The following is a 229,843-nucleotide window of genomic DNA, read 5'->3' as shown; positions in this document are numbered from 1 at the left end:
GTGCCGGAGCCCTGGCCGGGGAACATCAGCACGATGCGCGGCAGCTCGCCGAGCGTGCCGAGGAAGACCCCGGCCGCGCTGTCGAGGTGCCGTTCCGTGCCCTGCCCGGCCAGCTCGGCGACCTGCCGCAGCCGCTCGGCGAGCGCGGCGGGCGTGCCGGCGACCACCGCGGCGCGGCTCGGCCTGCGGCCGATCTTCCTGGCCAGGTACGCGGCGAGGTCGGGCAGCTCGGACCGGGACAGGCCGACCGCGATCTCGGCTAGGCGCTCCGCCTCCTGCCGCAGGTCGGCCGGTGAGTCGGCGTCCAGGCAGAACAGCTCCACGTCCTGGGGGGAGTTCATGAGCGTCCGGGTCCGCCCGTCCAGGCGGGGGCGGCGCCGGCGCGGAGACTCGATCACCACGTGCGTGTTGATGCCGCCGAAGCCCATGGCGCTGACGCCCGCGCGCAGCGGCGCGTCCTGCGGCCATGCTTCGGCCTTGCGGAGGGTGCGCAGGGCCGGGGAGTCGCCGGAGAGGATCTTGTGGGGCCGTTCGCAGCCGGTGGTCGGCGGCAGCACCGCGCTGTTGACCGCCATGACCGCCTTGATCAGGCCGGCCATCCCGGCGGCCGCCTTCGTGTGGCCGATGTTCGCCTTGATCGAGCCGATGACTGCGGGCCGCGCGGCCGGAGCGGCCGCCTTTCGCGCCTCGGAGATCGTCTCCAGCTCCGCGGCGTCGCCGACGGCGGTGCCGGTGCCGTGCCCTTCGAAGTACGGCACCTCTTCGATGCCGAACCCGGCGCGCTCGTAGGCGCGGTCGAGGCAGAGCCGCTGGCCATCGGACTCCGGCCGGGTGATCCCGCCCGCTCCGTCGGAGGAGACGCCCCAGCCGGCGATGAGGGCGTGGATGCGGTGGCCCCTGGCGACGGCGTCCTCCTCGCGCATCAGCACGACCATGCCGGAGCCTTCACCAGGCCAGAAACCGGCGGACCGCTGGTCGTACACGCGCATCTCGTCGACGGCGAGCGCGCCGGCCCTGGAGAAGCCGATCAGTTCGTTCGGGTCGATGCTGATGTCCACCCCGCCGGCCACCGCGACGTCGAGGTCGCCGGAGACCAGCGCGTTGCAGGAGGTGGTGAGCGCCAGCAGCGACGAGGCGCAGGCTCCGTCGACGGCGTAGCCGCCGCCGTTGAGGTCGAAGTGGTTGCAGATGCGTCCGGCGATCGTGTTGGACAGGCCGCCGGCCAGGTAGTCGCCGTCGGGCACCGGGAACGGCGCCTTGTAGTCGTGCTCCATCCGGCCGAGCAGCTCGGTGAGCTGCTCGGTGTCCAGCTTGCCCTCCAGGGCGTTGGCAACGATGCGGCGTACGTACGGCCAGCGCAGCCTGATCCCCGCCGCGCGCTGGCCCTCGCCGGTGAGCGAGTTGCCGATGACCACGCCGGTGGTCTCGTGCGGCGCGCCCTTGCCGTCGGGGAACCCGGCGTCCGCGAGCGCCTCGGCGGCCACCTCCAGGGCGAGCCAGTGCACCATGTCGGTATTGCGGAAGGTCGTACCGGCCACCTTGAAGCGCAGCCGGTCGAACTCCCAGTCGCGTAACAGCGCCGCCTCGGTCGTGTAGAAGTGGTCGGGCGCCGAACGGTCCGCGGACCAGTAGTCGGACAGCCGGATGCGTTCCGGGGGCAGCCGCCGGAACGACCTGCGGCCCGCCAGCGCGTTGTCCCACAGCTCACCGGCGGTGGCGGCGTCGGGAAAACGGCATGCCATTCCTACTACGGCGATACGAGAAGTCACGGGCGTCCTCAAATCGAATTCGTTTTGCCGTTGCGGAGGCGGTGGAATGCGTTGACCCGCGCCGCGCGCAGCAGCGAGCCCGGTGACGCGAACTGTTTGACGTCGATGAGCCGGGAGGCGAAGTCGTAATAATGCCTGGCCGCTCCGGCGTCGCGGGCCGCCGCGGAAAGCAGCAGCCGCTCGAAGACGTTGAACGGCCGTACGGCCGAATAGTCCTCCATCAGCTTGTGATGGCTGTCCAGGGCCGCGCGGTGCGCTTTGCCGTATTCCGCCAGGCCCGGCAACACGTCGCCCTGGCTCGCCACGGCGCCCCCGACCGCGTCCACCAGCCACTGCGCGGACTGGAACGCCCAGCCGCACCCGACTCCCCACAGCGGGTCGGTGGCCAGGGCCGCATCGCCGACCAGGGCGAGCCCCGGTCCGTACGGCTTGCGGTAGACGTTGGGCAGGTCGAGCGTGCCGACGATCTTGGAGACGCGTTCGGCCTCGTCGATGCGGGGCGCGTCGGGCAGGGCGCGGACGAACCGTTCGAAGCTGCCTTCGAGGTCGGCGCGGAAGGCGGAGCTGTGCTGTTCCTTGCTGGGCGAGCAGGAGATCACGGTGACGCCGTTGTCGTTGGGGAAGGCGAAGGCGGTGTCCGGGTCGAGGAACCACACCCGGCTCGGCGCGTCGTCCGGCAGGCCACGGTACTGGGCGAAGAAGCCCAGCCGGTTGTTGGCGCTGAGCCTGACGGGCAGCCCGCTGAGTGCGCCCACGGTCGAGTTGCGCCCGTCCGCGCCCACGACCAGCCGCGCCGTCAGCCGGGTCTCGACGCCGTTGGCGGTGACGCGGACTCCGGTGAAGCGGCCGTCCTCCTCCAGGAGCCCGTTGACGTTCTGGCCGAGCCGGAGGTCGACTCCCGGTGTCTCGGCGGCGAGCCGTCTGAGCAAGGGGTCCAGGGTCTGGCGCCGGATGTTGAGTCCGTGCGGAAGCGGCTCCGCGCCGGGCGCGGGGCGCGGCTCGATCCAGCCCCAGGGGGTCCACAGGTGGGTGACGTGCCGGTGCGCCCCGGCCTCTTCGAGCAGTGGCAGCAGGCCCAGCGTCTTGATGACCGGCAGGCAACTCGGTTGCAGCGTATGGGTGCACAACACCTTGTACGCGTCCATGCCGGAATGCTTTTCCAAGAGCGCGACGCGAGCTCCCAGATTCGCGAACAGTATCGCGCCGGCGCACCCGGAAATGCTTGCGCCGACTATGACGACGTCATAGTCATCTGTCATGCGATATTTCCCTACGAGGCTACGGCGAAGCCCACTCCCGCCTACCTGGAAGTGGTTGAACCGTAAACGGGGATTGCGTTGATCATTAAAGAGTTACCCGATAGTAGGGAGCGAGCTCTGAGATCGTCAAGAGTTGCGCGAAGGCCACCCGATGTGCTCGCGCAGCAGCCGCAATTCGGCGGCGATGCCGGCCAGGGTCCAGTGGGCGTTGAGGCCGCTCGGGTTCGGCAGCGCCCACACCGGCACGCCGCCCACCGGCTCGGGCTGGAGACCGATCCGCGCCTTCGGCCGGGCGAAAGCCGTCCGGTACGCCGAGATCCCCAGCACGGCCAGCGCCCGGGGCCGCACCGACGCCACCAGCCCGGCCAGCCGGGCTCCGCCCTCGATCAGCTCCTCACGGGTCAGCTCCGACGCCTTGGCGCTGGGCCGGGCGACCACGTTCGTGATGCCCAGCCCGTACGACGGCAGGAGGTGCTGCTCGGCCGGGGCGAGCAGCCGGGGCGTGAACCCGGACAGATGCAGCGCGGGCCAGAACCGGTTGCCGGGGCGGGCGAAGTGATGACCGGTGGCCTCCGACATCAGCCCGGGATTGATCCCGCAGAACAACACCTCGACCGAGGGACCGAGCACGTCGTCAATCACGCACCGGACGCTAACCCATCTCCTCCAGCTTGCGCCCCTTGGTCTCCTTGACGAACTTGGCGACGAACAGGAACGACAGCACGGCGAAGAAGGAGTACATGGCGTACGTGAGAGGCAGGTTCCACTTCCCCAGGGCCGGGAACGTCACCGTGATCGCCCAGTTCGCGATCCACTGCGCCGAGGCGGCCACGCCCAGGGCGGCGGCCCGGATGCGGTTGGGGAACATCTCCCCCAGGAGCACCCACACCACGACACCCCACGACAGCGCGAAGAACAGGACGAACACATTGGCCGCGACCAGCGCGATGGGTCCCTGCGGGGCGGGCAGGCTGAGCCCGCGGGCGTAGGAGAACGCCCACGCGGCCGTGCCCAGCGCGATGGCCATGCCGGCCGAGCCGATGAGCAGCAGCGGCTTGCGCCCGATCTTGTCGACCAGCGAGATCGCGATGAACGTACCGATGATGTTGATGACCGAGCTGGAGAAGCTGATCAGCAGCGAGTTGGCCTGGGTGATGCCCACCGACTGCCAGAGCACCGACGAGTAGTAGAAGATCACGTTGATGCCGACGAACTGCTGGAAGACCGACAGGGCGATGCCGATCCAGACGATCGGCAGCAGCCCGAGGGCGGGCCCGCGCAGCTCCTTGATCGTGGTCCTTTCCTCGGTCCTGAGGACCTGGTGGATCTCCGCCACCCGGGCGTCCAGATCTACGTGCTCGCCCTCGACCTCGGCCAGCACCATGCGGGCCTGCCTGATCCGGCCGACCGCGATCAGGTACCGGGGCGACTCAGGGATGGTCGAGGCGAACAGCAGGTAAAGCAGGGCGGGCACGACGCACGCGCCCAGCATCCACTGCCAGGCCTGCAGGCCCCACAGCGGGTTGTTGACGTCACCCTTCGCCAGCCGGACGAAGGCGTAGTTGACCAGCTGCGAGCACGCGATGCCCAGCACGATCGCGAGCTGCTGGAACGAACCGAGCCGGCCCCGGTAGGCAGGCGGCGACACCTCGGCGATGTAGGCCGGGCCGAGCACCGAGGCCATCCCGATCGCGATACCCGCCAGGATCCGCCAGAAGGCCAGGTCCCACAGGGCGAAGGGCAGCATCTGCCCGATCGAGCTGGCGGAGAAGAGGATGGCCGCCACCTGCATGGTCCTGGTACGTCCCCACCAGTCGGCCAGCCGGCCCGCGATCCAGGCGCCGATGGCGGAGCCGAGCAGCGCGATGGCCACCACGATCCCGATCTCCACCGGGCCGACGTGGAAGTACTTCTGGATGCCGACAACAGCGCCGTTGATCACGGCGCTGTCGTAGCCGAACAGGAACCCGCCGATGGCCGCCGCCGCCGTGATGAAGACGACGTGGCCGAGGTTCTCCTGGTGGCCGGACTGAGTAGCCATGCGGGCCTCCTCCCCGAAATGGGGATTTACCCGTAGTCACTCCACGTACGGCCATGATTACTCAAAAACTAGAGCCGAGGGTCCACCGGCTCGGATTCCAGGGCGAGTACCCCGAAAACCGGCTCGTGGACCCGCCAGCCCGCGTCGCCGTCGGCCAAGCGCGACAGAGCCTCCAGGCCGAGCGCGTACTCGCGCAGCGCCATGGACCGCTTCTTGCCGAGGAAGCGCCTGCGCAGGACGTCGAGCGACTCGGTGTAGTCGGGGCCGTAGATGATCCGCAGGTATTCGCGGCCGCGTACCTTCACTCCGGGCTGGACCCGCCCTGCCACGTACTGAGCGGGTTTGACCACCATGCCCTCGCCGCCCGCCGCCGTGAGCGACGACCACCACTCGACCGCCTCGGCCCGCGCCCGCGGCGAGTCGAGGGAGACGAACAGGTGCCTGGTGTGGGTGATCAGCGGCGAGTCCAGCAGGGCGAGTTTCGCCAGGTGCCAGGCGTGCGGCTCCAGCGCCGTGGCCCGGCCTTCGCAGGCCAGGATCTGGAACGGCGCCACCCGTACCCCCTCCAGGCCGTCGACCGGCCAGCAATAACGCGCATAGGCGTCGCGGAACAGGGCAGCGTTGTCGGTGCGGCGTCGAGTGCGGGCGAGCAGCCCGCCCACATCCAGCCCGCGCCCGGCGGCCGCCTCCAGAGCCGACATGGCCTCGGGCAGCGCCGCCCGCGCCGCCGCGCCGACGGAGGCGTACTGGCTCCTGATCAGCTCGCCCGCCTTGGCCGACCAAGGCAGCAGCTCGCAGTCGAGCGCCACCCAGTCGGAGCCGAGCTCGGCCCAGAGCGGCTCGCACGCCTCGCGCAGCCGGTCCACCAGCGGCGCCATGTCGTCGAAGAACGGACGACCGGTACGCGTGTAGACGGCGCCCGCCGAGCCGTCGGTCACGCCGAACCGGGCCGCGGCCACCTCGGGGGTCCTGGCGAGCACGGCGACGGCCCGCGAGCCCATGTGCTTCTCCTCGCACACGACCTCGCTCACCCCGGCGGCGGCGAACTCCTCGAACGCCTCGTGCGGGTGCTCCAGGTAGCCGTCGAGCGCGGAGGTCTCGGGCGGGGCCATGGTCGGCGGGAGGTAGACCAGCCAGCGCGGGTCCACGGCGAACCTGCTCATGATCTCCAGGGCGGCGGCCGCGTTCTCCTCCATCACCTTCACGCGGGTGCCGAACCGGGTCTCGATGTGCCTGGTGCCCTGGACGTCGCCGATGTCGAGCATGCCCGGGTCGCGGGCGGGCCCGCCGCCGAGCGGCTTGACCGATTCGTACCAGACCTTCTCGGCGGGGACGGAGACCAGCTCGCGTTCCGGGTAGCGCAGCGCGGTCATCGTGCCGCCGAAGACGCAGCCGGTGTCGAGGCAGATCGTGTTGTTGACCCACTCGGCCTTGATCGTGGGCGTGTGGCCGTAGACGACCATGGCCCGGCCGCGGTACTCCTCGGCCCAGGGGTAGCGGACCGGCAGGCCGTACTCGTCGGTCTCGCCCGTCGTGTCGCCATATAGGGCGAAGGAGCGGACGCGGCCCGACGCGCGGCCGTGGTAGGCCTCCTTGAGCCCGGCGTGCGCGACGACGAGCCGGCCGCCGTCGAGCCGGTAGTGGCTGATCAGGCCCTCCATGAAGGTACGGGCCCGCTCGACGAACTCCGGCGGCTCGGCGGCGAGCTGGTCGAGCGACTCCTGGAGGCCGTGCGCGACCTTGACCTTGCGGCCGTTCAGCGCGCGCACCAGCTTCGCCTCGTGGTTGCCCGCGACGCAGATCGCGGTGCCGGCCGCGACCATGCCCATGACCAGGCGGAGCACACCCGGCGTGTCGGGGCCACGGTCGACCAGGTCGCCGACGAAAACCGCCGTACGACCGGCCGGGTGCTGAGCGGTCACCGCCTTGCCCTCGACGCGCTCGATCTGCCAGCCCAGGCTTTCCAGCAGCGTCTCCAGCTCCGAACGGCAGCCGTGGATGTCGCCGATGACGTCGAACGGGCCGGTCAGCTCGCGCTTGTCGCTCCACGCCTTCTCGTACGACAGCTCCGCGTTCTCGATGGCCTCCAGGCCGCGCAGCACGTGCACCTTCCTGAAGCCGTCGCGGGAGATCTTGCCCAGCGAGCGGCGCAGGTCCTTGCGCTGGCGGATCACCACGCCGGGCCCGAAGTCGCGGTTGGGGCGGCCGGCGTTGCGCTCGATCGCCACCTCCTCGGGGGTGTCCAGCACGATCGCCTCGGCCAGCACGTCGTGCTTCTTGGCCAGCTCGATGAGGCTGCGACGGGCCGGGTACTGGACGTTCGTGGCGTCGACCACGGTGAACAGCCCCCTGGCCAGGCGTACGCCGACGATGTGGTGCAGCAGGTCGAAGGCGGCGGGGGTGGCCGACTGGTCGTTCTCGTCGTCGGCGACCAGGCCGCGGCAGAAGTCGGACGAGATGACCTGCGTCGGCTTGAAGTGCTTGGCGGCGAACGTCGACTTCCCGCTGCCCGACACACCGACGAGCACCACGAGGGACAGCTCGGGAACGCTGATCGGGCTCATCGGGTGAACACTCCCATCTGGGTGGGCGGCCCGACCTCGGGGTCGTCGTCGCCGACGGGCTTGTAGGTGACCTGGTATCCGTACTGCTCGGCCACCCGCTCGGCCCACACGGCGAACTCGGCGCGGGTCCACTCGAAACGGTGGTCGCGGTGGCGCAGTCCGGTCAGGAACTCGTAGCGGGGGTTGTACTCGATGTTCGGGGTGGTGACGAGCACGTGCTGGGGCCGGGCGTGGCCGAACACGACGCGTTCGAGCGCCGCCAGGCGCGGCGGGTCGACGTGCTCGACCACCTCCATGAGCACGGCGGCGTCATAGCCGGTCAGCCGCTTGTCGGTGTAGGTGAGCGCGCCCTGGAACAGCGTCAGCCTGGCCCGCTTGCCGTCGGGCATCCGGTCCAGCTTGAGCTTGCGCGCGGCGATGGTGAGCGCCATGGCCGAGACGTCCATCCCGGCGACCCTGGCGAACCTGGGCCTGGCCAGCAGCGCGCCGACCAGCTCGCCCTGCCCGCAGCCGAGGTCGAGCACGCTGGTCGCGCCGAGGTCCTCCAGGGTCTCCAGTACGGCCTCGCGCCGCCTGACGTTCAGCGCCCTCGGCTTGACCTCCGGCACGTCGCCCTGGGCCGCGGCCTCCACGGCCGCCGCCTCGTCGGCCGCGGTCTCCCCCGCCGCCGCGTCCTCGTCGACCGCGGGCTCCAGCTGCTCCTCGGTCTCGTCGCCCAGCTCGGCCAGCCTGGCCAGCGCCGTCCGGGCCAGCGCCCAGCGGCGGCCCAGGTAGCGGCGCATGATCAGGCCGCGCTCCGGGTGCCCGTACAGCCAGCCCTCACCGGCCCTGACCAGCTTGTCGACCTCGTCGGGCGCGATCCAGTAGTGCTTGCCGTCGTCGAGCACGGGCAGCAGCACGTACAGGTGATTGAGCGCGTCGGCCAGCCGGACGGTCCCGCTGAGCGTCAGCCGGACGTAACGCGAGTCGCCCCACTCGGGAAAACCCTCGTCCAGGGGTACGGCCTTCGCCTCGACGGTCCAGCCGAGCGGCTCGAACAGCCGGACCGCCAGCTCGGGCCCGCCGCGGCAGGGCAGCGCCGGCAGCCGGATCTCCAGCGGCATCGGCCGGCCCGGCAGGTCCGGCCTGGCCTTGCAGCGCCCGGCCCGCGCGGTGCGGAAGACGTCGCCCAGGGCCACGGCCAGCAGCGAGGAGGCGGCGTAGGGCCGGTCGTTGACGTACTGGGACAGGCTGAAGTCGGGCGAGTTCTTGCCGCGTGACCGGACCAGCGCGATCGGGTCGACCTCGAGCAGCAGCGCGGCCGTGCAGCGCCCCTCGCCCGACTCCGGATAGAAGACCGTGGCCGTGCCGAACGACCGGTCGAACTCCTGCACCCGATCAGGATGCTTGTGCAGGAGAAAGCCCAGGTCGGTGGCGGGTGTGGCGGTGGTCGTAATGGTCAGCAGCACGGGCCAAGTGTGCCGCAGTCCAACAAAGGGGCGCTAACGGTTATGTCAGACGTGTGGCAGTACCTCGGCCGCGATCAGCTCGAGGTGTTCGAGGTCGGACAGATCCATGACCTGGAGGTAGACCCGCTCGGCACCGAGCTCGCCCAGCTGGCCGATCTTGTCGATCACCTCGGCCGGGGTTCCCGCGAGTCCGCCCGTGCGCAGCCCGGCCAGATCCTGCCCGATGGCGGCCGCGCGCCGTTCGATCTCGGCCTGGTCGCGGCCGACGCAGACGGTCTGCGCCGCCGACAGGAGCACGGTACGGCCGGTCTCCGCGCTCGCCTCCCGCACCCGGGCATATGCCTCGCTCGTCTCGGACAGCGTCCTGAACGGCACGTTGTACTCGTCGGCGAAGGCGGCCGCCAGCCGGGGCGTGCGCTTGGCGCCGACCCCGCCGATGATGACCGGCGGGTGCGGGCGCTGGATCGGCTTGGGCAGCGCCGGGGAGTCGACGAGCCGGTAGTAGCTGCCCTCGAAGGAGTAGCCCTTCTCCGCTGTCCACAGCCCCAGGATGATCTCCAGCTGCTCCTCGAACCGGCCGAACCGCTCCCCCACCGGCGGGAACGGGATGCCGTACGAGCGGTGTTCCTCCTCGAACCAGCCGGTGCCGAAGCCCAGCTCGACCCGGCCGCCGCTCATCTGGTCCACCTGCGCGACGCTGATGGCCAGCGGCCCCGGCAGCCGGAACGTGGCCGGGCTCACCAGTGTGCCGAGCCTGACCGTGGAGGTCTCCCTGGCCAGCGCGGCCAGCGTGAGCCAGGCGTCGGTCGACCCGGGCCCCGGCTCCCCTTCCCCGATGCGCATGTAATGGTCAGACCGGAAGAACGCGTCGAAACCCAGCCGTTCCGTGGCCTGGGCGACGGTGAGCAGGTCGTCGTAGGTGGCACCCTGCTGGGGCTCAGTGAAGATCCGCAACTTCATAAGCCTCATTATCCGCTTACGTACCACCACACAATGGACGACACCCGGAGAATGCCCCTGCCCCACCCCACCGCCCCCGCGACGGCCATAGGATTTTCTGAGCAACGTGGCTTTTGTCGGCGAGAGGGGTGAGATGGCGACCCGTCCGGAGACGGCGAAGAAGATCCTCCTCTACTGGATGGACGCCACGTTCGCCGTGATGGGCTTCATGCTCTCGATGCTGGTCCTCACCTCGGCCGGCGAGGGGCGGATCTCCGTAGCGCACGCGGTGGCCATCGAGGTGTGCGCCCTGGCCGCGCTGGCGTTCCTCCCCCTGATCCTGCGCGACGCCTACGACGACCGGCCACGTCCCACCGCGAAGCTGGTCGCGTGCGGGCTGTTCTCCGCGAGCGCGGTGGCGCTCGCGCCGTCCTCCGGCGCCACCGGGTCGTGGGAGATGGCCGGGTGCTTCTTTCTCTCGGCCCTCGCCCTCTACGTCCCGCTGTGGGCGACGGTCTGCGTGGGCGCCGCGCTGGTCGCGCTGACCACCTTCTATGTGTCGGCGGTCGGCGACCAGCCGTGGCTGACCCTTGTGCTCTCCCTCACGGTGTCCGCCGTGCTGCTGCCCGGCACCATGAAGCTCTGGCGCTGGCTGTGGTGGACGCTCAGGGAGGCGTACGACAGCCGGGAGGCCAAGGCCACCCTGGCCGTGTCGAACGAGCGGCTGCGCTTCGCCCGCGACCTGCACGACCTGCTCGGCCACAGCCTGTCCGTCCTCACGCTGAAGAGCGAACTGGCCGCCAAACTGGCCACCATCGACGCGGGCAAGGCGGCGGCCGAGATGGCCGACGTACGCCGCCTGGCCGCCGAATCGCTCGCCGAGGTGCAGGTGGCCGTGGACGGCTACCGGGTGCTCGACCTGGACGAGGAGCTCGCCGGGGTGCGCGCCGCGCTGGAGGCGGCGGGCGCGCGGTGCGTCATCGAGGCCAGGACCGACGACCTGTCCCCCGCCGCCCGTACGCTGCTCGCCTGGGCGGTGCGCGAGGGAGGCACCAACGTGCTCAAGCACAGTACGGCCACGCGCTGCGCGATCGTCATCGACGGTGGCGTGCTGGAGATGCGCAACGACGGCGTGCGCGGGCCCGCCACCAGCGGCCCGGACGGGAGCGGGCTCCGTGGCCTGGCCGAGCGCATGTCGGCCGCGGGCGGCTCGTTCACGACGGCCGCCACACCCTCGGGCGAGTTCCTTTTGCGGGCGGCGGTGTCCGCATGAGGGCGGTGAGCGGCCGGCTTCGGCGGGCGAGCCGGCTCGACAAGGTGCGCTGGCTGATCGTCTACACCGCCGATATCGCCAACCTGCTCGCCCTGCTCGGGCTCTACCAGCTGTACGTCCAGTGGAGTGCGGGCATTCCCGCGGCCCTGGTGATAACGGCGGCCGTCCTGCTCCTCGTCCTGCTCGGGCTGGCCACTCGCGCGTTCAGGATCGCCGTCAGGGGCGGCCCGCGGCCGACCGTGATCCTGGTGGTCGCCGGGGTCGTCACGCTGCCCCTGGCCGTCTTAGCACTGGTCTGGGCGATCCCAGTGTTTCTGGGAATGCTCGCCCCGTTCGTCCGCAGGCGCACCATCATCGTGCTGGCCGCCGGGTCGATCGTGGTCCTCAACGCGTACGTCACGCTCGCCGCCGGGTTCCAGATCGAGGTCCTCCTCGTCCAGACCATCCTCACCGCCCTCATCACCGGCGGCGTCCGGGTGAACCTGTGGCTGTGGCGCGTGGCCAGGGACGCCCACGAGGGCCAGGAGGCCAGGGCCAGGCTCGCGGTGTCGGAGGAACGCCTGCGCTTCGCCCGCGACCTGAACGACCTGCTCGGCCAGAGCCTCGCCGACATCTCGGCCAGGGCCGGGGCCGCCTCCCAGACGCTGCGCGAGGATCCCTCGGCGGCGGCGGGCGAGATGTTCGAGGTACGCGACCTGGCCAGGCAGACGCTGCGCGAGGTGCGGTCCACCGTGCAGAACTATCGTGCCGTGGACCTCGACGAGGTCCTGGCCAGCGTGCGGGCGGTGCTGGAGGCGGCGGACGTACGCTGCGTCGTCCGGACGGACACGGGCTCGCTGACCGCCGAGACCCGCACGCTGCTGGCCACCGTGGTCCGCGAAGGCGCCACCAACATCCTCAAGCACAGCAAAGCCGGACATTGCACGATAACGATCGAGGACGGGGTGCTGGAGATGTCCAACGACGGGGTCGACGGGCCGGTGAGCGACCACGCGCCGGACGGGCTCGGCGGCCTGTCGCAGCGGCTCAGCGCCGCGGGCGGCACGCTGTCGGCGGCGCCTACGGACGACGGCGCCTACCTGCTCAGGGCGGCGGTTCCGGCATGACGACGCGCGTACTGCTGGCCGACGACGAGCACCTGATCCGCGGCGCCCTGGCGGCCCTGCTCGACCTGGAGGCGGGCATCGAGGTGATCGCCCAGGTCGGCCGGGGCGACGAGGTGCTGGCCGCCGTCGTCGAACACCGCCCCGACGTGGCCGTACTCGACATCGAGATGCCCGGCATGGACGGGCTGAGCGCGGCGGAGCAGATCAGCTCCATGTGCAAGATCGTCATCCTGACCAGCCTGGGTCGGCCCGGCTACCTGCGCAGGGCGATGGCGGCGGGGGTGAGCGGCTTCCTCGGCAAGGACGCCTCGGCAGAGGAACTGGCCATGGCGATCCGCAAGGTGCAGTCGGGCGGCCGCTACCTGGACGCCGAACTCGCGGCGGCGGCCATGGCCGCGGGCGACAGCCCCCTCACCGAACGGGAACGGGACGCCCTGCGCCTGGCCGACGACGGGGCCACGATCGCGCGGATCGCGGCTGAGCTGCACCTGACTGAGGGCACTGTGCGCAACTACCTGTCCAGCGCGATGACCAAGCTGAACGCCCAGAACCGGCTCGAAGCCATCCGTACGGCTCAGCGGATGGGGTGGCTCTGACAGCGAGGGCGTTTCCCCCGTCAACCCGACGCCTCATCTTTGGCTGGGCTGTCAACCGCCGAAAGGGACGCCCGAATCCTGTTGTTATAGCCGGTTCTATGCATATCAAGCAGCATTCCCTCGGGATCACCAAGTAACAGACCGAGCAGGAACATCAGACGCTCGAACGGGGTCCGATCATCTCCCCTGCCGAGTAGTGCGCATGCCACTATTCCCAGAACGACCATCAGCGCCACGCCTACGACCAGCAGCGCGATCGGCAAGGCACCGCCGAAGAAGACAGCGGTCACCGCAACTCCGCCGCCGACCGTGCTGTAAAGCGTCCTTCCACGAGGTCTGCGAGGGGCCGGGCAGTTATTCACGGCAGGTGTTTCGCCACCATTAGCTGCCATTCGACCCTGCCTGATCTCAGTCCGCCCTGAGGTGGGAGGCGGGACGGTCGGCCTATCGGGATTCCGCGCGAGTCATCCTGCCTCCTAAGCCCAGAGTGAGCTACGCTAACTCTGCATGCAAGGTTGCATGCAGAGATGCTTTCCTTACGTCTGGGAGAAGGTCAACGATGACCGGGCACACGCTGGGCTTCCGCGAGTCCGCGGAGCGGCAACTTGCCTAGATCGCCGTCGATCCAGCGCCGGATGCTGGCCGCCGAACTCCGCAGGATGCGCGAAAGTGCTTTTCTGACCGGCGAAGACCTCAAGGCGCGTTTGGGATGGTCCACCTCCAAGGTGAGCCGGATCGAGAACGCGCGTATCGGAATTTCAGCGGAGGATCTCGACATCCTGCTCAACCTGTACCAGGCCACCGCCGCTGATCGTCAGCGACTGGTGACCTTGCTTGATCATTCCCCCGCGCATCCATGGTGGCGCGCCTCCTCGACGCCGCCCAATGATTTTCATCAGTACCTGGATTTCGAAGCCGTCGCCGACCTGATCGAGGAATGGGAAATACGGGTTGTACCGGGATTATTCCAGGTTGCGGACTACGCGCGATGCCTCTTGAACGCTTGGAAAAGAATCGAGAGCACCCTGACGCCGCGCGAGCTCGAGGAGCGCGTAACCCTCCGCATGCGCCGCCAGGATCGCGTGACCTCCGATCACCCGCTTCAGCTCAATACCATTATCGATGAGTCCGTCTTGCTGCGGCGCATCGGTGACGCCACTGTGATGCACGCCCAGCTGGTTAGATTGCTCGAAATATCTGAACTTCCCAACGTAACTCTCCGCGTTTTGCCGCTGGACGCCGACCGCGAGATCATGGACGGCTCCTTCCTTCTTATCAAGCTTTCTCCGGGTGAAGAGGTCGAGCAGCGGCTGCTCTACATGGACAACGTAGGCTCCGGGACGATCAGCACAGATGAGACACATATCTATCAATTTCAACGTGCCTTCGAGAATCTGGCAGATCACGCCCTGACGCCCGAGCTCACTCGCGACCTGATCGCGCGCCACGATCGACAGCGATGGAGACCTGCAATGGCGCAGGAAAATCACCATTCACCACGGGAGTCCACATAATGGAAAAAGACCTGCTGACGGCCGCCTGGCAGCGATCAAGCCGGTGCAGCAACAATGGCTCTTGCGTCGAAGTCGCCCGGCTGCGGGGCGGCCGTGTCGCGATACGCGACAGCAAGAATCCGCACGTGCACCCTGTCATCGTGCCGGATGCCGTTTATGAAGAGTTCATCAGGTCGATCAAGTAACCAGGCCGGCCCGACCCACCCGCTACGCGCCGCGACCGGGAGACCGGGCCCGAGAGGCGCTGCGGCCGAGAAGCCGGGAGGATTTCGTTCTCTCGGCCTCTCACCTGCAAGTGCTCCAAACTCGGCCTTCAGCCGAGCGATGGCATATCTTCGGGTCCGTAGTGGAACAGAGCGCAGGAGGCAGGCTATGCGGCGGTGCGTCCAAGAGCTCGGCAGCGACGAGGTCGCGGACGATGCCCTGCTGGACTACTACCTGATCTTGGCTGAGACGGACGGCGGAGATTCTGGAGCACCGCCCCTGGGGATCCTGGTCGAGGAGTTCGTGCTCTGCGACGACTACACCGCGGCTGCCATCGACAGTGCCGAGTGGTCGGCGGCGGCCGGTGCCTGGCGGAGTTCGCCCGCATCGAGCCGCGACATCCGTACCGACGCCCACCTGCGGGCACGGGTGACCGCGGTGAGCCGTCACGACGCGGGCCGGGCCTACCAGGCGGGCGGCGGGGGCGAGCTGCCGCAGGAGGCCGAGATCCGCGCCCTGTTCCGCGAACGCCAGCCGTTACCGGCCGCCGCCCCGCTCGACCTGGGCACGACCGGGTCACGCCACTACCGCATCCTGTTCGCCGGGGAACCGCACAACTTGGGGAACATTCGCTCGGCCCTGGGATTGGAGCCGATCGACGACCCCCTGGCCCGCGTGGTCGGCACGGCGACGGCGACCGCCGCGGGTCACACCTTCACCTGGGAGTTGCGCCGGATCGGGCCGGGGATCGCTTGGTGTCTGGACGTGACCGTACGCCTGGGGGCCGGCCCGGAGTCCGCCATCGGGGCCCTGCTCCACCACCACCGGCAGGCGATCCGCGAGCAGGGCCTGATCCCCGTCACGATCGAACGCTTCGCCTGAGCCTCCGAACCACGCGAGGCGGCGCGATCACACTCCCGCTACCCCATCTGTCCCCGGCTGAGGAAGGCGGGCGCGGCCGCACGCCACCCGGGGGCGTCCAGCGCGTTGAGCGCCGAGATGAGCCGCCTCTCCTCGTAGACGAAGTGGGACTCCAGCAGGGCGGCCAGACCGTCCAGGTCGGCCCGCACCCGTTCGGGATCCGCCTCCAGGTCGCCGAGCAGCTCCTGCAGCTCCCGCATGATGTCGGCCACCTGCCGGTGGTCACGGGCCAGCTCATCGAGTACGGGCCGCAGCTCGGGGAACTGCTCCGCCAGAGCGGGGAAGGCCCCTTCGTCTTCACCGCTGTGGTGCTTGGTCACGGCCGAGCAGAACGTCAGGCAGTGGGCCCGCAGCTCCCGCGGCCGCTCGGGATGGGCGTACACGTCCTCGCGCAGCCGGGCCAGCTCCTCACGGAGCCAGAGGTGCACCTCGATCAACTGGTTGCCGAACGCCGTCAGGCGGCCGTCCGGTTCGGTGGGCGGGTTCATGGTCATCCCATCCAGCACCCAATTCCGCGTGCCGTCAAACTAGGACGGTGAACAGGATCATCGTCTGCGGCATCTCCGGGTCGGGCAAGACGACGCTCGCCAGGAGGCTGGCCGCCCGGCTCGGCCTGCCCCGCCACGAGCTCGACGCCCTGCATCACGGTCCCGGCTGGGTCAAGCGGCCGGAGTTCGAGGCCGATGTGGACGAGTTCAGCCGGGGCGAGCAGTGGGTGACCGAGGACCAGTACCACCGCTTCCTGGGCGACCTCCTCTGGCAGCGCACCGACACGGCCGTCTGGCTGGACCTGCCGCGCCGCACCGTGATGTGGCGGGTCGTACGCCGCTCACTCGGCCGCGCCATCACCCGGCGCGAGCTGTGGAACGGCAACCGGGAGGACTGGAGCTCCTGGCTCGAACCCGACCACCCGATCCGGTGGGCGTGGACGCACCACCAGCGCCGCAGAACGCAGACCGCCGACCTCGTCACCCGCCATCCGGAGGTGACGGTGATCCGCTTGCGTACGGCACGCGCGGCGAAACGCTGGCTCGGCGGCCTGCCCCCGAAGGCGTGAGCCGCCTACCCGATCAGGTCGAAGGCCGGCCGGGGCTCGATCTTGGCCAGCCGTGCGGCGCCCGCCCGGCTCGCGGAATCTCACTTTCACCCGCTCACCTCCTGAGAGGGCCGGAGAGACGCTAGCCGATGAGTGCCTCGGTGATCTGGCGGGTGGTCTGCGCGGCGACCCGGGGGTTGGTGGCGGCGTAGGAGGTGTAGGCGTTCAGGCCGGTGGCCAGCGCCCAGCCGCGGCCGCGGGTCCAGGTGTCGTCGTCCACGCCGAGCGCCGCACGGAAAGCGGCCCGGCTCTCGGCCGACATCAGGGTGAAGGCGATGGTCAGGTCGCGGGCCGGGTCGCCGATGCCGAGCTCGCCGAAGTCGATGACCGCGCTGAGGCGGCCGTCGGCGGTCAGCAGGTTGCCGGTGTGGAAGTCGCCGTGGAACCAGACCGGAGGGCGATCCCATCCGGGCACGCTCAGCGCGGCCTCCCACAGCTCGGTCATGGCCGCGGCGTCGAAAACGGCACCCAAAGCAGCGTCGACCGCGGCGCCCGACGCCGCTCCAGACGCGGCTCCAGACGCGGCTCCCGACGTGGTGCCCACCTGCGCGATGGCGGCACGCGTGGCGCGGTCCCGGTCTGCCAGTGGTCGCCCGGTGAGGTCCTCTCGGGTACGCGCGGCCGGGATGTCCCCGGGCGCGAACCGCTGAAGGGCAGTAAGGAAGTCCGCCAGTTCGACAGCGGCCTCACAAGAGGAGGCCAGGGTCTCGACGGTCGCCACCTCGCCGTCCAGCCAGCGCGACACCGCCCACGGCCAGGGATAGCCGTAGCCGGGCTCACCCACCCCCACCGGCACCGGGATGGCCAGCGGCAGGTGCGGGGCGAGCCGGGGCAGCCACTCGTACTCCTTCTTGGCCTGCCCGATGGCCCCGGTGTGGCGGGGCAGCCGGACGGACAGCTCCTCGCCCAGCCGGTAGATCACATGGTCCGAGCCGGCCGGGTCGAGCAGCTTCAGAGGCAGCTCGGCCCACTGCGGGAACTGGGCGTCGACCAGGCGCCTGACGAGCGCGGCGTCGATGGGCGGGCGGGTGTCCGAAGTGCTTGCCAAGAACAGCTCCAGGTAAGGACGGTCAGCTTCCCAGAACCGCGTCAGCCCCTGGCCAGCAGTGCCACGCACTCCACATGGTGGGTCATCGGGAAGGCGTCGAAGGCCCGCAGGTCGACCAGCCCGTAGCCGTCGTCGCCGAACCAGGCCAGGTCGCGGGCCAGCGTCGCCGGGTCGCACGAGACGTAGACGATCCGCGAGGACTCCAGCGCGGTGATCCGGTGGACCACGTCGCGCCCCAGCCCCGACCGGGGCGGATCGACGACGACGATGTCGGCCCGCTCGATCTGGAACCGGTCCAGCGCCTCCTCCACCCGTCCCCGCTCCACCCGGGCCTGCGGCAGGTCGCGCAGGTTGGCGCGGGCGTCGCGGACGGCCGACGCCTCCGACTCCAGGCCGAACACCGCGCCCTGCTCCCCCACGCCCTCCGCCAGGCCGGCGGCGAACAGGCCGACCCCGCAGTAGAGGTCCAGCGCCCACTCCCCCGGCTCCGGCGCGGCGTAGGACAGGACGGCGTCCAGCAGGGTCTCGGCGGCGCCCGGGTGCACCTGCCAGAAGCCGCTGCCCGCCACCCTGAACTCGCGGTCGCCCACCTGCTCGCGCAGCACGCCCGAGCCCTTGCGCGGGACGGTGTGGCCCTTGCCCTGGTCGAGCAGGATCGAGGCGGGCGCGTCGAGGTCGGGCACGGTCACGCTGCGCCTGGGGCGCGGCCTGACCACCACGGCCCGGTCGCCGGTCGAGGAGGCGATCACCTCGACGGCGGAGGCGCCCTGCCACTCGCGCTGCTCAGCGCCGACGGCCTCCACTTCCGGGTGCGCGATCAGGCAGGCGTCGACGACCTCGATGTCGTGCGAGCGGTGCCTGCGGAAGCCGAGCTCGCCGCTGGGCCGGGCGGCGAACTGTACGCGGGTGCGCCAGCCGAGCCCGTCCTTGGCGCCGGGCACCTCCTCGACCACGATCTCGCGCTCGATGCCGGCCAGCCTGCTCAGCTGCTCGGCCACCACGGCGGCCTTGAGGCCACGCTGGGCCTCCTGGGTGGCGTGCTGCCAGTCGCAGCCGCCACAGCGGCCGGGGCCCGCGTAGGGGCAGGGCGGGACCACGCGGTCGGGCGACGGCTCCAGCACCTGCACGGCGTCGGCCCGGAGGAAGCGGGTCGTCTCCTCGGTGACCTCGGCGATGACCCGCTCGCCGGGCAGCGCGTGGCGTACGAACACCACGCGCCCGTCATGGCGCGCCACGCACCAACCGCCATGGGCGACCGGACCTACCGTCAGCTCGAGAGATGCCTGTTCCACACGGACACCCTATGCCCTGACCGGCACTGCCACTTTCCGGACTTAGTCCGTTACGCGGAGTGGTCTCCGGCCTTGACCTGCTTCTGGACCACCTGATGTCCCGCCCGGCGCGAGGCACCCGGGGCGGCCGGTTCGGGGCGGCCCTTGAGCCGGTCGGAGGAATGGAGCTGCCACGGCACGCTCGTCACCATGACGCCCGGCTTGAACAGCAGCCGCGCCTTCAGCCGCAGCGCGCTCTGGTTGTGCAGCAGGTGCTCCCACCAGTGCCCGACCACGTACTCGGGGATGAACACGGTGACCACGTCGCGCGGCGAGCGGCGGCGCAGCGTCTTGACGTAGTCGAGGATCGGCTGGGTGATCTCCCGGTACGGCGAGTCGAGCATCTTGAGCGGCACCGGGATGCCCCGGCGCTCCCACTCGTCCTGGAGCTGCCGCGCCTCGGCGCCCTCGACGCCGACGGTGATCGCCTCCAGCGTGGACGGCCGGGTGGCGCGGGCGTAGGCGAGCGCGCGCAGCGTCGGCTTGTGGATCTTGGAGACGAGCACGATCGCGTGGTTGCGCGCCGGCAGCGTCGACTCGTCGTACTCCTCGGTGATCTCCAGCTCGGCCGCCACGTTGTCGTAGTGGCGCCTGATGGCCTTCATCATGAGGAACAGGATCGGCATCGCGAAGCACACGATCCAGGCGCCGACCAGGAACTTGGTCAGCAGTACGACGACCAGCACCAGCCCGGTCATGATGCCGCCGAAGAAGTTGATCACCCGCGAGCGGTGCATCTGGTGCCGGATCTTGGGGTCGGTCTCGGTCTTGAGATGGCGGGTCCAGTGGATGACCATGCCGATCTGGCTGAGTGTGAAGGAGACGAAGACGCCGACGATGTACAGGTTCAGCAGGCGGCTGACGTCGGCGTCGAAGCCCCACAGCAGCAGGCAGGCGCCCAGCGCCAGGATGACGATGCCGTTGGAGAAGGCGAGCCGGTCGCCGCGGGTGTGCAGCTGGCGGGGCAGGTAGCGGTCCTGGGCCAGGATCGAGCCGAGCACCGGGAAGCCGTTGAAGGCGGTGTTGGCGGCCAGGAACAGGATGAGCGCGGTGACCGCCGAGATGATGACGAACGGCAGCGAGCCGCCGCCGAAGACCGCGTCGGCCACCTGCGAGATGATCGGCTGCTGGTAGTAGCCGGGGCCGACCGGCTGCCCGTCGGGCCCGTGCAGGTCCGTGGCCACCACGGACGGCTCGGCCACCTTCACGCCCGAGGCCAGGCCCAGCGCGATGATGCCGCCGAACATGGTGATGGCGACCAGGCCCATCATGAGCAGCGTGGTGGCGGCGTTCTTGCTCTTGGGCTTGCGGAAGGCGGGCACGCCGTTGCTGATGGCCTCGACGCCCGTCAGCGCCGCGCAGCCGGAGGAGAAGGCGCGAAGGATGAGGAAGGCGGCGGCGAAGGTGGTCAGGTTGGTCTGCTCGGCGTCGATGGTGAACCCGTCGCTGGGCGCATGCAGCTCGTCGCCGAGCACCAGCAGCCGGAAGCCGCCCCAGGCGATCAGGCCGAGCACCGCGATCATGAACGCGTACGTCGGGACGGCGAAGGCGGCCCCCGACTCGCGCAGACCGCGCAGATTGACCACGGTGAGCAGGACGACGATGACGATGGCGACGGCCGGCTTGTGCTCGCCGACGAAGGGGATCGTGGCGCCCACGTAGTCGACGCCGTTGGCGACCGACACCGCCACGGTCAGCACGTAGTCGACCATGAGCGCGCTGGCCACGGTCAGGCCGGCGTTCTTGCCCAGGTTGGTGGTGGCCACCTCGTAGTCGCCGCCACCGCTCGGGTAGGCGTGCACGTTCTGCCGGTACGACGCCACCACCGTGAGCATCACGACCACGACGGCGATCGCGACCCATGGGCTGTAGGCGTAGAACGACACTCCGGCCAGCGACAGGATGACCAGGATCTCCTGCGGCGCGTACGCCACAGAGGACAGGGCGTCGCTGGCGAAGACCGGCAGGGCAATGCGTTTGGGCAGCAGCTGCTCGTGGAGCTGGCCGCTGCGCAGCGCCCGGCCCACCAGCACGCGTTTGACAAGATCCGTTACCTTCGCCACGTTACGAGATGCTAGCCCCCCGCGGTAGGGGCGCCGACGTTGCGCTCCCCTATCGCGCCATACTGGTGTCGAGCAACCGGCCGACCGCGAAGTGCGGGGGAGTATGCATATAGTGATCATGGGATGTGGCCGGGTCGGTTCGACCTTGGCTCACATCCTCGAGGACAACGGCCATACGGTCGCGATCATCGACCGGGATCCGCAGGCGTTTCGCCGGCTGCGGGCCGGTTTCCGGGGGCGCCGGGTGACCGGTGTCGGATTCGACCGCGACGTGCTCACCGAGGCGGGCATCGAGTCCGCTTCCGCGTACGTGGCGGTCTCCAGCGGCGACAACTCCAACATCATCTCGGCGCGGGCGGCGCGCGAGACGTTCGGCGTCGACAATGTGGTGGCCCGCATCTACGACCCGCGGCGGGCCGAGGTCTACCAGCGCCTCGGCATCCCGACGGTGGCGACCGTGCGGTGGACCGCCGACCAGATCCTGCGCCGCATCCTGCCCGAGGGCGCCGAGCCGCTCTGGCGCGACCCCACCGGCACCGTGGTCCTGGCCGAGGTCGCCACGCACACCGGCTGGATCGGCACTCGCGCCGTCGAGCTGGAGGAGCGGGGCAGGGTCCGCGTCGCCTACCTCAACCGCATGGGCGAGGCCCTGGTCATCGCCGACGACACCGTGATCCAGGACGGCGACGTGCTGCACGTCATCGCCACAGAGAGCGACATGGACCGGATCAACAAGGTGCTCGCGGCGGCACCGGAAGAGGACCACTGATGCGCGTCGCCATCGCCGGAGCGGGGGCCGTGGGCCGATCCATCGCGGCCGAGCTGCTGGAGAACGGCCACGAGGTCCTGCTGATCGACATCGACCCCAGGGCCATCAAGATCGACAGCGTGCCGCGGGCGGAGTGGCTGCTGGCCGACGCCTGCGAGATCGCCTCGCTCGACGAGGCGGGGCTCAACAACTGCCACGTCGTCGTCGCCTCCTCCGGGGACGACAAGGTCAACCTCGTGGTGTCGCTGCTGGCCAAGACCGAGTACGGCGTGCCGCGCGTGGTGGCCAGGATCAACCACCCCAACAACGAGTGGCTGTTCAACGAGTCGTGGGGCGTGGACGTCGCGGTCTCGACGCCGCGCCTGCTGAGCGCGCTGGTCGAGGAGGCGGTGAGCGTCGGCGACCTGGTGCGCCTGATGACCTTCCGTCAGGGGCAGGCCAACCTGGTCGAGCTCACCCTGGCCGAGGACGCGCCCGTGGTGGGCCAGCGCGCCGGCTCGGTGCCGTGGCCCAACGACTCGGCGCTGGTCGCGATCCTGCGCGAGGGCCGGGTGCTGGTGCCGACCAACGACGACCCGCTCGAGGCGGGCGACGAACTCCTGTTCGTCGCCAACCAGGAGGTGGAGCAGGAGCTGGCGCACCTGCTCTCACAACACTGAGAAATGTCAGGCGGGGGCGACCGGCGGCTTGATCGGCGTTCGCCCCTTGCCGAGCAGCCACAGCATCGCGCCGAGCGCGGCCACCTGGAGCGGCCAGCCCATCGCGATCTTCGCCAGACCGAGGGCGGCCACGGCCTCGTCGCCGCCGCCCAGCAGCCACACGGGCAGCTGCACGGCCACCCTGACCACGCACGGGAGCATCAGCAGCCAGGTGAGCTTGACGCAGAGCTTCACGATGCCCGGATCCTTGTGCCAGGCCGTGGGGTCACCGGTGACCGAGCCGATCAGGAACCCGACCACGGGCCACCGGGTGACGATCGACAGCAGCATCGCCACCGAGTAGCCGGCGTTCCACAGGATGCCGGGCAGGAAATAGTCCTTCGCGTCGCCGCTGCGGCTGGCGAAGAACGCGCCGATGGCGATGCCGATCAGGCTGTTGATCACGAACTGCGGCGTCGACCGCTGCGCGAGCCTGGCCAGCAGGAGCAGGACCGCCAGCGAGATGCTGACGATGAGCGAGGTCTTCAGGTCCTCGGTGATGATCCATGACAGCGTGAACGCGATGGTCGGCACCGCCGCCTCGATGATCCCGCGCACTCCCCCGAACGCCTTGGCGAGCTGGGCTCGCACCGCCGCTTCCACGGTGTCGTGGGCGACCTCTTCCGCCTCAGCACTCACCTGATCAACTCCCTGGGCGCAGCTCGTATCGAGGATTGAACATCACCTTGCGCCCGTCCTGCATGCTGACCAGGCCTTCGGCCTTGACAGTGCGCCCGGGCTCGATGCCCGCGATCTTGCGGCGGCCGAGCCACACCAGGTCGATGACGTCGGACCCGTCGTAGAGCTCGGCCTCAAGGGCGGGCGCGCCGCCCCTGGGTCGCAGTGTCACGGTACGTAGCGTACCGGCCACGCAGAAGCGGCGGCGGCCGCCACACGAGACGATCGGGGTCGCGCCGACCTCGTCGACGTCTTCCCGTAGTTCCTGGGCTTCGATTTCGGACTGGGTGGAGGCCAGCCGGCTGAAGAACCCGCGCAATCCCCCGCGTTTGGGGGGCTCTGCCGTACTCATGATGACTCAGCCTACGTGATGTGGGCGGTCAGCGAATCTCGCTGATCTCGGGACCTCGTTTGAACGGGTTGAGCCCCTGGCTGTCGACCGTTTCGGCGCTCTGCTCGTTGGGCCGGCGCAGGGTGATCGGTTCTTCCCGGGCCATCGGCTCGGTCCCCCGCACGACCACGACGTCCTTGATGAAGTCAAGGAAGACGTTCGCCACGTTCTCGTCGAGCGCGGCGCGGCCGCTGATCATCGCCAACACGAACCAGCGCGGCCCGTCGATGCCGATGTAGCGGGCCTTGCGGGTGGTGTTGCCCTCGCCGCTGATCTCGCCGATCAGCTCGGGTCCGAAGGGGCCCTCCTGCTCGGCGAGATTGTCGGCGCCGGCCCGGATCTTGGCCCTGACCTCGTCCCAGAGCCCCATGCTCTTGGACGCGGCCAGCGCCTGGAGCTGGAGCGAACTCTCCTCATAAAGCGCGACGACCCCGACGTTCTGGTCTCCCACCGAGGCCAGCCGCAGGTCGAAGTCCGGGTTGTGCGGCAGGAGCAGTCCGCCGAGGTCGATCCTGTCGGTCTCGGGGTGGGGCTCGTCGGCGTCCCACGGGCCGGACTCGCGCGTTGGGGCGGCGGATGCCTGCTGCTCTGCCGCCTGATCCGGCTGCTCACGACGGCGTCGTCGGAACACTGTGCTCACTCTCCCTGGTTAACGTCCTGTTGATCCGAAACCGCCGGTGCCGCGGGCCGAGCCGGGCAGCTGCTCCACCTCGGTGAACGCCGCCCGCTCGACGCGCTGGACGACCAGCTGGGCCACCCGGTCACCGCGGCTCAGGCGGAAGGGCTCCTTGGCGTCGGTGTTGATCACCGTCACCCGGATCTCGCCGCGATAGCCGGCGTCGACCGTGCCTGGCGCGTTGACCAGCGTGACGCCGTGCCTGGCGGCCAGGCCCGAGCGAGGGTGCACGAACGCGGCGTAGCCGTCGGGCAGCGCGATCGCGACGCCCGTCCCGACCATGGCCCGCTCTCCGGGCAGCAGCTCGACGTCCGCGGCCGCGTAGAGATCGGCGCCCGCGTCGCCCGGATGGGCGTAGGACGGCACCGGCAGCCCGTCGTCGAGTCGCTGGATGAGGACCTGCACGTCGGTCAAGGGTTCACCTCATGGTCATGGTGCTCGGCGGCGATGCGCCCCCTCAGCCTCAAGGTACGCCCTTCCGCCCGCGATCCCGTCGCACCGGGCAGGCGGGTGGAGTGTCGTGCCGCCGGGAGCCCTCGTGAGAGCGGGGAGACGGCCGCCGATCTCCGAGATCCCGTGGCGAGGTGGTCACGGGTGACGAGGTTACTCGCTACCAGGCGGACTGGCGTCCTCGACCGGCGAGCCCGGAGGTGGGGGGCTCGGAGGCGGGGCGGGTGCCGGGGTGGGCCCGGGTGGCAGGGCGGGCGGTTTGTGGAAAAGTTCGGGAAGCGCCCGGTAGATCACCGCCGCCACGGGCACGGCCACCGCCGCGCCCGCGATGCCGGCCAGGATGCCGCCGACGGACAGCACGAGGATGATGGCCAGCGGGTGGAAGTTGAGCGCCCGGCCGACGATGAGCGGCTGGAGCACGTGGTTCTCCAGCTGCTGCTCGACGATCAGGATGCCGACGAAGATCAACGCGTAGAGCGGTCCCTTGGCGCCCAGCGTGACCAGGGTGGCGATCGTACCGGCGAAGAAGATGCCGACGATCGGGATGAAGCTGGCGAAGAAGATCAGCACCGCCAGCGGCGCCCACAGGGGCACTCCCATGCCGGCCAGCACGATGCCCATGATCACGCCGTGTACGGCGGCGACCGCGACGGTGCCCTGCACGTAGTGGGAGAGCGTGGTCCAGGCGGCCCGCCCCGCCCGGTCGACGCGCGGCGCCATCGAGCCGAACCCCCGCAGGAACCACGACCAGATCCGGTCGCCGTCCTTGAGCAGGAAGAACGAGACGAACAGCAGCAGCACGAGGGACGCGAGCACCTCGAAGGCGACGGCGCCGGCGGTCAGGACCGTACTGGTGATGGCCGTGCGCTGGGCGTTGACCATCGTCGCGATCTCGTCGACGTAGCTGGTGATCTGCGCCTCTTTGAGGTGCAGTGGGCCGGTGATCAGCCAGTTCTGTACGTCGCGGGCGGTGGACTGGACCTGCTGGACCAGGTTGGGGAACTCCTCGGTGGCCCGCGCGCCGACCAGCCAGCCGGTGCCGACGAGCACCGCGAGGGCCACCAGCATGGTGATCCAGGTGGCGTAGATGGGGCGCATGCCCGCCTCGCGCAGGTTCCTGGTGAGCGGGAACAGCAGCGCGGTCAGCAGCAGGGCGATGGCGACCGGCAGGGCCACGAAGCTGAGCCGCGCGATGCCCTGGACGAAGAAGTAGACGACCACGCCGACGAGGATCAGGCACAGGCACCATGCCGCCATCTTGGCCAGCACGGGTGGCACGAGCTTGGTTGGGCGGTCGGTCAGCACGTGTTCAAGACTGGCACGTCAAGGACATATGTGCGCGTGGATAAAAGATCGGGTCTGGGCAACGGCATGATCACATGTCACCGTCATGCACATGAGGACCGTCGCGCTGGTTAAGGTGAGCGCGATCACCGCGGTGATCGCGTGTCTCGTGGCGGCCCCGGTGCCCGCCCTGGCCTCGCGCGGCGAACCCGCGCTCGACGTGCTGTCGAGCCGCGCCGACCAGGTGAGTGGCGGGGACGCGTTGGTCAGGGTACGGGTGAGCCAGGGCGTGCGGCTCAAGGTGCTGCGCAACGGCGATGACGTCACCGCGTCCTTCAAGCCGGATCCCGGCGGCCAGTCGTTCAGCGGCCTGGTGACCGGGCTGATCGACGGCGACAACACGATCAAGGCACTGGCGGGGCCGTTCAAAGAAACCCTGAAATTACGCAACCACCCGATCTCGGGACCGATCTTCTCGGGGCCGCACCAGTACCCCTTCCTGTGCAAGACGGAGCGGAGCGGGCTCGGCCCGCCCGTCGCGGACAACCAGGACGGCCAGGGCATGCGCACCACGGGCGGCTGGAGCAGGGACTGCTTCGCGCCGGTGCTGACGGAGCGGCTCTACCGCGCGACGGACGGCGCGTTCAAGACGATGCCCGCCGAGCGCCCCGCGGACATGTCGACCACCACCACGCTCGACGGCCGGACGGTGGACTTCGTGGTGCGCCGCGAGCGCGGCGTGATCAACCGTTTCCTCTACTCCATCGCGATGCTGGAGGACGGCTACAACGGCCGGGCGATCTACCGCTTCGACGGCGGCGTGGGGATCGGCCACGACCAGGGCACGATCGGCGGCAGCGCGCTCGACGCGTACGGGCTGGGCAAGGGCTACGCGATCCTGTTCTCCTCGGGCACCCGTACCTCCACGCACTACAACCTGATCCTCGGCGGCGAGACCGCGCTGATGGTGAAGGAGCGGTTCATCGAGAAGTACGGGGTGCCGCTCTACACCGTCGGCGTGGGCGCCTCGGGCGGCGCCCTCCAGCAGTACATCTACGGCCAGAACTACGGCACCGCGGTGATCGACGCGGCGATTCCGCAGTATTCCTATCCCGACATGGTCACCCAGACCATCCACGTCGGCGACTGCGAGCTGCTCGAACGCTACATGGACCACAACCCGCGCTGGGCCTCCTGGGACGCGCGGACCGCGCTGATCGGGATGAACGCCAGCGACACCGTCGACAACCCCTACACCGGCAAGCCGGGCTCCGACGAGTGCGTCAAGGGCTGGCGCGGGCTGACCCCGCTGACCATGAACCCCCTCTGGACCTCCAACAACGATCCGGAGTGGGCCAAAATGGACCCGCCCGGCGTCAAGGACACGATCCAGTGGACGCACTGGGACGACCTGCGCGAGATCTACGGCGTCGCCCCCGACGGCTACGCCCGCTCCACCTGGGACAACGTCGGCGTCCAGTACGGCCTGGGCGCGCTGGTGAAGGGCGTGATCACGCCCGCGGAGTTCCTCGACGTCAACGCGCGCGCCGGCTCCTGGAAGGAGTCGAAGGACATGGTGCGCGAGGGCTGCCCGTTCACCCCCTCCCTCTGCCAGGACACCGCCCAGTTCGACCCGTGGAGCTCGCGCAACATACGGACCGGCGACCCGGCCCCCCGACGTACCGGCGACCCGATCGCGATCAAGAACGTGGAGCGCAGCGGGCTGGTGTTCAGGGGCGACATCGCCATCCCGATCATCGACTGGCGCCACTATCTCGAGGACCAGCTCGACATGCACGACTCGCACCAGTCGTTCGTCTCGCGGCAGCGGATGCTGAACTACGACGGCAACGCCGGCAACCAGGTCATCTGGTTCACCGACGCCCGCCCCGACGGGCCGGCCTTCGACCAGACGCCCGAGGCGCTGCAGGTGATGGACCAGTGGATGGCCAACATCCGCTCGCGCCCGTGGCGCGGGGTGGCGGGCAACAAGCCCGCGGCGGCCGTGGACCGCTGCTTCACCAGCTCCGGGGCGCAGATCGCCGCGGGTCCGCACGTGTGGGACGGCATCCTGGACCAGCGCGCCGCCGGTGCCTGCACCGCGCGCTTCCCGCTCTACTCCACCTCTCGCGTGGTGGCGGGCGGTCCGCTGGAGGGCGGCGTCTACAAGTGCCGCCTGCAGCCGGTGTCCAGGGCCATCGCGCGCGGTCTGTACGGCTCGTGGCGCCCGTCCCCCGAGGAGCAGGCCCGCCTTGAGGCGATCTTCCCCTCGGGGGTGTGCGACTACTAGCGGCTACTGCTCCTCCAGCGTCACCTCGACGGCGAATTCGGGACCCTCGTCGAGGACGAACTCCTCGACGTTGCCCGCGCCGCACAGGTCGTCCTGCGCCAGCCGTACCAGGGCGATCTCGGGGCCCGACACGGTGAGGCGGGAGACCTCGGCGCGCATCGACAGCTTGGCGGCCGACTTGGCCTTGCGGATGCGCCCGAGCACGTCGGAGGCCACGGCGAGCACCGCCGGGTCGCCCGCGCCCGCCGGGACCGACGGCCAGGCCGCGCGGTGGACGGAGCCCGGCCGCCACCAGGACCAGACCTCTTCCGTGACGAACGGCAGGAACGGCGCGAAGAGCCGCAGCAGCACGTCGAGCGCCTGGCGCAGCGCCGCGTGCGCCGAGGCGGCCGCCGGACCGCTCTCGTAGGCCCTGGCCTTGACCAGCTCCAGATAGTCGTCGCAGAACGCCCAGAAGAAGCGCTCGGCGGCCTCCATCGCCCGGGTGTAGTCGTAGCCCTCGAACGCCTGGGTGGCCTCCTCGACCACCCCTGAGAGCTGGGCGAGCATCGACAGGTCGAGCGGCTCGGTGACCGCCGCCTCGGACTCCGGGAAGCCGAGCACGAACTTCGACGCGTTGAGGATCTTGATGGCCAGCCGCCGGCCGACCTTGATCTGCCCGGTGTCGAACGCCGTGTCGGTGCCCGGCCGCCCGCTGGCCGCCCAGTAGCGGACCGCGTCGGAGCCGTACTCCTCCAGCAGCCCGAGCGGCGTCGTGACGTTGCCCTTGGACTTGGACATCTTCTTGCGGTCGGGGTCGAGGATCCAGCCCGCGATGACCACGTCACGCCACGGCAGCGTGCCGAACTCCTGGTGCGCCCTGACCACGGTGGAGAACAGCCAGGTGCGGATGATCTCGTGCGCCTGCGGCCGCAGGTCCATCGGGAAGACCCGGGCGAACAGGTCGGGATCCCGCTCCCAGCCGCCGGCGATCTCCGGCGTGAGGGACGAGGTCGCCCAGGTGTCCATGATGTCCGGATCGCCCATGAAGCCGCCCGGCACGCCCCGCTGGTCCGCGGTGTAGCCGTCGGGCACCTGCGAGGAGGGGTCGATCGGCAGCAGGTCCTCCGACGGCACCAGCGGGCGGGAGTAGTCGGGCTCGCCCGAGGCGTCCAGCGGGTACCAGACGGGGATCGGCACGCCGAAGAAGCGCTGCCGGGAGATCAGCCAGTCGCCGGCCAGCCCCCGCACCCAGTTGTCGTAGCGGACCTTCATGTGCGGCGGGTGCCAGCGCAGCTCGGCGCCCCTGGCCAGGAGCTGCTCGCGCAGCTGGGGGTCGCGCCCGCCGTTGCGGATGTACCACTGGCGGGTGGTGACGATCTCCAGCGGGCGCTCGCCCTTCTCGTAGAACTTCACCATCCGCTTCGTGGCGCGCGGGTCACCGTCCAGGTCGCCGGACTCGCGCAGCAGCTCCACGACGCGCTCACGCGCGCTGTGGACGGTCTTGCCGGCCAGCTCTTTGTACGGCTCCTGCTCGACGCCCTCGGGCGGCTCGGGCAGCAGGCGGCCGTCCTTGCCGATGATCGGCCTGGTCTCCAACGCCAGCTCGCGCCACCAGGTGACGTCGGTGAGGTCGCCGAACGTACAGACCATCGCGATGCCGGAACCCTTGTCGGGCTCGGCCAGGTGGTGGGCCAGCACCGGCACCTCGGCCCCGAACAGCGGCGTCAGCACCGAGGTGCCGAACAGCGGCTTGTACCGCTCGTCGTCGGGGTGCGCCACCAGGGCGACGCAGGCGGGCAGCAGCTCGGGCCGGGTCGTCTCGATCCAGACCGGCCCCTTCTCGCCGTAGAAGGAGACCCGGTGGAAGGCCCCCGGCCACTCGCGGTCCTCGAGCTCCGCCTGGGCGACGGCGGTGCGGAAGGAGACGTCCCACAGCGTCGGCGCCTCGGCCAGATAGGCCTCGCCGCGCGCCAGGGTGCGCAGGAAGGCCCGCTGCGAGGCGGCCCGCGCGCCGCCGTCGATGGTCGCGTACGTCAGCGACCAGTCGACGGACAGCCCCAGCCGCCGCCACAGCTCCTCGAACGCCTTCTCGTCCTCGAGGGTCAGCCGCTCGCACAGCTCGATGAAGTTGCCGCGCGAGACGGAGACCTGCCGCTTGGGATCGGGCTTGGCCGGAGGTGTGAAGTCCGGGTCATAGGGCACCGAAGGGTCACAGCGGACGCCGAAGTGGTTCTGCACCCGCCGCTCGGTGGGCAGGCCGTTGTCGTCCCAACCCATGGGGTAGAAGACCTCGCGGCCGCGCATCCGCTGGAAACGGGCGATGGTGTCGGTGTGCGTGTAGGAGAAGACGTGACCCACGTGAAGGGAACCGGAGACGGTCGGCGGCGGGGTGTCGATCGAGTAGATCTGCTCCCACGGCTTGGACCTGTCGAACCGGTAGATGGCGTCATCTTCCCAGCGCTCTACCCATACCTTCTCCAAGCCGTCGAGAGTCGGTTTCTCCGGCATGGCTGCATGGCGTAGTCGCTGCTGATTCATGCCTCCTTATGGTACGGCTTCACCGGCCCAGGAAGCGTTACAGACTAGGGTTCGTTACATAGCGGAAGGAGACGTTCGGATGGCAGACGACAAGCCTGACCTCGCCTGGCGGGTCATCGGGGGACTGGTCGGATTGGCCACCGCTTGGGCGGCACGCAAGATCCTCGGGTTCGTCTGGGTGAAGACCACCGGCAAAGAGCCGCCGATCGACACCGACTCACCCGAGGTCAGCATGGGCGAGGCCATCGGCTACGCCGTGGTGATGGGCGTCGGGATGTCCGTGGCGCAGATCGTGGTCAACCGGACCGCCAAGAAGCGGTATGAGGCGTGGAAGACGGTAAAGCAGGTGTCTCAAGGGCATTGAGGAACTCTCCTGCCCAGCGGTCCACGTCGTAGGTGGCTACCCGGCGGCGCATCGTACGCATCCGCCGGGCCAGCTCGTGCGGCGTGGCCCGCATCGCCGTCATCATCTGGCGCTTGACGTCCTCGACGTCGTACGGATTGACCAGGTACGACTGCCGCAGCTCGTCGGCCGCCCCCGCGAACTCACTGAGCACGAGCGCGCCCCGCAGGTCGTGGTGACAGGCGACGTACTCCTTGGCGACCAGGTTCATCCCGTCACGCAGCGGCGTGACCACCATGACGTCACTGGCCAGATAGAGCGCGGCCAGCTCCTCGCGGCCGTACGACTGGTGGAAATACTGGATCGGCTGCAGCCCGAGCATCGCGTGCTCGCCGTTGATCCGGCCGACCTGCAGCTCGATGTCGTCGCGCAGCCGCCGGTATTCGTCGACCCGCTCCCGGCTGGGCGTGGCGATCTGCACGAACACCGCCTCGTTGGGCTGCAGCCGCCCCTCCTTGAGCAGCTCGCCGAACGCTTCCAGCCGCAGCCCGATGCCCTTGGTGTAGTCCAGCCGGTCCACCCCGAGCAGCACGTGCTCAGGATCGCCGAGCTCCGCCCTGATCTCCTTGGCGCGGGTCATGATGTGCTCCTGGCGCACCATCGTGTCGAGCTCGGCGAAGTCCACCGAGATGGGGAACGCCTGCGTGGTCACGATCCGGTCGTCGAGGAAGATCTCGTTCCCCTTGTACGGCAGGCCGAGCAGCCTGCGGCACAGCCGCCGGAAGTTGGCGGCGCCGCCGGGCAGCTGGAAGCCCACCAGGTCGGCCCCGAGCAGCCCTTCGACCAGCTCCTTGCGCCACGGCAGCCGCCAGAACAGCTCGACCGGCGGGAACGGGATGTGCAGGAAGAAGCCGATGCGCAGGTCCGGCCGGAGCCTGCGCAGCATGGCCGGGACCAGCTGGAGCTGGTAGTCCTGCACCCAGACGACCGCCCCCTCCTCCGCCACCTCGGCCGCGGCCTCGGCGAAGCGCTGGTTGACGGTGGTGTAGGCGTCCCACATGTCGCGCTCGAACACCGGCGGCGCCACCACGTCGTGATAGAGCGGCCAGAGCGTGGCGTTGGAGAAGCCCTCGTAGTAGAGCTCCACCTCGCGAGCCGACAGCGGCACCGGGACCAGGCTCATGCCGTCCTGGTCGAAGGGCTCCAGGCGCTCGTCGGCGGCGCCGTGCCAGCCCAGCCACGCGCCGTGCCGGCGCTGCATGACGGGAGCGATGGCGGTGACGAGCCCGCCCGGGCTCCTGCGCCATGAGGCCGTCCCGTCCGGCTCGACCGTTCGATCCACCGGCAACCGGTTCGCGACGATCATAAACGAGTTACGGCCACTCACCCAGGTCCTCCTAGAGTCCATCCTCCACATGCCGCGGGACGCGGTACATGGTGGCGGCCACCCGCTCGGGGCTCCGCCTGGGAGATGATCGCGACGACATGGGCGGCCGGCCTGACCATCCAGACCTCGCCCCGCTTCCGCGCCCAGGGTCTTTACCAGGACTCGGGAGCGGTCCAATGCCGCGAACTCACGCACGGCGAGCGGCGCCGTAGTGACCTTGCCCAGGACCTGCACAAACAAACGCGAATCGCACATATCTCCTAGTGCGGTGGCCCCGGTGAGCTTCGTCACACGACCGTCTCGGTCCGTGTGACGGTCGGTGGTGGCTGAGGTCCTTGGAGAGAAACCCCCTTCGGGGGAGGGAAAAGGACGGTCCGTGGTGGCTGAGCCCTTGGGAGGGACGCCCCTGCCGGGGGCGAGGAAAACGACGGCCCGGCGGGAGTCGGACGGCGCTACGGCCATCGGGCCCCGCCGGCGGCGCCGGGCGGCGGGCGGCCGGGGCGGACGGCGGGGGCAGGTGACGGCGTCGGGCAGCCGGGACGGGTGGCGTTGGGGGGAGCGGGCGGCGGCGTCGGGCAGCCGGGTCGGGTGGCGGGGAGGTCGTGGGTATCGGAGGGCGGGTGGCGGGGGTTCGGTCGTCTCTTGACAGAGATCAGGGTGGGCGGTGGAGTATTTACCGAACAGTCGGTCAGTTGAGCGAGGGAGACCTGCGTTGGAGAGCGCGCGGCGCATGATGGACGCCGACACCGCCTCCGCGGCCCTGGGGATCGAGCTGACGGAGCTGGGGGCCGGGCGGGCGGTGTGCCGGATGGAGGTCACCGAGCGGATGATCAACGGGCACGCGCTGTGCCACGGCGGCTACGTCTTCCTGCTGGCCGACACCGCCTTCGCCTGCGCGTGCAACAGCCACGGCCCCGTGACGGTCGCGGCGGGGGCGGAGATCACCTTCGTGGCGCCGGCCCGCATGGGTGACGTGCTGACGGCCGAGGCCGCCGAACGTACCCGCTACGGCCGCAGTGGCATCTACGACATCACGGTGAAGAAGGCCGACGGTGAGGTGGTCGCGGAGTTCCGCGGCCGCAGCAAGGAGATGAGATGAGACTCGGCGCCGCCCCTCAGCCCGGCGACCTCGACCCGATCGAGCGGGCTTCGCGCGACGAGCTCATGGCCCTCCAATTCGAGCGCCTCCAACGGACACTCCACCACGCATACCAAAATGTCCCGAAATATCGGCAAAAGTTTGATGAGCATGGCGTTCACCCAGCCGACTGCAAGGAGCTCGGCGACCTGGTGAAGTTCCCCTTCACCACGAAGCAGGACCTGCGCGACTGCTACCCCTTCGGCATGTTCGCCGTGCCACGGGAGCGGGTGGCGCGGGTGCACGCCTCCAGCGGCACCACCGGGCAGCCCACGGTGGTCGGCTACACCAAGAACGACCTCGACGTCTGGGCCGAGGTCATGGCCCGCTCGATCCGCGCCTCGGGCGGGCGGCCGGGCGACATCGTGCACATCTCGTACGGCTACGGCCTGTTCACCGGCGGCCTGGGCGCCCACTACGGCGCCGAGCGGCTGGGCTGCACGGTGATACCGGTCTCCGGCGGCATGACGCCCCGCCAGGTACAACTGATCACCGACTTCCGGCCGGACGTCATCATGGTCACGCCGTCGTACATGCTGGCGTTGCTCGACGAGTTCGACCGGCAGGGCCTGGACGCCCGCGCGTGCTCGCTGCGTATCGGCGTCTTCGGCGCCGAGCCGTGGACCGAGGAGATGCGCGCCGAGATCGAGGACCGCTGCGACCTGGACGCCGTCGACATCTACGGACTGTCCGAGGTGATGGGGCCGGGCGTGGCCAACGAGTGCGTGGAGTCGAAGGACGGCCTGCACGTCTGGGAGGACCACTTCTACCCCGAGACCGTCGACCCGTTCACCGGGGCCCCCGCCGAGTCGGGCGAGCTGGTCTTCACCAGCCTCACCAAGGAGGCGCTGCCGATCATCCGCTACCGGACCCGCGACCTGACCAGGCTGCTGCCCGGCACCGCGCGGCCGGCGTTCCGGCGGATGGAGAAGGTGACGGGCCGTACCGACGACATGATCATCCTGCGCGGGGTGAACGTCTTCCCCACCCAGATCGAGGAGATCGTGCTGCGCGTGCCGGGGCTGTCGCCGCACTTCCAGGTACGGCTCACCCGCCCGGAGCGGCTCGACGTGATGACGGTCAGGGTCGAGGCGCGACCGGGCCTGGAGGAGGGCACAGAGGCCCGCGCAGAGGCAGGGCAGACGCTGCGCAGGGTCGTCAAGGACACGATCGGCGTACAGGTCGAGGTCGAGGTGGTGGACCCGGAGACGCTGGAGCGCTCAGTGGGCAAACTCCGGCGAGTCATCGACGAGCGGGACCGCTAGGCCAGCGGAGGTCGTCCCAGAGCGGGCGTCCCAACGCAAACGTTCTAAGGCCGGACCTCCGGCGAGCGGCGGCCGGGCGGCAGCTTGCCGCGCAGGTCGTCGCGGATGGCCTCGCCCAGCTTCTTGGTCGCCATCCGGTTGAGCGCGCCGCCGGCGACCGCGCCGGTGAGGAACGGGCCCAGCGTGGTCAGATGGCGTCCGAGGGTACGCATGAGGCGGTTGCGCAGGGCCGTCTTCGTGGCCGCGCCGAGCGCGAGGGTGACGGAGGCGGGCGCGAGGGGGTCGACGCCGCGCTGCTTGGCCCAGGCCGCGGCGAAGACGGCCGCGCGCTGCGTGCCGGTGCCCGAGACGCGTACGCCATAGACCTCGTGGAGCTCGGCCAGCAGCTTGACCTCGATGGCGGCCACCACGATGGTCTCGGCGACGAGCTGGGCCGGAGCGGAGAGGAGGAGGGGTGGGGCCGCGAACTCGGCCGCGGCGAGCGCTCCGCCGATGGCGCCGACCGTCATGGTCGCCTTCTGGGCGGTGCGCACCAGGTCGTCGGCGAGCTGCTCGCCGGTCAGGCCGTGGTGGTGCTCGGAGAGGGTGTGAAGGTCTCTGATGGGGATGCGGGGCGCGATGTTCATGAACACATCCGCCAGCCAGCGTCCACGCCCCACTCCGGTCTCACGCGTCTTGCGCGCGCCGGAGGCCAGAGCGCGGGCTAGACGGCCGAGCAGCCGTCGCCGCTCGGCCGGCTCCAGCTCACCGGAGTCGGCGAGCCGGCCTACGAGCTCGCCGACCTCTTTATCGGGGTCGGCGATCTCGTCGCCTGGTTGCCTGTCCTTCTCAGGTGCGGCCACGCGGAGCCTCCTCCTTCGTCAGGCGGCGCACTCCCGGCACACCTGCTGGCCGTTCTTCTCGGACGCCAGCTGGCTGCGGTGGTGCACGAGGAAGCAACGCGAGCAGGTGAACTCGTCCGCCTGGCGCGGAATCACGCGCAGGCTGAGCTCTTCGTTCGACAGGTCGGCACCGGGTAGTTCGAGCGACTCGGCCAGATCGGTCTCATCGATGTCGATACTGCCCGACGACTTGTCGGTGCGCCGCGCCTGGAGTTCCTGGAGGCTGTCTTCCCCCAGGTCGTCGTCCGTCTTGCGCGGGCTGTCGTAATCGGTAGCCATCGTGCTTGCTCCATCCCCCTCATCTATACGTCTTCGCGCTCATCGCGCGTCTTCTAACGCCCGGGAGCCTCATCTTGTGCCCGTTCTGCCGGGGGAATTTTTGCATCGGTACCCAGCAGGAAGGAACCATGAACCTCCCAACACGTCAGGACCCGCTGCCGTCGGCAATGGTTAGCCAAATATGGCGAAACCCACAGCCTTGGCGGCATGCCCCACCGTGTTCGACGGCACATCCAACCACATGTGCGGCGAGAACGAGACGCCCGCCGTGGTGCAACACGCCGGATCAGCGGCTCGGCAGCCGAATGGTCACCACAAGTCCTCCGCCCTCCCGCGGCACGGCGGTCACATTTCCGCCGTGCGCCTGCACAACAGCGCGAACGATGGACAGCCCAAGACCAGATCCCTTCGCCGAATCCACACGATCCGCGTGGAGCCTCCGGAAGGGCTCGAACAGGCTGTTCACCTCGTACGCAGGGACATGCTGCCCCGTGTTGGCCACCTGAACAACCAGTGCACCGTCTACCATTCCCGTTCGGATCCATACTTTTCCGTTTTCCGGAATGTTGTACTTGACGGCGTTCTCGAGCAGGTTGCTGACGGACCGCTCCAAGAGCACCGGATCGCCTATGGTAGGCGCGCTGACCAGTTCGGTGGTGATGGTTACGCCGTTATCTTCGGCGAATGGGGTCACCTGCTCAACGGCCGTCTGGGCGACGTCCTTGACGTCCAGCGGCTTGCGTACCGCCAGCTCGCGTTCGCTCCTGGCGAGCAGCAGCAGTCCCTCGATGAGCTTCTCGTTGCGCGCGTTGACTTCGAGCAGGGTACGGCCGAGCGCCTTGAGGTCCTGTGACGCCTCGGGATCGGACAGGGCGATCTCCAGGACCGTCCGGTTGATCGTGAGCGGAGTTCGCAACTCGTGCGAGGCGTTGGCGACGAACCTTCGCTGGGTGTCGAAGGCGATGTTGAGCCGGGTGAGCATGGCGTCGAAGGTGTCGGCCAGCTCCTTCAGCTCGTCGTCCGGGCCCTCCAGGTCGATGCGCTGATGGGCCAGGGTGCTCTCGGAGAGTTTCTTGGCCGTGGCCGTCATCTGGCTCACGGGCCGCATCGCCCGGTCGGCGACGAAGTAACCGAGGATCACCGCGAGGATGCCGACGCCCGCCAGCGCCATCAAGGAGCTCTGCAGCATCGCGTCGCGGGCGCTGGCGACGGTCTGGTCCTTTGCGGCGTACCAGCGCGCGTGGACGATGGCCGCGTCGATGGCGTCGATGTTGTCGGTGTTGATTTCCGGCCACACAACGTTGATCGCTGTGCCGACGATGACGTACATGGAGATGAGGAGCACCGCCGCGGCCACGAAGAACAGCGAGCCGTAAGCGATGGTGAGCCTCCATCGGATGCTCACCTTGCCCGGCAGCGCCTTGACCACGTCCATCGTGGTCCGCTGCGGCCGGGCGTATGACGGTGGCGGCGGGCCGTCCCAGACGGGCTGGCCGCTCGGCGGCGGCGCCTGCTCCCCCCGCGCCACGGCCCGCTCCGAGTGCGGGCTGATCATCGGATGCGTCGGCATCGCCTCGCGCTCCGGCCGTTGAGTCACAACTTGTATCCCACTCCGGGCACCGTCTCGATCACCTGCGGATCCCCCAGCTTCTTGCGCAGGGTCATCATCGTCACCCGCACCACGTTGGTGAACGGATCGATGTTCTCGTCCCACGCCTTGTCCAGCAGATCCTCCTGGCTGACGACGGCGCCCTCCGCCCGCATCAGCTCTTCCAGGACCGCGAACTCCTTCTTGGTGAGGATGACCTCCTTGCCCTCACGCTCGACCAGCCGCTTGCCCGGGTCCAGCCGGATCCCGCCCCGCTCCAGGACGGGCGGCAGGGCCGGCGCCGACCGGCGGCCGAGCGCCCGCACCCGGGCGACCAGTTCGACGAAGACGAATGGCTTGGCCAGGTAGTCGTCGGCCCCCAGGCCGAGCCCCTCCACCTTGTCGTCGACGTCGCCGGACGCGGTCAGCATCAGGATGCGCGAGGACGTACGCTGCTCCACCAGCCGGCGGCAGACCTCGTCCCCGTGCACGACCGGCAGGTCGCGGTCCAGGACGATCACGTCGTAGTCGATGTAGGAGGTGCGCTCCAGCGCGCCGCCCCCGTCATAGGCCACATCCACCGCCATGGCCTCGCGCCGCAGACCGGTCGCGATCGCATCGGCGAGCACCCGCTCGTCCTCTACAACCAGCACTCGCACGACTGGCACCTCTCTCCGGATCCGCTGCTTCATTCTGCCCACACCTGCGATAAGCGCACGGTAAGGCATGTCAGAGCATGTGTGCCGCAAGGCACAGCCAAATTCATGTTTCGGTACGCGATGGGCCGGGGTATGCCTGCTGAACACCCATCGCCGTGTGCCTCTTTTGGCTTCCCCACGAGCGGTGGGCGCTCTTCACCCCGCAACCCCTGAAGAGAGTAGGTGAGATGGGCGAGTTCACGACCACGATCGAAAGCCGCCTCGACCAGGCTTACAAGGGCCTTCGGGAGGCCCGGTGCGCCGGCGACGACTACCTCGCCGACACCCTCACCGCCGAGATCGAGGACCTGCGCCGCATAGCGGATGACAACGGCGTCCCGTTGCCTCATTGATCGGCACCTCGTGTGACGAAACGGCCGGAGCCCTGGGCAAGGGCTCCGGCCGTTTTCGCGCCGTGTTGGGATCGCCGTATTGGGGGTCCACGCGCCGTCAGGCGTCGCGCTGGGGATCCAGCGGTACGAGCAGGTCGTGCAGCTCGTCGAACAGCCCCGGCGCCGCGCAGAGCACGAAGTCGTTGCTGTGCGGCCTGCCGTTCAGCCCGCCGAGCCTGGCCCCCGCCTCGGTCGCGATCAGCCCGGCCGCGGCGAAGTCCCAGTAGTTGGTGCCCCGCTCGTAGTAGGCGTCCACCCGGCCCGAGGCCACCGAGCAGAGGTCGACGGCGCACGAGCCGCCGCGCCTGATGTCGCGTACCCGCGGCAGCACCGACGCCAGCACCTGGGCCTGCACGGCCCGGCGTTCGCGCAGGTAGCCGAAGCCGGTCGCGACCAGCGCCTGCGGCAGCGGCACGCCGGTGTTGCAGCGCAGCCGCTCGCCGCCGAGCCAGGCGCCCCGGCCGCGCGCCGCGGTGAACACCTCGCCGCGCGGCACCACGTTCACCACGCCCGCGACGATCTCGCCGCCCACCTCGACGGCGATCGACACCGCCCACTCGGGCAGGCCGTACAGGAAGTTGACCGTGCCGTCGATGGGGTCGACGATCCAGCGCACACCGGAGTCACCGGCGGCCTCGCCGCCCTCCTCCCCCAGCACGCTGTCGCCGGGCCTGGCCTCCAGGACGCGGGCGCGGATGAGCCGCTCCGACGCCGTGTCCAGGGCGGTGACCACGTCGGTGGGGCTGGACTTGGTCTCGACGACCTCCGACATCGTGGGCCGCTTGGCGAGCAGCATGTCGCCCGCCTCGCGCGCGATGTCCTCGGCCAGGTCGAGCAGTGCCTGCGGATCGGTCATCACGCCACCGAGTCCGGGCGCTTCCACTCCTGACCGAGGACGTGCTGGCCAAGGAAGGCCAGCACGGTCTCGTACCAGGCGACGGCGTTGCCGGGCTTGAGTATCCAGTGGTTCTCGTCGGGGAAGTACAGGAACTTCGACTCGACGTTGCGGCGCTGCAGGTCCCACCACAGGCGCAGCGCCTCCCCGATCGGCACCCGGTAGTCCTTGTCGCCGTGGATGACGAGCATCGGGGTGGTGATGCTGTCGAGCCCGTGGTGCGGGGAGAGCTTGGCGTACCGCTCGGAGCCGGGCTCGCCCATCTCGCGCTGCCAGTACTGGGCCGCGTCGGTGGTGCCGGCGAACTGGTCGAGGTTCCACAGGGCGGCGTGGGTGACGATGGCCTTGTAGCGGTCGCTGTGGCCGGCGATCCAGTTGGCCATGTAGCCGCCGTACGAGCCGCCCATCGCGCCGATCCGCTCGCCGTCGATGTCGTCCCTGGCCACGACCACGTCCACGATCGCGTCGAGATCGGCCAGGGTACGCGGACCCCAGTTGCCCCACCCGCGGTCGATCATCTCCTGACCGTAGCCGGTGGACAGGCACGGGTCCGGCAGCAGGACGGCGTAGCCGTGCTGGACCATGATCCAGGGGTTCCAGCGCCACTGCCAGTCGTTCCACGAGGCGACGGGACCGCCGTGGATCCAGAGCAGGATCGGCGCCGGGTCGTCGGCCGAGGCGCCCTCGGGCAGCGTGAGCCAGCCGCGGATCGTGGTGCCGTCGTCGGCCGTCGCGGAGACCTCGGCCAGCGTGCCGGGCAGTTCGGGGCGCGAGGCGGGCGAGGGCAGGTCGGTGATCTCGCCGGTGGCGGTGTCGATCCTGGCCGGGCCGTGGGTGCGGTCGACGCCGCTGTGCAGCGCGTAGACGAACCGGCCGTCGGCCGATGCGTTGAGCCCGAGGTAGGCGGCGTCGTCCTGGGTCAGCCGGGCGACCTCCCCGTCCAGCGGCACGCGGAAGATCGGGCGGCGGCCCCGGTGGTCGGCCGCGAGGTAGACGGCCGACGAGTCGGGCGCCCACTCGACGTCCGCCGGGAACAGGTCAGGTGCGTAGGCACGCCCCGCGCCGGTGGCCAGGTCGCCGATCCACAGATCGATGCGGACGGAGACGTCGAGCCCGGCCAGACGCTCGCGCGCGCAGGCGACGCGGGTGCCGTCGGGCGAGACCGCGATCGGGCCGTAGAAGTCGTGGCCCTCCTCGGTGAACAGCGTGCGCCGCTCACCGGTGGCCACGTCGATGGCGACCAGGTCCACCCGCAGCTCGGCGTCCGGGAGGATGGTACGCCAGGTCGCGATCACGGTGGCGCCGTCGGGCGTGAGCGCGAAGGTGACGTCGCGCAGCGCCTCGCCCGGGTCGGGGGTCAGGTCGCGTACGTCCTCCAGCCGGTCCGCGCCGAGCCTCGCGGCGAACAGCCGGGTGTGGCCGGGGCCGAGGTCGTGGTCCCAGTAGCGGACCGGGTAGCTCTCGTGCAGGATCGCGCTGATACCGGCGTCCTTGCGCGCCTTGCGGCGCTCCTCCTCGGCCGCCTCCTCGCCGGTGAGCACGTCGGCGGCGAACACCACCACGTCACCGGCCGTACGGAAGGCGCCGACGCCGCCGGGACGGGCGGCCACCTGCCGGGCCTCACCGCCCGAGCGGGGCAGCAGCCACAGCGAGGGCACCTCGTCGGTGGCGTCCTTGACGGTCGGGTCGGGCCGGGCCGAGGTGAACAGCACGTCGCCCGCGTCGGTGAACTCCGCCGCGCTCTCACCCTTGGCCGAGCGGGTCAGCCGGTACGGCTCACCGTCGATCGGAATGGCCCAGAGCGCGGTGCCGTACGACTTGCCGTCGGGGTTGAGGGACTGGACCGCGGAGATCAGCCGGGAGCCGTCGGGCGAGAGCTTCAGCGAGAGAACCCGGGGGATGGCAACATAGTCACGAATGTCGTTGAATGCGCTCACTCCACAAAACGTACCCTGTTCAGTTGCCTAGCTCCGTAGAGACCCGCTCAGGGCGGCGGCGCTCCCTCGCCGGAATAAGGTGGGTCCGTGGGGAACTACGACGCTCTGCTGGTGCTGTCGTTCGGTGGGCCCGAGGGGCCTGAGGACGTGTTGCCGTTTCTGGAGAACGTGGTGCGGGGCCGAGGTGTGCCGCAGGAGCGGCTGCTGGAGGTGGCCGAGCACTACCAGGGTTTCGGCGGGGTCAGCCCGATCAACGGCCAGAACCGCGCGCTCATCGAGGCGCTGCGTCCGGTGGTCGATGTGCCCGTCTACTGGGGCAACCGCAACTGGGAGCCGTTCGGCGAGGAGACCGTCCAGCGGATGAAGGCGGACGGGATCCGCAAGGCGGCGGTGTTCGCCACCTCGGCGTTCGCCGGCTACTCCAGCTGCCGCCAGTACTACGAGGACATCGCCAGGATCTCCGTCAAGGGCGGTCCCGAGCTGGTCAAGATGCGGCACTTCGGGGATCATCCGGGGTTCGTCGCCGCCATGGCCGACCACGTCGGGCAGGCGCTCGACCGGCTCGGCCGCGACGACGCCCGGCTGGTGTTCACCGCGCACAGCGTGCCGGTCTCGATGGCGCGCACCGCCGGGCCCTACGGCGGTCTCTACGAGGCGCAGCTGCGCAGGAGCGCCGAGCTGGTCAACGAGGCGCTGGGCCGCACCCAGCCGTGGGACCTGATGTGGCAGTCGCGCAGCGGGCCGCCCGAGGTGCCGTGGCTGGAGCCCGACGTCTGCGACCATCTGCGCAAGACCGACGCCCGGTCGGTCGTGCTCGTGCCGATCGGGTTCGTCTCCGACCACATGGAGGTCGTCTACGACCTCGACACCGAGGCCAGGCAGGTGGCCACCGAGCTGGGCCTGCCCATGGAGCGGGCCGCGACGGCGGGCACCCATCCGGCCTTCGTCCGCATGATCCGCGAGCTGATGGAGGAGCCCGAGCCGCAGCCCTGCGCGCTCACCTGCTGCCCACCGCCCCGGAGACGTCAGGCATGAACGCGCGCGGGCGTCAGGTGTAGGCGCGGGCGTACGCCTCGGCGATGCCCATCACCTTGTTCACGTAGTCCCACGAGTGGTTGTAGAACCAGATCGACTTGCGCAGCTTCTGGCCGCCCTGGCCGGCGCCGTTCGCGCAGAGGTACTTGGCCGCCGCGGGCACCGCGTCGTACGGGCTCCAGATGTCGGACTTGCCGTCGCCGTCGCCGTCCACCCCGTAGTGCTTCCAGGTGGCGGGCATGAACTGCATCGGCCCGAGCGCGCCCGCGCTCGACGGGCCGTTGTTGCGGCCGTGCCCGCTCTCCACCTGGCCGATCGCCGCCAGCACGGTCCATGACAGTCCGGGGCAGTGGGTGGCCGAGGCTTTGTAGAGGTCGAGGTAGCTGCTGGGCCGCCCGACGTTGACCTGCTGCTGCGGCTTGGCCGTCTGCTGGGCCGGCTGCGTCGGCTGGGCCTTGGGGCGGGCGCCCAGTGTCACGACCTGGGCGCCCTTGCCGAGCAGCTTGCGTACGCCCGGCTCGCTGATGCCGGGCTTGCCGTGCAGCAGGACCGCGACGCCCGGCGCCAGGCCGAGTGCCTTGCCCATGTCGGCGCCCACCAGGCCGTCGATCCCCGACAGGCCGAGGGTGGCCGAGGCCGCGACGCGCAGGCGGGGGCCGCCGTCCACCTGGTACTCGGCGCCCAGGATCATGCCGAGCCTGCGTACGGCCGAGGTCTCGGCGACCAGTTCGCCCCTGGACAGCGCGCTCCACACGGCCGGCTGGTCGGCGACGGCCTTGGGCGTCCAGGAGCGGAAGTCGGCCGGGTCGACGGCGAGCAGGTTCAGCCCGGTGCCCGACACCCGGACCGAGCCGGCGTCGACGATGGCGACCTTCTGCACGTGCTTGAGCTTCGCCAGCTCGAACCGGGTGGTCTTGGGCACCTCGGCGCGGGCGATCGCCAGCACGCGGGGCGGGGTCGGGGTGACGCTGGGGCCGCCCTTGCCGAAGTCCTTCACCGGCTCGGTCGTGGGCACGATCTTGTCGAGACCGGCGGTCTGCGGCTGCGTCTTCTGGACCGGTCTCTGCGATTTCCGTACCGGCTGCTGGTCGGCCGTACTCGCGAACAGGTCGTCCCGCGTGGACAGCGCCACTCCCACGGCCACGACCGAGACGGCGATGACCGAAGCGATCACGATCAGGACGGCGCGGAACGAGGGAAGACCGGACACCCGGCACACGTTAGCCGAGTTGCCGGAAAAATCACTTGCTGTCCGGTCAGCGCGCGCGTAAATGTTGGGACGCATCAAGGGAGAGGAACGGGCGTGGTCGGGCCTTATCGGGGGTTGTTCAACGGGCCCGGCATCAAGGGATTCGTGCTGGCCGGCTTCGTCGGCCGGATGCCGATGTCCATGCTCGGCATCGGCATCGTGCTGCTGATCTCCGGCCTCACCGAGTCGTACGCGACCGCGGGCGCCGTCGCCGCCACCACCAACGTCTCCTTCGCGGTGGCCGCCCCCCTGACCGCGCGGCTGGTCGACCGGTTCGGGCAGGCCCGAGTGATCGTGCCCTTCTCGATCGTGAACGCGCTCTCGCTGGCCGCGCTGATGCTGTCGGCGGGCTTCGGGCTGCCCGAGTGGACGTTGTACGCCGCCGGGCTGTCGGTCGGCGCGACCTCCCTGTCCCTGGGCGGGATGGTCCGCGCGCGCTGGTCGCACCTGCACGGCGGCTCGGCCAAGCTGCACACGGCCTTCGCGTTCGAGTCCGTCGCCGACGAAATGATCTTCGTCGCCGGACCGGCGCTGGTCACCGTGCTGGCCACGGCGGTCAATCCGTACATGGGACTGCTGGTGGCGCTGGTCTGCATGCTCGGCGGATCCCTCGCGCTCGCGGCGCAGCGGCGCACCCAGCCGCCGATACGGCCGGGCGAGTCCGGCGCCGGGATGGCCATCCTGATTCCGGGGATCGCCCTGCTGTCCTGCGTCTACCTGGCGCTGGGGGCGGTGTTCGGGTCGATCGACCTGATCACGGTGGCCTTCGCCGAGGAGCACGGGGTCAAGGGCGCCTCCGGGTTCCTGCTGGCCGCCATCGCGAGCGGGTCGATGGTGTCGGGGCTCTGGTTCGGGTCGCGGCACTGGCGGGTCTCGCTGCGCCACCGGTTCGTACGGGCGCTCGGGGTGCTCGTGGTGGGACTGCTGCCGATCATGTTCATCGGCGACGCGCGGATCATGGCTTTCGGCCTCTTCCTGGCCGGGCTCGCGATCTCGCCGACGCTCATCACCGGCTTCTCCCTCACCGAGCGGCTCGTGCCGCCCTCGGTGCTCACCGAGGGGCTGGCGTGGATCTCCACGTCGATCGGGTTCGGGGTGGCGATCGGGGCGTGGGCCGGGGGACGGCTGACGGAGGCGTTCGGGGCGTCCAACGCGTACGGCTTCACGCTCGGCGCGGCGGCGGTCGCTGTTGTCGTGGGCGTCGGAGGTTCGGGTTTGCTGAGACTTCCCGAGGCGCCTTCACCGGCCGGGAACTGATCCGCTACGGTCGAACAACCCTCGCAACACCCTTCACAAACGAAAGCTTTCGCATGTCCCGACAAATCACTTCACTTTTGGCTATCGCGGCTGTTGCTGTCACTCTGACACCGGCGACCGCGTCCGCCACCCCCCGTCAGCCCGCCGCCCCGGCCAAGTCGGCCGCCGTCGCCCAGGCCAAGGCGAAGGCAGTGGACTGCGCTGACGAGCAGGTCAAGTGCCTCGCCCTGACCTTCGACGACGGGCCGGGCAAGTACGCGGGAACGCTCCTCGACACGCTGAAGAAGTACAACGCCAAGGCGACGTTCTTCCTCGAAGGCCAGTACGTGAAGAGCCGCCCCGCCTTCGTCAAGCGCATGGCCAAGGAGGGCCACGAGCTCGGCAACCACAGCTACACGCACAAGAACTTCACCACCATCGAGCCGGGCGCCATCAAGAGCGAGATCCAGAAGACGCAGGACGCCGTCAAGAAGGCCGCGGGCGTCGAGCCCAAGCTGCTGCGGCCCCCGTACGGCATGCTGGACATCCAGACCTCGGAGGTCGCGGCCGAGTTCGGCATGCCGATGATCCTGTGGACCGCCGGTTCGCGCGACTGGGCGACCAAGAACTCCGCGGAGATCAAGAAGCAGACGCTGGCCGTGGCCAAGCGCGACGGCATCATCCTCATGCACGATTGGGTGAAGCAGACCGTCGACGTGATGCCGTCGCTCGTGCAACTGCTGCAGAGCCGGGGCTACACGCTGGTGAAGGTCTCCGACATCATCAAGTCGCAGAACCTGCAGCCCGGCGACGCCTTCCCGCTTCCCGAAGGCTGGGAGAACTGAGTATCGTTCACGTTTAATCCGAAAGATGCTCTAGCGCAAGGGCGGCCATGGTCTTCACGAACTGGGCCCGCAACCAGACGGCCGCGCCCGCCGAGGTGCGTACCCCGGCGTCGACCGAGGACGTCGTACGCGCCGTCAAGGACGCCGCCGCCGCCGGCCGCCGTCTGCGCATGATCGGTACGGGCCACTCCTTCACCGGAGTGGCCCTCACCGACGGCGTCATGCTCCGCCCCACCGCGCTGACCGGCGTCACCTCCGTCGCCGACGACCGCGTCACCGTGCGCGCCGGCACGCCGGTGCGGGAGCTGAACTCCCTGCTCGCCGCGCGCGGGCTGGCGCTGGCCAACATGGGCGACATCACCGACCAGACGGTCGCGGGAGCCATCCAGACCGGTACGCACGGCACCGGGCGCGACAGCGGCGGCCTGGCCGACCAGGTCGAGGCGCTGGAGCTGGTGCTCGCGGACGGCTCGGTCGTGACGGCCGCCCCCGGGGAGGACCTGTTCGACGCCGCGCGGGTGGGGCTGGGCGCGCTCGGGGTGCTGACCTCGGTGACGTTCCGGGTGGAAGCCGCCTTCCTGCTGCGCAACCGGCGGCGCCGGATGACGCTCAGCGGCATCCTCGACTCGCTCGACTCCCTGACCGCGGACAACGAGCATCTCGACTTCTTCTGGCTGCCGCACACCGACGCGTGCCTGGTCAAGACCAACAACCGCGACCCCGGCCCGGCCCGGCCGCCCGGTGCGGTCAAGTACTGGCTGGACAACGTCTTCCTGGAGAACACGCTGTTCGGCGCCGCCTGCGCGCTGGGGGCCCGATCCCCCGGACTGATCCCGCGGATCAACGGTGTCAGCGCCGCCGCGCTCGGCGACTCCGAGGCCGTGGACGCGTCGTACAAGATCTTCACCTCACGCCGGGACGTGCGCTTCCTGGAGATGGAGTACGCGGTGCCGCGCGAGCACCTCGGTCAGGCGCTGCGGGAGACGCGGGCGCTGGTGGAGCGGATGGGGTGGCGGATCACGTTCCCGGTGGAGGTGCGGGTGACGCCGGCCAGCACGGCGTGGCTGTCCACGGCGTACGGCCGTCAGTCGGCGTACATCGCCTGCCACGTCTATCGGCCCACGCCCAACCCCGCCTACTTCGCCGGGGTGGAAGAGATCATGACGCGGCTGGGCGGGCGGCCGCACTGGGGCAAGCTGCACACCCGGGACGCGGCGTACCTGGGGACGGTCTACCCGCGGTTCGCGGACTTCGTGGCGCTACGGGATCGGCTGGATCCGGGACGGCTGTTCGGCAACGCCTACCTGGAGACGGTGCTGGGGTAGGGCCTGCTTTTACTGCGCCTCGGCGGGTTCGTCCTGCTGCGCCGGTTGTGACTGCTGCGGCGGCTCGGTCGGGGCGGACGGCGCTTCGGTCATGCGGCCGGGGTCCTGGGCCGAAGTGGTCGCGGACGGGGTCGACGGCTCCACAGTGTTCTTGCCGGGGTCCTTGCTCGCGTCCTTGTCCGTGCCGGTGGGTGTCGGCGTGGGGCTCTGGGACGAGCGGGTCGGCGAGGCGGTCGGGGAGGTGGTCGGTTTCGCGCTGGGCGTCGCCGGGTCGCTGTAGAACGTCGTCCGGGGCTCGACCGCGGGCTCTTCCTTCTCCCTGGCGGGCGCCTTGCCGCGCTCGGTCACCGGCTTGCCACCGGTGAGCTGGTCGTGCACGGTCGTCTGAGCGATGGTCTGGTACGTCAGGATGCCGCCCATGCTCACCCCGAACACCAGCGCCGCGGCCATCCCCGTCTTCGCCCACGGCACACGCCTTCGCGCCGGAACCTCGATCGGCGCCATGACCAGCGTGGTCTCGCCGGGCCGCGAGGGCTCACCCGGCCCCTCGGCCTCACTGAGGTTACGCACCGTAGCGTGCGCGGCCGTCGCCAGCTCGCCCTGGCCCTCGTCGCGCTCGGGCGGAGGATTCGCCGCGCCGGAGTCACGCCAGGCGATCACCGTGTGCTGCTTGACCTTCTCGCCCGTACGTTTGAGGTAGTGCGTGTAGACCGCGGTGGCCACCGTGCTCGCCACGCTCATCAGCGCCGCGCCGATCACCGTTCCCCCCACGCCGAGGTAGGAGGCTCCGACCGCCGCCGTGACCGCCGCCAGGGCGCTTCCCGCGATCTGCGGCATGCTCAGCTCGAACTTCCGCTGCTCGCCGCTCATCCCCCGGATCAGTCCTTTCTCGCCCGCGTTCGGTAAAGAGCTTTCTCGTGAATAGACGCGAGGGCGTGTCCTGTTGTTCCTGTGACGTGTGTGACAGACACCCTCGTCGCTCGTGCCCCGACGAATCGGCCTGCCCTCTCTCTACCTCGCCGCGGCCGCGGCGACGGCCGTGACCACCGCGATCCCCCTCGCCATGGCGCCCGCCTCCGGCCTCGCCTCCCGGCCGCCGGTAACCGAGCCTACGCGCCCGTACATCGTTACCGTGCGTGACCGGGCCGGGGCCCGCGACCTGGTCGGCGAGATGCGATGGCGGGTACGCCGCTTCTACACCGCCGCGCTGCCCGGCTTCGCCACGCTGCTGAACGCGAGCGAGCTGGCGGAGCTCAGCGCGGACCCCAGGGTGGTGGCGATCGAGCCCGACCGCGAGATCCACGCCATGCCGCTCACCACGTCCGCCCGCCTGCCCTCCCGCCGCGCCCCCCCGTGCCCCTCGCACCCGTCGTGCCACTCGTGCGACCGGGAAGGGCGTCACGGTCTACATCGTGGACAGCGGCGTCACTCACGGCCGAACCGGCGCAGTCCACTCGGAAAATCCCCATATGTCGGGTCGCACAGAGACTCTCCGTGTGTCGGATGGTTTGGGGGATCGGCTCTGGTGGGCCTTCGACGCCACCGGGCGTACCGGCGAAGACTGCGGCGGCCATGGCACCCGGGTGGCGCGCGCCGTAGCCGGCCGGTCGCACGGCGTTGCGCCCCAGGCGAGCGTCGCGTCGGTACGGGTGCTGGGCTGCGGCGGCTCCGGCAGCCTGTCGGACGCCCTGGCCGGCCTCGACTGGGTACGCAGGCACGCCCGGGGTCCCGCCGTGGCCAATATCTCCCTCGACGGCGCCGACTCCCCGGCCCTGCGGACCGCCATGGCCCGCCTGGCCCGGTCCGGCGTCTTCGTCGTCGCCGCCACCGACACCGGCCGATGCCGGGTCTCCCCCACCGGCGAGACGTACTCCGCCAGAGCCCCCCGCCTGGCCGGCGCCGCCGCCCGCTACCTGGAGCTCCATCCAGGCGCCAACCCATCCGTTCTGGCCTCTTGGCTGAAGTGCGCGGCGACGCGTGACACTATTCGCCAGAATCCGTCGAGGGCTTTGCGCACGGGCAGGCCTTGAAGATGATGGAATCACCAAATGTGACCGGCGTCACATCGCCCCTGGGCTATCCCAGGAAGGCGATGTTCGGACATGCCGGGTACGGTGCTGGCAGGCAACCGGCACACGCGAGAGACTCAAGGGTCCGGGGGAAGAATGAGCAGCACGCTGACGAAGGGACTCGCATGCAGGAGCTCCGACTCGTCGCGGTAAGTGAGGACGGTACCTATCTCGTGCTGGCGACAGCAGGGCGGGGTACACGGTTCACGCTTCCCGTGGACGACCGGCTCCGTGCTGCCGTCCGCGGCAACTTCTCCCGTCTCGGCCAGTACGAGATCGAAGTGGAGAGTCCGTTGCGCCCCAAGGAGATCCAGGCCCGCATTCGTGCCGGAGAGACAGCCGAGGAGATCGCCGCCACAGCGGGCATCCCGGTCGAACGCGTCCGCTGGTTCGAGGGCCCCGTGCTCCAGGAGCGCGAGTACGTGGCCCAGCAGGCGCAGCGCGTGTCCGTACGCATGCCCGGAGAGTCCTCAGCCGGCCCGACGCTCGGCGATCTCGTCGCCGAGCGGCTCACCAGGCGCGGCGTGCCCACCGACGAGATCGACTGGGACTCCGCCAAGCGTGACGACGGCCTCTGGCGTGTCAAGCTCGGCTACGTTTGGAACGGTCACACCAGGCACGCCGAGTGGCTCTTCGACCCACGCAGGCGGCACGTCACGCCGCACGACGACGAGTCGATGCGGCTCTCGGCCGCCGACTTCGACCCCAGCCCTGTGGTGGAGGACACCACGGTCACGCCGTTCACGCCGCGAGTGGCCAAGCTGCAGCCGGTGCCGCCGCTGGCGTCGGACCCGCTGCCGTTCCCGTCGGTGATCCGCCACGAGCCGGAGCCGCAGGAGCCGGCGGTCGGCTACCAGTCGAGAGGCACGGAATCGCCCTACGGCCGCCCGCCGTCCCGTGATGTCCCGTCCCGCGAGACTCCCTCCCGTGAGACCCCGTCTCACGGCGCGCCGTCCCGCGAGACCCCGTCCCGTGAGACCCCCTTCACTCCGGCGCGAGAGGCACCTTTCGACCGCGCCCCCGCAGCCGACCCCTCCAGCCGCACGGCGGAGGCCGGCTACCGCTCGGACCCGCCGGGGAGGGACTACCGCTCGGAGCCACCCGCCTCCGTGCCCGGCTACCGTGCTCCCGCTCAGGAGACCGGCTACCTGACCGAGCCGTCAGCACCGGAGACGGGCTACCGCGCCCAGGAGCCCGGCCACCGTACCCATCCGTCGGCGTCGTCAGCACCTACGGCATCGTCCTCGTCGTCGGCGTCGGCGTCGGCGTCGGCGGCGCAGGACACCGACTACACCCGCCCCAGCGACCCTTCGTCCTGGCTGCCCGACTACGGCACTCCCCGCCCGCCTGACCGCCAGACCGACCGCCCGACCGGCCGGGACGGCGAGGCCATCTACGCCTCGGCGAGCCGCGAGAGCACGCCTCCGGGCACCCGTACCACTGCGTCCGCGCCCGAAGACGCTGTCACGCTGCCCCCGGCACCTGACGCGATCCCCGGCACACGCGCCGCAGACGGACCGGCTACTGGCACGCCCGCAACAGAGGTACCGGCCGCCAACGCGCCCGCAACGGAGGGCCAGGCCGCCGACGTGCCCACTGCGCAGAGCCCGGTCGCCGTCGACGCGACCGCCGCACAGGGCCCAGCTACCGATGCGCCCGCCATCGACGGCCCGGCTGCAAGCGTCCCGGCGGTGGGCGACCGCACCACAGAGCCGGTGGAGAGCAACGCGCCGCCTGCTCCTGTGACCCCGGCCTCCGCGCCCGACGTTGATGCCGCCGTGACGTCTGTCGTCGCGCCCGAGGCTGATGCCGCAGCGGCCGCCGCCGACCCCATCCTGGCGAACACCGCCGTCACTGGCAGCGCCGTCGCAGAGGCCGTCACGGACACCGCCACGGCGAAGCCCGTCGCTGCAGACGCCGAAGCGGCAGACGTCGTAGCCGCGACCCCCACGCCCACCGCGCAGACCTCTGTGGAGTCGACGCCCACCACTGAGGTGGCGACCGAACCGGAGGCACCCAGCGCCGCCTCCGACCCGGAGCCCAACAGCACTCTCACCGAGCCGCAGCCCGGTGGGACTGTCACCGGCCCACAGCCCGCTGACACGGTCGTCGAGCAGTCCGCTGGCGCCGCAGCGGCAAGCGCCGCTGTGGGACCCACCGCTGCGGAGAACACCGCTGTGGAGAGCACCGCCACCGTGGGGGACGCCACCGTGGAGAGCGCCGCCGCGCCGCAGACGTCCCCTGCCACTACGGACACCACCGCCACACCGCCCGTCACCGAGGCCGCGCCTGCGGCAAAGGACGCCACTGCTCCCGCAACGGCAACCGACCAGGACGCCTCCAAGACCGCGCCCGAGACGGCCGCGCAGTCGGCAGCCGAGCCAACTGCCGATCTGACCGCCGACCCCGAGCCCACGACAGCGGCCCCCAAGCCCAGCCCCACAGCTCCCGAGCCCCAGGCCGCCGCAGGCGTACCTGAGGCCGGCACCACCCCGACGGCTGACACAGCGCCGAAGGCCGATGCGACCGCGAAGGCCGACACAGAGGCGACTACCGCCGAGCCGGTACCGACCGCGCCCGTACCCAAGCCCAAGCCGCAGCCCTCGAAGCCCCAGCCCAAGGCCGAGTCCTCGGCACCCGCGCCGACCACGGCACCCGCGCCCAAGGCTGAGCCCGCAGTGGCCGAGCCCAAAACCGAGCCCGCCACTGAGCCTGCCGCTGAGCCCAAGGCTGAGCCGGCGGCGGCCAAGGCTGAGCCGACAGCGCCTGAGCCTGCCGTACCAGCCGCGAGGACGAGCAAGGACGACACCGCGAAGCCCGAGCAGCCGGCGGCCAAGGAGGAGCCCCCGGTCCCGGTGCCCTCTCCCCCGCCCGCCCCTGCGGCCCGTCAGCCGCGCAAGGGCTCCAGGGGGCGTCGCGCCTCGGTGCCGACCTGGGACGAGATCATGTTCGGCGCCCGCCGCCAGGACTGAGCCGAACACCGCCCGCACACACCGCCCAAGCGCCGTCCACAGACCGCCGTCTGAGCGCCACCCGCGCACACCGCCCGCGCACTGCCCGGCGGTTCGTCGGTGATCTCCCCCGCGGGACCTGTCGGGAGTCTCTCCCCGCAGGCCCTCCCGGGCCTCTGGGACTCTGAGCGCCCCGGGGCCTAGGTTGAAGGCGCGAGGACGGGAGCGGGGGCGGAGGACGAGGGCTCAGACGGAAGGACGCCGGCTGACCGCACCGAAACCGTAGAACAGCACGTCCAGGGGCGTCCCCCTCGGCGAGCAGCGGAAGGTGCCCGCCTACTGCTCCTTGGACAAGAACGGAGCCAGCCACTCCGGTGTCACTTCGGCCGGGAAGTCGATCGCCTGGGACTGTGAGACGTCGATCGCCGAGTAGCCGCCCTTGCCCGCTCCCACCCCGGCGGTGAGCGTGTACACCCCGGCTCGCCGCTGGAACCACGTCTGCCTGAGGTGCCAGCCCACCACCGCGCGGCGTTCCACCACCGCTTGCGAGCGGCGGAGGGAGCCTGAGCGGACCGCCAGGCGTACGCCGTCGTACCCGTGTCCCAGAGACCTGTACCGGTCGAGGCCGAGGGGGATCCCCAAGCCTGCCAGGAGGAGAGCGACCACGGTCCCGATCCACCAGATCGACTGGGCGGTCAGCAGGGCCGTCAGGGCGGTGGCGAGGGTCGGCGCGAGCCATGGGGCGACGGCGCGGAAGAGGCGGCGGTTGCGGGCGATGGGCGGGTGGGGACGGAGTTCGGCCTGGTAGGTGCCGATGGCCTCCCCGGTGACCCGGAAGGCGACCGCGCGCGGGACGTCCGGCAGGAGTTGCCCGCGGGTCTGGGAGTCGCCGAGGCCCGTCACGATGGCCCAGACCCGGGCGACGCCCGCCCAGCGCTCGGGGAGTCCCTCGATGATCTCGTAGCCGCGTACGCGCCCCGCCTCGAGGGACACGCTGCGCCGGTTGATCAGCCCGCGTTCGGCCACCAGGTAGCCGTCGCGGCTGATGAGGCGGAAGTTCCAGTTGAACACCGCGTACATCACACCGCCCACGAACGGCATCGCCAGCACGAGCAGCAGCACCACGGCGAGCAGCAGATAGGGGTGCTCCCAGAGCCACTCCCCGACGGTGAGCGCGGCGTCCCGGCCGTAGCCGAGGTCGTCGCCCCACTGGAACGCCAGCCCCACGGCGCCGCCCGCCAGGGCGAACGGCGTCAGCAGGTACGCGCCGGACAGCGGGCCGTACAGCAACCAGGTCCACGGCACCCGGATGATCTCGCGCTCGGCCTCCACCGTCTCCCCACGAACCGCAGCGGACACCGTGACTGCGGCGGGATCCGTGGCGGAGACGGCGGCGGAGGTCTCATCGGGCGTCGCGGCCCGGGCGGGGCGGGTGATGCGGGTGCGTCGGAGCAGGACCGACTTCAGGCGTTCGGCCTCCTTGAGGGTGACGCCGTCGAGCTTGCCCTCCTCCTCGCCGCCGCTCGCCCCAGTGTCGATCTTGAGTACGGCCAGACCGAGCAGCCGGTGCATGGGCGGTGTGGAGACGTCCACGCCGCGGATCCGCTCCAAGGGGATGGTACGGACCGACCGGCTGATCAGTGAACGCTTGATCTCCAGACGGTCGCCCACGATCTCGTAGCTGAATATCGCCCACCGGACGACGGCGAAGACCAGCGTGACGCCGACCCCGACCGCCGCCCAGGTGTACGACATGCCGGAGAACCCACCCACGAACAGCAGCCCGACAAGGGGGACGATCAGCGACGGGATCATCCGTACCGGGTGGATGAGCAGCACCTTGGGGCTCAGCCGCATCGGCACCCGAGCGGGCTCCACAGGCCCAGCGGGAACGGTCACCGGCGGGAACGAGCCCTCACGAGCAGCATCAGCTGGTTCGGGCGCCGACGGGTGCGCGGGAGGCCCGGGATGAGGTTCGGGCGCCGATGGGTGCGCGGGAGGGCCAGGGCGGGGATCGGTCACGTGGCATCGTCCCTGAGCTGCTCCGCGCGGTGCGCCAGTTCCTCCGCCAGCCCGGCCGCCACCGTGTAGTCCAGGCCCTTGATCGTCGACGAGCCCGCGTGGGAGGCCGTACGGATCTCCAGGGTCGCCAGTCCGAGCAGCCGTTCGACCCACCCTTGCGCCTTGTCGACCGTCTGGATCCGGCTGACCGGCACGAAGACCCACTCCCGCGTCAGGAACCCCGACCGGGTGTAGACCACATCACCCGACAGCTCCCAACGATGTACGGCATAGCGTACGAACGGCTCGGCCACCAGGAACGGGGTGGTCAGCACGCCCACCCCCACGGGCAGCAGCCACGGGTCGTCGGCGAACCAGCCGGGCACCCACGACCACCCGCTCCCCCCGACCCACCGCGCGACCAGGATCGAGCACCCCACGAGCAGCACGAACCCGAACAACGCCTCAGCGAGCCAGAGCCGGATGGCCTTGGGCGAGACACGGTGTTGGGGGTCACGCAACGGGCCAGAAGACGTCACGAGGCCAGCTTATGGCTCCCGCCCGCGTCGGTGATCGGCCAGAGGCACCGGATGCCGGCCGGACGCCGGCCGGAACGCCAGCCGGAAACTGTCGGTGCCGTAGTCCAAAGTGGAGGCACCGAGGAGGAGGGGCGGGTCATGCAGTACGCGATTCAGGCAGACGGCCTGGTGAAGCACTATGGCGAGACCAAGGCACTCGACGGTGTGGACCTCGCCGTGCCGGCCGGCAGGCTGCTCGGCGTGCTGGGACCCAACGGCGCGGGCAAGACGACCGCCGTGCGCATTCTGGCCACGCTGCTCACGCCTGACGCGGGCACGGCCACGGTGCTGGGGTTCGACGTGCGCCGGCAGGCGCATCAGGTGCGGTCGCTGATCGGGCTGACCGGACAGTACGCCGCGGTCGACGAGATGCTGACCGGTGTCGAAAACCTGATGATGATCGGTCGTCTGCTGGGCTTGTCGCGAGGTGAGGCGAGGGAGCGGGCGAAGGCGTTGCTCGGCCGGTTCGACCTGGCCGACGCCGGGGGCCGGGCCACGAAGACCTATTCGGGTGGGATGCGCAGGCGGCTCGACCTGGCGGCGAGCCTGGTGGGCAGGCCGCAGGTGCTGTTCCTGGACGAGCCGACGACCGGTCTCGACCCGCGCAGCCGCACCGAGCTGTGGGGCGTCGTGCGCGGCCTGATGGCCGACGGCGTGACCGTGCTGCTGACCACCCAATACCTGGAGGAAGCCGACCAGCTGGCCGACGACATCGTGGTGTTCGACCACGGCAAGGTCATCGCGTCGGGCACGTCCGACGAGCTCAAGGCCACCACCGGCGCCCAGGTGCTGGAGGTGCGGCCGCTCAGGGAGGACCAGCTCGACCTGGTCGCCAAGGTGGTCACCGACGTCCTCGACGTGGCACCCGACCTGTCCGGCGCCATGGTCACGGCCGCCGTGCGCGACCCGGCCGTGGTGCCCGCCATCGTCCGCCGCCTCGACGACCTCGGCATCGTCGCCTCCGAGCTGGCGCTGCGCAAGTCCAGCCTCGACGAGGTGTTCCTGGCCCTGACCGGGCACCGCGCGGAGGACGAGCAGACGGAGGAAGCCCTCGCATGACCGCCATCACGACGGCCCTGCCCGGCCGGGTCGGTCCCGGCGCCACCCTCAGGCAGACCATGACGCTGGCCTGGCGGAGCCTGGTGCAGATCAAGCACAACCCGTGGGAGCTGCTCGACCTCAGCATCCAGCCGATCATGTTCCTGCTGCTGTTCACGTACGTGTTCGGCGGTGCCATCTCCGGGTCGACCGGCGACTACCTGCAGTTCGCCCTGCCGGGCCTGCTGGTCCAGAACGCCCTGTTCTACACGCTGTCCACGGCGATCGGGCTCAACACCGACATCACCAAGGGCGTGTTCGACCGGCTGCGCAGCCTGCCGATCGCGCGCACAGCGCCCCTGTCGGGCCGGATCATCGCCGACACGTTCAAGCAGGTGTGGGCGTTCGCGCTGTTAGTCGGGTTCGGGATGGTGCTCGGGTTCCGGGTGACGACCAGCGTGGCGGGGCTGCTCGGGGCGCTGGCGCTGCTGGTGGTCGTGGCGCTGGCGATGTCGTGGATGTCGGTCTTGATCGGGCTCAAGGCGTCGAGCCCGGAGAAGGTGCAGATGATCTCCTTCTCGACCATGATGCCGCTGACGTTCACGAGCAGTGCGCTGGTGCCGGCCGACACGTTCCCCGGCTGGCTGAAGGCCTGGTCCGACGTCAACCCGGTGACTTACCTGGCCGACGCGATCCGCGGCCTGCTGATCGGCGGCGAGATCGCCTGGCCGACTATGGTCTCGCTGCTGTGGTCGGCGGGGTTCGTGGTGGTGTTCGCACCACTGGCGATCAGGGTCTTCCGCAGCCACGCGTGAGACCGGTTCCCATCCGGGTCCGGGTCGGTGTCCGGCAAGGTCCGAGTCCAGGTCCGTCCGGGCCCGGGTCCGGGTCCCGCAAGGTGCGGGTCTGTCCGTCCCTGCCGTCTGCGGACGGCGTCCCGCAGAGCGGTGTGGTTTCTCGACCACTCGGTCCTGTCCGTCCCTGGTAGGGGCCATACGGCGGGATCGTGGATCCGCCGCCCAGTGGGACACCACCCACCGGCGGCTGGCCGAGGCCGGGGCCGCGTATCTGGCCGGGTTTGCCTACCTGGCCGAGGCCAGGGCCGCGTACCTGGCCTGGGCCGCGTACTGGGTCCGCGTACCGAGGCCGGGGCCGCGTACCGAGGCCGGGGCCTGGGCCGCGTACCTGGGCACCTGGTTTTAATGAGCGCGGTGCCCGGCCGAACGGACTTGACGCGTATCGCGTCCCCCGTACCCGCCCGGCAGGCCGTCCCCCCTCGCCCAATCGATCGGCCGGTCGGGGGCGGCCATCGTCACGGCGGCGAGAACCAGCAGGCCGGGACCCGGTTCCCCGGCGATCCCCACGGTTCCCGGCCCTGCCGAGTCACCTGCGGGCCCAGAGCGGCGAAGGTCATGGATGTGGCGAAGTTCACTCGTATCTTGCCCGCATTGCACCCGCTTTACGGTCCTTTACCGACCACCGACCCTCGCGAAACGGTCGGCGCACGGCGGATAGCCGCGTAGCATCATGCGGCATGGGGCTGTGTAACACGGCAGGACGCGTGAGACACATCGCTGTCTCTGTGACAGCGGTGGCTGTCGTGCTCGCGTCGTCCGGTTGCGACTTCCTCATCGGAAGGTCCCAGGCCAAGGAGATCGCCGAGATCAACGTCTCGAGCCCGGAGTTGCGCGCGGGCGAACCGCTGCCGCGCGAATTCTCCTGCAAGGGTGCTCAGGGCAGTCCGCCTTTGCGTTGGTCCAGCGAGCCTCTGCCCGACGCCAAGTCGATCGCGATCGTGGTCGACTCTCTCTCACCATCAGAATCCGCCGTCCAGTGGGTGCTCTACAACATCCCCGCGACGACGACCGAGCTGGGGCCGAACGCCGCCGCGAGCCCGCCGGAAGGCGCGAGCCAGGCCAAGGTGACCAGCGGCAAGGTGGGCTACCAGCCCCCCTGCGTGGAGAAGGGCAGCTACCGCTTCAGCGTCTACTCGCTGAACGGCAAGGTCGATGTCCAGGAGGGCGCCCCCCTCTCCGAGATCTTGAGAAAGATCGCGGACCAGACCATTGCCCGCGGCCGGCTCACGGTGGTGAACATCCAGTGAGACACCGCTCACTAAACGTAGTAATAGTTACCAATTCTTCACGTAGGGTGTGACAACGCTCATAGTGGTCCGACACAATCAGATCCAATCGCTAGGTGCTGGTGATCAAAGGGGGAAGGTCGCGTCGATGGCCGCGCGATCTCACCGGTGCCGCAGGGAGGCCATGGCTTTGAGGGTGGTGCAATGATCGCGGTCGTAGTCAGCTTGGTCGCTGTCGTGCTCCTCGTGCTCGTCGTCGTGGCACTGGGCATGCGTTCCATGAACCGTCGGGAAAGCTCTCTGCCTCCCGAGCGGCTGAAGCAGATGGCCGAGAAGGATGAGAGGACTCAGACGCGTTCCACGGATGAGTTCTCCAAGAGCGAACCGCGCATGAACAACTTCAGCCCTGACTTCAGTCCTATCGACGAGGTCAAGGCCAAACCGGTACGTACCGGCCAGCGTGGCAAGCGTGGCGTGGACGAGTGGGGCAACCCGCACTCCGACGTCGAGGACGAGGAGTTCTGGGCCAACATCCGCAGCGACGCGGAAGAGGGCGGCTTCGGCGCCGGCGGCACGGTCGCGGCGCGCAAGGGCGCCTCGCGCCCCGTCGAGCGTCCTTCAGAGCGTCGTCCTCCAGAGCGCCCTTCGGAGCGCCCCTCCGACCGGCCCACGGAAAAGCCCGCCCAACGGCCCGCCGCGCGTACCCCCTCCGCACGAGCCGCCGCCGAGCGCGAGCGGGAGCGCGAGAAGCAGCCCAGCGCCCAGCGCGAGCAGCAGCGCCCCGCCGCCAAGCGGGAGCGGTCCGGCAAGCGAGAGCCCGCCAAGCGCGAGCCCGTCACCGCCATCGACCCCAACGCGGCCACCGTCCAGGCGCCGCTTCCCGGACGATCCCAGCGTTCGCGTTCCCAGCGGCCCGCCGCCGCGACCGCCTCGTCCGGCTCGTCCGGTCTGGCCGACCTCGTGGAGTCGGCGCAGCGTCCGGCCCCGACGGCCGCCGAGCTGGCCGACCAGCGCACGGTGACCTTCTCCGCGCCGACGCCGCCCGACGTGATGAGCATCCTCGGCGTGGGCGCGCAGCAGGTGACGCCGCCCCAGCCCGGGGCGGGCAGCGGCTCCTTCCCGGCGGTCGGCAGCGGCACCTCGCTGAGCACGAACAGCCCGGCCACCACCAGCGGCTCGTTCCCGGCCACGCCGGCCACCAGCGGTTCCTTCCCCGCCGTCGGCGGCAGCGGCTCGTTCCCCGCCACACCGGCCCCCGCCGCGCCGGTCTCCCCGATCGGCGGCGCGCAGGCCGGCGTCCCGTTCACGGTCTACGGTGCCAACACCGACCCGCTGGAAACCACCTGGACCAACCCGCCGATCGTGCCGACGGCGTCGGGCTCGTGGCCCGCGCTGCAGCACCACGACATCCTCGACGACCCCGCTCCCGCCGCCCCGTCGAGCGACTCCTGGCCGGCCTTCGAGCCGCAGCAGCCCGCCGCCGCCCCACGCTCCTCCTATCCGGCCTCCTATGAGGTACGGGCCGGCTGGGCCGTGGCCGACGACTCCGACCCGCTGACCGGCCCCTCCCCCGCCACCGGCACTCCCACGGCGCCCGCGCGGGCTGTTTCGGCCTACGACGACGTGCTGTCGGCCCCGCCCATGCAGCCGGCGCCGCAGCACTTCGCGTACGAGACGGGTGACATCACCAGCCTCCCGCCCGGCCAGATCGCGCAGACCTTCGCGTACGAGACCGGCGACATCACCAGCATTCCGCCCGGCCAGATGCCGGCGGGCTGGGGCGAGCCGCCGGCGAACAACGCCGCCTGGCCCAACTACGGCGGCACGCCCGAGGCGGGTGCCCGGCAGGGCGGCCGCAACGGCGGCGCCCAGGGCAACAGCGGCGGGCACCGTCGCTCCACCCCCGAGCAGGAATTCCCCGACTACTACCGCTGATCGGCGACTCCCACGCCGACCGCCGAACGGCGGACGAGTGACGGCGGCCACTCATTAATCTGTAAAGCCGCCGATGACCCCTTAAGCCCCCGGCACGCGGGGCAATAGGGTTCGACGTATGATCGGCACTCTGAGTCGCGTGCTGAGCACGCTCAGGTACGACGTACCTGCCTCGCTCGTGGTCTTCCTCATCGCGGTGCCCCTCTCGCTGGGCATCTCGATGGCCTCGGGTGCCCCCCTGGCCGCCGGGTTGATCGCCGCCATGGTGGGCGGCATCGTGGCGGGCGCGCTCGGCGGCTCCGCCGTACAGGTGAGCGGGCCCGCGGCGGGGCTGTCCCTGGTCGTCGCGGATCTCGTGCAGACGTACGGCTGGCGGGCCACCTGCATGATCACGCTGATCGCGGGGGCGGTGCAGCTGGTGCTCGGGGTCTTCCGGACGGCCAGAGCGGCGCTGGCGGTCTCGCCGGCGGTCATCCACGGCATGCTCGCGGGCGTCGGCGTGGTCATCGCGCTCTCCCAGCTGCACGTCGTGCTGGGCGGCAGACCGCAGCGCTCGGCGCTGGCCAACATCGTGGAGCTGCCCGCGCAGCTGGCCGATATGCACGGCCACACGGTGGCGGTGGGCCTGCTCACGATCGCCGTGCTGGCGCTGTGGACGCGCCTGCCCAAACGGGTCAAGGTCGTGCCGGCGCCGCTGGCCGCGCTGCTGGTGGCCGGCGTGACCGCGTGGGCGTTCGACTGGGACGTCACCCGCGTCGACCTGTCCAACGCCGTCACCTCCTGGGCCTTCCCCGTGCTGCCGTCCGGTGACTGGCATCGGATCGTGGCGGCCGTGCTGCTCGTCGCGCTGCTGGCCGGGGTCGAGTCGCTGCTCTGCTCGGTCGCGGTCGACGGCATGCATGACGGCCCCCGTACCGACCTCGACCAGGAGCTGAGCGGGCAGGGCGTGGCCAACATGGTCTCGGGCGCGCTGGGCGGGCTGCCGGTGGCGGGTGTGATCGTCCGCAGCACCGCGAACGTGCAGGCGGGCGGGCGCAGCCGGTTCTCGGCGGTCCTGCACGGGGTGTGGGTGGTGGTGTTCGCTCTCGGGTTCGGGTGGACGATCAAGCTGATCCCGATGGAGGCGCTGGCGGCGCTGCTCGTCTTCATCGGCGTGCAGATGGTCAACCTGGGTCATGTCAGGAAGGTGCACGGCCACGGCGAGGTGCCGGTCTACCTGGTGACGATGGGGGCCGTGCTGGTCCTCGGGCTGGCCGAGGGGGTGCTGGCCGGTCTCGCGCTGGCCGCGCTGCTCGCGCTGCGGCGGCTGACCTGGGTCACCGTCAAGACGCGGCCGGAGCAGGACGGACGCGTCCACGCGACGATCTCCGGCTCGCTCACCTTCCTGGGCGTGCCCAGGCTCACCCGCGAGCTGCGCGCCATCCCGCCCGGCACGGCCGTGGACCTCGACCTGAACATCGACTTCATGGACAACGCCGCCTTCGAGGCGATCCACTCCTGGCGGCTGAACCACGAGCGGCTGGGCGGCAACGTCGACATCGATGAGCTGCACGACGAGTGGTACGCGATGGCGGCCAGCGGGACCCGCCTGTCCCGGACCAAGACACCGCTGCGGACGCCGGAGCGGTGGTGGCTGCCGTGGTCGCACCGCCACCACCGCCCCACCCGGCACGGCGGGTCGGCTCCGGGAAGTCCCCGTCCGGCCAGCGTGGAGTGCCAGCTGACGGCGGGCGCGCGGGAGTATCACCGGCGTACGGCTCCGCTGGTGCGGCCCATCTTCACCGAGCTGGCCCGCAAGCAGCAGCCCACGCACCTGTTCATCACCTGCGCCGACTCACGGGTCATCCCCAGCCTGATCACCGCGAGCGGCCCCGGCGACCTGTTCACCGTGCGCAACATCGGCAACCTGGTGCCGCGCAGGGGCGCCGAGCCGCACGACGACTCGGTGGTGGCGGCGATCGAGTACGCGACGCAGGTCCTGGGCGTGCACACGATCACGGTCTGCGGGCATTCGGGCTGCGGGGCGATGTGCGGGCTGCTCAGCGGCGGGGTGAAGGCGGGCAGCCTGCCGGGGATGCGGCGCTGGCTGCGGCACGGCTACCACAGCCTGGCCACGTTCATCGAGACCGCGGACGAGCCGCTCGACGGCGGGGCGCTGGACCGCCTGTGCAAGGTCAACGTGCAGCAGCAGCTGGAGAACCTGCGGACCTACCGCAAGGTCGACGAGCAGGTGCGGGCCGGGCAGCTGGAGCTGGTGGGCCTGTACTTCGACATCAGCTCCGCCAGGGTGCACATGCTGCCGCCTCTCCCGTCTACGCTCTCCGTGAAGATATGACCGGTTTGCTGGCCGTACGCGAAGAATGTCGGCATGAGAGTACTGGTCATCGGCGGGACGAGATTTCTGGGACGAACCATCGTCGAGGAGGCGCTGGCACGGGGGCATCAGGTTACGACGTTCAACAGGGGGCAGAGCGGGGCGGATCTGCCGGGTGTGGAGGCCATCCGGGGTGACCGCGAGGTGACCGCGGACCTCCACCGGCTGGCCGACGGGCACACATGGGACTTCGTGGTCGACACGTCAGGCTATGTGCCGCGGGTCGTCGGTGAGTCGGCGCGGGCGCTGTCGGGACATGTGGGGACATACGCGTTCATCTCCTCGGTCTCCGCCATCGACGGCTTCCCCGGCAAGGCCGCCGCCGAGGGCTCGGGGGTGTGGGACTGCGCGCCGGACGCCGGTCCTGGCGACGGTGACTACGGGGTGCTGAAGGGCGGCTGCGAGCGGGCCGTGGAGCAGGGGTTCGACGGCAACGCGCTGATCGTGCAGCCGGGCCTGATCCTCGGGCCGTACGAGAACGTCGGCAGGCTGCCATGGTGGCTGAACCGGATCTCCCAGGGCGGCCAGGTGCTCGCACCGGGTGATCCGGGCACGCCGATGCAGCTCGTGGACGCGCGGGACATCGCCGTCTTCACCCTGGACCAGGCGGAGCTCGGCACGGCCGACCGGTTCGCGGTGACCGGGCCCGCGGGCAACACCACTTACGGCGAGTGGCTGGAGCTGTGCAAGGAGGCGACCGGGTCGGACGCGGAGTTCGTCTGGGTGGACGACCGGTTCCTCGTCGACCAGGGGGTGGGGACGTTCGTCGAGCTGCCGCTGTGGGGCGGCCCGCCGTCGGAGGAGATCGCCAACTTCTGGAGCGTGCCCACGGCCAAGGCCGAGGCGGCCGGGCTGCGCGTACGGCCGGTGGCGGAGACGGTGCGGGACACGTGGGCGTGGCTGCGTGACGTACCCGAGGCGGAGCGGTCGTACGGGGCCAAGGCGCAGCACGGCATCGCCCCCGAGAAGGAGGCGGCGGTGCTGGCCGCTTGGGCCGCCCGCTCTTGATGGAGTTCAGGCGTTCCACGTAATCGTGCGCAGACCTCAGGCCGCCCGTTCTGCGTAATCGTCCACAGACCGCTGGGCGGCGGCGGGTTAGCGTCTAGGGTGTCGCGCTTGGCAGTCCTTGGTCCCCCACCCTGGCCCGGCGCGGCGGCCGGTCCTCAATCTCAGGGGCCGGAGGGGCGGAGGTATCCGCTGTCAGTGGTAGCGGGACAGCCGGGTGGTCACCTCCGCCCCTCACCACGCCCGGCGGCTCGTACTCAAGTCCTGGTTCGGCCAGGAGCCGAGGGGATGTGGGCCAGCAGGGCGTCGAGAGCGGCGGGCTCGGCCGCGCCGCCCGCCGCCAGGACGACGCCCTGCCGGTCGGTCAGCACGGCGTACGGCGGCCAGGGGATGCCGTGACGGTCGAACACCCCGGGATCAATGACCAGCGGCAACTCGACCTCCTGGGCCGCCAGATAGTCGCGGACCTGTCCCTCCTCCGCGGCGCTCACCAGGACGACGTCCACTCCCTCCGCCGCGACGAAGGCGGGCAGCATGGCGCTGCAGAGACCGCATGTCGGCGCGATCAGCGCATAAAGGACGCCAGGCCGTTCAGAGGTGCCGGGCCGTTCAGAGGTGCCGGGCCCTTCGGAGGTGCCGGGCCTTTCAGCGGCGCCAGGCCCTTGGGAGGTGAGGGCCTCCGCAGGTGGGGTCACGTCCCAGTGGGTGCCGGGCCGGGGGCCGACGCGGCCGCGCTCCACGGCTCCGATCAGCCGGGCCGGTACGAAGGTCAGCACGAGGTACGCCGCTCCCACCAGCAGGTGGCCGGGGGTGAACGGGGAAGGTCCCGCGACGGCGGCCATGACCGCCAGCACCGCGAGCAGACCGGTACGCGTCATGGTGGCGGCGCCGACGAGGCCGTGGTCGCCGAAGCAGCCGCAGCCGACACTCAGCCCGCGCCACAGCACGGACGCCATCGCGGCGAGGAAGACGGCGAACAGCGCCGCCGCGAGCAGCGCGCCCCAGCGCCGGGTGGGTGGCGCGGTGAGCAGCCCGGCCGCCGCCAGCTCCGCCACCACCACCGCGACGGCGGCGACGACCGTGAGCCGCTGCGGGATCAGCCGGTAACCCCCGATGTCGGCGGCGAGTCCTGACAGGTCACGAGCCTTGCTCACGGCCGCGTACAACAGGACCGCGATCAGCGCCGTATAGGCCGACGACAGCACGATCACTGGCTCGCCTCGGAGAACCGGGTCGCCGCGTGGAGCCTCACGGGAGCATGGCGCCAGGAGGTCATGTGGCCGCGTCCCGGTAGGCCTGGGCCTGGAGGGTGTACATGTCGGCGTAGAGGCCGCCTTCCTCCATCAGCTCGGCATGCGTGCCCTGCTGGGCCACCCGCCCATGGTCGAGGACGTAGATGCGGTCGGCGTAGCGGACACTGGCCAGCCGGTGCGTGATGAGGACGATGGAGCGGCCGTCGGCGTACTTGCGGATGCGCTCGAACAGGGCGTGTTCGGCGCGGGCGTCCAGCGCGGAGGTCGGCTCGTCGAAGATCACCAGGGCGGCGTCGCGGTAGAAGCCTCGGGCCACGGCGATCCGCTGCCACTGCCCGCCCGACAGGTCGTGGCCGCCTCGGAAGCGCTGGTCGAGCAGCGAGTCGTACCCCTGCGACAGTCCGGCCACCACTTCGTCGGCCCCGGCGGCGGCCGCGGCGGCGGCTAAGCGGTCTTCGTCCAGCGGGCGGCCCATGAGAATGTTCTCGCGGAGGGTCAGCGGCCAGCGGGTGTGGTCCTGGGCGATCACCGAGATGAGCCCGCGGGTGTCGAGGTCGGCCAGGTCGGCGCCGTCCCAGCGGATCGTCCCCGAGCCCGGCCGGTACAGCCCGGCCAGCAGCTTGGCCAGCGTGGTCTTGCCGGAGCCGTTCTCCCCGACCAGCGCGATGACCTCGCCGAACCCCACCTCGACACTGATCCCGTTGAGCGTGGGGCTACTCGCCCCCGGGTAGCTGAACGTCACCTGGTCGGCGGCCAGCCGCCCGGACGGTTCCGGCGCCGCCGTACCGGATGGCTGTCGCACGCGGGAGGCGGCCAGTTCGCGGAAGGACAGGTAGTCGCCGAAGTAGAGGCCCGCCTCGTACAACCGGTTCATCATCTGCACCAGCGCGGCCAGCGACATCTGGCCGGCGCGGATGGCCAGCACGGCCGCGCCCGCCACCGAGAGCGGGATGACGCCGACGGCCAGCAGCCCGGCGAGCGCGGCGTAGACGGCGACGGTCGCGGCGCCGGTCAGCACGTCGCCGGCGGCTTTGGTGACGGCACGGCGGCGCGCGACGTCGAGTTGCACGTCCTGTTCGAGGTCGGCGACGTTCGCGTACTCGCCGAGCAGGAAGTCGCGCAGCGCGAACGCGCGCACCTCGGCGGCGGGCAGCCGCTCGGCCATGAGGTCCGACAGCATGAACTTGCGCCGCCGCGCGGCCGACAGCCGGTAGTACCCCTCGTACTGCAGGCGCGCCGCCCGCACCGCGGCCCAGCCCGCGGGCACGACCGTGACCAGCAGCAGCGGCGTCAGGAGCGGGTGCATGAGGCCGAGCGCCACGGCCGAGGCCAGCACGCCGACGGCGCCGCCGATGACGGCGATCGTCGCCTCGACCACGCCCGCGGCGTCGGGCACGCCGCTGTCGCGGGCTCTGCGCATCGCGTTGTGGAACTCGTCGTCGTCGAACGCGGTCAGCTCCACCTGGGTGGTCAGCTCGAAGAGCCGCGTCTCGGCCAGCCGTTCGACCTCCACCTTGAGCCGCGCCTGGGCCCAGGTGGCGGCGGTCAGCAGCGCCCCGCGCAGCGCGGCGGCGGCCGCGACCAGCGCCAGCGAGGGCAGCGCCGCCCGGACGCGCTCGGGCGTCGGCCCGCCGGCGAACAGCGAGGCGAGCACGTCGGACGTCGCGACCAGGCCGTAGACGGTGAAGATGCCGGCCGCCAGGTTCCCGGCCAGCGCGATGATCGTGTCGCGGCGGTGCGCCTCCCATGCCATGCGCAGCGCGGACATCACCAGGTACGGCAGGCGACGCGCGATCTTCGTCATGCTCGCCGTCAGAAGCTCGTCGCCATGGCTCTCCCAGTAGGCGAGCGCCAGCCCCGACCTGTCCGCCGCGACGTCCGGGGGGCGCTTCTTCCAGAACGCTTTCATGCGGGAAGCCAGGAGATCACCCAGCCAATCTAAGTGACCGTTGTGTCCCCGTAAACCCCCTTTGTAAACGATTCCTTCTCGGCGCGGTCGGGGCTAGGAATCCTGTTCCGTGACGCCTGGACATATTTGATGAGTTGTGAACATAATGCGTCCGTTTGGCCGCGACAGGCGATTCCCATCGCGGTCAAGGCACGGGTAACGGCACTTATCCGGTGCCGTCCCGAGGCTCAAGCCCCACATCGGCCGCCTACCGGTGGCCAAGGAAGGAGCCCTTATGTCCGTTCTTACACTGGAGCCCCGCGACGCAGGCGTTCTGGAGTACGAGGACCTCGCCGTCGACTTCGAAGGCGAGCTCACCGCGCTGCTCCACGGGCCTCAGGCCTGCGTGAACACCTGCAAGCGTACCGTTTGCTCGACGTTCCCCTGCTGCCCTTCGATCGTGTGATCGGGCGGTAACGCGTTCGGCGTTCCGCGGCGGCGCGCTCCTTGCGCCGTACCGCTGTGGAAAGGCCATCGGTGCACTTCCGGTGGCCTTTCTTCAGGCATCCGGCCGGTCGGTGCAGAAGGGCTTTCTCGTTGACGGTAAATGTGATTGTTTCTCTTACCCATTTTGCCGAGTCGAACACTAGGGAAATCTACGAGGGCGACACCTGGGTCAGCGTCCACGACCCGCGTGCCACCACCCCCAACCAGGGCTGGAAGCTGCATGTCTCCGCCCGTCCCGGCACCCTGGGCGACACGCTCGAACGGGTCCTGCCCGTCCTGGCCGACGTGTCCTGCGACTTCAAGGTCGCCTGCTCGCCCGAGAAGCTCGCGGAGCTCAACTCCGGAGACGTCGACCCGGGCGCGGTCGGCAAGGCCATCACCGTCTACCCGCGGCCGGACGAGGTCGTCCCCCTCGGTCACCGGCTGGCCGAGGCGCTGGCGGGGCTGGCCGCGCCGCGCATCGTCAGCGATCGCCAGGTGCGCCGCGACGCGCCGGTCTATTACCGGTACGCCCCCTTCGCCCCCCAGTACCGCGTGGACGAGAACGGCGACTTCGAGCTGATCATCGTCAGCCCCGACGGCGAGCACCTGCCGGGCGCGGCGGGACCCGAGTTCTCCTGCCCGCCGTGGGCGACCGACCCGTTCCGCCCGCAGAGCGGCGTCGCCGACCCGCCTCGGGCTATCGGGTTGGACGCCGTGGAGGCACCCGCCAGGCTCATCGGCAACCGGTACCGTGTCACGTCCGGCGTCGCGCGTGGCCCGCGCGGCAACGTCTACCGGGCCGAGGACGCCGACGGCCGGCCGGTCGTGGTCAAGGAGGCCCGCGCCTACGTGGGCGAGAACGCCGAGGGCTGGGACCTGCGCATGTACCTGCGCAACGACCTTCGCATCCTCAAGGCCCTGGACGGCGTCGCGGGCATCCCCACGCCGATCGACCACTTCCGGCACGGCGAGGACGAGTTCCTCGTCATGTCCGACGCCGGCAGCCTGGACCTCAACCGGTTCGTCGGCGAGCGGGGCCGCTTCACCGAGAACGGCGGCGACCGGGACCTCACCGCGCTGGCGGGCCGGCTGCTGGAGGTGCTGGACGCCGTGCACGCGCGTGGCGTCGTCGTCAGGGACTTCTCCCCCAAGAACGTGGTGCTCGGCGAGGACGGCCGCTGCACGCTGATCGACTTCGGCAACAGCAGGTACGAGGGGCTGCAACTGCCCGGGTGGAGCCGTGGCTACAGCGTGCCCGGCCAGCAGGCGGACCGCCCCTCCGAGCCCGCCGACGACTACTTCTCGCTCGGGGCGACGCTGTTCTTCTCGGCGACCGGGATGAACCCCATCATGATCGACCCCGACCCGGCCAGGAACGTCGAACGGACGCTGATGTGCCTGGCCCGGATGTTCCCCGGCGTCACGACGGGCGTCGTCGGGCTGCTGCCGCGCCTGCTCAGCCTCGACGCCGAGGAGCGGGTGGCGGCCGCGGCCGACCTGAGGGCTTGTGTCAGCGCCGACGTCGGCGCCGCCGCCGGGTCCGACGTCAGGGCCGGGCGGGCGGGTCGTACGGTGTCGCGGTCTGACGGGGTGCGGTTCAGCGGTGCGCTGCTGTCGCAGGTCCTGGATCACACCACCCGCGTGTGCGTACGGTTCGCGGAGGGCCTGATGGACGGCCCGGCGGACGCCCGGACGTCGAGCCCGCCGGTGACGAACGTCTACGGCGGGTCGGCCGGGGTCGGCATGGAGCTGCTGCACCACCCCGAGGCCAAGACCGTCGCCGCCGACCTGGCCCGCTGGACGGCGCGCGTCATGCCGCCGACCGCGCTCCCCCCGGCGCTGTACTTCGGCCGCACGGGAACGGCGCTGTTCCTGGCCGCCGCGCGACTGACCGCCGTCCCCGAGCTGCCGGACCCCGGCCCGATCGTTCTGGAGGGCGAGCAACGCGCAGACCAGGCCCACGGCGTCGCCGGTATCGGCGCGGGTCACCTCTCACTGGCCGCGCTGGAACAGGATCCGCGCCATCTGGAAGTGGCCGCCGAGTGCGCCAGACTGCTCGTCTCCGGCGAGGTGACGGACTCCAAGGACGCGGTCGCACCGGCACAGGCCGGTTCGGGCGTCAACGTGGAGATGGCCTTCGCCCACGGCGCCGCCGGGTGCGCGGAGTTCCTGCTCTCCTACCACGAGGCCACCGGCGACCACGACGCCGGGCAGGCGGCCCGGGAACGCTTCGAGTCGCTGGCCACCGCCACCGAGGCCATGCTCGGCGAGCTCACCGGACCGGACGCCAAGGCCATGGGCGCGTCCTGGTGCCAGGGCATTTCCGGCATCCTCGGCCCGCTGGCGCACGCGGCCACCGCGTACGGCGAGGACCGCTACCTCGATCTGGCGGAGCGGGGCGCCCGCGCGAGCCTGGCCATCGCGCCGCAGGCATGGGTCGTGTCCCAGTGCTGCGGCCTGGCGGGCATCGGCGAGGCGCTGATCGACCTGGCGATGGCCACCGGCGACGACTCCTACTGGCGCGGCGCCGAAGAGGTCGTCGAGCTGATGCTGATGCGCGCCGGCGGCGAGCTCTCGGCACCGGTCTTCACCGGCAACGACCTCGACAAGCCCGGCTACACCTGGGCGACCGGCGCGTCCGGCGTCCTGTCGTTCCTCCGCCGCCTCGACCGCCGCACCGGCTCCCGCCTGTGGACGGCGAACTGGCGGCTGCCCTAGCGGGGTGGTTCGGCACGCGACCGTCTTGGTCCGTGTGCGGGTCCGTGGTGGCTGGGGTCCTTGGGGAGTAATACCCCCTTCGGGGGAGACGAAGAAGACGGTCCGACGTGGGCGAGGTCCCCATGGAGGGACACCCCCTCGGCGGGCGAGGAAGAAGACAGTCCGTTGTGGCGGAGGCCCCCCGTCGAGGGACACCCCTAAGGGGGAGACGGTCCGTCATGGCGGAGGTCCCCATCGAGGGAGACCCGGTGGACGGGTGTGGTCACCGCGCCGGCTCAGCGCAGGCGGCGGGCGGCGGCCAGGGCGGCCTCCGTCTGGATCGTGACGATCCGGCCGAGCGGATCGTCCAGCTGGACCAGCTGGCCCTCGGCCTCCGCGCAGAGGCGCCCCATGCGTTCCTCCAGCGCGGCGCGGACGGCCGTCAGGTCGGCCGGGCGGTTGCCCGCCGCCGCCTCGGCCGCCAGCAGCCGCAGGAACATGGCGCAGGCCCGCAGCGGCAGGCGGCGCACCGTGTCGTGGATGCCGCTCGCCTCGGCCCGCGTGACGGTCCTGGCGGCGTCCTCCCCGTCCACCGCGCCTTCGAGCGAGGAGACCAGCAGGTCGGAGACGGCGAGCGTGTCGTCCACCGCCGCGTGGAACGGGGTGTGCGCGACGCACTGCGGCCGGACGTCCGTACGCGCGCGGGCCAGCGGCTCGATCTCCTCGCGCAGCCGTACCGCGGCCGCCTTGACCAGGTGGCCGAAGGAGAGCCCGGCGTCCGAGGGGTCGTCGCACCCCGGAGTGGTCCACAGGGGCACCTCGGCGATCAGCGTGAACGTGCCGTAGCGGTCGGCGTAGTGCCAGCTAGACGCCCCGTACGTACGAGGCGTGCGCGCGTCGCCGCCCGTCTCCACGAAGTCGATGTGCTCGGCCGGCGGCAGCAGCGTGACGCCGGGCCCCGCCACCTGGTAGCCGACGGTGTCGATGGGCCCCAGGTCCAGCGGTACGCCCTGACCCGCGGCGATCGAGGCCAGCTCGGCGGCCAGGCCGGGCACGTCGCGGGTGATCTGGAAGTAGGCGCCGCCGAAGTCGGCGTTGTGCAGCGACAGCATGAACGCGGGCCGCAGCTCGTCGATGACCCGCATCATGGCCAGGGTCTCCGGCAGCGGCCGGTCGAACTGCTTGCGCCCGGAATGGATGGGGAAGGTCCATTCGGGCTGGTCGCTCATGGACGGCCGGTAGAAGTGGCGGTGGTAGTGGCTGATCGTGTACGGGCCGGCGTACCAGCCCTCGTTCAGCCGGGCGCCGTCGGGATCCACGCACGCGATGAAGTGCCAGGTGAACCCCCGCCGCTCAGCCGCGTTCTCGCACAGCACGGAGGCCAGGCGGAGCACGGTCAGGAAGCCGGCCGGCTCGTTGGCGTGGGGGCCGCCGAACACCAGGGCGTTCTGGGGCCCGTCCCCGATCGAGACCAGTTCCAGCGGTTCGCCCCGCCGGGAGGCGCCGACGAGGCGTCTGCGGCAGGTCGCGGGGAACCGGTCGCACAGCTCCCGCAGTAACGCGGCCATGTCGTCGATGGTCGGGATCACGCGCATGGGGGAAGCCTCTCAAGCGCGCGCCGCCACGTCACGTGGCCGATACAGGACGTTTCGCAACCTCGCCCATCAGGGGCGGGGATCCCCGCAGACCTGGCAGGTGTCGAGCCGGGTGACGGGCTGCTCCGTCGTCGCCATCGTCAGGAGGTCGAAGTGGATCACCCGGCCGACCAGGGCCGGCGGCACCACACCGGTGAGGTAGCGGACCGCCTCGGCGGCGACGAACCCGGCCACGATCGCGCAGAGCGGGCCGAACGCCGGAATGCTCCGCCCCTGGTTCAGAATGGCGGGCAGCTCCCACCCGCCGTTACGGACCCACAACTCCTCCTCCAGGCAGGCCAGGCAGGCCGAGCTCCCCGGCACGACCAGCGGCCCCGCGATGCCCAGATGCTGGCTGAACCCGCCCGGCAGGAGCGGCACCCCGGCGGCCACGCAGCCGGCGTTCATCCATTGGCGGATCTGCGGCTGCGGGCTGTCGGCCGTGGCGATGACCAGGTCCGCGCCCGCGACCAGGTCCGCCACGTCCCCGGCGCCGGTCATGGTGCGGTGGTGCGTCTCCACCTTGACCTCCGGGCTGTGCTCGGCGAGCCTGCGGGCGGCCGTGTACACCTTCGGGCTCCCGACGTCCTCCGCCGAATAGAGGTATTGGCGGTGGAGGTTGGACTCGTCGACGTCGTCCTGGTCGACGAGCCGCAGCCGCCCCACCCCGGCGGTCGCCAGTTGCAGGGCGACGAAGCCGCCGATCCCGCCGACGCCGAGGACGGCCACCGTACGCCCGGCGAGGTCCGCGACCATCTCGGCGGCCCGTGACGCGGGCTGGAACATGGAGAAGAACAGGGCCTGCCGCGACGTGGGACCGTGGCGCGTCAGCAGCTCGACGTCCTGCTCCTCGACCAGGATCCGGGCCGCCAGCAGAGCGGTGATGGCCTGGTCCACCTCGGCCGCCGTGACGCCGCCGATCCCCGCCGTGAGGCTGACCAGTTCCTCGCGGGGCAGGGCGGTGGAGGCGCACCGCCGTACCAGCTCGCGTAGGGCCGGAGAGGCGGACTTGAGCGCCTTTCCGGTGCCCGGCAGGTCGCCCAGCCGGACCAGTTCGCGGCGGTCCTCAATGAACAGGGGAAACGCCGGGTTGACCAGAACGCGCGACAATTATCCGCTCCACGTCAGAAAAAGGCGCGGGATCGGCGACCCGGGTGGCCACCAATCCCGCGATGAGTATCAGCTGTTGCTGTTTCCGCACGTGAGCTCCACTGCCTCTATCTCGGCAATCGTGATCTCCATGCAGTCCCCCCTCCTGATGATGCTGGGACATTTGGGGCTATAGCGAAGAAATGTCCTCGAGCGAGGAAGGTAGTTTCCCCAACCGCCAGTGTCCACCGCTTTGGTGATAAATGACCCACTTGAGCCAGTTTGTTCAGTAGCCCGTCTCCGAAACGGGCTTTACGGGGAAGCCCTATCAGGCCGGTCGAGAGGCCGCCGGGAGGCAGGATAAGGTCAAGATCTTCGACGGGAGGTGCGGTGGGGAGACTGAGCAGGCGCGGGCTGCTGACCGCCTCCGGCGCGGGCGTGGTGGCCGGCGCGGCGGCGACGGCGGGCGCCTTCCTGCTGGGCGAGCCGGAGCCGCCGGCGAGCAGCGCGGCCCCGGCGCAGGTGGTGGGCTTCCATGGTCCGCACCAGGCGGGCATCGCCACGCCCGTCCAGGACCGCCTTCACTTCGCGGCCTTCGACGTGGCCGTGAGCACGCGCGAGGAGCTGGTCGCGCTCCTGGTCTCCTGGACCAGGGCCGCCGAGGCGATGACCGCGGGTCGGCTCACCGCCGACGACGACTCCGGTGAAGCCCTCGACCTGCCCGCCTCCCGCCTGACGCTGACGGTCGGGTTCGGTCCCACGCTGTTCGAGCGGGCCGGGGAGGATCGCTTCGGCCTGGCCGCCTCGCGGCCGCCCGCGCTGGCCGACTTACCGCCCTTCCCCGGTGAGAAGCTCGACCCGGCGCGCGGCGGCGGTGACATCGCCGTCCAGGCGTGCGCCGACGACCCGCAGGTCGCGGTGCACGCCATCCGTACGCTGGCCCGCATCGGGCTGGGCCGGGTGAGCGTACGGTGGTCGCAGCTCGGCTACGGCAAGACCTCCTCGACCACGCCCAGCCAGCTCACCCCGCGCAACCTCATGGGCTTCAAGGACGGCACCGACAACATCCCGCACGACGACCACGCCGCGCTCGACCAGCACGTCTGGGCGGGCGCCGCCGACGGGCCCGCGTGGATGACGGGCGGCAGCTATCTGGTCGCGCGGCGGATCCGCATGCATCTGGAGTCGTGGGACCAGGCCTCCCGGCAGGACCAGGAGGCCACGATCGGCCGTACGAAGACCGAGGGCGCCCCGCTCGGCGGCAAGGGCGAGCGGGACAAGTTCGACCCGGCCAGGCTGCCCGCCGACTCCCATGTGCGGCTGGCCCATCCGTTGTCCAACGGCGGCGTACGGCTGCTGCGGCGCGGCTACTCCTTCGTGGACGGCAGCGACACTCAGGGCCGCATCGACGCGGGCCTGTTCTTCCTCGCCTACCAGCGCGACCCGCGCCGCCAGTACGTGCCCGTGCAGCGCAGGCTGGCCACCGACGACCGGCTCTCGACCTACATCCGGCACGTGGGGTCGGGCCTGTGGGCGTGCCCGCCCGGCGTGTCCCCCGGCGGGCACTGGGGCGACACGCTCCTCGGACAAAGCTAGGGCTCGCCTCGGACAAAGCTAGAGCCCGCCTGACGCAGAGCGGCTAGAGCTCGTCTGGGCGGATCCAGCCGCCCGAAACCAGCAGGGCGAGCTGTTCGCGCAGCAGGTCGCGCAGCGGCCCGTCGGGCTGCTCGCCGTAGACCTGGAGCAGCCTGCCCGGCCGTTCCAGGATCTCCTCGGGGTCGTCCTGGCGGCCGGTGTACTCGGCGATCAGCTCCGGCAGGCGGGCGGCGACGTGCTCGTCCAGGCCGAGCCGGACCGCCGAGCACAGCGCGTACTCCCAGGCCACCAGGTAGCGCCAGAGCTTGTCCTCGCCCTCGAAATAGGCACGCTCCAGCCGGGAGAAGGCGCCGAGCACCGCGCCGTGGTCGCCGTCGCGGTAGGCGAGCACGATGAGGTGGAACAGCGCCCACTGGTGCCCGCGCCGCAGCAGCTCCGCCCGCTCGAAGGCGGCCCGCGCCTCGGCGTGGGCGCCCAGCAGGTACAGGGTGTAGCCCCGCACGTAGTGGGCGTCGGCCGAGCCGGGGGTCTCCTTCAGCAGCCGCTCGCTCGCCCGCAGCAGCCGCCCGAACGTCTCGGGGACCTCCGGCCCGTCCTCCGCCGCCTCGATCAGCTCGGCCATCGAGGTCGGCTCGGGAGACGGGGTCGGGGTCGAGATCGGCCCGGCGGGCGGGGTGTCAGCGGGCACCGCTCACCATCCTCCGGAGTGGCCGGTGGATCTGCCGTTGGCCATCCAGCGCTTGGCGGTGGCGCGCAGCTCCCTCTCGATCTCCGGCAGCATACCCGGGTGCTCCCTGATGAAGCGTTCGAGATCCCTGGCGGCGGCCTTGAAGCCCTCGCCGTGCCGCCCGCTCTCGAAGCTGGTGTCGCCCCGGTACCGGTCGCGGATCTCGCGCTTGACGGAGTTGGCCCACTCCGTCGGTGACAGCCAGCCACAGGGGTACTTGGGCCGCGGGCTGTTGTGGACGAGGACGTCGGTGCCGCCCTGGACCACGTGATAGGTGTGCGGACCGTCCACGCTGAGGTTGTGGACGCGCTGGCTGTCGCGGTGCTCGGTCTCCACCGCCGACACCTGGACGAGGGTGCCCGCCGAGGTACGCAGCCACATGCCCGGCCGCAGGTCGGCGGCGGGCAGCCAGGTCTTCAGCGCGGGCACCCAGAACGGGTGGTTGTCGGTGGCGACCAGCACTCCGCCCGCGATGCCCACCTTGACCAGGTCCTTCGCGCCCTGGCTGGTCATAGTGGCGACGACCGGCTGTGCGGACGTCTTGCCGGTGGCGGGGTCGGTCGCCAGGACCTTGTCACCGACCGCGACGTCCTCGATGGGCTTGGCGCTGCCGTCGGCCATCCGTACCTTGGTGCCCGGCACGAAGCTGCTGGTCAGTCGGCAGGTCTTGCCGACGCTCTCCACCACTTCGTCGCCGTACTTGCCGAAGCGGGCGAACTTGGTGCCGCCGAAGGTGATCGAGCCGAGCGCGCCCTCCAGGCAGCCCTTGCCGAAGCCCCGGGCGTAGTCGCCGAAGGAGTGCTTGCGGCCGAGCAGTGCCCCGGCGACGGTGTTGATCACGCCGTTGCCGAGGCACGCGCCCACGGCCGCGGCCACCTGCGGCGGAATGGTGCCGTCGGGGTCGGTGTAGTCGGCCGGGTCGCCGAGCGCGTACTCGTAGAGGTTGTAGCCGCCGCCGAAGCCGATGGTGTCCTCGGAGATGAAGCGCCGCAGCGACGGGGAGTACAGCCGGGACCTGTTGTCCTGCAGCCCGCCGGGGATCGGCGCGCCGGAGACGCGGCCGGTCCAGCGCACGGTGTTGGGGTCGTCGGCCGCGGAGGAGGTGGTGGCGCCGAACAGGTCGTAGCCGTAGGTGGTGGTGATCTGGCCCGAGCCGTCGGTCAGGGCCAGTGTGGAGCCGAGCGCGTCGGGCAGCAGCCCCTGCACCTGGCCGTCGCCGCTGATCCTGGCCAGGGCCTCGTCCTGGCCGAAGCCGTTGAGGAAGGAGACGTCCGCCCCGCCGGGCCCGCTCTGGCCGATGAGGGCGTCGCCGTCGAAGCGGAAGCGGGTGGTGTCGGTGCCCGTGGTGCTGCCGACCCTGCGTCCGGCCGGGTCGTAGCCGAGGGTCGTGGTGACGCTGCCGTCCGACACCGTCACGAGCTCACCGCGGGCGTTCCAGGTGTAGGTGAAGACGCCGTCGGAGGTCAGGTTGCCGGCCGGGTCGTAGCCCAGGGTCCGGCCGCCGTTGCCGGTCAGCCGGTTGGCGTCGTCGTAGGTGAGGCCGGTCGCGGGGGTGGGGAGCTGGGCGCGTACGAGCGTGCCGCGCATCCGGGTCCGGCGCCCGAGCTGGTCGTAGCTGTAGGCCACGTCGCCGACGCCGGTGGTGCCGCGCTTGTAGCCGATCGAGGTCAGCAGGCCCGAGTCGTCGTAACCGTAGGCGGCCGTGATGCCGCCGGGCAGGGACTTGGAGGTCATCCGCGCGTCGTCGTCGTAGCCGTACACGGTGCTGACGGCGCCCCGGGTGACCGACTTGAGCAGGCCGTTGGGGAAGTAGTCGTAGCCGACCGCCGGCTGGCCGGAGGCGGTCATGGTCTTCAACCGCCCGGCCGCGTCGTAGGTGTAGCCGACGGTCCCCGCCGAGCTGGTCTCGGAGGTCAGGTGGTCGAGGTCGTCGTAGCCGTAGGTGATCTTCCCGGCGCCGGTGGTGGAGTCGCTCAGCTCGCGGATGCGGCCTCTGTCGTCGTACAGGGCGCTCTGGGTCGACTCGTAGTTCTGGCCGTTCTTGCCGAAGCCGGTGAAGGTGGCGCGGCCGAGCTCGTCGTAGCGGTACTCGGTGACCTTGCCGCGCCGGTCGGTGACCGTGGACAGGCGGTTCATGCCGTCGTAGGTGAAGGTGTCCTTCGCGCCGAGCGGGTCGGTGCGTTCGAGCAGCCGGTCGGCGTCGTCGTAGCGGTAAGAGGTGATCTTGCCGCGGGCGTCCTTGACCGAGGTGATGTTGCCGTTCTCGTCGTAGCCGAAGATCGTCTCGTCGCCGCCCGCGTCGGTGACGGACCTGAGCACGTCGGCCGCGTCGTAGACCCGCCCGGTGGAGGTCCCGTCGGGGGCGATCGTCTCGATCACCCGGTTGGCGGCGTCCCGCACGAAGCGCGTCTTGCGTCCCTCGGGGTCGGTCACCGTGCTCAGGGCGCCGTCGACGTAGTCGTAGGTGGTGACGCGTCCCTGCGGGGTGGTCTGGGTGCGCGGGTGGCCCTGGGCGTCGTAGCTGGTCTTCCAGGTACGGCCCATGGCGTCGGTGATCTGCTCGGGGTTGCCGCGCGTGTCGTACTTGAAGCGGGTGACGGCTCCCGTGGGGTCGGTCAGCGTGTCCGGCCTGCCGTACGGCGTGCCCTGGTAGGTGGCGTGGCCGGTCACGGTGGCCGAGCCCGCCGCGCCCTTGAGCTCCAGGGGGTTGCCCGCGGCGTCGTAGGTGATCGTGGTGGTGCGGCCGAGGCCGTCGTCGATCGTCCTGGGCAGGTCGCTGTCCGGGTCGCGGGTGATCCGGATGGTGTGCTCGCGGTCGGTGCCCGCCGCCTGGGTGTCGGTGGCCAGGTAACCGAGGTCGTCGTAGGTGGTCTTGCGTACGGCGCCGTCGGGCTCGGTGACCTGGGCGGCGACGACGCGTGTGCCGTTGAGGGTGTAGGTGAAGGCGTAGGTGCCCTGGCCGAGGATCGTCTGGGTGGCGACCCTGCCGTTGGCGTCGTAGACGTTGGTCAGGTACGTGTGGTCACGGGCGTCGGTGATGGCGTTCATCCGGCCCGCGGTGTCGTAGCCGTAGGTGGTGGTCTGGCCGGTGGGGCCGGTCACGGTCTTGAGCCGATCGCCCTCGTAGCCGTACGTCACCGAGCGGCCCGCATTATCTTCTACCTTGGTGACCTTGTCGGCGGCGTCGTGCGTGTAGCTGAGCCAGAACCCGTTCGGCGAGCGGACTTCGGTGATCGGCCCGAGGTAGCTGCCGAAGCTGTTCTTGTACTTGCGCAGAATCTTGACGGTGTTGCCCTGCGCGTCCCGGATCTCCTGCAGCGGCGCCTCGTCGCCGAAGACGTAGGTCATGCCGTTGCGCAGCTTGAGGTGCCAGCCGCCCGCGTTGCACCCGCCCACATAGCGGAACCCGGACCCGGTGAACTCCGGCGAGGTGTCGCGCGCCTCGAAGACCGCGTCGCAGAAACCGGTGCCCGGCGAGGTCCGCACGTAGTGCACCTGGGACCCGTCGGGGAAGTTGAGGTCGGCTTCCTGGTACTGCTTACGCGACGACAGGTACATGTTGTACAGGTCGTTGCCGCCGATGCCCATCGCGCGCTTGCGGGTGTCGCCCGGGTTGTAGCCGCGGTTGACGGCCAGCGGCAGGACGTCGTCCACCATGAGGTCGGTCTGGCTCAGGGTGAACAGTCCGCTGCCGAGGTCGACCGGGTCACCCGACGAGTTCAGGAACTTCAGCAGCCACTTCCACGCCGGCTCCTCGTTGCCCGGCACGTTGATCATGGCGCCGTCGAAGTCGGAGATCGCCGTGCCCGCGTCGGGGACGACCTGCCGGGCGGCCGGATCGACCTTGCCCGCGCCGAAGATCTCCCAGCCCTCGCCGCTCTTGTCGTAGTGCCAGAAGTTGACCCGCTGCCCCGCCTGCAGTTTCAGGTAGTTCGGGTAGGTGATCTGGGCGGTCCCGCCCACGAGACGGCCGCCGGCGGGCTGGACCGTGTAGTAGACGGGCACGCGCACGCCGTCCGGCATGGGGATCGGCGTACGGTCCACCGGGATCGGCGTGATGCCGACGCGCCGTACGGGCTTGCCGTCGGCGTCCTCGATCGTCACGCCCGCCGGGATGCGCACCTCCAGGCCGGGCACGCCCGGGTTGGACAGCACGACCTCCTTGGTGGTCGGCGAGGGGATGTCGATCTCGTAGTCGGTATCCAGGGCGGGCAGGTACGGCGTGTAGAACAACTCGTTGCCGCCCGCCTTGAGCGGCACCTGCACGTCGAACACGCCGTACTTGAGCTTGCTCGTCGAGGCGCTGCGGCCGTCGATGCGCAGGCGGCGCATGCCCTGGCGCAGGTCGGTGAGCTGGAAGGCGCCCTTGGCGTCCGTGCGGGCCTCGCGGCCGTCGGCGCGCAGGGTGACGCCGGCCAGCGGCAGCCCCGCGGTGGTCTTCACGACACCGGTGAGGCTCGCGTCCTTGTGCTTCTTCGCGGTGTACGACGCCACGGGCTCGCCGCGCTTCACCCCGTCGGGCAGCGCCTCCTTCTTCTGGGATTCCGTGGCCTGCTTGGCAGCGGCGGCGGCGGTCGCGACCCGGACGGTGGCCGCGCCCGTCTCGGCGTCCCAGGGGTTGATCTTGAAGGTGTAGGTGCCGGCGGCGGTCAGGGTGGTGGTGTGGCTGCCGTTCTTGGACAGGCACGTGGTCCACAAGCGCGCGCCGGTGGGCGGCCACAACTCCGTGGTGGTGCAGGTCGCGTACGTCTCGTCGATCATGGTGATCTTGACGGTCTGCCCGGCGGTGGCGGTGAAGGTGACCGCCGAGTTCTGTCCGGCCTTGGTCGTGGTGACCACGACGTCCGCGCCGCCGACCGTCGCCGCCTTCGTCACGTCGGCGGGCACGTCGACCAGGGTGACGGTGATCGTGCCGGTCCAGGCGTCCTTCGGGTCGAAGGTCAGCTTGTACGCCCCGGCGACGGGCAACTCCAGCGTGTCGATGTACTCGGCCGCCTGGTAGATGCAGGTGTCCTTCGCCAGCTCGGTGCCGTCGGGCTTGAGCAGCCGCACGTCCAGGGCGCAGGCGGGCGCCCCGGCCGGAACGGCGAGCTTGACGAAGAGACGGTGGGCGGCCGTACCGGTGAACGTCACCGCTCCGCCCTGGCCCGGCTTGGTGATCGCCACCGCGGCCGGGGCGGCGTCCGGCGCGCTCGCCACGACCGCGTCGGCCGGGACGCCCGTCAAGGCGAACGTCACCGTGCCCGTCCAGGCGTCCTTCGGGTTGATCGTGAACCGGTAGGCGCCGTCGGCGGGCAGAGTGATCGTGTCGATGTACTCGGCCGCCTGGTAGATACAGGTGTCCTTGGCCAGCTCGGTGCCGTCCGGCTTGACCAGCCGCACCTCAAGCCCGCAGGCGGGAGTGCCCGCCGGAATGGTGAGCTTGGCGAAGATCCGCTGCCCTGTCGTGCCGGTGAACGTCACCGCGGCGTCCTGGCCGGGCTTGGTGATCGCCACCGAAGCCGGGGCCGCGTCGGGCGAGGTCGCCACGACCGCGTCGGCGGGCACGTTCAGCACCTGCAGCGTCGGGGTGCCCGTCCAGGCGTCCTTCGGGTTGATCGTGAACCTGTACACCCCATCGGCGGGCAGGGTGACCGTGTCGATGTACTCGGCCGCCTGGTAGATGCACGTGTCCTTGAACAGCTCGGTGCCGTCCGGCTTGAGCAGCCGCACGTCCAGGCCGCACGTGGGCGTGCCCGCCGGGACGGCCATCTTGGCGAAGATCCGCTGCCCCGCCGTGCCGGTGAACGTCACCACGCCACCCTGACCGGGCTTGGTGATCGCCACCGAAGCCGCCGCCGCGTCCGGCGAGGTCGCCACCACCACGTCGGCGGGCACGTTCAGCACCTGCAACGTCGGGGTGCCTGTCCAGGCGTCCTTCGGGTTGATCGTGAACCTGTACACCCCATCGGCGGGCAGGGTGACCGTGTCCAAGTACTCGGCCGCCTGGTAGAGGCAGGTGCTCCTGAACATCTCGGTGCCGTCCGGCTTGAGCAGCCGCACATCGAGGGCGCATGAGGGCGCGCCCGCCGGAATGGCGAGCTTGGCGAAGATCCGCTGCCCCGTCGTACCGGTGAACGTGACCGACCCGTTCTGGCCCGGCTTGACGATCGCCACATCGGCGGGTGCCGCGTCCGGCGAGGTCCGCACGGCCGCGTCGGCGGGCACATCGATCACTGCCGCCTTGTACGGACCACCGGTGACCAGGCCCTTGGGATCGACGGCCACCCGGTAGGTACCGGCCACCGGCAGCGTGACCGTGTCGAGGAAGGAGTCGACCTGGTACACACAGTTGTCCTTCACCAACTCGGTGCCGTCGGGGGCCCGCACGCTGGCGGCCACGTCGCAGGCCTTCGTGCCGGTCGGCATGCCGAGCTTGGTGAAGACCCGCTGGCCGGCCGTACCGGTGAAGGTGAAGGCGGCCTGCTGGCCGGGGACGGTCGTGGTGAGGGTCCCCTGCGCCCCGTCCAGGGTGAGCTCGGTCGTGGCGTCGGCGACGGCGGAGGCCAGGACGTCCACCTTGCCGGTCTGGTCGTCCTGCGGGTCGAGCAGGACGGCGTAGGTCCCGGCCTTCGAACCTTCCGGCAGCTCCCATTCCCACGTGCTCGAGCACATGCTCTGGCTGAACAGCGTGGTCCCGTCGGGGCCGAACACGGTGATGGGCAGGCAGCCGGAGAAGGTCTCGCCGGACATGTAGATCGTCGCGCGCTGACCGGCCGCCACGTCGAACAGCGCCAGCGCGATCTGCTGTGCCGCGCCCACCGGGATCGAGGTGAGGGTGCTCTGCGCCAGCCGCACCGCGCCGCCCGTGCTGATGTTGGCGGCCAGGTAGGGGGCGGGCGGGACGATCACGTCACCGGTGGAGACCGCGCTGCCGCCGGGGTTGACGACCTTCACGTGCCCGAACGCGGGACCCGGCGGCAGCTTGACCTTCAGATCGCCCGTGGTGGCCTGCGTCACCTGGATCTTCGGACCGTTGAGCGAGGCGATGTTGCGGATCTTGTCGGTGTCGAAGCCGCTGCCGGGAACGGTGACCTCGGCTCCCGCGTCGCCGACGGTGATGCCCGTCAGGGAGACCGCGGGCTTGGGCCGCGTTCCGGGGACCTTGAAGCCCTTCCAGACGGCGGACTTGCCGCCGACGGTCACGGTGACGTCGCCCGAGGCGGCGCCGCCGGGGACCGTCACGGTGATGGTGTGGTCAGTGACGGCGCTGGGGGTCGCGGTGGTGCCACCGAAGGAGACCGTCACCGCCGACTTGTCCGTGCCGAACGCGGTGCCGTAGATCGTCACGCCGGTGCCCGAGCCGGCGCTGGGCGGGGAGACCTGGGCGACGGCCAGCGTACCGGCGGGCAGGTCGCTGACCTCGGTGATGTTGCCCGCGGGGTCATGGCTGATCTTCGAACCGTCGCCCGGCTGGGCGAACACGCCGGTGACGCGGCCGTTGGCGTCGTGGGCGTACGAGACGTCGGCGGCCTGCGCGGGCGCCTGCTGCTGCTTGACGGCCGGTTCACCGGCGGGCTGCACCCGTGTCGTGGCGGCGACCGGGACGGTGGAGATGCGAGGTGGTGCGGCGGGTGGCGGGGGTGCCAGACCGGCGATTAAGGCAGCAACGACTAAACCCGCGATCACCCGCATGCGTACACCCCGGCTCAAATAATGATCAACCCGGGCAAACCATAAGGATCATTACAAACCCCCGTCAATGATCTCGGCCCAAGTTGTACGAAGCCCCAGCCCAGCAGGCTGATCCGGCGCTCAGGCCCCCGGCCGTGCCAGAGCCCGGACGTTCCAGCGGCGGTCGTCGGTTCGGCGCCTACTCGTCACGGACGAGCGGCTCGAAGGCGTGCGCGTGTTCGGCCGCCCACGAGCGGAACGTGCGTGCCGCGGTCGCGGTCACCTCCTCCACAGTGGCGGTGACCGGCGCCGGGCCGCGCGTCATCTCGGCCTGGGCGCTCAGGATGCCGTCCACGGCCTCGGCCGGCCAGCCGCGGGCCAGCATCTGCCGCCGGGCGTCCTCCGGCGAGGTCTCCTCCCAGCGCACCGGATGGCCGATCACCTCGCCGATGACGCGTACCTGCTCGGCCTGGGTCAGGGAGTGCGGCCCGGTCAGCTCGTACACGGAGCCGGCATGCCGATCCTGGGTCAGTGCCCGCACCGCGACCGCGGCGATGTCCCGCTCGTGCACGAGGGACATCGCGGCCTGGCCGTACGGCTCACGCACCACTCCCCCGCCGCGGATCTGCTCGGCCCAGCGCAGGGCGTTGGCCGCGAAGGCATGCGGGCGCAGGATCGTCCATTGCGGCACAGACTGTCCGATCAGCTGCTCGGCCTGCCGCTCATGGTCACGCACAGCCGCCGACGACAGGTACACCACCCTCTCCGGTATCACCTTGAGCACCATCTCCAGCCCCTCGGCCGACGCGAACGGCCAGACCAGGAACACCGCCTCAACCCCGTCGAAAGCGGCATGCAGAGAATCAGGGACCGAGAGGTCACCGCGCACGCCCTCGACCGTCGGTGGCAGATCGACCGGCTCCCGGGTCAGCGCGCGCACCTCGACCCCGGTTTCCAGCAGTTGCGCCATCACCTGACGACCGACCGTGCCGGTCGCCCCGGTGACCAAAATCCGTTGCGGCATCCTGCGCCTCCCATCAATGGTTCTACTGAGGTCAACCGTAGGAGGCACAGATGAGATGACCAATGCTTAAAAGTCTGGCATTCATACGCGATCGTCTTCAGATCGAAGGACTCAGACGGCGAGTCGACCCAGGCTGCGGTCGACGACCGTGATCAGCAGGAACAGCGTCGCGGCGCCGATCATCACCCAGGCCAGCACGTGCATGCCGCCGGTGTCGGCGTGCCGGCCGAAGGCGAACGCGGACGCGGCGGACGCGACCATCGAGCCCATGTACGAGAAGGTGCGGAGCAGCCCGGACGAGGCGCCCATGCGCTCCGGATCGGCCTGCCGGTACACCGAGTTCTGCAGCCCGAGGTTGTTGAGCCCCTGCGGCACGCCGAACACCAAGGCGACGACGAGCAGCATCCAGACCTGGCTGTTCGCGTACAGGAACAGCATCAGCACGCACGCGACGATCTGTCCGACCGCGCCGACGACGAGCTTGCCCCACACCCCCTTACGGCGGCCGGTGAGCGTGGAGACGACGATGGCCAGCAGGAACATCGGCAGCTGTACGAGCCCGGCCTGGGAGGCGGACAGGCCGCGGCCCTCCTCCACCCACTGGGTGAAGCCGAAGAGGAAGGCGTAGGCGACGACGTACGCGACCAGGGCGCGCGCGTAGGTGGCGAGCAGAGGGCGGTTGCCGCCGAGCACCCGCAGGTCGATGAACGGCTCGGGGGCGCGCAACTCACGCCACACGAACGCGGCGGCCGCCGCGGCGGCGATGGCGAGCAGGTACAGCGACCTGACGCTCAGGTTCATCAGGAAGAGCAGCAACGCCATGAGCATGACCGTGAACAGCCCGGCGCCGGGCAGATCCAGGCGCGCGGCGATGCCGCCACGGCTGGTGGGCGGCGTTTTCGGCAGCCGCAGCGCCCCGAGGATCAGCGCGCCCGCGGCGAGCGGGATGTTCAGGGCGAAGGTGGCCCGCCAGCCGCCAACGCCGATCAGCAGACCACCGAGCGCGGGGCCGATGACGGCAACGGTCTGGGTGGCGACGGCGAGCGTGGTGAGCACCCCACGGGGGTTGTCGTTCCCGGTACGGTCCGCCTCGCGACGCAGCAGCGACATCGCGGCCGGGTATCCGGCGCAGGTGCCGAAACCGAGCACCACCCGGGCCGCGATGAGAACGCCCAGGTTGGGGGCGTACATCCCGACGACGCCCGCGACGCCGACCAGGGCGGCGCCGATCAGGAAGAGCCGGCGCGGCCCGAAGAGGTCGATGAGGCGCCCGACGACCGGCTGCCCGAGCGCGGTGGCGAAATAGAGCGCCGAGACGAGCCAGGCGGTCTCCGAGGGCGGGGCCCCGAAGGCGACACCGATAGGGACGAGCGCGACGGCGATGATCGTCGAGTTGATCGGATTGAGAACCGACCCGAGGATCATCGGCGGTATCAGCCGGCGATCGAACCGCCCCTGGTCGCCTCTTGCGCTGCCGCCTGTGCGCGACGTCGCGTCGGCGGCTGCGTGGGGCTTGTCATCACTCATGGCTCGATCAGCTTCTCCAGGACGGCCATCGCGTTCACCACCGTCCGCCGCTCGCTCTCGGTGCAGCGCTCCTCCAGGGCGCGAGCCAGCCAGGCCTGGCGGGCGGCGCGGTCGCCCTCGGCGCGTTCGCGGCCGGGGCCGGTGAGAGTGACGAGCCGCTTGCGGCCGTCCTCGGGATGGGGGTTGCGCTCCACGAGCCCGAGGCGGGAGAGCGCCGCGACCGTGGTGGCCATGGACTGCGGGCGTACGCCTTCCACGGCCGCGAGATCACTCGCCGAGGCGGGCCCGTTCTTGGAGAGCCGGGCGAGGACGGACGCCTGGGAGAGGGTGATGTCCGCGGCGTCGTTCACACTCAGGATGCGGCGGCGCAGGCGGCCGATGGTCACCTGGATGACCCGCGCGGTGCGGACGGCGGAGGCGTTCTCGGTCTTGTCGCCCATGCCTCCACCCTAAATCGTTCAGCCAAAACTGTACAGTTTGGGCTGTCTTTCGCATCACGAGGTGAGTGTCCGTCCGGACATGGTCAATCACGCTCGGCCAGCCGGAACCAGACCGATCCGCCGGTCTCGTCGCGGTGGAATCCCCACTCCTCGGCCAGCAGATCCACCAGCCACAGGCCCCGGCCTCCGTCGTCGTCGAGGGTCGGGGCGCGTACGGCGGGCGCGGTGATGGTGGAGCCGGCGTCGATCACCTCCACCCGCACGGTCGCGCCGGTGCGGGTGATCCGGACAGCCACCTGGCCACCGACGGTGTGGGCGGCGTTGGAGTGCGTGATGGCGTTGGTGACGACCTCGCTCAGCAACAGGAGCACGTCGTCGAGGAACGGGGACGGGACACCGACGGATAGCGGGGAACCCACCCATTCACGGGCCTCGGGAACGGATATCGCCGTCGCCGGGAATTCCCTGCGCCAGGTGGCGTGCGTGAATGGCGTCTTGGGCGAGTCGTCGCAATGACGGAGCGGCCTTCTCATGCGTTCACCTCCGCCGCGATGATGTCGGCGACATTGGCCGCGTGAGCCACCACCCCTTTGTCACGCCACCACAACCTCGCCCACCATGGCCGCCAGCTGAACACCCAGCCGCAGCGACGGCGAATGGCGGTGATGTGAACCTTGGCGCCGCTCTCCGAAACCACCTCCAGAACCGGCCGGCCGGTCAGGGGGACGCCCAGGGAGACGCGGATGCCCAGACTGTGCAGCTCCCAGGCCAGCCGAGCCAGCCGGTCGAATCTCTCGTACTGTTCGCACGCCGTCATTTCTCTCCCGACCATAGAAAGTCATGGGTAACCTTCTTTATCTGCTGCCAGAAAAGAGAGGCTGTGCTTTAGCGTGCCTTCTTGGCGTCGAGTAGGCGACCGAGTCACCAAGCCAGGACAGCACGCATAATGACAGCCACTGGTCAGGCGTGGTTTAAATGGTGTAGCCACCCGAAGAGGGTTTCCGCTTTTCTCTGATTAGAGGGGAAATGTGATGCACGTTGTGCCGTCTCTCGACCCGGCGTCCCCTCGCGTGCGATTCGGCGCCGAGATGCGGCGGCTACGAGAGGCCGCCGAGCTGTCGCAGGCCGCCGTGGCGTCCCGGCTGGGGCGCACGCAGACGCAGGTGAGCAGGCTGGAGAAGGCGACCCGCACACCGTCGCGGTCCGACGCCGAGCGACTGGACCAGCTCTTCGGCATGGCCGAGGGCGTCTCCTTCACTCGCCTCTACCAGAGCATCACCGCCCGGCCGGGCAGCCCGACCTGGTTCCGGAACTGGGCTGAAGAGATCGAGCCGACGCTTGTGGTGTTGCGCTCGTGGGATCCCCTGCTCATTCCGGGCCTTCTCCAGACCGAGGCATATGCCCGCCACATCTTCAGCATGGAACCCCGAGCCACCCCCGACGGGGTGAAGGAGAGAGTCGAGGCCCGGATGCGACGGCAGCGCATCCTCGACCGAGGCAGGCCACCCCTCGTCTCCGTGCTGTTCGACGCGGGCGTGTTGCACCGCCGGGTCGGTGGACCGGAAGTGATGCGCGAACAGCTTGACCGCCTGCTGGAGGTCGCGGCGCATCCATCAGTCTTCATCCAGGTTGTCGACCCGGATTGCCTCCCCGGTCTGGCAGGACCTTTCATGATCGCAGAACTCCCGAACGGGCAACCCAGTGTCATCAGCTCAGACGCACCGGCTCAGGCGCAGATCACCGCTGACCTCGACGTTGTGACCTCAATTTGCGAGCGCTATGAGGCCATACGAATATGGGCCTATCCTGAGCGCATATCCCGCAAGATGATCGAGGAAGCGAGGCACAAATGGACCTAAGCGGGGCCGTGTGGCGGAAGTCGTCGCGCTCTTCAGGCAACGGCGGCCAGTGCGTTGAAGTCGCCACGAACCTTCCCGGCGTAGTCGCCGTACGCGACAGCAAGGACCCAGAAGGCCCCAAACTGATCTTCACCCCCGCCGACTGGAAGGCGTTCATCATCGGCCTCAAAGTCGGCGACTTCGACACTCTGCCATGACTCTCGGTCACCGCGCCAATCGGATCTACCGCTTCACCATTTACCTCAAGAACACCAAGTCGGTCAGCACGACGCGGGCGCATATCACGATGGACCATGCCGTTATGTCCTCGATTTGGGAACGCTATGAGGTCCTACGGCCGTGGGCTTATCCTGAGCGCATATCCCTCAAGTTGATCGAAGAAGCGAGACACGCATGGATCTGAGCGGCGCCGTATGGCGGAAGTCGTCGCGCTCTTCAGACAACGGCGGCCAGTGCGTTGAAGTCGCCACGAATCTTCCCGGGGTAGTCGCGGTTCGGGACAGCAAGGACCCAGAAGGCCCCAAACTGATCTTCACCCCCGCCGAGTGGAGGACATTCATCACCGGCCTCAAGTCCGGCGACTTCCCCCTTCTGCCGTAAAATCATCCACATCACGCTCCCCGTCGCTGGATGACGACAGGCGCTGATGGCCGCCCGCCGTCGAAGACAAGGAACGGGGAGATGAGACTCACCGCCCGACAGCTCAACCGGGCCACGCTCGCCCGGCAACTGCTGTTACGGCGCGAACCGCTGACCGTGGCCGACGCCGTCCGCCGGCTCGTCGCCCTGCAGGCGCAGGAGGCCCCGTCACCGTATGTCGCCCTGTGGAACCGGCTCACCGACTTCGACGCGAAAGAGTTGGACGTCGCGTTCGCCGACCGCGAGGTGGTCAAGGCCACACTGCTGCGCATCACATTGCACGCGGTGCACGCCGAGGACTACCCGTACTTCCACACCGCGATGCGGCGCACGGTACGGGCCGCGCGGCTGGGCGACTCCCGCTTCACGTCGAGCGGACTGTCCATCGCCGACGCCGATGCCCTCCTTCCCCATCTCGCGGAGTTCGTGGCCAGTCCGCGTACCAGCGCCGAGATCGAGGGCTTCCTCAAGGACAGGTACGGGGAGCCCAAGCGGGGTGCTTGGTGGGCGCTGCGGACGTTCGCGCCTCTGCATCACGCGCCGACCGGTGGACCGTGGTCGTTCGGTGCGCGATCGTCGTTCCTCGACGCAGGCACCGCCACTTCAGGTCCGGAATCTGAGGACGAGTCCGTACAGCGGTTGGTTCTGCGTTACCTACGGGCGTTCGGCCCCGCCTCGGTGCCGGACATGGCGCAGTTCACCCTGCTCAAGCGGTCGGTGCTGCGGCTGGCTGTGCAGGCTCTGGGCGACGAGGTCGAGGAGCTGGAGGGGCCGGGAGGGGTGACGCTGTTCGATGTGCCCGGCGCGCCGCTCCCCGCGGAGGACACTGCTGCCCCACCCCGCCTGCTGCCCATGTGGGACAGCGTCCTGCTCGCCTACTCCGATCGCAGCCGCATCATTCCGCCCGAATACCGCCCGATCGTCATCCGGCGCAACGGCGACGTCCTGCCGACCCTGCTCGTCGACGGCTTCGTCGCCGGCGTGTGGCGGCCGGTCGAGGGCGGCATCGAAGCGACCGCATTCCACCGCTTGGACGAGGAAGCGTGGCAGGGGCTCGCGACGGAGGCCGAGGGACTGGCGGCCTTCCTGGCGGACCGCGGGACCACTGTCTATCGCCGCTACGCCCACTGGTGGACCAAGCAGTTGCCGAGCGCTGAAGTTCGTTTACTGCCGTGACAGCACCACGCAAAGATCGTTAGCGTCTGTCCCGGTCCACGATGTGCAACGGTACGTCCCGCTCGACCCGCTCCAGCACAGCGGCCGCGTTGCCGCCCTTGGCCGCGGCGTACTCCGCCTCGGTCAGCGCAACGACCTGCAGGAACGTCACACGGCCGTGCGGAGTGTCCAGCACGGCCAACTGCGGGTCGACGGCGAACGCGAGCGCCGCGAGTTCGGTTGGATTGTCCGCCTCCTGGTCCGGCCGGTCGTTGAACGTTCCCCGGGCCACGTGGATCGTGTGGCCGGGCGCGAACGGCCGCTCCGCGAAGACGTACCTGGCCAGCTGCTGCAACAGCACGGCCGGCCACTTCGGCGGCGCTTCGTCCTGTGGGCCACGGGCCACCCGGATGCTGAACTCGATCCCCCAGCCCGACTCCTCCGGGTCGTCGGTCACCTTCTCGTAGAGCTCGGACATCCCGAAGCTCACGAGGTGCCAGTGCGGTCGCGGCTCGTCCCGAGCGTAGATCCGGATCGCGTCCAACGGATCGGGACCGCCGGCCGAGTACGGCACGTCGGGTGCGAAGGTGCCCACCGGTTCGGTGTCGCCGTAGAGATCGTGCAACGCCGTCTCGATCGCCGCCCAGCCGACCGCCTCCAGGTCCGTGGAGATGGAGATCTCGGTCCCTTCCGGTAGGTCCTTGACCTGCCCGTGGATCTGGCCGGCGACGTTGACGCTGACCACGAAGTCGATGGCGTCGATGTTGTCGACCGCGACCCGACCACCGGCGACCGGCGGATGCTTGAAGTCGTAGACCTGTTCGGCATCGGGGACGATCCCGGCACGTTCGGCTTCCTGGGCCAGCCCGGCCATCAGATACCGTTCCTGACCGTCCGGCGTGTCCAGCTCCGCTCGCAGCGCCTCGACGCCGTCCCAGCACCGGGTCAGCGTGCCGTGCACGATGCTGAGGAACCAGCAGCCGTCGTCGGAGCGGAGGAAGACGTCCCCGAACGGGGACGCGAAGAGCGGGACCTTGTCTCCGATATCGGCCCACTGCCATGCTTCCAGGGCGCGCTCGTACTGCTCCGGCGAAAACGCTCGAATCATATTCACGCGCGGATCCAACCACACTCTTGTCCGGCGAACACATCGGCGCATCCAAGGGCAGGTTTATTGGGAGGGCACCAGGGCGCGGCCGCGGGGTGCGACAGTGCTGCGGCGGCGATAGTAGTGCACCGTCAGCAGGGCGAGCAGCGGACTCCAGACGGCCAGCGGCCAGTACATGACATGGAAGACCACTGTCTGCCAGCCGTGCGTGACCAATCCGGTCGGGTCACCGTTGAACTTCACGCCGAGACTGATGCCGATCATCGCATAGGGGAAGACCAGCAGCGCGAGCGCGCCAAGACCAGCGGGGATGACCGCGGCCATGACCGGCACCCGGCGGCCACGCAGGACCGGCACCCAACGCGGCCACACCTCACCCCACTCGCTGACCAGCCCGACGGCGAGAAGGGCCGCCCCTTCACTCACCACGCTGAGCAGAAGGATGTACCACCACCCGTTCAGCTGTTCCTGCCCAGCAGGCGTGGGGCCGGGCTCCAGCAGCGGCACATTCACGATGAAGGCGGCGATGCGCCACAGGCTGGAGGGCAGCACGGCCAGCGGGATGGCGTAGGCGGCCAGCACGGCCCAGCGGGGGACGCCCGCCGCGATCCGGCCATGCAGTCTGCTCCCCAGGGTGTCAGCGGTCATGAAGATTCTCCTCAAAGAGTGGCGCCTTCGAGGATCACAGCTGTCCCGAGCCAGGCTCATCCCCCACACGAGGGAGGCCGGGCGGCGGGCCGTCGGCTAACGTCGGTCCCCGTGAAAGGTCGCTTCGCCCGAGCTGTGCGGGCCGGGATTTACCAGCTGCTGGGGGCCGCGCTGCTGACCCCGGTGGCGGTGGCGCTCGGCCTGGTCATCCTGGCGGAGCAGACTCCGGTGCGGGTGTTCGCGTTGTGGGCCGCGTGCCTGCCTGCCGCGATGCTGCTGGCCGCGGTGCCGTTGATGCGGCGCCTTGAGAGGGCCGCGCTGTCGGAACTGCTCGGCGTCGTTGTGCCCCAGGGGACTGATCGGCTCTATTTGGCGGCCCTGACCAGCCTGCACCTGTACGGCGGCGCCACCCTTGGTGCGGGGGTGTTGCTGCTGTCTCCTGGGTTGGTCCGGCTGGGTGACGTATCGCGGTGGCGCGCGGCTCCAGGTGAGCTGGCCGGGGTGTGCGTCCTCGCGGCGGGCACACTGGCCGCGATGGTCGCGGCCGGCCTCGGCCAGCGGTGGGCGGCGCGCCGGCTGCTGGGCGCCGAGCCGTCCCGCGTCATCGAGGAACTCGGCCGCCGCCAGAGCCTGGCCATGGAACTGCACGACTCGGTCGGTCATGCCCTCAGCGTCGTCCTCGTACAGGCGATGGCCGCTCAAGCGGCGCTGCGGAAGGCGCGCGTGCCGGAGGTCGGCGACTCGCTCAGCCATCTGACGAACACCGCCCGAAACGCCCAGCAGGACCTCGACGTGCTGCTCCGCGTACTCGACGACGGCGACCCGGCCGAGACACCCACACTCGACTCGCTCCGCGAGCTGATCCGCGGCCTCGACGTGCGCGCGAACGTCGGCCGCCTCGACCGGGTTCCGGCCGCCACCTCGCGCGTGGCCTTCGCCATCGCCAGGGAGGCGCTCACCAACGCCCTGCGTCACGGGCGGGGCCCGATCGTGATCGACGTCGCCACCGGCGACGATCTGATCCTCACCGTGGACAACAGAACGGCCGACACCTCCCCGCGGCCCGGCCGGGAAGGGCGCGGCCTCACCGGCATGCGCATGCGGGCCCGGTTGGCCGGCGGCACGTTCGTACACAAGAAGATGGAGGGCACGTGGCGCATCCAGGCGACGCTGCCGCTGTGATCCGCGTCGTCCTGGCCGACGACGAGACGCTGATCCGTTCGGGTTGGTCGACGATGCTCTCCTTCCACAACGACATCGAGGTCGTCGGCGAGGCAGCCGACGGTCGTGCGGCCGTCGAGGCCGGCAGTGGCGCGGACGTCGTGCTGATGGACATCCGCATGCCCCGCCTCGACGGCCTGGCCGCCACCCAGGAGCTCGCCCGCCGCTCCCCGGCGACGCGGGTCATCGTGGTCACGACGTTCGAGAACGACCAGCTGGTCTGGGGTGCGCTGCGCGCCGGCGCGGCCGGCTACGTTCTCAAGCGCGCGCCCGCGGAGGAGCTGGTGGATGCCATCCGGCTCGTGCATTCCCGCGACGCGGTGCTCTTCCCCGACGCGCTGCGCCGCATCGCCTCACCACATGCCGGTAGGTCGAAGCCGCGCGTGCCGGTCGAGTTGACCCCGCGCGAGCTGGACGTACTGCGGCACATCGCGTACGGGCAGAACAACGCGGAGATCGCGGCGACCCTGTACGTGTCCGTAGAGACGGTCAAGACGCACGTCCGCCACGTCCTGGAGAAGCTCGGGGCTCGCGACCGCACCCAGGCGGCGGTTCTGGCCTACGAATTCGGCCTCATCTTCGCCGGCGCCGAGGGGCGCCTCATGTGAGCGGGCCCTTGTCCTTGAGGACGTAGCCGCCCCGTATCACCGGCGCGTTAGGGGCAGGGGCCATGCATTTGGTCAACGGCGGTTGTTCCGGCAATGTCGCCCCGCTCAGACCGATGCGGCTGGGGCCCGCACCCTTGCCGGCGACGTAGAAGCTCACGCCCATGCGGACCTTCCGTTTCACCAGCTCTTCCCATGGGCCGCCTGGGGTGGCTCGGACGAGTATGCCTGTGACGGTCGCGGTAGGGCCGCCGCTCGTCAGGCAGTCGACCTCGACCTCTCCCCAGTTCTCCTGGCGTGGCTTACCCGGCTCTTTGACGGCGTGATAGATGCGAAACGTACCCCACGCACGGGTGGGGAAGACGGGGCTCTCCGCGGTGAATTCACCATGGGCATCGACCGTGACCTGGACGTCGTTGCCTGGGGCCGGGAAGTACATCCGCGCCCATCCCTTGATGGACGCGGTGGTCGCACTGGCGGTCGGCGCGACTTCGCCCGACGTGATGGCCGCGGCCGCGACGCCGGCCTGCGGCGTGGCGGCGGCGGCCAGAAAGAGGACCCCAACAGTGCGGCACAGAACTTTGATCACGACGTTTCTCCAACGCTCGCAACGTGAACTGACTCCACGACTGTCGTGGATGACCGTAGCTTCACACCTCCCTCCGCCGAGGGAGTTCCGAAGGCGGGATAACACCGAGGAAACACGCTCTGCCCTGGAGCTGTGGAGCGCGGCGCTGGCTTTGCGATGCAGCAGCAGCGCCTGGGCACGGCGGGCCTTGCGGTCAGGTTCCCCGGATGAGCCTCTTGTGGGCCTCGGGCATCCCATCGGGCAGTGAGTTCGCGGCGAACAGTCTGGCGTCAATGACCTCCCTGCCGTCGACGGCAAGGTTGTCGAGTCCGCCAATCAGGGTGGCCTCGTAGAAGATCTCGATGCGGAGCTTGAAGCCGCTGTTCACCTGGAGAAGGCGACCGACCTTCACGGTCAGGCCGGTCTCTTCGCGTACCTCTCGAACAATGGTGTCCTCGTGCTTCTCGCCTTTGTTGGCGTAGCCGGTGGGAAAGCCCCATTGCCGGTCGGCAGGCCACAGCCGGTGGCGCAGCAGGAGAACCTGGCCGTCCTCGGTGCGGGTGACCCCGGTGATCCCGCACATGAACTTGGCGTTCACGAGCCACAGCAAGCGCCACTGCAAGGGCTTGCCCAGGCGCCACAGCTTGGCCAGCAGCTCGTTCACGTCGTTATCTCCCGGGTCGGTGTGGGTGGGATGGGAGAGCTCAGGTTCCGGCCAGGATCAGAGCGAGCCGGTCCGCGCCCGTGCTGGCCGGATGTCGGCGTACCAGCTCGATGGCCAGTCCCCGGATGCTGGAGCGGTCGCGAACCTCGGTGCGCGCGTGCCCGTGCGCGGCTAGCAGGGCGCCGATGGCCCGGCCGGGATCGTCGGCCTGGGCCCAGACGCGGGCCAGGTCGGTGAGCAGCCGCGCCCGCCGTTCAGGGGTCGGAAACTGGGCAGGGTGCAAACCCTGGCCGGCGCGCATCGCGGCTCCGGGCTCGCCCAGCGCCCAATGCACACCCACCCGGTACAGGGCGACTTGCGCCGGGCTGACGGCGAACCGGTTGGCGGCGGGCAGTTCCGCCGGGACGGCCCGCGCGGCGCGGGAGGCTTCGTCGATCAGGTCGATGGCCCGGTCGCGGTCGCCGGCCTGAGCGGCGTTGTAAGCCGAGGTGCACAAGATCTGTGCCAGTGTGTTCGCCGCGGCGGTCGTACGCAGACCGCTGTTGTCGAGCCGGGTGGCCGCCGCATAGGTGACCTGTTCGGCGAGTTCCCTATGGCCCTGGTGGCGCAGCACGATGCCACAGGACCGGGCGGCCATCGCCTGGGCGACCAGGTCGCCGGACAGGGCGGCGTAGGTGACGGCTCGATCGGCCGTGATGCGGCCGGCCTGCAGACGGCCGACCTTCTGCAACGCCTCGGACGCCAGGTCATAGCAGCCCGCCAGTAGAGCGAGGTGGCGTTCGTCGCTCGGCGCGCGATCCAGCACGTCATGCCCGGCGGAAAGCAGACCGGGCAGACCGCGCAGAAGGGCCGCCAGGTCACCGGTGTCGAACCGCAGCCGGGCCCGGCCCAGCAAGCTCGTCACGTCGCCGGCGGTGGCCGCGGCCTGGGGCGCGGGCAGCACCGCCAGTGCCTCCTCGACCCTGGTCAGCAGAGCGGCAGGCACCGCGAGGCCGGCTCCGATCAGCAAACTGCGTCGTCGCACCGGATCATCCTCCCCGCCCGCACCTGCACCCACACCATGACCGTCGAACGGCGAGAGCCGAGGTGCGCCGGAGATCGGCAGGCAGATCGGACCGTCGCACCCCTCATAGGGTGAGGCGAGACCAAGGGCGTCGGGCGAGATCCCCAGGATGTCGACGAACGTCCGCAGCAGGGTGATGTCGGTCAACGGCGTCTTGCCGCGCTCGTAGCGCGACAACTGAGCGGGTGAGTAGCCGCAGCATTGTCCGAGTTCGGCCAGTGTCATCTTCCTGGCCTGGCGCGCGGTACGCACGATCTGTCCGGCGTGCATCAGCGGCTCCTGGCGATGAGGATCCTCACACATCGTAGCGTTGCGATGACATATTGTCGCGGCGGTTGCACGCCATGCAAACAGGTTTGCATGACACGCGGAACGGCCTGCTGACCTGCGAAAACGTGGTGATCTCGAAGTCTCATCCCCCATCCAGAAGAGGCTTTCGATGACCGTCCTGCTCGCCAACGAACACCTCGACGGGACGCCGGCCGAGCGACACCGACTTCACGCTCTGCTGCGCGGCCTACGCACCGGGGCTGCGCCCGCGCCACTGCCCGGCATCACCTTCCAGACGCTCACGCACCTCCTGGCAGCCCGACCCGCCACTGTCGATCTCGACCTGTTCCGCAGCGGGTACGAACTGCTGTCCACTCGCTACGCCGAGATCGGCATCCGCGCCCTGCTCCCACCGCAGCGCGTGTGGGTCGGCGTCCGCTCCACAGCCGCCGCAGGCTCAGCCCAATCCTTCGGCGGTTTCCACCACCCCGGCCAGGGCTATCGACACCTGCAAATGAACGCCGCCATCACCCTGTTCGGCAACCTGTCCGGCCACACCACCCCACCGACGCCCCAGGCCGTCGCGCTGGATCTCCTACGCGCCTATGCTCACGACTGCCTACACTTCGGCACGTACCGCCGCTACCGGCTCGGCCCACGCGGCGAGCCCGCCCGCGTCCAATACGGCATCAACTTCCGCCGGCTGGACGGCACCACATACTCGCTGCCAGACCCACCGGACGCCCGCCGGACCCGCAACCTGGGCATCGTCATGGAAGGCGCCACCGACATCGAGGCCACGACCATCGCCCGCCATACGGCCGACCTGCATGGCCTCACCGAACCACCCGACTCGACGCACTTGACGAAATACGCCTTCGCCGACGTCACCGGGCGACTCTCCACCGACGACATCAGCACAGCACGGCGCACGGCCAACCCCTACCTACGATCCCTCAGCGGGTTCGCGCGCAGTGTCACCAGCCGATACCGCGCCCTGCTCGACGACCTCACCGAGACGCCCCACGAACTCCACCACCTCCTCATCACCGCCATGATCAGCGGGGACCTGGGCGATCTCAACGCCTGGCTCGACGCCCGGCACGGGCCCGGCTCGTCGCCAGACGATTCCGTGCACCCATCTTCTCCGACCTCGATATGCGGCCAACTGCCTGATCTCGATCAGAACGCGCCGTAGTGTCGGCGGCCAGGATCGCCGACTCGGTCACGATCATGCCCGGCGGGGTGGGCCCGCACCCACAACGGCGACCAGGTCGTTAGGAACCCGGCCCATCCCGTCCATGCCACCAATGCTCACGAGGTCGTCGTGAGCTCATCCTGTACGACCGGCGTCCGCGGCGGGCCCGACAGGAGCGGGATCAGGACCATGACGATCACGATCATGCCCACGGCGAACCAGTAGACCCCGTGGACACCGCCGATCGGGTCGCCAGAGGTCTGGAAGATGAGTGTGACCAGCGCGACGCCGAGTGCCGCGCCGAGCTGGTTGAGCATGTACAGCACGGAGCTGCCCTGCGCCACCATCTCCGGCGGCAGCGCCCGGTAGAGCGAGCCCATCGCCGGCGCGCTGAAGCAGCCCATGCCCAGCCCGATCCCGAGTGAGGCCAGCACCGGCAAGATCTCCGGGGTGTCCGCGCCGATCCGGGTGAGCGCCAGCCCGCTCAGGGCCGCCAAGAGGGCGCCGCCGGTGGCCAGCCCGCGTGGGCCTAGCCGGTCCGACAGCCGTCCGGCCACCGGCATGGCGATCGAGCCGCCGAGCCCGACCGGGGCCATCAGCAGCCCGGCGGCCAGTACGCCGTGCCCGTGTGCCTGCTGGTAGTACAGGGGCAGCGCGAACAGGGAGGCGAAGACCGCCATCCCGCCGAGGCCCATGATCGTGACACTCGCCGTGAAGCCCCGGTTGGCGAACAATCTCAGGTCGATCAACGGGGCTGTGGTGCGAAGCGCGCGCACGGCGTACCCGATCAGGACGGCCGCACCCGCGCCGAGCGGGAGCAGCACCTGCCAGGCGGTGAACTCGCCCTGCTCGGCCACCTGCGACAGAGCCAGCACCACCACCGCGAAGCCGGGTCCGAGCAGCGCCAGCCCCAGGACGTCCAGTCGCGCCTCGCCGCTCTCGCCGGGCCCGTCGGCGGGGATGACCCGCAGCGCGAGTACGAGGGCGACCACGCCGACGAGCACGCCGATCAGGAACATCCACCGCCACTCGAAGGCGCCGAGGATCGCGCCACCCGCGATCGGCCCGAGCACGGGCCCGAGGGACAGCACCACCCCCATCAGCCCCATCACCCGCCCGGCTCGGCGCGGTCCGGCGGCGCGGGCCAGCAGGATCAGTACGAGCGGATCGAGCAGCCCCGCCCCGAACCCCTGCAGCACCCGGAACGCGATCAGACTGCCGACGTTCCAGGACAGCCCGGCTGCGAGCGAGCCGACCAGGAAGATCAGCAGACCGGCCACCCACAGGCGCCTGCCACCGAACCGGTCCACGGCCCAGGTGGTGAACGGGATGGTGGCCGTCACGGCCAGCAGGAAGCCGGTGGACGCCCAGCCGATCGTGCTGAGCGAGGTGTCGAAGGCCGCGGCCAGGGTGTCCGTGGCGACGGCCGCCATGGTGCTGTTGAGGATCCCCAGCAGCCCGCCGAGCAGGATCACGGCGATCGTGCCCAGCAGTCGTGGGTCCAGCCGGTCATCATCCGAAGGATTTGAACTCATGGGTTCAAAGTAGTGATCCCATGCGTTCGCATGCAACTCTCAAGTCAATGAAGTTGAACCAGCGAGTACAATCAACGGCATGAGCACCACGCGCGGGCGGATCGACAAGCGGCAGGCGATCCTGGAGGGCGCGTTCACGGTATTCGCCCGGCTGGGCTACGCGCAGGCGGGCGTACAGGACATCGCCGCCGAGGCGGGCGTGGCCAAGCCGACGGTGTACAACCACATGACCGACAAGGCCACCCTGTTCAGGCACGCCCTGGAGGCCGCCGCGCGGACCGTGCTGAGCGAGCGACTGGCCGCCCTCGAACCGCTCGCCGCGCCCGGCGACGACCTGCCCGCCACGCTGGAGGGCGTCGCGTACGAGCTGCTCCGGCTGCACACCGACCAGCGATCATGCTCGCTGAAACGGCTGCTCTACTCGGAGATCACCACGTTCCCCGACGCCCTCGACCTCGTCCTGGACAGCGGCCCGCACCGGCTCAACCAGGCTCTGGCCGACCGGCTGGCCAGGCTCGCGCTCTCCGGACGCCTGCGCACCCCCGACCCCGACCTGGCGGCCGAGCAGTTCATGGCCCTGCTGACCGGCCCTCTGGAGGCCCGCACCCGGATGGGGACGCAGCAGATCACCGACTCGGAACTGCGGACCATGGCCCGCGCCGCCGTGGAGACGTTCGTCCGGGCCTGGGGAACACCCTGAGCCGTGACGCCCCTTAACGACGGCCGAGGAGCATGCCAAGCCACGCCTGACCTGTTATGCGTGTGGTGGTCGAGCCGCCAGGGCCGCATGCGCAGGGCGCGGGCCTGGATGCCGGCCTGGGCACACCGCCACTGCCCGCCGGTGGGGGTGGGTTACCAGGTGACCGGCAGTTCGTAGACGCCGTACACCGCCCCATCGTGCTTGAACGGGATCTGCTCCAGGTCGGCCGCCAGGCGCAGCGTGGGGATGCGCTTGTAGAGGGTGCTGTAGGCGACCTGCAGCTCCATCCGGGCCAGCGGCTGGCCCAGGCACTGGTGGACGCCGAAGCCGAAGGCCACGTGGCGGCGGGCGTCGCGGCTGATGTCCAGTTCGTCGGGGTTGGGGAAGATCTCGGGGTCGCGGTTGCCGATGTCGTTCGGCATGATCAGGCCCTCGCCCGCCCGGATGGTCTGGCCGGAGATCTCGATGTCCTCCAGGGCGACCCGGCGGCGTCCGCTGTGGGTGATGTTGAGGTAGCGCAGCAGCTCTTCCACGGCCCCGGCGACCAGGTCCGGGTCGTCGCCGGCGCGCAGCAGCGCGAGCTGGTCGGGGTTCTGCAGCAGGGCGCACGTGCCGAGGGCGATCATGTTCGCGGTGGTCTCGTGCCCGGCGATGAGCAGGAGCACTCCCATCTGCGCGGCTTCCAGCTGCGACAGCTCACCGGTCTTGACCCGCTCGGCCAGCCGGGACAGCAGGTCGCCGGCGGGGTTGGCGAGTTTCTCGCCCACCAGGGCGTTCAGGTATTCGGCCAGCCGGGCGCTGGCGGCGGCGCGGACCTCGGGGGCGGTGCCACGGTTGATCATGACCTTGCTGTTGTCCTGGAAGAAGTCATGATCGGCGTACGGGACGCCGAGCAGCTCGCAGATCACCAGCGACGGGACCGGCAGCGCGAACGCCTCCACCAGATCCACCGGCTTCGGCCCGGCCAGCAGATCGTCGATCAGATCGTCCACGATCTTCTGTACGGCCGGGCGCATGCCCTCCACCCGCCTGACGGTGAACGGAGCCTGCACCATGCGGCGCAGCCGGTGGTGCTCGGGGTCGTCCATCATGATGAAACTGGCGAACGAGCCGGTGAAGGGACCCTGCCTCGGGTAGCCGGGGCGGGAGAACTCGGCGCTGACCCTGGGATCGGCCAGCAGCGCCCGCTGCTCGGCGTACGTGGTCACCATCCACGGCGTGCTGCCGTCCCACAGCCGGACCTTGGCCAGCGGGCCCTCCTTCTGCAGAGCGTGCAGGTTCGGCGGCGGGTCGAACGGGCAGCGCGCCGCCCTCGTGCCGGGGAACTCCGGGACTTCGGGCTGACTCAAGATCTCGGTCATGACTTACGTCCTTCCGCACAGGGCTGGAGCGAGGCCACGCTCGGCTTCGGTTCCGGTATCGGGGTCCACGTTGTTCGACTCACGTGTCACGGGCGCCGTCCATATTGCGACGATCCCGGCGATCAGGCCGGTCGCCGCGCCGTGCCAGCCGGCGATGACAGGTAGCGAGTGCTTGAGAAGGCCGGAGGTCCTCGCCGCCGCGAGCAGCGGTGAGGCGTTGCTCCCGTGTCCTACTTGGGGGTTCTGCGCCATGGATGATGCGATGAATGGTGGAGCGTCCGAGGCTGTACTCAAGGGCTAGATCGGCCAGGGATACCTCGCCCTCGGCGTAGCGGCGGCGGATCGAACGCCGCGCTGGCTCGGGCAGTTTGGACTGTTTGCCTTTGAGCTTGCCGTTCTTCTTCGCCAGGGCCATGCCTTCGCGGGTGCGTTGGTGCCCGATGTTGGCTTCGAACTCGGCGACCATGGCCAGGGTCTGTAGAAACAGCCGCCCGAACGGGTCGTTCCAGTCGTAGACGGATCCGCCCAGGCCGAACAGGACGCCGCGGCCGGACAGGTCGGTGAGGATCTCGTTGGCCTCGGCCATGTTGCGGGCGAAGCGGTCGAATTTGGTGACGGTGAAGACGGTCCCGTCCCAGGTGGCTGCGAGAGCCTGGTCCAGGCCTGCGCGGTTGCGGCGGGTGGTGCCGGAGAACCCGCGGTCGATGTAGATCCGCTCTTCGGCGACGCCGACGGCAAGGAGCTGCTCGGTCTGGATGGCCACGTCCTGCCGCTGAAGGATCCCCTTACGGAACACTCCTTCTATGAAGTGATCTGACGTCATGAGCTCGCGGACGCCCGGCTCGGCCGTTTCGGCGGCAGAGCAGGATCGCCGCAAAGCCACTTCACGAAAGGTCCTCGGCCTGTCCGAAGGGCTCGACCGGCCGAGGACGATCTCGAGGTGTGGGTCGAGCAATACCTCGATCTCGCGTTGCACGGAGTGCGCTCGTGGAAATGACCGCCAAGATCAGCCGTCATCTGCAGCGGCCGGGCGATGCCGACATCGCCCTTGTCCAGCACCCCGGCGTTGCTCACGGCGCGATTCCGTGGCGGGCGTGTCGCTCGCGGCGCGTCAGGCGGTGGCGCCGCCGTCCGCGAGCAGCGTGCTGCCGGTCATGAACGCTGACAGGTCCGAGGCGCAGAACAGCACCACGCGCGCGATGTCGTCGGGCACGCCGACGCGGCCGATGGGGGAGTTCACCATGAGGTCGGTGGGTGGGATGTCGTCAGGGTTCACGCCTGCGTCTGCGGCCGCCATCATGTTTCCTTCCGTGGGAACGTAGCTGGGTGCGACTCCGAGCACGCGGATACCCAATGGGGCGAGTTCGAGGGCCAGCTCACGGGTGAGGCCACGGACGGCGTGCTTGGATCCGACGTAGGCGGCCAAACCTGGGGCGCTGCCACGGAATCCGGCGGTCGAGACGATGTTCACGATGACACCGCCCCTGCCTTCGTCCGAGCTCGTGGCCATGCGGCGGGCCGCCTCGCGCGCGCCGATGAAGACCCCGCGCGTGTTCACCGCGAACACCTCGTCCCAGGTCTCCTCGCTCATTTGCAGCAGGGGGATGTTGGGGAAGACTCCGGCGTTGTTAACCCAGATGTCCAGGCTGCCTAGCTCGGCGATCGCGCGGTCGGCAGCCGCGACGACGGATGCCGCGTCGGTGACGTCCATGGTGGTGCCGATCACGCGCACCCCGTGGTGTCCGGCGAGTTGCTTGGCGGTGGCCACGGCGAGTTCTCCGTCGATGTCGCCGATCAGCAGATCGGCGCCGGCCTCGGCGAGCCGGGACGCGATGGCCTTGCCCAGCCCTCGCCCGCCTCCGGTCACGACCGCGCATCGCTCTCGCAAGGAAACGAGGTCGGTCAGGGACTTGTTCGATACATCGGCGATGGACACGCATGCTCTCCTTCGGTTCTTCAAGGACATGGGGTGATGCCGGGAGAAGCCCCGGCCGGTGCGGAAGGGGTGCGGCTGGGGAATGGGCTGGCTCATCACGGAGTCGATGAGGGAATTGTCGGCCGCGCGCTAGCTTCGGCTCTTGCTGCTTTCACCGGTGGAAGGAGCCGTACTGAGGGGGTGGTGCAGGTCGACGGTTACGGTGGCAGGCTGGAGTCCATCGGCGTGGACGGTGACTGTCGCTGTTGCTTGGGTGCCGGTGGGGCGGATCACGGCCAGTGCCCGGCCTTCGTAGGTGGTGCAGGCGGTGGCCAGGAAGGACTCTTCGGTCGACGGTCGTGCCGTGCCCAGAGCTTGCAGAGTGGCCGGACCGTCAAGGGTGACGGTGACGACGCGGTCGCTGATCGGGTTGACGGTGCCGTGTTCGTCGGTCAGGGCGATGTCGAGGTAGGCGAGATCCTGCGGGTCAGTGCTCAGCTGCTCCCGGTCGGGGGTGAGCCGCAGGTGGGAGGGTGCCGCCGCGGTGATGAGCCGGCAACGGCCGGTCTCGGTGCCGTCCCGGTAGGCGACGGCCTCCAGCGTGCCGGCCTGGTAGGACAGCTCGGTCGTGGCGAGGAACGCCTTGTCGCTTCCGACCGGGACACGGGCGGCGGTGGCGCCGTTGAGGCGGAACTCGATTTCGTCGGCGTCGGCGTAGGCTTCCACACAAACAGGTGTGCCGGCCGGGATGTCCCAGGTCCAGCTGGCCACCGAATCGCTCCAGGACCAGGCGTTGGCTTTGAAGGGGTGCTCGCGGTGCTCGGGGCGTTGCACGGCCAGGTACGGGGTGTGGCGCAGGCCGAAGACGATCTCGCGGTAGTACGAGACCGGGCGTCGCCGGCCGGTGATGTCCAGATCGCCGGTGGAGGCGGTCAGCCACGGGTACGGCGCGCCGAAGGCCGGGCCCTCACCGGGGTAGACGGGACGGCCGATGCCGCTTTCGCCCAGGTAGTCCCAGCCGGTCCAGGTGAAGTCGCCGATGATGTGCCCGTGCTCGCTGACCAGCTTCCAGTACCGGTCGATCAACGTCGGGAAGGTCTCCGAACCGACCACGACCCGGTTGGGGAAGTCGTCCCGGTCGCTGAGGTAACGGGACTCGCCGTAGTTGAGTCCGACGACGTCCAGCACCGCGGCGGACTCGGCAAGCCGTTCGCCGACTTCGGGCAGAGCGGTGAGCCCCGCCGTGACGTCGGGCAAAGATCCCAGCGCGTCGTTGAAACCGGCGCCGCCGGCCTGCGCCATGAGTTCGGGGAGTTTGTCCAGCACGGTCAGCATGCCGTTGAGGGCGTTGGTGATCAGGCGCGTGGGGTCCTGGGCCCGGACGCGCTCGGCGAGCAGGCGTCCCCAGCGGGCGCCGTGCGGGGTACCGACTTCGAGGATTTCGTTGCCGATCGAATAGAAGATCACGCTGGGATGGTTGAAGTCCTTGGCCACCATGGCGTCAATGTCCCGCTCCCACCACTGCGGGAACCGCCGCGAGTAGTCGTCGTGGGTCTTCGCTTGCGCCCACATGTCGAACGTCTCATCCATGACGAGCATGCCGACCCTGTCGCAAGCGTCCAGCATCGCGGTGCTGATCGGGTTGTGTGCGGAGCGGATCGCGTTGTACCCGGCCTCCTTGAGCAGTTGCACGCGCCGCTCCTCGGCCCGGGCGATGGCGGCCGAGCCGAGCGGGCCATTGTCGTGGTGCACGCACGCGCCGCGCAGTTTGACGGTGGTGCCGTTGATGCGCAGGCCCCGGATCGGGTCCACCGACAGGCCGCGGATCCCGAACGTGGTGCGGGCCTCGTCGGCCTGCCCGTCGGCGTCGACCAGGCGGACGGTGGCGGTGTACAGGTTCGGCTCCTCGACGCTCCACAGCGCGGGCCCGCGGATGTGGGCGCGCTGGCGGACGACCGCCCGCTCCCCAGCCAACACCGTGAGGAGGGCGCGGTCAGTGGCCACGAGAGTTCCCGTGCCGTCATGTACCTCCAGCAGCACCTCGACGGTCCGCGTGCCGGTGCCCTCGTTGATCACTTCGGTGGCGACCGCGGCGGTGGCCAGGTCGTCGTCGATGTGCGGGGTGGCCACCCGCACTCCGGTGGGGGTGATGTGCAGCAGGCCGCCGATGAGCAGGTGCACCGGACGGTGCATGCCGCCGCCGCTGTACCAGCGCGAATCCTGGTGCGCCTGGGCCTCTACCCGGATGGTGTTGGTCTGTCCGTAGCGCAGGAACGGGTCGGCGGCGATGTGGAAGGTGGAGTAGCCGCCTGCCCACTGCCCGGCGAACGCGCCGTTGATGAACACCATGGCGTCGCGGTAGACGCCCTCGAACTCGAAGGTCACCCGCTTGCCCGCCCACGCCGCGGGCACCTCGAAGTCCTTGTCGTACTGCCAGGCTCCGGGCCGGTGGTAGCCGGTGTGTGAGCCGTCCGAGCCCTCGGCCGACCTGCCCCCGACGAGCATCGCATCGTGTGGCAGTGTCACCGGGACCGCCTCGGCACCTGCACCGCCCAGTTGCTCGAAGATGGACGTACGCGGGGCGACGCGCCATCCGTCGTTGAACGTTTCGCGAATCATGATCCTCCTAGAACGCGCCCGCATCGCGATGAGCGGCGGGCGGGGGATGTGCCCGTCAGCGGACACCTTTGATGAAGCGCACCGACAGGGCGGCAAGTGCGGTGCAGACGATGAGCATCACGAACACCAGTTGGTAGTCGCCCGTGGCTCCGACCACGGCGCCGGCGATGCTGGGGGCGATGATCTGCGGGCCGGCGTTGGCGATGTTCATGATTCCCAGGTCCCGGCCGGCGTTGCCGACGCCCGGCAGGACCCGCGTGATCAGCGCCTGGTCGACCGCCATGTACACGCCGAACGCCGCTCCGGAAACGGCCGTGGCCACCCAAGCCCCGGTGAGCGTGGGCACGAGCAGGTAGACCAGCCCGGCCGGCACGAACATGAGGCTCGACAGGCCCACGAACAGCCGCAGCCGGCCGGCCTTGTCCGAGATCCAGCCGCCGACCAGGGCGAAGACCAGGCTCAGCAGCGTGCTCAGGCCCGAAATGGCCACGAGTGTGGTGGCCGCCCGGTCGATGTCGCCCAGACCGATGTGGTCGCGCAGGATGTACAGCTGGAAGCTGCTGACGGAGAAGTAGCCGAAGATCATCAGGAAGCGGCCGGTGAAGGCCCACCAGTAGTCCGGCGCGCCGCGCAGGCTGAGCATCGCATGGCCGGCCTTGTCCTTGTGCTTGGGTGTGGTGCGGGCCTGCGGCTCCGGTGCCGGGCGGTCTTTGGTGGTCAAGGCGAAGATCTGGGTGAGCAGCAGGAAGAGCCCGGCGACCAGCAGGTAGCCCATGAACAGGCCCTGCGACAGCCCAGCCAGGGCGACCCCGGCGTATCCCCCGACCAGGCCGGCCGCTCCCAGTACGCCGGACATGCTGCCGCGCAGCCGCTGCGGCACCCGCTCGGGCAGCACCGCGGTCAGGCTGGCCTGCGTGGCGTTCAGCGGCCACATCATCACCGCCCACGTGATGGCGATCGCGGTGGTGGAGGTCAGCTGGGACATGGCTACCAGCCCTAGCGCGCCGACGATGCCCGCGCCGAAGATCCACACGTTGCGGCGGCCGAGGAAACGGGTGCGGGTACGGTCCGACAACATCCCGGCGATGGGCTGGGAGATCACGCTGGAGACGGCCGAGACGCTCAGGGCCATCCCGAGCGCCGCGGCGGAGGCCGCCTGCTCCGGCACGATCGCGGCGATCTGCTTGCCGAGCAGGACCTGCATCACCCCGCCCCACACCGCGTTCATCGCGACCATGGCCAGCGGATAGATCACCCACAGCCAGCGTCCGGGCGCCGGGGGGTCGCCGGCGGGGGGTGGTGTGGGGGCGTCGCTTGCGTGGGGGGTGTCCGCCGCCGGATCGTGCGCAGGCAGGGCATCAGGCATGAGTTTCTCCTATCCTGTTCACGCGCGTGATTCACACGTGTGAACAAGCGCGTGAGCGGAAAGCGTAGGGGCTGGCCAGCAGTTCCGTCTAGCATCTATCCGGGGCGAATCACTCGAAGATGGACAGGAGTGCCGATGCGGGTCAGCAGCAAAGACGTCGCCCAGCGTGCGGGCGTGTCCCGCTCGACGGTGAGCTACATCCTCAACGGGCACGGCGACCGCTTCAACCAGGCGACCCGTGAGGCCGTCGAACGCGCCGTGGCCGAACTCGGCTACCGCCCGCATTCGGCCGGGCGAACGCTCGCGCGCGGGCAGAGCGACCTGGTCCTGCTCGTGCTGCCGATCTCACCGAACAGCCAGTTCAGCCAGATGGCCGACCAGATGACCGAGACGCTCGCCGAGCACGGCCTGTCCTTGCTCATGTGCTCGGCCACCGCCTCCCCGCGATCCTTCGCGGCGGTCCTCACCACCGCCCGGCCCCGCCTGGTCATCGCCCTGTCGGAGCTGAGCGAGGCCAAGCGCGCCGTCCTGCGCTCGGCCGACGTGCACGCCCTCGACATCGCCCACGCGATCTCCCAGCCCGGCGGATCCAGCTGGACCGCGGGGCGCATGCAGGCCGAGCACCTCATGCAGCGCGGATACCGGCGCATCGCCTACGCCCGCCTCACCGAAGCTCGCGACGACGTGCTGCTGCGCGCCCGCGAGCAGGGCGTGCGCGAGGCGTGCCAGGCCGCCGGCCTGGACGGGCCCCAAGTGATCACCGTGACGCTGCGCGCGGACGCCGACCTGGACGCAATCGCCTCGCTACCCATCGGTACGGGCCTGGCCTGCTACAACGACGACACCGCCGCCGCGGCACTGGCAGCCGCACGGGTCATCGGCCGGACCGTGCCACAGGAACTGGGCGTGGTGGGCATGGACGACACCCCGCTGGCCACCCAGACCAGCCCCCGCCTCACCACCATCGGCTTCGGCCTGCCCACATCCTGGAATCGCCTGGCCCAACTCCTCCTCCAGCGCCACGAGACCACCGACGCCGACTTCGCCGACGCAGGCGAGTGCCAGCTCATCCAGGGCGAATCGACCTAAGCCGGGCGACGCGGACCACGCGAAGATCACCGCGCTGCTCAAGAAGCGCCGAGCTCTCAAGCGCTGACAACGAATCCAGTGTGTAGAAGGCGGAGGCGGCCGGGAGTGAGCTGCGGTTCCAGTTCAGGAGTGGCAGCTCTTCTGACGGCGCCTCTAGAGGGTGGTTCCGGTGCTCGGAGTCGTGTGCTGACCGGCGCCGGAGTCGAGTGCCCTGGGGCGATATCCCTGCGCGATCGCCCCTTGCGCGGCCTTTTCGAGGAGTCTCGTCAGAGCCTCGACATCGGCGCTGTCCCAGCTCCGGAACTCCTTTTCGACGCGGTCGAGTGCCAGGGCGATGATGTGCTCTCCGAGGTCGCGGCCGGCTTGGGACAGCGCGATGATGACCCCTCGCCGGTCTTCGGGGTCGGCCGCCTGCACGACGAGGCCCATGTCCACCAGACGGCGGGTGATCTTGGTGATGTTCGGCCGGCCTGTCCCCAGTGCGTCCGCGAGTTGCGTGGGACGCATCGCGCCGCGGTAGGTGAGCTGGTTGACGGTCAGGAAGAGCGAGACATCGTCGGCGGGGAAGCCGACCGCCGTCATGGTGCTGTGACGCACCGCAGGACTGTCGGCCCAGTGGATGATGGCTGACAGGGAGGCCAGGATCCCCAGTTGCTCGGGGGTGCGCACAGGGCTGATGTCGACCGCCTCGGCGTGAGCGAGCTCGGTCGCCGGCGGTCGGGGCATGTGTCGGCTCCTGTCGCGAACCCAATGGGCCGCTCCAGCATATCCAGTGGTCCTGCCCGCGGTACCGAGCGGGGCGGGGTCATACCGGCTCATGCCAGTGGCGTGGAGACGGTGTGCTGTCCGGGCGGCAACGGCCTGGGTTCGAGGCCGGGGATGCGCAGCACGGCAGTGGTGTTGGCCGGGATCGACATCGTGATGTCGGCCTGGCCGCCTTCCTTCTTCCACTCGATGGACGCGTCTCCGAACGGGGTGCCGATCGTCGCGGCGACGGCGGTGAAGGGCGCTGCCAGATCGGGAGCCATCTCGATTGCGGAGTATCCCGGGGCGGCAGGACGGAGGCCAGCGATGTTCCGGAACATCCAGTCGTCGACGGCGCCCAACGCGTAGTGGTTGAGGGAGAGTTGGCGCGGCTGGCCGTCCGGTTCGACGCCGCCCCAGGATTCCCAGATGGTGGTGGCCCCCATCGCGACCTCGTACAGCCATGATGGGACGGTGTCCTGCAACAGCAGCCGGTAGGCGAGGTCTCGATGGCCCGTCTCGGCCAGGACGTCGAGCAGGTACGGGGTGGAGAGGAACCCGGTGTCCAGGTGGTCGTGCGCCTCGTGGATCAGGTCGGCGAGGTTCCGTGCCGCGGCGTCCCGCTGTTCAGCGGGAATGAGTCCGAAGGCGAGGGCGATGACATAGGCGCCCTGCATGTGGACGGTGAGCCGGCCGTCACCGAGCAGGAACTCCTCACCGAACGCCTCCCGCATCCGCGCCGCCAGGGCGCGCATCTGCTCCACGGTCGATCGATCTTCGAGGATCTCGGCGACCCGGGCAAGGTTGCTGACGGAGTGGTAGTAGAACGCCGAGGCGAACAACTCACCGGTGAGGGAAGCGGCGACGACGAGCGAGTCCGGGTCGTCGGTGACCGTGCTGGGCACCAGCCAGTCGCCGAAGTGGAATCCCGTGTTCCAGAGCGATGCCTGGCGCATTCTCACCGGATCGTCCTCCGGCAAGCTCTGGTATCGCTCCGCGACGTCGTTCTCCGCGCGCTCTCGCACCCAGCCGACCCACTTCAGCATCGCCTCGTAGTTGTCTGCCAGGACGCGGGGATCGCCGTATCGCTCGTAGAGGGCGAGCGGCAGCATGGTGATCGCGTCCCCCCATCCCGCGGAGGTGGGGGTCAGCATGCCGATGGCCTTCGCGAACGATGGAGTGTTGGGCACGATCGTCGGCACGATTCCGGCCTCGGACTGTGCGGCGCGGACGTTGGCGAGCCATCGTTCGAGGAAGAGGTCGACGCGAGCGTTGTTCGTCGCGGCTCGCGCGAATATCTGGATGTCCGCGGTCCATCCCGCGCGCTCTCGCGAAGGGCAGTCGGTGGGGATGGACAGGAAGTTGCCGCGCTGGCTCCATGTCACGTTCTGGTGGAGGCGATTGATGCGGGCATCGTCGGTGACGAAACGACCGCTCTGCTGGAGATCGGAGGCAGTGACCACCCCGACGACGTCGTCGGCGGTGAGCTGCCCGGGGTATCCGGTGATGCAGACGAACCGGAAGCCGTGGAAGGTGAATCGCGGCTCGAAGGTCTCCACGCCGGTGCCCGCCAAGATCCAGACGTCGGTCTGGTCCTTGTTGCGGCCGATGACGTTCCTGTGGAAGTTGCCATCGCGGTCGAGGGACTCGGTGTGTTCCAGCACGATGGTGGTGCCGGCCTCGCCCCGTGCCGTCAACCTCAACCGGCCGGCGATGTTCTGCCCGAGGTCCACGATGAGCTCCCCGGACGGCGTGGTGAGGATCGCCGGGCGATCAATCTCAGCAACCCGGCGGACGGGCTCGCCGAGGTGCGGGACCAGGCCGGCCGTACTGGAGCCGACGACGTCGACCGGCGACCAGGCCGCGTCGTCGAAGCCGGGCTCGTCCCACCCGTGGATCGCGAGCCGCGCGTCGACCATCTCGCCGATGTGCAGGTCGGAGTAGCGGATCTCACCGAAAGAGGACCGAGCCGACGCGCCGGACGCGGCCAGGTGCTGTCCGTCACCTTCGAGCTGCCAGATGACGCCGAGCTTGTCGCCGTAGTTCGCGCTCTCGCCGCTGAAGCTGATGCGTCCCGCCCACCAGCCGTCGGCGAGCCTTACCCCCACCACGTTCTCGCCCAGGCGCAGGTACGGCGTGGCGTCATAGGTCTGGAAGGACAGGCGCACGGGGTGCTCGTCGTATCCGGGAGCCAGTACCTCATCGGTGATGCCGCGCCCGTTGATGGTCACCTCGTACATGCCATGGGCCGAGATGTACAGGCGCGCCCTTTCCGGGAGGTGATCGAGCTCGAAGCGCTGCCGCACCAGCGGGCTGGGGTGCAGCCGGCCTTCGAGGTCCAGCTGCCTGCCGCCGACGGTGTACGGGGCGTCGAAGGCGAGTTCTTCTTCCGGCGTTACGGGTCGCTGGTCCGGCTCGATCCAGGACGTGGTCCACTCCGACGCGTCGAGGATCGTGGTCTCGAACCATGACTCGGCCCATTCGCTGGCCTCGTGCTCTCCCGCCCAGATGCGGACCCGCCAGAGGAACCGTGTCCGCGACGGGACAGCGAGACCCGGAACCACCACCGAGTGCGATTCGGCGGAGCCGACCTTTCCAGTCGCGGCGATCACTTCGCCCTCCGCCGTGCGCACTTCCAGTTCATAGGCCGACTGGCAGCCCGCACCGGGTACGGGCTCGCCCAGATGCCAGCCGAACTGTGGCGATCGGGTCCATACGGCGTGCGGCCGCACGAGCCGTTCGACGGTGAGATGAGTGGGTGTTGCTGAACGCATGAGCTGCTTTCCTCGTATTGGGTGTCACACCGCTGCGACGATCACGGGCGGTCCAGTTGGCGGTGTAGCCAGTTCAGCCGCTCGGTCGCGGCCGAGCGGCTGATGGCGGCGTGTGGGGCGAGGCCGTCGGAGCCGTGGAAGGCGCCGGCCCAGACATGCAGTTCGGCGTCGCCGCCTGCTTGCCAGATGCGGTTGGCGTAGTCGACGTCCTCATCGCGGAACAGGTCGGCCGAGCCCACGTCGATGAAGGTAGGCGGCAGTCCCGACAGATCGTGGGCGCGGGCGGGAGCGGCGTACGGGGAGACGTCTGGGCGGCCGTAGTTCTCCCCGAGCAGCGCCCGCCAGCCGAGGTTGTTGAGCGTCCGGTTCCACAGCGGTGCGTCGGCGAGCTGGTGGGTGGAGGGGGTGGCGTCGCGGTCGTCGAGCATGGGGCACAGCAGTAGCTGGCCGGCGAGGGCGGGGCCGCCTCGGTCACGGGCCAGCAGTGTCACCGCTGCGGCGAGCCCGCCGCCGGCGCTTTGGCCGAAGACCATGATCCGGTCGGCGTCGAGGCCGAGATCGTCGGCGTGCTGGGCGGTCCAGGTCAGTCCGGCGTAGCAGTCCTCCACCGGGCCGGGGTGGGGGGTCTCGGGGGCCAGCCGATATTCCACCGCCACCACTGCGGCTCCCACCTGCTGCGCGATGGTGACGATGTCGGTCAGGTTGTCCCTGGCCGAGCCCATGATCATACCGCCGCCGTGGATCCAGTACAGGACCGGCGCGGGCTGCGCCGACGCTCTGGGACGGCAGATGATGAGGGTGATGTCGGGGCCGGGAACGGTCCGCTCTTCGACGGTGTAGGCGCCGCCGAGGGAGAGTTCCTCGTCGGTCGGTGCGGGCATGGCCGCGCGAGTTCCCTCCCGCATCGCGGGAATGGTGTCGAGGTTCAGCTCCGACAACCACCCCTGGATCTGCGGGAGGCCGTCCAGCGCGGGCAGGACCTCCCGGTCGAACGGGGGCGGTGGCCCGAGCGGGGGTCGCTGGAGTGGTCGGTTGTCGACGGACATAATGCTCCTTCGTCTGCGGTGTTGAAGTTCAGATCGGTTGGACGGCCTAGGCGAATTCGTGGCGCTCGGCCAGTTTCGCTACGGTCGGCTTGCTCCGGGGGCTGGCGGGGGATGTGCTGGTCACGTGCGCTTCTCCTTCGAACGCTCAGACCGACCGAGCCGGAGCGGGGTTCTGCTCGCACACCCTATGTATTTTCCTAAGCGAAATACTAGCTCTCGTTCACACATCAACGACATGTCTGCCGCACATGGTGTGGCCGCGGGTTCGGCTCGCGTGTTGGGCCCGGTGAGCGGACCGTCTATTACCGGATGACCGAGGACGCGTGGGAGGTCGTGGTGCGTCGCCAGATCGCCTCGATCGCCTCGTTCCTGGACACCACGCGTGACGGCCTGAGCCTGGCCCGGGCCAGAAGATGAGCGGGTTCGGCAGGCGCACGCCACCTTCGCGTAGATGGCCAAGGTGTTTGATGACGCGCCGCCGTTGCGCAACGCCGAGGAGGAGACGACATGACCGGACGGGCCGGACGGGCCATCGTGGTGGGGGCGGGCATCGGCGGGCTGGCCGCCGCGGCGGCCCTGCATCGGATCGGCTGGCAGGTGATCGTGCTGGAGCGGGCAGCCATGTGATCGCCCTGGTAGAGGCTTTGACCGCCCCTTTCTCTCGTACTTGGTCTGCCGCCTACGGGGCGGCCGAAAGCGCAACCGGGGGCAGTCGGCCAGAGCCCGTCTGTGGTCGAGCGCAAGGGACGCCAGCCTTGCTGGTCGAGTTCGGCGAGTTCGGCTTCGATATCGACGGAGATAACACCGAAGAAGTTGACGTTCTCGCTGTGGGCCGGGGAGATGTGGGCGAGCAGGTCGTCGGGCACGTCCCGGCCCTGCGCGCGGAGCTGGTCCACGGCGAGCGCGTAGTACTCCGTGGTCCAAGTGATCACGGCGTTGGTCAGCACGGTCAGACACCAGGCCTGATCGGTCTGGTCGGCCAGGTGCGGCTTGACCACGGTGCCCTGATGGGCGTAGTGCAGGTCACGGCGGAGCGCGTGCAGGGACTCGCCCTTGTTCAGCTGCCGGGCGATCTTCCGGCGGTAGACGGGGTCGGACAGGTAAGTGGCCGCGTGGATGGTACGCCGCAGCGTGCCCCACTCCTTCAGCGCGGTCGCCAGGAGGTTCTGCCGTGAGGCGGCCGACCATTTGCCCACCACCAGGGAAGCGGTGGCCTGCCCGTACTTCAGCGACCCGGACATCCGCAGCAGGTCCGGCCAGCAGGCGGAGCACACCCGGCCGGATCGTCTTGGCAGCGATCAGGTACTCACACGCCAGGCTGAACAGCAGGGTCGGAGAGTCGTGCTCCATCGCCCGATCCTGCAGAAACTGCGCCAGCTCCTTCGTCTCGGGGCTGTCCGGTGGCGCGCTCTTCCAGCCCAGATATTCGGCCACCACCGCAGATGATCGGTGCGGGTCTGCTCCCGCCTGCCGTACCCCTCCAGGACGCCGGGGTCCAACGCGAGCTGCTCAGCCAGTCGGGCCACCGCCACCGGCGGCGCCGTGGCCACCTCATCGGGCACGAACCCAAGCCAGGGCAACGTCGCAAGCTGTACGGCAAGCCCCAGACGGTCGGTCGGCCCACGCCCACGCACCGGCGCCAGCAACGCCAGATCAGCCGACGTGAGCGTGAAGAACCTGATCAAGTCGTCCCGGCCGATATCGGGAAACGACCGTAACCGCTCTAGCTGCTCTGCCGAGAACATCCGTGTCGACACCTCACACCCCAGGGGATCAAGACCGGCAGGCGAACCGCACCCTAGCCGCAGTGATCAACCCCCGTCGAGACTCATCTCATAAGCGCTGGTCAGCCTTATCCGTTGGAAATTTCCCCGGAAATACCGGCACCCCTCAAGGTGCTGGTCATGTGCTTGCGCTCGGCTCGTACCGGCAGCGGCAGGTCGGGAAGGCAACGGTTGAGGCCGTCCGGGATCCGTACGAGCGAGGAAGAGGTGAGCGCCCCGTCGATCATGACCTCGTGCAGGGCCGGGTCGGTCATCACTTGGGCGCCGAAGCGGGCGAACCAGGTGGGGTTGCCCTTGGCGGCCAGATGCTCGGTGACCGGACGCACCAGGCAGGCCACCCAGTCACGCACGTCGTCGGAGCCGGGGGGCCGCTCAAGCATCCGCTCGCGGACACGTTCGATCTGCTTGCCGTGCTTGCGCGCGATGGCGCGCACCAGATCGGCCTTCGTGCCGAAGTGGTACGTGACGGTGGCGTTGTTGCTCTGACCGGCGGCTTCGCTGATCTGACGGTTGGCCACCACGTACACACCGTGCTCGGCGAAGAGCCGCTCGGCCGCCACCAGAATGTGCGCACGGATCGCGTTGGCCCGCTCAGCCCGCCCGGCCATGCTCACCGGCACATCGGTATGTCATCGCGCCTCACCAGGACTCCTCCCGAACCGGCTCCCCTGCATTGTCAGTAAACTCTCATCGTCAGATTAAGTCAACTGCTTGATTTAAGCCGAAACGATGCGTGCCGACCAATGGTCGACGGTGGCCAACCGCAGCACCGGACCGGCTGCCGCTGCCGCTGCTGGTGCTGCGGGCTGCGGGGCCCGGGTGCTGGATGGGCTACTGAGCGCGGCTACCCGCTGACGTGCTGCGGCAGAGATCGTGGCGACACCAGAGGCGGAGGCATCGCAACGACCTACACCTAAGAGGCGCTGCCCATACGGGTGTCTTCGGCGCGCCGGCTGCCTACGTCAGCTTCCGGAGGAGGCCGAGAGACCGGGTCTGCGGCGGCTGCGCAGCTAACCCGTCGCGATCGGCAAACGTCGCGCGCGAAGAGGCGAACCGGCCAACGGACAAACGCGCGAAGAGGCGAATGGGCCAACGCAGCAACGGAGCAACGGGCCAACTTCACGGGTGCGAACAGGCGTACGTTCAACAGAACATCGCGCGTGCGAACGTCGAACCTCACGTGGGCAAACGCGCGAACAGGCGAGGATGCGAACATCACGCGCGTACGGGCGAACAGGCGAGGATGCGAACATCACGCGCGTACGGGCGAACATCCAAACACCGAACAGGCGAGGATGCGAACTTCACGCGTGCGATCGAGTTCAGGAATCGGTCGATGGATGAGCGGCGCTCACCAGCCCTGACTCGTAAGCGCTGATCACCAACTGCGCGCGGTCCCGCGCCCCCAGCTTGCTCAGCAGCCGGCCGATGTACGTCTTGACGGTGCCGGTGCTGCGGTGCAGGTATTCGGAGATGTCGGCGTTGGAGAGCCCACGTGCCACGAGCACCAGAATCTCACGCTCGCGCTCCGTGAGATCGTCCAGCGAGGTGCCCGGCGCCTGGTGTCCATGGGGAAGACGAGCGAACTCGGCGATCAGGCGTCGGGTCACCGACGGTGCGAGAAGGGCCTCACCGGCGGCGACCGTGCGGATGCCTGCCAGCAGGACATCGGGAGAGGTGTCTTTGAGGAGGAACCCGGCCGCCCCGGCCCGCAGCGCACCATATACGTACTCGTCGAGGTCGAAGGTGGTAAGGATGAGAACGCGTGTCCCGGCTGTCTCGGGAGATCTGGCAATGTTCCGGGTCGCCTCGATGCCATCCATTCCGGGCATCCTGATATCCATCAGCACCACATCCGGGCAGAGTCGTCGTGCGCTCTCTACGGCTTCGGCACCGTTGCTCGCCTCGCCCACCGCGGTCAGCCCAGGGGCGGTGTCGATAAGGACCCGGAAGCTGCCTCGGAGCAGCGACTGGTCATCAGCGACGAGTACCCGGACCGGTTCGGACACGGCCCCCTCCACCCGGACCGGCTCGGACACACTCCCCTCCCCCCGGACCGGTTCTACCCGGATCGGTTCGGTCACGCGGCTCCCTCTTTCCGGCTCGTGGCCGTGTTGTGCTCGGGTTCGGGCGGGAGACGAGCTGACACGGCGAAGCCGCCGCCGGGTCGCGGGCCGACGGCCAACGTCCCCCCGTACATCATCACGCGTTCGCGCATCCCCACGAGTCCGTGCCCGCCCTTGAGCTCCGCCCCATCGGACACCACCGCGTTGCCGGCTCCGTCGTCGACCACCTCGATATGCGCGTCTCCTCGCGAGTCGACAGTGATCGTCACCAGGCAGTGGGTTCCGGTGCCGGCGTGCTTGACCACGTTCGTCAGGGCCTCCTGCACGATCCGGTAGATGGCCAGCGCCGGCCCTGCGGGGAGGTGGACGGCCAACTGGGTGCGGAGTTTGGTACGGACTCCCGCCTGTTCGGCGCGTTGGATGAGGGCCGGCAGGTCATCCAGTCCGGGAAGGGGAGCCATCTTCGCCGAGCTGGGCTCGCCCGCGTGTTGACCGGCGGTTTCGCCGCGCAGCACCCCCAGGGCACGCCGCATCTCAGCGAGTGCCTCCCGGCCGGTCTGCTCGATCGTCTGAACGGCGTCGCGCGTCTCTTGGGGACGTTCCTCGGCCACATGGTTGGCGACCGCCGCCTTGACCACGATCACGCTGAGGCTGTGCGAGACGATGTCGTGCAGCTCCCTGGCGATGCGTAAGCGCTCCTCGCTCAGCGCCTCTTCGGCCAGGCGCCGCTCCTGTCGGGCGGCTCGGGCTCTCCGTTGGCGCACGACACGGCCGGCGGCCCACGCCGCGCCGATGACCAGCCAGACGAGCGCCGCGGTGCCGGCGGCTTCCGACCACGGACCGGATGGTGTCATGACCGCCTCACCTGTGATGACCGCGGCTGCCGAGACCACCAGGGTCAGGACCAGCGCCGCCGAAGCCCGGCGTACCGGCTCGGCGAGCGCCACCACGTAGGCGGCCAGGGCCGTGGAAACGTAGGGATCGCGGGTGATATCGAGGAATGTCGCCGCTGCCGAAGCGCCCAGAACCACGGCCAGGGCAGGCAGAGGCCACAGGCGCCGCACAGCCACCGGCGCTCCCACACAGACGGCCACCAGCCAGCCCAGCCACCACGGACCGGAGAACTGCGGCAAGCCGTCCGAGTCGTCTTGGCTGGCCAGTGACACGTGCACGGCCACCACGACGGCCGCCACGCAGGCGTCGAGTGCCAGCAGGTGCGCACGTGTCCCCAGGTGAACGCGTGTCCGCAGGTGCTCGCGTGCCCGCAGGCGCCACTGGGCTATGTGCATCGCACGACGATATCGATGCCCACTCATCCGCCCTCCCCGAAGGTCCCCGCTCATACGGCCTGCCCCAGATGCCCATTCATCGGGCCTGCCCGAAGCCGCCCCATCATCCGGCCTGTCCGAAGAGGAACATGGCGATGCCCACGACGCCTACCAGGAGGAGCCTGCCGGCCACCGTGGTCGTTCGCGGGACCGGACCGGTGCGCAATGTGGCCACGCCCAGAGGGACGAGCGCGACGCACAGTCCCGCGGCGGCGGCGACCGACCAAGGAGTCGTCCCCTTCAGCACCCCCAGCGGCATCGCCGATGCCAAGCCGAGGGCCAAAGCCCGTAGCGGTCCGAAAACCCCCGAGCGGTACGCGCCGATGGCCAGCAGAATCCAGCCGCCCATGATGGCGGCGTTGAGTGCGCTGAAGACGTGGAACGCGCCGTAGGTCTCGCTCACCGTTCGCGTCGCCGATGCGGCCCCCTGAACGGTCACCAGCTGGAAGTCCAGATGATCGACACCGGCATGAAACGCCCGGGCGAACAGGCCGAGGACCGTTAAGGTGCCGCCCCATACAGCCAGCTCCCGGAAACCTTCGCCGATCCTGACAGCGAGAAGCACGACTCCCGGCCAGAGCAGCACCCACCCGGCGGCGACAAGGCTGTAGGAGGTCGTCATGAGGTCCGGATCGTGCTCGTAAGCGCTCAGTTGCGCGGGGAAGAAGAAGTCGTAGCGCAGGCGAAGCAGGATCCCAGCGAGCAGTAGCAGGGGGCCAACGATGAGGGAGGCGCCGCCCACCCAGCGTCCGGGTAGGACAGGACTCGAAACGGCGATTGACGGAGTCGGGAAAGTCATGGGCCAACGATGCTGCAGCCGCGTGCGCCGCGTCGTCGGAGCACGGGCCATACTTTCAGGTCAGACTGTGGTCGTACGGGTCTGCCTTGTGTCGGCTTCCAGTCCGGTCTGAGACCAGGCACCATGCCGCCGCGTACCTCGGGGCGGCGCCCTTGCCCCGAGCCGCGCCGTCGGTGTCGGTCGCCGTACTTCAGCGCGTCGTCCTCCCTCCCCTGGCCAGGGTCGTCACCCGGCTTGGCGAACGGGCGCAACCCTCGCAGGGATGGCAGGGCCCGCACCGGCGCCCGCCGAACCGCTGGCGCTGGATCAGTGGCCTGAAGGAGCACCGTCCCGGCTCCGCTCCACGGAGGGCTAGCCTGGGGCGGGCGCGTGATCGGTGGGTACGACGTGCCCACGGCGAGTGAGGGAGACGATGTCGGCGACGCGACTGCTGGTCCTCGGCGTGGTACGGCTACACGGTCAGGCACACGGCTACCTGGTCGGATCCGAGCTGGATTCGTGGGAGGTCGCACAGTGGGCAGGGCTCAGGTCGGGGTCGATCTACCACGCTCTCCGCCAGCTGGCCAAGGACGGCCTGCTGGACGCCACCGAAGTGCACGAGTGGCCGGGCCGCATCGACTACGCCATCAATGACAAGGGCGAGGCCGAGTTCTTCGGGCTGCTGAGAAGTGCCCTGAGCGTGCCGGACCGACGTCCGGAACTGCTCGGCGCAGCCCTCGCGCTGCTGCCCGCCCTGCCTGAGAAGGAGGCGCTGGAGCTGCTCAAGGAGCGGTTGCGAGCGCTGGAGGTCGAGCAGGCGCGGATCGTGGCCGCGATGGACGAGCAAGAGCGGCCAAGGCACCTGAGGGAGCTGTTCGGCCTGCGCGCGGCGCAGGCGGCGAACGACGCGGCGTGGACCCGTGGCCTGATCGGCAGGTTGGAACGGGGCGACGAACCGGCCTGAGCGACCGGGATTCGAGTTGACGGTGGGGAGGCCGATGAGTCATAGTTCGATACCCAAATTTGGTTACCCAAATTTGGTTACCGATGAAGGAGTTCCATGCGCATCGCGGCAGCAGCAGCATTACTGGCGTTGATCTCGATTCCCACGACCACGATCCCGGCGGCGGCGAACGCCGCCACCACCTGCAGGACCGTCAGCGCCAAGGTGGCGATGACCGCCGGTGGCGCCGCCGACCAGCGCGTGGCCGGCACCCTCTGCCTGCCACGCGGCCGTGCCGCCAGCGTTCAGCTGCTCATCCCCGGCGGCTTCTATGGTCAGGCCTACTGGCAGATGCGCGGGGACCGGCGGCGGCCCTCGTTCGTCGAGACCATGACCGCCGCCGGGTACGCCACGCTGGCCATCGACCGCCTCGGCACCGGCGCGAGCTCGTACCCGCCCAGCGCCCGCTTCCAGCAGGACACCCACCAGATCGTCATCCGCCAGCTCATCCGGCAACTGCGCGAGGGGCGCCTCGGCGGCCCTCGCTTCGCCAAGGTCGTTCTGGTCGGCCACTCGCTCGGCTCGACCCTTGCCCGTACCCTGGCCGCCGCGCATCCGGCGGAGGTGGACGGCGTCATCCTGACCGGCGAGTCGAGTGTGCCCAACGAGGCCGCGTTCGAGCAGATGGGCGCGGGGATCTACCGGGCCGCCGACGATCCGCGCTTCGCCGACCGCGGGCTCGACGACGGCTATCTCACCACCCGGCCGGGCCTTCGGGCCACCTGGTTCTACCACCGGCCCAACGCCGACCCCGAAGTCATCGCCGCCGACGAGGCCGCCAAGACCACCGACGTCTTCCCGCCCGGCGACTCCTACACCCCGCCCTCGATCAACAAGAGCATCCAGGCGCCCGTACTGATCGTCAACGGCGAGCACGACAAGCTGCTGGCCGGAGCCCGCTCCTCCTCCGCCGCTCTCAGAAGTCAGGAGGCCCCCTTCTACGGCCCGCGCGCGAGGCTGGAGGCCATCGTGGTCCCCGGCACCGGGCACGTGCTGAACGCGCACCGCACCGCGCCCCGCTGGTTCGCGCAGGCACGCGACTGGGTCGACCGCCGCGTGGGCGGGGCGGCCCGATGAGCCACGAAGAGGGTGGCCCAATGAGCCAGGAGCCGACTGACAGCCCGACCAAGTGGGTTGCCAGGCACGTCAACAGCTACGTCGAGTCCGGTGGCACCCGGGGCCACCTCTTCCACGGCGCGCCCACCCTGCTGATCACCACCACCGGCCGCCGTTCAGGACTACCGCGCCGCACCGCGCTCATCTACGGCCGCGACGGCGACCGCTACCTCGTGGTCGCCTCCAACGGAGGCGCGGCCGACCATCCGCTCTGGTTCCACAACCTGCTCGCCCAGCCGCGGGTTAGGGTGCAGGTGGGCGCCGAGGTGTTCGACGCGGTGGCCCGCCCGGCGACCGCGGACGAGCGGCCCCACCTGTGGGAGACGATGACCGCGATATGGCCGCACTACACGGGCTATCAGCGAAAGGCGCCCAGGGAGATCCCGGTGGTCGTCATCGAGCAGGCGGCCATGCCAGGCGGGCGCGGTCTTTAGATGGCCCCTACGGGTCGCGCGCCGAGAGCTTCAGTGTGCAGGTGTGCTCGAAGCGGGCGCCCATCCGGGCCCACAACTCGGCCGCACGGGACAGCGCGTCGAGGTCGGCGTACTGCCGGCCGGTCGCCCGTAACACGGTGGCCGCGACCCAGTCGTTGTCCCCGGTGTCCGCGGCGGCCGCGGCCAGGTCGGCTTCCGCACGCGGAAGCTCGGCGGCCACCGCGAGCTCGACAGCCGCGGCGCGGGCGAACGGCAGGTAGCGGGCCCGCGTCCGGTACTGCCAGGCGTGCTCGGCCAGTTCCGCCGCCCGGTCCAGATCACCGAGATGCAGCGCGATCCTGGCGTCGACGAAGGTGGTCAGCGGGGCCAGCCGAGACTGGAAGGAGCCGTTCTGGTGGGGAGCGGCGCTCTGCGCGGCGCGGTTCCGCCACCTTTCTACGTTGTCCCGGTCTTCGCGCAGGCCGTGGGCGAGGATGACGTACGGCATGGTGACCTGCATCCAGAACATCCGCGGCCGTCCGGCGCGCTGCCAGCCCTCCCACATGGCGTCGGCGAGCCGGATGGCCTCGTCGAGGTCGCCGCTGAGGACGACCATCGGAATGGTCTTGCTGGCGGTCAAATACGCGCTGTCGCCGGACAGGTCGCCGGTACCGATCAGCCGGGCGATGGTACGCGCGGCCGGCAGGTCGCCGGCGGCCACGGCGTCCAGGCAGGCGAGCGCCTGGGCGTCGTCGATCTCGGCGACGTACGCGGGGCTGTGCGGATCCGGGCCGGCCAGCAACTCCAGGCGCTCGCTGGTGATCTGATGCGCCTCGCGGCCACGGCCGTCGTTGGTCGCGACGGTACGCGCCGCGTCCAGGGCGGCGCTGATCAGGATCGGATCGCCGGTGACCCGTGCCGCCTTGACGGCGGCCGCTGCCAGGTCGAAATCGGGCTGAAGCACTTCGGGGTCGGCGGTCCAGGCGGCCGCACAGGCCAGCCGGGCGGCGACGACCGGATCGTCGTGATCACCTGCCGCGGTCGCCTCGTCCAGGAGTTCGCGGCGCCGCTCGTACGGGATCGGACTGCGGAAGGTGACCGGGAACCGGCCGGCCAGCTCGACGGCGCGGGCCAGCGCGACGGCACGAGCGTTGCCGTCGCCTGCCGCGCGGGCCCGGTCGGCGGCGGCCAGCCACAGGTCGTACGCCCGGCTTGAGTCGTTGATCACGTGCGCGCAGTCGGCCGCGTGGCCGAGATCGTCGATCGCCTCCGCCGGCGTCGGCGCGCAACCGGCGGCGCGCTCGTACCAGTCGGTGGACGCGCGCAGGTACCCACGCGCGAAGGTGAGCCGGGCCAGCAGCCGGATGAGCTCATGGGTGTCCGGTGCCGTCGCCAGTGCGGCGCGCAGGTCACCCGCCACCCTGTCGAAGGTGGGATGCCAGTTCTCGCCGAGCCGCGCCGCGAGGCCGGTCGCGGTGTCGATGGCCCAGCTCAGGTACCGCCGCCGCACCAGGTCGCGCTCCGGGTCGCCGTCGAGCTGTTCGGCGGCGAACGCGCGGATGGTCTCCAGCAGCTGCCAGTTGCTCTGCCGGTGCCGGATCAGGCTCTTGTCGACAAGCCTGCCCAGCAGGTCGGCGGCGTCAGGGGCGGGCAGGCCGGCGACGACGATGGCGGCCGGCAGGTCGAAGTCGCCGACGAACACGCTCAGCCGCCGGAACACGGCGCGCTCGTCCTCGGCGAGCAGGTCGTAACTCCAGCCGATCACCGCTCGAAGCGACCGATGCCGTACCACCGCCCCGCGACCTCCCGCCAGCAACCGCAGGTAGTCGCCCAGTCCGCTCAGCATCCCGGTGGCGCCGAGCGAGGCGCTGCGCGCCGCGGCCAGTTCGATCGCCAGCGGCAGACCGTCCAACCGGGCGCACAGATCCGTCACCGTCGCCGGGTCTAGTTGGTGGCCGGGGTGTGCCAGCTCGGCGCGGTCCCGGAACAGCTCTTCGGCGTCCGAACCGAGCGGGAGCGGCGCGAGGGGGTGTACCCGCTCGCCGGGGAGCCCGAGCCGCTCCCGGCTGGTCGCCAGGATCGTGGTGGGACAGGTGGCCAGGATCCGCTCGGCGAACTCGGCCACCGCGTCGGGCACATGCTCGCAGTTGTCGAGCACCAGCAGCGACGGGCCGCGCCGCAACCGGGCCACGACGGCCTGCTCCACCGGCTGTTCGGCATGCTCGGACACGCCCAGCACGGCGGCGATCGCCTGCCCGACCAGACCGTCTCGTACGGGCACCAGATCGACGAACGCCGCGCCGTAGCGATATCGCGACGCCGCCTCCTCCGCGACCACTCCGGCGAGGCGAGTCTTGCCCACCCCGCCCGGCCCGGCCAGCGTCACCAGCCGGCCGTCCGCCACGGCCGTCAGCACGGCGCCGACCTCGTCCCGCCGCCCGACGAAACTGGTCCGCGGGCGCGGCAGGCCGGCGATGGTCCCGGGCGGCGTGATCGTCTCATCGGTGGTCGCGGCGCGCGCGGCGAGCGCCTGCCGGTCGGTCACCCCGTACTTGCGCAGCAGCGAGGAGACGTGGCCCTCGACCGTACGGACGGAGATGTGCATGCCACGGGCGATCTGGGCGTTGGACAGTCCGGCGCCGAGCGCCGTCAGCACCTCGGCCTCCCGCGCCGAGATCTCGGGCCCGCTCACGTGGCCGGGCACGTGGCCTCCAGGTGGTGACCACGTGGCCGGTACGGATGTCCGCCGGCCGCCGTGCGCGCATGCTGGAGTCGAGTCGGGAGGTGAGAGTGATCGACGGCGGTTACGAAGCCATGACCCGAATCCACGACTGACCCGATCGGCCGCTCACCAGGCAGCATCCAGCCTCCCCTCGCAGACCACCGAACCAGATCCCCTCGCTGACCGAAGGAACGGGCCGGCGATGGCAGCGTAACCGGACCAGGCCGCTGGTGACGTGTCCTGGCGGTTGACGACTGAGCAGGCACGACCAGACAGGAGAAGTACATGAGCAGAGTGATCGTCGGCGCGACCGTATCCGCGGACGGCTTCATCGCCGATCGGAACGACAGCGTTGGGCCGCTGTTCGATTGGTACTTCAACGGCCCGCAGGAGTTGACCGTCGCACCCCACCAGTACCGGCCGAAGGGCGGATACCGACCGGCTCCCGCCAGCGCCGATCTGCTCCGCGACACCTGGCCGGCCATCGGCGCGGCCATCATCGGACGCCGTCTGTTCGACCTCACCGACGGCTGGGGCGGTCGGCCCGCCGTGGGTGATCACGTCTTCGTCCTCACCCACCGTTCCCCCGGTGACTGGCCGAGACGCTACCCCGAGGCTCCATTCCATTTCGTCACCGGCGGCCTGGAAGAGGCCGTGGCTCGCGCCAGGCAGGCGGCCGGCGACCGCACCATTTCCCTCTCCGCAGGCGATCTCGCCGGCCAGGCGGTCTGCGCCGGGCTGGTGGATCAGGTCGACATGTACGTCGCTCCGGTCCTGCTCGGCGACGGGATCCGGTTCTTCGGAGAACACAAGGTCCCCACCACCATGATGGAGAACCCGCGCATCGTGGCCGGCGACAGAGTCACCCATATCAGTTACGACATCCGCTGATGGCAATTCGATTAGCCAATTTTTGGCAAGCCATCTAGACAACAGGCTGACCGGAGATCCAGAGTTGATGACTATGGACCCGGCAAACGATGCGATCTTCGACCAGCCCGACCTCCTTTCCGTGCCCGACGCCGACCTCGAGGTCGCCACCACCTACCGCGTCACCGTTACCCGCACCGGAAAGCAATGGACCGCCACCGCCACCGACCTGCCCGGCGGGCACACCATCCAGGCCCAAGGCGCAAACTGGGTCGAAGTAAGGAGAAACATCGGCGGTCTCATCGTCGACCTGCTCAAGGACGAACCCGGCACGATCGGCCTCCGCGTCATCCCCGGAGACCCGGAGGCCGCCGCCGCCCTGGCGGCCGTCATCGAAGCCCGCCAGGCGCGCATGCTCGCCGAGCAGGCCGAACGTGACGCGGTACGCCACGCCGCCCGCCTCCTCATCGCCCAGGGATGGACCACCCGCGACGCGGGCAGCGCCATGCGACTGTCTCACCAGCGCATCTCCCAGATCGTCTCGGCCGCTACCCCGTAGGGCGTACGCGCTGCTCGCCCGCTTCAAAGCGGTTCTTGAGTCAGTGAAGCTGGCCGGTCTCGTGCAGGTGATCGAAGATGATCTGGTCCACGGGGGCCACACGATCGCGGGCGGCGTACGTCAGCCAGATGACTTCTTCGATCTCGCTGCTGGGAGTGGGTGTTCCGTGGTGATCGGCGGTGTAGCAGGTCATCTGCACGGCAACACCGTCGGCGTGGCCGTGTGCCTGCGCCTGGTAAGTGCCCACGTGGGTGGCTGTGGCGGGGTTGATGGCGACGGACAGTTCCTCATCGATCTCGCGAACGAGGGTGTCGAGATCGGTTTCGCCGGGTTCGCGCTTGCCGCCAGGCAGGTAGTAGACGTCCTTGCCGCGTGAGCGAGTGCTGAGGATTCTGCCGTCCCGCAGGTGGATCCAGGCGATCTTGTCGATGATGATGGCCATCGTGCGTCCCCCTCGCTGGTTGAGAACGGCCGATCGAGCGGCCGGTCCGTCCGGTCGTTCGATGAGTCTGCCACGGCGGGAGGGGGTTCCGGCGCGTACGCAGGGCGACCGCGCACGTACCAGGTCGCCGCTGGACTACGCGAGCCCATAACCGACCGCCCAGGTCCCGAGCCCACCCACGGCCAGGTGCGACGCCCAATCGGCGAGTCGGCCGCCGAGGCGGGCATGGCGGCTGCCGGACGAGGGGCTCCGCGCTGGAGTGCTTCGAGTTCTTGAGCCCCACAGGCCTGATCGCGCAGCAAAACCCCAGCTCACAGAACCGAAACCGAGTTTCTGAGCGAGCACCGCGAGTGCGCCGATGTCCCCGCCGTGGACTCTCTCGGGCCAGCCGGACGATCAGCTCGCGGACACATTCGCTCACTCGCGAACATCCTACATTCATCATCTGTTAAACATCCAACGTTGGACGTAGGATGTCCCCTCCATGACTGTCTCCTGTCAGGAAGGGCAAGGACATGCACGATGGTCACCCCCCAAAGGTCCGTACCGGGCGCCCCTGGCGCCGCCGGGCGGGCGCCGTAGTGGTGCTCGCCGGCTTACTCGTCAGCGGGTTAGGCGCGCCGGCGACCGCGGAGACCTTCCAGGCCGGCACAGCGAGCGACACCGCACCGTTCGTGGACGAGCAGGTGCTCTACAAGCAGGGCGACTTCGGGTACGGCTGCTTCCGGATCCCCGCCGTGGTGCGGGCCACGAACGGCATGGTCTTGGCGTTCGCCGAGGGGCGGGTGAAGGACTGCGGCGACGACGAGGACATCGACCTCGTGTTGCGCCGTTCCGCCGACGGCGGGCGGACCTGGGGACCGCTGCAGGTGATCTCGGAGGGCAACGGCACCACCCACGGCAACCCGGTGCCGATCGTTGACGAGCGTACCGGGCGGGTCGTGCTGGTGAGCACCCACAACGGTGGGGAGCCGTGCCCGAACGGCTGTGACCGCGACCCCTGGGTGCAGTTCAGCGATGACCACGGGGCGACCTGGTCGGCGGCCAGGGAGATGACCGAGGGCAAGCGTCCGGAGTGGAACTTCTGGTACGCCACCGGCCCGATGCACGGCATCCAGCTCAAGCTCGGCCCGCACGCCGGCCGGCTGGTCGTCGGAGCGAGTTTCGAAAGCTGGGACCGGGTCGGCAAGCACGTCTACGGCACGCACCTGCTCTACAGCGACGACAGCGGGGTGACCTGGAACATCGGCGCCGAGACGTCTCGCGACGACGGCACGGTCATCGCCCAGGAAGTCACCGTCGTCGAGCTCACCGACGGGCGGATCTACGCCTCGGCCCGCGAGCGCGGCACCGACGAGGGCAGCCGGGCGTACGCGACCAGCAGCGACAGCGGCGAGACATGGGACGCGCCGTTCCGCACCATGCCGGCGCTGGCGACGACCGACATCCAGGCGTCGCTGCTGCGGTTCGGCGAAAAGCGCATCCTCTTCTCCGCGCCGATGCACCCGGGCGCCCGGGAGGCGATGGGGATCCGGTCGTCCTACGACGAGGGGCGCCGCTTCGAGACGTGGGATGAGGGCAAGGTCTTCTACTGGGGCCCGTCGGCGTACTCGGACATGGTGCGCCTGGACGGCGACGAGGCGGCCCTGATGTACGAGGCCGGCAACATCACGCCGTACGAGCAGATCCGGTTCACGCGGTTCAACGAGGCGTACCTGGAGACGCCGAACGGCACCCCGCCCGGCATCCCCGGCCCCCCGGCGCCCGGCCCGACGACGCCGGACAACTCGCCGTACCGCAACCAGGCGTATGTCCGCGGTGGTGCGCAGACCACCGCTGGGCGGTTCGGCGGCGGGCTGGCCCTGGACCGGGTGGACGACCGGGTGGAGGTGCCGTTCAACGACAGCATCGACCTCGGTGCGAAGGACTTCACGCTGAGCTCCTGGATCCGGTATTCGGAGCAGACCGGCGCGCACACGATCCTCTGGTTCCACCGGGTGAACAGGGGCACCAACCCGCCGGCGCTGTGGCTGCGGGCCGAACCGGCCGGCAACCGCATCCGGGCGGTCCTCTCCGTCGACCGGTTCAACGTGACCGTGCAGTCGACGAGCGCGTACAACGACGGGCAGTGGCACTTCGTGGTGCTCCAGCGGGTACGTGGCGAGCTCCGGCTCCTGGTGGACGGCGTACAGGTCTCGTCGGCGGCGGCGCCGGCCGGTTCGGTGACCCTCGGCAAGGAGTTCGGGCTCGAGGGGATCCACGTCGGACAGCGGCTGGACGGTGTGGACCGCTTCCGCGGGACGCTGGACGAGGTACGCGTCTACCGGCGCGCCCTCGCGAGCACCGAACTGGACCTGATCCGACGGTTCAACCTCCCGATCGGCGGTCAGCTTGGCCTGCGGCTGCCGTTCGATCACGTCGGCTGAGAGGACACGAGCCGCTTGGCGATGGCGCTCCCGGGGTCACGTGGGCGCCATCGCCGCGCCTTGGCGCCGGCTGGGCTGAAGGCGGCGAGGAGCGAGGACGAGCAACGTCTGTCCGGTGGCCCGATTGTGTCGTCGGCGTAAAATCTCCTGCCCCGCCTGGCCTTCCGAGATCGAGAGGTGGGATGTTTGGACATACGGTCTTCGACGAGCCTGGGGGCAGCATGCGTATGCGTGACGGCATGTCGCTTCAGGAGCGCATCATCGCCATGATCCACGAGCGCGGACTGGCCCCCGGCTCACCGATGCCCACCGAAGTGCAATTGATGGATCTGCTGGGGGCGAGCCGCAACAGCGTCCGCGAGGCCGTACGGGCCCTGCGGGCGTTGGGCATCGTCGAGATCCGGCACGGACATGGGACGTTCGTCGGGCACGCGTCGCTCGACGTACTGACCCCGTCGCTTGCCTTCCGGGTGCGGTCGGGGCCGGGCGGCGGGATCCGCGCGCTCCAGGATCTGGTCGAGGTCCGCGAACTGCTCGAGACCGGGCTGGTCGCCCAGGTGGCCCAGAGCACCAGCGCCCCCCGGCTCGCCGCGTTGGACGCCCTGGTCAATGGCATGGATCGGGACCCGGAAGCCGATCGGGCGTTCCACGCGCTGCTGTACGAGTTGTGCGGCAACGAGTTGGTGCTGCAGCTGATCGGTCTGTTCTGGGACGTCTACCACGAGGTCGAGCCGACACTCGGCCCACCGGAGGAGCGGAGCGCGGAGATCGTCGTCAACCACCGCCGGATCGTGGCGGCGCTTCGAGCTCGGGACGCCGAGGCCGCCCAGGAAGCCATGCGGCTGCACTTCCGCGACGTCAAGGCGCGCATCGCGCGGGCGGAGGCCCGGCCGGTACCCGCGGCCGACCTGACCCGGCCGCCCGGCCATACCCGGTCACGCCAGGCCGACGGCTGATGTCCATGCCTAGGCCGAGGGCCTGACAGCCGCCTTCAGCGATTGAACGTAAGCGCTCGCCGTCGCGCAGTAGCTGTGCCCGCCGATGACTCCGGGCGAGGCGCTGGGCGACTGGTGGACACGCAGCGGCCGACCCTCGTCCGGCATCGACGACTACGAGCTCTACCTGCATGACGTCCCACACGAGCTGGCCGAACGAGTACTGGCCCACGACGGCGCGCTCGCCGAGAAGATGAGCATGGGGCGGGCGGGCCGCGAGCCCTGGTCGCTGGCCGCTGGCCCGCCGTTCCGACGAAGTACCTGCACTGCCGCAGTGACCGCCTCTTTCCTCCCGACTTCGTACGCCGCCACGTGATGGAGCACCTCGGCATCATGCGCGGCAGCCACATGGCGATGCTGTCCCGGCCGGGCGAGCTGGCCGATTACCTGCTCCAGGTTCTGCCGTGACGGGACCAGGACCGCTTCGCGGCCGCGCCGTATTCACCAGGCCTATCGCGAGAGCCAAGTAGATCAACTCGGATCTCTGACCTGTCCTTGAACAGGGCTCAGAGGGTAATGTCACCGTGGATGTCGCGGGCCTGAATCACCTTGTTGGCGTGCCCCGTGAAGGAATTAGCGACGGAGCTGGCCTGTGCTTGGTTCCACAAGCCAAGACAGTCCTGACGAAACGCGGGATCCCGACTGAACTCCGCCTCAAGGGCGGCGGCGACCTTCTCCTCGGATTCGAGCGCAGTCTGCCTGTCGCGAAATCGATCGCGGACACGGCGGGTCAGGTTGCTCAGTGCCGTGCCGGCGGACTCTCCTGCACGGGTCGCGATACCAGTGGCGACGGCACCGGCGATAGCAAGGGTAACTGGGTCCATACGGAGCTCCCCCTCTCAGGAATTGGGACTCAGCTGGGATAGGCACTCCAAGACGTAGACGTCCCAGTGCGGTGGAGTGACACCGGGCAAGGGTCCGTTTCTGCCTACATGGTGCCATCCAAGGTGACGATAGATGCTTTGCGCCTGCACTGCTGTCGGTTGTACGGACAAGATGGCCCGTTCCTCTGTTCGCGTGCCAAGCAGACGATTGATCATTCGACGGCCGATGCCGCGGCCTCGCTGGCGCGGGAGGACGGCTAAGCTAGTGAGCGTGTACGTCCTTCCGTCCCATTCACTGGTTAATTCAGACGGAAGTGATCCCGGAATGAAACGCCACCAACCGTGGTCGGCGGGCAGGCGGTGCCCGTACGCGTAGCCGACGAACCTGCTGCCCTGACAGGCTACAACCACGCCGAAGGTCGGGTCTTCGGCCAGGTGGCGCAGGTCTTCAGCATTCTCTCGCGAAGTGTCCGGTGTCCATGCGAAGGGCGACTTCAGGAAGACAGCATCGTGAATGGCACAAATGGCGCTGAACCAGCCTGAGGGAAGCTCGCCATTCTTCGACTTCAGAACGATGTCATTCCTCACCATTGTTAGCTTTTGCTCTTAGTTCTTCAGCCATTGCGCTCTCTCCGAAAGTGCTATACAACTCGGCGGCAGTCAGCCAGTTGTTGTGCGCGCTCGAGACGTCACCCAGTCGGTGATGTACGTCACCGAGCGCGGCCAGTGCCATCGCGAGACTCCGCCGGTCTTTGAAGCGGTCGAACGTTCTGGCCGCTCGCATCAGCGCTTCGATGGCCTCAGTGTCTCGGCTGAGTTTCACGAGCGCTCTGGAGAGCGGAAGCACGCCCCAGGCTTCGCTCCATTCGTCATTGATCTCGACAAAGATCCGAACAGCTTCGGCCCCCAGCGATACCGCCTCGTCGAAGTGACCCAGATGGGCAGCATGTTCCCCAAGGCTGAGCAGCGCCATGCCCTCCCCACGCCGCAACCCTCCTGCACGGAAGACCTCAAGGGCGGCTTGGAAGTAGTTACGCGCCTTCTCACGGTTCCTCATCTCCGCGTGAATCAGTCCGAGTCCTCTGAGGGAAAAACCGGTGAGCCATGCGTCGTCGGCGTCCCTGGCATATGAGAGAGCGCTCTCGTAATTGGCTATCGCACTTTCTCGTCTGCCTCCGCGCCAGTCCGCATCTCCTAGTGCGAAGACGTTCGAGGCCTCCCCCAGGCGGTCACCGAGAACTCGAGCAGCTTCGGCACCGGTACGGTGGATATTCTCCCACTCCTTCCAGTAGGAGTGAAGCTCAAAGAAGCCGTCGGCAACAACGGGCAGCTTCCATGCGATGTCGTACTGGCCGGTGTCCATGGCCTGGTTCACCGCGCCCAGAATATTCAGGCGCTCCACCTCAAGCCATTCCATGGCCGCCTCAGCGTCGGCAAATAGTGGATTCACGAGTTGCTCCTGTGGAACAAGGGGCACTTCGTGCGAGTAGAAGAGGATCGCTCTGCGACCAGCGTCGACGGCCAGGAGATACCAACTCAGGACCCGGCGAACCGCCAGCAGCTGGTCCTTCGCACTGGTCTCTTCCCGGAGACGTTCCTTCGCATATGCCCTCAGTAGGTCGTGCAATCGATAGCGACTCGCCGCCACCTTTTCCAGAAGATGCGTCGCAGATAGTGTGTCCAGAAGCCGCTTCGTGGCACGCTGATCGGTGGAATTGAGCAGTGCCATGGCTGCCTGCGTACACAACTCTCGGCCGGGATGAAGACCAAGCAACCGGAAGGCCCGCTGCATTTCGACTGAGAGCGCGCGGTATGACCAGGAGAAGGCGGCACGTACGTCGCTGAGTTCGTCTTCGCTCGAGGCGAGAGAGTCGAGCCTGTGCTGCTCCTCCTCGAGCTCGGCTACCAATTCCGTAAGCCCCAGTTCCGGTCTGTCCAACGCGCGTTCAGCCACGACTCGCAGCGCTAGCGGAAGATAGCCGCATAGTTCGGCCACACGGACTGCGGCCTGAGGTTCTGCGGCAACACGGGCCACGCCGATCACTTGTCCGAGCAGCGCGACGGCGTCGGGAGAACTGAGCACCTCCAGGGTCACACGAGCAGCCCCTTCTCTTGTTACCAACCCTGACAGGCTACTTCTGCTTGTGATCAAGGCAAAGCACCCGTTTGAGGCGGGAAGGAGCGGCCGTACCGTGGCGGTGTCAGCGGCGTTGTCCAAGACCACGAGCATTCGCCTGCCGCTGACGAGCGAGCGGAACAGCGAAGAGCGTTCCGCCAGGGTTTCAGGAATGCCCTCTTTCGGGACATTGAGCGCTCTCAGAAAGCTGTCGAGAGCCTGGTCAGCGCTAAGCGGTGCGCTCGGCCCGTAACCGCCGAGGTCGATAAAGAGTTCTCCGTCTGGAAAATGGTCACGCACCCGATGGGCCCAGTGCACGACGAGCGCGGTCTTGCCGACCCCCGGAGCTCCAGCCACGGCGGAGACTGCGCCCGTGCCGCTTCCCACCTCCAGAAGGCGGTCAAGCGCGGCCAGACTCTCGGCCCTGTTAACGAAGCCGCCCGACGGAAGGGGAAGCTGTCGCGGCAATGGAAGTGCCCGCGCCAGAGAAGTCAGGTTGATCGCGCCGTGCATGGTACCTATCTGCACGACGGAATTGGCGTCACCCGTAAATTCGCTGCCAGCGCTTTGCATTTCCACCGGATCGCCATAGTTTAGAATTTGCCATCGCGCTTCGCCGCAAAGTCAGCAAACGGAATGGATTGACCAACTGCCATATCTCTCCAAAAATTGGCTTGGACGATCTTCTCCGGGTCGTCCACAATCTCCGCAGCCTCAAAGGAACCATCCTCTTTGTAATGCATGGTGACGAGGCTGGACGAGTCGAAGAGCCAGTAGTCATAGCGAGGGAGCCCCGCAGGCCATTCGCCGGGCGGAACGGGGATGAGTCGAACATCTTCACCGGCCGGTACCGTGTGAGCATACGCCCAGGCGCACTCAAACCGCACGTAATCGGACAGAGGCTCCTGCACTACGTGAACCCGGTGCAGGAGCTTGCCGGAGTTCCGTGCCGGCTTGACCGTTTCATCGATCCACTGCGCGATTCCAGGGAACTCACCGCGCTCCTGGCCGTTCAGGAAGAGATCGAACTCCGTCTTCTCGTAGGAGACTTCGTAACGCTGCAGCGACTCCAGACGGTAAGCCGTGAAGCGGAATTCGGTGAAGAAGCGGTTGAACTCGGCGTCATCGAGAGAGCGAAACATCCGCCCCACTTAGCGGACCTCGTTCTTGGCACGAAGCTTGTCGACGGCACCCTGCAGCACCTCGGGCGCGATCTGCAGAGCGATCTCGCCCGGCAGAACGTTGGCCAGGTTGGAGAAGGTTTCCTGATCGACTGCTGGCCCCTGGACCACGACCTGGCCATTCTCGGCCAAATAGATAGCCGGACAGCCGTTGCCGCCTGAGCCTTGATCCTTATAGAGCATTTCGAGCCGCATGAAACCCTCCCGTTGGATCATGAAATTTGCTTTAATTTATCGCGATAGAACTACCAGGTCAAGCTCGGCGCGTCCGGAAGGCCGTAATACCCTAATACATGTGCACAAACTCCCTCCCCTTCAGACTCAGCCAGAGACCGGTGCCAAGCCCGCACGCAAGAGGCGCTGCGCCCACCGGACATGATCCTATTTACAAAGCAGCTGGCGCATGCCAAATCATTGAACAATTTCCACACCATTCTCTCAAGCAGCCTCGATTCGTCAGCGGGCTGTGTTGTGTGAGTAGCTCGATTTGCCCGTAATATCCCCGATGCGGTTGGGATTGGGCCGTCGCATGTCGCTGCGGGGACGCCGGGTTCCACGGGTCCGGAACTGGGCTCCTTCCTGATCGTTGTGGCGAGAGCCGGTAGCGCATGCTGTCCAGCTCGGCGGGCTCCTGGCCGGGCTGATCATGCAGGGCGAGCAGGCGCAGTCGGCAGTCCAGGTCCTGGCCGCCTCGACCACCGCGCGCTCGCGGGCCAGCGCGCCGAGCCACTGCGGGTGGTGGGAGCCGGCGATGCCTCAGCCGATGTTGGTCGCGGTGACCGAGTACTTCCAGCCGGTGCGGGTCTCGAAGGCGGTGAGGTTCTTGCGGTGACGGTCCGAGGGGCGGACCCGGCGTACCAGCAACCGCATTCCACGCGGTCAGCTGGCGCGTCGGTTCAGGCGGTGAGTCCGCTACACCACGTCGATGCCGGCCGAATGCGTTCTCGCCTCGACCAACGCCCTCAGCCGGATTCAGGCCGGCTTCTGCTCTTCTCCGTGGCGGGCGAGCAGCCCGTGCCGGATCGCGCCGTCAGTGCGGGACCGGAGTCCGGCCGGGATGGGCAGCAGCGCGGGATGGGCGAGATAGTGGTCGGCCAGGGCTGTGGCGAGTTCGTCGACCCGTGGGTCGTCCGGCTCCCACTCAGCGGCGCGCCACATACGCTTGATCAGGGAGAAGTATCGAGGATCGTCGAGGCCGCGCTCGACCTTGGCCACATATTCGTCGAAGCCTTCCGGCACCAGGGCCCTGATCAGCACCAGGCCCTCCCGGGCCATCGTCACGTCGTCCGGAGTGAAGCCGAGATCGGCGGCGACCTTGTCCAGCTTGGGCCAACTGCGGCAGGTCGGCCGATCCGCAACGTCGGTAGCCGGAGCTGTCGCGGCAGGGTTCGTCGATCAAGTCGTGCTTGTGGTAGTGCCGAATGGTCTTCACCGTGACGCCGGCGAAGGTCGCCGCCTGGCCAATCGTGACGCCTTCCGTCATCTGCTCATCCGACCTCGTGATCGTGGGGTGCCGGCGAGTTCGCGAACGGCGTCGGCGATGGCTCGGAAGTCCTTGCGCAGCATGTTGCCGTGATTACTGGCGACCTTCGGGCTGATCTTGAGCGCCTCTCGCCGCAAGGACGGCGTCGACGTCACGGACGTGCGCCTCGAACGAGGCAGCCGCGGCCGAACGTCTCGATCGGCCGCGGGCCCGCATGTCGTACGTGATGTGCCGGTAGTCGCCGCCGAGTTCGGCGATGACGCGCCGCCAGTACCGCTGAGTGGCGAACTGGCCATTGAGATACAGCAGAGTACGGCCGGGCCCACCGGTGTCGGTCACGGCCAGCGCGGTGTCGTCGACCGGCACCATGCCGGTCCAGGTGGAGGTTAAGTTGGTCAGCTGTTCAGCGTGAACCCTGACCTAAAGTCAAGGTCAATCCCAGTCGGCTACCTCGTCACCGGTCACGACATGTTCGGCGTCGACACGATCCCGCGGCGACGCCGAACCTACCCATCGGTACCGGTCACGCCGGTCATGCTGCGAGACCATCCGTTGGCCGCGCCGCCCGCACTCGCCAGAGACATCGCCGCTCGGCAGTTACTCCGCGTAGGGCTGGTCCTTTCCCTGGGCGCTGTAGCCGAGACTCCAGATGTAGCCGTCCGGGTCCGCGAAGGAGCCGCCGTACCCGCCCCAGGGCAGGGCGCCGGCGGGCTTGAGGATCGTGGCGCCGGCCTTCTCGGCCTCCGCGATGATCTCATCGACCCGCGCCTCACTACGGACGACGTAGGTGAGAACCAGCCCGCTGAAGCCGCTGCCTTCCGGGCTGGTGCCCACCTGGTCGGCCAAGCCGTCGCGACCGTAGAAGCCGACGGGCGAGGCGCCGTCCGATTCGAAGAACACCGAGATGCCGTAGTCGTTCTGGATCTTCCAGCCGAGCCCCTCGGTGTAGAACTGCTTGGCCCGGTCCAGGTCCCGGACGCCAAGAAGGATCGAGCTGACGTGCGCTTTCATACCTTGTCTCCTTATGTGCCTCAGGTGTACGTGCTTCCCGAACATCCGAGCCGGGGCCCGGATGTCACATCGGCGTGGGTTCGCCGGTCAATTGGTATGACAGGCCCGGACGGAGGAACGTGACGGATGACTGAGCAGGACTGGGTGAGCCAGCGGTTCGCCGAGAACCAGGACCGCTTGCAAGCGATGGCGTACCGGATGCTCGGCTCGCCCAGCGAGGCCGAGGACGCGGTGCAGGAGGCGTGGCTGCGGGTCAGCCGCGCCGACACCGGCCAGGTGGAGAATCCGGCCGGGTGGCTGACCACGGTCGTCGCCCGGGTCTGCCTGAACATGCTCGAGGCACGCCGCTCCCGGCGTGAAGACTCGGCCGGGGCGCTGCCACCCGAGCCGGACGCGGCTATCCACCCTTCAGACCACGCCGGCCCTGAGGACGAGGCGCTGCTGGCCGATTCGGTCGGGGTCGCGCTGATGGTGGTGCTGGACACGCTGACTCCCGCCGAGCGGCTCGCGTTCGTCCTGCACGACGTCTTCGCCGTGTCGTTCGGCGAGATCGGCCCCATCATCGACCGCTCCCCGGTGGCGGCCCGGCAACTCGCCAGCCGGGCCCGGCGCCGGGTACAAGGAGCGGCCGGGGCATCCGATGCCGCGCGCTCGGCGAAGCGGGACATCGTCGAGGCCTTCCTTGCCGCCTCCCGGAGCGGGGATTTCGCCGCCCTGCTCGAGTTGCTCGATCCGGACGCCGTGGTCGGCGAGGTCCGCGGCGACCAGGCGGTGGCGGCCTTCTTCGCCGGACGAGCTCAGGCCGCCCGGCTCGCTCTGGTCGACGGAGTACCGGCGGCCGTCTGGTCGCACCTCGGCCGGCCGAAGGCCGTCTTCACGTTCACCATCGACGATGAGAAGATCACCCGCATCGATATCGACACCGACCTGGACCGGCTCCGCGACCTCGACATCGTCATTCTTACCGCCGGCGACAAGGAGCGGCGTTGAGCCGTACGGATCTCCAGCTCTCCTCTTGCACCCTCGCCGTCCACGACCTCAGCGAGGCACTCGGCTTCTACCGTGACGTGCTCGGCTTCGAGGTACGCGACGACGACGGATCCGAGGTGATGCGATGGGTGAGCGTCGGCCCGCCGTCGCAGCCGGACACGCGGATCATCCTCGAATCCCCCGGCACGGACCCAGGCGTCTCGTCGGCCGACCGGCAGGCGATCGCCGACCTGATGGCCAAGGGCCTGCTGGGCCGTCTCGTCTTCTTAACCGACAACTGCGACGCCATCTTCGAGCGCATCGAGGCCGCGGGCGCCGAAGTGATGCAAGAACCGATCAACCAGCCCGACGGCGTCCGCGACTGTGTCTTCCTCGACCCGTCTGGCAACATGCTGCGATTCACCCAGGCGCGGCAGGTAGTCCATGCACTCACCTCGCGGCAGGCACACGCCGCGAGAGGCCGCCAGGCACCCTGAACGCGGCCGCGGAAAGTGCGGTCCTGCTCACCTTCACTCTGGTCCACTCGTGTCCGGAAGGTTCGGGGCACTTCACAGCGTCAGAGGTGAGAGCGATGGAAGCGACCGGATCGGCGTTACGACGAATGCGGCTGTCCTTTGGAACTGGACCACGACCAGCCGCGTTCACGCCCCTCCTAAATGGCGAGTGGTCTACTCAATATGAGCGCGTTTTAGCACGTCAGAGCCCCGTTATTCCCAAGTGGTCTACCGGTCGGATACTGGTAGCAGCTGAACGGGTGAGCAGGGAGCAGGCCATGACATCGATACAAGCCGCCTGGCAGCGCGTGGCGTTGTGTGGGCTGCTGGTCCTGCCGCTGGCCGTGATCATTGTCCTCATGACCCCGGCCTTCTTGGTGCTGCCGTTCTTCGCATGCGGCCGTGAGTTCGTCCTCAAGCTGGTGGACAGACTTACCGCATGGGCGCGTGTCATCGTCCCGAAGGCCGATGCCAAGTGACGCCAGGGATGTGAGACGAGTCGGCCTGTAGGCCGGGTTCTATTTCAGCATGATCGTGACCTGCCGTTGAGCATGCACAGTGTTGCTTGACCTGCCGAAACATGATGGTCGTTGATCATCGCCTGAAATCACCTCGCGGCGCCATGTGCCCTGAATGTGCCCTGCGGAGACGGGCACGATGGGGTGCCGTCACGGCGCCGACAGGCCATCGCGAATAGCGCGTAGATCGGCTTCCAACGCCGCGAGGTCGGGTCGGCCACCGAAACGCCATCGCCCGGCTTTCCGTTAGGCATGGCACCCATCCTGACAGCTCGATCGCGCAAGTCGTCCGCCGAACCGCCCTGAGGATTTAATCGCTGACCACTTCGGCATGAAGGCTCGCCGAGAACCCGCTTCTATGCCATCGGCCGTCGGGACGTGCAACCGTCGTACGGTCCATGTAGCGGCGCAACCGTCTGATACCGACCTTGTTGCCGACTGCGTGCTGATCCTGCTCTCACGCGAGTCTTGCTCGTTATGCCTCCGTAACGCCTCTGCCTTAGAGTTTCCGAGGCCCGTCCTGCAGGGAGGCGTTGTACATAATGGGTTTCATAGAAGAGAGCCGCAAAGGTGGCAATCCTTCGTCCCCATCGTCCAAGAAACGCAAACCCGGACCAGCGGGAATTCTACTCACCCTTCTCGGGTTTGGGATGGCTGCCGCAATACTTTCCATTTTCATTTGGCCCCCTTCGACGAGCGGCAGCCATAGCCAACCAACCCATCCTCCCAAACCTGCCCTGAGGGATCTGTATTCGGGTGCCGTCACATACGTCGACCTGAGGGATCAAGTTCGATGCAACGATAAAAGCGCCAAGGAATGTCGACGAGCATACGAGTCCTGCGAGAAAGATGACTTCTCCGCCCAGAGTTGCTCCAGCTACAAGACTCTACGTGACGAGCAAATAGCCCTCACAGAGGACTGCACTATGGGTTTTGACAGCAGCGACGAGGACCTTGCGTGCACTGACGGCGGAGAGATATACCTGGATTGCCGATTAGACCGCAAATCCATTCTGGGATGCGAACGTGCAGCGATACATGAGGCCTGCATCCTCCTTGGCGGCGGAAATATTTGTGAGACAAGTGCGCTCGCATATGAGTCCTGTCGCCTTCGAATGATTGACGGCGCACGCCTTCCACGCGCCGTCTGCGTGGAAGGAAATAATGAGTATGCTGCATGTCGCCACACGTGGAGCATCGGCGCTGGTGACGACTTCTGCATTCCCGCGACTGCTGCGTACGAAAGCTGTCGACCTGCGCTCTCCGCCGAAGACTGCAGGGAGGTTCGAGTCCGATATGCGCGGGCAAGTTGGGTGGCGTTAACCGCCAAAGGTCCGTCCTGACCTCCCCGTCCGATCTTCCCATCTGCCTCGTCCACCTGGAGAGCAAGCGGGCCAAGGCCCTGAGGCCAAGGGCTGGAGCTCCGCCTCACTGGAAGAATGCCCCTCAGCCCCAGGGACTTCGTCTGCTCGGGTCTACCTGTCGCGCCACAGGTTTCCGTCAGGGGGAAGCGTTCGGGCTGACTAAAGATCGACTCGACTTCGAGACGGGCATGATCACGGTGGACCAACAGGTCATCGTGGTCAAGAGCCGCCCCATGCTCGGTACGCCCAAGAGCCCCGCATCGATGCGTGACGTGCCCTGATCTTGGCGCACGCCTGTTCCTTCCCAGGTCAGAGAGGCATTGGGTGACGAGTCGGCCTGTAGGCCGGGTTCTGTCCTTCGTCGGAACGAAGGGGCGACCATCCATCTAGGGCCGTCGTTGCCGGCGGCCTCAAGCGGTCTACCCGCGCGGCTCGGGCGGGCAGCCCTCGAACGTCGCGCGCGGGACGCTCCGGAGAGCGTCCCTTCTTGACCTTGCTCCGGGTGGGGTTTACCTAGCCGCCCACGTCACCGTGGGCGCTGGTGGTCTCTTACACCACCGTTTCACCCTTACCTCCAGAAAAATCTGGAGGCGGTTTGCTTTCTGTGGCACTGTCCCGCGGATCGCCCCGGGTCGGCGTTACCGACCACCCTGCCCTGTGGAGCCCGGACCTTCCTCGGCGGGCCCGCGAAGGGCCCGACGCGGCCGCCCGGCCGACTCGTCTAGCTGGAAGTTTATCAAACCTCAGTAGATCTTCAGTCGGTCGTCCCGCCTGCTCCGCTGGGATGTCAGCGTAGGTGAAAGGTGTCGTTGAAGGACTTCACCACGGACTGGCCGTCCGTGTAGTGCTCTATCAGCGACAGGCAGGCCAGGTCCAGGTGCATGCGGTACAGCGCTTCCGGGGGTGCCATCAGGGCGAACCGCAGTAGCGTCTTGATGGGCGTCACGTGCGACACAATCAGGACCGTCCGACCCTCGTACCGCTCGACCAGGCGCTCCTCCGCTCGCCTGACGCGCTCCGCCACGGCCTCGAAGCTCTCGCCGTCCGGGGGTGCGATGGTCGGGTCGGCGAGCCAGGCGGCCAGTTCGGCGGGCCAGCCGCGCTGGACCTCCGTGAACGTGTGGCCCTCCCAAGCGCCGAAATCGACCTCCCTGAGGTCGTCGTCCGCTTCCACGGCGAGCCCTGTGCGCTGGGCGACCGCCTCCGCGGTCTGCCGGGCGCGCTTGAGGGGGGAGCTGACGATCACGTCCAGGTGGTACGGCTCGCGGGACAGTCGCTCCGCGGCGGCCGATGCCTGGGCCAGGCCCTTGGCGGTGAGTTCGGCGTCGCCCAGGCCGGAGAAGCGGCGGTCGACGGAGAGCGGGGTCTCGCCGTGGCGGAGCAGGAGCAGGGAGGTCGCCACTCGGGTCGGTGGGGCCCAGCCGGTGCCACGATCGCGCTGCTGGCTGGTGGCCAACTGGGTGGTAGCCAGGGAGGCGGTAGGCGCCGACAGGTTGTCAGCTATGTCCAGGAGGTCCGTCTGTTGGGTGGATGAGGATGAGGGCCGGGGTCGGTCCGAGGTTCCGGAGTCGCCCTGGGTTTCGGAGGCGGCCGGAGTAGATGTGGGCGGCGGCGAGTCCGTAAGAGCCGCGCCGCCCGCCTTCCAGGTCAGGCCCTTCGCCGCGGCGTCCATCGCCTCGTTGGCCAGGCGGTCCGCGTGCCGGTTCTGGTCGCGCGGGATCCAGGTCCACGCCGTCACCCGCAGCCGTCTGGCCAGTTTGCCGGCTTCCATGGCGAGTGGGCGCAGGCCCTCGTTCTTGATCTTCCAGCGGCCGGCCATCTGCTCGATGACCAGTTTGGAGTCCATGCGTACCGCGACCTGGGCGCCCTCGCCCCCAACAGCCAGCACCGACGTCAGTCCGGCGATCAGCCCCCGGTATTCGGCCACGTTGTTGGTCGTGACGCCGATCGCCTCCGCCGCCTCCGCCAGCACCTGGCGGTCGGTGGCGTCCATGACCACGGCGCCGTAGCCGGCGGGCCCGGGGTTACCGCGCGAGCCGCCGTCCGCTTCGATGATGTAGGAGCTCATAGCCCTGACTCTGATGTACGTACGGTGTAGGAGGTCATAGCCCTGACTCTGGAGTGCGTACGAGGATGCGGCGGCACTCCTCGCAACGCAGCACCTCGTCGTGCGGCGCGGCCTTGATGCGGTTCATCTCGGCGATCGACAGGGCCACCTTGCAGCCCTGGCACCGGCCGCCCCTGAGCATGGCGGCGCCCACGCCGTACTGGTCCTTGAGCTTGGTGTAGAGCGTGAGCAGGTCGGCGGGGATCTCGGCGGCGACGGCGGCGCGGCTGGTCTGGGCCTCGCCCGCCTCCTTGTCGAGGTCGACGAGCAGGGCGTCGCGGCGGTCCTCGGCGGCGGCGCGCGCGGCGGCGATCTCGTCGCGCTGCGCGATCAGGTCGAGGACCTTGCTGTCGGCGGCCTCGCGGCGTTCCATGATCTCCAGCACGACCTCTTCGAGGTCGCCCTGGCGCTTGTGCAGGGAGGCGATCTCGGACTGGAGGCTCGCCAGGTCCTTCGGCGAGCTGACGGCGCCGGAGTCGAGCCGCTTCTGGTCGCGGTCGGCGCGGCTGCGGACGGCGTCGACGTCGTTCTCGGCCTTGGCCTGCTCGCGGGCCAGGTCGCCGGCCTCGGTCTCGGCGCCGATCACGTCGGTGGCGAGCTTGGCGTAGCGCTTCGACTGCTCGTCGATCTCCGCCAGCTCCGGCATCGTACGGCGGCGGTGCGCCAGCCGGTCGACCACGGAGTCAACGTCAGCCAGGTCGAGCAGTCGTTTCTGGGCCTCGGGGGCTGCTTTCATGATCAATATCCTCTTGTCCAAGCATCGGTGACCGTGGCGGAGACACGCGTCTCAACGGTAACGCCACTCGAACCCAGGATGGACGCGGCGCTGTCGAGCCATGGCCACTCGGTGGCCCAGTGCCCGGCGTCGATCAGCGCGGGGCCGCCCTCCTCGATGAATTCGCTGGTGGGATGGTGTCTCAGGTCCGCGGTGAGGAACACGTCCACTCCCGCGGCGCGCACCGTACTGAGGAGCGAATCGCCCGCTCCCCCGCTGACGGCCACGCGCGTGACGCGGCGGGACAGCTCGCCGGCGACGCGGATGCCCTGCGCGGTCTCCGGCAGCCCAGCGACCGCCCGCTCGGCGAACTCCCCCAGCGTCATCTCCGACCGCAGTTCGCCGATGCGCCCCAGCCCGCGCCAGGGATCGTCGGGGAACGGCCGCAGCGGGACCAGATCGCCGGTCAGGCCGACGGCGCGGGCCAGCGCGTCGGAGACGCCGGGGTTCGCCACGTCGGCGTTGGTGTGGGCGGTGTAGAGGGCGATGTCGTTCTTTATCAGGTTGTGAAGCAGACGGCCCTTGGGCGTGGTCGCGGCGACGCTCGTGGTGCCGCGCAAGTAGAGGGGATGGTGGGTGACGATCAGGTCGGCGCCCCACTCGACGGCCTCGGCGGCGACGGCCGCGACCGGGTCGACCGCGAACAGCACCCGCCGCACCTCCTGCGCCGGGTCTCCGCAGACCAGGCCCACCGCGTCCCAGGACTCGGCTCGGGCGGGCGGGTAGGCCGCCTCGAGCTCCTTGATCACATCCGCCAGCGTCACTCCAGCCACCAGCGCAGACTACCGGCCGCCCGGCCCCGGTACGTGATCGGCGAGGGGTGTCGTCCGCGCGACGCCCGGCGTAACGTAAGTGGACACTGACATCTGGAGGATGCCATGGCGCCCAGGATCGCGATCATCGGAGCGGGGTTCGGTGGATTGTGCATGGCGATCCAGCTCGAACGGGCCGGGATCGGCTCCTACACGGTCTTCGAGAAGGCGGACGACCTGGGCGGCACCTGGCGCGACAACAGCTATCCGGGTGCGGGCTGCGACATCCCGTCGCACCTTTACTCGTACTCTTTCGAGAAATATGTGAGTTGGACCCGCCGCTACCCAGAACAGCCCGAAATTCTCGCCTATCTAGAGCACTGCGCCGATAAATACGACGTCAGGCGAAAAATCCGCTTCGGCAGCGAGGTCGAAGCCGCCGTCTTCGACGGCTCCCACTGGCAGGTCAGTACGGCCGGCACCACCGAGACCTTCGACGTCGTCGTCATGAGCGTCGGCCAGCTCAACCGCCCCCAACTCCCCGACATAACCGGAATGTCAGACTTCGAGGGCACGTCCTTCCACTCCGCCCGCTGGAACCATGACCACGATCTCACCGGCAGGCGGGTCGCGGTGATCGGCAACGGCTCGTCGGCCGCCCAGCTCATCCCCCGCGTCGCCGCCGAGGCCGAGCACCTGACCGTCTTCCAGCGCACCCCGAACTGGGTGATCCCCAAGCCCGACGCCACCTTCGGCCCCCTGACCAGGCTGGCGTTCCGCTTCGTCCCCGGCCTCCAGCGCGCCTACCGCGAGTGGCTCTACCGGTACGCCGAGAACACCCTCTACCCCGCCCTGGCGCAGGGCTGGAGCGTCGGCCTGCTCAAGAAGCGGGCTCTGGACCACCTCCGCGACCAGGTCCCCGACCCGGCGCTGCGCGCCAAGCTCACCCCTGACTACCCGCCGGGCTGCAAGCGGGTCGTCATCGACAGCTCCTTCTATCCCGCCCTGACCAGGCCGAACGTGGAGGTGGCGACGGAGCGGATCGTACGGATCACGCCGAAGGGCATCGAGACCGCCGATCGGCCGTACGAGGTGGACACGATCGTGTACGCCACCGGATTCAGGAGCACCGAGTTCCTCGCGCCGATGGAGGTCTCGGGGCGGGGCGGCCGGTCGCTGCGGGAGCGGTGGAAGCGCGGGGCGGAGGCGTACCTGGGCATCTCGGTGCCGGACTTCCCGAACCTGTTCCTGCTGTACGGGCCGAACACGAACCTGGGCCACAACTCGATCATCTTCATGATCGAATGCCAGGTCAACCACATCATGTCCTGCCTGCCGTACCTCTCGGAGCGAGGGCCGATCGAAGTGCGGCCCGAGGCGATGGCGGCGTGGAGCAGGCAGCTCGACGCGGCGATGGCGCGGATGGTGTGGGGCAACGGCTGCCAGAGCTGGTACAAGACGGCCGAAGGCCGCGTCACCAACAACTGGCCCGGCCCCACGACGCTCTACCGCCGCTTGACGGCCCGATCGCCGCGCACCGCCTATCGCCCGGCTACTGCCGCTTGACGGCCCGGCCGCCGCGCACCGCCTACCGGCCGACCACCCCGGAATGGCTGGTCTGACCGGCGGCGGGTAGGTAACGGCAATGACGAGTGCGGAAGCGGCCGCCGCCCGTGAGGCGGCCGAGAAGACCGGTGTGACGATCCGCGAGCTGCGCGAGATCCACGACTTCCAGGAGGTCTACCGGCTGTACGACGACATCTGGCACCCCGACCCGCGCAACGCGCCCGTGCCGGTGGAGCTGATGATCGGCTTCGCCCACACGGGCGGCTACGTGGCCGGAGCGTACGAGGGCGACCGGCTGGTCGGGGCCTCGGTGGGCTTCCTCGCGGCGGACCGGACGCTGCACTCGCACGTGACCGGGGCGGTGATCGGGCGCGGCATCGGCTACGCGCTCAAGCTGCACCAGCGGGCCTGGTGCCTGGAGCGCGGGCTGGAGAAGGTCACCTGGACCTTCGACCCGCTCGTACGCAGGAACGCCCGGTTCAACCTGACCAAGCTGGGCGCCCGGCCGGAGCGGTACTTGGAGGACTTCTACGGCGTCATGGCCGACGCGATCAACGAGGGGGACGCCTCCGACCGGCTGCTGGCCGTCTGGCGGCTGACGGAGTCTCCGCCGCAGCCGTCCGCCGGGCCGTACACGCGGGGGGTGGAAGTGGCCGGGAATCGGCCGGTGATCGGCCTGGCCGACGGGCCGGTGGTGCTGGTGGCGACACCGTACGACATCGAGACGCTGCGCCGCGAGGACCCGGAGGCGGCCCGCGCGTGGCGGCTGGCGCTGCGGGAAGTGCTCGGCGGGCTCATGGGGTCGGGTGAGCGCGTCACCGGGTTCACCGACGACGGGGAATATGTGGTGGAAATGGGCTGACTGCCTATTCCACTCGGCTTTCGGATCTCTGTAATGTGACGCTTACGCACGTCGAACAAGGAGATCCGCATGGCGGAATTCACCCCGACTGTTCCTGCGCGAGTCCTGCCGCCCGTCGCCGTCCGAGACCTGCCGGACCCTCCCCGATCGAGCTGGCGCATCATCGGTCCCGGCCTGGTCGGCGCGGGGGTCGGGCTGGCGTCCGGCGAGTTCATCCTCTGGCCGTACATCGCCTCCCAGGTCGGCCTGGTCTTCATCTGGGGCGCCGCGATCGGCATCATCACCCAGTGGTTCCTCAACATGGAGATCGAGCGCTACACGCTGGCCACCGGCGAGACCGCGCTGACCGGTTTCAGCAGGATGTGGAAGCACTGGAGCCTCGTCTTCGTCGTGATGACGCTCTGCTCGAACCTGTGGCCCGGCTGGGTGACCACGTCGGCCACGATGATGACCTACCTGACCGGCACGGGCGCCGGCAGCGTGCGCTGGATCGCGATCGGCATGCTGCTGGTGATCGCGATCGGGCTGACGATGGCGCCCGTCATCTACATTCTGCTGGAACGGGTGATCTTCGTGAAGATCGCCCTGGTGCTGATACTCGCGGTGGTCGCGATCCTGTTCGCCATCAACGCCGAAAGCTGGATCGAGCTGGGCAAGGGCCTGAGCGTCGGGGCGCGGTTCCCGGTGCCGCCGCTGGAGTTCGCGGTGCTGATGGGCGCGATCGCCTACGCGGGCGCGGGCGGCGGCCAGAACCTGTGCCAGAGCAACTGGATCCGCGACAAGGGCTTCGGTATGGGCTTGTACGTGCCGCGCCTGGTCAGCCCGGTCACCGGCGAGGAGGAGGCGGCCGCCTCGACGGGCTTCCAGTTCGCGCCGACCAAGGAGAACCTGGCCCGATGGCAGCAGTGGTGGCGCTTCGCCAACATCGAGCAGGCGGCCACGTTCGCGCTGGTGTCGTTCCTGACGATCGCGCTGATGTCGATGCTCGCCTACTCCACGGTGTTCGGTGAGCCGGGGCTGGCCAACAGCATCGGCTTCCTGAAGGTCGAGGGCGAGGCGCTGAAGGCGTCGGTCGGGCCGTGGTTCGGCGTGCTGTTCTGGGTGATCGGGGCGCTGTCGCTGTTCGCCTCGGCCATGGGCATCGTCGACTACACCTCCCGGCTGGCCTCCGACGCGCTGAAGACCATTTACCTGCGGGACAAGGCCATTTCCGAGAACCGCGTGTACTTCATCATCGTGTGGGCGATGGCGCTGATCGGCATCGTGGTCCTGCTGCTCGGGTTCGACCAGCCGCTGATCCTGCTGGTGTTCTCGGCCAGTTTCGCGGCGGTGATGATGTTCGTCTACTCGATCCTGCTGATCGTGCTGAACCGCCGGTCGCTGCCGGAAGCCCTCAAGGTCAGGTCGTACCGGCTGGGCGCGCTCGTCTGGTCGATCGCCTTCTTCGGCACGCTCACCGTGCTGACGGTGATCCAGCAGGCGAACAAACTGTTCGGCTGAATCCCCCATCGCGGAACCAGGCTTTCCGCGATGGCGGGCAGACTGGCAGGCATGCTCGACACCTCGGCCCGCCTGCTCAAGCTGCTGTCCCTGCTCCAGGCGCACAAGGACTGGTCGGGCCCCGAGCTGTCCACGCGGCTCGGGGTCTCCACCAGGACGATCCGCAACGACGTCGAGCGGCTGCGCAGCCTCGGCTACCCCGTGCACGCCACGCCGGGCGTCGCCGGCGGCTACCGGCTCGGCGCCGGGGCCGCGCTGCCGCCGCTGCTGCTCGACGACGAGGAGGCCGTCGCGGTGGCCGTCGGTCTCGGCCGCGCGGCGGGCGGCGGCGTCCAGGGCATCGAGGAGACCTCGGTACGCGCCCTGGCCAAGCTGGAGCAGGTGCTGCCGTCGCGGCTGCGGCGCCGGGTCAACGCCCTGAACACCTACACGGTGCAGGTTCCCGGCGACGCCCCGTCGGTGGCGCCCGAGGTGCTGACCACGATCGCCAACGCCGCCCGCGACCACGAGCGGCTCCGCTTCGACTACACCGGCCACGACGGCTCCTCGGCCATGCGCGACGCCGAGCCGCACCGGCTCGTGCACCGGCGTGGCCGGTGGTACCTGGTCGGCTACGACGTCGAGCGGCGGGACTGGCGGACGTTCCGGGTGGACCGCCTCCTGCTGCGGACACCGGCCACGGGACCCCGGTTCACGCCCCGCGAGCTGCCCGGCGACGGCGACGTGGCCGCGTGGGTGGAGAAGGGCGTGACCACCGCGATGTGGCGCTACCACGCGACGGTGCTGCTGCACCGCCCGGCCGAGGAGATGCGCCGCTCGCCGCTGAAGCTGGACATCGAGCCGGTCGACGAGGCGACCTGCCTGGTCAGGCTGAGCGGCGACGACCTGCCGGGGATGGCCGTGTGGATCGGGTTCATCGGGGTGGACTTCGAGGTGCTCGACCCGCCGGAGCTGGCCGAGCACGTACTGCTCCTGGCGGATCGCTACCGACGCGCCGTACGTCGCTGATGGAGACCGTCAGTCGGCGGTAGGAGAACGGTCAGCGCCCGGCGGCAGCCTGGCGGTCATGAAGAACATGACGCAGATCGCGGGCGGCAGGAACGACTTCCAGCTCGTCCGCCACCTGACCCTCCACGGCAGCCAGGTCGAGATCGGCCGGGCGCTCACCGAGGAGGCCCTCAGGCTCGGCTGGGCCCCGACGCCCGCCGACCCCGCCGTCAACCGGGCCCGCCGGACCTGGTTCGAACGGCACTGGCCCCAGCACCACGCCCGCATGGACGGCGCCGCCGCGGCGCTCGGCCTCGACCCCGACCAGGACGAGCTGGCCCTCGACGGGCTGGGCTACGTACCCGCGGGCTCGGGCTGCTCGGCGCTGTGGTGCCCGCCGTCCGCCGCCACCGACGGCCACGGCAGGGTGGGCCGCAACTACGACTTCTTCACCACGACCACCAGCGAGATCATGGGCCAGGCCGCCCGGCCCGGCGAGCTGCCGATGTCGTCCAGGCCGTACGTCATCACCACGGTGCCCGACACCGGCCTGGCCTCCACCGTCATCACGATGTCCGAACTCGACGGCTGCATGGACGGCGTCAACGAGGCCGGTCTGGTCGTCATGCTGCTCATCGCCGACTTCTCCACCGCCGAGCCGCCCGAGAACGTCTCGCCGCAGGTCGGCGTGGGCAGCACGCAGTTGCCCCGGTTCCTGGTGGACACCTGCGAGAACGTGGAGCAGGCCAAGCAGGCGCTCCTCGGCGCCAAGCAGTACGACCACGGCGTGCCGCTGCACTACCTCGTCGCCGACGCGCAGGGCCGGGCGTTCGTGTGGGAGCGCGGCGCGGACGGCGCGGAGCACATCATCGAGTTCGGCGACGCGCCGCTCTGCGTCACCAACCACCTCCTGCACCGCAATCCCGACCCGATGAACCTGCCCGAGGACACCGCGTCCAGCTTCCAGACGTACGGGCGGCTGCGTTCGCTGTACGAGCGGAGCAAGGGCGCGCTGATGTCGCCCGAGGACCTGCGCGCGAGCCTGCTGGCGGTGCGGCCGGACCCGGCGCTGCCGTTCCGCACGGTCTGGAGCACGGTCTTCGATCCGGCCGACCGCACCCTGTCGACCCGGTTCTACCTGGGCGACGAGAAGGGGTACTCCGACGAGCTGGTCTTCACCGCGAGTCGAGGTACTCCTGCCTGATCTTGGACCGCGACAGCTTCCCCGTCGGCGTGCGGGGCAGCGCGTCCCGGTATTGGATCACCTTCGGGTGCTTGAACCGGGCGATGCGCGGCTCGCAGTGCCGCAGCAGCTCGGCGCTGAGCTCGGGGTCGCCCGTGACGCCCGCCACCGGCTGGACGAGGGCGACCACGCTGTGCCCCCACTCCTCGTCGGGCACCCCGATGACGGCCACGTCCGCCACGAGGGGGTGCTCCAGCAGCGCGGCCTCGATCTCGGCCGGGTAGATGTTGACCCCGCCGGAGACGATCAGGTCGGTGCGCCGGTCGCACAGGAACAGGAAGCCGTCCTTGTCGAGGTAGCCGATGTCGCCGGGGGTGTACCACTCGCCGCGCATGCTGGCGGCCGTCTTCGCCGGGTCCTTGCGGTATTCGAAGGTGCCCAGGCTGGACTTGACGTAGATCATGCCGGGCTCGCCGGCCGGCAGTTCCTGGCCGGCCTCGTCGAGGATCCTGACCTCGAAGGTGGGCGCCGGCTTGCCCACGGTGCCGGGCCGGGCCAGCCAGTCGTGCGGCTTGACCGAGAAGGCGATCGTCGACTCGGTCGAGCCGTAGTACTCGTAGAGCACCGGCCCCCACCAGTCCATGATCCCCTGCTTGACCGCGACCGGGCAGGCCGCGCCGGTGTGGATGACCTGCCGCAGGCTCGACACGTCGTAGCGCGCTTTGACCTCCTCCGGCAGCCGCAGCATCCGGTGGAACATGGTCGGGACCATCATCGCGTTCGTCACCCGGTGGCGCTCGACCAGCTCCAGGATGTTCTCCGGCTCGAAGCGCGGCGTGATCACCACGGTGTGGCCGAGGTGCAGCGCGAACTGCGTGTGCGCGCACGGCGCCGAGTGGTACATCGGCGAGGTGACCAGGTGCACGCCCTCGCCGGGCACCAGGTCCACGATCTCGCCGAGGAACCAGACATAGAGCGGGACGACCGCCTCGGGCTCGGCTCCGGACAGCGGCCGCTGCACGCCCTTGGGGAAGCCGGTGGTGCCGGAGGTGTACCACATGACGGCCCCGCCGGCCCGCCCGGCGGGCGCGTCTCCGGGCTGCCCCTCGGCCAGTCCGGCCGTGCCGATCTCGCTCCCGGGTACGTGGCCGTCGGCGGTGACCACGATCTTCGCGTCGCAGTCCTCCAGGATGTAGGCCACCTCCGCCTCGGTGAGATGCCAGTTGATCGGCACGTAGTAGAGGCCGATCTGCCCGGTCGCCATGATCATGATCACCGCGTCGAGGCCGTTCGGCAGCACGCCGGCCACCACGTCCCGGTCGGTCAGCCCACGGGCGCGCAGGCCGTGCGACACCTGGTTGACCCGGGTGAGCAGCTCGCCGTACGTGGTCCGGGACCCGTCCACGTCGATGACCGCGAGCCGGTCCGGGTCGGCGGCGGCGATCGCGTAGAAGCCGGGCAGTCCGCTGATGTCCATCACAGCTCCAGCAGCTCGGCGAGGCGGGCCCGGTGGATTCGTGGCGGGCCGAGCAGCACTTCGTCGGCCTTGGCCCGTTTGTAGAACAGGTGCGCGTCGTGCTCCCAGGTGTAGCCGATGCCGCCGTACAGCAGGAGGTGGTCACGGGCCACCTCGAAGCAGGCCCGCCCCACGTACGCCTGGGCGAGCGCGGCGGCGGCGGGCAGCTCCTCCGGCGACTCGTCGGCTGCCCAGGCGGCGAAGCGGACGATGGACTCGGCCTGCTCCAGCTTGCAGTGCATGTCGGCGAGCTTGTGCTTGACCCCCTGGTAGGAGCCGATGTAGCGGCCGAAGGCGACCCTGATCTTGGCGTAGGCGACGATGGCGGCCAGCGCGGCGCGCAGCACGCCGAGCTGCTCGGCCGCCAGCGCCACGGCGAGCAGGTCGTCGACGCCGTCCGGCAGCGGGCCGAGCTCACGGCGGGGCACGCCGTCCAGCTCCACGCGGGCCTGGCCGCGGGTCAGGTCGAGCGTCTCCAGGGCGGTCCTGGTGACGCCGGGCGCGGTGAGGTCGACGGCCGTCAGGACCCCGCCGTCGCGCAGCAGGAGGACGTCGGCCTCCATCCCGTTGAGCACCCGGTCGAGCTGGCCGATGGCGAGCGTGGCGGTGATCCGGCCCTCGGCGATGGCGGTCAGCAGCTCCTTGTCCGGCACCCGGGTCAGCGCGATCGTGGCGAACGCCGTGGCCAGGAAGGGTCCGGGCAGCAGCGCGGCGCCCGTCTCCTCCAGCGCCACGGCCAGCTCCGCGAAGCCCGCGCCCGCCCCGCCGTACTCCTCCGGGATGATCAGCCCGGACAGGCCGAGCTCGCCGTTGAGCCGCGCGTACACCTCCCGGTCGTAGCCCTCGCGGACCTTGGTCAGCGGCGAGGCCGCGGCCAGGAACGAGCGGACGGCGACGCGGAGCTCCTGCTGCTCCTGGCTGAGTACGAGCTTCACCCCTGCGTCCCCACCTTCAGGTCCTTGAACGGCACGGTCTTGTCCACCCGGGGCTCGGGCGGCAGGTTCAGCACGCGGTCGCCGATGATGTTGCGCATGATCTCGTTGGTGCCGCCGCCCAGCGACATGCCGGGTGCCATGGAGATCGCCTGCGCCAGCGGGTGGCCGCCGACGACCGCCTCGGGCCCGACGAGCCGGGTCGCGAGGTCGGCTTGGTACAGGTACAGCTCGGCCAGCAGCAGCTTGGCGGCGCTGCCGCGGGCACCGGGGAAGATCCCCGCCTTGGTCTCCTGGGAGAGGCGCTGGTTGAACAGGGCGAGCGCCCGCGAGCGGATGTGCAGCTCGACCAGCTCGTCCCTGACCAGCGGGTCGGCGGTGTCGACCACCTGGCGCAGCGCCGCCAGCGAGGTGGGGTCGTCCTTGCCCTGGCCCATGCCGACGCCCGCCGAGATCGACAGCCGCTCGTGCAGGAGCGTCGTGACGGCCACGCTCCAGCCGTCGTTGACCTCGCCGACGCGGTGCGCGTCGGGGATGGGGACGTCGTCGAAGAAGATCTCGTTGAAGTTGGCCCGGCCGGTCATGTCCTTGAGCGGCCGGATCGTGACGCCCGGATGGTGCATGTCGACCACGAACATGGTCAGGCCCTTGTGCTTGGGCACCTCGACGTCGGTGCGGGCCAGCAGCAGTCCCCAGTCGGCGTGGTGGGCGACCGAGGTCCAGACCTTCTGGCCGTTGACGATCCAGTCGTCGCCGTCGCGTACGGCCCTGGTCTGCAGGCTGGCCACGTCGCTGCCCGCGCCCGGCTCCGAGAAGAGCTGGCACCAGATCTCCTCGCCGCGCAGCAGCGGCCGGACGAAGCGTTCGCGCTGCTCGTCGGTGCCCCGGTCGACCAGCGTCGGGCCCGTCATGCCCAGGCCGATCGAGAAGACGTAGGTGGGCAAGGTGAAGTCCCGGGCCGCGGCGGCGAACGCGCGCTCCTCCGCCTGCGTCAGCCCCTGACCGCCCCAGCGGGCCGGCCAGGTGATGCCGGAGTATCCGGCGTCGTAGAGCCGGGCCATGAAATCCTTGGCCCTGGCGACCGGGTCGGTCTCCGGGGAGTCACCGGCCGGAGCGTTTTCGAGGAGCCAGGCCCTGGCGACATGCCGATACTCATCAAGGTTCACATCGTCTCCCTGACATCAGTGCTCACTTACTCTAACCAGCCGAATGCGGCACGCATAGAGCGCCGTTCGGTTGGCGTTTTATCCGGATTTGTCGCCGAATCTCCGTTAATTAGGATGGGGGCTACTAGGTGTGATCGGCTGATCGCCGGGGGGAAAGGCGTGGTCACACGGTTCGGGCGGTCCGTGCGTGCGCGGTTGACGCTGTTCGCGAGCGTCGCCATGGCGCTGCTGTGCGTCGTGGTCAGCGCGTTCGCGCTGCACGCGGTGCACACCACGGCGGTCGGGCGCCGCACCAACGAGGTGCTCACCGCCGCCCTGCGCGTCGTGCACCTGGTCAAGCGGCATGAGCTGCCTCCGGTCATCAGCGGCGAGGTGGACGGGATCCAGGTCGTCGACTCTGCCGGACGGGTGGTGTCCGCGACGGCGAACCTGACCGGCCGCCCGCGCATGAGCGAGTGGACACCCGACGCCGACAACGCCAACCGCACCCGGGTCGTGTGCGACCTGCCCGGCTTCCCCGGCCGGTGCGAGATCCTGACGGTCCTGCGCGTCTATGAGCGGGGCGGCGACTGGCTCGTCTACGCGGCCGCGGCCATGGTGCCGCGCTACGTCCACCCGGCCGTGCTGGGGTTCCTGGGCGGCGACTCGCTCGCGCTGGTGGCGCTGACCTGGTTCGGCGTGTCCCGGGTGGTGGCCAGGACGCTCCGGCGGGTCGACCGGCTGGAGCACGCGGCCGAGCGGCAGCGCAGGTTCGTCGCCGACGTCTCGCACGACCTGCGCAGCCCGATCACCGCCATGCGCGCGGAGGTCGAAGAGGCCATGCTGTACCCCGGCGACGCCGACTGGCAGCGGACCGGGGTGGCGCTGCTGGGCAGCCTGGACCGCCTCCAGGCCATCGTCGGCGACCTGCTGACGCTGGCCCAGCTCGACGCGGGCGCCCCCGCCGTCCGCGAGCCCGTCGACCTGGCCGAGCTGGTGGGCGCCGAGACGGCCGGGCGGCGGTCCAAGCCGGTGATCACCACGCTGGAGCCGGGCGTGACCGTCATGGGCGACCCGGTCCGGCTGGCCCGCCTGCTCACCAACCTGCTGGACAACGCGGAGCGCCATGCCGAGTCCCAGGTCACGGTGACCGTACGGGAGCACGATGGAGTGGCCGTGATCGAGGTCGTGGACGACGGCGCGGGCATCGCGCCGGACCAGCGGGAGGTGGTGTTCCAGCGCTTCACCCGGCTGAGCGCCGCGCGCGAGCGCGACGCCTGCGGCACCGGGCTGGGGCTGGCCATCGCCCGCGAGATCGCGCTGGCTCACGGCGGCACCCTGACCCTGGAGGACTCCGACCGCGGCGCACGTTTCGTGGTGCGGCTCCCTCGGCTCCCCAGTGTGGAAGGCTGAGCGGTGTTCGCCAGGTGGTCGGTGCGGCGCCGGATGACGGTGGCCGCCCTGCTGTCGACGCTGGTCGGCTACTTCGTCACCGCGGTGCTCATCACACCGCTCGCGCACAGCGTGCTGACCGGGTACCAGATCGAGCACGCGGCCGGCGCGGCTCGCCGGGTCGCGGTCGGCGTCCAGCGGTCCGCGCCGGAGCGAATGAGGCCCGTGGCGAGCACCGAGGACGTCGATCTCCTCCAGGTGATCGACGACCACGGCACGGTACGGCAGGCCAGCCCGAGACTGCTGGGTTATCCGCCGCTCATCAGGGACGCCTCCACGGGCGATGACAACCGCCTGGACGCCACGGTCTGCACCAACCGGGTGCCGGGCGTGAAATGCCTGATCGTCGTGGGGTACCGGGTGCCGGTCGGGTCGGCGTTCTGGACGGTCTGCGCCTACGTCCCGGCAGTCCCCTGGTACATCAGCCCGCTCTATGTGGCGGGCGTGCTGCTCGCCGTGCTGCTGCTCTCCGCGATCTCCGCGTACGTGGCCAGGACGACGGTGGTCAAGGCGCTGCAGCCCGTCACGGACATCAAGACCGAGCTGGCCGAGATCACCGCCACGGACCTGGGCCGCCGGGTGCCGCCCTTGCCGCACCGCGACGAGCTCGACGACCTCGCCCGGACCGTGAACCAGACCCTGGACCGGCTGGAGCACGCGGTCCAGCAGGAGCGCAGGTTCGCCGCCGACGCCTCGCACGACCTGCGTACCCCGCTCACCGCGATGCGCGCCCAGATAGAGGAGGCCATGCTCCATCCGGACGAGGCCGACTGGCCGCGCACCGCCGTGGCCCTGCTGTCGAGCCTCGACCGGCTGCAGGCCATCGTCACCGACCTGCTGACGCTGGCCAAGCTCGACGCGGGCGCGCCCGGCCTGGGCGCCGACGTGAACCTGGCCGAGCTGGTCGAGGAGGAGCTGGCCCGCCGGCCGCCCGGCAAGCGCGTGGAGCTGGAGCTGCGGCCGGAGGTGGTGGTGACCGGTGACCCGCTGCGCCTGACCCGCCTGCTGGCGAACCTGCTCGACAACGCCGAGCGGCACGCCGAGTCCACGATCACCGTGACCGTCGACGAGCGGGACGACTGGGGCGTACTGGAGGTCCTGGACGACGGCGCGGGGATCGCGCCGGACCAGCGCGAGAACGTCTTCCGCCGCTTCACCCGGCTGGACGCCTCACGCAACCGCGACGCGGGGGGCACAGGGCTCGGGCTGCCCATCGCCCGCGAGATCGCCACGGCGCACGGTGGTACTCTCACGGTCGAAGATTCCGACATCGGTGCCCGGTTTGTCCTACAAATCCCCCGGGCTAGTAGTTAAAGTGGCCCGCTGTGACACGGGGTTTCAGCCGATTACGGCGCGAAGATTTACTGAAGACAGCCTGCGAAGTGATCGCCGAGCAGGGGTTCGGGCACACCAGGACGATCGACATAGCCAGAGCCGCCGGCGTGAGCCAGGCGCTGCTGTTCTACCACTTCGAGACCAAGGACGAGCTGTTCGCGCAGGCGTTCGCCTATGCCGCCCGGATGCATCTCGACACTCTGGACGCCATCGAGCGCTCGCCGGGCACGCCGCCCGAGCGGCTGCGGGCGCTGTTGCGCCGCTCCTCCCCCGCGGGCTCCTCCGATGGCTGGCGCCTGTGGATCGACGCCTGGTCGGAGTCCATGCGCAACAAGGAGCTCGAGCAGACCTCGCGACGGCTCGACCTGCGAGGCAGGACGCTGCTGCGCGGGATCATCGAGGCCGGCGTGGCGTCGGGCGACTTCGTCTGCCCCGATCCCGAGGAGTCCACCTGGCGGATCTTCGCGTTGCTCGACGGGCTGGCCATCCAGATCCACGTGCACCCCAAGGTCGTGTCGCGCCGCTGGGCCACCCGGCTGCTCCGTGCGACGGCCGCCGCCGAGGTCGGCCTGAACCCGGACGACCTGTGACTGGCGTCACTCTTCCCCTCTTATTGGATGCTTCGTACAATTACCGGGCGAGGAGAGGAGCAGGCGATGACACGCGCACCGAGCTCTACCACCGCCAGGGAGACCGACGAGCGGGTCGCCGACCGGAGCGCCTACGAGGCGGTCATCCAGCGCCTGTCGAAGGCGTCGGTCGACAAGCACTGGGAACCGTACAAGGACATCCCCTGGGAGGATCCGGAGTTCCTCGTCGACCAGACCGACCCTCGCTGGGAACTACCGCAGGTGGACAAGCTCGGCGCCCACCCGTGGTACCAAAGCCGCTCCCCCGAGACGCGGGCCAGGATCGGGCTGTGGCGGCTGGCCACGGCGATGAAGATCGGACTGCAGTTCGAGAACCTGCTCAAGCGCGGCCTGCTCAACTACGCCTACCGGCTGCCGAACGGGTCACCCGAATTCCGCTACGTCTACCACGAGACCATCGAAGAGGGACATCACGGGATGATGTTCCAGGAGTTCGTCAACCGCACGAAGCTCCCGGTGCGCGGCATGCCGGGGCCGCTCAGCCTCCTCGCCCAGGTCGCTCCCTGGATCCCGCTGATCTCGACCGAGCTGTTCTTCGTGTTCGTGCTCGGCGGCGAGGACCCGATCGACCACGTCCAGCGCAAGGTGCTCAAGGACGACCGGGTCCACCACCCGCTCGAAGAGACGATCATGCGCATCCATATCGCGGAGGAGGCCAGGCACATCTCCTTCGCCCGGCACTACCTGCGCAACCGGGTGCCGAGGATGCCGCGCTACCGGCGCCTCATGCTGGGTATCGCCTCGCCGATCATCCTGGGGATCATGGCCAGGATCATGCTGGCGCCACCGGGGCCGATGATCAGGCGGTTCGCCATCCCGCGTGACGTGGTGACCGAGGTGTACCTGCGCAATCCGGCGGCCAAGCGGGAGATCCGCGACTCGGTGGGCAAGACCCGCGAGCTGTGCACCGAGATCGGCCTGGTGAACGCTCTCACCCGGCCGATCTGGCAGGTCATGGGCATCTGGGCCTGAAGGTTTTTAGGAACGGCGGGCGACCAGCACTTCGGTGATCGCCCGCTCTTCCCACACGCCCGACGGGTTGGCGGCCAGGAGCACCCGCCGGACCGCGTCGGTGAACTCCGTCACCCTGTCGCCGAGCCTGTCGGGAGTGGTGTACGAGTACGACAGCTGCAGCCCGATCACGGCGTCGACGTCCCAGGTCAGCCGCTTTTCGAACAGGCTCGACTCCAGCCGGTCGAACGGCGAGTCCGCGAGCACGTCGTCATGGTGCTCCCCGCTGGCCTGGAAGGAGTTGGCCGCCGTGAACTCGTTCATCGCGAACTCGGCGCGCACCTCCCGCACGACCGGCTCCCACGCGTGCTCGCCGGGGTCGCGGGAGGGTCCGATCAGGGCCACCGCCCCGTCCGGCGGCAGCAGCAGGTCCAACTCGGCCAGTACGGCCCTGCGGTCCATCCAGTGGAACGACCTGCCCATGACGACGTCGTCGAAGGGCGGCAAGGCGGTCAATGTCGTGGAGTCGCCGGACAGCCAGCGGATGTTCGGCGTACCGGCGGCGACGCGTCTGCCCTCGGCCAGCATGCCCGCGTCCGGGTCCACGGCGATCACCTGGCGCACGGCCCCCGCCAGCGGGATCGCCACCGTACCGGGGCCGCAACCGAGGTCCAGCACCCGGCTGCCGGGGCCGAACGCCCGTGCCAGGCAGCCGATCGCCTCCTCCCCGTATCCGGGCCGGTACTTGGCGTAGAAGGGGGCGGCGCCGCCGAACAGGTTCGTCATGGTGAGACGATATTCGGGTTTCTGTTGGCGTCCACTCTTATGACGAGGGTGATGAGGAGGTCGCGTTGAGCGGCACGGTTCACCGGCTCACCCGGCGACAAGACTTTGCGAGTAGAGACTTGACGAGTAGAGACTTGACGAGTTCGGTGCGGCGGCTGGTCGTGATCCTGCTGCTCGCCTTCGCCGGGGTGGGCGTCGCTCTCCCGGCGCGAGCGCACAACGTGCTGGTCGGCAGCGACCCCAAGGACGGCGCGACGCTGAGCGCCGCGCCCGGGCGAATCACGCTCGTGTTCGACCAGGCGGTACGCCAGGGATACGCGCAGGTGGGCGTGACCGGGGCCGACGGCACGGCGTGGGCCGACGGGACGGCCGAGGTCGCCGCTGAGAAGGTGTCGATCAAGGTCAAGCCGCTGCGGACGGCCGGGGCCTACGTGGTGGGCTACCGGATCCTGTCGGCCGACGGGCATCCGGTCACCGGCAAGATCAGTTTTACTCTCGCGGCGGGCGCCACGGCCGTACAGGAGGGCGCCGGGACGCAGGACGCCGTCAAGGGCGGCACCGGGGACGCCGGGGCCGAGGCCGCCGAGGCGGCGGCGAACGGCGGGGCGGGGATGGCCGTGGTCTGGATCGTGGGGGCGCTGCTGGTGCTGGCCGCCGGCACGGCCGTGTCCCTGCGCCGCGCCCGCACCCCGGCCCCAGCCGACAGCGAGAAGGCGGTCAGCTCGACGCCCGAGGGCGAGACGCGTGACGGCGAGAGGGCGGGCGCGTGACGATCACCGCGCCCCCTGGGCAGCGCATCGGCGGGCGGTGGGTGGTCGGGGCGTTCGCGGTGTGCGCGATCGTCGCCGCCGTGGCGGCCAGCACGTTCACCGCCCAGGAGGCGGTGCCGGGCATCCCGATGCCGGGGCCGGTCGTGGCGTACGGGCTGCCGATCGTACGGGTGCTGCTCGATCTGGCGGCCGTGGCCGTGGTGGGGCTGAGCCTGGTGCCCAAGCTGCTCGGCTTCGACGCGCCGGAGCTGACCGAGCCGGTCCTGCGCAGGACGCGGCCGCTCACCGTCACCGCCGCGTGGGCGTGGGCGGTCTGCGCGCTGCTGACGATCGTGTTCCAGACGGCCGAGCTGAACCCGGGCGGCCTGCCCACGGTCGGCATGATCGCCGCCTACGTCGACGGCGTCGGCACCGGGCAGGGCCTGCTGTTCAGCGCCGCGTGCGCGCTGGTGGCGGCGGGCATCGGGCTAATGGCCGTGCGGTTCGGCGAGAAGGTGCCCGCCGAGCTGCGGATCATCGTGGCGCTGTTCGGCCTGCTGCCGATTCCGGTGACCGGTCACGCGGTCAACTCCGTCTGGCACGACCCCATCATGATCGCGATGGAGACGCACGTGATGGGCGCGGCGGCGTGGGCGGGCGGCCTGGTGGCGGTGGCGGTGTTCGTCGCGCCGCGGCCGTCGCTGCTGGCCGCCGCGCTGCCGCGCTTCTCCAGGATGGCGACCGTCTGCCTGCTGCTGGTCGGCCTGTCCGGGCTGATCACCGGGCTCGGCACGATGGCGCTGACGCCCGGCGTGGAGCTGCCGGGCGCCATCGTGACCAGCCACTACGGGGTGCTCGTGGTGGTGAAGCTGACGCTCACCGCGTTGCTGGTGCCGCTGGCCGGGCACATCAGGTTCCGGCTGCTGCCGTTGATCCGCCGGGCCGAGCCCACGGCCGTGGTCGGCTGGGTGGCCGCCGAGGTCGCCCTGATGGGGATGGCCTACGGCGTGGCGGTCGCGATCACCCGGGCCTCGATCGGCTGACGCCGCGTCGCGAGCCACTCGCAGACCAGCCAGGCGATCATCAGCCCCGCCCCGGCCCAGACGGCCGACGACGGGACCAGGGGAGGCGCGCCGAGCAGGCCGGTCTGCTCCTTCAGCGCGCCGTACACCGCTCCCATGATCGAGCTCTGCGCGGTGAGCGCGCCGTAGACGGCGGCCGTCGCCACGGCCGCCCCGATCACCGCGCGCACCGGCGCCAGACCCCGCATGGGCAGACGTACGGCGAACGCGAGATCCACGCAGATACCGGCGATCACCAGGAAGTACGGCAGCGCGGACGGCGGGAAATTGGTCAACGTCAGCAACGGCCAGGCCACCGTCCTGAAGGCCAGGTAGGAGCCGGCCACCAGCGTCGCCGCCCCGAACCTGCCGATCATCATCCGGGCCACGACCAGCACGGTCACGCCGACGACCACCGCGTACACCGGATAGAGGAAGTCCGGCACGGGAAGGGTGAAGTTGGTCATCATCACCCGGTCGACCGGACGGCCCATCTGGTCGGCGGCGAACCGCAGCAGGATGGGCTCGGCGTAGATGGCGTGGTTGTCCCAGGCGCCGATCGACAGGATGCCGTATTCCTGGTGCTGCTCAGGGAAGTGCACGTTCTCCAGGAAGAACGCGAAGAACGCGCCCAGCATGACCGTGCGCTCCCTGCCGGGCGGCGCACCCATGAACCAGCCGCGGATCACCCCGGCGATCATGAAGAACGAGCCCCCGTACAGCATAAGATGGGACGGGCTCCACGAGGTGATGTCCAGGCCGTTGACCCGGTGGTTGATCAGGTCCAGCGGCACCGCGACGAGAAATATGCCGGTGCCCCACTGGATCAGCCGGAGCGCCGCCTTGTCCACGCCGAAGCCGGTGTAGCCGTGGATCACGGTCAGCGCGAGGGCCAGGGCCGTGCCGACGGAGTTGAGCAGGTGAGGCGGCGCCAGGTCGTCGCGCAGCCACTTGAAGTGCCAGGAGACGTCCCAGGTCGCGCCGAGCACCTTGAACGTGAACGCCACCAGCCAGCCGTAGTAGAGAACCCTGAACAGGTCGGGCGGCGTCTCGCGCCCCGCCTGCCCGCGGGTCCAGTGCGGCAGGGCCCACTCGGCGGCGGTCTTGATGATTGCGGGAGGCTTCACGGCGGAAATCTTACGATGCCTTCTTCCGGAGCAATACGTGCATGTCCCTCGTGCTGTTGTTCTGCCGTCGAAGGCATCGAGACCGGCGCTCATGGTCAGGCGGAGGTCGACGGCTTTCCTCGGTGACTCAGCCGTACGGGCAGGTGTTTGAGTCCGTTCTGGAAGTTGGACGTGAGGCGGACGGGCGCCCCCGCGAGCTCGACGTCCCAGGCGAGCAGCTCGGCGAAGACCGCCCGGAACTGCACGCGCGCCAGGTGGGCGCCGAGGCAGAAGTGCGGGCCGAAGCCGAAGCTGACGTGGTCGTTCGGGGTGCGGGCGATGTCGAACCGGTCGGGGTCGGTGAAGACGGACGGGTCGCGGTTGGCGGAGGCGTGGTAGACGACGACCTTCTCGCCCGCGCGGATGCTCCGGCCGCCGAGTGTGAGGTCGCGGGTGGCCGTACGGCGGAAGTCCATGACCGGCGGCCAGAACCGCAGCATCTCCTCCACCGCCGAGCCGAGCAGGGCGGGGTCGGCGCGCAGCCGGGCCAGCTGGGCGGGGTGGTCGAGGAGGGTGAGCAGGCCGCCGGGGATGCCGTTGCGCAGCGTCTCGTTGCCGGCGACGGCGAACAGGAAGAACATGTTCTCGAACTCCGCCTCGGTCAGGCCGCCGTCCCTCATGGCCGACATGACCGACTCGCCGTGGGTGGTCTTGGCCAGCGCGTGGGCGTACGCGAACATGTCCGCCAATGCCGCCCGGGAGCGGGGGTTCACCCCTGGCCCGAGCCGCGGACGGGAGGCGGTGGCGAGGCGGCCGATCGGGCTGAGCGACTCGGCGTCGGCCGTGGACAGCCCCGCGTAGTCGGCGTCCTGGTAGCCGATCACCCGGGACGCCCAGTCGTACAGCAGCCGCCTGTCCTCGTCCGGCACGCCCATGACGTGCGCGAGCGTCCAGACGGGCAGGTCGGCGGCGACCTCCACGAAGTCGCAGCCGCCCGCGGCGAAGAGCGACGCGGCCCGCTCGGCGATCGTCCGCTCCAGCGCCCGCACCGCGCGCGGCGTGAACGCGGCCGCCACGATCCTGCGCAGCCGGGAGTGGTCCGGCGGGTCCGTGTTCAGCATCATCGCCTGCACGAAGGCCAGGTCGGCGGGGGTGTCGGGGTCACGGATCTGCGTGGCGCCCAGGTGCGAGGAGAAGTCGTCGGCCGCGCGCAGCACGTGCTTGACGTCGGCGTGCCGGAACACGCCCCAGTATCCGGGCCCCTCGCGCCACGGGCCGACCGCCGGTTCGGGAATCCGGCAGACGGGGGCTTCCCGCCGCAACCGGTCGTAGAGGTCGTACGGGACGGCGTGCGCGTACGTGGCGGGCAGGAAGACCTCACTCACTGGCGGCTTTTCCACAGGCGGCGTCCGTGGCAGGAAGTTATCCACAGGCTCTCGCCGCGTCTCCTCGCTCATGCCTGCCAGCCTGCATGATGGGCGGGTGACTCCAGAAGACGGTGAGGCCATTCTGCGCGACTACTTCGCGCCTTGGATCCAGCAGCTCGGGCTGCGCGTGCGGGAGCTGGGTGACCGCCACGCGGTGGTGTGCCTGCCCTGGTCCGACGCGCTGGCCAGAGAGGGCGGCGGGCTGTGTGGCCAGGCCATGATGGCCGCCGCCGACACGGCCACGGTCATCGCGATCTCCTCGGCCAGGGGCGGGTTCGTGCCGATGACGACGGTGCAGCAGTCGACGACGTTCCAGCGGCCGGTGACGGGCAAGGACGTACTCATCGACGTACGCATCTCCAAACTCGGCCGGACGCTGGCCTTCTCCGACGTGACGCTGACGGCCGACGGGGCGGCCGAGCCGGCCGCGCGGGCGTCCACGGTCTACGCGATCTTGGGCTGATCCGCTGTCTCAGGGGTTTCTCAGGTGTGGAAAGTAGGCTCAACCACATGAAACGTGTGGCCGCGCTGGTCGCGGTACTCGCCCTCGCGGGGGTGGTGACGTGGCTGGTGTGGCCGTCCGCCCCCGAGGCGAAGGGCCTCGACCAGCGCATCTCCGTCGTCGACGGGCCGGCCGATGACCAGCGGGTCGAGCTCGACGCGACGTTCTTCCCGGCCGCGGGTGGCGGGAAGGCTCCGGTCGTGCTGCTCGCGCACGGGTTCGGCGGCAGCAAGCAGAGCGTGCGCCAGCAGGCTCAGCGACTGGCGCAGGACGGCTACGCGGTGCTGAGCTGGTCGGCTCGCGGCTTCGGCCGTTCGACCGGCGAGATCGCGCTCAACTCCGCCGACTACGAGGTCAAGGACGTCAAGCAGCTCATCGACTGGCTGGCCAAGCGGCCCGAGGTCCGGCTCGACGCACCCGGCGACCCGCGTGTGGGCATCGCGGGCGGCTCGTACGGCGGAGCCATCGCGCTGATGACGGCCGCCTATGACAGCCGCGTGGACGCGATCGTGCCGCAGATCACCTGGGCCGACCTGGCCGACTCGCTGTTCCCCGACGGCGGCGGCCAGGGTCCGGCCAACGGCGTGTTCAAGCGCATGTGGGCGGGCTACTTCTTCGGCCGCGGCGCCCCGGTCCAGGGCGGCGGCGCGACTCAGGGGCTCGGCGCGGCTCAGGGGCTGGGCGCGCTCAGTCAGCAGAGCGTGCCGCTGACGGCCGAGCAGGCCAGGTGCGGCAGGTTCCTGCCCGCGGTCTGCGAGATGTACCAGCAGGTCGCCAAGACCGGGCGGGCCACGCCGGAGGCCATCGAGCTGCTGCGCAAGTCCAGTCCGGTGACGGTGGCCGGCCGCATCAAGGCGCCGACGCTGCTCATCCAGGGGCAGCGCGACTCGCTGTTCCCGCTCGGCCAGGCCGACGCCAACGCCAAGGCTATCGCCGCCGCGGGCACGCCGGTGAGCCTGGCCTGGTTCGACGGCGGCCACGACGGCGGCAACGGCGAGGCCGACTGGCTCTACGACCAGACGGCCGGCTGGTTCGGCCACTACCTCAAGGGTGACGGCTCACCGGTCCCGGAGCGGTTCACCGTGACCCGTGACGGCGGCCGCGACCCCGGCACCCGCCAGCGCATCAGGCTCCACCCCGAGTCCGCCGCCTACCCCGGCCTCGGCGGCACCGCCACCACCGCGGTCACGCTCAAGGGCCCCGAGCAGAACATCGCCAACCCGCCCGGCGGCTCACCCGCCTCCATCTCCACAGTGCCCGGCACCGGCGGCCTGCTCGGCGGGAGCGGCGGCGCGACCAACCTCAGCGTCGGGCTCGACATGCCCGGCCAGGTGGCCGTCTTCGAGTCGGCGCCGCTCACCGCCCCGCTCCAGCTCACCGGCAGCCCTTCGGTCAAGCTGAAGGTCTACGGCAAGGGCCAGGTGACGCTGTTCGCCAAGGTCTATGACGTGGCCGACACCGTACAGCCGCCCAACCTGCCCGCCGGGCTGGTCTCGCCGCTGCGCGTGACGGTTCCGGAGGGCGCCGACAGCGTGGAGACCACGGTCACGCTGCCCGCCGTCGACTACCGCTTCGCGGTGGGACACCGGCTGCGGCTGGCGGTGACGACGACCGACATGGGTTACGCGACACCCGCCGAACCGGCCTCCTACCGGGTCGGCCTGGCGGCGCCCGCCCTCGCCGTACCGACGGTGTCCGCGCTGGCCGCACCCACGACCGGGGTGGCGTGGTGGGTGTGGGCGATGCCGCTCGCCGCCATCGCGCTGGCCGCGCTCATCATGGCCACCGGCCGGACCCCGTCCCGCCGCCGGATCCTCGCTGCACGCGACCGCCGCCGGACCGCCACCGTCCAGAAGGACGGCAGCCCGTCCGACGTGCACGGCGAGGACGACGGCCATGCCATCGCCGTCCGGGGCAACGGTCGATCCGGTGTCTTCGTGAAGGACGCCGATCCGTCCGGCGCGGGACGTGTACCCGGTGGAGCGGAACCCGTGCCCGATGGAACGGGACCCGTGCCTGGCGAAGAGGTGCCGTTGGAGATCAGGGGGCTCACCAAGGCGTACCGCAATGGTGAGCTGGCCGTGGACGACCTGTCGTTCCGGGTCGAGCGCGGTCAGGTGCTGGGCCTGCTCGGCCCCAACGGCGCGGGCAAAACGACCACGATGCGCATGATGATGGGCCTCATCCAGCCCGACGCCGGTGAGGTCCGCATCTTCGGCGACCGGGTGACACCCGGCGCGCCCGTACTGTCCAGGCTCGGGTCGTTCGTCGAGGGGCCCGGGTTCCTGCCGCACCTGTCCGGCCGCGACAACATCGAGCTCTACTGGGCCGCCACCGGCCGCCCCGCCGCCGACGCCCGGTTCGACGAAGCTCTGGAGATCGCGGATCTGGGCAAGGCGCTGGAGCGGGCCGTACGCACCTACTCGCAGGGCATGCGGCAACGGCTGGCGATCGCCCAGGCCATGCTCGGCCTGCCCGACCTGCTCGTCCTCGACGAACCCACCAACGGCCTCGACCCGCCCCAGATCAGGGAGATGCGCGAGGTGCTCAAGCGCTATGCCCGCGACGGCCGTACGGTGATCGTCTCCAGCCACCTCCTGGCGGAGGTCGAGCAGACGTGCAGCCATGTGGTGGTCATGCACAGAGGCCGTCTGGTGTCGGCGGGTCCGGTGTCAGTGCTGCTCAGCGCCGCCACCTCCACCAACGGACATGGGCCGCGCCTCGAAGACGTGTTCCTCGACCTCATCGGAGAGAAGTCGTGACCCACGGCTCCACAAACGGCTCCACAAACGGGACCGCGACCTTGACCGGCTCAGGGACCGCGACAGGCTCCGCGCCAGGTTCCGCGACCGGGTCCACCGCCCGGTCGGCGACCGGCTACGCGCCCCGCCGGACGTTGCCGTTGCGGGTCGAGATCGTCAGGCAGTTCAAGCGGCGGCGCACGCTCGTCATGTTCGGGCTGCTGCTCGCGCTGCCGTGGATCCTGGTGATCGCCTTCCAGTTCGGCCCGCAGCCCAGCGGGCAGCAACAGTCGGCGCTGCGCATCTCGGACCTGGCGACGGCCGGCGGTCTCAACTTCGCGGCGTTCGCCCTGTCGGTGTCGGCCAACTTCCTGCTGGTCGTGGCCGTCGCCCTGTTCTGTGGCGACACCGTGGCGAGCGAGGCCAGCTGGTCGTCGCTGCGATACCTGCTGGCCGCGCCGGTGCCGCGTGACCGGCTGCTGCGGCAGAAGATCATCGTGGCGCTCGGCTACTCGGCGGCGGCGGTGATCTGCCTGCCCCTGATGGCACTGCTCGCCGGCACACTGGCGTTCGGCTGGCACGACATTCAGGTGCCCGGCACGGGTGAGACGATCCCGGCGCTCGACGTGCTGCCGCGCTTCGGCATCGTGATCGGCTACGCCCTGGTGAGCCAGTTGGTGGTGGCGGCGCTGGCGTTCCTCATCTCCACGATGACCGACTCACCACTCGGCGCGGTGGGCGGGGCGGTGGGCCTGTGGATCATCAGCACCATCCTGCAGGCCGTGGAGGCGCTGGGGTCGCTGCGGGAGTTTCTACCGACCTTCTGGAACACGGCCTGGCTGGACGCCATCGCACCGGAGCTCGACTGGAGCGGCATGGCCAAGGGCGCGTCGGTGTCGGTGACGTACGCGGCCATCCTGATCGCGGTGGCCTTCCGCCGCTTCCGCCGCAAGGACGTGGTCAGCTGAGACGCCCGCCGCTGCAGGAAGATCCGCCACCGCCGCCGGGGCCGCCCGCCTTCGGTGGCGCAGGCCCCTCAGCGGCACGGTGGCGGACGTCTGCGCCGGCCGGTGACGTACTTCTGGCGGAGTAGCAAGGCGGCCTGCCGCGGGACGGTCTCCGTACCTGGCCTGCCTGCCTTACCAGCGCCCAAGGCGCGCCTCACGGACGGTCACCCCCAGTGAGGTGGCTTGTCGTCCAGGTAGAAGGAGTCCGGGTCGGTGTCCTGGGAGTCGCGCCAGTCGCCCCAGCCGAGGTCCGTATCGTCGCCCGTCTGCTCCGGGAGGAATTCACTCACGGTATACATGCTACTCAGAGGGACAAACCCATTCCCGGCCCGCGCGGCTTATCCCGTGCGGCGAAGGGCCCCAAGGGTACGATGCCAAAGCAGGTGTCGCCTATCCCCCGTGAGGTCGCCCATGGCCACCCCGACCGGCTGGCGGCGAGAAGGCAATCTGCCGTCGGAGCTGACCAGCTTCGTGGGGCGGACGCGCTTGCTCGCCAACCTCAAGCGACATCTCGCCGAGTCGCGGCTGGTGACGGTCACGGGCATCGGCGGTGTCGGTAAGTCCCGCACGGTGCTCCGGCTGGCGCACCAGATCCGCTCCCAGTACGAGGACGGCGTCTGGTTCGCCGACCTGGCCCGGTTGCAGGACGCCGGGATGGTCAAGCACACCATCGCGTCGGCGCTGGGCATCGCCGACCAGTCGTCGCGGACCGAGTCCGAGTCGCTGTCGGAGTGGGTCGGCGAGCGCGACATGCTGCTCATCATCGACACCTGTGAACATTTGGTGCAGGGCTGCGCCGAGCTGGTCGAGGAGCTGCTGGAGCGCGCTCCTAACCTGAAGGTGCTGGCCACCAGCCGCCAGTCGCTGCACCTGCCCTACGAGCACGTGGTGCCCGTGCCGCCGCTGCAGGTTCCGGGCGACGACCCGACCGAGAGCCTGTTCACCAATGAGTCGGTGCAGCTGTTCGGGGCTCGGGCCGGCGCGGTCATGCCTGACTTCGTGCTCGACGAGCAGAGCATCGGGGCGGTGGCCGAGCTGTGCCGCCGGCTCGACGGCATTCCGCTGGCGATCGAGCTGGCGGCCGTACGCCTGCGGGCGCTGTCGGTCGATCAGATCCTGGGGTTGCTGGCCGACCGGTTCAGCCTGCTGGCGGGAGCCAGTCGTACGGCACTACCGCGCCATCAGACGCTGCGCGCGGCGATCGGATGGAGCCACGAGTTGTGCGAACCGGCGGAGAGACTGCTGTGGGCGCGGCTGTCGGTGTTCGCGGGCGATTTCGAGCTCGACGCGGCCAGGTTCGTGTGCTCCGACGACCGGCTGCCGTCCGAGGACATCACCGACCTGGTCACCGGGCTGGTGGAGAAGTCGATCCTGCTGATCAGGAGCAATCACGCCGGGGTCCGCTACAAGCTCATCGACACGCTGGCGGAGTACGGCGAGGAGTGGCTGGACAAGCTCGGCCAGACCGAGCAGATGCGGCACCGGCATCTGGAGTACTACCTGAGCCTGGCGCAGCGCAGCGAGGACGCCTGGTCGGGGCCGAGGCAGATCTACTGGTTCGTCCGCATGCGCCAGGAGCACGACAACGTGCGGGTGGCCCTTGAGCACGCGCTGCGGTCGCCCGGGGAATCCATTCTGGCGCTGACCCTGCTGTCGTCGCTGTGGTTCATGTGGGTCTGCTGCGGATTCGTACGCGAAGGCCGGCTCTACCTGGAACGCGCTCTGCAGGCCAACCCGGGAGTGAGCAAGCAGCGGTGCAAGGCTCTCTGGGTGCTGTCCTACGTACGCAGCGGCCAGGGCGACAGCGCCGGCGCGCTGGCGGCGGCCGAGCAGTGCAGCACCGAGGCGGTCAGGGTCGGCGACTCCAAGGCGGTCATCCTCGCCTCCAAGATGCAGGGGACGGCGGCCCTGCTGCAGGGCGACCTGCAGAAGGCCAGCGCGCTGCTGGGTGTGGCGATCGAGTTCAACACCGACAACAAGGAGCTCAACCCGGGCCTGCTACCGGCCATCGTGGAGCTGTCGCTGGTGCTGTCCGCGCAAGGTGAGCTGTATGAGGCCGAGTCCCTGCTGCAGGACTGCCTGCAGGTGTGCCGCGAACGCGGCGAGCTGTGGCTGAGCTCGTACGCGCAGTGGTCGCTGTCCATCACCCGGCTGGCGACGGGCCGGGCCGAGGACGCGCTGCAGAGTGCGCGTGAGGGACTGCGGATCAAGCGCCACTTCCACGACACGCTCGGCACGCTGCTGGTGCTGGAGACCACGGCCCGGATCTTCGCCGTCATGGACCAGGCGCCGCTCGCCGCGCGACTGCTCGGCGCGCTCCATCAGAACTGGAAGACGGCCGGCCTGCCCATGCTCGGTGCGCCGTTCCTCACCAGCGACCACGAGCAGTGCGTCAAGGAGTGCCAGAAGGTGATGGGCGACGACTCCTACAAGAACGCCTTCGATGAGGGCACGCGGCTCGACCTCGATGAGGCGTCCGCGCTCGCGCTCGGCGAGCTGGACGCCCCAGGAGATCTCGACTAGACGGCCTGCGGCCAGCACGTGCCGATCGGCCAGGCGTGGACGTAGCGGGCGCTGCCGAGCGAGAACGCGATGTGCCCGCGCACCCAGTGTTCGAGGCCGCGTACATACTTGTGCACCGGTAACGAGGCCCAGTGGTCGAGCGCCGCGCGCCGGTCGAGGAAGGCGGCGATGGCTTCGTTGTGCATGTTCGCCACTTCTTGCAGCGCCTCTTGCAGCGTGAGGGTCTTGTGCGTGGCCAGCACCGTGACGAGGTTGTGCCGGGCCTTGTCGTTGCCGCGCTCCTTGGCGTACGACAGCAGGTCATTGTCCCAGCCGATGAGGTCGCAGGCGAGGTCGGAGAGCGCGCGCACGTCCGGATGGTGCCATTCCTCCGCTTCCAGCCGGTAACCGCCGCACGCGTCGATGAGCGCGAGGCAGGTGTACGTGGCCCCGGTGATGCGGCGCATGAGCACGTAGTCCTCGGGTGTGGGGATCAGGTCGACCTCGCGGTTGGCCGCCTCCCAGATCTGGGCGAAGAGGTACTCCTTTACCGTGATGCGCCATCTGTCCACTTGAGCGGGCGTGGCGGTGTCCGAGATTCGGTGGAGCAGCTCGCTCAGGGCGAGCCCGAACGGGTCGGTGGCATCCGGCTCCTTGCGGCCGTCGAGGATCTCGAGGAGCGGCGGAAGGGCGCGGGCCAGCGCAGAGGCCCGGTGTCCCATCAGCTCGCCCTCGCAGAACGCGTCGTCGAACGCGAAGAGCCAGTTGTACCAGTCGTTGATCAGCCTGAGACTGTCCCGCGGCACGGTGGGGTTGGTACGTGCGGCGAGCAGGCCGATCTTTGAGCGCCGGAAGTGCTCGATCGTGTCGGCTCCGGCGAGCATGTGCGAGGCGGCCAGCCATGCGTGGCTTTCCGAGTCGATCTCTGTGGCGTGCACGTTGATCTCGTTCGGGAACGGGCATGGCAATGGAGGGATGCGAAGCGGTCGCCTACTGAAGGAGTGCGCAGAAGTAACCACCTTCCCAGCATGACGATGGACTGTTCGAAAGGCCACACTCGATAACTTCCCGGACATTTCGCCATATTTCACGCTATGTGCTGATTTGCCGGAACCATTCAAGGAACTGGTCGTTCGCGAACATCCGCGCCGTGTCCACCGCCGAGGGGGCTCCGGCCGCCGGATCCGCGCCCGCGTCGAGCAACGCTCTGACCACGGCAGACTCCTTCTTGAACACGGCACCCGCCAGAGGTGTCTGGCCACGGTCGTTCGCTCTTCCCGGGTCGGCGCCCAGCTCGGCGAGCATCCGGACGGTCGCGGCGTGACCGTGATAAGCCGCAAGCATCAGCAAAGTGTCACCTTTGCTATTGGTGAGATTTGCCGGAACCCCGGCGTCCACGTAGGCGCGCAACGTCTCCGTGTCGCCCGCCCTGGCCAGGTCGAACATCCGTGTCGCGAACTCTTCGAGCTCCGGATCCTCGTCCATGTCCACCATTCTCCCTCGATAGGGTGCCTTGCACGGAATCGTTGCGGCTCGTCGTAGGTTCTGGAGAGAGTACCTAGGGAAAGGCTGTCCAACCGTGTTCGACCCGACGGATCTCTACAAGCTCGCAGAAGATGCGCCCGAGCTGGCCGATCCCGTGCTCTTGTACCACTTCGACGGCTTCGTCGACGCCGGTGGTGCCGGGCGCCTCGCGCTGGGCCACCTGCTGGCTGAGCTGGAGCACCGGACCGTGGCGACGTTCGATGTGGATCGCCTCCTCGACTATCGCTCGCGGCGGCCCATCATGACCTTCGACACCGACAGATGGGTCGAGTGCGAGAGCCCCGAGCTGGCCGTCTACGCCGCGAAGGACGCCACCGGCACCCCCTTCCTGGTGATGAGCGGACCCGAGCCGGACCGTGAGTGGGAGCTGTTCACCCGGGCGGTCGGCGCCCTGATCGACCAGCTGAAGATCAGCAAGATTGTCACGCTGCACGGCATCCCGATGGCGGTCCCGCACACCCGGCCACTCGGCATCACCATGCACGCCAGCCGTCCCGAGCTGATCAACGCCCAGACCAGCTCCTTCGGCCGGGTACAGGTGCCGGCCAGCGTGGCCGCCCTGATCGAGTTCCGGCTCGGCTCCCAGGGGCACGACGCGCTGGGGTACGCGGTCCACGTGCCGCACTACTTGTCGCAGGCCGAATACCCGCACGCCGCGGTCGCCGCCCTGGAGGCGGTCACCCGGGGCACCGGCCTGCTCTTCCCGCTGGACGCGCTGCGCGAGGCGGCCCAGCGCACCACGACCGAGATCGAGGAGCAGATCCAGGCCTCGACCGAGCTGTCGACGGCCATCAGCGGTCTTGAGCAGCAGTACGACGCGTTCGCGGGCGGCACCGACCGCGAGAACCTGATCGCCGAGGCCACCCCGATGCCCACGGGCGACGAACTCGCCGCCCAGTTCGAACGCTTCCTGGCCGAACGCGACGACGAGTAGTAGCGGCGGCGGCAGCCCACGGGGCGCTCCCGCCGCACGCCAGGCTGAAGACGGGAGCGACCCCCCAACCGCACGCTGGACCGACGACGGCGACCAACCTCCGCCACACGCCGGACCCACCACGTGTGAGACCCCACCGCACGCCGGACCCACCACGCGAGAGAGTCCACCGCACGCCTGTCCGCGCATGGCGAGAGACCCCCGCCGCACGCCTGACCGCGCATGGCGGGAGATCCCCCCGCGCCGGGAGAGGGCGGTGGGGCTCGCGTTACGCTGGGCCGATGAGCGAGATCGAGGTCGGTCTGGTCGGGTACGGCACGGCGGGCGCGTACTTCCACGCGCCCCTGATCCATGCCACGCCCGGCCTGCGGCTGTCCGCCGTCGTCACCGGAAACCCGGCGCGAGCCGACGAGGTGGCCGCCCGTTACGGCGCGGTCCCCGTGCCCGAATTGGCCGGGCTGTGGAACCGCTGCGACCTCGTGGTCGTCGCCTCACCGAACAAGACCCACGTGTCGGTGGCCACCGAAGCGCTCACCCGCGGCAAGCCGGTCGTGGTCGACAAACCTCTCGCCCGTACCGCCGAGGAGGCCCGCGAGCTCGTACGGCTGGCGGCCGAGCGCGACCTGATGCTGACCGTCTTCCAGAACCGGCGCTGGGACGGCGACTTCCGCACCCTGAGTCGGCTCACCGCAGAGGGCCGCTTCGGTGAGGTCCTGCGCCTGGAGTCCCGGTTCGAGCGCTGGCGGCCGGTACCTAAGGGCGGCTGGCGTGAGGCCGGCGGCCCCGAGGAGGTCGGCGGCCTGCTCTACGACCTGGGCAGCCACCTGGTGGACCAGGCGCTGCAACTGCTCGGCCCGGTGCGCGACGTCTACGCGGAGAGTGACATCCGGCGCGAGGGGGTGGCGGCCGACGACGACACGTTCATCGCGCTGTCCCACGTCAGTGGCGCCCGGTCACACCTGTGGGCGGGTGCGCTGGCCGCTCAGGGCGGGCCGCGGTTCCGGGTGCTCGGGTCGCGGGGGGCGTACGTCAAGTACGGGATGGACGTGCAGGAGGAACGGCTGCGCGCCGGGATCTCGCCCGACTCGCCGGGGTTCGGCGAGGAGAGCGAGACGATGTGGGGGCTTGTCGGGACAGAAGACGACAAAACTGCGGTCCGCACTGAGGCTGGGGCGTATCTCGACTTCTACCGCGGCGTCGAGTCCTGCCTGCGCGCGGGCACGCCGCCGCCGGTGAGCCCCGGCAGCGTGATCGACGTGCTGACCGTCATCGAGGCGGCCCGCCGGTCGGCGGCCGAGCGCGTTGTCGTGCGGCTGCAGCAGGGTGCGGCTGAAAGAACCTGATGCGTCGTCACACGACCGTCTCGGTCCCCGGTGACGGTCTGTGGTGGCTGAGGTCCTTTTGGAGGGATACCCCCTCCGGGGGAGCGAAAGAAACCAGCCCGTAGTGGCTGAGGTCCCAGGAAGGGAACCCCCTCCGGAGGGGCGGACGACAACGGTCCGTGGTGGCTGGGGTCCTTGGAGGGACACCCCCTCCGGGGGGAGCGGGAGCAGACGGCTCATCGCGGCAGGCGTTCCCAAGGAAGGACGGCCGGAGGGCCTACTCGCGTAGGCGGGCCCGCATCATCTCCGTGTCGGCCTCCGTCCACCCGTGTGACTCCAGCCACGCCGCCGGCCCGCCGAACCGTTCGTCCAGCACCGACAGGAACTGCTCCATGTACCGCGCCCGCGGCATGTGGTCGTCTGCGGGCCGTGAGTCGAGGTCGTCGCGGTACGTGGCGCTGCCCCGCAGCCGCCGCAGCACCTGCTCCAGCCGCTCCCCGGTGGCCACGTAGTCGGCGATGATCCCCTCCCGGGTGACGCCCGTCACCTCCAGGGCCAACGCCGACAGCACCCCGGTGCGGTCCTTGCCGGCCGCGCAGTGCACCACGGCCGCGCCGTCGTTCAGCGCCATCGCCCGCAGCGCGGCAACCACCGCGTCGGGCCGGTCCCGCAGGTAGCCGTAGTAGAAACCGGTCATCCGCAGGTCCTCGTCCAGCTGACGCTCCTGCCAGGGCAGCACCCGGTCGCCGTCGATGGTGTCGGCCTCGACGTCGGTGTGCCTGCCTCCCTCGGCGAACAGGGTCAGATGGTGATGCGTCACCTCGGGCATCCGGGTCAGCGGGCCGGGGCCCTCCAGCGCGACCTCGGCGTTGGAGCGGAGGTCCACGACGTGGCGCAGTTTGAGCTCGCCGACCAGCCGGGACACGTCCTTGTCGGTGAGCCCTTGGAGATTGTCCGCCCGAAAAATCCGTCCGTAGCGGGTGACGCCGCCGTCATGGGTGGTGAGTCCACCCAGGTCGCGCACGTTGACGGCGCCTTCCAGATCGATCCATCGCGTCATCTCGTTCATTGATTAGACCCTATATGTCGCTTAAAAATGAGCGGATTCGAGGTTCATAACGCAGCATGAACGGTATGGATCCGCGTGCTCTGCCCCCGAGGCTGGTGATCGACCCATCCCTGCCTCCGGACATCTCCATCCAGCTGCGATCCAGCCCGCACCTTCTCCGCATGGCCAGAACCGGCCGGCAGATGGGCTCCTCTTTCAATCCCGTCCTGCTCCTCGTCCTTCCGGCGCTCCTGATGATGATCTGGGCCGTGACCGACACGAGCGGCGCGATCGTGGCCGCGCTCGGGATGAGCCTGATCGCGCTGCTGCGGTGGATGGCTGTGGACTCGACGAACCGGGCGGCCAAGAAACGTCTCCGGCTCGCCTCCGAGTACGCCGCCCACTACGTCCTACCCGAAGATCTCGACTATCCCTGCCAGATGCTGCTTCGCCGCGCCCAGGACGCCGTGGACGCGATCCTGAACTCCCAGGTGAACAGGGCAGGGCTGATCGACACCATCGACAATCGGGTGACGTTGCCGGAGGAGGTGTGGCAGATCGCCCAGCGGCTGGCCAAGCTGTCGTCCATGCACGCCGAGCACGGCCGGCTCATCCCTCGCGACCTGCCCACCGGCATGGAGGACGCCTTCAAGCCGTACACCACCGCGCTGGACGCGGCCTGGACGTCGCTGTCGCGGCGGGTGCGCCACCTGGAGAAGTACGCCAAGCAGGTGGTCAAGGCGGACAAGGTCTTCCACGCGCACCGGCGGCTGGAGGCGCTGGCCGCGCGGACGCCGGACTACCAGCAGCTGATCGCCGAGACCGTCCACGACGAGCAGGCCCGTACGCACATCAGGGAGCTGTCCGACCAGGCCGCGCATGTGCGCAAGCTGTTCGAGGAGAGCATCTTCCAGGCCCGGCAGGCCGCCGGTGAGCTGATCAGAGCTCCGCTCCCCTGATCAGGACTCCACCTTCCTCAGCAGCTCCAGCGTCCTGCGCATGCCGGCCTCGTTGCCGAGGCTGCGGTAGATGTCCCTGGCCTGGGTCAGGGGCTCGACGGCCGCGCGCGGCCCGCCCGAGTCGAGGTGCGCCTCGCCGAGGTAGCGCAGGCTGAGCGCCATCCACCACCGGTCGTCGAGCTCCTCGAAGGCATGTACGGCCCGGCGTAGCTCACGCTCCGACTCCTCGATCCGGCCCAGCCTGGCCAGCGCCCGCCCGGCCGAAAGCGCCGTGCGCGCCACTCCCCAGGAGTCGCCGAGGGCCACCAGGATCTCCTCCGCCCGCCGGACGAAGTCGAGCTCGCGAAGCCCGTTGGACGGGTCGCCGACCTCGCCGGCGGCGCGCAGGCAACGGGCCTCCTCCCACAGCTCGCCCCGCTGGCGGAACATCTCGGCGGCGCGGTCGAGGCTGAAGCCGGCCTTGGTGAAGCCCTCCAGAGCCGCCCGGTGCTCGCCTTCGCGGTGCCGGCCGCGGGCCTGCGCGGCGAGCACCTCGCCGTAGGCACGGAGCGTCTGGGCCTCGGAGTAGCGGTTGCCCGCGTGCTTGAACACCTCAAGGGCGTCTTCGAGCAGTTCCCTGGCCTCCTCGGGCCGTCGTTCGGCCAGCCGCATCTCGGCGAGGTTGCGCTGGGTGCGGGCCATCCACCAGACGTCCTCTTCGCCCTTGAAGGAGGTGATGGCCCCGATCAGGTAGGACTGCGCGCGGTCGAGATGGCCGTCGTTGAACAGGGCCATGCCGATCGCCCGCATCGCCCGGGCCGCCCACCACGTCTCGCCCAGGTCGGTGAAGATCTCCAGCGCCTGCTCGGCGCCCGCCCGGCCCTGCTCGTGCCCGCCGAGACCGCCCTGCACGGCCGCGCGGTCGAGCAGCGCGATGCCCAGGGCGCGCCGGTCGCCGGTGCGCCGCGCGGCCTCGCAGCCCGCCTCGGCCACGGCGTGCCAGTCGGTCCAGTAGGCGCGCAGCGAGTGGCACAGCGAGCAGAACGCCCTGGCCAACCCCGAGGTCAGCTCCCACAGCTCCAAGCTCCTGGCCAGGTTGATCATGGCGAGCAACGAGAGCCGCTCGGCGTTGAGCCAGTCGCCCGCGTGCGTCTGCCCCTCGATGCCGGAGCGGCGCCCGCCGCGGCTCCAGTCCTGCGGCCAGCGTTCCTGGGCCGCCTCCTCCGCGCGGCGGCGGTAGCCGTACAGCACCCGCTCGATCGCGGCCCGGCGCCGGCCCTGATCGTCATCCTCGGCCAGCTCGGTGGCGAACAGCCGGACCAGGTCGTGCAGGCGGTAGCGCATGGCGCCGGTCTGGTCGACGCCCGAGCTCTCGGCGAGCTGCGCGTCGATCAGCGCCTCCAGCTGGTCGGCGCCGTCGAGCCCGGAGATGTCGAGCAGCTCGCCGGCCACCCAGCCGGGCACGTCGGGCGAGGTGAGCGCGGACAGCAGACGCAGCAGGCGGCGCTGCATGCCGGTGCAGTCGTCGTAGCTGAGCTGCACGGAGGCGCGCACGCTCTTGTCGACGGTCTGCGCGAGTTCGAGCTGGTCGAGACGGCGGCGCTCGTCGGCCAGCCGGTCGGCCATCTCGCGCAGCGTCCAGTGCTCGCGGGTGGCCAGCCGGCCGCCGCAGATGTTGATCGCCAGCGGCAGGTAGTCGCAGATCCGGACGATCTCCTTGGCCGAGGCGAGGTCGTCGACCACCCGGTCGCCGCCGGCCAGCCTGGCCAGCAGCTCCACGCCGTGGGCCTCGCTGAAGACGCCCAGCTGGGTGTCGTAGGTGCCGTTGAGGAACAGCGGCTGGCGCGAGCTGACCAGCACGGCGCAGCCCGGCTCGGCCGGGATCAGCGGCTTGACCTGGTCGGCGCCGTGCGCGTTGTCGAGGCCGATGAGGATCCTGCGGTCCTTGGTCCAGGTCAGCCAGAGCTTGCGCAGCTCGTCGAGGCCGCCGGGATCGGTGGTCAGCCGGACGCCCAGCGCGCGCAGGAACCCGATCAGCACCTCCTCCGGGCGTACCGGGGCGTCGACGCCGCCCCGCAGGTCGGCGTAGAGGCGCCCGTCGGGGAACGCGCCGGCGACCTCCTGCCCGAACCTGGCCGTCAGCGCCGACTTGCCGACGCCGCCCCGGCCGTACACGGAGACGACCAGCGGCGGCGAGACATCGCCGGCCTTGGACTTGCGCCGCTCGCCGAAGACCGTCCGCAGCTCGGCGAGCGACTCGACGCGCCCGGTGAAGTGCTCGGGCACGGGCGGCCACTGGTCCGGGGGACGCGAGGACGGCTCGGCCGCTGCCTCGCGCTTGGGCCGCGCCTCGGTCGTGGCCCAAGTGGTCAGGCCGACGAGGAGCGCCGCCGTCATCGTCACGCCCACCTTGGCCATGGGCGGGATGTCCCACTCGACGGAGGCGGCCAGGATGCTGGCCGCCGCGGCCGCGAGGCCCGCCGAGATCGGCGCGGCCAGTGGCATCTTCCTACGCCCCGAACGCCGCTTCTCCGGCAGCTGCCCTGTCAAGGACCACCTCCGGGGGTGATTCAAGCGGATGGGGTACGGCCCGCGCCAGCCGTACCCCGTCCTTAAGCTAGAGGCCGATCACCGGACAGGTGGCCGTCACCGTCTTGGCCGGGTCGCTCTCCGACGTCGCGGTGAGCTTGACCTTGGCGAGCCGGTCACCACCCGAGGCGCGCACGGCGTTGACCGTGACCGCCTCCTGCTTGCCGAAGTCGACGGCGGCCAGGGCGTTGGGCAGCTGGGCGGTCCAGCCCTTGCCCTGCACCTCGGCCTTGAGCCGGTAGACGTCGGAGTTGAGGTAGGCGCTGACGTCCTCGGGGTGCTGCCCCTGCGCCGGGGCCGCCTTACCGGTGTTGAACAGCGGGAACTTGCAGGTCGTCACGCCCTTGCCGGCCGGGATCCCGGCCGCGGGCAGCAGCTTGACGCCGCGCTTCTGCGGGCCCGCGCCGTCGAGGGAGCGGATCGCGACCGTGTACGACAGCGTGCCCTTGCGGTCGCGCTTCAGGTCGGTCACGTAGAAGTGCAGGCGGTTGGCCTGGTCGACGTACTCGTACTGGCTGCCGGAGCCGGTGCCCGCGTGGAAGAGGGCGTCCGACAGCTGGCGGTAGTCGCCGATCGTGATCGGCACCTTGGTCCCGTCGGGCATGACGTAGTCGGTCATCCCGATGTCCTGCGGGTTGGCGTCGATCACCCACTCGAACGGCGAGCGGTCCTGGTTCTTGGTCTTGGCCATGAGCACGCCGGAGTCGGGGGTGAAGGAGTCGGTGCCGACCCGGTCGACGACCTCGACCGTGTAGTTCTCGTAGCCGCCGCCGTCGCAGAGCGGGTTGGTCTGCGTGCTGCAGGCCGGGCTCTTGTCACCGGTGTCGAAGGAGATGTTGACGCCCGACAGCTCGTTCTGGCCCGGCTGCACCTCGCGGGCGATGACCCTGGCCTTGACCAGGCCCGACTCGTCGAGTGCCTCACGGGACAGGCGCAGCACGTTCTGCTCGTCGACCATCGCCAGCTTGATCTTGTTGCGCAGCATGTGCTGGGCGCCCATGGACGCGCCGGAGGTCGGCGGGATCAGCCAGCGGGAGTGCGGGCCGCCGGGGCCGTTGAAGCTGCCCCGGCTGAGCATCTCCCAGATGCCTGTGTAGGCGCGGCGGGGCGGGACGCCGTACGGGTTGTTGTAGTTGTCCAGTACGCCGAGGATGTGGCTGAACTCGTGGGCGTAGACGGCCATGCCGGAGCTCTCGGCCTGGACGGAGTCGACGCCGATGTTGGCGTTGGGCCAGAAGTTGGAGCCGGCCTGCCAGGAGGTCCAGTCGACGTAGCGGGTCTGGGCCCAGTTCGGCAGGGCGGGGTCGGGCGGACCCCACTCGTCGGTCACGTCCTCCTTGGTGGGAAATTTCATCATCCCGAACTCCTGCCAGGTGGACGACTCGTCCTGGCCGGCGCTCACGTAGAAGATGAAGTCGAACTGCTTGGCCGCCTCTTCGCCGATCGCGCCGACGAACGCGGCGTGACCGTCGGTACGCAGGTTCTTGTCGCACGAGTCGCCCGCCGGGCAGGCGGTGCCGCCCTGGAACTCCATGGCGTACTCGTGATCCTTGCCCGGCATGGTGTACGGCCCGAAGCCGGTCAGCTCGACCCCGTAACGCCCACCGGAGTCCTCCATCCAGTACTCGTGGATGGTGTGACCCTTGTTGAGGTCGTTCGGGGTGTTGAGGAAGTCCTGGTAGAACTTCGCCACCTGGTCACGCGGGATGTCGTGGGCCTCGGCGCTCGGGTTGCGGTAGATCGTCGAGTTCTTGGGCTGGGTGACCACGAACGGCTGGTTCGGGTAGTCCAGGAGCACCAGCGCGCCCTTGAAGGTGCGCTTGGAGCCTTTGACGGCCGGGTCGTTCCAGCGGGTGCCCGGCACCTTCTTGTAGTCCGCCCACGTCATGTGGTCGGGGTTCTCCCAGTTCTGCGGGTCGATCGGCTCGATGCCGCCCACCGAGCGGCTGCGCAGCGACTGGGCGTCCGAAGGCGCGTCCTGTTGCCAGGGCTGGGTCTGCGGCCAGTGGTTCTGCCGCCAGGGGTACTCGGGATCGTCTGTGGGGGGTGCTGCGGAAGCCGGGGTCGCCACAAGGCTCATCGGAATCAGCACGAGGGCCGCCAGCAGACCTTTCAGCAGCTTCTTGGGGGCAATCACGGATCGACGTTATAGACGAAGTTGACGGAGATCACCGATCAGTTGTAGGGAAGACTTGTGGCGTGTCCTCCGACAAATGACGAAATATCCAGGTGACGTGGTGGCGGATCTCCAGCGGACCGTGGACGAGCTGGCCGCTCGCCTTGACAGACCGCTGTTGCTGGAGGACCGCGTGCAACGCGTCGTCGCCTACAGCGAGCAGAACGGCGCGATGGACGACGTCCGCCGCGACTCGATCCTGCGCAGGCACTCCACGCCCGAGGTACGCCAGTGGGTACGCTCCGCCGGGATCCACGAAGCCACCGGGCCGTTACGCATCCCGGGCGCGCCGCACCTGGGCCTGCTCCCCCGGGTCTGCGTTCCGGTACGGCACGAGGCCGGGCTGCTGGGCTTCCTCTGGTTCATCGACTCTGGCCCGGCCATGTCCGGCGCGCGGATCGCCGAGGCCGCCGCGGCGGCGCCCGCCCTGGCCCTGACGCTCTACCACGAGAGCCTGGCCACGGGGCTGGCCTCGCACCGGGAGTTGGAGGCGGTCACCGGCCTGCTGCTCGGCGAGCGGGACTCGGCCCGGCAGCTGATCGAGGCCGGCGCCTTCCCGCAGGCCCAGCCGGTGACCGTACTGGTGGCCAGGCCGCTGTCGGACGAGCCGGACGAGGCGCTGCGGCTCGCGCTGGAGCAGGGCCTGCTCGCGCTGCGGCGGCGGCTGAGCGGGCACCACCCGCTGCACCTGGTCCGCTACGACCACGCCGTGCTGCTGACCGCGGGCGGCGCGATGGCGGCCGACGAACTGCACGCGGCGATGTCGATCCCGGTGGTGGTCGGGATCGGGCGGGCCAGGCCGGCACTCGCCGAGGCCGCCGAGTCGTACACGGAGGCGCGGCACGCGGCCGAGGTGGCCGCCCGGGTGCCCGATCTCGGGCGATCGGTGGAGTGGGCCCGGCTCGGCGTCTACCGGATGCTCACTCATCTTCCGCACCACGAGCTGCATCCGGGGCTGGCGGAGCTGCTCGCCGACGATCAGTACCTGCCGCTGCTGGAGACGCTGGAGACGTACCTGGATCTGGCGGGCAGCGCGGTGGCCACGTCGCGGGCGCTGCGCCTGCACCGCACCTCCCTGTACTACCGGCTGCAGCGGCTGGAGGAGCTGGCCCGCACCGACCTGAAGGACGGCGGCGAGCGGCTGGCCCTGCATCTCAGCCTCAAGCTCGCCCGGCTCTCCGGCAGCTACCGGCCCAGGGAAGCTCGGCCCGGCACGTGATTGCATGCCTGGCCCAGCTCACGTTTAATGCCCAGGAAGGAAAGTCCAGCAGGTAAAGACCAGAAGGTCTAAGCCCAGCGGGTAAATCCAGCAGGTCATCCGACGGGAGGTCCTCTTGCCGTCCGCGAAGCGTGCCGCATCTGGCCGAGCGCCGAAACTCGGCAGGCGCACGCCCGCGCCCATCGTCCTCCACTCCGCCCCGCTGGTGCTACCGATCGGCGCCGACCCGCTGCGCGGCGCCGCGATCGCGGTCCGAGGCGAACGCGTCCTTCAGGTGGGGCTCCGGGAGGAACTGCTCGCCTACTTCCCCGTCACCCGGGAGCAACGCTGGCCGGGGATGATCGTGGCGGGGCTGGTGGACGCCTGCGCCACGGCGGCCGTGCCGCCGCCCGGGGTGACCGCGCGGGCCGGCGTCGCCGCCGACCCGGCCGAGCCGGCCCGGCTGCCCGGCGTCTCCTATGTCGAGGTGTCGTACGAGTCCGAGCAGGTCTGGGAGGAGACCGGGCGCGACGCGGTCATCACCGCGATCCGCGAGGTCGATCGGCCGCGTACGGTGGGCATCGCCGCGTACACGCCCGACCCGCAGGTGCTGGAGGACGTGGCGGTGCTGGCCAGGACCTTCGGCCTGCGACTGCTGGCAGACCTGGACCGCCACTCGCCCGCGGCACTCGACGAGGCGGGCATCCTGGGGCCGCACTGCCATGTGGTCTGCGACCGGCCGCTGGATCCCGGCGAGCGCAAGCTGCTGCGGCTGCGCAAGAGCGTGGTCGCCCTCTGCCCGTCGCCGCCCGACGACCTGCCGGCGCTCCTGGACGAGGGCAACCGCGTCGCCTTCGGCACCCGCGCCCCCGCCTCGCCCGGCCCGGTGGCCGATCTGCTCGCGCTGGCCAGGTCCATCAGGCAGTACGCCAAGGGGCGCGGGCAGCGGTCTCCGGGACTTGACCGCAGGCTGGTCGAGGCCGCCACGCTGGGTGGGGCGCGGGCGCTCGGCATGTCGAGCGGGGCGGGCCGGATCGGGGCGCTGGGGCCGGGCAGCCGGGCCGACTTCGCGGTGTTCGACGCCCGCGGCCGTTACCCGTACGCCGCCCTGCTGAGCGGGGCGCCCTGCCTCGCCACGGTCGTCGGCGGCGCGGTCATCGGTGGCGCAGTCGTCGGTGGCACGGTCGAAGGCGGCGCGGTCGTCGAGAGCTGAGTGGTGCCTAGCGTGGTTGGCCGTCGACCACCCCGAGCAGCTCCTTGAGCTGGCCGCGCTGGTCCTCGGACAGGACCGCGAACAGGTCCTGACCCGCCTGCCTGCGCGCCTCCCGCGACCGTTCGTGCGTCTCGCGGCCCGCCGGCGTGATCACAACCAGCGTGGAGCGCCGGTTGGCCGGGTCGACCTCCCTGCGCACCAGGCCCGCCTGCTCCAGGGTGTCGATGACCGGCGTGACCGAGCGCGGCACGATCCTCAGCTCGTCGGCGAGCTGCACCATCCTGAGCGGCCGGTCTGCGTCGGCGAGCGCGCGCAGCGCCCGCGCCTGCCCGGGGTTCACGCCGAGCGGCGCGAGGCGATGCGCGTAACCGTGCCGCAGGCGGCGGCTGACCCGGTGCAGGAGCTCCGAAAGCTCCACGTCCTCCATGCCGGATAGCTTAGCCGGAATAAGTATGAGTTAACCTCTGTTTGAGGGAGCATCTGATTAGGAGGCCTACTTGGCCGAGGAACCACGCGCGCCCTTGCGGCGCATCATCAAACTCTTCCGCGCCTACCGGGGCCGGCTGGCCGTGGTCGGCGCCCTCATCCTGCTGTCGTCACTGGTCTCGCTGGCCTCGCCGTTCCTGCTGCGCGAGGTGCTGGACGTGGCGATCCCCACCCGCGACGCCATGCTGCTCGCGCTGCTGGCCCTGGGCATGATCCTGGTCGCGGTGATAACCAGCGTGTTCGACGTCCTGCAGACGCTGGTGTCCACCACGGTCGGCCAGCGGGTCATGCACGACCTGCGCACCGCCGTCTACGGCCACCTGCAGCGCATGTCGCTGGCCTTCTTCACCCGCACCAAGACCGGTGAGGTCCAGTCGCGCATCGCCAACGACATCGGCGGCATGCAGTCGGTGGTCACCTCCACCGCCACCTCGCTCATCTCGAACCTGACCACCGTGATCGCCACGGTCGTGGCCATGCTGGCGCTCGACTGGCGGCTGACCGTGATCTCGCTCCTGCTGCTGCCGGTGTTCGTGGGGATCAGCCGCAAGGTCGGCGAGGAACGCCGCCGCATCACCACCGAGCGGCAGCGGAAGCTGGCCGTGATCTCGTCGATGGTGCAGGAGTCACTGTCGATCAGCGGCATCCTGCTCGGCCGTACGATGGGCCGCTCTCCCGCGCTGACCGAGCGCTTCGCCGACGCCTCCGACGAATTGGCCGAGCTGGGCGTGCGGTCCAGCATGGCGGGGCGCTGGCGGCAGTCGTCGATCCAGATCGTCATGGCCGCGATGCCCGCGCTGGTCTACTGGGCGGTCGGCTACACCGGCGTGGTCTCCGTCGGCACGCTGGTGGCGTTCACGACGTTGCAGGTCAGCCTGTTCAGGCCGGCGGTGTCGCTGCTGCGGCTCGGGGTCGAGGTGCAGAGCTCGCTCGCGCTGTTCGGCCGCATCTTCGAGTATCTGGACCTGTCCATCGACATCCACCCGGGCACGCGTACGCTGAGCGACGTCCGCGGCGAGGTCCGCTACGAGCGGGTCGACTTCTCCTACGACGAGGAGCCCACGCTCAGCGACGTGGACATCACCGTGCCGCCGGGCACCAGCCTGGCCGTCGTCGGCGAGACCGGCTCCGGCAAGACGACGCTCAGCTACCTGCTGCCCCGGCTCTACGACGTGACCGGCGGCCGGGTGACCATCGACGGGGTGGACGTCCGCGACCTCACCTTCGAGACGCTGGCCGAGACGGTCGGCGTGGTCTCCCAGGAGACGTACCTGTTCCACGCCACGATCGCCGAGAACCTGCGCTTCGCCCGGCCGTCGGCCACGGACGAGGAGCTGGCGGAGGCGGCCAGGGCGGCGCGCATCCACGACCACATCGCCTCGCTGCCCGACGGCTACGAGACGCTGGTGGGCGAGCGCGGCTACCGGTTCTCCGGGGGTGAGAAGCAGCGGCTGGCCATCGCCCGCACCCTGCTGCGCAACCCTCCGGTGCTCGTGCTCGACGAGGCGACCAGCGCCCTCGACACGCAGACGGAGCGGGCCGTACAGGAGGCGCTGGACACGCTCGCCGAGGGCCGTACCACGATCATGATCGCGCATCGCCTCTCCACGGTCCGCGACGCGGACCAGATCGTGGTCCTGGAGGGCGGCCGGGTCGTCGAGCGCGGCACGCACGACACGCTGATGTCGCTGGAGGGCCACTACGCGGCCCTGGTGGACCGGGACCGCCCGCTCGAACCGGTCTGACCTGCCCGTGAGCCGCCTCACATTTCGGTCAGGCCGGAATCCGCTTCTCGGAGCAGCGTGTTAGAAACCTGTCGCCCTTCAAAGAGAAAGACAAGTTTTGCCCACGCGTTCCCCCACGATGTTCCGTGCCCTCCGCCACCACAACTACCGGCTGTGGGCCGGTGCGGACCTGGTCTCCATCACCGGTACCTGGATGCAGGTGCTCGGCGTCAACTGGCTCATCCTCTCCCTCACCGGCTCGGCCACCAGCGTCGGGCTCAGCCTGGTCATGCAGGCGCTGCCCACGCTGCTGCTCGGCATGTGGGGCGGCGCGCTGGCCGACCGGTTGCCCACCCGTCCCGTCGTGATCGCCGCCCAGATCGCCCAGGCCGGGCTGGCCGCCGTGCTCGCGGCGCTGGCGCTGAGCGGCAACGCCTCCGTCTGGCCGCTGTACGCGGTGGCGCTGGCCGGCGGGGTGGTCTCCGCGCTGCACGGGCCCGCCCTCGGCCGCTTCGGCGCCGAGGTGGTCCCGCCGCAGGACCTGCCGAACGCGATGGCGCTCGGCTCGATCGTCAACTCCGCGGGCCGCATCCTGGGCATGAGCCTGGCCGGGGTGCTGCTGCCGTTCACCGGGAACGGCGGCCTGTTCCTGGTCAACACCGCCACCTTCTTCGTGGTGATAGGCGCCGTCCTGGCCATGCGCCGCGAGGAGTTCCACCCGTTGGCCGCCGCCGAGCGGCAGCCCGGCGCCATCGCCGAGGGCCTGCGGTACGTCCTGCGCACCCCCTGGCTGCTGGTCGTCCTCGCGCTCTCCTTCGTGCTGGGCAGTGTCGGGCGCAACTACCAGGTCACGATGGCCGCCATGAGCGCTGGACCGCTGGCCGCCGGTGGCGGCGGCTACGGCCTGCTGTCCACGGTCTTCGCGATCGGCACCGTGATCGGCGGCGTGCTCGCCGCCGCCCGGCCCCGGCTGACGCTGCGGCTGCTGCTGGTCACCGCGTTCCTCACGGGCGTTCTCCAGGCGCTGAGCGGGCTGATGCCGGGGCTGGCGACGTTCGCCGCGGCCATGCTGCCCATCGCGGCCGGGGCCGTGATCATCGACACCACGGTCGCGGCCCGGGTACAGATCGACAGCCCCGACGAGATGCGCGGCCGGGTCATCGCGGCGCTCGGCATGGTCGGGGCCGGCGCGGGCGCGCTGGGCGGTCCGGTGCTGGGCTGGCTGAGCGACTCGCTCGGGCCCCGGGCGGCCCTGGAGATCGGCGGCGTGTCGTGCGTGGCGGTCACGCTGCTCACGGCCGTCGGACTGGCCCGGCTCTCGGGCCGGACGGTCAGGCAGGCGGCCCTCCGGCGTCCGTCCCTGGAGAACGCCTGACGGCACGCCGTAATCTCGGACAGGTGCACACCACCAGATACGCCCCCAACGGCATGGTGTCCAGCGTCGACCATCTCGCCTCCTCCGCCGGGGTAACGGCGCTGGAGCGCGGCGGGTCGGCCGCCGACGCGGCCATCGCCGCCAACGCCGTCCTGGCCGTCACGGCGCCGCACATGTGCGGGCTCGGCGGCGACCTGTTCGCCCTGATCCACGATGGCTCGGGATCGGTCGGCCCTGGGCAGGCAGGCGCGGTGAACGCGCTCTCGGTCAACCCCGGTCAGACGGGCGCCGTCGACCCCGGGAAGGCGGGCGCGCTCGACCCCGGGAAGGCGGGCGCGGTGAGTGCGCTCAACGCGTCCGGGAGGGCCGGCTCGGGCGCCGACCCGGACCGGCTGCGCGCCGAGGGACACCGGCGCATGCCGCACCAGCACGACATCCGCTCCGTACCGGTGCCCGGCTGCGTGGACGGCTGGCTCGCGCTGCACGCCAGGCACGGCCGTCTGCCGCTCGCCGACCTGCTCGAACCGGCGATCCGCCTGGCCCGCGACGGCTTCCCCGCCTCCCCGCTGATGCTCGCGGGCGCGCGCGTGGCGTCCCAGAGCCCCGGCAGTGGCGACTTCGCGACCGTACGCAGGGCGGGCGACCGCGTGTCGCGACCCGGCGTCGCCCGTACGCTCGAGGCCATCGCCGCGTCGGGACGCGAGGGCTTCTACGGCGGCGAGTTCGGCGCGGGCCTGCTCGAAGTCGGCGGCGGCGAGTACGCGGAGTCCGATCTGTCCAGCCCGCTCGCCGACTGGGTCGAGCCGCTGAAGATGCGCGCCTTCGGCCACGACGTCTGGTCGGTGCCGCCGAACTCCCAGGGCTACCTCCTCCTGATGTCGCTCGGCATCGTCGAAGGGCTGAGCCTGCCGGTCTCACCGGGCCATGCCGCCTGGGCCCATCTGCTGGCCGAGGCCGCGCGCATCGCCGGGCACGACCGTCTCGACGTACTCCATGAGAGCGCGAAGGACCTGCTCACCTCCGGCGAGATCGCCCGCCGGCGCTCACTGATCGACCCGGCGGCGCCGCTGAGCGTGCGGGCCCCGAGCGCTGACGGCGACACGACCTATCTGTGCGCCGTGGACGGCGACGGCATGGGCGTGTCCTTGATCCAGTCGAACGCGGCCGGGTTCGGCAGCCTGCTGTTCGAGCCGCGTACCGGGATCAACCTCCACAACCGGGGCATCGGCTTCTCGCTCACGCCCGGTCACCCCGCCGAGTACGCGCCCGGCCGCCGACCGCCCCACACCCTCGCGCCCGCGCTGATCACCCGCCCGGACGGCTCGCTCCGCTCGGTCGTCGGGACGATGGGCGGCGACGCGCAGCCGCAGATCCTGCTCCAGGTGATCACCCGGCTGCTCAGGTACGGGGAGACGCCCGGTCAGGCCGTCTCCGCGCCCAGATGGCGGCTGAGCCCCGGCGACACCGGCTTCGACACCTGGGCCGCCCCGGCCGACCCGGTCATCGACCTGGAGGAGGGCGCCACCTGGGCGGACGGCCTGTCGGCGCTCGGACATGAGGTGTCCGCCCGGCCGTACGGGAGCCTGTTCGGGCACGCGCACGTCATCGACGTACGCCCGGACGGGATGCTGGCCGGGGCGGCCGATCCACGCTCACTCATCGGCGCCGCGCTCGGCCGGTAACGGTGGGGGCAGGGTTCGGGGCGTGGCGCTGGGTAGGAGAACGCGTATGACCGAACAACCTCCGGACAGGTACGGCTTGAGCGACGAGCAGCGGATCGAGGTCGACGAATGGACCGACGACCTCGGCCTCAGCCATGACATAGAAGAGGACGACCCCGCGCACGAGGACACGCTCGACGAGCGACTGCGGCGCGAGGCGCCCGACCGGGAACGCGCCCCCCGCCCCTCGCACCGGCTCACCCAGCCCGACGAGGGGCTGGCGCCCGACACGGAGAGCGAGGAGTGGGGCGAGGATTGGGGGCAGGACGACGGCGACCTCTCCGCCGAGGAACGCGCGGTCCGCATCGACCCCGATGACGAACTGAGGTGAGCCGCTCCATCGCGGGCGGCAGACCGTCGTGACGAACTCAGGCGAGCCGTTCCAGCGCGGGCAGTAGGGCGGGCAGATCGTCGACGATCATGTCGGCGGCCCGCGCCTGCGGCCGCTCGGCGTGCAGATATCCCCAGGGGCCGCGGCGCAACAGCGCCGTGCGCATGCCCGCCCGAGAAGCGGGGAGCACGTCGTTGTCCAGCCGGTCGCCCACATAGAGGATCTCGGCGGGCTCCCGCCCGGCGATGGCCGCCACCTTGGCGAAGAACTCGGGAGCGGGCTTGGACACCCCCCAGCCCTCAGAGGTGTGCACCGAGTCCACGGGTAGGTCCATGGCGACCAGCGCGTCATAGGCCCTGGCCGGCTGGTTGCCCGCGACGATCACCTGGTATCCCGCCTCACGCAGGGCCTTGAAGGCCTCGCGGACGTCGGGGTAGAGGTCGTCGGCGTCGAAGTGGTTGCGCAGGCTGTGGGGTTCGTCCCGCTCCCAGGCCGCCATCTCGGCCTCGATGTCGAGGCCGGGCCGTACGAGCTGGAACGCCTCGCTGTGGGAGCGGTCGAGCGCGGCCATTCCGCCGAGCGCGCCCATCAGCACAAAACTGCTCACACCGAGCCGGTCGGCCCAGCGGGACCAGATGCGGGTCTCGTCGATGAGCGTCTCACCGACATCGAACACCACTGCCTTGATCATCAAGCCTCCTGGATAGTCCCCCCAACTGTACGGATTCCTCATCGATCTCCAGCAAGGGGACATGTCATCCGTTAAACGGGCGGCGCCTAGGACCGGCGTGCCCTAGGAGCACCGCGCGCCGAATGACAACCTGCCAATGAGGGACATCTCGGGACGGGCGGCTTGAGCTTCCTGGGTTTTGGAGTGTGTTCGACTCGGACACGTGGAATACTTAGCGTGCCCGTTCGAATACGAAGGGACAGATTTACATGGTCGCCATGACAATACGTCACGAAGAGACTACCGAGCAGGAGGCCCAAGAGCCTCAGGAGCAGACCTGCACGAGGGAGCTACCACGCACCGCTCGGGAGCTGTTCGATGCCCTCCCCGAACTCCCCGGCTTCCGAGCCGAAGTAATCGAAGGAAACCTGATCGTGAGCCCAGTCGGCACCCCCGAGCACGCCGATCACGCCGTAGCTCTCCTCCTGGCGCTCCTGCCCGTCATTAACGAACATGGCTGGCGGGGACGGCCCGGCAGCGTGGATGTGTGCATCGAGGGGCCACGAGACCCGGTCGCGCCTGACTTCGTCCTGGCCCCAGCCGATTGCCCCCGCTGGGGCGAACGCGAACTGCTGTCCTCAGGCCTGATCATGGTCGCCGAGGTCGTCTCCACCAGCAGCGCCCGAAGAGACCGCGAAGACAAGCCCCCGCTCTACGCAACCGGCGGCGTGCCGATCTACCTCCTGATCGACACCATCGCCAAACCACCGTCCGTCACCGTCTACAGCGACATCAGGGACGGCGCCTACCGCACGACCACCACCGTCGAGGTCGGCACGCCGCTTCTCCTCCCCCACCCCATCGACGTCAAGCTCGACACCACCATCTTCACGACCTAAGCCGCTCCAGACGGAGGGACTAACTCAACGGTGGCCACCTCTCGCAAGCCACACGCGAAATGTCACTGGACCGGTGATCAGCGCATGCCCGCGACCGCGCGGGAGATGTTCGATGCTCTGCCGCCCCTGTCCGGCTTCCGGGCCGAGGTCATCGACGGGAACCTGATCTTGACTCGCGTTGGGACTCCCGAGCACGCCGACTGCGCGATGGCTCTCTTCCGGGCACTCATACCCGTCCTGGACGAGCATGGCTGGGAAGGATTTACCGGCAACGTCGATGTGTGCATCGAAGGGCCACAAGATCCCGTTGAGCCCGACTTCGTCCTGGCTCCCATCGATTGCCCCCGCTGGGACGATCGGGAGCTGCTGTCCTCAGGCCTGATCATGGTCGCTGAGGTCGTCTCCACCAGCAGCGCCCGAAGAGACCGCGAAGACAAGCCCCCGCTCTACGCAACCGGCGGCGTGCCGATCTACCTGCTGATCGACACCATCGCCAAACCACCGTCCGTCACCGTCTACAGCGGCATCGACGACGGCGTCTACCGGACCACGGCCACCGTGCCCGTCGGGACCCCGCTCCGGCTGCCCGCCCCGATCGACTTCGAGCTCGACACCTCCATTTTCAAGGCGTGAGCCGCTCCATCCATCTCAAGGCGTGAGCTTCCTCAAGGCGCGAGCTTCTCCATCGCCTTGGCGATGCGCTTCTCCGACACCGGCGTGGGCGTGCCCAGCGTCTGGGCGAAGAAGCTGACCCTGAGCTCCTCGATCATCCAGCGGATCTCCAGCACGTCCGGATCCGAGCGTCGCGCCGGGTGGAGCCGGGCCAGCAAGTCCTCGTAGGCGTCCTCCACCTTGTGCACCCGGTCCATCCACTCCTCGTCCCGCCACGGCTCCTCGGGGAGCTTGGTCAGGCGGCGTTCGATGGCTCGGATATAGCGGAGTATGTCGGGTAGGCGGCGGTAGCCCGTCGCGGTGATGAAGCCCGCGAAGACGAGCTTGCCCAGTTGGTCGCGGACGTCCGAGGTGGAGGCGCTCTGCCGCAGGGCGTCGAGGCGGGTGCCGATCGCGTGCCACACGGTCAAGATCTGCTCCGTGCGCCCCAGTACCTCGGCCGAGGTCTCGTACACGTGCGCGCGTACGTGCTGATAGAGCCGGTCGAACGAGACCGGGTCCCAGGCGGGGCCGCCCAGGTCGAGCATGAGCTTGTCGATCGCCGCGTTGACCACGTCGTCGAAGAGCGCCACCGCGCCCCCGTGCGGGCTGCGCGACAGGGCCAGCTTGGCCTGGTTGGACAGGCCGCCCAGCAGTGACTTGGCCGGGTTGGTGACGTTGAGCAGGAGCAGGCGGCGGGTGCCGGGCCAATGGGAGCGGCGCTGTTCGGCCTCCGTCTCGAAGATCTTGATCGACACGGAGTCGCCGTCGTCCACCAGTGCCGGGTAGCCCTTCATGCGGCCCTGCTCGAAGACCTTGGGCAGGGTGCCGAAACTCCAGGTGTGCAGGCCCGACTGCTCAAGGTCGTCGGCGGCGGCCGAGAGCGTCTTGCGCAGGCGCGGCGCCAGGCGCCGCTTGAGGGCGTCGAGGTCCTTGTCCTCGGCGATCGTGCGCTTGCGCTCGTCGATCACCCGGTAGGTGATGCGCAGGTGGTCGGGGACCTGGTCGAGCTGCCAGGCGTCGTGCGGCACGCGTACGCCGGTCAGCCGTAGCAGCTCTCGCTCCACGGCCTCCAGCAGGGGTTCGCCGCCCTGGCGTACGCCTTGGAGCACCTGCTTGGCGTAGTTGGGGGCGGGGACGAAGTTGCGGCGCAGGTGTTTGGGCAGCGACCTGATCAGGGCGGTGATCAGCTCGTCGCGCAGGCCGGGGATCTGCCAGTCGAACCCGTCGGAGCTGACCTGGTTGAGCACCTGCAGCGGCACGTGCACCGTGACGCCGTCGGCGTCGGCGCCGGGCTCGAACTGGTAGGTCAGCTTCATCCGCTGGCCGAGCTGCCGCCAGGCGTCGGGGTAGTCGTGGGCGCTGACGTCGGCGCCCTCGTTGACCAGCATCTCGGGCGAGTACGTCAGCAGGTCGGGCTCGGTGGTCCTGACCTTCTTCCACCAGGAGTCGAAGTGGCGCGCGGACACGACGTCGGCGGGGACGCGCTGGTCGTAGAAGTCGAACAGCGCCTCGTCGTCGACCATGATGTCGCGCCGGCGGGCCCGGTTCTCCAGTTCCTCGACCTCTTCGAGCAGCTTCCGGTTGTCCTGGAGGAAGCGGTGGTGGCTGTCCCAGTCGCCTTCGACGAGCGCGTGCCTGATGAACAGCTCGCGTGACAGGTCGGGGTCGATGCGGCCGTAGTTGACCTTCCGCCCGGCCACCAGCGGTACGCCGTAGAGCGTGACCTTCTCCAGCGCGATCACCGCGCCCTGGTTCTTCTCCCAGTGCGGCTCGGAGTAGGTACGTTTGACCAGGTGCTGGGCCAGCGGCTCGACCCAGTCGGGCTCGATCTTGGCGTTGACCCTGGCCCACAGCCGGGAGGTCTCGACGAGCTCGGCCGACATCACCCACTGGGGCTGTTTCTTGGCCAGCGCGGAGCCGGGGAAGATGGCGAAGCGGGCGTTGCGGGCGCCGATGTACTCCTGGATCGGGCGGCGCCCGTCGGGGGCCCGCTTCTCCATGACGTCCTTGACGCCGATGTGCGACAGGAGGCCCACCAGCAGCGCGGCGTGCACCTGCTGCGGGTCGGCCTGCTGGCTCCCCGGCTGGGCGCCGAGGGATTGGCGGATCTGGCTGTAGATGTCCTGCCACTCGCGTACGCGCAGGTAGTTGAGGAACTCCGACTTGCACAGGCGGCGGAAGGCGCTGGAGGACAGCTCCCGCTGTTTGTCCCGCAGGTGGTTCCACAGGTTGAGGTAGGACAGGAAGTCGGACTCCGGGTCGGCGAAGCGGCGGTGCTTCTCGTCGGCCTGCTGCTGCTTGTCGACGGGCCGCTCGCGCGGGTCCTGGATGGACAGCGCGGCGGCGATGACCATGACCTCGCGCAGGCAGCCGTTCTTCTCGGCCTCCAGGACCATCCGGCCCAGGCGCGGGTCGACGGGCAGCCCGGCCAGCTTGCGCCCGATGCCCGTGATGCCGCCCTGACTGTCGAAGGCGCCCAGCTCGTGCAGCAGGCTCACGCCGTCGCGTACCTGGCGGCGGTCCGGCGGCTCGACGAACGGGAACGCCTCGATGTCTCCCAGCCCGATCGAGGTCATCTGCAGGATGACCGAGGCCAGGTTGGTGCGCAGGATCTCGGGGTCGGTGAACTCCGGCCGCTTGAGGAAGTCCTCCTCCTCGTAGAGCCGGATGCAGACGCCGTCGGAGGTACGGCCCGAGCGGCCCTTGCGCTGGTTGGCGCTCGCCTGCGAGATGGCCTCGATCGGCAGGCGCTGCACCTTGGTGCGATGGCTGTAGCGGGAGATGCGCGCATAGCCGGGGTCGACGACGTATTTGATGCCCGGGACGGTCAGCGACGTCTCGGCCACGTTGGTGGCCAGGACGATGCGGCGGCCGGTGTGGCGCTGGAACACGCGGTGCTGCTCGGCGGCGCTGAGCCGGGCGTACAGCGGCAGCACCTCGGTGTTGCGGAAGTCGGCCTTGTCCAGCGCGTCGGCGGCGTCGCGGATCTCCCGCTCGCCCGACAGGAACACCAGGATGTCGCCGGGGCCCTCGGTGACCAGCTCGCGGCAGGCGTCGACGATGCCCTGCGTCTGGTCGTCGTCCTCGTCGAGCGGCCGGTAGCGCACCTCGACGGGGTAGGTGCGGCCCGAGACCTCGACGATCGGGGCGTCGTCGAAGTGGCGGGAGAACCGCTCCGGGTCGATCGTGGCGCTGGTGATGATCAGCTTGAGGTCGGGACGCTTGGGCAGCAGCTGCTTGAGGTAGCCGAGGATGAAGTCGATGTTGAGGCTGCGCTCGTGCGCCTCGTCGATGATCAGCGTGTCGTACTGCTCCAGCAGCCGGTCGTTCTGCAGCTCGGCCAGCAGGATGCCGTCGGTCATCAGCTTGACCAGGGTGCGGTCGCTGGCCTGGTCGGTGAAGCGCACCTTGTAGCCGACCGCCTGGCCCAGCTCGGTGCCCAGCTCTTCGGCGATGCGCTCGGCCACCGTACGGGCGGCGATGCGGCGCGGCTGGGTGTGGCCGACCAGGCCCCTGACACCGCGGCCCAGCTCCAGGCAGATCTTCGGGATCTGGGTGGTCTTGCCGGATCCGGTCTCCCCGGCGATGATCACGACCTGGTGGTCGCGGATGGCCGCGAGGATGTCGTCCTTGCGCTGGGATACGGGGAGATTTTCCGGATAGCTGACTTCTGGTACGGCTTCGCGGCGCCGGGCGAGGCGGCGCTCGGCGCGTTCCACGTCGGCGAGGATCTCCGCGGTGATCTTGTCCCGGGCCTCGCGGGAGCGTACCCGGCGCACGCCGTCGAGCCTGCGCCGCAATCGCCGCTGGTCGCGCGGCATCAACTCGGGCAGGCGGGACTGGAGCTCGGTGAGTGGAGAGGACAACGCAGAGGTTCCCATACTGCTATCAGGATATTTGAGCTCCGCGTCCCCGGAGCCAACCCACCATGCTGCCCCACGGCGCCGGGGTCCGCATCCGAATATCCGTCGACGGGGATCGCCCAGGTAGGGCCCGCGCTCTCCGGTTGACCGTGATCGCCCAAGACGGGCCCACTCTCCCCAGAGTTGTCGCCTTGGACGACCACGGTCACTAATGAGACTCCCGAGAAGCCCATCAGGTTGCGTTCCGGGCCAACCTTTCTTGATCACCCAGGTCGGAGGCTCGCGAAACAGGCGACCCCGCCGCCTTGCCCCCCTCAATCGCGAGAGCCTCCCCCGGACGGACGCCGCCGGTGGGACTCAGCGAGCCGCAAACGTGATCATTTGACGGCTAGGGCGGCGCCGATGATGCCCGCTTCGTTGCGCAGGCGCGCGGGGACGACTGCGGTGTCCACGTGGACGTACGGAAGGAACTTGTCCGCCTTCTTGCTCACCCCGCCGCCGATGACGAACAGCGACGGCGAGAAGAGCATCTCCACGTGCCGCAGGTACTCCTCCACCCGCCCGGCCCACTTCTCCCACCCGAGGTCGTGCTCCTCGCGGGCGTGATCGGAGGCGCGGCGCTCGGCGTCCTTGCCGTGGAGCTCCAGGTGCCCCAGCTCGGTGTTGGGTACCAGGACGCCGTCGACGAACACCGCGCTGCCGATGCCCGTCCCGAACGTCAGCATGATGACGGTCCCCATCCGGTCCCGGCCCTCGCCGAACCTCATCTCCGCGACGCCGGCCGCGTCGGCGTCGTTGAGGACGGTCGCGCCGTCGAAGAGCTTCCTCGCGTCGACGCCGATCCAGGAGTGGTCGACGTTCGCGGCCGTCATGATCACGCCGTCCACGACCACGCCGGGGAACGTGACGCCGACCTGTCCCGTCCAGTCGAAGTGCTTGACGATCTCCACCACGACCTCGGCCACCTCGCGCGGCTTGGCCGGCTGCGGCGTGGGGATGCGCAGGCGCTCCTCTGTCAGCCGCCCCGACGCGGTGTCCACGGGGGCGCCCTTGATCCCGGATCCGCCGATGTCAATGCCCAAAACTTCCATGTACCTCAACTCCCCAGGAAAACGCCCGATTGACGTCCGAGGCCAATATTTCTGACCGTTACTGAACCGCACTTGCGTCCCCCACGTATCTCCGGCCACAAGCGCTAACAAGGAGGCACGGATGCGGCTCCGCATCATCACACTCTGCGCTGGTGCGGTCGTCTTGAGCACGACCCTCACCGCCCCCGCACAGGCAGCGACGAATACCAAGTTTGACGTCGTGAATCTCATTTCCGACATCCAGGGGAAGGCAGCCGTCCACGATCCTAAACTGGTCAACCCGTGGGGACTGGCCATGGGCAAGACCCTGTGGGTCTCCGACACGGGCACCGGCACCGCGACCGTCTACTCAGGAGCGGGCAGGAAGGAGGCGACCGAGGTGGCCATTCCCGGTGGCGCTCCGACCGGCCAGGTGTTCAACTCGGGCGAGGGCTTCACCGTCAAGGGCAAGCCCGCCACGTTCATCTTCGCCAGCCCGAGTGGCGCGATCACCGGCTGGAACGCCGAGGTGGACCCGAAGAACGCGATCATCGCGGCCTTCACCCGGGGCGCCGACTACAAGGGCCTCGCGCTGGTGAACACCGACGATGGCGACTTCCTGCTGGCCGCCGACTTCGCCAACGGGCGCCTCGCCGCGTGGAACTCGGAGTTCGAGAAGATCAACCTGTCCCGCAGGGCGTTCAGGGACCCCTCGGTCCCCTCCAATTACCACCCGTACAACGTGACGTTCAGCGGCGGCAGCGTATGGGTCGCCTATGCCCTGCGTGACTCGCAGACCGGCAAGTCCATCGCGGGCGCCGGCAAGGGTTTCGTCAGCCGCTTCAACGTGAACGGACGCCTGGTCGGACGCATCGCGCGCACCGGGCTCAACGCCCCTTGGGCCGTGACCGCCGCGCCGAAGCAGTTCGGCGCGTTCGCCGGATCGGTCCTGGTCGGCAACTTCGGCGACGGGACGATCCACGCCTACCGCGGCAACCGCCACCTGGGCGCGCTGCGCGATGGCAACGGCAAGACGATCTGGCTGCCGGGCCTGTGGGACCTCGAGCCGGGCACCGCCGCCACCGGCGGCGAGAACGCCCTGTGGTTCTCCGCGGGCATCGACAAGGCCCAGCACGGCCTGGTGGGCGTGCTCCGGCCCGCCGGCACGGGATCGCAGGTGAGCACGCCTTCGTCGAGCCCCACGCCGACTAACCACTCGTCGCACAAGCCGTCGACGACGTCCAGTCAGTCTCCGTACGGGAGTTACTGACCGGACCCGCTGAACGTTTCCGGCACGGCAGGCGCGAGCCGTGCCGGAAACAAGCTCTTGTTTCTGGTACGCGTTATGTACGTCTTTTATGAGGCTTGGACGGGATAACACGCATCCCGTGCAAGTCCGTATGCATTTGTGATCGTTCTTCCCAACGGACCGTCCCCTTCCACTCGCCCGAAGGGAGTATCTCTCCAAGGGACCTCAGCCACGACGGGCCGTTTCTCCCTCCCCCCGGAGAGGGTGTCCCTCCCTGAGGACATCAGCCACAACGGGCCTTCTTGTTCCTCTCCCCAAAGGAAGGACCGGCACAGGGGTCGAGAGGGCCGCATGAACGAACCCGCGGGGAACCTCGGTCGCTAGTCGAAGAGCCCGGTGAGCGCGGGAGTCAGGTCGGCGATGCTCCGGTAGTGCACGCCGGTCATCCCCACGGCCGTGGCGCCCGCCACGTTCTCCAGCCGGTCGTCGACGAACAGGCAGCGCTCGGGCGCGACGCCCGCCAGCTCGGCCGCGAGTTCGTAGATCCGCCGATCGGGCTTGGCCACGCCCACCCGGGCACTGCTGACCACCGCGTCGGCGAAGTAGGCCAGCCCGAGCCGCTCCAGGTGCTCCTCCAGCGTGTCCATGGCATTGGTGACCAGCACCACGGGCACCCGCCCCTGCGCCCGCGCCAGCAGCCCCCTGACCTCCTCGTCCACCCAGAACGGCACCTCCGCGAACTCGGCGGCGGCCTGGCGGGCGCGCTCGTCGCCGCCCAGCGCCACGGCTATGGACTCGACCCACTGGGCCTCGGTGATGTGACCGAGCGTGGCGGGGCCGATCAGGTCCGGGTCGAAGGCGGTCTTGCTCAGGGGCAGGCCGTAGCGGGCCTCGATGTCGGCCTGAACCGCGTGGTCGAAATGGCGGAGCACTCCATCGAGATCACAGAGAACCGCGTCAAAGGGGGTCACAGCCACCCATTGTGCCGTGCCAGCTGGGCGGCCTCGATCCTGTTGCGGGTGTTCGTCTTGCCGATGGCGGACGACAGGTGGTTGCGTACCGTGCTCTCCGAGAGGTGCAGCCGCGCCGCCACGTCCGCGATCGTGGAGCCGTCGAGCGCCGCGGCCAGCACGTCGCGCTCGCGGTCCGTGAGCGGGCTGGGCCCGGCGTTCAGCGCGGCGGCGGCCAGGGCCGGATCGAGGATCCGCTCCCCCGCCACCGCCCGCCGGATGGCCGCGGCCAGCTCCTCCACCGGCCCGTCCTTGACCAGGAAGCCCGCCGCGCCCGCCTCCATCGCCCGCCGCAGGTAGCCCGGCCTGGCGAACGTCGTCAGAATCAGCACCACGCACTCCGGCAGCGCGGCACGCAGTACGGGCAGCACGTCGAGCCCGCTGCGGCCGGGCAGCTCGATGTCGAGCAGCGCCACGTCGGGACGGTGCTCCGTGGCGGCCGGCACGATCGCGTCGCCGGAGGACACCTGGGCGACGATCTCCAGGTCGTCCTCCAGCCCGAGCAGCAGCGCCAGGGCGTCGCGCATCATCCCCTGGTCCTCGGCGATCATGACCCTGATCACGACGCCTCCCCTCGCGCTACGTCTACTTACAGAAGGCTCTACTTGCAGAAGGCTCTACTTCCAGAAGGCCAGCTGGTGCTCGGCAGCGTAGTCGACCGGCCGGACGGCCCCCGGAGCCAGGGACAGGGTGCCGGACGAGACTCGCGGCCAGGCGGGCAGCCCGCGGCCGTTCGGGTCGCCGGTGCGGGCGAAGTTCGTCCAGTAGCTCATCATCTGCCCGGACAGCTGCTCCTGGGCGGGCGACAGCTTGGCCTTGGTCTCCGGGAAGATGTACGGCAGGTCGCCGGCGTGGTAGGCGCCCCAGTCGAAGTCCGCCTCCAGCGGCAGGAACATCGGCGCCTTCCGGTCGGCGAACTCGTAGCCGTAGACCGGCGCCTTCTTGGCCAGCAGGGCGTTCTGCTCATGGGTGGACCGGGCCCACATACGATCGGTCAAGACGGTAGCCCAAGCGATACTCGGCGACTTATAGCGATTTACCGGATATTTCCGGGCAATTCTCTCAGCCTTCGCTCCGAACGCATCTTTTAGCAATTTCCGGTAATCCGGAGATGTGCCCTGGACGTCGTAATTCATCCCGACGAAGATCCGGTGTTCGTCCTTCGTCGTCCCGGCAAGGACCGGCATCGGGCTGGTGTGCCCCTTCCGCATCGCGTCGGCCGGCGACTCGGGCAGGACCTCGTTACCGTACGCGTACGACTGGAAGGCGTTCATGATCTGCGGGACCTCGAGGATCTTCTTGACCGGCAGCGCGCGCAGGCACGCCAGGTCCGAGCAGCCCAGCTGCTTGGCGTACACCTCTCCTATAGCGCTCACTTGTGCGGCGGGCCGCCACGCGAAGGACGGCAGGGCGGGCACGCCCGGCACCATGCTGTTGGCGGGCATGTCCATCAGGGTCTCGCCGCTCTGCATGATCGCCCGCTGGAACAGGCCTTTGGCGCCCGGTGAGGCGAGCTGGCCGCCGATCGACAGCGCGCCGTAGGAGACGCCGAAGGCGGTCACGTTGCCCGGGTCGCCGCCGAAGGCCGCCGCGTTCCGCTTGACCCAGCGCAGCGCCTCCTGCTGGTCCTGCAGGCCGTACGTGCCCGAGTCGCGCAGCCCCGGATAGCCGAACCCGCTGAACACGCCGAGCCGGTAGTTGATCGTCACGACCACCACGCCCTTGGCGGCCAGCTTCCGCGCGTCGGAGAAGTGGCCCGCGCCCACCGCGCCGTCGCCGTGGATCCACACCATGACCGGCCGGCCCTTCCCGGGGACGGCGGGTGTGGTGACGTTCAGGAACAGGCAGTCCTCGTTGTCGCTGCTGGTCGGCGCGTAGACGGTGCCGACCTGCGGGCACATGGCGCCCGGCTTGGTGGCCTCCCGTACTCCCTGCCACGCGGGCGCGGGCTTCGGCGCCTCCCAGCGCGCCGCCGTGGCGTATTTGATGCCCTGGAACAGGCGGTTCGTCGCGGTCACCGTGCCGCGCACGGCTCCCGACGCGGTCTCGACGACCGCCGGATCCGCGACAGGCCCCGGTTTGCCGGCGGACGGTTGGGCGCACCCCGTGAGGAGTACGGCCAGCGCTAGCAGAATCTTCATGCCTCCACGGTCTCGGAGGCGGGGCGTCGGCAGAAGATTCGCCTGTACGGGATCGCCCAGGACAAAAGTCCTGACGCAACGGTCGGCATTACCATCTCCGAGACAGGATTCGGTACTGAAACGGTGGGCATGAACGATCACCAGCTGCCACGTGAGGTGTGCCAGCTGTTCGCCGACGGCGGCAGAGGGCGGCTCCTGCCGGTCGATCTGCCCGAGGGCGACGTCGTGTGGCCCGATCCCGGCTACACGCACCAGGGCCAGGCGTCCAGGCCCGCGTTCTGGATGAGCGACGAGGCCGTGGCGGGCGACGACTGGGCTCGGTTCCGGGCCGCCCACGCGCGCAGCGGTCTGTGGCCTGTTCTGCTGGACGAGTCCGCGCAGCCCTGGTCGATCGGGCAGATCGTGCCGGACGAGGCGCTGATGATAGATCACTTCACGGCCGAGGGGTTCATGGCCGAGGTGTGGCAGGAGTGGGTCTCCCAGATGCCGCCGGACGCCCTGGCGGAGCTGGAGCCGTTCGGCGCGCTTTGTCCGGGTCCTGCCCCGCCGGGGGTGCTGAGAGCCGATCCGGGGGCCGTCGCCGACTGGTATGCCCGTGAGCTGTCATCCAGGGGCCTGCCGCTCGGCCTGGTCGCCGCGCATCGGGGTGCCGACGCGCTGGCCGTGATGGGCTGGCAGGGGGCTTTGCACCATAACGAGTGGATGGTGCCGATGGCGGCGGTGGTACGCAGCTGGGAGGACCGGTTCGGGATCCGGGTGGTGGGGGTCGGCTTCAACACGCTGGAGCTGAGCGTCGCCGCGCCGCCGGTCGAGCCTGAGCACGCGCTGCATGTGGCGGCTGAGCATTGGACGTTCTGCCCGGACAACGTCGTCCAGGGGCCGGGGGATCTCCAGAGTTACGCGGAGCAGATCATCGGGCGGCATTACTGGTCGTTCTGGTGGGATTAAAGGGACCGCTCTGGGGGTTCGTGACACGACCGTCGCGATTTCTGTGACGGTCCGTGGTGGCTGGGGTCTTGGGAGGGACACCCCCTCCGGGGGAGCGAAAGGAAACGGTCCGTCGTGGCCGGCGTCACTAGCGAGGGGCGAGGAAGAAGGCGGTCCGAGGGTCCGGCCGGTTTGGTGGGCCGGACCCTTGGGTGCGGGCGTCTGTGTGACGGCCGCGCGGGCGCCGTGGCCGGTGGGTCAGGGAAGGCGGGCCACGGCGCCGTAATTGCCCGACGAGCTCGGCTGGTCCGTGCACACGGAGTCGCCGTCGGGCCGCCATTGCGGGACCCACACCAGGCCCGGTTCCAGCAGCTCGAGCCCGTCCAGGAAGGTCGCCACCTCCGCATGTGAGCGGATCACGTGTCCCGGCAGCGTCATCGCGAGCAGGTCGTTGATGGCGGGCAGCAGTTCGGCGGGGATTCCGTCGAAGGTGGTCTGCAGGATCGCGAGGTAGCTGCCGTCCACGACGGAGTGGCACAGGCGTTTGATCACGAAGGAGGCAAGCTCGTCGTCGGTGAGGCTGTGGGTCGACAGGAGCAGCACCCCCACGGGCCGCTCCCAGTCGATGAACCGGGCCACGACCTCGTCGGCGAGCATCTCGTCGATCTGCCGTATGTCGCCCTCCACCACCCGTACGAGGTCGTTGAGGGGCTCGATGGTGACGCGGGCACTGGCCAGTATCAAAGGGTCGTTCTCGACATAGACGACGCGCACATCGGACGCGGCGGACGCGCCACGGGCGACGTCGTGTAACTGACGTCCGGGCGGCAGCGCGCTGGGCACGCCACTGCCGATGATCAGGAACTGGTCGATGCCGGAACCGGCCAGGTGGGCGACCACCCGCGCCAGGTAAAGCAGAACTGCTCGCGCGGCGGAGCCGGTGACCGGAACCGCCTCGTCGTAACGGCGCACCGCATCACTGTCAACCTCGAAGTGGTTCTTCCCTCCCGCGGCGGCGTCGAGTATTCGGGTGACACTCGCGCGGGTGGTGTCAAGGTTGGTCAGATTTCGGATGGCACGCTGACGCATTTGAGTGTTGCCCCTTTCCCCTCGCCGTATCTCACGGGAAAGTCGGTCCCACTGACCCCACTCAATTTGGCCCAACAATACCAATGATCCATCAACCTCAGGATCTGACAATACGAAGAACAATATTTGTTGGGAAATATCCATTTCCCGTTTTTCGTGCTAGGGAGTGTCAGATCACCGGTGGCTCAGACGGTCACGGTGCGCATACAGCAGCTCGTGCGTCTCGTCGCCCATGGTGGTGGAGACCGACAACTTGGTAAACGCCTGGTGGTAGGCCTCTACCGCGGCCGCGTCGGTGATCACTTCGTCCGATTCGATGGCGTGGGCGCAGGCCACATCGGGCTCGAAGGCCTCCGGGAAGCGCCACATCGTGAACGGACCGCAACGGGGCAGGAAGATCGGATCGTCGATCGGCACCACGTGCAAGGAGATGTTGGGCCGCTTCGCGTACTCGATCAGCCGGTCGAGCTGAGCGGCCTGCGTCTCGGGGTCGGCGATCGAGCGCAGCAGGACGCTCTCGTCGATCACCGCCCACAGCACGGGTCCGTCGCCGTGGTTCAGCAGGGCCTGGCGGGATCGCATCAGGCGCACCGCCGCGTCGGCCGACGTCTGGCCGAGCCCGGCGCTGCCCGACACCTCGATGGCGGCCCGCGCGTAGGCCTCGGTCTGCAGCAGCGGGGGGACGATCTGGGTCTGGTACGTGCGGATCAGCGACGCCCGCTGCTCCAGGGCGTAGGTGGCGGCCATCCAGACGGGCACGGAGCCGGCGTCGTACCAGGAGGGCGGGCGTTCGCCGCGGGCCAGCGACAGGACGTATTCGCGGGTGGGCAGGGCGGTCACGCCGTAGAGGGTGAGCAGGCGCTCGACCGTGACGGGCGCGGGCGCGACGCGGCCCTCCTCTATCGCGCCGATGGCGGCGGCCCCTCTGCCCAGCGAGGTCTCGACCTCCTCCGGCGACATGCGCGCGATCAGCCGCAGGTTGCGCAGGCGGTCGCCGAGCGCCTCACGTTGCGGCGCGGTCAGCGGCGCCGCCGCCTCGGGGATCTCGGTGGTGGCGGGGGGCTGGTCGGGCAGCCCCTCGGCCGCGCGCGCGAGCTCGATCACGCCGCGCAGTACGGTCAGCGACCCGTCGGACAGCCCGGAGACCGACGCGCCGATGGCGGCGGCCCGCAACTGGAGCTCCTCGGCCGCGCCCGAGTCCGTGGCGTCCTCGCCCAGCAGCCAGCCCACGCTCACCTGTAGGCAGGCGGCCAGGGCGCGCAGCACCTGGAGGGTCGGGTTGGTCTGCTTGCCCGTGCGCAACTGGCTGACGTAGGCGCGGGTGATCGGGATGCCGGCTTCGGTGAGGGCCGCGGCGAGTTGCGCCCCCGTGAACCCGCGCTTGCTCATAGCGAGACCGAGTCGCTCGGCGAAGTTCGCCACTCGTACCTCCCAGCCGCCAGAAGCCTCCAGCGTAAAGGAAGCCTGGCTCGCCGTCCCCTGCCCTGCGGGGCGCGAAACTCCGCAGGGGGAGGTCAACATATACGAAAACTGTCAGTTGACACAACGAGCCGGGTACACCCACTATCGTACTGATCGTGGTAAGTGAGACTTGACAGCCGGAGGGTTCTGGAGAGTCTCCGGCGAGGAGGTGGCCGGACGTGACCGTCGATTCCGTCGATTCCAAGGTCCGTTCCTGGTTCTCGAAGAATCCGGCTCCCCCCGCGCAGGCCAGCGTGATCAGACGCGTCTGCGCTCGGGCGGCCCCTGAAAGGAACGTGATCCATGTAGCAGAGCTGCCACTCGGCGGCGTACAGGTCTGGGTGGAGGACACCCCTGACCGCTGGAGCGTGCAACACCGGATGGCCCGCGAGCTGAGGCTCGCCGGATGGCACACGGAGGCGAGCGCCGATCGCTTGCTGGTGCTCGGTTGGAGCGCCGACTGCCTGCACCACCGCGCCCGCATGCTGGCCTCGGCGCTGCGGGGCCGGTTGGCCGACTTCGACCAGACCGCGGTCATGGCGGTCATGATCGCCAACCCGCTGAAGGACCGGGACCTGTCCATCGACGAGATCGTTCTCGAGGTGGAGGAGCAGCTCAGCAGGTCGCTGCGCTGGCCCGACCGGCTTGCCGATCTCGACGGCCTGGAACGCACCGCGACCGTGGAGTCGCTGCGGCTCCGGCTGGCGCAGATCGCCGGCCTGGAGGCCAAGGTGGCCCGCCGCTGTGCCGAGCACCTGAGCCTGGCCACGCAGGTCGCCCTCACGCTGGCCGGCGGCGAGGTACCGACCAGGATCCGCGAGAACAGCCGGGACATCGGCCTGTCCGAGCGGGTCGTCGCCGCGAGCGTGCCGAACAACAGCCCGGCGCCTGTTCCCGCCGAACCCGCCCCGGCCCCCGTCGAGCCCGAACTCAGCTACGCGGAGTCGACGCGATGACCCTGACGCCCATCCGCGAGGGCGTCGCCGGTCCCACGATGGTGCCCGCGATGCCGACGGCTCGCCGGTTCCGGGGGCGATTCGCCGTACTGCGGCTGGTCGCCTCCGGGGTGGTGGTCGCGATCATGGCGGACAGCACCGCGACGACGCTGGCGATCCCCGTGCTCAGCCGCGACCCGCTGGCGGCCGCCCTGCCGCTGTCCGAGATCACCTGGGTGAGCACGGTCAACTTCGCCGCCGTCGCCGCACTGCTCGCCACCGCCGGACGCTTCGCCGACCTGCTGGGCAGGCGCAGCGTGCTCGCGCTCGGCCTGGCCCTGTACGGGCTGGGCGCGACGACGGTCATCGCCGCCCCCTCCTGGACCCTGCTCCTGGCCGGACGGGTGGCGCAGGGAGTGGGCGCGGCGCTGATGTTCCCCGCCTCGCTGGCGCTGCTGCTCGGCGAGCTGCCCGCCAACCGCCGTGCCGGCGCCATCGCGCTGTGGAGCGCGTCGTCCGGCATCGGGGCCCTGGCCCTGCAGGCGGGCGGTGGCTGGCTGCTGACCGAGTACGGCTGGCGGGGCCTGTACCTGCCCGGCGCGGGACTCGCGGCGGCACTGCTGATGCTCACCCCGGCGCTCCCCCGCAACCGCGGCACCAGACAGGGCGTACCCGACCTGTTCGGCGCGGTCCTGCTGATCGGCGCGGTCGCGGGAGCGGTGCTGGCCATCTCCCAGGGCAGCCTGTGGGGCTGGACCTCCGTACGCACGCTGGCGTGCGCGGGAGGCGGCGGGCTGCTGCTGGCCCTGGCCATCGCGATCTCCTGGCGGCATCGCGCCGGAGCGATCGACATGAGCCTGTGGCGGCGTCCCGGCTTCCTGTGGGCCGGTGCCACCTCCTGCATGTACGGAGCCGCGTCCTTCGTCGTACTGGCCATGGGGCCGCTCTACCTGCGCAACGCCGAGTTCGACGCCAGCACCATCGGCCTCTGGCTCACCCCGATCTCCATCGCCATGATCGTGTCGAGCCCGATGGCCGCGCCCATCAGCCGGCGCATCGGCGTCAATGCCGTCATCTACAGCGGTGCCCTCGTCCTCGGCACCGGCTGCGCGCTGATGCTGGCCCAGCCGTCCCCGAACCTGTGGTGCCTGCTGGGCGCCGTCATGCTGGGCACCGGGTTCGGCTTCCTGTCCACCGGAACGTTCATGGTCGGCTCGATGGCCGCCGACCCCAGCCAGTACGCCTCGGCGGTCGGCGCGATCAACACCGCGCGCATGCTCGGCGGAGCCATCGGCGTGGCCGGCGCCTCGGTGCTGGTCGACCATCCCATGCTGGCCGGACCGATGCCGGGCTTCTCCACGGTGCTGGTGGCCTGCCTGGCGGTGGCGGTGCTGCTCGGCGTCGCGGCGCTGATCCGCGTAGCCCTCGCGGCCACCAGCAGCCGGCCACGCCGTCCCTCGCTGCGCGAAGCGGAGGCGGAGCTGGTCGTGCTGCGCGGCCTGCTCGCCGAGCTCCGCGACAGCTTCGTCCAGGTCCGCAGCGAGGCCGAGCACGAGCTGGCCCGCTTCGGTGTCCGCGACCCGTCCGAGTTCCGGGCCCTTGACCAGCGCTGACAGGAGTGATCATGCTCGCGAACGAGACCCGCAGGCCGTACCCGCACCCCTATGAAGTGCGTTCGCCCAGGCAGGTACTGCCGTCCAGTGCGACGCCCGATACGGACGACACACAGCCCGCGAGGATTCCACGCCAGAGCATCCCAGCACAGGCGATCCCTCGACAGACCATTCCTACCCAGGCCATACCCACCCAGGCGGCCTCCGTGCCGCCGCAGACCCCGCCCGAGTTGACGGCCCGCACCGTCCACCGTCTCCGCCACATACGGCAGGTGTCGGACCAGGCGATCAGCGTGATCGACCAGGTTCTTCACCACGTGCCCTGAACCCCCCAGGCTCCTTCGCAGGAGGAACTCATGCTCACCATCCAGGTCGAATCCCCAGCAGGACTGGCAGTCGACAGACAACGGGAGTTCGCCGATACCGTGATCGGGGCAGCGGTGGATCTCCTAGGCGTGGAGCGCGGCGAGATACAGCTCGTCCTCACCGACTGGGACGAGGCACGGGCGCGTCGAGAGGCGGCTTTCTGGGCCGCGGCTTGGTCGGGTTGCTGATGACGGCCACCCTGACCCGCCGGACGACCGCCAGCGAGGGCGGAAACGTTCTGGGGGTGTCGTTCCGCTGCCCTTACGGTTCCAGAAGGGTCCCCACGGTGCCGGTGCCGCCTACCGTCCCCGTCGTACAAGCACTGAAGCGCAAGGCGAACGCCGTAGCGGACGCCGAACTCGGCCGGCTGGCCTCCCGTGCCCCCAGCCTGGACGCCGCCGCCCGCGCCGAGATCAGGGACGCCGTCCAGCGAGTGGTCGACGCCTTCCTGTACGAGCCGATCAACCGGGTGACCAGCTACGCCGACTCCCCCCTGGGAGAGAGCTACGCGGACGCCTTACGTGAGCTGTTCTCCCTGGAATTACCCGCTTTCGGTCCGGCCGGGAGCGCGGGATGAGCCGGGGCCGGGTCGGCGTGTTCGTACCGCCGGCGAACCCATCGGTGGAGCCCGAACTGGCGCGCCTGTTCGGGTCCCGGGCCGACATGTACGTCAGCCGCTTCCCGGTACGCCCCGGCCTCACCCTGGCGGAGCGGCTGGAGAGCTACAACGAGGTCCTGCCCGCGATGATCTGCTCGTTCGGCGACCTGCCGCTCGATGCGCTGGTCATGGCCTGCAGCGGCTCGCGATATCTGTTCGCACCCGAGGAAGATCGCGCGAGGTGCGACAAGCTGAGCGGTGAGGCGGGCATCCCGTTCGCCTCGGCGACCCTGGCGACGCGGGAGGCGCTGGAGCACATCGGGGCGCAGGAGTTCGTGCTCGTCTCGCCGTATCAGCCCTGGCTCACCGAACTCGCCGAACGCTTCTGGGCCGCGGCCGGTCTGCACGTCTCCCGCGTGATACCGGTCAGGGCGCAGGGCGGCTTCTCACCGTACGACGTCACGCCGAACGAGCTGGTCGAGCAGGTGGAGCAGGCAGGACTGCCGTCCGACGCGGTGGTGCTGTTCAGCGGCACCGGGATGTCCACGCTGCCCGCGCTGGGCCCCCTGGGCGCCGGAAACGACCGGGTCCTGCTCACCTCGAACCTGTGCAGCGCCTGGTGGGCGCTGGCGCACGCGACCGGGCAGCCGGTCACGCTCAGCCGGGTGCCGCACCGCCCGGTGGCACAGGGCCGGCCGTCATGAACGGCGTCACCGTGGTCGGCGCCGGCCCGGTCGGGCTGACCGCGGCGCTCACCCTGGCCCGCGCCGGGGTGCCGGTGATGGTGCTGGAACGGGAGCCGGGCCTCAGCCGCCAGTCGCGCGCCTCGACCTTCCACCCGGCCACGCTCGACCTGCTGCAGGAGCTCGGGATCGCCACCGCGCTGATCTCCCGCGGCCGGGTGGTGGAGCGGGTGCAATGGCGTGACCGGGCGGGCCGGGTGCTGGCCGAGATGCTGATGGGCAGCCTCGACGGCCTGACCGAGCACCCGTTCCGGCTGCACGCCGAGCAGTCCACGCTCACCGCGCTGCTGCTGGAGGCGCTGTCGGCCTACCCGGAGGCGGACGTGCGCTTCGGCACCCCGGTCGACGGAGTGGCCGAGGGCGGCACGGGCGTCCGGCTGCGCATCGGCCGTACGTGGGCGCGGGCCCGCTACGTGGTCGCGGCGGACGGCGCGCACAGCACCGTGCGCAGCTCGCTCGGCCTGCCGTTCCCCCGCTCGGAGTATCCGACGCAGGCGCTGCGGATCTTCACCGACTCACCGCTCGACGCGCTGCTGCCCGGCCTGGCGCCGCTGACCTACATCCGCGACTCCCGGCAGTCGTGCAGCCTGCTGGCGCTGCCCGATCACTGGCGGATCATCATCAGGATCCCGCATGACACCCGCGACCCACTCAATCCCCAGAACGTGGCCAAGCTGCTGTTCCGTGCCCTGCCCACCGAGCAGGCGCCGATCCGGGTGATCGGGGCCGACCGCTACAGCCTGGCCCGCGGCGTGCTGGGCGACTACCGGTGCGGACGCGTGCTGTTCGCCGGGGACGCCGCCCACCTGACCTCCACCGCCGGCGGCCTGAACATGAACGCCGGCATCCACGACGCCGTCGAGATCGGCCAGGTGCTCGCGGCCGTGCTCGGCGGATTCACCGCACCCGCCGCGCTGGACGCGTGGGCCTGGCGGCGGCGCACCGTACTGGTCAACCGGGTGATCCCGCGCAGTGAGGCGCGGGTGGCCGGCGTACAGGACCGGGACAACACCAAGCTGGCGGCGGCCATGGCGGGACTGCGCGCCATCGCCGGCGATCCGGAGTCCACCCGCGCCTACCTGGCGCAAGCCTCGATGCTCGACACCGTTCCATCTGGCCCGACCCCCCATCACGTGAGGCACGGCTGACATGCGCATCTGGTTCCAGAAACACACCGTCGAGGGTCGTTCCGCGCTGCTGGACAAGCTCTACGCCGAGCACTTATCCAAGATCACCGAACCCGGCACCGAGGTGGAGATCCACACGCTGCCGGCCGACACGTACGGCACCGACCTGCCCGAGCACCTGGTCGGCTACGGGCAGCTGGGACTGCTGTTCGGCAACTACTTCGCGCAGACGGCCGTAGCGGCAGAACGCGACGGGTGCGCGGCCTGGATCAGCGGCGCGGGGCAGGACCCCGGGCTGGCCGCCGCCCGCTCGCGCGTGTCGATCCCCGTGGTCGGCTACGGCGACGCGGTCTGGCAGGCGGCGCGCATGGAACGCCACCGGCTGGGCCTGATCGGCTTCATCCCGCATCTGGCCGAGCCCATCACCGACAACATCCGGGCGGCGGGCGCCGACCTGGCCTCCTATCAGGTGGTAGAGGACGGCACCACCCTCGTCCAGCGGGCCCTGGCCGAGGACTTCGGGCCGCTGCTGGCGGCCTACACGAAGGCCGCCAAACGGGCGGCGGACGCGGGGGCGCAGTGGCTGGTCCCCGCCGAAGGCATCCCGAACGAGATCCTCGTCCACCTCGGCGTGCACGAACTGCACGGCCTGCCGGTGATCGACCCGGACGGGCTGGCGGTCAAGACGGCCGAACACCTGTGCCACCTGCGCCGGCTCAACATCACCGCGCGCAGCACCTCCGGCTACTGGTTCCGGCTCCCGCCCGCGGACGCCGTCAGGCACGCGGAACGTGTTTTTCTCGGCAAGGTAATCGGAGGCTAGAACCCATGAGCTTCCCCGCGGACCGTCCCCGCCGCCTGCGGCGCACGTCAGCCCTGCGTGGCCTGGTCGCCGAAACGCGGCTGCACCCGGCCGACCTGATCCAGCCGTTGTTCGTCCGCGAAGGACTGGAGGAACCCCGAGAGATCACCAGCATGCCGGGCCAGGTCCAGCACAGCCGCGACAGCCTGCGCAAGGCCGCCTCGGCCGCGGCCACCGCCGGCGTCGGCGGCCTGCTGATCTTCGGCATCCCGGCCGCCAAGGACCCCGAGGGGTACGGCGCCTGGGACCCGTACGGCATCGCGCAGCTGGCCCTCGCCGACGTCGCCGCCGAGGTCGGCGACGCCACCGTGGTGATCAGCGACATCAACCTGGACGAATACACCGAACACGGCCAGGTCGGCATCCTCGACGCGACCGGCGACGTCGACAACGACGCCACCCTGCGCGCATACGCCCAGGTCGCCATTGCCCAGGCCAACGCCGGCGCCCAGGTGGTGGCCCCGAGCGGCATGATGGACGGCCAGGTCGCCGCCGTCCGCCAGGCGCTCGACCAGGCCGGTCACCATCAGGTGGCGATCCTGGCCTACGCCGCCAAATACGACTCCGCCTTCTACGGCCCGTTCCGCGACGCCGTCGAATCGCGGCTGACCGGCACCCGCTCGACCGCCCAGCAGGACCCCGCCAACAGCCGAGAGGCGCTGCGCGAGGTGCTCCTGGACATCGAGGAGGGGGCCGACATGGTGATGGTCAAGCCGGCGGGCCACTACCTGGACATCGTACGCATGGTGGCCGACACGGTCCGCGTGCCGGTCGCCGCCTACCAGACCTCCGGCGAGTACGCGGCGATCGAGGCCGCCGCCGCCCAGGGCTGGCTCATGCGCGACCGGGCCATCCGGGAGAGCCTCATGGCGATCCGCCGGGCCGGCGCCGGGAGCGTGATCACCTACTGGGCTACGGAGATCGCGGAGCAGTTACCCGGCTGAGGCTTCTGGAGGCTTTCTGGACGCTTTTCGGTGACGGTACGCAGGAGGTGGCACGGGTGATGTGGCGGACGCTGACCGACGACGTACGCGAGGAAATCCGCGAGCTGTGCGACGAGTACGGGTCCCACCTCTATGACTACTGCCGCACGGAACTCGCCCAGAGCGAGGCCGAGCTGGCGGTCGCCGGGGCGCTGCTGTCGGCGTACGGCCACACGCACCGGGTCGTCGACTCCTCCCTGGTGCGGCCGTGGCTCTATGGGCTGGCCCGGGCGCATCGCGCGGCCGTGGCCGGCCCGGCGAGCATCGGCTCGTGGTCGCGTTCCGGCCGGATGCCGGACCTGCTGCCCGAGGCCCTGCGCGCGCTGGACGGCCCGCAGCGGGAGCTGCTGGACCTGTCCGTACGGCACGGCCTCGCGCATCAGGAGATCGCCGTGATCTTCGATGTGACGCCTCCGGACGTGGATGTCATCGTGAGCGAGGCGGCCCGCGGGGTCGAGCGCTGGTTCTCCGCCGTCATCGCCGCCCGGTCCGCCAACGGATGTAGCCAGCTCGCGGCCAAGGTGTCGGCCTGGGCGACGACGCCCACGCGGCGCAACCGGGCGCGCATCAGCCGGCACATCCCCACCTGCCCCACGTGCCGGGCGGCGCCCCGGGCCGTGGTGGCGGCCACACTGCTGCGCGAGCTGCCCATCGCCACCGCTCCCCCCACGCTGCGCGACCGCCTGACGTGGGCTCAGCCGCTTCCGGACGCGGGCGAGCTGTGGCGGGTGGACGGGTTCCCCGTGCAGGTTCGGGGGCTGGTCGAGGCCGCCCCGATGTTGATCTCCCCGATCGCCGACCCCACGGCGGCGATCAGGGGTAGCGCCTGGCCGGCGGCGGGCGCGGCTGCCGCCGGCCAGGAACGCAAACCCCACAGGAGCCACCGCGCCCCTGCCCCACCCCGCGCCGGCACCCCGACATCCGCCCCACCCCGCTCGGACTCCCTCGCCCCTGCCCCACCCGGCTTCGGCACCCCGGCGTCTGCCCCGCCCCGTTCCGGCTCCCCCGCCGCTGCCCCATCCCGCGGCGACGCCCCGGCCGCCATCCCGCACCAGCGGTCCGATCCGGATGCGATCGCGGCGGCTCTCGACCACGAGACCACCATTCCGCTCGCCCGGAAGCCCGCCGCCGGGGTCCTCCCGCGACGCACTCCGGCCACCGGCCCGTCCGCGCCCGGCCTCCTGGCCGCCCCCGTCTGCGAGGCGCCTGCCGCTCCCCCGCGAGACGTCCCGGCCAGCCGTCCGCCGGCCGGGGATGCGCGTCTGGGTGGGTCCGCGCTGGCTGAGCGGGTCTCACCACCGCCCGACAGGGTCTCGCCATCGGCCGACCGCGTCTCGCCATCGGCTGGGCCGGTCTCGTCTCCGCCGGAGCCGGTCCTGCGGCTGCCCGGGCTGGTCATCGGCGGGCCGCCCGTGCTGAGCGCCCCCGTCAGCGACCCGCCCGTGCGCGACGCGTCGAACGGCCAAGCGCCGCACGGCACGTCGAACGGGCAGGCACCGCCCGACGCGGCCGATCGTGGCCCGGCCGGTGCCGGTCCGCGTGGTCGTCACCCCTTCGGGGATCGCCAGCGGGACGTCCTGGTGGCCACCGCCCGCGACCGGCAGGGCGTCTTCGTCGCGGCCAGCGGCACCCGCCGGGACACCCCCGCCACCAGGAGCCGCCCGGCCCCGTCAGCCCCGGGCAGCCGCCGGGACGCCACGACCACGAGCCCGCACCGGGACGCGGCCGCCCCCGCCAACCGCCGGGGTGCCCCCGACACCCACCGGGACGCCCAGACCACCACCGGTGAAGCCCACCGAAACGGACAGCTCGCCACCGCAGACACCAGCCGAAACGGACAGTTCGCCACGACGGGCACCCGGCCCGGCGCCCAGAGCGCGACCCCGACCACGGACGCCCTGATCGCGGGCGCCCAACGGGACGCCCTGATCACCGCTCCCGGCACTCGCTGGGACGCGCCGTTCCCCACGACGGACACTCACGCGGGCACCTACGCGGGCACCCAGGCCGACGCCCGCGCGGAGGCCCTGTTCACGACCGCGGCCACGCTCCGAGACGCCCTGATCATGGCCACCGGCGAGCACCGAGACCTGCTGGTCGCGACCCAGAGCACCGACGGCCCGGACGGCCCGGGGTCGGAGTTCTGGCGTAACCGTCCGGACGACCAGCAGACCGAGTTCTGGCGCAACCGCCCGGGCGAGTACGAGTCCGACGGCCGGCTCTCCATCCGGTCCATAGCCACGGTGGGGCTGCTCGTCGGCGCCGGGATGCTGGTGGCGAGCCTCGCCTGGTCCGGCATCCAGAGCCGCCACCAGCCCGAGGTGCCCGAGCCGCAGACCAAGCTGTCGGGCCCCGGCAGCGCCCCGGCCGTACCGCCGGGGAGCGGGAGCACCCCCAACCTCATGCTCAACCCCACAGTGGTCCCACCGCCCACGGACGTGCCGGCGCCCCCGACGGCCAACCCGGACTCCAAGATCAGCGACACCGCCACCGGCGAGATCCGGCCGCAGAAGGTGAGTCTGCCCGGCCCCAGGCCACCGGTCGCGAGGCTGTCGCCGTCGTCGATCAACCTGGGCACCCGCCGTACCGGATCATTCGGGCTGATTTGTCCGGGAAGCTGCAAGATCACCACGGTGTCCGGGACGAAGGGGATCGCGGTCTCCGCGCACGCGTTCCGCGTCCAGGCGCCCGCGTCGCGGCCCGGCTGCCCGGGGCCGCCCGCCACCGAGTTCGGCAAGGTCACCGTACGGTGGACCGGCACGTCCAGCGGTAACGGCCAGAGCACCACGGGCCTCGTTCGCGGCAGCGGGACACTCACCCTGCGCCTGTCCTGGACCGTGGCCAACGCCAAGGGATCGTACGTGTCCGACGGCAAGGGCAGCGGCTACTGGACGAACTGTGGCTGGCCCGCCACCGGCGGCGAGGGAGCCCAGCACCAGCCGCTGCCCGGCTCCGGATGAACCTCCATGTGGTGGCGGGAGGGCCCGCCACCACAGCGAGGACTTAGAAGAAGGAGTTCTCCGGCTCCGGCAGGTCGATCCGCGCCGGTCCGCGGAACTGTGTCGTGTCCTTGGGCACGTCGACCAGCGGCGCCCCCTGCGTGAACGGCACGATCACACTGCTCCTGGCCAGGTCGAGCGTGACGTTCGCGCCCGTGCCGGCCTCAGAGGTGTACGTCGTGTCGGTGCCCGCGACCACCAGGGCGATCCGGTGTCCCTTCCGGAAGGTGTAGTCGTGCGGCAGCGTCTGCCACTTGACCCTGCCCCACGTCCCGACCGGCAGCGGCGACGACGCGCTGAGCGAGTCGCGGTTCTGCACGTCGATCCAGCCGCGGGCGACGATCTCGGCGGGCCGCGTCACGGTGTTCGTGGTCACCTTGCGGTAGCAGGCGTCGTCGGCGGCGGTGCTGTCGCCGTGGCAGTCCTCCTCGGCGAGCGTGGTGATGCCCTGGCCGCGCCCCCAGTCGACGCGGTTCGCCTCGCCGAAGTCGACGAGCAGGGCGGTCAGGTTGGCGGCCGGCTTGTCGAGCTTGACCCGCAGGTCGGCCGTGGGCGTGCCGGACAGGCGCAGGTCGAGCGGGAGCGCGCCGCTGGTGAACGCCACCCGGCCCGGCTTGGCCGTACCGACGTCGGCGATCATCTCCTCCTCGTCCAGCGGCACGTCCGTGAAGGACGCGCTGGCGTCGCGCCTGGCGGCGGCGAGGCCGAGCGAGCCGTCGGCGGCCGGGCGGAGCGGGACGTTCGTCGCGAACGGTGCCGGCCAGTCGCGCTGGGTGATCCACTGCGTCGGGCCGGTCTGCACGTCGGCGCGCGGGGCGTTCATGATCCCATTGCGTACGCCCTGCAGCCAGTAGTCGAACCAGCCGTGCAGCGTGTCCACCCACACGTCCCTGCGACCCTCGAAGTCGAACGGGTCCACGTGCTGGTACTGGCCCACCCAGATCTTGCGCGGTACGTTCCGCTTCGCCAGGGCCTGCCACCAGGTGGAGAAATTGTCCGGCTTGACGTTCAGGTCGTTGGCGGTGTGGACCACGAAGACGCTGGCCCTGACCTTGGAGGCGTCACCGAGGAGGCCGTTGACGTAGTCGCGCTCGGCCCAGAAGGCGTTGTAGTCGCCCGTGGCGTCGCCGTCCTCGGCGTCCATGCGATCCCGTACGGCCTGGCACTTGGCCTCGGGGTCGGTGTCGACGTAGTTGGCCAGCCAGGAGGCGTAGTCGTAGTTGTAGACCACGCCGTTCGAGCGCTGGTACCTGTACCAGGAGCTGATCGCCGAGATCGGCACGATCGTCTCCAGGCCGCGCACACCGGTGGCGGCGACGGCGTTGGCCAGCGTGCCGTCGTAGGACTTGCCGATCATCCCGGCCTTGCCGGTGGTCCAGTCGGCCACGGCCTGGGTGCCGTCCGCGCGGTAGGCCTTGGCCCGGCCGTTCAGCCAGTCCACGACGGCCTTGCCGCCCAGGACGTCCGCCTTGCCGCCGATGTCCGGGCAGCCTTCGGACTTGGTGGTGCCGAGCATGTCGACGTTCAGGACGGCGTAGCCGCGCGGCACGAAGTAGTTGTCATAGAAGAGCGGAAATTTCGTGACATTCCCGGCGGCGTCGTACACCTTCCGCTCGGCCTCGTTGCCGCGTCCGGAATTGTCGTAGTACGGACTCTCGTCGATGATCACCGGCACCTTGAGCCGGGGACCGGACTCCTTCGGCCTGATGATGTCGACACGTACCCTGTCCAGCCGGCCGTCGGAATCGCTGTCGACGCTCGACTCGACGTAGACGTATTCGCGGACGGCGTCCGCGTAGGAGAAGACCGGCTGCGTACGGCCGTTCTCAACGGTGATCCTGGGTCCGGCGGCCGCTTGCGCGGGACTCGCGATCGCCATGGTCAGGGCGACGGCGATGAGGGCCGGGCGTAATTGAGGCACGCGTGTCCTCCGAGACGATGGGCGCCAAAGTACCCGCAATCTCTCACCCGGCAGGGGGCCTGACAAGATCCGGTGCACCTACGTGCAGGGGCGTGTCGGGCGGATTTGGCCGCATCCGGCCAGTGACGTGAGTGCACCTGCGTGAGCGATGAGGCGTCCTCTCCTTCCCGACCACATGGAGGGCCCATGCGCATCATCAGCCTCACCGCTGTCGTCCTGCTCGCTGTTCCCGCTCCCGCGTACGCCGCCGGACCTCCCGCCGGAGTGCCGAAGGGCGCGATGAGCGTACGCGTGGCCAAGATCGTGAACGGCGACACGATTGACGTCACGACCAGCGATGGCAAGAAGACGCGCGTCATGTTCCTGGAGTCGGACGCTCCCGAGCGCGGCCAGTGCTGGGGCAAGGCCGCGACCCAGCGGACGGCGGGGCTGCTGCCGGTCGGCCGGCTCGCGTACGTCCTCGCCGACAAGAAGCCCGTGGACGGCTTCGGCCGCCGACTGTTCTACGTGTGGAACGCCAAGGGCGTGCACGTCAACCGCAACCTCGTCCGGTACGGCTACGCGAAGGCGGTCCTGGTCACACCGAACGACCGCTTCATCAAGGTGATGCGGAGCGAGGAGGCCGTGGCCAAGCGGCAGAAGCTGCGCATCTGGTCCGGCAAGTGCGACACCGGCACCACGACCCCCACCCCGACTCCCACTCCGACCTCTGGCGCCAACGACCCGCGCTACCGGACCTGCGGTGACGCCAACGCCGCCGGGTACGGCCCGTACCGGAAGGGTGTGGACCCCGAGTACGCCTGGTACCAGGACCGCGACGGCGACGGCCTCGTCTGCGAGCGCTGACCCCGGCCGATGACCGATCACCTGGCGGCCGCTTAGGATACGGTTTCCTTTAGGCAATCACTGAGAAGCGGCGAACGGCTCATGCGAAACGTGGCGCGGACCTCCCTCGTGGACGCCGCGATCGAGGAGCTCCGGGGGGAGATCACCAGCGGCGCGTGGCCGGTGGGGACGAAGATCCCGTCCGAGCTCCGGCTCGCGGAGACCCTCGGCATGAGCCGGCTCTCGGTGCGGGAGGCCGTACGCGTGCTGGCCCACTCCGGGCTGCTGACCACCCGGCAGGGCGACGGCACCTACGTCACGGCGGTCGACGAGTCGCAGGTCGCGCTGGGCAGGCGGCTGGCCAAGGCGGCCGCGATGGACATCATCGACGTGCGGCGCGGCCTCGACATGGTGGCCGCCCGGCTGGCCGCCGGGAAGCGGACCGAAGAGGACCTCACCGGCCTGCGGGAGGCGCTCGTGCGGCGGGACGCGGCCGGGCGGGCGGGCGACGTGGACGCGTTCGCCGACGCGGACGTCGACTTCCACCTGCGGGTGGCGGACGCGGCGCACAACCCGCTGCTCGGCGACCTCTACCGGAGCATGAGCGAGGCGTTGCGCGACAGCGTCCGCCATATGGAGCAGGCGGCGCTGGTGCTCGACGGGTCGCACGAGGAGCTGCTGCGGGCGATCGAGGACGGCGATCCCGGCGCCGCTGTGGCGATCTCCGTCGCCATCCTCGACCAGCAGGAACGCGACCTCTGACAGCCTGGCGAACACTGACGGCCCGGCGGCCGCTGACGGCCCGGCGAAGATCGGCCCGATCCACATCACCGGCGGGCGGTGGCTAAGGTCTGCGGGCCAGTCCGAGAATGTGGGTCAGGGCAGGCGCCCCCGGCGTAGCCCGGTGGACGAACCGGTCGGAGTCCTCGATCACGAACCCCGCCTCCCTGATCGCCGCCCCGGTGTCCCGGTTGGGGCGGCAGTCTCCGGCCATCAGCCGCCACAGCGGAGTGATGAGATCCTGCAGCACGGCCCGGACCGGGTTCGCCGAGCGTACATGCTCGAAGAAGCGCAACTCGCCACCCGGCCTGAGCACCCTGCGCAGCTCGGCCAGCAGCACGCCCGAGTCGGGGACGGAGCACAGCACCAGCGACACCACGGCCGCGTCGAACGACCCGGCCTCGTACGGCAACGAACCGCCATGCCCGCGCACCACCGTGACGGCCACCGCGCATGGCCATGGCCGCCACTGTGGCGGCCATGGTCTCGCTGGGGGCTGGTTCCGTCAGGGGCTTACGAGCGCTGACCCGGCCCGCTCACTCCGACACGGTGTTGTTGATGTAGCGCTCGATCTTCCACTCACCGCCGGACTTCTTGAGAAGGAAGAACTCCCGGTACTTCTCGCTGCCCTCGGTGCTGGTGGTCCGGACGAAGGCCACATCGCCCATCATGCGGGTCTCGTCGATGGTGTGCGTGGCGATCATCTTCGCCTTGAACAGCTCCTTGAACAGTGTGGTCAGCGCGTCGGTGCCCTGGGCGGTCGGCTTGCCCTCCACGGCCGCCATTCCGTCGGTGGCGAACGCCTCGACGGCCTTGTCCGGCTCTCCGGCCTTGGCGGCGTCGAAGAACGCCATCACGGCCGCGCGCGGCGTGGTCATCGGCGCCATGGACGCGCTCTCGGATGGTTCGGGGCTCATGTTGCCCGACTCGGACGGCATCGGGCTCATGTTGCCCGACTCCGATTCGTACGGTGTCGGGCCTGATTCGGAGGGCATCGGCGATGCCACCGCGCCCATGAGTCGCATATCGTTACCGCCTGCGGCACAGCCCGTGACGAGCAACGCCGGGACGACTGCCGCCAGCAGGAGTGCTCTGGCCTGGGATTTTGTGCTCATAGCGGGGTGATTCCCCGCAAAAGCCGTCACGAATGCGCCATTTGTCCACTTCGGACGACCCCTTTACCAGCTGCCGCCTCAGCCCCTGGGATTGCTCACAGTAACCTTCACAGGAGTTGATGAGATCGTTCAGAGGTTGGATCGTTGCCGGGCCGCGACCAAACGGCCGCCGCCTCGCCGATAGCGTCCAACGAGTGCCGCACCTGGAGACCTTCCTGAGCACTACCCCCGAACCCGAGCCCCTGCCGCAACGCGACGACGCGGAGCGCTGCGACAGCGTCGACTCCGATCGGCGCTGTGTCCTGCCGGTGGGACATCAGGCCGCCCACGTGTACCCACCGGCGGACGTATTGGCCGAACCATAGAAGCGACCCGGGCGTTCGCTAGGCGCCCGTACCCACCTGCACCAGCCCGGCCTCCACCCGTATCGGATAAACCGGGACAGAGAACTCCGGCTCATCCAGACACACCCCGCTCACCAGCGAGAACACCTGCTTGTGCAGGGGCGACGCCACAGTCGGCTCCCCCTGCCGGGTGCCGACGATACCCCGCGACAGCACCTGCGCCCCGCTGAACGGGTCCAGGTTGCCGATCGCGTGGACGGTACCGTCGAAGGTACGGAAGACGGCCACCTGCCGACCGTCCACCAGAGCGCACACCCCGCGCTCCGGCAGCAGTCCCTGATAGCCACAGACTGGGATCCAACCACTCATCGCGCAGCCACCTCCACGGGCTTGATCTGGTCGCGTTCGGTCTCGAAGACGATGGACGGGTCAGGGACCCCGGGCGCGTTGACGAAGCTCACGAACCTGCCGAGCTTGTCCGGGTCATCGATGGTCGTCTGCCATTCGTCCACGTACGTGGCGACGTGGTGCTCCATCTGGGCATCCAGCTCGGCGCAGATCCCCAGGGAGTCGTCGATGATCACCTGCCGCAGGTAGTCGAGCCCGCCGTCGAGCGACTCCAGCCAGGCGGCGGTGCGCTGCAGCCGGTCGGCCGTCCGTATGTAGAACATGACGAACCGGTCGATCGTCCTGATCAGCTCCTCGGTGGTCAGATCCGCCGCCAGCAGGTCGGCGTGGCGCGGCTTGAAGCCGCCGTTGCCGCCGACGTACAGGTTCCAGCCCTGCTCGGTGGCGATGACCCCGAAGTCCTTCGAGCGGGCCTCCGCGCACTCACGGGCGCAGCCGGACACGGCCGACTTGAGCTTGTGCGGCGCGCGCAGGCCGCGGTAACGCAGCTCCAGGTCGATGGCCAGGCCGACGGAGTCCTGGACGCCGTAGCGGCACCAGGCCGAGCCGACGCACGACTTCACCGTACGCAGCGCCTTGCCGTACGCGTGGCCCGATTCGAACCCGGCGTCCACCAACCGCCGCCAGATCTGCGGCAGCTGCTCGACGCGGGCCCCGAACAGGTCGATCCGCTGCCCTCCGGTGATCTTGGTGTAGAGGCCGAAGTCGCGGGCCACCTCGCCGATCACGATGAGCTTGTCGGGGGTGATCTCGCCGCCTGGGATGCGCGGGACGACCGAGTAGGTGCCGTTCTTCTGGATGTTGGCCAGGAAGGCGTCGTTGGTGTCCTGCAGGGCCGCCCGCTCGCCGTCCAGAACGTGCCCATTGTGCAGCGAGGCGAGGATCGAGGCCACGGCCGGCTTGCAGATGTCGCAGCCCCTGCCCTGCCCGTGCGCGGAGACCAGCTCCGAGAAGGTGGTGATGCCGCGCACCCTGACGATGTCGTACAGCTCGGCCCTGGAGTAGGCGAAGTGCTCGCACAGCGCCTTGCTCAGCTCGACCCCGGACTTCTCCAGGAGCTGCTTGAGCATCGGCACGCAGCTCCCGCAGGTGGTGCCCGCCCGCGTGCACGCCTTGACCCCGGGCACGTCGGTGAGCGCCTTGTCGGCGATGGCGGTGCGGACCGTCCCCGCGCTGACGTTGTTGCACGAGCACACCTGCGCGTCGTCGGGCAGCTCCAGCTCCGCCCCCGACCCGGTGAACAGCAGGTCGGACGGCGCCGCGGGCAGCGGCTTGCCGACGAAGGGCCGCAGCGACCCGTACGGCGAGGCGTCGCCGACGCAGATGCCGCCGAGCAGCGTCTTGGCGTCGTCGCTGATGAACAGCCTCTTGTAGACGCCGGCCACCGGGTCCATGTAGGTGACGTCGAGCGCCCCGTCCATCGCGCCGAACTGCGCCACCTCGACGCCGAGCAGCTTCAGCTTGGTGGACATGTCGGCCCCGTCGAAGGTGGCGGCCCCGCCCAGGATGCGGTCCGCGGCCACCTCCGCCATGGTGAAGCACGGCCCGACCAGCCCGTACACCATGCCGCCCGCCAGCGCGCACTCGCCGATCGCGTAGATCGCCGGGTCCGAGGTGCGCATCCCGGCGTCCACCGCGATGCCGCCGCGCTCGCCGACCTCCAGCCCACTGGCGCGGGCGAGCTCGTCGCGCGGCCTGATCCCGGCGGAGAAGACGACGATCTGGGCGTCGAGCAGCGTTCCGTCGGGCTTGCGCAGCCCGGTGACGCCGCGCTCGCCCGCGACGATCTCCTGGACGCCCGCGCCCGCGTGCACGCTGAGCCCGAGCCCCTCGATGTGGCTCTTGAGCACCGAGCCGCCGCCCTCGTCGACCTGCCGGGGCATCAGCCAGGGGCTCATCTCCACGATGTGCGTCTTGAGCCCGAGCCCGCGCAGCGCGTCGGCGGCCTCCAGACCGAGCAGCCCGCCGCCGACCACCACGCCGTCGGTCGCGTCCTTGGCGGCCATCCTGATCGCGTCGAGGTCGTCGATCGTCCGGTAGACGTAGGCGTGCTCCGCGCCCGGCACCGGCGGCACGAACGGCGCCGACCCGGTCGCCAGCACGAGCACGTCATACGACTCGGCCGACCCGTCGGCCAGCGTGACCGTGCGGGCCGCGCGGTCGATCCCGGTGACGCGCCCGCCGAGCCTGGTCACCGTGCCCGGCGGCACCGGGTAGGTGAGGTCCTCGACGCTGGTCCCCGACAGGTAGGAGGTCAGCGCCACCCGGTCGTACGCGGGGCGGGGCTCCTCGCCGATCACCGTGACCTGGCCGCCGAAGCCCCGCTCGTGCAGCGTTTCGACGAGCCGGTGGGCGGTGGGTCCGTAACCGACGACAACGATCTTGCTCATGCCGAGATCCCTTCCTGCTCACACAGCCAGCCGACGATGCCCTCCACGGCATCCCGGCATGTCCCACACCCGGTCGTGGCCCTGGTCGCGGCCGCCACTCCGGCCACGTCCCGCGCGCCGGCCTCCCAGCACGCTCTGATCTGACCCTTGGTCACGTTGTTGCACTGGCAGACCTTGGCCGCGTCGGGCATCAGCACCGGGCTGTCGGCCACGGTGACCGCCCCCAGGCCGGGGAACAGCAGCCCGGCCCGATCGCCCGGCAGCGGCCCGCCGCGGTCGAACAGCTGGGTAAGCGTGCCGACGGCGTCGGTGTCACCCAGCAGGATCGCGCCGACCAGCCGGCCGTCGCGGATGACGAGTTTGCGGTACGTACCGCGGGCCCGGTGGGTGAAGCGGACCACCTCGGCGTGCTCCTCGGTGAGGTGGGTCTCGCCCATCGCGGCCAGCTCCACGCTCCTGGCCTTGAGCCTGGTCACCAGCCGCGAGCCCCGGTAGAGCGCCTTGCCGCCGGTGATGACCTCCGCGGCGACCGCCGCCTGCTCCCAGGCGGGGGCGACCAGGCCGTAGACGGTGCCGTCGTGCTCGGCGCACTCGCCGATCGCGAACACCGCCGGGTCCTCGGTACGCATCTCGTCGTCCACGACGATGCCCCGCCGTACGTTCAGGCCCGACTCCTTGGCCAGGGCCGTCATGGGCCGCACGCCGCAGGCCAGCACGACGAGGTCGCCCTCGACCAGCTCGCCGTCGGCCAGCCGTACGCCCTCCTCCAGGATGGCCTCGGCCGTCACGCCGGTGCGGATGTCCACGCCCAGCCCGGTGAGCGTCTCGCCGAGCACCAGCCCGGCCTCGGCGTCCAGCTGCCGCTCCATCAGATGGCCGGCCAGGTGCAGCAGCGTCACGGGCAGGCCGCGCCCGGCGAGCCCGCGCGCCGCCTCGATGCCGAGCAGGCCGCCGCCGACCACCACCGCCCTGCGTCCGTGTTCGGCCGCCGCCAGGATGCGGTGGCAGTCGTCGAGCGTGCGGAACGGGATCGCCAGCTCGGCTCCCGGCACCGGCGGGACGACCGCCTCGCTGCCGGTGGCCAGGACCAGCACGTCGTACGGCGTGCTCCGACCGTCGGCGGTGATCACCGTCTGGGCGTTCCTGTCGACGCGCACCACCTCGGTGCCGAAGACGGCCTCGACGCCGTGCGTGGCGTACCAGCTCGGGTCGAGCAGCCGCACCTGGTCGGGCCCCGAGCTCCCGGCCAGGACGTTGGACAGCAGCACCCGGTTGTAGGGCTGCCAGGTCTCGGCGCCGAACACGGTGACCGGCATGTGCGGATCACGTGCCCGCACCTCACCGACCAGCCGCGACCCGGCCATTCCGTTCCCCACTACGACGAGCCTCATGCGACCTTCTCCACCCTGACGGCGCAGACCTTGAACTCCGGCATCCGCGATGACGGATCGAGCGCGGGATTGGTCAGACGGTTGGCTCCCTCCCAGTGGAACGGCATGAAGACGGTGTCGCGCCTGATCGAGTCGCTGACCCTGGCGACCCCTGTGCTCTCGCCCCGCCGACTGAGCACCCGGACGACGTCTCCGGCGGTGATGGCCAGTTGTTCGGCGAGGTCGGGATGGAGCTCGACGAACGGCTCCGGCGCGGCCTTGGACAGGGCGGCGATCCTGCGGGTCTGCGCGCCGCTCTGGTACTGGGCGAGCACGCGGCCCGTGGTCAGGTAGACCGGGTAGTCGTCGTCGGGCTCCTCGGCCGCGGGCCGGTGCTCGACGGGCACGAACCTGGCGCGCCCGTCAGGGGTGGCGAAGGAGTCGAGGAACGGGCGCGGCCGTCCGGGGTCATCCGGCGACGGACACGGCCAGAACACGCCGGTCTCCTCGGTGATCCGCTCGTAGGTGATGCCCGCGTAGTCGGCCACCCCGCCCGCGCTGGCGCGGCCCAGCTCCTCGAACACCTCTCGCGGCTCGGCCGAGAACCGGTGGCCGAGCCGGGCGGCCAGCTCCCGGACGATCTCCAGGTCGCTTCTGACCCCTTCGGGAGCGGGTACGGCCTGGCGGCGCAGCAGGACCCGGCCCTCGAGGTTCGTCATCGTGCCGGTCTCCTCGGCCCATTGCGTCACGGGGAAGACCACGTCGGCCCGCGCGGCCGTCTCCGACAGCACGATGTCGCAGACCACCAGCAGGTCCAGCGCGTCGAGCCGTTCGGTCACGTGCGCGGAGCGCGGCGCGGAGACCACCGGGTTGGAGCCGAAGACCAGCAGGGCGCGCGGCCCCTGGGGCGTCCCGAGCGCGTCGAGCAGCTCGTAGGCCGAGCGTCCCGGGCCGGGCAGCTCCTCGGGTCGTACGCCCCAGATCGCGGCGACGTGCTCGCGGGCGGCCGGGTCGTCGATCTTGCGGTAGCCGGGCAGCTGGTCGGCCTTCTGACCGTGCTCCCTGCCGCCCTGGCCGTTGCCCTGGCCGGTCAGGCAGCCGTACCCGGAGCCGGGGCGGCCGGGCAGTCCCAGCGCCAGGGCCAGGTTGATGAACGCGGTGACGGTGTCGGTGCCCTTGGCGTGCTGCTCGGCCCCCCGTCCGGTCAGCACGGCGGCCCGTCCGGCCGAGGCGAGCGCGCGTACGGCCTCGCGCATCCTGGCCACCGGCACGCCGGTGACGCGCTCGACCCGCTCGGGCCACCAGGACGCGAGCGACGTACGGACCTGCTCGAAGCCCGAGGTCCTGGCGGCGACGTAGTCCTCGTCGACGAGCCCTTCGGCGATGACCAGGTGCAGCAGCCCGAGGGCGAGCGCCAGGTCGGTGCCCGGCGTGGGCTGCAGGTGCAGCCAGGCCAGCTTGGCCGTCGCGGTGCGGCGGGGGTCGATGACGATGAGGCGCGGCCCGGTCAGGTGGCGGACGAAGGGCGGCATGGTCTCGGCGACGTTCCCGCCGGCCAGCAGGACGACGTCGGTCTCGGCCAGGTCGGTGATGGGGAACGGCAGGCCGCGGTCCAGCCCGAACGCCCTGAGCGAGGCGGCCGCGGCCGACGACATGCAGAAGCGGCCGTTGTAGTCGATCTGGCTGGTGCCGAGCGCGACCCTGGCGAACTTGCCGAGCTGGTACGCCTTCTCGTTGGTCAGCCCGCCGCCGCCGAACACGGCCACTCCGTCGGGGCCGTGCACGGCGCGTATGGCGGTCAGCCGGTCGGCGACGTAGTCGAGGGCGGTTTCCCAGGCCACGGGCCGGCCGTGGAGCAGCGGCGTGGTCAGGCGCTCGCCGTTGGTCAGCAGGTCGGCCGCGGTCCAGCCCTTCTGGCACAGGGCGCCCCCGGAGTTGGCCGGTACGTCGGTGCGCGGGGTGATCGTGATGTCGGTCCCCGTGGCAGTGATCGTCATGCCGCACTGGAGGGCGCAGTACGGGCAGTGGGTCTCTGTCGTGCGGTCCTCAGACACGAGCGTGGGCCAGACTGCCGACCAGCGAGACGCCGACCTTGCGCGTGTAGCACCACCAGGTGAGCGCGAAGCAGGCCACGTAGAAGGCGCCGAACCCGACGAACGCGGTGGCCGGGCTGCCCGTCTCGGCGAACGACATCCCGAACGCGCGGTTGATGAGGAAGCCGCCGAGCGCCCCGACCGCGGAGATGATCCCGATGGCGGCGGACGCCTGCCGCTTGCCGTGCATCAGGGCCTCCTCGCCGGTGCCGCGCTCGGCCACCGCCTTGGCCTGGAAGATCGCGGGGATCATCCGGTAGGTGGAGCCGTTGCCGACGCCCGCCGTGAGGAACAGCATCTGGAAGGCCAGGAAGAACAGCCAGAAGTCGCCCGAGGTGCTGCCGAGCCAGACCAGGACCACACCGACGCCCATGGCGGCGAAGTTCCACAGGGTCACCGGCGCGCCGCCCTTCTTGTCGGCCAGCCAGCCGCCCACCGGCCTGATCAGCGAGCCGAGCAGCGGGCCGACGAACGCCACCGCCGCCCACGGCGAGCTGGGGAACAGGCTCTTGGCCAGCAGCGGGAAGGCCGTGGAGTAGCCGATGAACGAGCCGAACGTGCCGATGTACAGGAACGACATGATCCACGTCTGCGCCCGCCCGGCCACCGCCAGCTGCTCGCGCGGCTTGGCCCTGGCGCTCGACAGGTTGTCCATGAAGAACCACGCGCAGGCGGCGGCCACGACGGCCAGCGGCACCCAGAACCACCCGGCGGCGGCCAGCCCGAACCCGCCGATCACCAGCGGCATGACCAGCTGCACGGAGCTGACGCCGATGTTGCCGCCGGCCGCGTTCAGCCCGAGGGCCACGCCTTGCCGCGAGCGCGGGTAGAAGTAGGTGATGTTCGCCATGCTTGAGGCGAAGTTGCCGCCGCCGACCCCGGCCAGCGCCGCGATCACCAGGAACATCCAGTACGGCGTGCCCGGATCGCTGACCGCCAGCCCGAGCAGCACCGCGGGGATGACCAGCAGCAACGCGCTGACCGTGGTGAACGTGGCCCCGCCGAACCTGGCCGGCCCGAAGGTGTAGGGGACGCGCAGCACGGAGCCGATGAGGTTGGGCAGCGCCACCAGCCAGAAGAGCTGGTCGGTGGAGAAGTCGTAGGCGCCCATCTTGGCGGCCACGATGCTCCACAGCGTCCACACCGTGAACCCGAGGTGCTCGGCCAGGATCGAGAAGGCGAGATTGCGCCGGGCGATCCGCTTGCCGGTGCTCTCCCAGAAAGCCTTGTCGTCGGGGTGCCACTCGGCGATCCAGCGCGCCATCGTTCCTCCTACACTCGGCTCACTCGGCCGCTCGGCTCACTTGGCCACTCGGCGGCTCGAACTCGAATGTAGGAATCGCGCGTTACGCACTTTGACGATCCGTGGCTGTGCGTTCGTTACATGTAACTCACTGGCGTAACGGGCAATACACATGTGTCACTGAGGAAACCTGCTGTTAATCCAGGCTTTCACTGGTGTAGGCGGCGACCAGCTCGGCGAACTCCTCAGGGGTGACGATCCGCACCCCGAGCTGCTTGGCTTTGGCCCGCTTCGACCCCGCCTTCTCCCCGGCTACCAGGAGTGACGTCCGGGCTGAGACGCTTGACGACGACTTGCCCCCGGCACGCTCGACCAGCTCGTTGACCTCATTGCGGGTCAGCTCCGCCAGCGTCCCGCTCATGGCACCGGTCACCACCACCGACATCCCGTCCAGCGGCCGTGCCTCCTTCGGCTCGCCATTCGGCTCCTCGCCCGCCGGCAGACGCGTGGCGGCCCCGGGCTCGGTCATGTTGACCCCCGCGGCCACCAGCTTGTCGATCAGGTCGGTGAGCTCGGCCAGCTCGGCGACCAGCAGCGCGGCCTTCTCCGGCCCGATGCCCTCCACCTCCTGCACCCCGTCGGCCCCGGCGGCGCGGATGGCGTCCATCGTGCCGAAGTGACGGGCGATGCGGCGGGACATGGACCGCCCGGTGCCACGCACCCCCAGCGCGCAGAAGACCCTGCTCAGCGGTTGGCCCTTGGCCCGCTCGATGGCGGCCAGCAGGTTGTCGGTGCTGGTCTCGCCCATCCGCTCCAGGCCCAGCAACTGCTCGCGGGTCAGGAAGAACAGGTCGGCGAAGTCGACGATCAGCCCGGCGTCGAGCATCTGCTGGATCCGGTTTTCCGCGAGGCCCTCGATGTCGAGGGTGTCACGGCCGACGGCGTACGCGATGGAGGCGATCGCCCGGCACTGGCGCCCGCGCACGCATCGCCAGCGCTCCTGCGAGGAGTCGATGGCGTCACCGCACGACGGGCAGACCTGCGGGATCTCGATCGGCCGCTCGTCACCCCTGCGCAGGTGCACCACCGGGGCCTCCACGCGCGGGATGACGTCGCCCGCCTTGTAGACGGTCACGCTGTCGCCGAGCATCAGGCCGCGGCGGGTGATGTCGGCGACGTTGTGCAGGGTGGCGTAGGTGACGGTGCTGCCGTCGAGCTCGACCGGCTCCAGCACGGCCCGGGGGGCGATGATGCCGGTGCGGCCGGTGTTCCACTCCACGCCGATCAGCTTGGTGATCTTCTCGGTGGCGGGCAGCTTGTAGGCGATCGCCCAGCGCGGCGCCCGTGAGCTGAACCCGGCCGCCACCTGGTCGACCGCCAGATCACACTTGATCACGATGCCGTCGATGCCGAACGGCAGCTCCGGCCGGGCCGCGGCGATCTCCCCGACGCGCTCCTGCACCCGCTCCAGCGACTCGGTCGTGATGCCCGCGACCGGCGTGGCCGCCGTGGTCTGCACTCCCTGCCCGGCCACCCACTCCATGATCTCGCTGTGCGGCAGCTCGCGCAGGCGCAGGGCCAGCTCGGAGCTGTCGTCGGGGTGGGGCAGCGCGCCGTAGCCGAAGAACGTCAGCTCGCACGCGTATGGCCGGTCCTGTGCCCGCAGCGTGCCCGCCGCCGCGCTGCGCGGATTGGCGAACGTGGTGCCGTCGTGCGCCTGCCGCTTGGCGCAGGCGTCCTCGAACTGCGAGGCGGTCATCATCACCTCACCGCGCAGCTCCACCGTGACCGCCTCGGCCAGCCGGTCGGGCAGGCCGACGATGGTGCCGATGGCGTGGGAGACATCCTCGCCGGCGACGCCGTCTCCCCGGGTCACCAGCTGCGTCAGGCGACCGTGCCGGTAACGCGCCGAGATCGCCAGGCCGTCGAGCTTGGGCTCCACGCTCCAGGCGGCCACCGCCCGCCCCAGCCTCCGCTCCAGCCCGGCGGCCCATTCAGCCAGCTGCTCGGCACCGAACACGTTGTCCAGACTCAGCATGGGCACGGTATGCGGCACATCCCCGACCACCGCCCCGCCGGCCACCTTCCCGGTCGGCGAGTTGGGCAGCACTTGGTCGGGATGCTCGGCCTCATATGCCTCGATGCCACGGACCAGCCGGTCGTAGGTGTCGTCGTCGCGGGTGGAGGTGCCGTCGGTGTAGTAGGCGGCGGCGGAGTCGACAGCAAGCTGGACGGCTTCGGCGTAGGCCGTTTCGTCGGCCAGGTGTGTGATCGGGGGTTCGTCGTTCATGGTCCAATCATGCCCGCCGACACCGACAGTTCTGGGCCGGAGATCTGGGGCCTGAGCTGCGCTTGAACTGGCCTGACCGCATCCGCCTCACCGGCGCCGTGCCGCGCCCGGCCAGGCCGGTGGCCCTCGCGGACGCCGCGACGCCGATCAGCGCGGGACACCCAGTTCGCGGCAGCCGAGCCCGCCGCTCAGTCCGAGACAGCCGAGCCGACCGCCGAGCCGGTCCGCGCGTGCATCCGGCCGGAGGGCGCGTGCATCCGGCCGGCGGGCAGATCGCGCAGGCGGCGCAGCGGGCTCGCCAGCAGGATGAGGCCGCTCAGCGCGAAGACACCCAGCATCACCCAGAGGGCCGCGCGCACGGATAACGCCTCGGCCAGCGTGCCCGCCAGCAGGGCGCCGAGCGGGATGGCGCCGAAGTTGACCACCTGGATGCTGGTGCTCACCCTGCCCATCAGCTCGCCGGGCACGTACGACTGCGTGAACCCGCTGAAGATCACATTCCCGGCGACGATCCCCCCGATGATCGTGATGCTGGCCGCCACGAACAGCACCAACCCGACGCCGCGATCCGCGCACGCGATCAGCAGGCCCAGCGGCGCCAGGCCGGCCTTGCCGAGCAGGACGGCCCGCGCGCTGCCCAGCCGGGCCGCCAGCGGCCGGGCGGCGAAGGCGCCGGCGACGCCGCCCGCGCTGGTGGCCGCGAGCAGCGCACCGGTCGTGCCCGCGGACAGGCCGATGTCGCCGACCAGGAAGACCACGAGCAGCGACTGGTAGCCGGTCAGCGCCAGGTTGGCCACGCAGCCGTAGAACATGTTGCCGCGCAGCAACGGGTCGCCCATCACCGTGCGCAGCCCGTCCCTGATCTCGCTGCGCAGCCGCCGCCGGGGCCGCGGCTGCACGATCTCGACGTGCCTGACGCGCATCAGGCAGAGCGCCGAGACGGCGAAGCTCACCGCGTCCACCACCAGACCGCCGAGCGCGGAGGCGAACTGGGCGAGGAGCCCGGCCACACCAGGCCCGGCCAGATTGGCCACCTGCTCGCTGCCCTGCAGCTTCGCGTTGGCCTCCAGCAGCTCGCGGTCCTCGACCAGCGACGGCAGGTACGCCCGATAGGCGGTCGCGAAGAACACCTTCGCCGTCCCGGCGGCCAACGCGACCGCGACGAGCTGGCCGGTGGTCAGAACGCCGAGCAGGGCCGCGGCCGGAACGCTGAGGAAGGCCGCCATCGACACCCAGTCGGCGGCGAGCATCACCCTGCGCCGGGAGAGCCGATCGACCCAGGCCCCCGCGGGCAGGCCGACCAGCAGCCACGGCAGCCAGACGGCCGCCGCCAGCACGCTGACGGCGAACGCGGAGGCGTGCAGCACGGTCACCGCGACCAGGGGCAGCGCGACTCCAGTGACCGCGCTGCCCAGGCTGCTGGCGCTCTCGCCGATCCACAGCAGCCGGAAGTCGCGCTGCCGGAGCAGGCCGAACCTGGGCTTGGCAAGCGTCTCGGCCGTCATGGCCGCCCCGGGACGCCACGGGCGAAGGTGAAGACGGTGGCGCGTTCCTGGCCGTCGTCGGGGATATCGCGCTCGGCCCATTTGTCCATGACGGCGATGATCTCGGCGGCGAACTGCGCCAACTCGTCGTCGGTCGCCTGGATCCAGGTCTCGGTGGAGAACGGGCCACGCTGCCAGCGTTCCTGCTCGGACTGGGGCTGGTCGGCCCAGCGCCGTACGTGGCCGACCTGTCGTTCCAGATTGAGCGACTCCAGGGCGCGGGCGATGGCCTCGCCCGCCGCGTCCTCGGCGAAGTCCGTGGAGGACCAGCACAGCTTCTCCGAGGTGCGCCGCCACCAGCGCTCGCGCCGGTCGCGGGCCAGCTCGGGCGCCTCCTCGATCAGCCCGGCGCCGGCCAGGGCGCGCAGGTGGTGGCTGACATTGCCCACCGCCTCGCCCGTGCGCTGGGCCAGTGCGCTCGCGGTGCCGGGGCCGTGGATCTTCAACAGGTCCAGCAGGCGCCGGCGCACCGGGTGCGCCATGGCTGCGAGCACCCTGGAGTCGGTGATCTGGGACATGACCCCACCCTAATACACAAGAGTCATTGTGCAATATCTCTTGTTCTTTAGGCGCAAGTAGATGGTAGGTGTAGGGCGCCCGCACAGCATCGGCTGGACCTTCCCCGAAGAGGTCGACGCGCCCTGCTCGACTTCATCTGAGAAATTTGCGCTCACCTGTCGATCCGGGCCATCGCGATTCGTGTGAAGGGTGAGACGCCGGCCCGAGAACAGCGCCAAAATCCGACAGGAGAAGTTCGCCATGAAGATTGTCGTGACCACCAACGTGACGCTCGACGGGGTGGCGCAGGCGCCGGGCCGGCCGGACGAGGACCCGCGCGGCGGCTTCAGCCATGGCGGTTGGGCCCTGCCCTACAGCGACCACATCATGGGCGCGGTCATGGGGCGGCGGATGGCCGAGGAGGGCAGCCTGCTGCTGGGCCGCCGCACGTACGAGGACTTGTTCGGCTACTGGCCCGAACAGAACGACGGCAACCCGTTCACCGAGGTGCTCAACCGGACACACAAGTACGTGGCATCGCGGACGTCGTCCCAGCCGCTGCCGTGGGTCAACTCGACCCTGCTGGACGGCGACGCGGTCGAGGCCGTGGCCGGGCTGCGGGCGCAGCCAGGCCCGACCCTGGGCGTCATCGGCAGCCTGGACCTGGTCAGACAGCTGGCGCGCCGTGATCTGATCGACGAGTACGTCCTGCTGACGCATCCGCTGGTGCTGGGCACCGGCAGCCGGCTCTTCGCCGACGACAGCGCCTCCCGTCCACTGCGACTGACGGACAGCGTAACGACCACCACCGGCGTAGTGATCGCCACCTACCAGAGGGAGACCCGATGACCGAGTACCTGCTCAGTGTGTACCAGCCGGACGGGCCACCACCGGCCCCGCCGATCCTCAACAAGATCATGGACGACCTCGAAGCACTGAACCAGGAGCTGCGGGCCGCCGGTGCGTGGGTCTTCAGCGTGGGCCTGTACCCACCGACCACGGCCACGGTGCTCCGCGCCCAGAACGGCGACGTACTGATGACCGATGGCCCCTTCACCGAAGGCAAGGAACACGTCGGCGGCTTCACCGTTGTCGAGGCCCCGGACCTGGACGCGGCCCTCATCTGGGCCGGCAAAATGGCCCAGGCCACCACCCTGCCCGTAGAGGTCCGCCCAATCCGATGAGACCGGACCCGACCACACCCGACCGGACCCTGCCCCGCCCAACGCCGCCGGACCCGATCATGCAGAACCCGGCACCGCCTGATCCGACCACGCCAGGTCCGGCACCACCCGACCGGACACTGCCCGACCCGATGACGCCGAACCCGACCATGCGGAACCCGACGCCACCCGAACTGACCGCGCGGGGCCCGGCACCACCCGACCGGACACTGCCCGACCCGATGACGCCGAACCCGACCATGCGGAACCCGACGCCACCCGAACTGACCGCGCGGGGCCCGGC

At 69.8% G+C, this 229,843-nt stretch carries 195 protein-coding genes, 1 other RNA gene and 7 pseudogenes (1 of these 203 running past the window's edge); 96 read left to right on the top strand and 107 right to left on the bottom strand.

The window, feature by feature from the left end; genetic code table 11:
• The 7 genes from AB0B64_RS06640 to AB0B64_RS06610 form a co-directional block, all read right to left on the bottom strand.
• Positions 1-1,769, bottom strand: the 5' end (the start) of a protein-coding gene (locus tag AB0B64_RS06640; RefSeq protein ID WP_358175198.1) for a type I polyketide synthase. Its footprint begins 4,015 nt before the window's first position; the window shows 1,769 of its 5,784 coding nt (coding positions 1-1,769); its start codon is at positions 1,767-1,769; the stop codon falls past the left edge of the window.
• Positions 1,770-1,777: 8 nt separating this feature from the next.
• Positions 1,778-3,028 carry an NAD(P)/FAD-dependent oxidoreductase gene (locus tag AB0B64_RS06635; RefSeq protein WP_358175195.1) on the bottom strand — a complete coding sequence of 417 codons (1,251 nt, stop codon included), beginning with the start codon at positions 3,026-3,028 and terminating at the stop codon, positions 1,778-1,780.
• 126 nt (positions 3,029-3,154) lie between these two features.
• Positions 3,155-3,670 (bottom strand): G/U mismatch-specific DNA glycosylase, encoded by a 516-nt coding sequence (mug, locus tag AB0B64_RS06630; protein ID WP_358175192.1) that lies wholly within the window; start codon positions 3,668-3,670, stop codon positions 3,155-3,157.
• Between the two features lie 10 nt (positions 3,671-3,680).
• On the bottom strand, positions 3,681-5,069 hold the full coding sequence (locus tag AB0B64_RS06625) for a sugar porter family MFS transporter (protein ID WP_357940866.1): 1,389 nt from the start codon (positions 5,067-5,069) through the stop codon (positions 3,681-3,683).
• Between the two features lie 68 nt (positions 5,070-5,137).
• The gene (locus AB0B64_RS06620) at positions 5,138-7,633 is read right to left on the bottom strand and encodes a polynucleotide kinase-phosphatase (protein WP_357940864.1); all 2,496 of its coding nucleotides are present in this window, start codon (positions 7,631-7,633) and stop codon (positions 5,138-5,140) included.
• Entirely contained in the window at positions 7,630-9,081 is a 1,452-nt protein-coding gene (locus AB0B64_RS06615; protein WP_358175189.1) for a 3' terminal RNA ribose 2'-O-methyltransferase Hen1, read from the bottom strand. Before AB0B64_RS06615 ends, AB0B64_RS06620 begins: the two co-directional genes overlap by 4 nt.
• 45 nt (positions 9,082-9,126) lie before the next feature.
• Positions 9,127-10,041: an LLM class F420-dependent oxidoreductase gene (locus AB0B64_RS06610; protein WP_358175186.1), complete on the bottom strand. Its 915-nt coding sequence runs from the start codon at positions 10,039-10,041 to the stop codon at positions 9,127-9,129.
• A gap of 133 nt (positions 10,042-10,174) precedes the next feature.
• Here AB0B64_RS06610 and AB0B64_RS06605 point away from each other — a divergent pair, with 133 nt between their 5' ends.
• The 3 genes from AB0B64_RS06605 to AB0B64_RS06595 are packed head-to-tail and all read left to right on the top strand — an operon-like array spanning position 10,175 to position 12,995.
• The gene (locus AB0B64_RS06605; protein ID WP_358175183.1) at positions 10,175-11,293 is read left to right on the top strand and encodes a histidine kinase; all 1,119 of its coding nucleotides are present in this window, start codon (positions 10,175-10,177) and stop codon (positions 11,291-11,293) included.
• The gene (locus AB0B64_RS06600) at positions 11,290-12,399 is read left to right on the top strand and encodes a histidine kinase (protein ID WP_357940856.1); all 1,110 of its coding nucleotides are present in this window, start codon (positions 11,290-11,292) and stop codon (positions 12,397-12,399) included. Before AB0B64_RS06605 ends, AB0B64_RS06600 begins: the two co-directional genes overlap by 4 nt.
• Positions 12,396-12,995 carry a response regulator transcription factor gene (locus tag AB0B64_RS06595; RefSeq protein WP_357940854.1) on the top strand — a complete coding sequence of 200 codons (600 nt, stop codon included), beginning with the start codon at positions 12,396-12,398 and terminating at the stop codon, positions 12,993-12,995. The genes AB0B64_RS06600 and AB0B64_RS06595 overlap by 4 nt, the downstream gene beginning before the upstream one ends.
• A gap of 20 nt (positions 12,996-13,015) precedes the next feature.
• Here AB0B64_RS06595 and AB0B64_RS06590 read toward each other — a convergent pair whose 3' ends face one another.
• Positions 13,016-13,285, bottom strand: coding sequence for a hypothetical protein (locus AB0B64_RS06590; protein ID WP_357940852.1), 270 nt, complete (start codon positions 13,283-13,285; stop codon positions 13,016-13,018).
• 345 nt (positions 13,286-13,630) lie between these two features.
• Here AB0B64_RS06590 and AB0B64_RS06585 point away from each other — a divergent pair, with 345 nt between their 5' ends.
• The 3 genes from AB0B64_RS06585 (at position 13,631) to AB0B64_RS06575 (ending at position 15,595) form a co-directional block, all read left to right on the top strand.
• Positions 13,631-14,509 (top strand): helix-turn-helix transcriptional regulator, encoded by an 879-nt coding sequence (locus AB0B64_RS06585; RefSeq protein WP_358175180.1) that lies wholly within the window; start codon positions 13,631-13,633, stop codon positions 14,507-14,509.
• Complete coding sequence (locus AB0B64_RS06580; protein WP_357940848.1) at positions 14,509-14,694, top strand: DUF397 domain-containing protein; 186 nt, start codon at positions 14,509-14,511, stop codon at positions 14,692-14,694. The genes AB0B64_RS06585 and AB0B64_RS06580 overlap by 1 nt, the downstream gene beginning before the upstream one ends.
• Before the next feature lie 187 nt (positions 14,695-14,881).
• A complete protein-coding gene (locus AB0B64_RS06575; RefSeq protein WP_358175177.1) occupies positions 14,882-15,595 on the top strand; it encodes a hypothetical protein in 714 nt (237 codons plus the stop codon).
• A gap of 38 nt (positions 15,596-15,633) precedes the next feature.
• On the opposite strand, the gene AB0B64_RS06570 is transcribed toward AB0B64_RS06575, so the two are convergent.
• Positions 15,634-16,128 carry a hemerythrin domain-containing protein gene (locus tag AB0B64_RS06570; RefSeq protein WP_358175174.1) on the bottom strand — a complete coding sequence of 165 codons (495 nt, stop codon included), beginning with the start codon at positions 16,126-16,128 and terminating at the stop codon, positions 15,634-15,636.
• Positions 16,129-16,169: 41 nt separating this feature from the next.
• Between AB0B64_RS06570 and AB0B64_RS06565 the strand changes: the two genes are divergently transcribed.
• On the top strand, positions 16,170-16,691 hold the full coding sequence (locus tag AB0B64_RS06565) for a hypothetical protein (RefSeq protein ID WP_358175171.1): 522 nt from the start codon (positions 16,170-16,172) through the stop codon (positions 16,689-16,691).
• Between the two features lie 121 nt (positions 16,692-16,812).
• Here AB0B64_RS06565 and AB0B64_RS06560 read toward each other — a convergent pair whose 3' ends face one another.
• The 3 genes from AB0B64_RS06560 to AB0B64_RS06550 are packed head-to-tail and all read right to left on the bottom strand — an operon-like array spanning position 16,813 to position 21,172.
• Positions 16,813-17,778 (bottom strand): aminoglycoside phosphotransferase family protein, encoded by a 966-nt coding sequence (locus AB0B64_RS06560; protein WP_358175168.1) that lies wholly within the window; start codon positions 17,776-17,778, stop codon positions 16,813-16,815.
• A gap of 41 nt (positions 17,779-17,819) precedes the next feature.
• Positions 17,820-19,070 carry a class I SAM-dependent RNA methyltransferase gene (locus AB0B64_RS06555; RefSeq protein ID WP_357940838.1) on the bottom strand — a complete coding sequence of 417 codons (1,251 nt, stop codon included), beginning with the start codon at positions 19,068-19,070 and terminating at the stop codon, positions 17,820-17,822.
• 50 nt (positions 19,071-19,120) lie between these two features.
• Entirely contained in the window at positions 19,121-21,172 is a 2,052-nt protein-coding gene (locus AB0B64_RS06550; RefSeq protein WP_358175166.1) for an APC family permease, read from the bottom strand.
• Positions 21,173-21,275: 103 nt separating this feature from the next.
• On the opposite strand from AB0B64_RS06550, the gene AB0B64_RS06545 reads away from it, so the two are divergent.
• Together AB0B64_RS06545 and AB0B64_RS06540 are read left to right on the top strand one after the other, a co-directional pair.
• Positions 21,276-21,941: a TrkA family potassium uptake protein gene (locus AB0B64_RS06545; protein WP_357940834.1), complete on the top strand. Its 666-nt coding sequence runs from the start codon at positions 21,276-21,278 to the stop codon at positions 21,939-21,941.
• Positions 21,941-22,600 (top strand): TrkA family potassium uptake protein, encoded by a 660-nt coding sequence (locus tag AB0B64_RS06540; protein ID WP_357642476.1) that lies wholly within the window; start codon positions 21,941-21,943, stop codon positions 22,598-22,600. The genes AB0B64_RS06545 and AB0B64_RS06540 overlap by 1 nt, the downstream gene beginning before the upstream one ends.
• 6 nt (positions 22,601-22,606) lie before the next feature.
• Here AB0B64_RS06540 and AB0B64_RS06535 read toward each other — a convergent pair whose 3' ends face one another.
• The 5 genes from AB0B64_RS06535 to AB0B64_RS06515 form a co-directional block, all read right to left on the bottom strand.
• On the bottom strand, positions 22,607-23,278 hold the full coding sequence (locus AB0B64_RS06535) for a DUF3159 domain-containing protein (RefSeq protein WP_357940832.1): 672 nt from the start codon (positions 23,276-23,278) through the stop codon (positions 22,607-22,609).
• Positions 23,279-23,282: 4 nt separating this feature from the next.
• Positions 23,283-23,669: an OB-fold nucleic acid binding domain-containing protein gene (locus AB0B64_RS06530; protein WP_214635894.1), complete on the bottom strand. Its 387-nt coding sequence runs from the start codon at positions 23,667-23,669 to the stop codon at positions 23,283-23,285.
• Between the two features lie 28 nt (positions 23,670-23,697).
• Positions 23,698-24,348, bottom strand: coding sequence for a DUF3710 domain-containing protein (locus AB0B64_RS06525; protein WP_357940830.1), 651 nt, complete (start codon positions 24,346-24,348; stop codon positions 23,698-23,700).
• A 9-nt stretch (positions 24,349-24,357) separates the two neighbouring features.
• A complete protein-coding gene (dut, locus tag AB0B64_RS06520; protein ID WP_357940828.1) occupies positions 24,358-24,798 on the bottom strand; it encodes a dUTP diphosphatase in 441 nt (146 codons plus the stop codon).
• A gap of 189 nt (positions 24,799-24,987) precedes the next feature.
• Complete coding sequence (locus AB0B64_RS06515; protein ID WP_357940826.1) at positions 24,988-26,139, bottom strand: AI-2E family transporter; 1,152 nt, start codon at positions 26,137-26,139, stop codon at positions 24,988-24,990.
• A gap of 91 nt (positions 26,140-26,230) precedes the next feature.
• Here AB0B64_RS06515 and AB0B64_RS06510 point away from each other — a divergent pair, with 91 nt between their 5' ends.
• Positions 26,231-28,408, top strand: coding sequence for a DUF6351 family protein (locus AB0B64_RS06510; RefSeq protein ID WP_357940824.1), 2,178 nt, complete (start codon positions 26,231-26,233; stop codon positions 28,406-28,408).
• Positions 28,409-28,411: 3 nt separating this feature from the next.
• On the opposite strand, the gene valS is transcribed toward AB0B64_RS06510, so the two are convergent.
• On the bottom strand, positions 28,412-30,928 hold the full coding sequence (valS, locus tag AB0B64_RS06505; protein WP_357940822.1) for a valine--tRNA ligase: 2,517 nt from the start codon (positions 30,926-30,928) through the stop codon (positions 28,412-28,414).
• A 79-nt stretch (positions 30,929-31,007) separates the two neighbouring features.
• On the opposite strand from valS, the gene AB0B64_RS06500 reads away from it, so the two are divergent.
• Positions 31,008-31,292 carry a DUF4235 domain-containing protein gene (locus AB0B64_RS06500; protein WP_357940820.1) on the top strand — a complete coding sequence of 95 codons (285 nt, stop codon included), beginning with the start codon at positions 31,008-31,010 and terminating at the stop codon, positions 31,290-31,292.
• Here AB0B64_RS06500 and AB0B64_RS06495 read toward each other — a convergent pair.
• The gene (locus AB0B64_RS06495) at positions 31,225-32,658 is read right to left on the bottom strand and encodes a trehalose-6-phosphate synthase (protein ID WP_358175164.1); all 1,434 of its coding nucleotides are present in this window, start codon (positions 32,656-32,658) and stop codon (positions 31,225-31,227) included. The two genes, AB0B64_RS06500 and AB0B64_RS06495, sit on opposite strands and share 68 nt — an antisense overlap.
• 730 nt (positions 32,659-33,388) lie before the next feature.
• On the opposite strand from AB0B64_RS06495, the gene paaI reads away from it, so the two are divergent.
• On the top strand, positions 33,389-33,757 hold the full coding sequence (paaI, locus tag AB0B64_RS06490) for a hydroxyphenylacetyl-CoA thioesterase PaaI (RefSeq protein ID WP_225289841.1): 369 nt from the start codon (positions 33,389-33,391) through the stop codon (positions 33,755-33,757).
• The gene (gene paaK, locus AB0B64_RS06485) at positions 33,754-35,061 is read left to right on the top strand and encodes a phenylacetate--CoA ligase PaaK (protein WP_358175161.1); all 1,308 of its coding nucleotides are present in this window, start codon (positions 33,754-33,756) and stop codon (positions 35,059-35,061) included. Before paaI ends, paaK begins: the two co-directional genes overlap by 4 nt.
• A gap of 44 nt (positions 35,062-35,105) precedes the next feature.
• Here paaK and AB0B64_RS06480 read toward each other — a convergent pair whose 3' ends face one another.
• The 3 genes from AB0B64_RS06480 to AB0B64_RS06470 form a co-directional block, all read right to left on the bottom strand.
• Positions 35,106-35,903, bottom strand: a complete 798-nt coding sequence (locus tag AB0B64_RS06480) for a hypothetical protein (RefSeq protein ID WP_357940814.1) — start codon at positions 35,901-35,903, stop codon at positions 35,106-35,108.
• Between the two features lie 18 nt (positions 35,904-35,921).
• Positions 35,922-36,221 carry a DUF4193 domain-containing protein gene (locus tag AB0B64_RS06475; RefSeq protein ID WP_020542847.1) on the bottom strand — a complete coding sequence of 100 codons (300 nt, stop codon included), beginning with the start codon at positions 36,219-36,221 and terminating at the stop codon, positions 35,922-35,924.
• Positions 36,222-36,507: 286 nt separating this feature from the next.
• Positions 36,508-37,656, bottom strand: a complete 1,149-nt coding sequence (locus tag AB0B64_RS06470) for a HAMP domain-containing sensor histidine kinase (RefSeq protein WP_358175963.1) — start codon at positions 37,654-37,656, stop codon at positions 36,508-36,510.
• Here AB0B64_RS06470 and AB0B64_RS06465 point away from each other — a divergent pair.
• On the top strand, positions 37,643-37,813 hold the full coding sequence (locus tag AB0B64_RS06465) for a hypothetical protein (protein WP_358175997.1): 171 nt from the start codon (positions 37,643-37,645) through the stop codon (positions 37,811-37,813). The genes AB0B64_RS06470 and AB0B64_RS06465 overlap by 14 nt on opposite strands.
• A 1-nt stretch (position 37,814) precedes the next feature.
• On the opposite strand, the gene AB0B64_RS06460 is transcribed toward AB0B64_RS06465, so the two are convergent.
• Complete coding sequence (locus AB0B64_RS06460) at positions 37,815-38,468, bottom strand: response regulator transcription factor (protein ID WP_225289202.1); 654 nt, start codon at positions 38,466-38,468, stop codon at positions 37,815-37,817.
• 227 nt (positions 38,469-38,695) lie between these two features.
• On the opposite strand from AB0B64_RS06460, the gene AB0B64_RS06455 reads away from it, so the two are divergent.
• Positions 38,696-38,860, top strand: coding sequence for a hypothetical protein (locus AB0B64_RS06455; RefSeq protein WP_358175158.1), 165 nt, complete (start codon positions 38,696-38,698; stop codon positions 38,858-38,860).
• A gap of 97 nt (positions 38,861-38,957) precedes the next feature.
• Here the strand turns inward: AB0B64_RS06455 and AB0B64_RS06450 are convergent, their stop codons facing one another.
• Both AB0B64_RS06450 and AB0B64_RS06445 read right to left on the bottom strand, forming a co-directional pair.
• Positions 38,958-39,755: an inositol monophosphatase family protein gene (locus tag AB0B64_RS06450; protein ID WP_358175156.1), complete on the bottom strand. Its 798-nt coding sequence runs from the start codon at positions 39,753-39,755 to the stop codon at positions 38,958-38,960.
• Complete coding sequence (locus tag AB0B64_RS06445; protein ID WP_358175153.1) at positions 39,755-41,731, bottom strand: S9 family peptidase; 1,977 nt, start codon at positions 41,729-41,731, stop codon at positions 39,755-39,757. Before AB0B64_RS06445 ends, AB0B64_RS06450 begins: the two co-directional genes overlap by 1 nt.
• Before the next feature lie 87 nt (positions 41,732-41,818).
• Here AB0B64_RS06445 and AB0B64_RS06440 point away from each other — a divergent pair, with 87 nt between their 5' ends.
• Entirely contained in the window at positions 41,819-42,766 is a 948-nt protein-coding gene (locus tag AB0B64_RS06440) for a ferrochelatase (protein ID WP_358175150.1), read from the top strand.
• Positions 42,767-42,779: 13 nt separating this feature from the next.
• Here the strand turns inward: AB0B64_RS06440 and AB0B64_RS06435 are convergent, their stop codons facing one another.
• Positions 42,780-43,976, bottom strand: a complete 1,197-nt coding sequence (locus AB0B64_RS06435; RefSeq protein WP_357940804.1) for a lytic transglycosylase domain-containing protein — start codon at positions 43,974-43,976, stop codon at positions 42,780-42,782.
• A 93-nt stretch (positions 43,977-44,069) separates the two neighbouring features.
• On the opposite strand from AB0B64_RS06435, the gene AB0B64_RS06430 reads away from it, so the two are divergent.
• The 3 genes from AB0B64_RS06430 to AB0B64_RS06420 all read left to right on the top strand — a co-directional run bounded on the left by AB0B64_RS06430 (position 44,070) and on the right by AB0B64_RS06420 (position 47,421).
• The gene (locus tag AB0B64_RS06430) at positions 44,070-45,272 is read left to right on the top strand and encodes an MFS transporter (RefSeq protein WP_357940802.1); all 1,203 of its coding nucleotides are present in this window, start codon (positions 44,070-44,072) and stop codon (positions 45,270-45,272) included.
• Positions 45,273-45,349: 77 nt separating this feature from the next.
• Positions 45,350-46,096, top strand: a complete 747-nt coding sequence (locus AB0B64_RS06425) for a polysaccharide deacetylase family protein (RefSeq protein ID WP_357940799.1) — start codon at positions 45,350-45,352, stop codon at positions 46,094-46,096.
• Positions 46,097-46,143: 47 nt separating this feature from the next.
• Positions 46,144-47,421 carry a D-arabinono-1,4-lactone oxidase gene (locus AB0B64_RS06420; RefSeq protein WP_358175147.1) on the top strand — a complete coding sequence of 426 codons (1,278 nt, stop codon included), beginning with the start codon at positions 46,144-46,146 and terminating at the stop codon, positions 47,419-47,421.
• A 9-nt stretch (positions 47,422-47,430) separates the two neighbouring features.
• On the opposite strand, the gene AB0B64_RS06415 is transcribed toward AB0B64_RS06420, so the two are convergent.
• On the bottom strand, positions 47,431-48,291 hold the full coding sequence (locus AB0B64_RS06415; protein WP_358175144.1) for a hypothetical protein: 861 nt from the start codon (positions 48,289-48,291) through the stop codon (positions 47,431-47,433).
• Positions 48,292-48,484: 193 nt separating this feature from the next.
• Between AB0B64_RS06415 and AB0B64_RS06410 the strand changes: the two are divergent.
• The 3 genes and pseudogenes from AB0B64_RS06410 to sepH form a co-directional block, all read left to right on the top strand.
• Positions 48,485-48,667: pseudogene (locus tag AB0B64_RS06410) on the top strand (hypothetical protein); the annotation flags it as partial.
• A 154-nt stretch (positions 48,668-48,821) separates the two neighbouring features.
• Positions 48,822-49,451, top strand: a pseudogene (locus AB0B64_RS06405) (S8 family serine peptidase); the annotation flags it as partial.
• Between the two features lie 164 nt (positions 49,452-49,615).
• Entirely contained in the window at positions 49,616-52,462 is a 2,847-nt protein-coding gene (sepH, locus tag AB0B64_RS06400; protein ID WP_358175141.1) for a septation protein SepH, read from the top strand.
• Positions 52,463-52,777: 315 nt separating this feature from the next.
• Here sepH and AB0B64_RS06395 read toward each other — a convergent pair whose 3' ends face one another.
• Both AB0B64_RS06395 and AB0B64_RS06390 read right to left on the bottom strand, forming a co-directional pair.
• The gene (locus AB0B64_RS06395; protein WP_358175960.1) at positions 52,778-54,298 is read right to left on the bottom strand and encodes a PH domain-containing protein; all 1,521 of its coding nucleotides are present in this window, start codon (positions 54,296-54,298) and stop codon (positions 52,778-52,780) included.
• Positions 54,299-54,459: 161 nt separating this feature from the next.
• Positions 54,460-54,981 carry a PH domain-containing protein gene (locus tag AB0B64_RS06390; RefSeq protein ID WP_357940790.1) on the bottom strand — a complete coding sequence of 174 codons (522 nt, stop codon included), beginning with the start codon at positions 54,979-54,981 and terminating at the stop codon, positions 54,460-54,462.
• A 138-nt stretch (positions 54,982-55,119) separates the two neighbouring features.
• Here AB0B64_RS06390 and AB0B64_RS06385 point away from each other — a divergent pair, with 138 nt between their 5' ends.
• From AB0B64_RS06385 to AB0B64_RS06360, 6 genes are all read left to right on the top strand, one after another.
• Positions 55,120-56,079, top strand: a complete 960-nt coding sequence (locus tag AB0B64_RS06385) for an ATP-binding cassette domain-containing protein (RefSeq protein ID WP_357940788.1) — start codon at positions 55,120-55,122, stop codon at positions 56,077-56,079.
• On the top strand, positions 56,076-56,873 hold the full coding sequence (locus AB0B64_RS06380) for an ABC transporter permease (RefSeq protein ID WP_357940786.1): 798 nt from the start codon (positions 56,076-56,078) through the stop codon (positions 56,871-56,873). The genes AB0B64_RS06385 and AB0B64_RS06380 overlap by 4 nt, the downstream gene beginning before the upstream one ends.
• Positions 56,874-57,640: 767 nt before the next feature.
• Positions 57,641-58,162: a YbhB/YbcL family Raf kinase inhibitor-like protein gene (locus AB0B64_RS06375; RefSeq protein ID WP_358175138.1), complete on the top strand. Its 522-nt coding sequence runs from the start codon at positions 57,641-57,643 to the stop codon at positions 58,160-58,162.
• A gap of 183 nt (positions 58,163-58,345) precedes the next feature.
• Positions 58,346-60,076 carry a hypothetical protein gene (locus tag AB0B64_RS06370; RefSeq protein WP_358175135.1) on the top strand — a complete coding sequence of 577 codons (1,731 nt, stop codon included), beginning with the start codon at positions 58,346-58,348 and terminating at the stop codon, positions 60,074-60,076.
• A gap of 118 nt (positions 60,077-60,194) precedes the next feature.
• A complete protein-coding gene (locus AB0B64_RS06365; protein WP_358175132.1) occupies positions 60,195-62,411 on the top strand; it encodes a bifunctional SulP family inorganic anion transporter/carbonic anhydrase in 2,217 nt (738 codons plus the stop codon).
• Positions 62,412-62,444: 33 nt separating this feature from the next.
• Positions 62,445-63,458: an NAD-dependent epimerase/dehydratase family protein gene (locus AB0B64_RS06360; RefSeq protein WP_358175129.1), complete on the top strand. Its 1,014-nt coding sequence runs from the start codon at positions 62,445-62,447 to the stop codon at positions 63,456-63,458.
• 254 nt (positions 63,459-63,712) lie between these two features.
• Here the strand turns inward: AB0B64_RS06360 and AB0B64_RS06355 are convergent, their stop codons facing one another.
• Entirely contained in the window at positions 63,713-64,666 is a 954-nt protein-coding gene (locus tag AB0B64_RS06355) for a MauE/DoxX family redox-associated membrane protein (RefSeq protein WP_358175126.1), read from the bottom strand.
• Positions 64,667-64,727: 61 nt separating this feature from the next.
• Positions 64,728-66,617 (bottom strand): ABC transporter ATP-binding protein, encoded by a 1,890-nt coding sequence (locus AB0B64_RS06350; RefSeq protein ID WP_358175124.1) that lies wholly within the window; start codon positions 66,615-66,617, stop codon positions 64,728-64,730.
• A 274-nt stretch (positions 66,618-66,891) separates the two neighbouring features.
• On the opposite strand from AB0B64_RS06350, the gene AB0B64_RS06345 reads away from it, so the two are divergent.
• Entirely contained in the window at positions 66,892-67,062 is a 171-nt protein-coding gene (locus AB0B64_RS06345; RefSeq protein ID WP_225289182.1) for an SflA family class IV lanthipeptide, read from the top strand.
• Positions 67,063-67,205: 143 nt separating this feature from the next.
• Positions 67,206-69,803: a class IV lanthionine synthetase LanL gene (gene lanL / locus AB0B64_RS06340; protein ID WP_358175121.1), complete on the top strand. Its 2,598-nt coding sequence runs from the start codon at positions 67,206-67,208 to the stop codon at positions 69,801-69,803.
• Positions 69,804-70,078: 275 nt separating this feature from the next.
• Here the strand turns inward: lanL and AB0B64_RS06335 are convergent, their stop codons facing one another.
• A complete protein-coding gene (locus tag AB0B64_RS06335; protein WP_357940770.1) occupies positions 70,079-71,377 on the bottom strand; it encodes a M14 family zinc carboxypeptidase in 1,299 nt (432 codons plus the stop codon).
• A gap of 69 nt (positions 71,378-71,446) precedes the next feature.
• Positions 71,447-72,526, bottom strand: a complete 1,080-nt coding sequence (locus tag AB0B64_RS06330) for a TOMM precursor leader peptide-binding protein (RefSeq protein ID WP_357940768.1) — start codon at positions 72,524-72,526, stop codon at positions 71,447-71,449.
• A 369-nt stretch (positions 72,527-72,895) separates the two neighbouring features.
• Here AB0B64_RS06330 and efeB point away from each other — a divergent pair, with 369 nt between their 5' ends.
• Positions 72,896-74,101 (top strand): iron uptake transporter deferrochelatase/peroxidase subunit, encoded by a 1,206-nt coding sequence (gene efeB, locus AB0B64_RS06325; RefSeq protein WP_357940766.1) that lies wholly within the window; start codon positions 72,896-72,898, stop codon positions 74,099-74,101.
• Between the two features lie 43 nt (positions 74,102-74,144).
• Here the strand turns inward: efeB and AB0B64_RS06320 are convergent, their stop codons facing one another.
• From AB0B64_RS06320 to AB0B64_RS06290, 7 genes are all read right to left on the bottom strand, one after another.
• Positions 74,145-74,789, bottom strand: a complete 645-nt coding sequence (locus AB0B64_RS06320) for a hypothetical protein (RefSeq protein WP_357940764.1) — start codon at positions 74,787-74,789, stop codon at positions 74,145-74,147.
• 3 nt (positions 74,790-74,792) lie between these two features.
• Entirely contained in the window at positions 74,793-82,502 is a 7,710-nt protein-coding gene (locus tag AB0B64_RS06315) for an RHS repeat-associated core domain-containing protein (RefSeq protein WP_358175118.1), read from the bottom strand.
• A 178-nt stretch (positions 82,503-82,680) separates the two neighbouring features.
• On the bottom strand, positions 82,681-83,505 hold the full coding sequence (locus AB0B64_RS06310; protein ID WP_357940760.1) for an NAD(P)H-binding protein: 825 nt from the start codon (positions 83,503-83,505) through the stop codon (positions 82,681-82,683).
• A 111-nt stretch (positions 83,506-83,616) separates the two neighbouring features.
• Positions 83,617-85,032, bottom strand: a complete 1,416-nt coding sequence (locus AB0B64_RS06305) for an MFS transporter (protein ID WP_358175115.1) — start codon at positions 85,030-85,032, stop codon at positions 83,617-83,619.
• Entirely contained in the window at positions 85,029-85,472 is a 444-nt protein-coding gene (locus AB0B64_RS06300; protein WP_357940756.1) for a MarR family transcriptional regulator, read from the bottom strand. Before AB0B64_RS06300 ends, AB0B64_RS06305 begins: the two co-directional genes overlap by 4 nt.
• An 83-nt stretch (positions 85,473-85,555) precedes the next feature.
• Positions 85,556-86,005, bottom strand: a complete 450-nt coding sequence (locus tag AB0B64_RS06295; protein WP_358175112.1) for an ATP-binding protein — start codon at positions 86,003-86,005, stop codon at positions 85,556-85,558.
• Positions 86,002-86,289: a hypothetical protein gene (locus AB0B64_RS06290; RefSeq protein ID WP_358175110.1), complete on the bottom strand. Its 288-nt coding sequence runs from the start codon at positions 86,287-86,289 to the stop codon at positions 86,002-86,004. The genes AB0B64_RS06295 and AB0B64_RS06290 overlap by 4 nt, the downstream gene beginning before the upstream one ends.
• A 214-nt stretch (positions 86,290-86,503) precedes the next feature.
• On the opposite strand from AB0B64_RS06290, the gene AB0B64_RS06285 reads away from it, so the two are divergent.
• From AB0B64_RS06285 to AB0B64_RS06270, 4 genes are all read left to right on the top strand, one after another.
• Positions 86,504-87,331, top strand: coding sequence for a helix-turn-helix transcriptional regulator (locus AB0B64_RS06285; protein WP_358175107.1), 828 nt, complete (start codon positions 86,504-86,506; stop codon positions 87,329-87,331).
• Positions 87,322-87,528, top strand: a complete 207-nt coding sequence (locus AB0B64_RS06280; protein WP_358175104.1) for a DUF397 domain-containing protein — start codon at positions 87,322-87,324, stop codon at positions 87,526-87,528. The genes AB0B64_RS06285 and AB0B64_RS06280 overlap by 10 nt, the downstream gene beginning before the upstream one ends.
• 196 nt (positions 87,529-87,724) lie before the next feature.
• Positions 87,725-87,931, top strand: a complete 207-nt coding sequence (locus tag AB0B64_RS06275) for a DUF397 domain-containing protein (protein ID WP_358175101.1) — start codon at positions 87,725-87,727, stop codon at positions 87,929-87,931.
• Positions 87,932-88,012: 81 nt separating this feature from the next.
• Complete coding sequence (locus AB0B64_RS06270) at positions 88,013-89,146, top strand: winged helix DNA-binding domain-containing protein (protein ID WP_358175098.1); 1,134 nt, start codon at positions 88,013-88,015, stop codon at positions 89,144-89,146.
• A gap of 19 nt (positions 89,147-89,165) precedes the next feature.
• Here the strand turns inward: AB0B64_RS06270 and AB0B64_RS06265 are convergent, their stop codons facing one another.
• Together AB0B64_RS06265 and AB0B64_RS06260 are read right to left on the bottom strand one after the other, a co-directional pair.
• Positions 89,166-90,233, bottom strand: coding sequence for a suppressor of fused domain protein (locus AB0B64_RS06265; RefSeq protein WP_358175957.1), 1,068 nt, complete (start codon positions 90,231-90,233; stop codon positions 89,166-89,168).
• A gap of 63 nt (positions 90,234-90,296) precedes the next feature.
• Positions 90,297-90,881: a hypothetical protein gene (locus AB0B64_RS06260; RefSeq protein ID WP_358175095.1), complete on the bottom strand. Its 585-nt coding sequence runs from the start codon at positions 90,879-90,881 to the stop codon at positions 90,297-90,299.
• Positions 90,882-90,992: 111 nt separating this feature from the next.
• Between AB0B64_RS06260 and AB0B64_RS06255 the strand changes: the two genes are divergently transcribed.
• Positions 90,993-92,063 carry a histidine kinase gene (locus AB0B64_RS06255; RefSeq protein WP_358175092.1) on the top strand — a complete coding sequence of 357 codons (1,071 nt, stop codon included), beginning with the start codon at positions 90,993-90,995 and terminating at the stop codon, positions 92,061-92,063.
• A complete protein-coding gene (locus tag AB0B64_RS06250) occupies positions 92,060-92,710 on the top strand; it encodes a response regulator transcription factor (RefSeq protein ID WP_358175089.1) in 651 nt (216 codons plus the stop codon). The genes AB0B64_RS06255 and AB0B64_RS06250 overlap by 4 nt, the downstream gene beginning before the upstream one ends.
• Here AB0B64_RS06250 and AB0B64_RS06245 read toward each other — a convergent pair.
• The 3 genes from AB0B64_RS06245 to AB0B64_RS06235 form a co-directional block, all read right to left on the bottom strand.
• Positions 92,703-93,296, bottom strand: coding sequence for a hypothetical protein (locus AB0B64_RS06245; RefSeq protein WP_357940745.1), 594 nt, complete (start codon positions 93,294-93,296; stop codon positions 92,703-92,705). The genes AB0B64_RS06250 and AB0B64_RS06245 overlap by 8 nt on opposite strands.
• Positions 93,297-93,489: 193 nt before the next feature.
• The gene (locus AB0B64_RS06240) at positions 93,490-93,939 is read right to left on the bottom strand and encodes an NUDIX domain-containing protein (RefSeq protein ID WP_357940743.1); all 450 of its coding nucleotides are present in this window, start codon (positions 93,937-93,939) and stop codon (positions 93,490-93,492) included.
• A 40-nt stretch (positions 93,940-93,979) separates the two neighbouring features.
• Positions 93,980-95,272 (bottom strand): helix-turn-helix transcriptional regulator, encoded by a 1,293-nt coding sequence (locus AB0B64_RS06235; RefSeq protein ID WP_357940741.1) that lies wholly within the window; start codon positions 95,270-95,272, stop codon positions 93,980-93,982.
• A gap of 169 nt (positions 95,273-95,441) precedes the next feature.
• Here AB0B64_RS06235 and AB0B64_RS06230 point away from each other — a divergent pair, with 169 nt between their 5' ends.
• Positions 95,442-96,470: a hypothetical protein gene (locus AB0B64_RS06230; protein WP_358175086.1), complete on the top strand. Its 1,029-nt coding sequence runs from the start codon at positions 95,442-95,444 to the stop codon at positions 96,468-96,470.
• A 116-nt stretch (positions 96,471-96,586) separates the two neighbouring features.
• Here AB0B64_RS06230 and AB0B64_RS06225 read toward each other — a convergent pair whose 3' ends face one another.
• Complete coding sequence (locus AB0B64_RS06225; protein WP_358175083.1) at positions 96,587-98,005, bottom strand: DHA2 family efflux MFS transporter permease subunit; 1,419 nt, start codon at positions 98,003-98,005, stop codon at positions 96,587-96,589.
• Between the two features lie 79 nt (positions 98,006-98,084).
• Here AB0B64_RS06225 and AB0B64_RS06220 point away from each other — a divergent pair, with 79 nt between their 5' ends.
• Entirely contained in the window at positions 98,085-98,705 is a 621-nt protein-coding gene (locus tag AB0B64_RS06220; protein WP_358175080.1) for a TetR/AcrR family transcriptional regulator, read from the top strand.
• A gap of 152 nt (positions 98,706-98,857) precedes the next feature.
• Here the strand turns inward: AB0B64_RS06220 and AB0B64_RS06215 are convergent, their stop codons facing one another.
• From AB0B64_RS06215 to AB0B64_RS06195, 5 genes are all read right to left on the bottom strand, one after another.
• Positions 98,858-100,066 (bottom strand): cytochrome P450, encoded by a 1,209-nt coding sequence (locus AB0B64_RS06215; RefSeq protein WP_358175077.1) that lies wholly within the window; start codon positions 100,064-100,066, stop codon positions 98,858-98,860.
• A gap of 79 nt (positions 100,067-100,145) precedes the next feature.
• A complete protein-coding gene (locus AB0B64_RS06210; protein ID WP_358175074.1) occupies positions 100,146-101,042 on the bottom strand; it encodes a recombinase family protein in 897 nt (298 codons plus the stop codon).
• Positions 101,043-101,177: 135 nt separating this feature from the next.
• On the bottom strand, positions 101,178-102,002 hold the full coding sequence (locus tag AB0B64_RS06205) for an SDR family oxidoreductase (RefSeq protein WP_357940729.1): 825 nt from the start codon (positions 102,000-102,002) through the stop codon (positions 101,178-101,180).
• Positions 102,003-102,131: 129 nt separating this feature from the next.
• Positions 102,132-104,600 (bottom strand): glycoside hydrolase family 2 TIM barrel-domain containing protein, encoded by a 2,469-nt coding sequence (locus AB0B64_RS06200; protein ID WP_357940727.1) that lies wholly within the window; start codon positions 104,598-104,600, stop codon positions 102,132-102,134.
• Between the two features lie 55 nt (positions 104,601-104,655).
• Positions 104,656-105,966 (bottom strand): MFS transporter, encoded by a 1,311-nt coding sequence (locus tag AB0B64_RS06195; protein ID WP_358175071.1) that lies wholly within the window; start codon positions 105,964-105,966, stop codon positions 104,656-104,658.
• A gap of 135 nt (positions 105,967-106,101) precedes the next feature.
• Between AB0B64_RS06195 and AB0B64_RS06190 the strand changes: the two genes are divergently transcribed.
• Positions 106,102-107,055, top strand: coding sequence for a LacI family DNA-binding transcriptional regulator (locus AB0B64_RS06190; protein ID WP_358175068.1), 954 nt, complete (start codon positions 106,102-106,104; stop codon positions 107,053-107,055).
• 153 nt (positions 107,056-107,208) lie between these two features.
• On the opposite strand, the gene AB0B64_RS06185 is transcribed toward AB0B64_RS06190, so the two are convergent.
• From AB0B64_RS06185 to AB0B64_RS06175, 3 genes are all read right to left on the bottom strand, one after another.
• On the bottom strand, positions 107,209-107,781 hold the full coding sequence (locus AB0B64_RS06185) for a MarR family transcriptional regulator (RefSeq protein WP_357940721.1): 573 nt from the start codon (positions 107,779-107,781) through the stop codon (positions 107,209-107,211).
• Between the two features lie 89 nt (positions 107,782-107,870).
• Positions 107,871-110,573 (bottom strand): family 78 glycoside hydrolase catalytic domain, encoded by a 2,703-nt coding sequence (locus AB0B64_RS06180; protein ID WP_358175065.1) that lies wholly within the window; start codon positions 110,571-110,573, stop codon positions 107,871-107,873.
• A 41-nt stretch (positions 110,574-110,614) separates the two neighbouring features.
• A complete protein-coding gene (locus AB0B64_RS06175; protein ID WP_357940717.1) occupies positions 110,615-111,619 on the bottom strand; it encodes an alpha/beta hydrolase in 1,005 nt (334 codons plus the stop codon).
• A 507-nt stretch (positions 111,620-112,126) separates the two neighbouring features.
• Here AB0B64_RS06175 and AB0B64_RS06170 point away from each other — a divergent pair.
• Positions 112,127-112,237 (top strand): annotated as a pseudogene (locus AB0B64_RS06170) (NAD(P)-binding protein); the annotation flags it as partial.
• A 197-nt stretch (positions 112,238-112,434) separates the two neighbouring features.
• Here the strand turns inward: AB0B64_RS06170 and AB0B64_RS06165 are convergent.
• The 6 genes and pseudogenes from AB0B64_RS06165 to AB0B64_RS06140 form a co-directional block, all read right to left on the bottom strand.
• Positions 112,435-112,893: pseudogene (locus tag AB0B64_RS06165) on the bottom strand (Tn3 family transposase); the annotation flags it as partial.
• A 46-nt stretch (positions 112,894-112,939) separates the two neighbouring features.
• A pseudogene (locus tag AB0B64_RS06160) lies at positions 112,940-113,364 on the bottom strand (DUF4158 domain-containing protein); the annotation flags it as partial.
• Between the two features lie 107 nt (positions 113,365-113,471).
• The gene (locus AB0B64_RS06155; protein WP_358175955.1) at positions 113,472-114,011 is read right to left on the bottom strand and encodes a helix-turn-helix domain-containing protein; all 540 of its coding nucleotides are present in this window, start codon (positions 114,009-114,011) and stop codon (positions 113,472-113,474) included.
• Positions 114,012-114,725: 714 nt separating this feature from the next.
• Positions 114,726-115,412: a response regulator transcription factor gene (locus AB0B64_RS06150; protein WP_357941479.1), complete on the bottom strand. Its 687-nt coding sequence runs from the start codon at positions 115,410-115,412 to the stop codon at positions 114,726-114,728.
• Between the two features lie 71 nt (positions 115,413-115,483).
• The gene (locus AB0B64_RS06145) at positions 115,484-116,758 is read right to left on the bottom strand and encodes a sensor histidine kinase (RefSeq protein ID WP_357940710.1); all 1,275 of its coding nucleotides are present in this window, start codon (positions 116,756-116,758) and stop codon (positions 115,484-115,486) included.
• 103 nt (positions 116,759-116,861) lie between these two features.
• The gene (locus AB0B64_RS06140; RefSeq protein ID WP_357940708.1) at positions 116,862-117,539 is read right to left on the bottom strand and encodes a hypothetical protein; all 678 of its coding nucleotides are present in this window, start codon (positions 117,537-117,539) and stop codon (positions 116,862-116,864) included.
• 469 nt (positions 117,540-118,008) lie between these two features.
• Here AB0B64_RS06140 and AB0B64_RS06135 point away from each other — a divergent pair, with 469 nt between their 5' ends.
• The 3 genes from AB0B64_RS06135 (at position 118,009) to AB0B64_RS06125 (ending at position 120,128) form a co-directional block, all read left to right on the top strand.
• On the top strand, positions 118,009-118,539 hold the full coding sequence (locus tag AB0B64_RS06135; protein ID WP_357940706.1) for a PadR family transcriptional regulator: 531 nt from the start codon (positions 118,009-118,011) through the stop codon (positions 118,537-118,539).
• A gap of 96 nt (positions 118,540-118,635) precedes the next feature.
• A complete protein-coding gene (locus AB0B64_RS06130) occupies positions 118,636-119,655 on the top strand; it encodes an alpha/beta fold hydrolase (RefSeq protein ID WP_358175062.1) in 1,020 nt (339 codons plus the stop codon).
• A gap of 20 nt (positions 119,656-119,675) precedes the next feature.
• On the top strand, positions 119,676-120,128 hold the full coding sequence (locus AB0B64_RS06125; RefSeq protein WP_358175060.1) for a nitroreductase family deazaflavin-dependent oxidoreductase: 453 nt from the start codon (positions 119,676-119,678) through the stop codon (positions 120,126-120,128).
• A 7-nt stretch (positions 120,129-120,135) separates the two neighbouring features.
• On the opposite strand, the gene AB0B64_RS06120 is transcribed toward AB0B64_RS06125, so the two are convergent.
• A complete protein-coding gene (locus AB0B64_RS06120; RefSeq protein ID WP_358175058.1) occupies positions 120,136-122,811 on the bottom strand; it encodes a LuxR C-terminal-related transcriptional regulator in 2,676 nt (891 codons plus the stop codon).
• Positions 122,812-123,114: 303 nt separating this feature from the next.
• Here AB0B64_RS06120 and AB0B64_RS06115 point away from each other — a divergent pair, with 303 nt between their 5' ends.
• Both AB0B64_RS06115 and AB0B64_RS06110 read left to right on the top strand, forming a co-directional pair.
• Positions 123,115-123,720 (top strand): dihydrofolate reductase family protein, encoded by a 606-nt coding sequence (locus AB0B64_RS06115; RefSeq protein ID WP_357940698.1) that lies wholly within the window; start codon positions 123,115-123,117, stop codon positions 123,718-123,720.
• Between the two features lie 73 nt (positions 123,721-123,793).
• Positions 123,794-124,258 (top strand): hypothetical protein, encoded by a 465-nt coding sequence (locus AB0B64_RS06110; protein WP_357940696.1) that lies wholly within the window; start codon positions 123,794-123,796, stop codon positions 124,256-124,258.
• 40 nt (positions 124,259-124,298) lie between these two features.
• On the opposite strand, the gene AB0B64_RS06105 is transcribed toward AB0B64_RS06110, so the two are convergent.
• Positions 124,299-124,700, bottom strand: a complete 402-nt coding sequence (locus AB0B64_RS06105; RefSeq protein ID WP_225289157.1) for an NUDIX domain-containing protein — start codon at positions 124,698-124,700, stop codon at positions 124,299-124,301.
• 515 nt (positions 124,701-125,215) lie between these two features.
• Here AB0B64_RS06105 and AB0B64_RS06100 point away from each other — a divergent pair.
• The 3 genes from AB0B64_RS06100 to AB0B64_RS06090 all read left to right on the top strand — a co-directional run bounded on the left by AB0B64_RS06100 (position 125,216) and on the right by AB0B64_RS06090 (position 128,437).
• On the top strand, positions 125,216-127,126 hold the full coding sequence (locus AB0B64_RS06100) for a sialidase family protein (RefSeq protein ID WP_357940694.1): 1,911 nt from the start codon (positions 125,216-125,218) through the stop codon (positions 127,124-127,126).
• 221 nt (positions 127,127-127,347) lie between these two features.
• Positions 127,348-128,082, top strand: coding sequence for a FadR/GntR family transcriptional regulator (locus AB0B64_RS06095; RefSeq protein ID WP_358175055.1), 735 nt, complete (start codon positions 127,348-127,350; stop codon positions 128,080-128,082).
• 85 nt (positions 128,083-128,167) lie between these two features.
• The gene (locus AB0B64_RS06090; RefSeq protein WP_358175052.1) at positions 128,168-128,437 is read left to right on the top strand and encodes a hypothetical protein; all 270 of its coding nucleotides are present in this window, start codon (positions 128,168-128,170) and stop codon (positions 128,435-128,437) included.
• 190 nt (positions 128,438-128,627) lie between these two features.
• On the opposite strand, the gene AB0B64_RS06085 is transcribed toward AB0B64_RS06090, so the two are convergent.
• The 9 genes and pseudogenes from AB0B64_RS06085 to AB0B64_RS06045 all read right to left on the bottom strand — a co-directional run bounded on the left by AB0B64_RS06085 (position 128,628) and on the right by AB0B64_RS06045 (position 134,736).
• The gene (locus AB0B64_RS06085) at positions 128,628-128,945 is read right to left on the bottom strand and encodes a hypothetical protein (protein ID WP_358175049.1); all 318 of its coding nucleotides are present in this window, start codon (positions 128,943-128,945) and stop codon (positions 128,628-128,630) included.
• Between the two features lie 15 nt (positions 128,946-128,960).
• Positions 128,961-129,536, bottom strand: a complete 576-nt coding sequence (locus AB0B64_RS06080) for a GNAT family N-acetyltransferase (protein WP_357940686.1) — start codon at positions 129,534-129,536, stop codon at positions 128,961-128,963.
• Positions 129,523-131,634: a tetratricopeptide repeat protein gene (locus AB0B64_RS06075; RefSeq protein WP_357941477.1), complete on the bottom strand. Its 2,112-nt coding sequence runs from the start codon at positions 131,632-131,634 to the stop codon at positions 129,523-129,525. Before AB0B64_RS06075 ends, AB0B64_RS06080 begins: the two co-directional genes overlap by 14 nt.
• A gap of 20 nt (positions 131,635-131,654) precedes the next feature.
• Positions 131,655-132,203 (bottom strand): DUF6879 family protein, encoded by a 549-nt coding sequence (locus AB0B64_RS06070; RefSeq protein ID WP_357940684.1) that lies wholly within the window; start codon positions 132,201-132,203, stop codon positions 131,655-131,657.
• A gap of 9 nt (positions 132,204-132,212) precedes the next feature.
• Complete coding sequence (locus tag AB0B64_RS06065) at positions 132,213-132,437, bottom strand: hypothetical protein (protein WP_357940682.1); 225 nt, start codon at positions 132,435-132,437, stop codon at positions 132,213-132,215.
• Between the two features lie 777 nt (positions 132,438-133,214).
• Complete coding sequence (locus AB0B64_RS06060; protein WP_357941502.1) at positions 133,215-133,523, bottom strand: hypothetical protein; 309 nt, start codon at positions 133,521-133,523, stop codon at positions 133,215-133,217.
• Between the two features lie 109 nt (positions 133,524-133,632).
• A pseudogene (locus AB0B64_RS06055) lies at positions 133,633-133,725 on the bottom strand (MerR family DNA-binding transcriptional regulator); the annotation flags it as partial.
• Positions 133,726-133,818: 93 nt separating this feature from the next.
• A complete protein-coding gene (locus tag AB0B64_RS06050) occupies positions 133,819-134,094 on the bottom strand; it encodes a hypothetical protein (RefSeq protein WP_358175046.1) in 276 nt (91 codons plus the stop codon).
• Positions 134,095-134,322: 228 nt separating this feature from the next.
• Positions 134,323-134,736: a VOC family protein gene (locus tag AB0B64_RS06045; protein WP_357940678.1), complete on the bottom strand. Its 414-nt coding sequence runs from the start codon at positions 134,734-134,736 to the stop codon at positions 134,323-134,325.
• Between the two features lie 126 nt (positions 134,737-134,862).
• Here AB0B64_RS06045 and AB0B64_RS06040 point away from each other — a divergent pair, with 126 nt between their 5' ends.
• The 3 genes from AB0B64_RS06040 (at position 134,863) to AB0B64_RS06030 (ending at position 136,699) form a co-directional block, all read left to right on the top strand.
• The gene (locus AB0B64_RS06040; protein ID WP_358175043.1) at positions 134,863-135,726 is read left to right on the top strand and encodes a sigma-70 family RNA polymerase sigma factor; all 864 of its coding nucleotides are present in this window, start codon (positions 134,863-134,865) and stop codon (positions 135,724-135,726) included.
• Positions 135,723-136,202, top strand: a complete 480-nt coding sequence (locus AB0B64_RS06035) for a VOC family protein (RefSeq protein ID WP_358175041.1) — start codon at positions 135,723-135,725, stop codon at positions 136,200-136,202. The genes AB0B64_RS06040 and AB0B64_RS06035 overlap by 4 nt, the downstream gene beginning before the upstream one ends.
• A 296-nt stretch (positions 136,203-136,498) precedes the next feature.
• Positions 136,499-136,699 (top strand): hypothetical protein, encoded by a 201-nt coding sequence (locus AB0B64_RS06030; protein WP_358175038.1) that lies wholly within the window; start codon positions 136,499-136,501, stop codon positions 136,697-136,699.
• Between the two features lie 1,727 nt (positions 136,700-138,426).
• Here AB0B64_RS06030 and rnpB read toward each other — a convergent pair.
• From rnpB to AB0B64_RS06010, 4 genes are all read right to left on the bottom strand, one after another.
• Positions 138,427-138,822: RNase P RNA component class A (gene rnpB / locus AB0B64_RS06025), an RNA gene on the bottom strand.
• A gap of 67 nt (positions 138,823-138,889) precedes the next feature.
• Positions 138,890-140,170: a bifunctional RNase H/acid phosphatase gene (locus AB0B64_RS06020; protein WP_357940672.1), complete on the bottom strand. Its 1,281-nt coding sequence runs from the start codon at positions 140,168-140,170 to the stop codon at positions 138,890-138,892.
• Positions 140,171-140,204: 34 nt separating this feature from the next.
• Positions 140,205-140,945, bottom strand: a complete 741-nt coding sequence (locus AB0B64_RS06015; RefSeq protein ID WP_357940670.1) for a C4-type zinc ribbon domain-containing protein — start codon at positions 140,943-140,945, stop codon at positions 140,205-140,207.
• Between the two features lie 2 nt (positions 140,946-140,947).
• Positions 140,948-141,748 (bottom strand): Nif3-like dinuclear metal center hexameric protein, encoded by an 801-nt coding sequence (locus AB0B64_RS06010; RefSeq protein ID WP_357941475.1) that lies wholly within the window; start codon positions 141,746-141,748, stop codon positions 140,948-140,950.
• A gap of 114 nt (positions 141,749-141,862) precedes the next feature.
• Between AB0B64_RS06010 and AB0B64_RS06005 the strand changes: the two genes are divergently transcribed.
• The 5 genes from AB0B64_RS06005 to AB0B64_RS05985 all read left to right on the top strand — a co-directional run bounded on the left by AB0B64_RS06005 (position 141,863) and on the right by AB0B64_RS05985 (position 147,855).
• Positions 141,863-143,302, top strand: a complete 1,440-nt coding sequence (locus AB0B64_RS06005; protein ID WP_358175035.1) for an NAD(P)/FAD-dependent oxidoreductase — start codon at positions 141,863-141,865, stop codon at positions 143,300-143,302.
• A 79-nt stretch (positions 143,303-143,381) separates the two neighbouring features.
• On the top strand, positions 143,382-144,164 hold the full coding sequence (locus AB0B64_RS06000) for a GNAT family N-acetyltransferase (protein ID WP_357940666.1): 783 nt from the start codon (positions 143,382-143,384) through the stop codon (positions 144,162-144,164).
• A 69-nt stretch (positions 144,165-144,233) separates the two neighbouring features.
• Positions 144,234-145,664 carry an Nramp family divalent metal transporter gene (locus AB0B64_RS05995; RefSeq protein ID WP_357940664.1) on the top strand — a complete coding sequence of 477 codons (1,431 nt, stop codon included), beginning with the start codon at positions 144,234-144,236 and terminating at the stop codon, positions 145,662-145,664.
• Between the two features lie 51 nt (positions 145,665-145,715).
• Entirely contained in the window at positions 145,716-146,672 is a 957-nt protein-coding gene (locus AB0B64_RS05990; protein WP_357941473.1) for a WYL domain-containing protein, read from the top strand.
• Positions 146,673-146,730: 58 nt separating this feature from the next.
• Positions 146,731-147,855, top strand: a complete 1,125-nt coding sequence (locus AB0B64_RS05985; RefSeq protein ID WP_358175032.1) for a C45 family peptidase — start codon at positions 146,731-146,733, stop codon at positions 147,853-147,855.
• Here the strand turns inward: AB0B64_RS05985 and AB0B64_RS05980 are convergent.
• Genes AB0B64_RS05980 through AB0B64_RS05970 form a run of 3 tightly spaced genes read right to left on the bottom strand, consistent with a single transcriptional unit; the run spans position 147,827 to position 151,448 of the window.
• Positions 147,827-149,311, bottom strand: coding sequence for an AMP-binding protein (locus tag AB0B64_RS05980; RefSeq protein WP_358175029.1), 1,485 nt, complete (start codon positions 149,309-149,311; stop codon positions 147,827-147,829). The two genes, AB0B64_RS05985 and AB0B64_RS05980, sit on opposite strands and share 29 nt — an antisense overlap.
• The gene (locus tag AB0B64_RS05975) at positions 149,311-150,285 is read right to left on the bottom strand and encodes an acyl-CoA dehydrogenase family protein (protein WP_358175026.1); all 975 of its coding nucleotides are present in this window, start codon (positions 150,283-150,285) and stop codon (positions 149,311-149,313) included. The genes AB0B64_RS05980 and AB0B64_RS05975 overlap by 1 nt, the downstream gene beginning before the upstream one ends.
• Positions 150,282-151,448 carry an acyl-CoA dehydrogenase family protein gene (locus tag AB0B64_RS05970; protein WP_358175023.1) on the bottom strand — a complete coding sequence of 389 codons (1,167 nt, stop codon included), beginning with the start codon at positions 151,446-151,448 and terminating at the stop codon, positions 150,282-150,284. Before AB0B64_RS05970 ends, AB0B64_RS05975 begins: the two co-directional genes overlap by 4 nt.
• Before the next feature lie 159 nt (positions 151,449-151,607).
• Between AB0B64_RS05970 and AB0B64_RS05965 the strand changes: the two genes are divergently transcribed.
• The 4 genes from AB0B64_RS05965 (at position 151,608) to AB0B64_RS05950 (ending at position 155,836) form a co-directional block, all read left to right on the top strand.
• Positions 151,608-152,840 (top strand): HAMP domain-containing sensor histidine kinase, encoded by a 1,233-nt coding sequence (locus tag AB0B64_RS05965; RefSeq protein WP_357940654.1) that lies wholly within the window; start codon positions 151,608-151,610, stop codon positions 152,838-152,840.
• Between the two features lie 3 nt (positions 152,841-152,843).
• Positions 152,844-154,193, top strand: coding sequence for a HAMP domain-containing sensor histidine kinase (locus tag AB0B64_RS05960; RefSeq protein ID WP_357940652.1), 1,350 nt, complete (start codon positions 152,844-152,846; stop codon positions 154,191-154,193).
• An 11-nt stretch (positions 154,194-154,204) separates the two neighbouring features.
• Positions 154,205-154,804, top strand: coding sequence for a TetR/AcrR family transcriptional regulator (locus AB0B64_RS05955; RefSeq protein WP_357940650.1), 600 nt, complete (start codon positions 154,205-154,207; stop codon positions 154,802-154,804).
• A 66-nt stretch (positions 154,805-154,870) separates the two neighbouring features.
• Positions 154,871-155,836, top strand: coding sequence for a diiron oxygenase (locus AB0B64_RS05950; protein WP_357940648.1), 966 nt, complete (start codon positions 154,871-154,873; stop codon positions 155,834-155,836).
• 6 nt (positions 155,837-155,842) lie between these two features.
• On the opposite strand, the gene AB0B64_RS05945 is transcribed toward AB0B64_RS05950, so the two are convergent.
• Positions 155,843-156,601 carry a class I SAM-dependent methyltransferase gene (locus tag AB0B64_RS05945; protein ID WP_357940646.1) on the bottom strand — a complete coding sequence of 253 codons (759 nt, stop codon included), beginning with the start codon at positions 156,599-156,601 and terminating at the stop codon, positions 155,843-155,845.
• Between the two features lie 134 nt (positions 156,602-156,735).
• Here AB0B64_RS05945 and AB0B64_RS05940 point away from each other — a divergent pair, with 134 nt between their 5' ends.
• Positions 156,736-157,371, top strand: coding sequence for a copper resistance CopC family protein (locus AB0B64_RS05940; RefSeq protein ID WP_358175020.1), 636 nt, complete (start codon positions 156,736-156,738; stop codon positions 157,369-157,371).
• Positions 157,368-158,393 carry a CopD family protein gene (locus AB0B64_RS05935; protein WP_357940642.1) on the top strand — a complete coding sequence of 342 codons (1,026 nt, stop codon included), beginning with the start codon at positions 157,368-157,370 and terminating at the stop codon, positions 158,391-158,393. Before AB0B64_RS05940 ends, AB0B64_RS05935 begins: the two co-directional genes overlap by 4 nt.
• Here the strand turns inward: AB0B64_RS05935 and AB0B64_RS05930 are convergent.
• Together AB0B64_RS05930 and AB0B64_RS05925 are read right to left on the bottom strand one after the other, a co-directional pair.
• Positions 158,351-159,538, bottom strand: coding sequence for a hypothetical protein (locus AB0B64_RS05930; protein ID WP_357940640.1), 1,188 nt, complete (start codon positions 159,536-159,538; stop codon positions 158,351-158,353). The two genes, AB0B64_RS05935 and AB0B64_RS05930, sit on opposite strands and share 43 nt — an antisense overlap.
• Positions 159,539-159,633: 95 nt before the next feature.
• On the bottom strand, positions 159,634-160,902 hold the full coding sequence (locus tag AB0B64_RS05925; RefSeq protein ID WP_357940638.1) for a cytochrome P450: 1,269 nt from the start codon (positions 160,900-160,902) through the stop codon (positions 159,634-159,636).
• A gap of 97 nt (positions 160,903-160,999) precedes the next feature.
• On the opposite strand from AB0B64_RS05925, the gene AB0B64_RS05920 reads away from it, so the two are divergent.
• The 3 genes from AB0B64_RS05920 to AB0B64_RS05910 are packed head-to-tail and all read left to right on the top strand — an operon-like array spanning position 161,000 to position 165,155.
• Positions 161,000-161,407, top strand: coding sequence for a PaaI family thioesterase (locus AB0B64_RS05920; RefSeq protein ID WP_358175017.1), 408 nt, complete (start codon positions 161,000-161,002; stop codon positions 161,405-161,407).
• Between the two features lie 47 nt (positions 161,408-161,454).
• On the top strand, positions 161,455-164,208 hold the full coding sequence (locus AB0B64_RS05915) for a CocE/NonD family hydrolase (protein ID WP_358175014.1): 2,754 nt from the start codon (positions 161,455-161,457) through the stop codon (positions 164,206-164,208).
• A 41-nt stretch (positions 164,209-164,249) separates the two neighbouring features.
• Positions 164,250-165,155 carry an ABC transporter permease subunit gene (locus AB0B64_RS05910; RefSeq protein WP_358175011.1) on the top strand — a complete coding sequence of 302 codons (906 nt, stop codon included), beginning with the start codon at positions 164,250-164,252 and terminating at the stop codon, positions 165,153-165,155.
• A gap of 203 nt (positions 165,156-165,358) precedes the next feature.
• Here the strand turns inward: AB0B64_RS05910 and AB0B64_RS05905 are convergent, their stop codons facing one another.
• The gene (locus AB0B64_RS05905) at positions 165,359-165,484 is read right to left on the bottom strand and encodes a hypothetical protein (RefSeq protein WP_284734980.1); all 126 of its coding nucleotides are present in this window, start codon (positions 165,482-165,484) and stop codon (positions 165,359-165,361) included.
• A 109-nt stretch (positions 165,485-165,593) separates the two neighbouring features.
• Here AB0B64_RS05905 and AB0B64_RS05900 point away from each other — a divergent pair, with 109 nt between their 5' ends.
• Positions 165,594-167,717 carry an ATPase gene (locus AB0B64_RS05900; protein ID WP_358175008.1) on the top strand — a complete coding sequence of 708 codons (2,124 nt, stop codon included), beginning with the start codon at positions 165,594-165,596 and terminating at the stop codon, positions 167,715-167,717.
• On the opposite strand, the gene AB0B64_RS05895 is transcribed toward AB0B64_RS05900, so the two are convergent.
• Together AB0B64_RS05895 and AB0B64_RS05890 are read right to left on the bottom strand one after the other, a co-directional pair.
• Positions 167,714-168,634: a hypothetical protein gene (locus AB0B64_RS05895; protein WP_357940629.1), complete on the bottom strand. Its 921-nt coding sequence runs from the start codon at positions 168,632-168,634 to the stop codon at positions 167,714-167,716. The genes AB0B64_RS05900 and AB0B64_RS05895 overlap by 4 nt on opposite strands.
• Positions 168,635-168,788: 154 nt before the next feature.
• Positions 168,789-169,190 carry an ankyrin repeat domain-containing protein gene (locus AB0B64_RS05890; RefSeq protein ID WP_357940627.1) on the bottom strand — a complete coding sequence of 134 codons (402 nt, stop codon included), beginning with the start codon at positions 169,188-169,190 and terminating at the stop codon, positions 168,789-168,791.
• Positions 169,191-169,275: 85 nt separating this feature from the next.
• Here AB0B64_RS05890 and AB0B64_RS05885 point away from each other — a divergent pair, with 85 nt between their 5' ends.
• Together AB0B64_RS05885 and AB0B64_RS05880 are read left to right on the top strand one after the other, a co-directional pair.
• Complete coding sequence (locus tag AB0B64_RS05885; RefSeq protein ID WP_357940625.1) at positions 169,276-170,175, top strand: PAC2 family protein; 900 nt, start codon at positions 169,276-169,278, stop codon at positions 170,173-170,175.
• A gap of 281 nt (positions 170,176-170,456) precedes the next feature.
• Positions 170,457-171,518: a Gfo/Idh/MocA family oxidoreductase gene (locus AB0B64_RS05880; RefSeq protein WP_358175005.1), complete on the top strand. Its 1,062-nt coding sequence runs from the start codon at positions 170,457-170,459 to the stop codon at positions 171,516-171,518.
• Positions 171,519-171,774: 256 nt separating this feature from the next.
• Here AB0B64_RS05880 and AB0B64_RS05875 read toward each other — a convergent pair whose 3' ends face one another.
• Positions 171,775-172,566 carry a tyrosine-protein phosphatase gene (locus tag AB0B64_RS05875; protein ID WP_357940621.1) on the bottom strand — a complete coding sequence of 264 codons (792 nt, stop codon included), beginning with the start codon at positions 172,564-172,566 and terminating at the stop codon, positions 171,775-171,777.
• A 65-nt stretch (positions 172,567-172,631) separates the two neighbouring features.
• Between AB0B64_RS05875 and AB0B64_RS05870 the strand changes: the two genes are divergently transcribed.
• Positions 172,632-173,504 carry a hypothetical protein gene (locus AB0B64_RS05870; protein ID WP_357940619.1) on the top strand — a complete coding sequence of 291 codons (873 nt, stop codon included), beginning with the start codon at positions 172,632-172,634 and terminating at the stop codon, positions 173,502-173,504.
• Here AB0B64_RS05870 and AB0B64_RS05865 read toward each other — a convergent pair whose 3' ends face one another.
• Together AB0B64_RS05865 and AB0B64_RS05860 are read right to left on the bottom strand one after the other, a co-directional pair.
• On the bottom strand, positions 173,505-176,033 hold the full coding sequence (locus AB0B64_RS05865; RefSeq protein WP_358175002.1) for a tetratricopeptide repeat protein: 2,529 nt from the start codon (positions 176,031-176,033) through the stop codon (positions 173,505-173,507).
• A gap of 67 nt (positions 176,034-176,100) precedes the next feature.
• Positions 176,101-178,209, bottom strand: coding sequence for a M6 family metalloprotease domain-containing protein (locus tag AB0B64_RS05860; RefSeq protein WP_358174999.1), 2,109 nt, complete (start codon positions 178,207-178,209; stop codon positions 176,101-176,103).
• A gap of 76 nt (positions 178,210-178,285) precedes the next feature.
• Between AB0B64_RS05860 and AB0B64_RS05855 the strand changes: the two genes are divergently transcribed.
• On the top strand, positions 178,286-179,467 hold the full coding sequence (locus tag AB0B64_RS05855) for a helix-turn-helix domain-containing protein (protein ID WP_358174997.1): 1,182 nt from the start codon (positions 178,286-178,288) through the stop codon (positions 179,465-179,467).
• Between the two features lie 115 nt (positions 179,468-179,582).
• On the top strand, positions 179,583-180,659 hold the full coding sequence (locus AB0B64_RS05850) for an amidohydrolase family protein (RefSeq protein WP_358174994.1): 1,077 nt from the start codon (positions 179,583-179,585) through the stop codon (positions 180,657-180,659).
• A 7-nt stretch (positions 180,660-180,666) separates the two neighbouring features.
• Here the strand turns inward: AB0B64_RS05850 and AB0B64_RS05845 are convergent, their stop codons facing one another.
• Positions 180,667-181,086 (bottom strand): MarR family transcriptional regulator, encoded by a 420-nt coding sequence (locus AB0B64_RS05845; RefSeq protein ID WP_358174991.1) that lies wholly within the window; start codon positions 181,084-181,086, stop codon positions 180,667-180,669.
• 70 nt (positions 181,087-181,156) lie between these two features.
• On the opposite strand from AB0B64_RS05845, the gene AB0B64_RS05840 reads away from it, so the two are divergent.
• From AB0B64_RS05840 to AB0B64_RS05825, 4 genes are all read left to right on the top strand, one after another.
• Positions 181,157-182,890, top strand: coding sequence for an ABC transporter ATP-binding protein (locus tag AB0B64_RS05840; protein WP_358174988.1), 1,734 nt, complete (start codon positions 181,157-181,159; stop codon positions 182,888-182,890).
• Positions 182,891-182,987: 97 nt separating this feature from the next.
• Positions 182,988-184,244: an MFS transporter gene (locus AB0B64_RS05835; RefSeq protein WP_358174985.1), complete on the top strand. Its 1,257-nt coding sequence runs from the start codon at positions 182,988-182,990 to the stop codon at positions 184,242-184,244.
• Between the two features lie 23 nt (positions 184,245-184,267).
• Positions 184,268-185,926, top strand: a complete 1,659-nt coding sequence (locus tag AB0B64_RS05830) for a gamma-glutamyltransferase (protein ID WP_358174982.1) — start codon at positions 184,268-184,270, stop codon at positions 185,924-185,926.
• A gap of 46 nt (positions 185,927-185,972) precedes the next feature.
• Positions 185,973-186,296 (top strand): DUF5709 domain-containing protein, encoded by a 324-nt coding sequence (locus AB0B64_RS05825; RefSeq protein WP_357940602.1) that lies wholly within the window; start codon positions 185,973-185,975, stop codon positions 186,294-186,296.
• Positions 186,297-186,333: 37 nt separating this feature from the next.
• Here AB0B64_RS05825 and AB0B64_RS05820 read toward each other — a convergent pair whose 3' ends face one another.
• On the bottom strand, positions 186,334-186,987 hold the full coding sequence (locus tag AB0B64_RS05820; RefSeq protein WP_358174979.1) for an HAD family hydrolase: 654 nt from the start codon (positions 186,985-186,987) through the stop codon (positions 186,334-186,336).
• A gap of 248 nt (positions 186,988-187,235) precedes the next feature.
• Here AB0B64_RS05820 and AB0B64_RS05815 point away from each other — a divergent pair, with 248 nt between their 5' ends.
• Both AB0B64_RS05815 and AB0B64_RS05810 read left to right on the top strand, forming a co-directional pair.
• Positions 187,236-187,865 carry a Uma2 family endonuclease gene (locus AB0B64_RS05815; protein WP_358174976.1) on the top strand — a complete coding sequence of 210 codons (630 nt, stop codon included), beginning with the start codon at positions 187,236-187,238 and terminating at the stop codon, positions 187,863-187,865.
• Between the two features lie 84 nt (positions 187,866-187,949).
• Positions 187,950-188,498 carry a Uma2 family endonuclease gene (locus AB0B64_RS05810; RefSeq protein WP_358174973.1) on the top strand — a complete coding sequence of 183 codons (549 nt, stop codon included), beginning with the start codon at positions 187,950-187,952 and terminating at the stop codon, positions 188,496-188,498.
• 32 nt (positions 188,499-188,530) lie between these two features.
• Here the strand turns inward: AB0B64_RS05810 and hrpA are convergent, their stop codons facing one another.
• Both hrpA and ppgK read right to left on the bottom strand, forming a co-directional pair.
• Positions 188,531-192,400 (bottom strand): ATP-dependent RNA helicase HrpA, encoded by a 3,870-nt coding sequence (hrpA, locus tag AB0B64_RS05805; RefSeq protein WP_358174971.1) that lies wholly within the window; start codon positions 192,398-192,400, stop codon positions 188,531-188,533.
• A 359-nt stretch (positions 192,401-192,759) separates the two neighbouring features.
• On the bottom strand, positions 192,760-193,473 hold the full coding sequence (ppgK, locus tag AB0B64_RS05800) for a polyphosphate--glucose phosphotransferase (RefSeq protein WP_357940592.1): 714 nt from the start codon (positions 193,471-193,473) through the stop codon (positions 192,760-192,762).
• 220 nt (positions 193,474-193,693) lie between these two features.
• On the opposite strand from ppgK, the gene AB0B64_RS05795 reads away from it, so the two are divergent.
• Entirely contained in the window at positions 193,694-194,722 is a 1,029-nt protein-coding gene (locus AB0B64_RS05795) for a TIGR03118 family protein (RefSeq protein ID WP_357940590.1), read from the top strand.
• 359 nt (positions 194,723-195,081) lie between these two features.
• Here the strand turns inward: AB0B64_RS05795 and AB0B64_RS05790 are convergent, their stop codons facing one another.
• From AB0B64_RS05790 to AB0B64_RS05780, 3 genes are read right to left on the bottom strand one after another with little or no spacing between them, the layout of a single operon-like run.
• Positions 195,082-195,672 carry an HAD family hydrolase gene (locus AB0B64_RS05790; protein ID WP_358174968.1) on the bottom strand — a complete coding sequence of 197 codons (591 nt, stop codon included), beginning with the start codon at positions 195,670-195,672 and terminating at the stop codon, positions 195,082-195,084.
• Entirely contained in the window at positions 195,669-196,274 is a 606-nt protein-coding gene (locus AB0B64_RS05785) for a response regulator transcription factor (protein ID WP_358174966.1), read from the bottom strand. Before AB0B64_RS05785 ends, AB0B64_RS05790 begins: the two co-directional genes overlap by 4 nt.
• 54 nt (positions 196,275-196,328) lie before the next feature.
• Positions 196,329-197,852: a carboxylesterase family protein gene (locus AB0B64_RS05780; RefSeq protein WP_358174963.1), complete on the bottom strand. Its 1,524-nt coding sequence runs from the start codon at positions 197,850-197,852 to the stop codon at positions 196,329-196,331.
• A gap of 129 nt (positions 197,853-197,981) precedes the next feature.
• Here AB0B64_RS05780 and AB0B64_RS05775 point away from each other — a divergent pair, with 129 nt between their 5' ends.
• Positions 197,982-198,800, top strand: a complete 819-nt coding sequence (locus AB0B64_RS05775; RefSeq protein ID WP_357940583.1) for a DUF4253 domain-containing protein — start codon at positions 197,982-197,984, stop codon at positions 198,798-198,800.
• A 237-nt stretch (positions 198,801-199,037) separates the two neighbouring features.
• Here the strand turns inward: AB0B64_RS05775 and AB0B64_RS05770 are convergent, their stop codons facing one another.
• Both AB0B64_RS05770 and AB0B64_RS05765 read right to left on the bottom strand, forming a co-directional pair.
• Entirely contained in the window at positions 199,038-199,868 is an 831-nt protein-coding gene (locus AB0B64_RS05770; protein ID WP_358174960.1) for an SAM-dependent methyltransferase, read from the bottom strand.
• Positions 199,869-200,042: 174 nt separating this feature from the next.
• Positions 200,043-201,290, bottom strand: coding sequence for a Scr1 family TA system antitoxin-like transcriptional regulator (locus AB0B64_RS05765; protein WP_357940579.1), 1,248 nt, complete (start codon positions 201,288-201,290; stop codon positions 200,043-200,045).
• 335 nt (positions 201,291-201,625) lie between these two features.
• Between AB0B64_RS05765 and AB0B64_RS05760 the strand changes: the two genes are divergently transcribed.
• From AB0B64_RS05760 to AB0B64_RS05715, 10 genes are read left to right on the top strand one after another with little or no spacing between them, the layout of a single operon-like run.
• Positions 201,626-202,285, top strand: coding sequence for a hypothetical protein (locus tag AB0B64_RS05760; protein ID WP_357940577.1), 660 nt, complete (start codon positions 201,626-201,628; stop codon positions 202,283-202,285).
• On the top strand, positions 202,282-203,877 hold the full coding sequence (locus AB0B64_RS05755; RefSeq protein ID WP_357940575.1) for an MFS transporter: 1,596 nt from the start codon (positions 202,282-202,284) through the stop codon (positions 203,875-203,877). Before AB0B64_RS05760 ends, AB0B64_RS05755 begins: the two co-directional genes overlap by 4 nt.
• 11 nt (positions 203,878-203,888) lie before the next feature.
• A complete protein-coding gene (locus tag AB0B64_RS05750; RefSeq protein ID WP_357940573.1) occupies positions 203,889-204,203 on the top strand; it encodes a hypothetical protein in 315 nt (104 codons plus the stop codon).
• Between the two features lie 30 nt (positions 204,204-204,233).
• Positions 204,234-204,431, top strand: coding sequence for a hypothetical protein (locus tag AB0B64_RS05745; RefSeq protein ID WP_357940570.1), 198 nt, complete (start codon positions 204,234-204,236; stop codon positions 204,429-204,431).
• On the top strand, positions 204,431-204,820 hold the full coding sequence (locus AB0B64_RS05740; RefSeq protein WP_357940568.1) for a hypothetical protein: 390 nt from the start codon (positions 204,431-204,433) through the stop codon (positions 204,818-204,820). Before AB0B64_RS05745 ends, AB0B64_RS05740 begins: the two co-directional genes overlap by 1 nt.
• Positions 204,817-205,545, top strand: coding sequence for a hypothetical protein (locus AB0B64_RS05735; protein WP_357940565.1), 729 nt, complete (start codon positions 204,817-204,819; stop codon positions 205,543-205,545). The genes AB0B64_RS05740 and AB0B64_RS05735 overlap by 4 nt, the downstream gene beginning before the upstream one ends.
• Positions 205,542-206,732 carry an FAD-dependent oxidoreductase gene (locus AB0B64_RS05730; RefSeq protein WP_357940563.1) on the top strand — a complete coding sequence of 397 codons (1,191 nt, stop codon included), beginning with the start codon at positions 205,542-205,544 and terminating at the stop codon, positions 206,730-206,732. Before AB0B64_RS05735 ends, AB0B64_RS05730 begins: the two co-directional genes overlap by 4 nt.
• Before the next feature lies 1 nt (position 206,733).
• On the top strand, positions 206,734-207,534 hold the full coding sequence (locus tag AB0B64_RS05725; RefSeq protein ID WP_357940561.1) for an aspartate/glutamate racemase family protein: 801 nt from the start codon (positions 206,734-206,736) through the stop codon (positions 207,532-207,534).
• 5 nt (positions 207,535-207,539) lie between these two features.
• Positions 207,540-208,517: a porphobilinogen synthase gene (hemB, locus tag AB0B64_RS05720; protein WP_358174957.1), complete on the top strand. Its 978-nt coding sequence runs from the start codon at positions 207,540-207,542 to the stop codon at positions 208,515-208,517.
• Between the two features lie 47 nt (positions 208,518-208,564).
• On the top strand, positions 208,565-211,516 hold the full coding sequence (locus AB0B64_RS05715) for a hypothetical protein (protein WP_358174954.1): 2,952 nt from the start codon (positions 208,565-208,567) through the stop codon (positions 211,514-211,516).
• Between the two features lie 43 nt (positions 211,517-211,559).
• Here AB0B64_RS05715 and AB0B64_RS05710 read toward each other — a convergent pair whose 3' ends face one another.
• Complete coding sequence (locus AB0B64_RS05710; protein WP_357940554.1) at positions 211,560-213,476, bottom strand: Xaa-Pro dipeptidyl-peptidase; 1,917 nt, start codon at positions 213,474-213,476, stop codon at positions 211,560-211,562.
• A gap of 186 nt (positions 213,477-213,662) precedes the next feature.
• Between AB0B64_RS05710 and AB0B64_RS05705 the strand changes: the two genes are divergently transcribed.
• Entirely contained in the window at positions 213,663-214,322 is a 660-nt protein-coding gene (locus AB0B64_RS05705) for an excalibur calcium-binding domain-containing protein (RefSeq protein ID WP_357940552.1), read from the top strand.
• An 81-nt stretch (positions 214,323-214,403) separates the two neighbouring features.
• The gene (locus AB0B64_RS05700) at positions 214,404-215,063 is read left to right on the top strand and encodes a FadR/GntR family transcriptional regulator (protein WP_357940550.1); all 660 of its coding nucleotides are present in this window, start codon (positions 214,404-214,406) and stop codon (positions 215,061-215,063) included.
• Positions 215,064-215,145: 82 nt separating this feature from the next.
• Here the strand turns inward: AB0B64_RS05700 and AB0B64_RS05695 are convergent, their stop codons facing one another.
• Together AB0B64_RS05695 and AB0B64_RS05690 are read right to left on the bottom strand one after the other, a co-directional pair.
• Positions 215,146-215,529, bottom strand: a complete 384-nt coding sequence (locus tag AB0B64_RS05695) for a methyltransferase domain-containing protein (RefSeq protein ID WP_358174951.1) — start codon at positions 215,527-215,529, stop codon at positions 215,146-215,148.
• A gap of 88 nt (positions 215,530-215,617) precedes the next feature.
• Positions 215,618-216,196, bottom strand: a complete 579-nt coding sequence (locus AB0B64_RS05690; protein WP_357940546.1) for a nuclear transport factor 2 family protein — start codon at positions 216,194-216,196, stop codon at positions 215,618-215,620.
• Positions 216,197-216,390: 194 nt separating this feature from the next.
• Here AB0B64_RS05690 and AB0B64_RS05685 point away from each other — a divergent pair, with 194 nt between their 5' ends.
• Positions 216,391-216,561, top strand: coding sequence for a hypothetical protein (locus AB0B64_RS05685; protein WP_358174948.1), 171 nt, complete (start codon positions 216,391-216,393; stop codon positions 216,559-216,561).
• A gap of 18 nt (positions 216,562-216,579) precedes the next feature.
• Here the strand turns inward: AB0B64_RS05685 and nirD are convergent, their stop codons facing one another.
• From nirD to AB0B64_RS05645, 8 genes are all read right to left on the bottom strand, one after another.
• Positions 216,580-216,909: a nitrite reductase small subunit NirD gene (nirD, locus tag AB0B64_RS05680; protein ID WP_225289070.1), complete on the bottom strand. Its 330-nt coding sequence runs from the start codon at positions 216,907-216,909 to the stop codon at positions 216,580-216,582.
• Positions 216,906-219,338 (bottom strand): nitrite reductase large subunit NirB, encoded by a 2,433-nt coding sequence (nirB, locus tag AB0B64_RS05675; protein ID WP_358174945.1) that lies wholly within the window; start codon positions 219,336-219,338, stop codon positions 216,906-216,908. The genes nirD and nirB overlap by 4 nt, the downstream gene beginning before the upstream one ends.
• Entirely contained in the window at positions 219,335-220,729 is a 1,395-nt protein-coding gene (locus AB0B64_RS05670; protein WP_357940540.1) for an FAD-dependent oxidoreductase, read from the bottom strand. The genes nirB and AB0B64_RS05670 overlap by 4 nt, the downstream gene beginning before the upstream one ends.
• Positions 220,726-222,762 (bottom strand): molybdopterin-dependent oxidoreductase, encoded by a 2,037-nt coding sequence (locus tag AB0B64_RS05665; protein ID WP_358174942.1) that lies wholly within the window; start codon positions 222,760-222,762, stop codon positions 220,726-220,728. The genes AB0B64_RS05670 and AB0B64_RS05665 overlap by 4 nt, the downstream gene beginning before the upstream one ends.
• On the bottom strand, positions 222,755-224,065 hold the full coding sequence (locus AB0B64_RS05660) for an MFS transporter (RefSeq protein WP_357940536.1): 1,311 nt from the start codon (positions 224,063-224,065) through the stop codon (positions 222,755-222,757). Before AB0B64_RS05660 ends, AB0B64_RS05665 begins: the two co-directional genes overlap by 8 nt.
• Before the next feature lie 175 nt (positions 224,066-224,240).
• Entirely contained in the window at positions 224,241-226,334 is a 2,094-nt protein-coding gene (ligA, locus tag AB0B64_RS05655; protein ID WP_358174939.1) for an NAD-dependent DNA ligase LigA, read from the bottom strand.
• A 188-nt stretch (positions 226,335-226,522) separates the two neighbouring features.
• Entirely contained in the window at positions 226,523-227,839 is a 1,317-nt protein-coding gene (locus AB0B64_RS05650) for an MFS transporter (protein ID WP_357940532.1), read from the bottom strand.
• Positions 227,836-228,396 carry a helix-turn-helix domain-containing protein gene (locus AB0B64_RS05645; RefSeq protein ID WP_357940530.1) on the bottom strand — a complete coding sequence of 187 codons (561 nt, stop codon included), beginning with the start codon at positions 228,394-228,396 and terminating at the stop codon, positions 227,836-227,838. The genes AB0B64_RS05650 and AB0B64_RS05645 overlap by 4 nt, the downstream gene beginning before the upstream one ends.
• Before the next feature lie 241 nt (positions 228,397-228,637).
• Here AB0B64_RS05645 and AB0B64_RS05640 point away from each other — a divergent pair, with 241 nt between their 5' ends.
• The 3 genes and pseudogenes from AB0B64_RS05640 to AB0B64_RS05630 all read left to right on the top strand — a co-directional run.
• A complete protein-coding gene (locus AB0B64_RS05640) occupies positions 228,638-229,225 on the top strand; it encodes a dihydrofolate reductase family protein (protein WP_358174937.1) in 588 nt (195 codons plus the stop codon).
• On the top strand, positions 229,222-229,560 hold the full coding sequence (locus AB0B64_RS05635; protein ID WP_357940526.1) for a YciI family protein: 339 nt from the start codon (positions 229,222-229,224) through the stop codon (positions 229,558-229,560). The genes AB0B64_RS05640 and AB0B64_RS05635 overlap by 4 nt, the downstream gene beginning before the upstream one ends.
• Positions 229,557-229,843 (top strand): annotated as a pseudogene (locus tag AB0B64_RS05630) (hypothetical protein); the annotation flags it as partial. The gene AB0B64_RS05635 and the pseudogene AB0B64_RS05630, both read left to right, overlap by 4 nt.

The organism is Nonomuraea sp. NPDC049129 (assembly GCF_040648495.1).
Taxonomy (GTDB): domain Bacteria; phylum Actinomycetota; class Actinomycetes; order Streptosporangiales; family Streptosporangiaceae; genus Nonomuraea.
This window is presented reverse-complemented; position numbering and strand designations above follow the sequence as displayed.

What these genes read in the sequence shown, in the direction of transcription:
- AB0B64_RS06635 (WP_358175195.1), bottom strand. Translation starts at nt 3,028, where the DNA reads ATGACAGATGACTATGACGTCGTCATAGTCGGCGCAAGCATTTCCGGG.
- AB0B64_RS06625 (WP_357940866.1), bottom strand. Translation starts at nt 5,069, where the DNA reads ATGGCTACTCAGTCCGGCCACCAGGAGAACCTCGGCCACGTCGTCTTC.
- AB0B64_RS06620 (WP_357940864.1), bottom strand. Translation starts at nt 7,633, where the DNA reads ATGAGCCCGATCAGCGTTCCCGAGCTGTCCCTCGTGGTGCTCGTCGGT.
- AB0B64_RS06610 (WP_358175186.1), bottom strand. Translation starts at nt 10,041, where the DNA reads ATGAAGTTGCGGATCTTCACTGAGCCCCAGCAGGGTGCCACCTACGAC.
- AB0B64_RS06605 (WP_358175183.1), top strand. Translation starts at nt 10,175, where the DNA reads ATGGCGACCCGTCCGGAGACGGCGAAGAAGATCCTCCTCTACTGGATG.
- AB0B64_RS06600 (WP_357940856.1), top strand. Translation starts at nt 11,290, where the DNA reads ATGAGGGCGGTGAGCGGCCGGCTTCGGCGGGCGAGCCGGCTCGACAAG.
- AB0B64_RS06595 (WP_357940854.1), top strand. Translation starts at nt 12,396, where the DNA reads ATGACGACGCGCGTACTGCTGGCCGACGACGAGCACCTGATCCGCGGC.
- AB0B64_RS06585 (WP_358175180.1), top strand. Translation starts at nt 13,631, where the DNA reads ATGCTGGCCGCCGAACTCCGCAGGATGCGCGAAAGTGCTTTTCTGACC.
- AB0B64_RS06580 (WP_357940848.1), top strand. Translation starts at nt 14,509, where the DNA reads ATGGAAAAAGACCTGCTGACGGCCGCCTGGCAGCGATCAAGCCGGTGC.
- AB0B64_RS06575 (WP_358175177.1), top strand. Translation starts at nt 14,882, where the DNA reads ATGCGGCGGTGCGTCCAAGAGCTCGGCAGCGACGAGGTCGCGGACGAT.
- AB0B64_RS06570 (WP_358175174.1), bottom strand. Translation starts at nt 16,128, where the DNA reads ATGACCATGAACCCGCCCACCGAACCGGACGGCCGCCTGACGGCGTTC.
- AB0B64_RS06545 (WP_357940834.1), top strand. Translation starts at nt 21,276, where the DNA reads ATGCATATAGTGATCATGGGATGTGGCCGGGTCGGTTCGACCTTGGCT.
- AB0B64_RS06540 (WP_357642476.1), top strand. Translation starts at nt 21,941, where the DNA reads ATGCGCGTCGCCATCGCCGGAGCGGGGGCCGTGGGCCGATCCATCGCG.
- AB0B64_RS06530 (WP_214635894.1), bottom strand. Translation starts at nt 23,669, where the DNA reads ATGAGTACGGCAGAGCCCCCCAAACGCGGGGGATTGCGCGGGTTCTTC.
- AB0B64_RS06510 (WP_357940824.1), top strand. Translation starts at nt 26,231, where the DNA reads ATGAGGACCGTCGCGCTGGTTAAGGTGAGCGCGATCACCGCGGTGATC.
- valS (WP_357940822.1), bottom strand. Translation starts at nt 30,928, where the DNA reads ATGAATCAGCAGCGACTACGCCATGCAGCCATGCCGGAGAAACCGACT.
- AB0B64_RS06500 (WP_357940820.1), top strand. Translation starts at nt 31,008, where the DNA reads ATGGCAGACGACAAGCCTGACCTCGCCTGGCGGGTCATCGGGGGACTG.
- paaI (WP_225289841.1), top strand. Translation starts at nt 33,389, where the DNA reads ATGATGGACGCCGACACCGCCTCCGCGGCCCTGGGGATCGAGCTGACG.
- paaK (WP_358175161.1), top strand. Translation starts at nt 33,754, where the DNA reads ATGAGACTCGGCGCCGCCCCTCAGCCCGGCGACCTCGACCCGATCGAG.
- AB0B64_RS06475 (WP_020542847.1), bottom strand. Translation starts at nt 36,221, where the DNA reads ATGGCTACCGATTACGACAGCCCGCGCAAGACGGACGACGACCTGGGG.
- AB0B64_RS06470 (WP_358175963.1), bottom strand. Translation starts at nt 37,656, where the DNA reads ATGGACGTGGTCAAGGCGCTGCCGGGCAAGGTGAGCATCCGATGGAGG.
- AB0B64_RS06455 (WP_358175158.1), top strand. Translation starts at nt 38,696, where the DNA reads ATGGGCGAGTTCACGACCACGATCGAAAGCCGCCTCGACCAGGCTTAC.
- AB0B64_RS06450 (WP_358175156.1), bottom strand. Translation starts at nt 39,755, where the DNA reads ATGACCGATCCGCAGGCACTGCTCGACCTGGCCGAGGACATCGCGCGC.
- AB0B64_RS06420 (WP_358175147.1), top strand. Translation starts at nt 46,144, where the DNA reads ATGGTCTTCACGAACTGGGCCCGCAACCAGACGGCCGCGCCCGCCGAG.
- AB0B64_RS06415 (WP_358175144.1), bottom strand. Translation starts at nt 48,291, where the DNA reads ATGAGCGGCGAGCAGCGGAAGTTCGAGCTGAGCATGCCGCAGATCGCG.
- sepH (WP_358175141.1), top strand. Translation starts at nt 49,616, where the DNA reads ATGCAGGAGCTCCGACTCGTCGCGGTAAGTGAGGACGGTACCTATCTC.
- AB0B64_RS06395 (WP_358175960.1), bottom strand. Translation starts at nt 54,298, where the DNA reads ATGCGGCTGAGCCCCAAGGTGCTGCTCATCCACCCGGTACGGATGATC.
- AB0B64_RS06385 (WP_357940788.1), top strand. Translation starts at nt 55,120, where the DNA reads ATGCAGTACGCGATTCAGGCAGACGGCCTGGTGAAGCACTATGGCGAG.
- AB0B64_RS06380 (WP_357940786.1), top strand. Translation starts at nt 56,076, where the DNA reads ATGACCGCCATCACGACGGCCCTGCCCGGCCGGGTCGGTCCCGGCGCC.
- AB0B64_RS06370 (WP_358175135.1), top strand. Translation starts at nt 58,346, where the DNA reads ATGATCGCGGTCGTAGTCAGCTTGGTCGCTGTCGTGCTCCTCGTGCTC.
- AB0B64_RS06365 (WP_358175132.1), top strand. Translation starts at nt 60,195, where the DNA reads ATGATCGGCACTCTGAGTCGCGTGCTGAGCACGCTCAGGTACGACGTA.
- AB0B64_RS06360 (WP_358175129.1), top strand. Translation starts at nt 62,445, where the DNA reads ATGAGAGTACTGGTCATCGGCGGGACGAGATTTCTGGGACGAACCATC.
- AB0B64_RS06350 (WP_358175124.1), bottom strand. Translation starts at nt 66,617, where the DNA reads ATGAAAGCGTTCTGGAAGAAGCGCCCCCCGGACGTCGCGGCGGACAGG.
- AB0B64_RS06345 (WP_225289182.1), top strand. Translation starts at nt 66,892, where the DNA reads ATGTCCGTTCTTACACTGGAGCCCCGCGACGCAGGCGTTCTGGAGTAC.
- AB0B64_RS06335 (WP_357940770.1), bottom strand. Translation starts at nt 71,377, where the DNA reads ATGCGCGTGATCCCGACCATCGACGACATGGCCGCGTTACTGCGGGAG.
- AB0B64_RS06315 (WP_358175118.1), bottom strand. Translation starts at nt 82,502, where the DNA reads ATGCGGGTGATCGCGGGTTTAGTCGTTGCTGCCTTAATCGCCGGTCTG.
- AB0B64_RS06310 (WP_357940760.1), bottom strand. Translation starts at nt 83,505, where the DNA reads ATGCCGCAACGGATTTTGGTCACCGGGGCGACCGGCACGGTCGGTCGT.
- AB0B64_RS06305 (WP_358175115.1), bottom strand. Translation starts at nt 85,032, where the DNA reads ATGAGTGATGACAAGCCCCACGCAGCCGCCGACGCGACGTCGCGCACA.
- AB0B64_RS06300 (WP_357940756.1), bottom strand. Translation starts at nt 85,472, where the DNA reads ATGGGCGACAAGACCGAGAACGCCTCCGCCGTCCGCACCGCGCGGGTC.
- AB0B64_RS06295 (WP_358175112.1), bottom strand. Translation starts at nt 86,005, where the DNA reads ATGAGAAGGCCGCTCCGTCATTGCGACGACTCGCCCAAGACGCCATTC.
- AB0B64_RS06290 (WP_358175110.1), bottom strand. Translation starts at nt 86,289, where the DNA reads ATGACGGCGTGCGAACAGTACGAGAGATTCGACCGGCTGGCTCGGCTG.
- AB0B64_RS06285 (WP_358175107.1), top strand. Translation starts at nt 86,504, where the DNA reads ATGCACGTTGTGCCGTCTCTCGACCCGGCGTCCCCTCGCGTGCGATTC.
- AB0B64_RS06280 (WP_358175104.1), top strand. Translation starts at nt 87,322, where the DNA reads ATGGACCTAAGCGGGGCCGTGTGGCGGAAGTCGTCGCGCTCTTCAGGC.
- AB0B64_RS06275 (WP_358175101.1), top strand. Translation starts at nt 87,725, where the DNA reads ATGGATCTGAGCGGCGCCGTATGGCGGAAGTCGTCGCGCTCTTCAGAC.
- AB0B64_RS06270 (WP_358175098.1), top strand. Translation starts at nt 88,013, where the DNA reads ATGAGACTCACCGCCCGACAGCTCAACCGGGCCACGCTCGCCCGGCAA.
- AB0B64_RS06265 (WP_358175957.1), bottom strand. Translation starts at nt 90,233, where the DNA reads ATGATTCGAGCGTTTTCGCCGGAGCAGTACGAGCGCGCCCTGGAAGCA.
- AB0B64_RS06260 (WP_358175095.1), bottom strand. Translation starts at nt 90,881, where the DNA reads ATGACCGCTGACACCCTGGGGAGCAGACTGCATGGCCGGATCGCGGCG.
- AB0B64_RS06235 (WP_357940741.1), bottom strand. Translation starts at nt 95,272, where the DNA reads ATGCACGCCGGACAGATCGTGCGTACCGCGCGCCAGGCCAGGAAGATG.
- AB0B64_RS06230 (WP_358175086.1), top strand. Translation starts at nt 95,442, where the DNA reads ATGACCGTCCTGCTCGCCAACGAACACCTCGACGGGACGCCGGCCGAG.
- AB0B64_RS06225 (WP_358175083.1), bottom strand. Translation starts at nt 98,005, where the DNA reads ATGAGTTCAAATCCTTCGGATGATGACCGGCTGGACCCACGACTGCTG.
- AB0B64_RS06220 (WP_358175080.1), top strand. Translation starts at nt 98,085, where the DNA reads ATGAGCACCACGCGCGGGCGGATCGACAAGCGGCAGGCGATCCTGGAG.
- AB0B64_RS06215 (WP_358175077.1), bottom strand. Translation starts at nt 100,066, where the DNA reads ATGACCGAGATCTTGAGTCAGCCCGAAGTCCCGGAGTTCCCCGGCACG.
- AB0B64_RS06200 (WP_357940727.1), bottom strand. Translation starts at nt 104,600, where the DNA reads ATGATTCGCGAAACGTTCAACGACGGATGGCGCGTCGCCCCGCGTACG.
- AB0B64_RS06195 (WP_358175071.1), bottom strand. Translation starts at nt 105,966, where the DNA reads ATGCCTGATGCCCTGCCTGCGCACGATCCGGCGGCGGACACCCCCCAC.
- AB0B64_RS06190 (WP_358175068.1), top strand. Translation starts at nt 106,102, where the DNA reads ATGCGGGTCAGCAGCAAAGACGTCGCCCAGCGTGCGGGCGTGTCCCGC.
- AB0B64_RS06185 (WP_357940721.1), bottom strand. Translation starts at nt 107,781, where the DNA reads ATGCCCCGACCGCCGGCGACCGAGCTCGCTCACGCCGAGGCGGTCGAC.
- AB0B64_RS06180 (WP_358175065.1), bottom strand. Translation starts at nt 110,573, where the DNA reads ATGCGTTCAGCAACACCCACTCATCTCACCGTCGAACGGCTCGTGCGG.
- AB0B64_RS06175 (WP_357940717.1), bottom strand. Translation starts at nt 111,619, where the DNA reads ATGTCCGTCGACAACCGACCACTCCAGCGACCCCCGCTCGGGCCACCG.
- AB0B64_RS06155 (WP_358175955.1), bottom strand. Translation starts at nt 114,011, where the DNA reads ATGGCCGGGCGGGCTGAGCGGGCCAACGCGATCCGTGCGCACATTCTG.
- AB0B64_RS06145 (WP_357940710.1), bottom strand. Translation starts at nt 116,758, where the DNA reads ATGCACATAGCCCAGTGGCGCCTGCGGGCACGCGAGCACCTGCGGACA.
- AB0B64_RS06135 (WP_357940706.1), top strand. Translation starts at nt 118,009, where the DNA reads ATGTCGGCGACGCGACTGCTGGTCCTCGGCGTGGTACGGCTACACGGT.
- AB0B64_RS06130 (WP_358175062.1), top strand. Translation starts at nt 118,636, where the DNA reads ATGCGCATCGCGGCAGCAGCAGCATTACTGGCGTTGATCTCGATTCCC.
- AB0B64_RS06125 (WP_358175060.1), top strand. Translation starts at nt 119,676, where the DNA reads ATGAGCCAGGAGCCGACTGACAGCCCGACCAAGTGGGTTGCCAGGCAC.
- AB0B64_RS06115 (WP_357940698.1), top strand. Translation starts at nt 123,115, where the DNA reads ATGAGCAGAGTGATCGTCGGCGCGACCGTATCCGCGGACGGCTTCATC.
- AB0B64_RS06110 (WP_357940696.1), top strand. Translation starts at nt 123,794, where the DNA reads ATGGACCCGGCAAACGATGCGATCTTCGACCAGCCCGACCTCCTTTCC.
- AB0B64_RS06105 (WP_225289157.1), bottom strand. Translation starts at nt 124,700, where the DNA reads ATGGCCATCATCATCGACAAGATCGCCTGGATCCACCTGCGGGACGGC.
- AB0B64_RS06100 (WP_357940694.1), top strand. Translation starts at nt 125,216, where the DNA reads ATGCACGATGGTCACCCCCCAAAGGTCCGTACCGGGCGCCCCTGGCGC.
- AB0B64_RS06095 (WP_358175055.1), top strand. Translation starts at nt 127,348, where the DNA reads ATGCGTATGCGTGACGGCATGTCGCTTCAGGAGCGCATCATCGCCATG.
- AB0B64_RS06090 (WP_358175052.1), top strand. Translation starts at nt 128,168, where the DNA reads ATGACTCCGGGCGAGGCGCTGGGCGACTGGTGGACACGCAGCGGCCGA.
- AB0B64_RS06085 (WP_358175049.1), bottom strand. Translation starts at nt 128,945, where the DNA reads ATGGACCCAGTTACCCTTGCTATCGCCGGTGCCGTCGCCACTGGTATC.
- AB0B64_RS06080 (WP_357940686.1), bottom strand. Translation starts at nt 129,536, where the DNA reads ATGGTGAGGAATGACATCGTTCTGAAGTCGAAGAATGGCGAGCTTCCC.
- AB0B64_RS06075 (WP_357941477.1), bottom strand. Translation starts at nt 131,634, where the DNA reads ATGCAAAGCGCTGGCAGCGAATTTACGGGTGACGCCAATTCCGTCGTG.
- AB0B64_RS06070 (WP_357940684.1), bottom strand. Translation starts at nt 132,203, where the DNA reads ATGTTTCGCTCTCTCGATGACGCCGAGTTCAACCGCTTCTTCACCGAA.
- AB0B64_RS06065 (WP_357940682.1), bottom strand. Translation starts at nt 132,437, where the DNA reads ATGCGGCTCGAAATGCTCTATAAGGATCAAGGCTCAGGCGGCAACGGC.
- AB0B64_RS06050 (WP_358175046.1), bottom strand. Translation starts at nt 134,094, where the DNA reads ATGGTGCCGGTCGACGACACCGCGCTGGCCGTGACCGACACCGGTGGG.
- AB0B64_RS06045 (WP_357940678.1), bottom strand. Translation starts at nt 134,736, where the DNA reads ATGAAAGCGCACGTCAGCTCGATCCTTCTTGGCGTCCGGGACCTGGAC.
- AB0B64_RS06040 (WP_358175043.1), top strand. Translation starts at nt 134,863, where the DNA reads ATGACTGAGCAGGACTGGGTGAGCCAGCGGTTCGCCGAGAACCAGGAC.
- AB0B64_RS06030 (WP_358175038.1), top strand. Translation starts at nt 136,499, where the DNA reads ATGACATCGATACAAGCCGCCTGGCAGCGCGTGGCGTTGTGTGGGCTG.
- AB0B64_RS06020 (WP_357940672.1), bottom strand. Translation starts at nt 140,170, where the DNA reads ATGAGCTCCTACATCATCGAAGCGGACGGCGGCTCGCGCGGTAACCCC.
- AB0B64_RS06015 (WP_357940670.1), bottom strand. Translation starts at nt 140,945, where the DNA reads ATGAAAGCAGCCCCCGAGGCCCAGAAACGACTGCTCGACCTGGCTGAC.
- AB0B64_RS06005 (WP_358175035.1), top strand. Translation starts at nt 141,863, where the DNA reads ATGGCGCCCAGGATCGCGATCATCGGAGCGGGGTTCGGTGGATTGTGC.
- AB0B64_RS06000 (WP_357940666.1), top strand. Translation starts at nt 143,382, where the DNA reads ATGACGAGTGCGGAAGCGGCCGCCGCCCGTGAGGCGGCCGAGAAGACC.
- AB0B64_RS05995 (WP_357940664.1), top strand. Translation starts at nt 144,234, where the DNA reads ATGGCGGAATTCACCCCGACTGTTCCTGCGCGAGTCCTGCCGCCCGTC.
- AB0B64_RS05990 (WP_357941473.1), top strand. Translation starts at nt 145,716, where the DNA reads ATGCTCGACACCTCGGCCCGCCTGCTCAAGCTGCTGTCCCTGCTCCAG.
- AB0B64_RS05985 (WP_358175032.1), top strand. Translation starts at nt 146,731, where the DNA reads ATGAAGAACATGACGCAGATCGCGGGCGGCAGGAACGACTTCCAGCTC.
- AB0B64_RS05980 (WP_358175029.1), bottom strand. Translation starts at nt 149,311, where the DNA reads ATGGACATCAGCGGACTGCCCGGCTTCTACGCGATCGCCGCCGCCGAC.
- AB0B64_RS05950 (WP_357940648.1), top strand. Translation starts at nt 154,871, where the DNA reads ATGACACGCGCACCGAGCTCTACCACCGCCAGGGAGACCGACGAGCGG.
- AB0B64_RS05945 (WP_357940646.1), bottom strand. Translation starts at nt 156,601, where the DNA reads ATGACGAACCTGTTCGGCGGCGCCGCCCCCTTCTACGCCAAGTACCGG.
- AB0B64_RS05915 (WP_358175014.1), top strand. Translation starts at nt 161,455, where the DNA reads ATGAAACGTGTGGCCGCGCTGGTCGCGGTACTCGCCCTCGCGGGGGTG.
- AB0B64_RS05890 (WP_357940627.1), bottom strand. Translation starts at nt 169,190, where the DNA reads ATGGTGGACATGGACGAGGATCCGGAGCTCGAAGAGTTCGCGACACGG.
- AB0B64_RS05880 (WP_358175005.1), top strand. Translation starts at nt 170,457, where the DNA reads ATGAGCGAGATCGAGGTCGGTCTGGTCGGGTACGGCACGGCGGGCGCG.
- AB0B64_RS05875 (WP_357940621.1), bottom strand. Translation starts at nt 172,566, where the DNA reads ATGAACGAGATGACGCGATGGATCGATCTGGAAGGCGCCGTCAACGTG.
- AB0B64_RS05870 (WP_357940619.1), top strand. Translation starts at nt 172,632, where the DNA reads ATGGATCCGCGTGCTCTGCCCCCGAGGCTGGTGATCGACCCATCCCTG.
- AB0B64_RS05855 (WP_358174997.1), top strand. Translation starts at nt 178,286, where the DNA reads ATGACGAAATATCCAGGTGACGTGGTGGCGGATCTCCAGCGGACCGTG.
- AB0B64_RS05845 (WP_358174991.1), bottom strand. Translation starts at nt 181,086, where the DNA reads ATGGAGGACGTGGAGCTTTCGGAGCTCCTGCACCGGGTCAGCCGCCGC.
- AB0B64_RS05825 (WP_357940602.1), top strand. Translation starts at nt 185,973, where the DNA reads ATGACCGAACAACCTCCGGACAGGTACGGCTTGAGCGACGAGCAGCGG.
- AB0B64_RS05820 (WP_358174979.1), bottom strand. Translation starts at nt 186,987, where the DNA reads ATGATCAAGGCAGTGGTGTTCGATGTCGGTGAGACGCTCATCGACGAG.
- AB0B64_RS05815 (WP_358174976.1), top strand. Translation starts at nt 187,236, where the DNA reads ATGGTCGCCATGACAATACGTCACGAAGAGACTACCGAGCAGGAGGCC.
- AB0B64_RS05810 (WP_358174973.1), top strand. Translation starts at nt 187,950, where the DNA reads ATGCCCGCGACCGCGCGGGAGATGTTCGATGCTCTGCCGCCCCTGTCC.
- hrpA (WP_358174971.1), bottom strand. Translation starts at nt 192,400, where the DNA reads ATGGGAACCTCTGCGTTGTCCTCTCCACTCACCGAGCTCCAGTCCCGC.
- ppgK (WP_357940592.1), bottom strand. Translation starts at nt 193,473, where the DNA reads ATGGAAGTTTTGGGCATTGACATCGGCGGATCCGGGATCAAGGGCGCC.
- AB0B64_RS05780 (WP_358174963.1), bottom strand. Translation starts at nt 197,852, where the DNA reads ATGAAGATTCTGCTAGCGCTGGCCGTACTCCTCACGGGGTGCGCCCAA.
- AB0B64_RS05775 (WP_357940583.1), top strand. Translation starts at nt 197,982, where the DNA reads ATGAACGATCACCAGCTGCCACGTGAGGTGTGCCAGCTGTTCGCCGAC.
- AB0B64_RS05770 (WP_358174960.1), bottom strand. Translation starts at nt 199,868, where the DNA reads ATGCGTCAGCGTGCCATCCGAAATCTGACCAACCTTGACACCACCCGC.
- AB0B64_RS05755 (WP_357940575.1), top strand. Translation starts at nt 202,282, where the DNA reads ATGACCCTGACGCCCATCCGCGAGGGCGTCGCCGGTCCCACGATGGTG.
- AB0B64_RS05750 (WP_357940573.1), top strand. Translation starts at nt 203,889, where the DNA reads ATGCTCGCGAACGAGACCCGCAGGCCGTACCCGCACCCCTATGAAGTG.
- AB0B64_RS05745 (WP_357940570.1), top strand. Translation starts at nt 204,234, where the DNA reads ATGCTCACCATCCAGGTCGAATCCCCAGCAGGACTGGCAGTCGACAGA.
- AB0B64_RS05740 (WP_357940568.1), top strand. Translation starts at nt 204,431, where the DNA reads ATGACGGCCACCCTGACCCGCCGGACGACCGCCAGCGAGGGCGGAAAC.
- AB0B64_RS05735 (WP_357940565.1), top strand. Translation starts at nt 204,817, where the DNA reads ATGAGCCGGGGCCGGGTCGGCGTGTTCGTACCGCCGGCGAACCCATCG.
- AB0B64_RS05730 (WP_357940563.1), top strand. Translation starts at nt 205,542, where the DNA reads ATGAACGGCGTCACCGTGGTCGGCGCCGGCCCGGTCGGGCTGACCGCG.
- AB0B64_RS05725 (WP_357940561.1), top strand. Translation starts at nt 206,734, where the DNA reads ATGCGCATCTGGTTCCAGAAACACACCGTCGAGGGTCGTTCCGCGCTG.
- hemB (WP_358174957.1), top strand. Translation starts at nt 207,540, where the DNA reads ATGAGCTTCCCCGCGGACCGTCCCCGCCGCCTGCGGCGCACGTCAGCC.
- AB0B64_RS05705 (WP_357940552.1), top strand. Translation starts at nt 213,663, where the DNA reads ATGCGCATCATCAGCCTCACCGCTGTCGTCCTGCTCGCTGTTCCCGCT.
- AB0B64_RS05700 (WP_357940550.1), top strand. Translation starts at nt 214,404, where the DNA reads ATGCGAAACGTGGCGCGGACCTCCCTCGTGGACGCCGCGATCGAGGAG.
- AB0B64_RS05690 (WP_357940546.1), bottom strand. Translation starts at nt 216,196, where the DNA reads ATGAGCACAAAATCCCAGGCCAGAGCACTCCTGCTGGCGGCAGTCGTC.
- nirD (WP_225289070.1), bottom strand. Translation starts at nt 216,909, where the DNA reads ATGAGTGGTTGGATCCCAGTCTGTGGCTATCAGGGACTGCTGCCGGAG.
- nirB (WP_358174945.1), bottom strand. Translation starts at nt 219,338, where the DNA reads ATGAGCAAGATCGTTGTCGTCGGTTACGGACCCACCGCCCACCGGCTC.
- AB0B64_RS05670 (WP_357940540.1), bottom strand. Translation starts at nt 220,729, where the DNA reads ATGAGGCTCGTCGTAGTGGGGAACGGAATGGCCGGGTCGCGGCTGGTC.
- AB0B64_RS05660 (WP_357940536.1), bottom strand. Translation starts at nt 224,065, where the DNA reads ATGGCGCGCTGGATCGCCGAGTGGCACCCCGACGACAAGGCTTTCTGG.
- ligA (WP_358174939.1), bottom strand. Translation starts at nt 226,334, where the DNA reads ATGAACGACGAACCCCCGATCACACACCTGGCCGACGAAACGGCCTAC.
- AB0B64_RS05650 (WP_357940532.1), bottom strand. Translation starts at nt 227,839, where the DNA reads ATGACGGCCGAGACGCTTGCCAAGCCCAGGTTCGGCCTGCTCCGGCAG.
- AB0B64_RS05645 (WP_357940530.1), bottom strand. Translation starts at nt 228,396, where the DNA reads ATGTCCCAGATCACCGACTCCAGGGTGCTCGCAGCCATGGCGCACCCG.
- AB0B64_RS05640 (WP_358174937.1), top strand. Translation starts at nt 228,638, where the DNA reads ATGAAGATTGTCGTGACCACCAACGTGACGCTCGACGGGGTGGCGCAG.
- AB0B64_RS05635 (WP_357940526.1), top strand. Translation starts at nt 229,222, where the DNA reads ATGACCGAGTACCTGCTCAGTGTGTACCAGCCGGACGGGCCACCACCG.